Below are 230,686 nucleotides of genomic sequence, written 5' to 3'. Positions count from 1 at the left end.
TTGGCGAACGCGAAGCCGGCCAGCGTGGAGAACAGCACCACGGAGATCGTCACGACGCTGGACACGAAGATCGAGTTGGCCAGGCCGATCAGGAAGTGCGCCTGGTCGTTGTTGAGCAGCCGGGTCGTGTTGGCCAGGAACTCACCGCCGGGCGTCAGCGGCGGCGGGATCTTGTAGACCGCCGAGTTGTCCCGCGACGCGACGATGAACGACCAGGCGATCGGGAAGATCGCCAGCAGCACCGCGATGATCAGCGCGACGTACGTGAGCGGGCTCGCCTCCCACAGCTTCGCACCGGGACGGCGACGGCGGGTGGGCTTGTGCGTGGCCGGCGCGTTGGGCGCGGGCCGGGTGGTCAGCGCGGTCACTTGGACCCCTTCAGCGAACGACGCACCATCAGGAAGTTGATCAGTGCGAACCCGATGATCAGCAGGAAGAGCAGCCAGGACATCGCGGAGCCGAGGCCGTACTTGAAGTTGCCCTCGAACGTCGTGTAGTAGATGTACATCGCGATGGTCTGGAAGTTCTCCAGGCCGCTGCCGGAGCCGGCGGCGCCGTAGTTGAACATCAGCGGCTCGGTGAACAGCTGCATGCCGCCGATCGTCGAGATGATCACCGTGAACAGGATCGTCGGCTGGATCAGTGGCACCGTGAGCTGCCAGAACTGGCGGGTCGGGGACGCGCCGTCCAGCGAGGCGGACTCGTAGAGGTCGCGCGGGATGGCCTGCATCGCGGCCAGGTAGATCAGCGCGTTGTAGCCGGTCCACCGCCAGTCGACCATGAACGCGATCGCGGTCCAGGACGCGAACCGGCTGCCCCGCCAGGAGATCGGGTCCAGGCTCAGCGACTGCAGGATCCAGTTCGCCAGGCCGTACCGGTCGGCGAAGATGAAGCCGAAGACGATGCCGACCGCGGCGACCGAGGTGATGTTCGGCAGCAGGATGCCCATCCGCAGCGCGGTGCGGAACCGCAGCTTCCGGTTCAGCCAGTTGGCCAGCATCAGCGCGAGCAGCAGCTGCGGCACGGTCGACACCACGAAGATGCCGGCCGTGTTGTACATCGCGTTCCAGAACTTGTCGTCGGTCAGCACCTCCTGGAAGTTCTGCAGGCCGACGAAGCCCTGGTCGCCCTTGATCAGGCCCCAGTCACGCAGCGACACCCAACCGGTGTAGAGCAGCGGGAAGAAGCCGAAGACGGCGAAGAGAACGAAGAACGGCGCGACGTAGAGGTACGGCGACGCCTTCAGGTCGAGCCGTCCGAGCCGCACCTGGCGCGCCTGCTTGCGGCGCTCTCCGGGATCCAGCGGCGGCGGGCCCGCCGAGTGCCGCGGCGCACCTGCGGCGTGGGTGTCGATGCTCATGTGGTGGGGTTCCTTCCCCGGCCGCGGCCGGTGACTCCAGACCGTGTGACGGTGGCGCCCACGCAAGTCACCCGCGTGGACGCCACCGTGACGCGTTACCGGTCGATCAGCCCTCGGCCAGCTTCTTGCCGTCCGCCACGGCCGTCTTCCAGGCCTCGTCGGACGTCTTCTTGCCCTGCTCCGCGTTGCGCATCTCGGTCTCGAAGTGGTTCTCCCAGATGCCCTGGTGCTTCGGGCCGAGGTAGATCGGCTTCAGGCTCTTGGCGCTGGCGCCGAAGATCTGGCCGGTCGGCGCGTTGCTGAAGTACTCGTTCGTCGACGAGGCGAACGCCGGGTCGTCGAGCGCCTTCACGTTCGACGGCATGTTGCCCTTCTCCTTGTACGAGGAGAGCTCGCCGTCCTTGCCGGTCAGGTAGGTCAGCAGCTTGTAGGCCGCCTCCTTGTTCTTGCTCTGCTCCGGGATCGCCAGGTACGAGCCACCCCAGTTGCCGCTGCCGCCGGGGATCGTGGCGATGTCCCACTTGCCCTTGCCGGCGTCGCCGGCCCGCTCCGCGATCGAGCCGGTCATCCACGCCGGGCACGGCACGGTCGCGAACGCGGCGTTGGCGAACGCGGCGTTCCAGTCCGGCTGCCAGCGCTGCAGCTTGCCGGTCAGGCCGTCCGCCGCCATCTGCAGGCCGAAGTCCCAGGCCTCCCGGACGATCGGGTTCGACTCGACGATGTAGTTGTTGTTCGTGTCGTAGAACCAGGTCTGCGAGTTCTGCATGATGTACGGCTGCATCACCGCGGTGGCGGTGTCGATGAACGCGACATCCTTGACCGCGGGCGACTCCTTGAACTTCTTGCCGGTCGCGGCGTACTGCTCCCACGTCGGCCAGAGCTTGGAGACCTCGTCACGCTGGGTCGGCAGGCCGGCCTTCTCGAACAGGTCGGTCCGGTAGCACATGGCCAGGCCACCGATGTCGGTGCCGAGACCGACCAGCTTGGACTTGTCCGCCGTGAAGCCGTTCGCCCACTTGTAGGGCAGGAAGTCGGCCTCCAGCGAGGCCGCGCCCAGGTCGAGCAGGTTGGTCCACTTGTCCGGCGTCTCCAGGTAGCCCAGGAGCGTGCCCTCCTCGAGCATGACCACGTCGCCCGCGCCCTGACCGGTGGCCAGCCACTGGTTCAGCTTCGGCGTGAAGTCCTTCAGCTCGCCCATGTTCTGGGCGTCGACCTTGATGTCCGGGTTCGCGGTCTGGAACGCCGCGATCGCCGCGTCGAAGCCGGGGCTGCCGAAGTACTGCAGGACGACGGTGCCTCCGCCGCCCTCACCGCCGCTGTCGCCGTCGCTCGCGCTGCACGCCGCGGCCGAGAAAACCATGCCGGCGGCGAGAGCCGCCGCCGCGATGCCGCGCAGGCGGCGCCTCGGAACGCTCATCCTGACCCCTCTCAGGTCGTGATGGTGGAAGTGGTGGGTCGTTCTATGTGCCCTGAACGTCGAAGTCGATCGGTGCCAGAGATCGACGAAGTGCGCCCGTTGTCCCGCGTGGTGTGGTGCCGCCCACTGCATGCTCGGGAGCGCTCCCATGAGATTGCCGACACGTTAACTGAGTGTCAAGGGGCCGGTGGGAGCGTTCCCATTTCGTTACCGCCCGCGATGCGTCACTCACGGAAAACCGTGTCAGCACTAGGCTTTCGCTCGTGAACGAGCTTGTTACCGGCCCTGACCTGGACGACGAGACGCTGATCGCGCACTACGCCCGGCCACCCCGGCCGACGTTACGGGTCAGTTTCGTGTCGAGCGCGGACGGCGCGATGGAGATCGACGGACTCTCCACCGCACTCTCCGGCGCGGACGACAAACGCGTCTTCGGCGTGCTGCGCATGCTCGCGGACGCGGTGCTGGTCGGCGCCGGCACGCTGCGCCGGGAGAACTACCGCCCGATCCGGCTCAGCCCGCCGCGGATCGAGTGGCGCCGCGCGCACGGGCTGCCGGACGTACCCACGCTGGTCACGGTCTCGCACTCGCTCGACCTGGACCCGGCAATGCCCGCGCTCGCCGACGCGCCGGTCCGCCCGATCATCCTGACCTCGTCGGACGCGCACCGCCCGGACCTGGCCGAGGTCGCCGACGTGGTCCGCTTCGCGGATGCGAACCTTCTCGCGCCGGTACGGGCGAGAGGGCTGGACCACGTCCTCTGCGAGGGCGGCCCGCAGCTGTTCGGCACGCTGCTCGCCGCGGACGCGGTCGACGAGCTGTGTCTCACCGTGGCGCCGCTGCTGGCCGGCGCGGGCACGTCGCGGATCGTGGCCGGGGCCGTCTCGACCGCCGCCCGGATGCGGCCGGCGCACGTGCTGCGCGGCGGCGACCACGTGATGATCAGGTATGTCCGAGGTCACCCGTCCGAGGACTGAGTGCCCACGGGTTGTGGATAACCCTGTGGGTAACCACAAGATCTTGTGGATAACGTGGGGACAGGTGGTGCCAACCACGGCGTGGCTTACGTTGTTGTCGTACCCGTGGGGCACGATGATCGGGTGCCAGTAGACCCCTCGGACCCGGGCCCCGCCGTCGGCCGCGTGCTGGGCACCGCCGACGCCACGCCGCTGCAGTTCTGGACCGCCGTCACCCCGGGGGCCTACCTGCAGCTCGACGACGTGGTGGTGACCCGGCGCGAGCTGCCGGACCGCGAGCCGGTGACGATCGCGGGCGTGGTCACCCAGGTCCGCGCGCGGCACGAGGGCGCGCAGTTCGACTCCGACGTCTTCGCGATCGCGGAGGGCACGCTCCCCGCGCTCGTCCAGGAGGCGGCGGAGATCACCACCACCCGCGTCGACCCGGAGCTCTACGTGCCGCCGGCCCCGGGCGCGCCGGTGTTCCGCGCCGAGGGCGTCGCCCGCGCGCAGGCGCTGCACTTCGACCGGATGGAGCGGCCGATCCCGATGGGGTCCGGCCGCGACGGCGTCCCGGTCTACCTGAACGCGGACTTCCTGGACGGCACGCGCGGCGCACACGTCTCGATCTCCGGCATCTCCGGCGTGGCCACCAAGACCAGCTTCGCCACGTTCCTGCTCTACTCCGTGTTCCGCTCCGGCGTGCTCGGCGCGGAGAGCGTCAACTCCAAGGCGCTCATCTTCAACGTCAAGGGCGAGGATCTGCTCTTCCTCGACCACCCGAACACCCGGCTGGACGAGCGGACCACCGAGGCGTACGGCAAGCTCGGCCTGCCCGCGGACGCGTTCGCGGACGTCCGGGTCTACGCGCCGCCGCGGATCGGCGACCCCTCCGGCACGCCGGACGTGAGCAGCCGGCTGACCGGGGTGGACGCGTTCTACTGGACGCTCGCCGAGTTCTGCGAGACCGGCCTCCTGCCGTACGTGTTCGCCGACGCGGACGACGAGCGCCAGCAGTACACGATGGTCGTCCACGCGGTCACCGCGCACCTGCAGCGCGTCGCGGTGCCGGCCGAGGGCGGGATCTCCGTCCAGGGCAAGCGGATCGGTTCCTACGGCGACCTGGTCGACTTCCTGGTCGAGCAGCTCAGCGACGAGGACACCCGGCGCGACTGGGCCGGCTCCGCGGTCGGCATCGGCACGACGAACGCGTTCGCCCGCCGCCTGATCTCCAGCAAGAAGGACCTGTCCCGGCTGATCCGCGGCGACCTGGCCCAGCGCCGGCCGCACTCGATCAACACGTCGGAGAGCGCCCAGGTCACCGTGGTGGACCTGCACAACCTGCCGGACCGCGCGCAGCGGTTCGTGGTCGGCGTGACGCTGAAGAGCGAGTTCGAGCGCAAGGAGAAGGCCGGCACCGCCAAGCCGCTGCTCTTCGTGGTGCTGGACGAGCTGAACAAGTACGCGCCCCGGGACGGCACTTCACCGATCAAGGAGGTGCTGCTCGACATCGCGGAACGCGGCCGGTCGCTCGGCGTCATCCTGATCGGCGCGCAGCAGACCGCCAGCGAGGTCGAGCGCCGCATCGTGACGAACTCCGCGATCCGCGTGGTCGGCCGGCTCGACCCGGCCGAGGCCGGCCGCCCGGAGTACGGTTTCCTCCCGCCCGCGCAACGGCAACGGGTGCTGCTGGCCAAGCCCGGCACCATGTTCGTCAACCAGCCGGACATCCCGGTCCCGCTCTGCGTGGAGTTCCCGTTCCCGGCCTGGGCCACCCGCGTCTCCGAGGCCGGTGCCGCGCCCACCGGCACGCTGCGCTCGATCGTCTCGTCCGCCGACCCGTTCGCGGTCGTCGGCGGCCGGTCCGGTGCCGGCTCCCGCATCTCCGACGACGACATCCCCTTCTGAGGAAGCCGACATGAAGATCCTGCACACCTCGGACTGGCACGTCGGGAAGGTCCTCAAGGGACACACCCGGGTGGAGGAGCACATCAACGTGCTCCGCGACCTGGTCGAGATCGCCCAGCGGGAGCAGCCCGACCTGGTGATCGTGGCCGGCGATCTCTACGACACGGCCGCGCCCACGCCCGACTCGACCCGGATCGTGACCCGCGCGCTGACCGCGCTGCGGGCGACCGGCGCCGAGGTGGTGGCGATCGGCGGCAACCACGACAACGGCCCGGCGCTCGACGCACTGCGCCCGTGGGCGGACGCGGCCGGCATCCAGCTGCGCGGCACGGTCCGGGAGACCGCGGCCGAGCACGTGCTCACCGGCACCACGGCCGGCGGTGAGGCGTGGCGGCTGGTCGCGCTGCCGTTCCTCTCCCAGCGGTTCGCGGTGCGCGCCGTGGAGATGTACGAGCTGACCGCGTCCGAGGCACAGCAGACGTACGCGGACCACATCGGCCGGCTGATCGGGAAACTCACCGAGGACTTCGCCGACCGCAGCGCGGTCAACATCCTGACCGGCCACCTCACCGTGGTCGGCGCGAAGCTGGGCGGCGGCGAGCGGGACGCGCACACCGTGCTCGGCTACGCGGTGCCGGCCAGTGTCTTCCCGTCCACCGCGCACTACGTGGCGCTCGGGCACCTGCACCGCACCCAGCAGATCCTCGGCCCGTGCCCGATCCGCTACTCCGGCAGCCCGCTCGCGGTCGACTTCGGCGAGGAGGAGAACACGCCGTCCGTCACGATCGTCGAGGTCACCGCGACCCGCCCGGCCCGCCCCCGGTCCGTGCCGATCTCCTCCGCGACGCCGTTGCGCACGGTCCGCGGCACGCTGCCCGACCTCGAGCGGTTCGCCGAGCGCAACACGGACGCGGCCGGCTGGCTGCGCGTCTACGTGCGGGAGATGCCCCGGGCCGGTCTCCGCGAGGAGGTCCAGGACCTGCTGCCGAACGCGCTGGACGTGCGCATCGACCCGGACATGCTGCCCACCCGCACCAGCCCGACCGCGGCGCAGCGGGCCGGGCGCTCGCCGAGCACGCTGTTCGCCGACTACCTGAAGGTGCGCGGGCACGACGACGAGGGCGTGCAGGACCTGTTCGACGAGATCTACGAGGAGATTCCGGGAGGCGCGTCGTGAGGCCGCTGCGGCTGGACATGTCCGGGTTCACCGTGTTCCGCGAGCAGACCACGGTCGACTTCACCGACGCGGACTTCTTCGCACTGGTCGGCCCGACCGGCTCCGGCAAGTCCACGGTGCTGGACGCGATCACGTTCGCGCTGTACGGCCAGGTGCCGCGCTGGGGCACCGCCCGCGGCATCGTCAACGCGCTCTCCCCGTCCGCGGTCGAGGCACGCGTCCGGCTGGTCTTCGAGTCCGCCAACGAGCGGTACGTGGCCACCCGCGTGGTCCGCCGGGACGGCAAGGGCCGGGTCAACACCAGCGGTGCCGGGCTGCAGCTGATGCCGCGCGGCTTCGACGTGACCAAGCTGGACACCGGGCTGTCCCCGGAGGACCTCGGCGAGGTGCTGGCCGGCACGCCCGCGGAGATGGACAAGGCGGTGCAGGAGGCGGTCGGCCTGCCCTACGAGCAGTTCACCACGTGCGTGGTGCTGCCGCAGGGGCAGTTCGCCGACTTCCTGCACGCGAAGCCCGCGACCCGGCAGCAGATCCTGGTCAACCTGCTCGACCTCGGCGTCTACGAGGAGGTCCAGCGTCGCGCCACGGCCCGGGCCGGCGCGGCCGACGCCAAGCTGTCCGCGGTCGACCAGCTGCTGTCCGGACTGGACGACACGGACGACGCCCACCTCGCGGCCGCCGCCGACCACCTGGACCGGGTGATCGAGCTGGCCGAGGGGGTCGAGGCCGCGCTGCCCGGCCTGCGCGCCGCCGCGGACCGCACCGGCGCGGCCACCACCGCGGTCGCCACGCTGGACACGGAGATCGCCAAGCTGCGCGGCGTGCGCGCGCCCGCCGACGTCGCCGCCGTGGCCGGCGCGGCAGCCGACGCCCGCGCCGCCGCGGCCGAGGCCGTCCGCGCCGTGCACACGGCCGAGGAGCAGGAGGAGAAGGTCCGCGGCGAGATGGCCGGCAGCGGCGACCCGGCCGCGCTCCGGCTGCTGCTGGAGGCGCACGCGGAGACGGACACGCTGACCCGGCAGGCGGCGGAGCTGACCGGCACGCTGGCCTCGGCCGAGCGCGAGCACGGCGCGGCCGCGGCCGCGGTCACGGCCGCGCGCACCGATCACGACCGCGCCACCGCCGCGCTGGACGCGGCCCGCCAGGCCTACCAGGACGCACAGAACGCCGACCGTGCCACCGCGCTCCGCCTGCACCTCACGGTCGGCGACCCCTGCCCGGTCTGCGCCCACCCCGTCACGGCACTGCCGATCGAGACCCCCACGGGGTACGCCGTGCCGGCCGACGGCGCGGGCCGCGCCCTCGGCCACCGGCACGGACCGAACGGTCCCGGTGGGCCGGGCGTGAACGGTCCCGCCGAGACGGGCACCGGCGGCACCGGCATTCCCGGCGGCACCGGCGCTCCCGGCGGCACCGGCATTCCCGGCGGCACCGGCGCTCCCGGCGGCACCGGCATTCCCGGCGGCACCGGCGCTCCCGGCGGCACCGGCATTCCCGGCGGCACCGGCGCTCCCGGCGGCACCGGCATTCCTGGCGGTACAGGCATTCCCGGCGGCACCGGCGATGCTGGTGGCACCGGTATTTCCGGTGGCGGTGGGCAAGGCTCCGGGCGGCCGGACGGCCGGGCGGGGGCGCCTCGGCCGCGCGGTGAAGCCGTCCTGGGCGGGTCCGCACCCGGCCGGGCCGGCGCCGGGCCGGCGGATCCCGCCGCGCAGCGGGCCGCCGGGCGGTCCGCGGTCGCGGCGGCCGAGGCCGAGGGCAAGCGCGCGCGGGCGGCCGCCGACCAAGCCGCGAAGCTGGTCACCGAGCGCGAGCAGGCCGCCCGGGAGCTGGAACGGACGCTCGACCGCGCGCGGGCCCGCCACGACGACCTCCAGCACCGCCTCACCGCGGCCACCGCCAAGATCGCCGGCTCGCCCGGCCCGGACGCGCTCCGGCGGGAACTGGACGGGATCGCGGCACTCCGGAAGCGGCTGGACGCCGCGGGCACGGCCGTCCGCCGGGCCCGGGAGGCGCAGCGCCGCGCCCAGACCGAGGCCGACCGCGCGGAGCAGCGTCTCCGGGCGGCCTGGCAGGGCTTCGACGCCGCACGGGACACGGTCGCGCCGTTCGGGCCGCCCGCGCCGGACCGGGAGGACGTGGCCGCGGCCTGGACCGGCCTGGCCGGCTGGGCCGCGGAGCAGGTCGCGCGGCGCGCGGACGCCCGGACCGCGGCCGAGGCCGAGTTGCTGGCGGCCCGCGGCGAGGCGGACGACGTACACGTGCGGATCGAGGGTCTTTTCCAGGCCGTCGGCCTGACCGCGCCGGCGAAGCGTGGCGAGGCCGAATACCTGCGGGCCGCGGCCGTGGCGACCGAGCGGGCCGAGGGCGCGCTGCGCCGCATCGAGGAGCGCCGCGAGCAGGCCGCCGAACTGCGCGAGCAGCGGGCCGTGCACGAGCGCGACGGCCGGGTCGCGAAAACGCTCGCCGGCCACCTGCGTGCTAACAACTTTGAGCGCTGGCTGCTGGAGGAGGCACTGGACCTGCTGGTCGACGGCGGTTCCCGGATCCTGCGCGAACTGTCCGGCGGGCAGTACGAACTGGTGCACGACAAGGGCGAGTTCTGGGTCGTCGACCACCACGACGCCGGCCTGCGGCGCGGCGTGCGCACGCTCTCCGGCGGCGAGACGTTCCAGGCGTCGCTGGCCCTGGCGCTCGCGCTCTCCGAGCAGCTGGCCGGCATGTCCACCACCGCGGCCAGCCTCGAGTCGATCGTGCTGGACGAGGGCTTCGGCACGCTGGACGCGGTCACGCTCGACTCCGTCGCCGCCACGCTGGAGAACCTGGCCGCCCGCGGCGACCGGATGGTCGGCGTGGTCACCCATGTCGGCGCGCTCGCCGAGCGGATCCCGGTCCGCTTCGAGGTGCGCAAGGATGCCCGTAGCGCGCGAGTGACCCGGAGCGGCCTGTGACCCGTTACTTCATCGACGCGTGGGACCCGGCCTACGGCTCGAACATCGAGCCCGACGGTGGTTTCGCCGGCCCGTCCGAGCAGAGCACCGCGCAGGTCGACGCGGACCTGGAGGTCCCGTCCGACGCCTGGCAGCCGCTCCTGCCCCCACCGGACCTGCGCCCACCGCGGGTGATCCTGCTGGTCGACGGCGTCCGCCGGATCGACGCCGGCCTGTGGACCGAGGAGGACGACGGCTCGTCCTACCCCGGCCTCGCCGCCTCCTACGCCGCCGGCGTGGTCCGCTGCGACCTCGACCGCGGCGCCGCCGAACTGGCCGGCGCCCGCGTCCAGCGCGGCCTGTTCACCGCCAGCCCCAGCGCCGCCGACGCGGTCGCCGGCTCGATCCGCTACACGGTCCAGCGCGTCACCGGCAGCGGCGACCAGAACAAACTCCCCGCCGCCATCCAGGCCCCGCTCACCGCCCTCGAGGTCGACGTCTCCACCGAGGCCCGCGCCGACGCCGGCGACGACGACCTGCTGGTCGTCGACGGTCCGCTCCGCAACCGCCGCCAGCTCCCGCGCACCATCGGCTACATCAAGACCCAGCACCGCCAGTACCTCCCCCCACGCCTCGCCGCCGTGGTCACCTCCCTCAAGCCCGGCCAGCGTTCCCCCGTCTTCCTGACCGGCACCACCTGGGGCGCCTACTCCTGGTACCTGCGCCTCCCCGGCCGCCCCGGCGCCCCCTGGGCCGGCATCGTCCGCGCCGAATGCTCCACCGACCTGCCACCCGCGGCCGCTTTCGCCCTGGCCGACCTCTCCCTGGTCACCCTCCCCCGCTTCGCGTCCACCGCCTACAAGGACCCACGCGCCCCGCAGAACCTGATCCCGATCGCCGGCCTGGAACGCCGCCTCCGCTCCATGCTCGGCGACTCCCGCCTGCTGCACCGCGCCCTCACCCAGGCCGCCGCCCGCGCCGCCTACGAAACCGCCACCCGCAACCGCTGAGCCTCCCCACTCCCCACTCGCGGCGGCACGCCCTCCCCGCCCGCGGCCTCAGCACGGGCCGGCAAGCGCGAAGCACGACCGGTGCCGGCAGGCGCAATTAATCGATAACCGCATGCCACAGACGCTGAGCCGCTTTTTCTTCCACCGCTGAATACGTTTCCGCACCACGCTCAGGGCGGCCGCGCCGCCACGCCGAACACAACCGAGCGCCGCAATTCCCGGCTGACAGCACCACCGACGCAGGGAGGTGGGGGTCGATCGTGCGGCCTCGGATGCCGCAGGGAGGAGCGCCGGCGACGACCGGTGCCCGCGGGAGCATGCGGAACTCCACCCGCCGGGAGCGGGTATATAGATCTAGAACCGGGCGAATGACCGGATCGGCATTCGCGGGCCGAAGCGGGGTGCCGCGATGCCGGCGGTTTCCAGTAGTACGCAGACGCGTCCGCGGTGGCCGGTGAACGGGGCCAGCAGCGTGAGCATGCGCGCGTCGTCGCCGCGGGCTTCGCCGGCCAGGCCCCAGGCGACCGTGTTCGGGATGTGGAAGTCGCCGACGCTGACCGCGTCCGGGTCGCCGAAGACGGTGCGGACCGTTTCCGCGGCGGTCCATGGGCCGATGCCGGGGATGTCGAGGAGGCGCCGGGTCAGCGATGCCGAGTCGGGGCACCGGGACAGCGTCGCGGCGAGGGTGGCGGCGCGGAGGATGGTCTGGGCGCGGCGCTGTTCGACGCCGAGTGGGTGCAGCGCCCAGTAGGTGAGGCCGGCCACGACCTCGGCGGTCGGCGGTACCCACAGGTCGGGGCAGGGGCCGGGTGCGGGTGTGCCGTGCCTGCGGACCAGGCCGGACCAGCCGCGGAACGCTTCCTTGCCGGTGACTTTCTGTTCCAGGACGGCGCGGGTCAGGCGGGGGAAGACCAGGCCGGTGGCGGGGAGCCGGACGCCGCGGTGGACGCGGGCGAGTTCGGCGACGAGCGGGTGCGCGGCCGCGAGCGCGGGGAATTCGGTGACGTCGTCGTTCAGGCCGGCGATGGCTGCGGCGTGCGCGAGGAGCCAGGTGGCGCCGTCGCCGTACGCGTGGGCGGTCAGTGCGGAGCCGTCGCGGGTGAGGCTGAGCGAGCCGGGACCGTCCGGGGTGTGGGCCGCGAACCAGAACACCCCGTCGACGAAACGGGCGGACGGGTCGAAACGGCCCAGCCCGAGGTACCGCGTCGAGCCGGGGAGGTGGTAGCCCTCGGGCAGCGGTAGACGGAGCACGACGCAAGTGTGCCACCGGACGCGGACGCGAAGAAGCGGCGCCGGGGCATCCCTTCACATGCCCCGGCACCGCCTCTTCCGGACCCTTGGCGCCGGCCGCCCGTCACGAGGGGGGTAGGTCTGTGACGGCGGCCGGTACCTCGGGGAGTGTCAGCCGACCTGCACCCGGGCGGAGTCGATCGCCGGGGTCTGGTTCGCGCGCTCCATCATCGGCGTGCGGTGCGAGCCGTCACCGGCCCACACGGTGCACTGGAACTCGCCGGCCGCCGGGAGGCCCGGCACGTTGATCTGCACGGTGTCGGGGGCGCGGCCGCCGCCGCCGTCCTCGGTCGCGACGAAGAACGCCGGGGCCGGAGCCGCGTCCGGGGCCTCGTTGTTGTTCTGCAGCACCCGGCAGGCGGTGTGGAAGTGGCCGCGGACCAGGCCGTCGTCGTTCAGGAAGGAGCTCTCCAGGTAGTAGCCACCGGCGGCGGCACCCAGGAAGCGGTCCCGGACCAGGTTGCGGGTGGAGACGGAGATGGTGAACGGCTCGTTGACGCCCACGTTGTCCGGGATGTCGGTGATCAGCAGCGAGGCGTTGTTGGCGGCGCTGGCGACCTCACCGAACTCGGTGTCGACGCAGCGGTTGCCCTCCTGGAAGCCGGTGTGCGGCTGCAGCTGGCTCTCGCCGCAGTCGTCGCCGAGGATCGCGAGGCCGTTGGTGTCCTCGCGGACCGTGCCCTCGCCGGCACCCGGGTTCTGGCCGCCGTTGTTGTTGCCGCCGCCGTTGTTGTTACCACCACCGTTGTTGTTACCACCACCGTTGTTGTTACCACCACCGTTGTTGTTGCCGCCACCGTTGTTGTTACCGGTGGTGCTGGACGGGGTCGCGGCCGGCGGCGGCGAGGCCGGGGTGCAGCCACGGTTGCGGCGGTTGCGCTGACGGGCCTCGTTGATCTCCTGCTCGGAGGCCTGGCCGTCACCGACGTTCTGCCGGCGACCGTTCTCGTCGATGAACGAACCACGGCCGTTGCGCGGGTACGTCGTGGAGCTCACCTGCGGCTGTGGCGCCGCCTGGCAGGCCTGCCCCCGGCCGGGGTTGTTGCGCCGGTTCGTCGCCGCGTTCGACACCTGGGTGACGGCGATGATGCCGCCGAACACCGCGACGGTCGCAACAGCCGCGACGATCTTCCTGTTCCGCGAGGCGAGGGAGTACCTCAGCTTATCCGTCCACCTGGGCATGACGGGCAACCTTCCTTACTGCAGATCGAGCGTTGCCGGGTTGGGGTTGAGGCAGCGCTTTTATCGACTTCGGATGATGCGAACGGCGCCGAACGCGCCGGCCACCACGGCCACGACCAGGACCAGCCAGATGGCGGTCGTGTCGAAGCCACCGGTGGCGCCGCGTGCCTGCGCTGCCGCCAGCAACGCGTTGGCACCGGTGACCGGGTCGGCCTGCGCGTTGGGCGCGGCAGGCAGTCCGGCGTAGTTCACGAGGTCGGTGCTCTCCAGCAGCGTGATGTGGGTGAGCACGAAGGCGTTGGTCTGCTGCGCGAGCGCGCGGACCACGTCGTTGCGGGTCGAGGCCCGGATCGTGCTGACGACCGGGAAGATCTTGCCGTGCGCGGCGCGGAGCCGGGCCACGAAGATCTCGTCGAACTCGGCGCCCTCGGCCGCCTCCATCTCGGCCAGCCAGTTCGACTGGTCCTGGTTCGGCTCGTTCGGCAGCTGGATGTTCAGCTTCGCGGCGGCGTTCACGGTCAGCTCGTCCAGCTCGATGTGCTGCTGCCGAATCGAGTCGCCCACCTCCTTCACCTTCTGGGACTCGCCCTTGTCCCCGGCCATCTCACCGGCCGGGATCTCCCACAGACCGGCCAGTCGCACCGCGATCACGAACTGCTCGTCCGCGGACGTGATCGGGCCGGACGGGTCCTGCTCGGCCGGTTCCACCACTTCGGGGGTCGGCGCCTGGGCGAAAGCCACGGCGGGTGCCGAGAACAGGACGGCACCCAGGATCGCGAGAGTGGAAACCGCGCGTGCACCTCGTCGCCGGAGCCGCACAGCCGCCATCACTTCACCTCCACTAGTCGACACATCACGCTTCACGGATTTCGGGTCCCGGAGGGTTCAAGCCATCGAAAATTGATTAATCGGATTTGTTCTGAACCTGGATCTTCACCCGTTCGGGTGATGCTCCGGAAAGCCCCAGGAATGCGAAGGGCCGGCCGCATTCGACGCGGCCGGCCCTTTCCGTTATCACCTAATCGCGATCAGTAGTCGTAGTCGCTCGACGACGCACCCGAGGCGCTCGGCGCCGGCGCGGCACCGCCCTTGCCCTCTTCCTTCTTGGGCACCGGCACCGCCTTCGGGGTGCCCTCGGGGAGGCAGTTCAGGTTCTTCTTGCCGTCGGGCTGGACGTTGAACCAGGTGCCGCCGACCTTCTGGCCCTTCCACTGACCCGGCTTCTCGTCGCCGATGTAGCGGTACAGCGGCCAGCCGTCCAGCGTCAGCTGCCGGGTGCCGTCCGACCGGAGCACGGTGCCGACCAGCTCCTCGTCGATGCCCTCCAGCTCCGGCTCGCCGTCGGTCAGCGCGGGCGGCCAGACCAGCGCGCAGTCGCCGTTGCAGTTCGAGATGGCCGGCTTGTTGCTGTCCTTGTCGAAGCGGTAGAGCAGGAAGCCCTCCTCGTCCGCGACCACGTCACCCATCTGGTCCGGGGACTGCTTGATGAGCTTCTCGGTCAGCTGCTCGGGGGCGAGCTCGACCTCTTCCTCCTGCTCCTCCTCCGGCGCCTCGGACGCCTCGGGGTCGGCGCTGGCCTCAGGGTCCGCGGACTCGCTCACGGAGTTCGCCGCGGGGACCTGGTTCCCCTCTCCAGCGGTGTCGTAGCTGACCGGGGCGCAGCCCGACGCCAGCATCAGCGCCGCGGCGAGCGCACCCATGGTGCCGGTCATGGCGAGAAGGGTTCGCTTCTGGGTAACCACGTTGATCTCCCTGAGGGTTCGTCCGCTTTTCCGTTCTGCCGGTGAATACGCACCTCACCTCGAAGTGGATCGGGAATCGGCGGTGGACAATTTCACACCGGGCCGTTGAACCAAAAAGAGCCGGGGCCCGTGAAGTACGGGCCCCGGCTCATAAAGCGTTGGTACGGATCAGTTCGGCGCGGTCACCATCGTGGTGCTCTTGTCGTCGGCCGAGACGGCGCGCACGGATGCGAACGCGATGTCGGACCGGCTGAGCGCGGTTTGCGCGGACAGCTCCAGCGGGTTCGGGTTCTCGGTGGTGCCGTAGCCGGCGGCCGGAACCTTCCAGCTGGTGACGATCTCCTCCGCGCCGTTCGTCGTGACCAGCACCAGCCGGCACTCCTCCACGTCCTTGATGTTGCGGACGATGAAGTTGACCTGCGTGCCCCAGTCCTTCTCCCGGAAGTCGACCAGGAGCTGGACGCCGGTGCGCGGGTCGGTCGCCTGGAACTGGTCGCCGCCGTTCGGGCCACCGATGCCGGGACCGTCCGGGTCCGGCGGAAGCTCGCCGACCTGCGACGGCAGCGCCTCCGGGGTGCCGCCCGGGTCGCCGCCGAACATCTGCCCGCCGGCGAACAGCGACAGCGTGGTGACCACGGCCAGGATCACCACCGCGGCCGCGCTGGCGACGAGCTGGCGGCGGCGCGCCCGGCGGCGCTCCTTGCCGACCGTGCCCATCATCCGCTGCAGCACCCGGCCCTCGCGGTGCGTCTGCTCCGCGGCCACGTAGCTCGGCGGATCCACCCGGCTGAGCACGTCGACGACCGGCATCAGGGACTCCAGCTCGGCCGCGCACTCGTCGCAGTCGATCAGGTGTTCCTCGAAACGCGCCGTCTCGTACTCGTCGAGCGCGCCGATCGCGTACGACCCCACGTCCGTGTGGGGCGACGCCCCCTCCGGGGCCGACGTCGAGAATCGGTCGTTCACCCCGTCACCCCCCGCTCCTGAAGCGCCGACCGCAGGGCCCGCAGCGCGTAGTAGACGCGCGATTTCGCGGTGCCGAGCGGCAGCCCGAGCGCAGATGCGGCCTCCTGCACCGTGCGCCCCTTGAAGTAAGTCTCCACCAGAATCTCCCGATGCGCCGTGGTGAGCGTGCGCAACGCGTCGGAGACGGTCATCTCCTGCAACAGCCGATCGGTCTCGTCGGATGTCGTGGGGAACGTCTCCAGCTCGCGGTCGTAGGTCTCGGTCGGGCGGGCCTTCTCGCTCCGGTGATCGTCGATGGCGATCCGCCGGGCGACCGTGACCAGCCACGGCCGTAGCGAAGTCTGTCCCTGCGCACCCAGCCGGTGCGCGTTCCGCCAGGCCCGCAGCAGCGTCTCCTGCACGATGTCCTCGGCGCGCTGCCGGTCACCACCGGTCAGTCGCAGCACGAACATCAGCAGCGGTCCGGCGTGCTCCTCGTAGAGCGTGCGCACGAGTGCGTCCTCGCTCTTGGCGGAGCCGGTCGGGCCGAAGCCTCCGGTGCCCTCGCCGCCGTCGCCGCCTCCACCGCGTCGCCCTCTTCCGCGAGGGTCGACCGGTCCGGTGGGGCTGCCGGGGATGCGAGGGGAAGGTGCTGGGTTCATGGCAGGGCGCGAGAAGTCAGGAGTTGCCTCGTGCGCGGCAGGCCTGGCCTCGTGCCGGGGAGCCGGTCGTGGCGTCACCGGCCCATCATTGCGGTTGATCGAGCTGTCGTCGAGCGCCAGCCACCGGTTTGTTGATCGCGGCTGCCCAGGGGCACACAGTGTGTCCGTTCCACGACCACCGCTGGCTACCTGATGCATCGCCACCTCCTCATCCGGTTACGGTCGCTGCTCGACTCGATCGCCAGTAGGTACGCGGAGGCAGCGCCCGTTGGATCAATCCGACGAGGAGAAATCCGTGAATCTGTGTGGCCTCGGTCACCCGGCAGAGTGACCGGTCCGATTTGCGCGAATAATCCTCGCTGCTGTGTATCGGCTCACATTTCAGATTTTGGGACGACTTAAGACCCAAGGCCCGGCGCCGGTACGGGAGTCCGCCGCACCATCCGGCACCACCACTCCGGCGAAGCCCGCGCCATTCATGAGAATCGGCCGGTACGCGATGTGGGCACACCACGTACCGGCCGATTAATCGTGCGCCGGCAATGTCCGGGACGACCACTGTCTTCGCAGCTCACTGGGCTGGTGAGCGGCGCGGTCGCGGCCGGCGCCCGATCCGGGAGCCTGCACTGCCAAAACGAATTCTGGCGTGTTTTCGCAGAGGAACGTCAAGTCGTCTAAGCACTCCTTAATCAATCGATAAGAATCGTTCGATCTGGGCGAGACCACTATTCATAAGGAATGCCCGGCGCTCAAGACGGCCGGGATGACCGTGACCGTTCCGTTATCCGGCGCGCGGCGTCCGGATCAGCAGCGACGCGTGCGCGTCCGTCTCGCCCACCGCCTGGTAGACGTGCGGGACGTCGGCCCGCCAGGACACGTGCTCGCCGGCCCCGGCCAGCAGCGGGGCGTCCGCCGGGCCGGTGCGCAGCGCGCCCGCGAACACGGTCAGGTGCTCCGTCACGCCCGCCTGGTGCGCCGGCGACGACTGGTGCGCGCCCGCGGCGACGCGCAGCCGGTAGAGCTCGAACACGGCGCCCGCCTCCTCGAACGTGTCCAGCAGCGTCGCGGTCACGGCCGCGCCGCTCACCCGCTGCTCCGGGTCGGCCGCCAGCACCGCGCCCAGCGGCACGCCGAGCTGCGCGGTCACCGCGTAGAGCGTCTCCAGCGTGGGATTGCGGGTGCCGGTCTCCAGTCCGGAGAGCGTCGCCTTGCCGATCCCGGCGCGGCGCGCCACCTCGGACAGCGACAGCCCGCGGGCCTCGCGCAGCTCGCGCAGGCGCCGGCCGATTCCCCCTGGCGTGGTCACCGTGACATGGTGCACGATGGCTCAGCGTTCCGTTTACGGAACGGCTTCGTCGTCATCGGGGGGGTCGCGGTGTCCAAGCTCGTGCAACCGGTCGTGGCCGGCGCGGTCACCGCCGTCGTCGGGTTCGCCAGCTCGTTCGCGATCGTGCTCGCCGGGCTGCGCGCGGTCGGCGCTTCCCCCGCGCAGGCCTCCTCCGGCCTGCTCGCCGGCTGCCTGGCCGTCGGCGCGGTCGCCGTTCTCCTGGGGGTACGCCACCGCCTGCCGATCGCGATCGCCTGGTCCACGCCCGGCGCCGCGCTGCTGGTCGCGACCGGCGTCCCCGAGGGCGGCTGGCCGGCCGCGACCGGCGCGTTCCTGGTGACCGGCCTGCTGATCGTGCTCGCCGGCCTGTTCGCGCCGCTCGGACGGTGGATCGCGGCGATCCCGCAGCCGGTCGCGGGCGCGATGCTCGCCGGCGTGCTGCTCGACCTGTGCCTGGCTCCGGTGCGCGCGGTCGCGGAGGTGCCGGCGCTGGCCGTACCCGTGATCGTGGTCTGGGCCCTGCTCTTCCGCTTCGCCCGGCTGTGGGCCGTGCCGGTCGCGCTGGTGGTCGCCGCGGCCGGCATCGCGCTGACCGCACCCGCCGGCGGCCTCGGCGCGGTGTCGCTGTGGCCCACGGTCGCGCTGACCGCGCCCGCGTTCACCCCGGCCGCGCTGATCTCGCTGGCCGTACCGCTGTTCCTGGTCACCATGGCCTCGCAGAACGTGCCCGGCATGGCGGTGCTGGCCGGATTCGGCTACCGGGCGCCGCTGCGGCCGGTGCTGCTGACCACCGGCGTCGCGACCGTGGTCGCCGCACCGGCCGGTGCGCACGCGGTGAACCTGGCCGCGATCAGCGCCGCGCTGGCCGCCGGCCCGGACGCGTCACCGGACCCCGGGCGGCGCTGGATCGCGTCGGTCAGCGCGGGCGGCTTCATGATCCTGCTCGGCCTCGGCGCCGGCCTGGCCACCGCGCTGGTCCTGCTCTCCCCACCGGTCCTGATCGAGGCGGTCGCCGGGCTGGCGCTGCTGTCCGCGCTGGCGTCCGCGCTGTCCTCCGCGGTCGCCGAGCCCTCCGGCCGGGAGGCCGCGGTGGTGACGTTCGTGGTCACCGCGTCCGGCGTGTCGTTCCTGGGCATCGGCTCCGCCTTCTGGGGCCTGATCGCCGGCACACTCCTCCTGCTCCTCCTCCGCACCCACCGCCGCTCCGCACCGGCACCGTCCGGCCCGGCTTCGACGGCACCGGCCACGGCCCGACCGGCCGACGCGGAGCCGGCCACGGCCCACCCGGCCACCGCGGAACCGGCCGTGGACCGGCCAGCCGGCGTGCAACCAGCCGCGGTCCGGCCCGCTGTTATTGAACCGGCCGCGGCCCAATCAGCCAACGCGGAACCGGACGCGGACCGGCCGGCCGGCATGGAACCAGCCGCCGCTCAGCCAGCCAACCCGGAACCGGCCGTGGACCGGCCGGCCGGCATGGAACCAGCCGCCGCCCAGCCAGCCAACCCGGAACCGGCCGCGGACCGGCCAGCCAACGGGGAACCGGCCGCGCACCGACCGATCGACGGGGAACCAACCGCCAATCGGCTCGCCGACGTGCGACCGGCCGCGGGCCGGCCAGCCGGCGGGGAACCGGGCACGGTTCGACCGGACGGCGGGGATGAAGCGGCCGGGGAGGAAACGGTTGTGCGGGATTCGGCGAAAGCGGCGCCCGCCGGTCGGGAGGCGGATGTAATCGGACAATAGGAGACTCGTCCCGCCGGGGCGGGCCGGCGTGCGGGAGGGGTGGCGGTGTCAGCGAACCGGCGACGGCCACGCGGTCTGCACCGGAACCCGTTCACACCGCGGGACGGCTTCCTCGCCTGGGCGAACAGCCCGCCGGTCACCGGTGCGCTGTGCGTGCTGGCCGCGCTGCTCTGCCTGACCGCCGCGGTCACCGCCCATCGGCACGCGACCGCGCTGCGGGAACGCGGCATCCAGGCACGGGCGGAGGTGCTGCGCGCGGGCGACGACCGCAACGCGCTGCTCCGGTTCACCACCGCGGGCGGGCAGCAGATCACCACGGAGGTGGGCACGCTGGACTGGAACCCCGCACCGGTCACCGGCGGCACCGCGAAGGTCATCTACGACCCGGCGAACCCCGCGGCCAGCGTCACGGACGCCGGGGCCGCACCGGATCCACTGATCACCTGGCTCCTCGTCGGCCTCGCCGGCCTCTTCGGCCTTCTCGCGCCGCTCTCCTTCACCGGCCGCATCCGCTGGCGCACCTGACCGGCCCGCGCAGACCGCTCATGATCGACGCCGGTGGGCACCGCGACCTTCAGTCGCATGTCGCATGTCGCACGTCGCCTTGACCCGACCCGGCCTGGCAGCTTTATGGTGAAATTTCGGGCACGGGGTGCCCGAGCCCACCGATCTGCCTTGCGACCGGCCGCCACCCACCGACAGCCCGCCCAGCGACAGTGCACCCGCGACAGCGCACCCAGCAGTTGGCCGGCCCACCGAGCGACAGCCCGCCCAGCGACAGCGGCCACCCAACAGACACCCATCCCAGCGACAGCCCGCCCAGCGGTAGCCGGCCCAGCAGCAGTCGACCACTCAGGAACAGCACGCCCCAGACGACAGCCGCCACCCGCCGCATCCCCCACCACGCAGCCGCATCCCACCACGCAGCAGCACTCAAGCGCGCAGCGGCATCCGCCCCAGCGTCACTCGCGGCCGCACCCAGACACGCGGCGGCACCCTCACACACGGCCGCACCCAGCCACGCGGCCACACCCAGCCACGCGGCCGCACCCGATCGCGCGGCCGCACCCGGGCATGCGGCCGCACCCGGGCACGCGGTCGCACCGGGACACGCGGCCGTACCGGGAGGGACTGTGCCACGAGGGGTGTTTCCGGCCCGACACGCCGGGCTGAAGTCCTGGCGGGATGGGCACCGTGAGTGATGACATCGAACGTTGTGAGTCCACGGAAGAAGATCGAGGGTGACGGGCGGCAGCTGTCGCCGGAGCAGGCCGCTGCGGCGGCGATGGTGGCCGAGGCGAAGGCGCGCGGGCTGGAACTGACCGGTCCGAACGGCTTGTTGAAGCTGTTCACCAAGAATGTCCTCGAGACCGCGTTGAACGAGGAGATGACTGAACACCTCGGTCATGCGAAGAACCAGGCATCGCCGGAGCGTGAGTCGACAAATGTGCGCAACGGCAGCCGCGGCAAGACGGTGATCTCGGATGCGGCCGGTGAGGTGCGTATCGACGTGCCGCGAGATCGGGAAGGGACGTTCGAGCCGCAGATCGTGAAGAAACGGCAACGGCGCCTGACCGAGGTCGACGAGATCGTGTTGTCGTTGTATGCGAAGGGAATGACGACCGGGGAGATCTCCGCGCATTTTGCGGAGATCTACGGTGCGTCGGTGTCGAAAGAGACGATCTCGCGGATCACCGATAAAGTCGTGGCGGAGATGACGGAATGGTCGACCCGGCCACTCGATGCCGTTTACGTGGCCGTGTTCATCGACGCCATCGTCGTCAAGGTCCGTGACGGCCAGGTCGCCAACCGGCCGGTCTACGCGGCCATCGGGGTCACCGTGGACGGCCACAAAGACGTCCTGGGGTTGTGGTCCGGCTCCGGTGGCGAGGGCGCCAAGTTCTGGATGAGTGTCCTGGTGGATCTGAAGAACCGTGGCGTGCGGGATGTGTTCTTCGTCGTCTGCGACGGGCTGAAAGGGCTGCCGGACACCGTCGAGGCGGTGTGGCCGCAAGCGATCGTCCAGACCTGCATCATTCATCTGATCCGGAACACTTTTCGTCTGACCTCCCGGGCGGATGCCGACGCGATCAAACGCGACATCAAACCGATTTACACGGCGGTCAACGCCGACGCCGCGCTCGCCGCTCTGGACGACCTCGAGGAGAAATGGGGGAGTAAATACCGGGCGATGATCCGGTTGTGGCGTAACGCGTGGGATGAGTTCATCCCGTTCCTCGATTACGACGTCGAGATCAGGAAGGTGATCTGTTCGACGAACGCGATCGAATCATTGAACGCCCGCTACCGTCGTGCTGTTCGCGCACGCGGGCATTTCCCCAGCGAGCAGGCCGCGTTGAAATGCCTGTATCTTGTGACCCGCAGCCTGGACCCGACCGGGGCCGGCCGCGCACGATGGACGATCCGCTGGAAGCCCGTGCTGAACGCCTTCGCCATCACCTTCGGTGACCGCTGGCCGGCCGCCGAAACCTACTGACCGAAGAGCCGGAAACACCGATCTTGGTACGGACCCTACCGGGACACGCGGTCGGTACTTGATCGCCCAGCGGCACCGGGTCGGTGGGCGGGTGGGCGCGACGGGCGGCGGTGTCGCGAGTTGACGGCCGGGTTCGGGGCGGGGCGGGAGACTCTTTCCGGGTGACCGGTGGCGGGGAGCAACGGGCGGGGTCGTGGTGACCACGGCGGGACCGGCAGGGAGGAGCGCCAGCGACGACCGGTGCCCGCGGGAGCATGCGGGAGCCGGCCCGCCGGAAGCGGGCAGAAAAGATCTGGCCGGGAAGTCTCGTCGTCGATGAGCGGCGGCAGTCTGCGACGAGAGCGGACGGAACGGGCGTTTGTGGTCGGTCCAGGACACGATGGCCGCGGCCGTGCACGCCGGTTCCGCGCATGCGGCGATCTGTGCCGACGTGTCCCTTTAACTGTGTGTGATCAGGGTGTATGCATAGGCTCATGGATCTTCCGCTGCTGCCGCCGGTCAAGCCGATGCTCGCCAAGCCGATAGGCGAGATCCCGGCCGGGCAGCTCTACGAACCGAAGTGGGACGGGTTCCGGTCGATCATCTTCCGGGACGGCGCGGAGGTGGAGATCGGCAGCCGCAACGAGAAGCCGATGACGCGGTACTTCCCGGAGGTGGTCGAGGCGGTGCTGGCGAACTTCCCGGAGCGGGCGGTGATCGACGGCGAGATAATCGTCGCGGACACCGAGCGGAACACGCTCGACTTCGAGGCGCTGCAGCAGCGGATCCATCCCGCGGCCAGCCGGGTGACGTTGCTGTCCACCGGGACGCCGGCCAGCTTCGTCGCGTTCGACCTGCTGGCGCTCGGCGACGAGGACCTGACCGAGGTGCCGTTCGCGGAGCGTCGGCGGCGGCTGGAGGAGGCGCTGGCGCACGCCGGGGCGCCGGTCCACGTCACGCCGATAACGGACGATCTGGAGACCGCGCGGCGCTGGTTCGCCGAGTTCGAGGGTGCGGGGCTGGACGGGCTGATCGCCAAGGGCCCGGAGCTGACCTACCAGCCGGACAAGCGGGTGATGACGAAGATCAAGCACAAGCGGACCGCGGACTGCGTGGTGGCCGGGTACCGGGTGCACAAGTCGGGGCCGGACCGGATCGGGTCGCTGCTGCTCGGGCTGCACGACGAGCGGGGCACGCTGGTGTCGGTCGGCGTGATCGGCTCGTTCCCGATGGCCCGCCGCCAGGAGCTGTTCCACGAGCTGCAGCCGCTGGTCACCACGTTCGAGGATCATCCGTGGAACTGGGCCGCGCACGAGCAGGGCGAGCGCACGCCGCGGCGCAACGAGCAGAGCCGGTGGAACGCGGGCAAGGACCTGTCGTTCACGCCGCTGCGGCCGGAACGGGTGGTCGAGGTCCGGTACGACTACATGGAGGGTGTGCGGTTCCGGCACACCGCCCAGTTCGAGCGGTGGCGCCCGGACCGCGACCCGTCGACGTGCACGTACGAGCAGCTGGAACGGCCGGTCCGCTTCCACCTGGCGGACGTGCTGGGCACCCACCCGCGGTGACCGTCACCGCCGAGCGCGGGAGGGGCCGCGCGGTCAACGGCCGCGCAGCGCGCGCAGCATGTCGCGGGTCGCGTCGGCGACCGGCCGCCAGACGTCGTCGCGGACGAACCGCCAGACCGGGGTGACGGTGTGCGACCAGATCCACGCCACGCCGCGCGCGACCGGCACCACGGTGTGCCGCCACAGCCAGGCGATTCCCCGGGCGACCGGGACCACCGAGTGGCGCCACGCCCAGTCCAGCGCGTCCGCCAGCACCCGCAGCACCCAGCCGGCCGGGCGGACGACCGCGCGCTCGACCAGCCACCGGAGCGCGTCGAACGTCCATTCGATGCCGCGCAGCACCGCGACCGCGGCCGGCCGTACGGCGCGGGCGAGCCAGCGCAGTGGCTCATAGACCAGCGTGACCGCGACCCAGCCGACCGGCACGATCACCAGATGGACGACCAGCCAGGTCAGCGGCACGCCGATCAGATTGATCCCGGTCCAGCGCAGCGGCGGCCAGAGCGCGTTGAGCCACACCCAGCGCAGCGGCCACCAGACCAGGTGCAGCCACACCCAGCGCAGCGGGAACCAGATCAGGTGGAGTGCCACCCAGCGCAGCGGCCACCAGATCAGGTGCAGCCAGACCCAGCGCGCCGGCAGCCACAGCAGGTAGACGCCGATCCAGCCGAGCGCCGCGCCGATCAGCCGGGCGGTGCGCGTCACCAGTTCCCAGACGAACCGGACCGGCACCACGAAGACCAGCGCGATCGCGCGCGCCGGGTAGCGGATCCAGGCGGGCACGTCGTCCTCGGGCGGGCGCGGGCTCATCCGGGCCCAGGCGGCCTCGCGTGCGGCGAAGAGGTCATCGGATTCCATTGCGGTTCGACGGTACGGATCCCCGTCAAGGCCGGCCGCGCGGCGTACCGGCGGGTGGTGGTGGTCGCCGGTCATGCGAGGAACACCGCGGCAACGATCATGGTGAGTGCGGAGGCGAGCGTGGACAGCATGACCACGTCCCGCGCGAGCGTCTCGGACTCCCGGTAGCGCAGCGCGAAGACGAACACGTTCTGCGCCGCGGGCAGCGCGGACGTCACCACGGCCGCGAACAGCGCGGCGTCGTCCAGGCCGAACAGGAACCGTCCGATCAGGTACGCCAGCGCCGGCTGGACGACCACCTTCAGCGACACCGCGAGGTAACGGTCGGGTGCCTCCGGACCCGGGTGCAGCGGCCGTGCGCCCGGCACCGACATGCCGAACGCCAGCAGCGCGCCCGGCACCGCCGCGGCACCGACCAGCTCGAACGGCTCCAGCAGCAGCGCCGGTGGGGTCCAGCCGGACGCCGCGACCGCGATGCCGGCCACGGACGCGATCATGATCGGGTTGCGGGCCGGCAACAGCGCGAGCGATCGCAGCGACGGCCGGCCCTGCCCGCTCGCCAGGTCCAGCACGGTCAGCGCGAACGGCGCCGCGAGCAGGACCTGGAACAGCAGCACCGGTACGACCAGGGAGACGTCGCCGAGCACGTACGCCGCGATCGGCAGGCCCAGGTTGGCCGCGTTCACATAGGACGCGCCGAGCGCGCCGATCGTGGTCCGGCCCGCGCCCCGCCGCCACACCAGCCGCGCGACCAGCGCGTGGATCAGCGCGACCAGGATCGTCGCGACCACGAAGACGAGCAGCGCACCGGTGACGATCCGGTCCAGGCTGGTGCGACTCAGCGTGACGAACAGCAGCGCCGGGGTGGCGACGAAGAAGACCAGCCGACCCAGCACCTCGGGCGCGGCCTCGCCGAGCACCCGGCCGCGCGCGAGCAGGTAACCCACCGTGGCGATCACCCAGATCGCGGCGAATCCGCTGAGTACCCCGCCCATTCCTAAGATCATCCCTGGTGACGGCCGTCACGGCAGTCCCGGGACCGCACGACCGGCTAACCTCGAGGCGACCAAACCGCCCCGACGAGAGGGATGCCGTCCGTGCGTCGCACACCTCACCGCGCGCTGGCCGCGCTGGCCGCCACGATGCTGGCGGTGTCCGGCTGCTCGCTGCCGGTCTTCGCACCGGGCGGGGACAACAGCGCGCGCGAGCAGCAGCCCGGGGGCGGCGGCGCACCGAACCTGTCCTGGCGCAACTGCGCCGAGATCCCGCAGCAGCTGTACGGGCAGAAGGCGCCGCGCATGCGGTACGAGTGCGCCACGATCCCGGTACCCAAGGACTGGAACGACGCGTCGAACGGGCAGACGTTCGAGCTCGCGCTGATGCGGGTGCGGTCCACCCAGCAGAAGGACCGGATCGGCTCGCTGCTGATCAACCCGGGCGGCCCGGGCGGCTCCGGCATCGACACCGCGGCGTACCTGTCGTTCGGCCCGCAGGTGCAGGGGCTGCCGACCGAGATCCTGGAACGGTTCGACGTGATCGGCTTCGACCCGCGCGGCGTCTCCCGGTCCTCGCCGGTCAAGTGCATCTCGGACGCGGACCTGGACGCCAGCTACGGCTCCGAGCCCGACCCGGAGACACAGGCCGAGTTCGACGAGATCGTCGCGCTGAACCAGCGGATCGGCGCGGAGTGCGGCACGAAGTACGGCGCGGACCTGCCGCTCTTCTCCACCGAGCAGGCCGCGCGGGACATCGACGCGATCCGGGCCGCGGTCGGCGACGAGAAGCTGACCTACCTGGGCTACTCGTACGGCACGCTGCTCGGCGCCACGTACGCCCAGCTGTTCCCGCAGAACATCCGCGCGATGGTGCTGGACGGCGCGGTCGACCCGCAGCAGGGCATGGTGGCCGGCTCGGAATCGCAGGCCAAGGGCTTCGAGCGCGCGTTCGACAACTTCGCCGCCTGGTGCCGGGCCACCGCCGCGCAGTGCCCGGTCGCGCCGGACGCCCGCGCCACGCTGAACGAGCTGCTGGACAAGGCCCGGGCGACCCCGCTGCGCGGCGCGGACGGCCGGGAGGCGACGGCCGGCTGGATCTTCTACTCGGCCGTGGCCGCGCTCTACACCGAGCTGTACTGGCCCGAGCTCGGCAAGGCGCTCGGCGCACTGCGCGACGGCGACCCGGACCCGATGTTCGAGCTGGCGGACACGTACACCAGCCGCACCGACCAGGGTGAGTACGACAACCAGGCCGACGCGCTGCTGGCCGTGAACTGCGCGGACAGCGAGGAGCAGGTCACCCCGGAACAGGTGCGCACGCTGCAGCAGGAGTGGGAGAAGAAGTACCCGCTGTTCGGGCCGGCGCTGGCGATGGGCATGCTGGGCTGCGCGTTCTGGCCGGGCGCACGCGACCCGTACCCGACCGGGCCCGCGCGGGGCGCACCGCCGATCGTGGTGGTCGGCACGGTCGGCGACCCGGCCACGCCGTACGAGCAGACCGCGGTGCTGGCCGGCATGCTCGGCACCGGGCAGGTGCTGACCTGGGAGGGCGAGGGCCACACGGCGTACCCGAACACGCGCTGCATCACGCAGGCCGTCGACGGGTACCTCATCGACCTGACGGTTCCGGCGAAGGATCTGCGCTGTCCGGCCGGTTGAGCCGGGCCTCGAGCAGCGCCCGTACCACGCGCAGATTCTGCTTGATCTCTTCCTGCTCCTCGTGCCGGAACGCGTCCGCGTCGACGATCAGCCTGCTGGCGAAGTGTGCGGTGATCAGCGGGATGACGAGCAGCACCATGATCGAGATGAGCAGCGCGGCCATGGCCCGGGCCTGCCACGACTCGGGCGAGATGTCGCCGTACCCGACCGTGGACGCGGTGACCACCGCCCACCAGATCGAGTCGCCGACGCTCGCCCGCTCGAAGTGGCTGTAGAGCGTGCCGCAGATGACGATCAGCCCGAGGTAGGAGCCCATCAGCGTGCGCGGCGAGTTCGCGAGATAGACGAGCCCGCGGTACACCAGCCGGAACGGCGCCAGCAACAACGTCAGCATCCGATCATCCTGACGCCGCCGGGTGGGTGCGCGGGTCAGCTTTCCCGGCGCCGAACCCGGTACGCCCGGGTCTTGCTGCGGTTACCGCACACGCCCATCGAGCACCATCGCCGTGACGAGTTCTTCGACCAGTCGTAGAACGCCTCGCGGCAGGTCTCCGCGTCACAGATCTTCAGGCGCCGCCACACACCGTCCCGCTCGGCCAGGAGCAACTCCGCCAGCAGCGCGCCGAGCAGCGACTCCACGCCGGACGCACCGGCGGCCTCCAGCCGGACACCGCCCAGATCAAGAGCGACGCGCACGGGTACGCCACGGGCGTGCGCGTTCAGCCTCGCCCGCGCACCGGCCTGCTCCCCCGTCCGCACGTCACCGCCGGGCTGGGTGGCGGGCGCGGCGCCGTCGCGCTGGGCGGCGGGCGCGGCGCCGTCGTGGTGGGCGGCGGGCTGGGAAGCCTTGCCGTCGCCGGGCTGGGTGGCGGCCTCGTGTCGGCTGGCGGCCTCCGCGTGTCGGGTGGCGGTCTCGCGGTGGGGGGTGGTGGCGGGCTGGTCGTGGTGGGCCGCGATCTCGTCGCGGAGCGCGGCGCGGAAGTCACGCACGTGGGCCAGTTCCGCGTCGCCGGCCGGGCCGTCGTGGCCGTGTGCGGCCAGCCATCGGCGCAGGCCGTCGACGTCGGCCAGCTCGTCCGTGCCCGCCTCCACGTCGACCGTGTTGGCGAACGCGGCGACCAGCGCCAACCCGTCCGGGATCTTCTCGCGCACCGGGGCCACCTCGCACCATCCTGAAACACCGGCAATTGCGTTTGACCGGTCACATGCACGGTACTACCGTCGGCTTGCAACCACCAAAACGCTTTAGCCGGTTGCCGTAGCCGAAGGAGCCGCCATGCACTCCACGCTCGCCGCACTCTGGATGAAGGCCCGCCAAGCCGAACTGCTGGCCGAGGCCCACCACACCCATCTCGCGACCACCGCCGCACGTCGCCCGCGCACCGGCTCCGACCACGCCGGCCTCCACGGCGACACCCCCGGTCACATCGGCGGCCGCGCGCTTCGCCACACCGCCGACCGCGCGCTTCGCCACACCGCCGGCCGCGCGCTTCGCCACACCGCCGGCCGCGCGCTTCGCCACACCGCCGGCCGCGCGCTTCGCCGCTCCACCGGCCGCGCCCTGATCCGCTTTGGCACCCTCGTCGCCGGTGACACCCCACGCCCGGCCCGACCCTGACGACGGAGCCGGGCACGACGACTCGCCCGCTCCACATCCGGAACGAATCGGTCACTTCACGACAGGCGCCGCAAGCCCTCCGGTTAACTGACCGCTCGCGCCCGCCGGCCGATGTCGCGGCGCGAACCATCCAGCCCATCGACCGGCCTCACGGCGCGAACCGTCCCACCCCCGCTGGCCGTGAGCACCGGCCCGTGATCACCGCCGCCGACCAGCCGGAGGGCGCTGAACCATCCCAGCCGGCAAATCGGAGCAGCGGCCGACGCCGGCCGGCGAGGCTGGCTGCGTGGGCCGGCGGTATTGATGTGCGCGGGCCCGCGGCATCGCGTAGCCAGCCGGAGTTGCGCGGGTCGGTGGCGCCGCGCAGCCAGCCGGAGTTGCGCGGGTCGGTGGCGTTGCGCGAATCCGGACGGGTTGCGTGGACCTGTCGGGTTGCGTGGGCCCGGCTCGCCAAGGCGGGGCGTCAGGCGTCGGCCGGGGCGGGCAGTCGGGCGGAGCGGCGCAGGGCGGCCAGGCCGACGGCGGCCTGAAGGGCGGCGACGGTCAGCACCGCGGCGAGCATGGCGCCGTCCGGGCGCATCGCGAGGTGCAGCATCACCATCACGCCGGCCACCACCAGCGCACCTCGCCAGGCACTCCGGTCGTGCGGACTGCGCCAGAGCCGGACGCTGCACGGCACGCAGACGAGCGCGAGCGCCACCAGGCCGAGAGCGATCAGCGGCGCGTGGGCCACGTGCGCTCCGGTCAGCGCGAGGTGCACCACTGCACCGGCCAGGCCGAGAAGCGCGGCCACCCGTGCAAGCGTCATCATGCCCTCCCCTACTCAACGCATCCCAAGTGCGAGGAATTGTATCCCAGAAATTTGTCTCTGGATCCTCTCGCTCGCCGGGCTGTGGCCAACGGCGGTGGCCGGCGGGACGGGTGGGGAGGTGTGGTCGTGCCGTTCTTCGGTGACCGGGCCGGGACCGGCTCCGATGCGGCGGCCGAGCGGCGGCGGAGGCCGCCGCGGGGTTTGCCCGCGGGAGCATGCCCGGAGTGGCCACGCCGGGAGCGGGAAGATGAAGCCCTTGGTTCTACGGTTTGCCGTCCTGCTGGGCGCTCCTGGCCCGGGACGGCTGGACGCGCATCGGCTCGCCGGGCATCTTCGGGTACTCCGGCGGGTAGGGGAGGTCGCCGCGGTCGTCGCGGGCGGCCCACTCCAGCAGCGGGGTGATGTCGAAGGCGGCGTCGTCGATGGTCGCGTGGGGGTCGCCGATCGCGGCGAAGCGGGGCGGGACGGTCCGGAGGTCGAAGTCGTCGGGTTCGACGTCGGGCAGCTCGGCCCAGGTGACCGGCGTCGAGACGGTGGCGCGGGCGTTGGCGCGGAGGCTGTAGGCGCAGGCGATGGTGCGGTCGCGGGCCATCTGGTTGTAGTCGAGGAAGACCCGCTCGCCGCGTTCCTCCTTCCACCAGTTCGTGGTGGCCAGGTCGGGGCGGCGGGACTCGACCTCGCGGGCGAACGCGATCGCGGCGCGCCGGACCTCGACGAACGACCAGCGCGGCTGGATGCGCACGTAGACGTGGACGCCGCGGCCGCCGGAGGTCTTCGGGTAACCGGTCGCGCCGAGCTCGGCGAGCACCTCGCGCACCGTGCCGGCCACCTCGACCGCGTCCGCGAAGTCGGTGCCGGGCTGCGGATCGAGGTCGATGCGCAGCTCGTCGGGCGCGTCCACGTGCGCGCCGCGGACCGGCCAGGGGTGGAACACGATCGTGCCCATCTGCGCGGCCCAGGCCACGTGGGCCAGGTCGGCGGGGCAGAGCTCGTCGGCGGGGCGGCCGCTCGGGAACGTGATCTTCGCGGTCTGGATCCACAACGGTACGCCGCGCGTGGGCACCCGCTTCTGGAAGAACGTCTCCCCGCCGATGCCGTCGGGGAAGCGCTGCAGCGTCGTCGGCCGGTCGCGCAACGCGCGCAGCATGCCGTCGCCGACCGCGAGGTAGTACTCGAAGACGTCCCGCTTGGTGAATCCGCGGTCCGGGAAGTAGACCTTGTCGGGGCTGGTCAGCCGCACGGCTCGGCCGGCGACCTCGATCTCCTCGGCTTTCGACGCCATGGTCGCGACCTTACGCCGTCCGGGGGTCGCGGAGGTGCCCCCGGACGGCAACAGCGGATCAGCTCTCGAAGCGGCGGCGGTGGCGGCCGGTGTAGAGCAGCGCGGCGCCACCGGCGGTGACCAGCGCGCCCGCGCCGACCAGGCCGGCGAGCGGCAGACCGGTGACCGGCAGTTCGCCCTGGCCCTCCTCACCCTGCACGCCGCCGGTCGGGACCGGGGCCTCGGGCGAGCCGTTGGAGACGCCGCCGCTCGGCGGGACCTCCTGCTGGCCGGCGGACGGCACGGAGCCGGTCGGCGTCGGCGTCGGCACCTCGGGCGTCTCCGGGGCCTCCGGCGTCTCCGGCACCTCCGGGGTGGCCGGCGGCGTCTCCGCACCCGGGCCGCCCGGCGACGGCGTGCCGTAGCCCGGCTTGCCGCGGTCCGGGCCCTCGTCGCCGTAGCCCGAGGTGGGCGCGACGCGCGGCGCGGCGCACTGTGCGGTGGCGTCGCCGAGGACACCGGCCGCGATGCCGCAGACGGTGATCGGCGCGTTGATCGGGAGGCCCACCTGGGCGCCGTTCGCGATGCCGTTGGTGTCGTCCGGTGCCGCGCTCGCCGGTTGGGCGGTCAGCGCGAGCGCCGCCGCGAACATGGTGAATCCGGCGGCCGGCAGCGTTGCCGCCGCGATGATGCGCCGCTTCATGCTCGTCACGCTGTGTTCTCCTCAAAGGGTGGTTGGTGAGGCTCATGTTGATTTTTACAGTTAAAGACCGTTTTGTTCCTGGATCTTACGCTCCCCCAGGGGCAAAGCGGACCAACACCCGCACTCCCCGCCTAACGGGGCAGGTGAGTCCGAGGACACTGGCGCTCGACCGGGCCGCAAGTACCGTTGAGGCATGACGATCGACAAGAGCGCCCTGCCCACCACCGAGGAGGAATGGCGGGTCCGCCTCAACCCGCAGGAGTTCCGGGTCCTGCGGCAGGCCGGCACCGAGGCGCCCTGGACCGGTGAGTACGTCAACACCAAGACCGAGGGCGTCTACCACTGCCGCGCCTGCGGTGCGGAGCTGTTCAGCAGCGACACCAAGTTCGACAGCCACTGCGGCTGGCCGTCCTTCGACGACGCGATCCCGGGCACGGTCGTGGAGATCGAGGACCGGTCGCTCGGCATGCTGCGCACCGAGATCCAGTGCGCGAACTGCGGCTCACACCTGGGTCACGTGTTCCGCGGCGAGGGCTTCACGGCGAAGAACACGCGCCACTGCGTCAACTCCATCTCGGTACGCCTGGAGCCGAAGGCCTAGAACGACATCACGGTGCCGGCCCGGCCGGCCGGCACCGCGGGTGAGAACAGGAACCCCTGGCCGAGGTCACAGCCGAGACCCAGCAGGGTCGCGCGCTGCTCCTCCGTCTCCACGCCCTCCGCGACCAGCCCGAGCCCGAGGTCCCGGCCGCGCCCGACGATCGCACGGACCAGGTCGTCCGCCTCCGCGTCCAGCCCCATCCGGGACACGCACGACCGGTCGATCTTCAGCGCGTCGACCGGCAACCGGGGCAGCGGCTCCAGCGACGACCAGCCGGAGCCGACGTCGTCCAGGTGCACCTCGACACCGATAGCGTGCATCCGGTCCAGCACCCCGACCGCGGCCTCCGGGTCCAGCATGAGCACGCTCTCGGTCACCTCGATCGCGAACCGCGCCGGGTCGACCCCGTGGTAGCGCAGGCAGGCGGCCACGTCCTCGTGCAGGTTCCGGTCCCAGAACTGGCCGGCGCCCACGTTGTACCGCAGCCCCACGCCGGCCGGTGCCTCCCCGGCCCGCCGCCACATCTCCACCTGCGTGGTGACCTGACTGATCGTGCGCAGCGCGATCGCGTCGAGCGCGCCACCCTCCTCCGCGATCCGCACCCACTCCGCCGCCTCCCACAGGCCACGCTCCGGGTGCCGCCAGCGCAGCAACGCCTCGAACGCGACCGTGTGCCGGCTCCGCAGATCCACGATCGGCTGGTAGTACAGGTCGAACCGGTGCGCGTGGAACCCGTCCCACAGCTCCCGCTCCACCCGCCGCCGGTCCGCGGCGCTCATCCGCGGGCAGAGCGTGAACGTGACCACCGTCCCCTTGCCGCGCGCCTTCCCGCTGAGCATCGCGGCGTCCGCGGCACGCAACAGCTCGGCCGCGTCCGGGTAGCCCTCGGCACCGGCACAGACGCCCACGGTCGCGCCGATGACCACGTCCTCCCGCACCCCGTCCAGCCGGTACGGCCGGGACACCGCCGCCTGCATCCGCCTCGCGATCCGCACCATCCGGCTCGGATGATCCACACCGTCCAGCAGCACCAGGAACTCGTCCCCACCGAACCGCGCCGCCACGTCCGCCTCGCGGAGCTCGTCCCGCAGCCGCGCGGCGACCCGCACCAACAGCTCGTCACCGGCATCATGACCGTGCACGTCGTTGACCCGCTTGAACCCATCAAGATCAAAGAACAGCACGCCGGGTACGCGGCCGCGAGCCATGGCGGTCCGCAACCGCTCCAGGAAGTACGCCCGATTCGGCAGGCCGGTCAGGTGGTCGTAGAACGCGGCCCGCTCCAACTCGCGTACCCGCTCCCGCAACTGCGTCACCAGCTCCACTTGCGCCCGCCCCTTCTGGTTGCTTCACTCCGTTCGGCCGGTGCCCACCGGGTCCGGCGACGCTGCAGGTGGACGGTGCTCCGTGAGTTCCGGCCACGCTGCGGATCCACGGTGCTCCGCGAGTTCCGGCCACGCTGCGGATCCACGGTGCTCCGAGAGTTCCGGCGACGCTGCAGGTCCACGGCGCTCCGAGAGTTCCGGCGACGCTGCAGGTCCACGGCGCTCCGCGAGTTCCGGCGACGCTGCGGGTCCACGGCGCTCCGAGAGTTCCGGTGGTGCCACCAGACCAGGGCGGCCCGTGAGTCCGGGCGGTGCGGCAGGTCGTGGCCCTCGGCGGGTCCGTCGCGCCTCGCCGATCCGCTGCGCCCCTGCATGGTCGGCGGTCCGGGCGCGCGAGCGGGGCGGCGGGGCGCGGCGCCGTGGTATGCGTCCCCGAAGGAGGGCGACAACACGCCAGGGGTGCGAGATCCCGACAACTTGCAGGCCTCCTCGGCGTCGGGCGGCCCTCGCGTGCGGCGGCACGGCCGCTCGCCCGACCGTGCCCTTTGACCGTCGCGAAGCACGCGCCGTTAGGTGTGGGAGTAACCCTAGCGGGGCGGAGGGTGATGCTGAGGACCGGCGAGTCCTATTCGGCGGCTGCGATCTCGATCGGGGCCATGGCGGGGTGCGCCCGTTATGCGGCTGGCCTCTGCCTTGTGCGCTTGCTGTTCAGGGCTGCCTCCGGCGGGTCTCGGGCTCCGGTGCATGGCGGGGCTCGCTGGGTGTGGGGTTCCGTGGGCCGGCTGTCTTCTCGTGGCGTCTGTGGGTCGCGTCTGTGGGCCGGGATGCTGCTGGCGCACGTCCGTGAGGACCACCACGATTGGCGTCCGCATGCAGTTTTGAGGCATCGCTTCTTTTGGACAATTCTATCGGGCTCGTGACGCGTCCTTTGATGGTATGTGCGCCAAGACGGGAAGGTGCCGTCTCGCGAATGGTGCACGATCGCGTGGGGGCCGGAAACAGTATTCGGGTCTGTGATGATCGCGAGCTTGTGGAAGGCTTCCCTTATGCGTCAGATGCAGTTGTTCACGTCGTCGGAAACAGCCGCGATGCGGGACCGGACCGCGTCACGGAACTACTCCGCCGAACGAGATCAATTCCGTCACGCACATCAACGACGTCGCTATTGGGGAAAGCGCCTCGGTCATATCGAGCGCCTACGCCGCGACCACGGCTACACCTATGTCGAGGCGGTGGCGGCCGTGGACAGCGCCGCAGGCCACCCGTCACTGGACCGCCACCGCAAGCGCACTGCACCGCGGGCACAACCGGGTGACCCCGCGCCTGCCGCACCGCAGGCGCCCACGGGTGAACGTGCGCCTGCTGCGCCGCGGGTACCTGCGGGCGACCCCGCGCCTGCCGCACCGCAGACATCTACGGGCGAACGTGCGCCTGCCGCGCTGCGGGCACTTGCGGGCGACCGTATAACTGCCGCACTGCAGACGCCTTCAGTTGGCCGCGCGTCTACCGCACCGCCGGGGCCTTTGGCTGATCACGCGTCTGCCGCATCACAGCCGCCTTCGGCTCGCCACGCAGCCGCCGCACCGCTCGCGCCTTTGGCCAGCCCCGCAGCCGCCGCACCACAGCCGCCTTCAGCCCGCCAGGCGCCTGCCGCGTCGTCGGGGCTCTTGGTCGGCCACGCGCCTGGAGCACCACAGCCACCTTCGACCAGCCAGAAGCCAGACGCACCACAGCCACCTTCGGTTCGCCACGCACCTGCCGCGCCGTCGGGGCTCTTGCCCGGCCACGCGCCTGGAGCACCACAGCCACCTTCGACCAGCCAGAAGCCAGCCGCACCACAGGTCTCCTTGGGTGATCGGACGCTTGCCGCACCACAGGCGCCTGCGAGCGACCGGATGCCTGCCGCACCGCAGGCGCCTACGGCTGGCCAGGTGAAAGCGGCTGGACCGTCGGTGTTCTCGCATGACCGCACGGCTGCTGCGCCGCAGGCGACCGCACGTCGCCACGCACCCGCTGCGCCGCAGGCGGCCGCACGTCGCCACGCACCCGCTGCGCCGCAGGTGCGCTTACGTGACCGCGCGCCCGTCGCGCCGCAAATTTCTCATGGCCGGGAACCTGTTACGCCGCAATAGCCGTCGCGCTACCACCCGCCGCGCTCCCTCAGATCCCATAGCGCGACCGCGCGCCCGCGCCACCGCAGGCGTCCTCGAGTGACCAACCGCCCGCCGCAGCCGGGACTGCCGGACGGCAATGCCGCACCGCCTCTTGCTCCCGATCGACACCGCGCACCGGAAACCATCACCGGCCGACCCGGCCACCAGCCGCGCCCCGCCACAGCCACAGCCACAGCCACAGCGAAGCAGTTCAGCAAACAGCGACGCAGCCGGGTGTCCGGCCCGGCTCCGCGCGCTAGCGCAGGCCGGCATCGATTATTCCGGATTCGCACCCGTCGGCAGCGACGCACAACTCGGCGGCCGTCGAAAAGTCTGGTCCGCCGTAAGCCGGTGCCAGAAAGACACGGGCGCGGAACGCTGTCCATATCGGCCGCCCGCGAAGCATCGACTAACGATGCCGCCCCGCAGCCGAAGCGATATTACGTCATGACCTTTCTTTCGCTCGCCGACGTCAGACCAGCGGCCAGCGGCCAGCGGCCAGCGGCCAGCGGCCAGCGGCCAGCGAAAATAATCGAAGTGCAGCAACGCCCGAATAAGAACGCACGAAAACCTGAGGGAGTCGCGAGAAGCAATTGACGTAACGCCGGAAAGCGCACTACGACTCACAGACCGCTGCAGTCGGATCTTCTCCGAAAGCTCTACGCGCGTGACATCCGTGAGCACCGGTTGAAACCGCCCCCGGGTGGCTCGGCGCCCGCGAGATCACGCAGGGCCTGGCCACGCCGGGGGCCACTGGATTCAGGAGTTTCTGGTGCGCAGGCGCGGGAGGATTTCCTTGCCGTAGACGTCGATGAAACGGGACTGGTCGGGGCCGGGGCCGTGGAAGACCAGGTGCTTGAAGCCCATGTCGATGTATTCCTGGATCTTCGCGACGTGCTCGTCCGGGTCGGTGGAGACGATGAAGCGCTTCGCGGAGCGTTCCACCGGGAGCGCGTCGGCCAGGCGTTCCATCTCGATCGGGTCCTCGACGCCGGTTTTCTCGTCGGAGGACAGTGCGAGGGCGGCCCAGTGGTGGGTGTCGTTGAGGGCGCGGTCGGCGTCGTGGTCGAAGGAGACCTTGACCTCGATCATCAGGTCCAGGTCGTCGAGGGTACGGCCGGCCTTGCCGGCGCCCTCGGTCAGCGCGGGCAGCAGCGTACCCGTGTAGAGGTCGTGGCCCTTGCCGCTGGTGGTGATGAAACCGTCGGCGACGCGGCCGGCCATCCTGGTCGCGGCCGGGCCGGACGCGCCGATGTAGAGCGGCACCGGCGTCTCCGGCTTGTCGTAGACGGTGGCCTTCTCGGTGCGGTAGTACGTGCCCTCGAAGTCGACGCGGTCCTCGGCCCACAGCTGCTTGATCAGCGTGACGGCCTCCTTGAGGCGGGCGAAGCGCTCCTTCGGCTCCGGCCAGGCGGTGCCGAGCGGGACCTCGTTGAGCGACTCGCCGCTGCCCACGCCGAGGATCACCCGGCCCGGTGCGATCAGGCCGAGCGTGGCGAACGCCTGCGCGATCATCGCGGGGTGGTAGCGGAACGTCGGCGTCAGCACGCTGGTGCCGATCGTGACGCGGCTGGTCCGGGCCAGCGCGGCGCCCAGCCAGGGCAGCGCGGCCGGGGCGTGGCCGTGCGTGTGCCGCCACGGCTGGAGGTGGTCGCTGATGAAGACGGAGTCGAAACCGGACTCCTCCGCCTGGACCGTGAAGTCGAGCAGTTCCGTCGGGCTGAACTGCTCGGCGGAAGCCTTGTATCCGAACCGCACCATCGCGCTCTCCTTGTCGGGCCGTCAGCCTCGATCTTGCCGCACGTTCCGGTTTCCCCGGGAACGCACGGAGCGAACGTCACAGATCCAGACGGCAGCCGAGTCCGTCGATGACCGCGTCCGCGTGCTCGTCGTCGAGCCAGACGCCGCCGGTCGCGAGGTAGCGGAAGTGGTAACGGCCGGGGGCGAGCGGAAGGCTCACGGATCGGATACCGCCGCGCCGCGGCACCAGCTCGTGGCGTCCCGGCTCCCAGCCGTTGAAACAGCCGACCACGCTGACCGTACCGCCGGGGTGGTCCGCGGGCAGGCAGAACGTGACCCTGGTCTTACCGCCGAACAATCTGCTGCGCTTGATCACGCATGGCCCCCCGTCTGGCTCGCTTCCTTTCAAAGATCAACGAGCCAGACGGGGGTACGAAATCAGGCGACCTTCTTGAACGTCGGAAGCTTGGCGGCCAGCTCGGTCAGCGCGGGCGTGTAGCCCTGGTAGCTGTACTGCGCCTCCGAGTACCAGTCGACGATCTGGCCCGCCTTGACGGCCGGGAGCTGCGCCCAGGCCGGCTGAGTCTTGATCAGCTCGGCGCTCGGCAGCGCCTGCGTCCGCGCGTCGTAGAGGATCACGTCGACCGGGTACTTGGCCGCGTTCTCCCAGCTCAGCGACTCCCACCAGGCGCCCTCGCTGTCCGGCTTGGTCGGCACCGTCAACGGCACGCCCTGCGCGAGGTAGTGCGACAGGTCCGGGCTGTACTTCGGGATGGACATGTAGAGCGTGTCCTTGCTCCCGGAGAACGCGGCGACGCGCAGCCCGGCGGCGGTGGCGGCGGCAGCGGCGGTCTTCAGGGCCGCGTCCGCGGTGTTGAACGCGGCCTTCGCGGCGGTGATCTCCGGCGTGTTGATGTCCGCGCCGAGCTTGCCGGCCAACTCCTCGTAGAAGCCGATCGCCTTGGGCAGCGCGACCTCGGTCAGCTGGATGCCGAGCGTGGGCGCGATCTGCTCGATCTGCGGCTCGGTCTCCTCCGGCACGTACCAGAGCAGCTTCGGGTCGTACATGCAGCTGACCAGCAGTTCCGGCGCGAGCGACAGGTACTTCTCCACGTTGAACTCGCCGAAGACGTTGCCCACGGACGTCACGGCCGCGAGGTCGACGCTGCCGGCCTGCGGGTCCTTGGTGCCGTCCGCCTTCGTGGACGGGCCGAAGATGCCGATCGGCCGGATGCCGAAGTCCCACAGCGCGGCGGCCGCGCCCACCTGGGCGACGATCTTCGTGGGCACCTTCGGCAGCGAGATCTGCTTGCCGCGGCCGTCGGTGTAGGTGAACGGGCCCGCGGCGGCGGCGCTGCCGGACGCGGACGGGGTGGCGTCATCAGAGCCGCCACAGGCGGCGAGAACGGCGGTCGCGCCGAGGCCGAACGCTCCGGTCAGGAGGCTTCGGCGGGAAGTACGGGCACCAAGGACGTGTCGCATGGGAGGTAAGGCTAGCCTTCCCTCAGTAAATGTGAAACGCAGGGTCTTTCAACAGGGAGTCATCGGTGCGAAAACGCCTTGCCGGCCTCCTGCTCGTCGTCGTGTTGTTGCTGGTCACGGTGGCGCTGAGCATCGCGGTCGGCAGCCGCTTCATCCCGCTCGGCGACGTACTCGACGCGCTCGGCGGCAGCGGTGACCCGGACGACGTGCTGACCGTCCGGGAGATGCGCATCCCGCGTACCGTGCTCGGGATCGTCGCGGGTGCGGCGCTCGGCCTGTCCGGTGCGCTCATGCAGTCACTCACCCGCAACCCGCTCGCCGACCCCGGCATCTTCGGCATCAACCTCGGCGCCGCGGCCGGCGTGGTACTGGCGATCACGATCTTCGGCATCACCGCCCCGGCCGGGTACGTCTGGTTCGCGTTCCTCGGCTCGGTGCTCGCCATGCTGGTCGTCTACGGCGCCAGCGCCGGGCGGGCCGGCACCAACCCGGCCCGGCTCGCACTGGCCGGCATCGCGGTGCAGTTCGCGCTGGCCGGCGTGGTGCAGGCGCTGCAGCTCTCGGACCGGGGCGCGCTCGACCAGATGCGGTTCTGGGTGGTCGGCTCGCTGGCCAACCGGGAGACCGACACGCTGTGGAGCCTGGCACCGTTCTTCGTCGGCGGCATCCTGCTCAGCCTGGTCCTGGCGCGCAGCCTGAACGCGCTCGCGCTCGGCGACGACACCGCCCGCGCGCTCGGCGCCGGCGTCGGCACCACCCGCGTCCTGGTCCTGGTCGCGGTCACCGTGCTGTGCGGTGCCGCCACGGCCGCGTGCGGGCCGCTCGCGTTCGTCGGGCTGATGGTGCCGCACATCGTCCGGTCGTTCACCGGACCCGATCAACGATGGGTGCTGCCGTTCAGCATGCTGCTGGCGCCGGTGGTGCTGCTCGGCGCGGACGTGCTGGGCCGCGTGCTGGCCCGGCCGTCCGAGCTGCAGGTCGGAATCGTCATGGACGTCATCGGGGGGATCGTGTTCATCGCCATCGTCCGCGCGCGCCGGGTGGTGCACCTGTGACCACGACATCGTCCTCGGCCCGGGTCGGCAACGCGTTCCGCACCGTACCCCCGCGATCGTTTCTGATCACTCTGGGCATGGCCGTCGCGCTCCTGGTCGCGGCCGGGTTCACGCTGACCACCGGCGACTTCGCGGTGCCGGTCGGCGACGTGGTGACCGCCGTCGTCGGGCAGGCGCCGCCGGCCGCCGAGTTCGTGGTCAACACGCTGCGGCTGCCGCGCCTGCTGGTCGCGATCCTGGCCGGTGCCGGGCTCGGCGTGGCCGGCGCGGTCATGCAGAGCCTCAGCCGCAACCCGCTGGGCAGCCCCGACATGATCGGCTTCTCGATGGGCGCGGCCACCGGCGGCATCGCGGCGATCCTGCTCACCGCGAGCGGTACGGTCGGCACGTCGATCGGCGCGGTCGTCGGCGGCTTCGTCACCGCGCTGGTCATCCTGCTGCTGGTCGGCCGGCACGGACTGAACGGATATCGCCTGGTGCTGGTCGGCGTCGGCATCTCCACCGTGCTGATGGCCGTCAACGGATACCTGCTCACCCGCGCCATCCTCGGCGACGCCCAGCGCGCGATCGCCTGGCAGGTCGGCAACCTCTCCGGACGCAACTGGGAACACGTGACGCTGCTGGCGATCGCGGTCGCCGTACTCGTACCGTTGGTCCTGGCCTTCAACCGCCGGATGTCCATGCTGGAGCTCGGCGACGACACCGCCACCGCGCTCGGCGTCGGCGTACTCGCCACCCGGCTGGTACCGCTGCTCGCCTCGATCGGCCTGGTCGCGGCCGCCATCTCGATGGCCGGCCCGATCCCGTTCGTGGCACTCGCCGGGCCGCACCTGGCCCGCCGCCTCACCCGGCACCCCGGCCCGAACGTGTTGCCCGCGGCCATGATGGGCGCGCTGCTCACGGTCGCGTCCGACTTCGCGGCCCAGCACGCGCTGCCCGTCCAGCTGCCGGTCGGCATCGTGACCAGCGTGATCGGCGGCGTCTACCTGGTGGCGCTGCTCATCGTCCAACGCCGCAGCCGCCGGGCCTGAACGGTCCCGTCGCCGTGGCGGTCGCTCCCGCGGCCTCCGCCACGGCGACGGGAGCCCGCCCGCCGCGAAATCCGCCCGCCCGTGCGGATGCCCCGCGAACGATTCGAACCGCTGCACGATCCCGGGCGATTCCCGGCCGGATGCCAAGCGGCCGGTTCCCGGTGGTCTCGCCCGAAGACCACGCGGTCGGTTCCACCGCTGCGCGATCGGCTCCGCCCGTCCGCAAGCCACGCGGATGGTTCCCACCGCCCCCGCCCGAACACCACGCAGCCGGTTCCGCCGCTGCGCGATCGGCGCCGGCCGTCCTCAAGCCACGCGGGTGGTTCCCACCGCTCCCGCCCGAACACCACGCGGCCGGTTCCGCCGCTGCACGATCGACGCCGCCCACCCGCATACCGCGTGGGCGGTTCCGGCCGCTCCCGGCGAATGCCGCGCGGATGGTTCCGGCCGCCGCACGATCGACGCCGCCCACCCGCATACCGCGCGGGCGGTTCCGGCCGCTCCTGCCCGAACACCACGCGAGCGGTTCCGCCGCTGCACTGTCGGAACCGCCACCCGCATACCGCGCGGGCGGTTCCAGCCGCCCCGCCCGAACGCCATGCGACCGGTTCCGCCGCTGCGCGATCGGCGCCGGCCGTCCGCGTACCGCGCGGGTGGTTCCGCGGGGTCGGGGACGCGATGCGGCGGTCCGGAGTCGGCGAAATCCGTGCGGAGAGTCATCGCATCGTGCCAGCTCTGCACATATCGACGCGCATCAACTGCAAAAGGCCGCCGGCGGGCGCTAGGCTGAAACCGGACCGAACCGGGCGCAGCTCGAACCAATCGCGCACCGGCCGGAGTCGCTTGTCCGGATTTGCCGCAATAAATCTGCAAATCCAATGCATTGACCCTTATCTCTGACGCTGCCTACGGTGGGGCCAGAAGGTTTCGGAGTCGTTAACGCAACGGGCTATCGGCCCATGACTCCGAGATCGGAAATATCGCCCCATGGCGCGGTGCCGGGGCAGGCAGAAGCCCCGGCCGCGTCAGGCGGTGGCCCTATTGCACCCGAACCGCCCGGATCGGCCGCGCCCACGGCCACCCAGGGTCACCGCCTCCCGTCGAGGGGAGTCCACCCCGGACACCCCACCGAAGGAGGAACGGCACATGCAGGACAACTCTCCGGCCCGGCACCGCTCGTCGCGGCGCCGCGCCCTTCCGCTCGCGATCGGCGCCGGCCTCACGGCCGCCGTACTCGTGGCCGGCATGGGCGCGATCGCCAACGCGGCGGAGACCCCGCAGGCCGACGCCGGCACGGGCACCCTCGCGGCTCCCGCCCTGGTCGGCTGGGCGACGCAGAACGGTGGCACGACCGGCGGCGGCAACGCCTCCCCGATCACCGTCACGTCCTCGTCCGCCCTGATCAGCGCGATGCAGTCGAGCAGTGCCGCGGTCATCAACGTGTCCGGCACGATCTCGATCAGCGGCATGCAGAAGGTCGCCTCGAACAAGACGATCCGCGGTGTCGGGTCGAACGCGACGATCACCGGCGGTGGCCTGAACATCGCCAACGCCACAAACGTGATCATCCAGAACCTGAACTTCCGGAACGCGTCCGACGACTCGATCAACGTGCAGTACTCGACGAACGTCTGGCTCGACCACCTCGACATGGCGAACGGCTACGACGGGCTGCTCGACATCAAGCGGACCAGCAACTTCATCACCGTGTCGTACGTGCACAGCCACGACCACGACAAGAACATGCTGCTCGGCCACAGCGACGACAACTCCGCCGAGGACACCGGCAAGCTGAAGGTGACGTACCACCACAACTGGTTCGACGGCACCGGTCAGCGCAACCCGCGGGTCCGCTTCGGCAACCCGGTGCACGTGTTCAACAACTACTACAGCAACATCGGTGACTACGGCGTCGCGTCCACCGAGAACGCGGGCGTGCTCGTCGAGTGCAACTACTTCGAGAACGTCGAGGACCCGTACCACCTGGGTGAGGGCTCGTCCGACGCGGGCTCGCTGGTGGCGCGCAACAACCACAAGGTCAACTCCGGCGCCGGTCAGACCGGCGGCAGCGTCGCCTCGATCCCCTACTCCTACACCTGTGACACGCCCAGCTCGGTGAAGTCCATCGTCACCGCGCAGGCCGGCACCGGCAAGATCTAGATCCAGAGCCTTCGGGGGTACGGGTTCCGCCCGTACCCCCGTTCGCCGTGTCCGTCGCCGCCGTCGTTACGGCAGCGACGCCGCGATCTCCGCGATCGAGCGGCGGCGGCCGGTGTAGAACGGCACCTCCTCGCGGACGTGCCGCCGTGCGCCGGACGCGCGCAGGTCGCGCATCAGGTCCACGATCCGGTGCAGCTCGTCCGCCTCGAACGCCAGCATCCACTCGTAGTCGCCCAGCGCGAACGACGCGACCGTGTTGGCCCGCACGTCCGGGTAGCCGCGCGCCATCTGCCCGTGCTCACGCAGCAGGTCGCGCCGCTCCTCGTCGGGCAGCAGGTACCACTCGTAGGAGCGCACGAACGGGTAGACGCAGAGGTACGGCCGGGCCTCCTCGCCGGCCAGGAACGCCGGGATGTGGCTGCGGTTGAACTCGGCCGGCCGGTGCAGCGCCATCTGCGACCAGACCGGGCTCAGGTGCCGGCCGAGCGCGGTGCGGCGGAACAGCGAGTAGGCCTCCTGCAGCGCGTCGCTCGACTCCGCGTGCCACCAGATCATCAGGTCGGCGTCCGCACGCAGACCGGACACGTCGTACGTGCCCCGGATCACCACGCCCTTCGCCTCGAGTTGCTCGAAGAGCACGTCCACCTCGGCGCCCAGATCGTCGCGCAGCGCCGGCAGCAACGTCTCGGCCCTGAACACCGACCACATCGTGTACCGGATGCTCGCGTTCAGTTCCTTGATCCGCGCCGCGTTCGTCTGCTCGCTCATGCGTTCTCCCTGCTCCTGTCGCTTGCCTGCACAACGTCTGCCACTTCGTCGGCCGCGCTCTCCCCGGACCGCACGCAGAGCGGGATGCCCACGCCGTCGTAGGCCGCGCCCGCCAGCACAATGGTCGGATGCGCGGCCCGCAGAGTTTCCCGGGCCGACGTGATCCGTGCCCGGTGGCCCGGCGCGTACTGCGGCAACGCCCCGCCCCACCGCTGCACGATCGAGTCGACCGGTGCCGGCAGCGCGCCGCCCAGCAACCGCGACAACTCCGCGTGCGCGGTCGTCACCAGCTCCGCGTCGTCCCGCTGCAGCAGATGCTCCTCGCCGTAGCGTCCCACCGACGTGCGCACCTGCACCACGCCGTCCGCCCGCCGTAGATGCGGCCACTTCACGCCGAAGAACGTCGCCGCCTTGATCAGCAGCCCTTCGACCGGCGGAATCAACAGCCCCGACAGGTGCGGCAGCTCCGCCGCCGGCAACGCCATGTTGATCAGCGCGATGCTCGCGTAGTCCAACCCGCCGACCACGCCCGAGACGCTCGCGTCCACGCCGCCCAGCAGCCGTGCCGCCGCCTTCGCCGGCACCGCCAGCACGACCGCGTCCACCCGGTGGCGCTCCGCCGCGGCACTCGAGTTCGCCGCCCCGACGGTCAGCACCCAGCCACCGTCACCGGCGCGTTCCAGCGCCCGCACCGGCAGCCCCAGCCGCACCTCCGCCTTAGCCGCGTCCGCCACCGCCTCGACCAGCCGACTCAGCCCACCGTCCACAGTGGCGAAGATCGGCGCCGCCCCGGCCCGCCCGGTGGCACCGTGCGCGGTCCCGGCCGGCGCACCTCCCGCTCGCGCACCACCCACCTGCGCGGCGGCGGACGCGTCCTCCGACTGCGCGGCATCCGTCTGTGCGACCGCTGCCCGCGCCGCGGCTCCGGTCCGCGTGACGTCCGTCTGCGCGGCGTCCGTCAGTGCGACCGCTGCCCGCGCCGCGGCCCGCGTGACATCCGTCTGCGCGCTTCCCGTCTCCGCGGCGGCCCGCCGGTCTCCCGGCTGGGCGGCGGCGACCTGCGCTACTCCGGCCTGGGCGGCGGCGGTCTGCGCTGCTCCGGCCGGTGCGGCGGCGCCGGCGGCTCGGGCGCGTGCCGCGGCGGCCTTGGCCGCCTTCACCGCGGCGGTCAGGGTGTGCTCGGTGCGTGCCGCGCGGGCCAGTCCCGGCACCGTCATGTCCAGGGACAGTTCGTCGGCGCGGCCCGCGTAGACGCCGCCCAGCAGCGGATCGACCAGCCGGTCCACCACCTCGTCGCCGAACCGGCGCCGGGTCAGCGCGCCGATCGCCACGTCCTCGCCGTCGCCCAGCAGCGGCCGGCCCTGATCCGGGTCGCGGCCCTCGACGACCCGGGCCACGGACGCGACCTGCGCCGCGTCCTCCGGCACGCCCATCAGCGTCCCACCGGGGATGCCGGTCAGCACGCCGCCGATCACCAGCGCGGCCTGTGTCGTCCCGGGATGCACCAGCCGATCGCCCAGACCGGCCCGCCGGGCCAGCGACACCGCGGCCGACTCGCCACCCGCCGGATCACCCGCCAGGAAGGTCTCCGCCCCCAGCTCCTGCACGCCACCGGCCAGCTCACCGGTCCGCAACTTCCCGCCGAGCGCGGCACCCTGCTCGAAGATCGTGATCGTCGCGTCGGGCCCCAGCCGCTCCCGCAGCCGCAACGCCGCCGCAACCCCCGCGATGCCGCCCCCGACCACCGCAACCCGCTCGTTGCCCATGCTCACCAGCCTGCCACCTCCCCTCGGTCACTCACCGGGCCGGGTGGCCCATCTCCCACATGACCTTCGCCCTCCCGGCCACCGGTGCCCGGCCCCCGACCACGCCGCCCGCGCACCCCGGCCGCCACACCCACTCGTCACCCACGAACGCGCCTCACCGGCACCGCGGCGCACCGCGCCCGTCGCCCAGCACCCAGCACCGCGCCAGGCCACCAACATCGCAGCGCGCCTTACCCGGCAACCAACACCGCGCCGCACCGGGCCGGGTCGGGTCGGAACCGCGGACCCTCTTGCTCCGGCACATCCCGCACCGCACCGCGTGGCCAACCACCGACCTCTCCTGCCTGACACAGCCCGCACAACGCCGAACCGTGTGGCCAACCACCGATCCCCTCCTGCCTCGACACAGCCCACAACCCTCGACACAGCCCACAACGCGCCGGAGCGAGCGGTCGACCACGAATCCACCTTGCCCGGCACCACCCGCACCGGGCCAGGCCTGTGGACAACCGCGAATTACCGTGACCGATCGGACCGCGCCGAACACTGTGCTCGCGGCACCGGCCGACGGCGGTGGTCCGGGCCGGCGGCACGGAAGCGGCCGGCGGCCGGTGCCCGCACGGAGGTCGTGCCGCTCTTGGCCGGCGGCACCGGCTCCGCGGCGGGGAGCGAACGGAGCGCCAGCGAAGTTGAGTGGACCGCCCGGTTGGCCCGCGGGAGCATGCGGGCCGCACCCCGCCGGAAGCGGGAAAATCGGGGTTGAGGTCGCCCGGTCCGGCTCGGTGCTCGCGGGTCCGTGCGGGCCGGACCACGCCGGAACGTAGAGAACCGACCACGCCGGGAACGGGGAGAGCAGCGGCGTTCGCGGTCAGGCGAGGCGGTGGAACGCGCTCGCGTGGAAGATCAGCGGTGGGCGGTCCGGCATGGTGGCGACCGCGCGCAGGCGGAGCACGACGATCTCGTGGTCGCCGGCCGGGACCCGCTGGGTGACCTCGCACTCCAGCCAGGCGGTGGCGCCCTCGACGAAGACCGCGCCGGTGCCGGTGGCGGCCCAGGGGACGCCGGCGAAGCGGTCGGTGCGGCCGCGGGTGGCGAGGCGGCGGCAGATGTCCGCCTGGTCCTCGCTGAGCACGCTCAGGCCGAGGCGTGACCGGTCCGCGAGGCGTGCCCAGGTGGCGGACTTGACGTGCGCGTTCACCGAGACCAGCGGCGGGTCGAGCGAGACGGACGTGAACGAGCTGGCCGACATGCCGGCCGGTTCGCCGTCGACGAGTGCCGCGACCGCGACGACGCCGCTGGGGAACCGGGAGAACGCGGCACGCAGCGCCGGCTCGTCCTCGGGGACCCGCGGCAGCTCGACCATGGCCGCGGTTACCGCGCGGAGGCCGTGTGGACCAGCTCGACGACGCGGGTGAGCACGTCCGGGTCGGTGTCCGGCAGCACGCCGTGGCCCAGGTTGAAGACGTGCCCGGGAGCGGCGCGGCCCTCGCCGAGGATGCGGCGCACGTGCTGTTCGACGACCGGCCACGGTGCGAAGAGGACGGCCGGGTCGAGGTTGCCCTGCACGGCCTTGCCGGCGCCGACCTGCGTCACGGCGACGTCCAGCGGGGTTCGCCAGTCCACCCCGACCACGTCCGCCCCGGCCTCGCCCATCGCGCCGAGCAGCAGCGCGGTGCCGACGCCGAAGTGGATGCGGGGCACGCCCGCGTCGGCCAGCCCGGACAGCACCTTGCGCGAGTGGGGCAGCACGTAGTGGCGGTAGTCGGCCTCGGACAGCGCCCCGGCCCACGAGTCGAAGAGCTGGACCGCGGAGACACCGGCCGCGATCTGCACCCGGAGGAACTCGTGCGTGATGTCCGCGAGCCGGTCCAGCAGCGCGTTCCACAGGTCGGGCGCGCCGTACATCATCGCCTTGGTGCGGGTGTACGTGCGCGACGGCCCGCCCTCGATCAGGTAGCTGGCCAGCGTGAACGGCGCGCCCGCGAACCCGATCAGCGGCGTCGCGCCGAGCTCGGCGGTGAGCAGCCGGACCGCCTCGTCCACGAACGAGACGTCGTCGATCGTGATCGGCCGTAGCCGCTCCACGTCGGCGGCGGTGCGGATCGGCTCGGCGATCACCGGGCCGGTGCCCGCGACGATGTCGAGATCGATGCCGGCGGCCGCGATCGGGACCACGATGTCGCTGAAGAAGATCGCCGCGTCCACGCCGTGCCGGCGGACCGGTTGCAGCGTGATCTCCGCCACCAGCTCGGGCCGGCGGCAGGACTCCAGCATCGGGATGCCCTCACGGACCTTGCGGTACTCCGGGAGCGACCGGCCGGCCTGGCGCATGAACCACACGGGCGTGTGCGGCACCGCACCGCCCCGGGCCGCGCGCACGAACGCGGAGTCTGCGGTGGCCGGGACCTGGGAGGAGGCGCGGGCGGCGCCCGATGCTGTGGTCGTCATCCCCTCCATGCTCGCACGCCTCCGACAACCGGTTCCGCCACACCTGACGGTTCGTCGCGGCGGGGCCCGTCCGTTGCCGGGACCGCGCACAACGGACGGCCGCGACACGATCGACGCCGATGGCCCCGGCGCGCCGGGTGCCGAACGCGTAAGGCCCGCGCTTAGGCTGCGGACATGGCACCCTCGACCGTTCTCCCGGAGACGTTCGCGCGTGCCGTAGCCGGCCTGCGCGCCGCCACCCCCCGCCCGGAGATCCTGCTGGAGGAGGTCACCGCTCCACAGCGGCTGGCTCCTTACGCGTTCGCGTTGAGCGCCACGGTGCTGCGCGACGGCGACGAGGTGGCGACCGGCCGTCTCGTCCTGCTGTACGACCCGGCCGGCCACGAGGCATGGCAGGGCCGGTTGCGGCTGGTCAGCTACGTGACCGCGGAGCTCGAACCGGAGCTGGCCGCGGATCCGCTGCTCCCGGCCGTGGCCTGGACCTGGCTCACGGACGCGCTGGAGAGTCACGGCGCCGGGCACGCCGCGCTGGCCGGCACGGTCACGCAGACCACCTCCACCCGGTTCGGTGACCTGGCCGGGCCACCGGCCACGGCGGACATCGAGCTGCGGGCGTCCTGGACCCCGCTCGACGACTCGGAACACGCGCTCACCGGCCACCTCCTCGGCTGGTGCGCGTTGCTCTCCTCGACGGCCGGCCTGCCGCCGCCGGGCGTGACCGCGATCTCCCCGTTCGGCCGCTGATGCGCTTTCCGACGCGCCGACGCAGGCGCAGCGACGGGTTAACGTCCGGCAACCCGTAGGGTTACAAGGTGACCGACGAATCACCCCTGCACCGTCGGGACACGCAACGCCAGGCAGGGGACGGACCGCACAACCCAGCCGACGACCGCCCGGCGGCGGAGTCAGACGTGAGGCCCGACCCCTCCCCCGGCGGGGCGGTCCCTTTGCTCGTGCCCCGAGACGGCACGCCGAAGCCCGTGGAGAGCGGTAAGGAACTGGACGACGCCGTCGCCCGGTTCGCCGCCGGCAGCGGGCCCGTCGCGGTCGACGCGGAGCGCGCCTCCGGATACCGCTACAGCCAGCGGGCCTACCTGGTGCAGCTGCGCCGGGCCGGCGCGGGAACCGTGCTGATCGATCCGCTGCCCCTCGGTGACCTGCGTGCGCTGGACGCGGCGATCGCCGACGCGGAGTGGGTCCTGCACGCCGCGAACCAGGACCTTCCCTGCCTGGCCGAGTTGGGCCTGCGTCCACGGCGGCTGTTCGACACCGAGCTCGCGGCCCGCCTGGGCGGGTACGAGCGGGTCGGCCTGGCCGCGCTCACCGAATCGCTGCTCGGCTACTCGCTGGAGAAACATCACTCGGCGGCGGACTGGTCGAGCCGGCCGCTGCCCGAGTCGTGGCTCACCTACGCGGCGCTCGACGTGGAGATGCTGACCGACCTTCGCGACGTGCTCGCCGAGGAGCTGCAGCGCCAGGGCAAGGCCGAGTGGGCGGCGGAGGAGTTCGCCGCGCTGGTCGCCTCCGGTGGGCAGCCGCCGAAGGTGCGGACCGACCCGTGGCGGCGCACCTCCGGCATCCACCGGATCCGGGGCCAGCGTGCCCAGGCGCGGGTGCGGGCGCTCTGGTACGCCCGGGACGCCGTCGCCTCCCGCCGGGACTCCGCTCCGGGCCGGGTGCTGCCGGACGCCGCGATCGTCGCGGCGGCCGAGCTGGACCCGCAGGACGAGCGCACGCTGCTCACCGTGCCCGGCTTCGGCGGGCGCTCGGTGCGCCGGCTGGCCAAGACCTGGCTGGAGGCGTTGCGCGAGGCCAGGGCGCTGCCCGACGCGGAGCTGCCGGTCTCGCCGCCGATGGAGGGTCCGCCGCCACCGCATCGGTGGGCCGATCGGGACCCGGCCGCCGCGTCCCGGCTGGCTCGCTGCCGTGAGGTGGTGCTGCAGGTCGCGGCCCAGCACAACCTGCCGCCGGAGAACCTGATCTCGCCGGACTCGATCCGCCGGCTGGCGTGGACGCCACCGGAGGAGATCACCGTCGCGACGGTCGGCGACACGCTGCGCGGCTACAACGCCCGCAACTGGCAGGTGAACCTGCTGGCCAACGGCCTGGCGGAGGCGCTGCCGGCACAGGAGTGAGCGACGCGGCTTCCTCGCGAAATCATGCGGCGGCCCAGGTGTGGGCTGGACCATAGGGGCGTCGGCCTGCGACCCTTGGTTACCGGCGAGTAGCATTGCCGCACACGTCATGATTTCGCGAGGAGGCCCGCTGTGCCCCGTCAAGTTCGGGACGTCGTCTTTGTCGACGGTGTCCGCACTCCGTTCGGCAAGGCGGGTGGCATGTACGCCGACACCCGCGCCGACGACCTCGTGATCCGCTGCATCCGGGAGCTGATGGCCCGTAACCCACAGCTGCCGCCGGACCGGGTCGAGGAGGTCGCGATCGCGGCCACCACCCAGATCGGCGACCAGGGCCTCACCATCGGGCGCACGGCCGCGCTGCTGGCCGGCCTGCCGAAGAGCACGCCCGGCTTCTCCATCGACCGGATGTGCGCCGGCGCGATGACCGCGGTGACGTCCGTGGCCGGCGGCATCGCCATGGGCGCCTACGACGTGGCGATCGCCGGCGGCGTGGAGCACATGGGCCGCCACCCGATGGGCGAGGGCGTCGACCCGAACCCGCGGATCCTCGCGGAGAAGCTCGTCGACCCGTCCGCCCTGGTGATGGGTTCGACCGCGGAGAACCTGCACGACCGCGCGCCGCAGATCACCAAGGAGCGCGCGGACGCGTTCGCGTTGGCCTCGCAGATCAAGACGGCCAAGGCGTACGCGAACGGCAAGCTGCAGCCCGACCTGGTCACCATGGCCGTGCGCGACCCGGCCACCGGCTGGGGCCTGGCCAGCACGGACGAGGCGCCGCGCGAGACCAGCCTGGAGAAGCTGGCCACGCTGAAGACGCCGTTCCGCCCGCACGGCAAGGTCACCGCCGGTAACGCGGCGGGCCTCAACGACGGCGCCACCGCCGGGCTGATCGCGGCCGAGGACGTCGCCCGTGAGCTGGGCCTGCCGGTCGCGATGCGGCTGGTCTCCTACGCGTACGTCGGGGTCGAGCCCGAGGTGATGGGCGTCGGCCCGATCCCGGCGACCGAGAAGGCGCTGCGCAAGGCCGGCCTGGGCATCGAGGACATCGGCCTGTTCGAGCTGAACGAGGCGTTCGCGGTGCAGGTGCTGGCGTTCCTCGACCACTTCGGCATCGCGGACGACGACCCGCGCGTGAACCCGTGGGGCGGCGCGATCTCGGTCGGCCACCCGCTGGCCTCCTCCGGCGTCCGGCTGATGACCCAGCTGGCCCGCCAGTTCGCCGAGAACCCGCAGGTCCGGTACGGCATCACCGCCATGTGCATCGGCATCGGCATGGGCGGCTCGGTCATCTGGGAGAACCCCGCCTGGGAGGGTGAGAAGTAAATGACGGAGATCTCCTTTCCCTCCGAGGTCGTGACGAAGTCGCTGCTGCGGCTGGTCCGGGTGCCGGGCGTCGACCGTCAGGTCGCGCTGATCACGCTGGACAACGGCTTCGACCACAAGAAGCCCAACACGTTCGGCCCGGGCGGGCTGGCGTCGCTGTCGGAGGCGATCGACCAGGCGCTCGCGGCGGAGCCGGCGTTCATCGCGATCACCGGCAAGCCGTACGTCTTCTGCGTCGGCGCGGACCTCACCGGCGTGCCGCTGCTCGAGACGCACGCGCAGGCGCTGGAACTGGGCCGGCTCGGCCACCGCGTGTTCGCGCGGCTGAAGGACAGCACGATCCCGACGTTCGCGTTCATCAACGGCGCGGCGATGGGCGGCGGCCTGGAGCTGGCGCTGCACTGCCACTACCGGACGCTCTCGTCCGGTGCCGCCGCGCTCGCGCTGCCCGAGGTATCGCTGGGCCTGGTCCCGGGCTGGGGCGGCACCCAGCTGCTGCCGAACCTGATCGGCCCGGCGAACGCGGCCACGGTGATCATCCAGAACCCGCTGACGCAGAACCGCATGCTCAAGCCGAAGCAGGCGGCCGAGATGGGCATCGCGGACCTGCTGCTGGAGCCCGCCGACTTCCTGGAGCGGTCGCTGGCCTGGGCCGCGGGCGTGGTCGGCGGCTCGATCACGGTCGAGCGTCCCGAGGTCGACCGTGACTCGTGGGACGGCGTGCTCTACTTCGCGAAGGCGATGCTGGACAAGCGCCTGCACGGCGCGGTCCCGGCCGCGAACCGGGCGCTGGAGCTGATCGGCGTCGCGAAGGGCGCCTCGTTCGCGGAGGGCACCGCGCTGGAGGACCAGGCGCTCGCCGACCTGATCTTCAGTGACGAGCTGCGCAGCGGTCTCTACGCCTTCGACCTGGTGCAGCGCCGCGCGAAGAAGCCGGTCGGTGCGCCGTCGCCGGTGCACGCGAAGGACGTCACCAAGGTGGGCGTGGTCGGCGCCGGCCTGATGGCGTCGCAGCTGGCCCTGCTGTTCGCGCGCCGGCTGCAGGTCCCGGTCGTGATGACGGATCTCGACCAGGAGCGCGTCGACAAGGGCGTCGGGTACGTACACGCCGAGATCGACAAGGCGGTCGGCAAGGGCCGGATGGACGCCGGCACCGCGGCGAAGGTGCGCGCGCTGGTCACCGGCTCGGTCGACCGGTCGGTCTTCGCGGACGCCGACCTCGTCATCGAGGCGGTCTTCGAGGAGCTGTCCGTCAAGAAGCAGGTCTGGGCGGAGCTGGAGAAGATCGTCTCTCCGGAGGCGGTGCTGGCCACGAACACGTCCTCGCTGTCCGTCACCGAGATGGCCGCGGACCTGGAACACCCGGAGCGGGTGGTCGGCTTCCACTTCTTCAACCCGGTCGCGGTGCTGCCGCTGCTGGAGATCATCCGAGGCGAGCAGACCTCGGACGCGGCGCTCGCCACCGCGTTCGCGGTCGGCAAGCAGCTGCGGAAGAGCTGCGTGCTGGTCAAGGACGCGCCCGCGTTCGTCGCCAACCGGGTGCTGGTCCGCTTCCTGTCGGAGATCCAGTCGGCGATCGACGCCGGCACGCCGCTGGAGGTCGCGGACTCCGCGATCGACCCGCTGGGCCTGCCGATGCGGCCGCTGGCGCTGCTGCAGCTGGTCGGGCCGGCCATCGCCTACCACGTGACGGAGACGCTGCACGCGGCGTTCCCGGACCGGTTCCCGCTCAGCGCGAACCTCAAGGCGCTCGCCGACGCCCGCCTGCCGCTGCTGGTGGACGACGAGATCAACCCGGCGGTCACCGCGTTGCTGACCGTCGGCGACACACCGCTCTCCGCGGACGAGGTACGTCAGAAGGTCCTCGACGGTCTCGCCCAGGAGATCCGCACCCTGCTCGACGAGGGCGTGGTCGCGGAGGCGCAGGACGTCGACCTGTGCATGATCCTGGGCGCCGGCTGGCCGTTCCACCTCGGCGGCATCACGCCGTACCTGGACCGCACCGGCACGTCCGAGTCGGTCACCGGCCGGCGATTCCTGCCGAAGGGCACGGCCTCGCTCGCCTGACGCACGGTTCTCCGGCCGCCCGCCCCCACGCCACCGGCGAGGAGGCGGGCGGCCGTCGTTCGGCGCCCCACGCAAGGCTCCACGATGGAACGGAAGGTAACGATTTCCGCCTTCGTCAAGAGCGACACGCCGAACGTTCCGGAGATACTCGGTCAGGAAACATTCCCGGTTCAGGATGTCTGCGACATAATCACGGATCTTGTCGCCGACGAATGGAGCGATACCGGTGACCCTCCCCCAGCTTCTCCGCATCCGCTGGGCCGTTCGCGCAACCCTGCTGCTGGGTGTCGCCGCCTCGGTGGTCGCCAACGTTCTGCATGCCGTCGACAATCCGATCAGCCAAACCATCGCCGCCTGGCCTCCCTTCGCTCTGCTGCTCACGGTGGAACTGATCTCGCGCGTCCCCGTCCATCGGAAGTCGCTCGCGTTCATCCGGATGGTCGCGACGGCGGCCATCGCCGGCATCGCGGCCTGGATCTCCTACTGGCACATGGCCGGCGTAGCCGCCAAGTACGGCGAGACGGGCGCCAGCGCCTACCTGCTGCCGATCTCGGTGGACGGCCTGATCGTGGTCGCCTCCATCTGCCTGATCGAGTTGGGCGGCCGCATCACCGAGGCCCAGGCCGCCAAGCGGGCCGCCGCCGAGGCCGCCGCGCTGACGACCGGCGAGCCGGCCACCGGGCCGGCCGGGCCGGCCGTCCGGGTCGCGCCGGACGACATCGCACCGGACCGGACCCGCACGCGCGCCGCCGGCCCGGTCGCCGCGGATCACCGGCCGGCCACGTCGCCGGTCACCCAATCCGACTCCGGCGAGGAGTGGTTCGGTGACCAGGGCCGTCTCACCGACGACGACGTGCCCGGCATCGCCGCCCTGGTGCCGCGCCCGCTGGGCACCGCCGGCGCCAGCTCGCAGTTCGCCGACGCCACGCACGAACAGGGGTACGCCACCGACGAGTACCGCCTGGTGGACGCGGCCGACCGCCGGCACACCGCCGACCGCCTCGCCGCCGGTGGCGCGATGGCCGTGGCCGCCGGCGCACGCCGCGACCGGGACCCGCTGACCACCACCGGCTCCCAGCCGATGCTCGCCTCCGACGTGGCCGCCGCCGTGGAGGCCGCACTCAGCGGCCGCCCGGTCGCCCGGGGCGTGCGCGGCGGCGCCAGCCCGCGCAGCCGCGCGAGCATCTCCGTGGCCAGCGGATCGCTCGCCGGCCGGGCCGCCGTGCCGGACGACGGGACCACCGGCGGGCTCGACGCCGAATCCGCCGCCGAGCCCGCCGCTCCCGCATCCGGTGCCACAGTGCCCAGCGGGGCCGCGTCCGGCGCCACCGTGCCCGGCGGGGCCACGTCCCGTGCCAGCGTGCCCGGCAGGACGACAAGCGGTGCCGCCGTGTCCGGCAGGACGACAACCGGTGCCGCCGTATCCGGCAGGACGACAACCGGTGCCGCCGTATCCGGCAGGGCTATGTCCGGCGGTGTCACGCCGGGCGATGCTCGTGCGGACGAAACAGCTCATCAGCTGCCGCGCGTGCCTGCGCCGCGCACCGGGACCGCCGCGACCCGCAGCCCGGCCCGCACCTCGGCCGCGGCCTCGGCCACCCGGCAGACGACCACCGGCCGGATCACCGATCGCACCGGCACCGACCGCGGCACGGGCTCCGGCCCGGACGGCGACGGCGCCGCACCGGGTGGCGCGGCTGCCACGACACCGAACGGCACCGGCACGACGCGCCCGCGCCGATCCGCCGCCGAGACCGCCGCGCTGGCCGCCGACATAGAGGCCCGCAACCCCGGCATCTCCGAGGCCGCCGTGGCCGATGAGCTCGGCATCACCACCCGCCGCCTCCGCGAGGTCCGGCGCGCGACCGACACGCTGCCCGCCTGACCGGCCCCGCCGCCGACTCCAGCGCCACCGGCCGCACCGGCCGCCGCAACGGTGCGGCCGGGACCGGCCACACCGGCCGCCTCGGCAGCATCGGTCGGGCTCAGCCACTCCACTCGTAACGGCAACACCGGCAAGACGACCGCAGCGCCGCTGAGACCGACCGCACCCGCCGCCTCGGCAACAGTGGTCCGATCCGGCCACTGCCGTCGCGACCACAACACCGGCGGGACCACCACGCCGGTCAGGGCGGTAGTACCGGCAGGGCCGGTCAATCCGTTCGCCGCGGCCGTATCGGTGAAGCGAACCATGCCCGTGACCGCAGCCACGTCGGTGAGGCTGACCACGCCGAGCGCCACGGCACCCGTGGTGGGGCTTCGGCCACGGAACGGACAAGGTCGGTCCGGCGCTGGGACAGGTTCCGGCCGAGACGGCGGCCGGCTCGTGGCAGCCGGTCCCGGACCCGTGAGTGGCATCAGCCTCATGGGCGGCACCGAATCCGTCGGCAGGCTCGCATCCGCAAACCGCACCGGGCCCATGGGCCACATCGGGCCCGTAGGCCACACCAGGACCGCGAGCCGCGTCAGGACCATGAGCCGCGTCAGGACCACGAGCCGCACCAGGCCTGCCGGCCGCACCGCACCCGCCAACCGCACGTAGCCCGCCCGCGTCGGGCCCGCCGACCGCAACGGACGCGCCAACCACATCAACCACGCCGGCCGCGTCGGGCTCGCGGGCGGTGGACCTACGGGGTGAGTGCGCCGCACGACGGAGAACAGCGGCGGGGATGGCGCCGCCACCCGTGCCGCCGGAGCGCCTCCGCCACCTGGTCAGCGACATCACACGGTCGCTCCAGCACGTCCGCGTCGACATAGCGCAACACCCTTCCCTGTAACGTCTCGGCGAGCTCCGTGACCGCCGGGGACGGCGTGGCCGGAGCGGTCTTCTCGGCCGGCTGCTCGTCGCCGAGGTGCACGCTGGTGCCGAACGCCGGGTAGAGGACCACCCCGGCGCCCCACTCGTCGGCCGGCGTCTCGCGCATCGACCGGGCGCCGCACGGCCATCGCTCACCCTCCGGAAGCCCGTGTGCGCGCTCCACGTCGCGCAGGTAGCGCAGCTCCGGCAGCGAGCGGCAGCCGGTCCCGACGTCGCGCAGCGCGGCCATCAGCTCGGCCCGCCACCGCACCCGCAGGCGGGACTGCAAGGCGAGGAGCAGCCGCTCCGGCGAGGTCGCCAACCGGCCGCAGGCGATCGCGACCCAGCCGAGCGCCTCGTCCAGGTCGGCCGCGACCTCCCACAGGTCGAGGACCGCCTCCTCGGCGCGGGTCACCGGCGGGGACCGGGTGGGATGGCGGATCCAGGCCGCGCGCCGGGACCGGTGGATCACGACCCCGGACATCCGCTGCGGGTGTCGGCCCGCCGGGACCGTGATGTGGATCGGGCCGAGGCCGCCGGCGGTCAGGCCGAGGATCTCGGCCGCCGAGTAGTGGCTGAGCATGGCACCGCTGCCGGCCGCCAACACCGCGGCCCACAGCTCGGCCACGCGGCTGAGCTGGCCGGGTGAGGTCGCGTAGACGCCGTTGGCGAGGCGCCGCCAACGGCCCTCGATCAGCTGCTTCTCGATCCCCGACCGGGTGTAGCCGCCGGCGAGCGCCTGCCAGCGTGCGACCACGCCGCGCTGCCGTTTGACCCATCCATCGAACACGCCTTATACGCTGCCGTCCGCCACCGGCCCGTCACCAGACCTGTGGATAACCGCCGGACAACGTGACCGATCGGCCGCCGGCGAGGCCCCGTCCGCCGGCCTTCACCGACGCCGGCGGTGCACGGTGCGAGGCAACCGCGAACGGCGCGGCCTGGGAAAACGCCGCGACCGCATGGGTTGGGGTGACCACCCACGGCACAGACAGGAAGGCCGGCCAACGGCCGACCGGTGCCCGCGGGAGCATGCGGACCGCCACCACGCCGGAAGCGGGAACATCAGCTTCGTGCGGGAAATGGAGCCGAAGCGGAACGCGATCAACGAACGGGTGATGCGTCCGGCACGCCGGTTACCCGCCCCAGCGGCACCGCCGGCAACAACGATCAGCGGGCACCCGTGAACCAGCGACACCGGGACACCGGGACACCGGGACACGCATCGGCTGGACCAACCGAACGGCCCCAGGCCAACCGGGCCGGACGGCGTGACCCGCTACACCGCGCCCGGCAGTGTCACCGTCACCTCGAGGCCGCCGCCGTGCTGCGCCACCGCGCCCACCGTCGCCCCGTGCGCCTCGCACACCGCGTTCACGATCGACAGCCCCAGACCGCTGCCGCGGGCCCCGGTCCGCTCGCGTCCACCGCGCCGGAACGGCTCGAACAACCCCGGTACGTCGGCCTGGTCGACCTCGAACCCGGTGTTGCCCACCACGAGCCGCACCACGCCGGGCGCCGGCACGTCGGTCCGGACCCACAGGCGTCCGTGCAGGTGGTTGTAGCGGACCGCGTTCTCGATCAGGTTGCCGGCCAGCCGCTCCAGCAGCCCCGGATCGCCCACCACCACGGCCGGCCGCAGGTCGGTCGCGACGTCCAGTTTCAGCCGGGCCATCTCGTTCTTCTGCGCGGACAGCGCCGCGTGCACACCGTCGGTGATGTCGAACGGCACCTTCCGGGCGAGTCGCCGCCCCGACTGCGCCTCGCTGCGGGCCAGAATGAGCAGCGCGTCGACCAGCCCGTTCGCGCGTTCGGAGGCGTCGCGGACCACCATCGCCATCCGGCGGTACTCCTGGATGTCCGCCTCGTCGTCGCTCAGCGTGACGTCGATCTCGGTCCGCATGACCGCGAGCGGCGTGCGCAGCTCGTGCGACGCGTTCGCCACGAAGCGTTTCTGCGACTCGAACGACTCGGTGAGCCGGTCCAGCATCGCATCGAACGTGGCGGCCAGCTCAGCGACCTCGTCGTTCGCGCCGGAGTAGCGGATCCGCTGGTCCAGCGTCTCGCCGCCGAGCCGCCGGGCCGTCGCGGTGACCTGGTGCAGCGGGCGCAGCGCCCGCCCGGCGACCACGTACGCGCCGGCGATCCCGGCGACGCCGATCGCGATCAGCGCGAGCAGGCCCTTGGCCAGCAGCTCGGCCCGCGCGCCGGCGACCATCCGGTCCTGCCAGACCTCCACCGGGAGGCGGCTGCCGTCGGCGAGCGCCACCTGGGTGCCGGGCAGCAGCGAGTCGGCCGGGTGCAGCACGTTGTCGATCAGCATCCAGGCCAGGACCAGCATGATCGCGCCGGCGCCGACCAGCAGGATCCCGTTCAGCACGGTCAGCCGGAGCCGCAGCGTGGGTCGCATCAGCGGGCTCATGACGCGGCGTCCGAGAACGACGTGATGCGGTAACCGGCCCCCACCACGGTCTCGATCATCGGCGGGTCGCCGAGCTTGCGGCGCAGCGTGTTCATGGTGACCCGCACGGTGGTGGTGAACGGGTCGGTGTTCTCGTCCCAGACGCGTTCCAGCAGCTCCTCGGTGGAGACCACGGCGCCGCGCGCCTTGAGCAGCTCCTCCAGCACGCCGAACTCCTTGTTGGTCAGCTGCAGCACCCCGCCGGCCCGGGTGACAACCCGGCGGGCCTGATCGAGCACCAGGTCGGCGGCGCTGAGCACGGGCGGCGCCGGCGGGGTGGCGCGGCGGCCGAGCGCCTGCACGCGCGCGACCAGCTCGTCGAACGCGAACGGCTTGGGCAGGTAGTCGTCCGCCCCGAGTTGCAGGCCCTCGACCCGGTCCGCGATCGTGACGCTGGCGGTGAGCATCAGCACCCGGGTCAGCGCGCCGGACGCGGCCAGGTCGGCGCAGATCTGGTCGCCGTGCACGCCGGGCAGGTCGCGGTCCAGCACGACCACGTCGTACCGGGTGACGAACGCCATCTCGTGCCCGGTGGTGCCGTCGTAGGCCACGTCCACCGCCATGCCCTTGCGGCGCAGGCCACGCGCGATCGCGTCGGCCAGGTTCCGCTCATCCTCGACGACCAGAACCCGCATCGTTCCCGCCAATCCCGTTCGAGACGCACACCCGCGTGAAGCCAATCAGGCCGGATGTTAAACCGCCGTGAGGAGCGGTCAGGAACCGACCGGCAGATCCCATATGCCGAGGGAGCCGTCCCGCCGCCGGCAGATCATCGCGTCTCCTTCGGCGAGGCAGTCCGGGTCGACCTGGTGGATGCGGCCGAGCACGCGCAGCGACATCGCGTCCAGGTCGACCTCGGCGACCAGCGCGGTGCCGGTGCTCGAGTCGAAGTACACGGCCACGGTGCGCCGCGCGGCCTCGGGCCTCCCGAAGCTGAGGCGCCGCCAGGGACCGAAATCCCGGATCTCCCGGCCGGTACGGCTGTCCAGCGCGACGAGCGGCCCGTTCCCGATGAACACGCCCCCGCCCTCACTCCGGACCTGTCCCTCGGCGAGCAGCATCGACCCGATCTCGGAGTACCAGCCGTACGCCGGGCTCTCCCAGAGCCGTTCCCCGGTCGCCGGGTCGATCCCCACCGTGCGGTCCTGCGCCTCGGTCGCGACGCAGAGCACCCGGCCGCCGCAGCCGGCCTGGCCGAAGCCGCCGGGGACCGTGCGCTGCCACAGCGGCCGCAGATCCGGCAGCGCGTAGGCGGTGACGTCGGCGCTGCCGTCCCGGGGGACGACGGCGAGCACCGACTCGGTGGTGACGGAGACCGCGGCGTCCGCCGGCACCCGCGTCGCGGCGAGTCGCCGGCCGGCGTCCAGGTCCCACAGTTCGACCCGGTCGCCGGGGAGCACCACCATCAACAACCGCGTGCCCCAGCCGTACGAGTAGAGCGTGTACGACTGCGGCGGGAACTCGCGCCGCCACAGCTCCTGGCCGGTGCCGGTGCGCACGGCCCGCCAGGTGAGCGGGTCGCCGGTGCCGTCCCCCTCCGCGCTGAACACCACGCGGTCCGCGGTCGTCGACACCGCCCAGCCGGCTTCGGCCCGCCACCGGGGCTCGGCCGTCTCCCGGTCCAGCGCGACCATCGCCTGGCCGGTCCCGCCGCCGCTCACGTGCAGCAGCAGCTTGTCGCCGACCGCGACCATCCCGTTGAGCGGCCCGTCGATCTCCAGCGGCCGCTGCCACAGCCGTTCGCCACCGGGCAGGGTGTACGCCGTGATCGTCCGCGGCACCCGGTCGTACCCCTGGCTGTCCGGCCCGACCACGTAGAGCCGGCCGCCGTCGACGAAGTACGCGTCGCTCGGGGAGAGCTCCACCCGCGCCTCCGGCAGGTCCGGACGCGCCGAACGCGCCGACGCGCCGAGCAGCGCGGCGGCCAGCAGCAGGCAGAGCCCGGCCCCGATCGCCCGGCGGGTCCGGGGCGGGCGCGGCCGGGACGGGACCGGCTCCGGCCGCGGATCGGAGATCACGCCGAGATCGATGGAGACCATCAGACAGTCTTAGACCGTCAGACCGGCGATATCCAGTGCATGAGTGCCCGCGCCGCCTCCAGCACCAGTTCCCGGTCGTGGGTCAGTGCGTACTCGAAACGGCGCTCCGCCTCGGTCATCCCGTTCAGGCCCAGGTCCCGGGCGGTCAGCGCGGCCGCGAAGTAGGGGCCGACCACTATCACGTTCCACTCGCCGCGCAGCGGGTCGTCCTCGCTGAGCCGGGCGCCGCGCACGCCGGCCGCGGGCCGCTCGTCCAGCCCGACGCCGAGCACCGCGACGAACGCGGCCGTGGTGGCCGTGTCCGCGAACCGCTGCGCCACCGACGGCGTGAAGAACCGGGCCTCCTGGAAGCAGGCGAGCAGCACCGGTGGTTCGCCGTCGTCGCGCGCCTTGGACTCCAGGAACCGGCTGATCGGCGCCAGCCGCTCCTTGGTCGTCCGCAGCACCGGCTTCGCGGCGGCGACGATCTCGAAGGGCGTCCTCGGCGGTACGGCCACCGGCGGCACCCCGTCCGCGGGCAGCAGCGGCACGCTGGTCCCGCAGGTCACGGCCGGCACCGGCAGCGGCGCCGGCGGACCGAAGAGCAGGCCCTGACCGAGCGTGGCCCCCATGGTCCGGGCCAGCTCCAGGTGTTCCTCGGTCTCGATGCCCTCGGCGAGGATCACCGCGCCGGTCCGTTCCGCGTACGCTATGGCCGCGTTGACCACGTGTGCGACCTCGACGCGGTGCGGGTCGTGCAGCAGCCCCATGTCCAGCTTGACCACGTCCGGCCGGACCAGCGGCATCAGCGCCAGCGACGCCGGGTCGCTGCCGACGTCGTCGAACGCGACGCCCCACCCGACGGCCCGGCAGGCCGCGGCCGTGCTGAGCAGCGCGGACGGGTCACCGGCGATGGCCCGCTCGGTGATCTCGGTGACCACCCGCAGTTTGCCCTGGGCCGCGAGCGTGGCCGGGAAGAGGTCGTCCGGGCAGGGTGTGCGCAGCGCCATCGGCTCGATGTTCACGAAGAGCGTCATCGAGTCGTCGAGCCCGGCCGCGAGCGCCGCCTCGTACGCCCGGACCCGGCAGATCCAGTCGAGTTCGGCGGCCCGGCCGATCTCGCGTGCGGCCTCGAAGAGCGCGATCGGCGCCTGCCATGGCGTGCCGGCCGGGCCGCGGCTGAGCGCCTCGTAGCCGACCGGTTCGCGGCGTTCCAGGTCGACCAGCGGCTGGAAGAGCGTGGTGACCGCGCGCGCGTCGATGATCTCGCCGACGGTCCGCGCGGCGCGCGGGGAGCCGGTGACGGTCACGGCCGCACCCCCCGCAGCTGCCAGGTCCTGATCTCCTGCAGTCCGGTGCGACAGGCGACCGTCATCGACGCGGACTGGCAGTCGAGTATCTCGGGTGCGAGACTGCCCAGCTCCTTCGGGGTGCCGGACCGGTCCAGCGCGGCCAGCCAGGCCCGCCCGTCGCCCTCCCGGGTGAGCAGCGCGGGCGCCGTGGACCGCCCGGCCGGGTCGAGGTTGGGCAGCAGCAGCTTCCACCCGGGCAGCGGCGTGGCCCTGCCGTCCGGGGCGGTGACGACGCTCAGGTCCAGGCCGGCGGCCTGCGGGCTGATCAGCGTGTGGCCGCCGAGGCGCAGCAGGGTGGCGGCGGGGATGCGGTACGCCACCGCGCCGGTCTCCGGGTCGAGCACGCCGACCGTGGACATGTCGGTCACGCAGGGCACGTCGTCGCAGCCGTAGCCGAGCGCCACGTTGCCGGGCAGCTGGATGCGCCAGGCCTGCTCCAGCGTGTCCGGCCGGAACGCGTACGTGTGCCCGCCCCCGCGCCGCCCCTGCTGCACGATGATCAGCTGCGGGGAGACGAGCAGCTCGTCGATGGCGAACCCGCCGTCGAGCGCCACCGACCGCCGGACCGCACCCGTCCGGGCGTCCAGCACCTTCACCCCGGCCGGCTCCGCGACCACCACCTCGGCGGTGCCGGGCAGCAGGGTGCGCCGCGCGCTGCCGCCGAACCGCTCGCTCCACAGGTCACGGCCGTCCGTCAGATCGACCGCACGCAGCGCGGTGGACGTCGGCGCGACGTTGATCAGGTTGCCGTCGGCGTCCTCCACGACGGTGGCGCCGGGCGGCACGTCGCCGTGGAAGAGCGGCGTGGTGACCAGCCCGGTGCGCCCGTCGGCCAGCGGCACGACCTGCTCCGGCCGGGTCCACCGCTGCGTGCCGGTGAGCGCGTCGACGCCGAGCGTCTCCGGCTGCCCGGAGCGGTTCACGCCGGTGACCAGCAGCATGTCGCCGGCCTCCTGGAACGACACGTCGCCGGTGAACCGGGACCGCGCCTGCCAGAGCCGCTGACCGGTCAGCGTGAACGCGGAGACGACCGGCTCCCGCCCGGCCTGCATCGTGTACAGCCGGCGGTCGGTGAGCGTGAAGTCGGTGCCGGCCGGCACCGTCACCGAGCCGGTGAGGCTCAGCGCGCGGTGCAGCGGCACGGACGCGGCCACCGTCGCCAGTAGACATAGCGTGATCACGACAGCGACCCAGCGTGATCCATGCATCCAGTCCCGCGGCGTCGGCGCCTCGCGCACCGGGTCGTCCCGCAGGTCCAGCTCGATCACGCCGGCGCACCCCCGCGCTCAGTCAAGCGCCCACACTCCCAAGATCCCGCCTCCCTGCCGGCAGGCGAGCACGCCGCCGCCGGCCCGGCAGCCGCCCGAGGCCGCGGGTATCGCGCCCAGGACCCGCACCGACCGCTGGTCGGAGGCCACCGTGGCGACGAGCGTAACGCCGCGAGCCGCGTCCGGGTGAGCCAACACGACGTCATCCGTCACACTAGTCACCTGCTGCCACGCGCTGAGGTCGAGCAGTGACCCACCGGTCATCGGCTCGACGAGCGCGAGCTCCGCGTCCACGCCGGTCGGCCGCCCGTACGCGATGGTCATGTCCCCCCAGCTGAGCGTGCGGCGCCAGGATTGGCTGACCCACGCGTTGGAGCCGTCCGACGGGTCGAGCGCGCGGACGCCGATCGTGGTGCCGAGGCAGAGCAGGTCACCGCACTGGTCCACGCTCTGCAGCCCGCCGACCGTGCGCGACCAGCGGCGGGCGAGCGTCCGCCGGTCGTACCCGCTGATCCGGCTGGTGTTGTCGCCCGGGTGCCGCAGCACGATCGCGTCGCCGACCAGCCGCGGGTTGTCCGGCGCGTACGCCGCGGGCGGCAGCTCACCGGCGGCGCGCGGCACCGCGTCGGACGCGCCCCGGATCTGGGTCGTGCCGTCGTCGTGGACCAGCAGGAACTCCCCGTCCGGCAGCGGTGCCGCGACCGCGCTGGACGGCAGCCGCAACGACCAGCGGCGCATGCCGAACGTGTCGATCCCCTCGATCGTGCCGGTCACCCGCCGGCCCGAGCCGGAGGAGCTGCGCACGTCGGAGACGGCCAGCAGCACGTCCGAGCCGGGCACCGGGACGAGCCGGCCGGTGTGCCGCCACCGCAGCCGGCCGGTCGCGGCGGTCACCACCAGGCTCTCCTGCTGGCGGCCGACCCCGTTGCGCGCGCCGATCACCAGCAGGTCACCGGTGCCGGTCAGCGAGTAGCCCTCCGCGGCCGGCACCGGCAGCGTCCAGATCACGGTCAGCAGCGGCACCCGGTACGCCGTGACCGTCGACCGCCCGGCCACCACCAGCAGATCCCCGGCCAGCGCGAAGTCGTCCCCGGCCGCGAGCGGCAGCTGCCCGGCCCGCCATCCGGAGTCGTGCACCGGCGCCGACCCGGCGACCGTGAACGCGAGCAGCAGCGCGAGCGCCACAGCCACGGCCGCGCGCGACCGTGGTCCCGGCTCGTCCGGCGCCCCGGGCCCGTCCGGCTCCCCATCGGCCGGAACACCCAGGTCAATGGTCACCTCAGCGGGCACGAGCCGAATGTACCGCCCCCGGATGACATCGCATCGAAAGCAGCGGATCCGCCGGTGCGAAGGAGAACTTAAGGGACAACTAATCGCGGGCCAATGGAGTCCGCCGCGCGCACGTGGTTTCTTGATCATGTCGCGAGCGCACGCCCACAGCCGCCCCTTCAGCGGCTGCCGCGCCCGCGCCCACGGATCGCAGGAGAGCAGGAGCAATGCCCACAGAACAACCCAAGAGACGGCGCATGTACGCCGGACTCGCCGCGGCCGGCGTCGCCGGGATCGCGGCCGCCGCGGTCGCGCTGACCGTTCCGTCCGCGAACGCGTCCACGCTGTTCAGCGAGAACTTCGAGGCCGGTGCGCCGAGCGGCTGGTCCAAGTCCGGCGGCGACTGGTCGGTCGTCGACGACGGCTCGAAGGCGTACCGGCAGTCGAAGGCCGGCAGCGAGGCGGCCCGCGTCTTCGCCGGTGACGCGTCCTGGACCGACTACGCGGTGCAGGCGAAGGTCAAGGCCGTCGAGGTCGGTGCCGGCGGCTTCGCCGGGGTGGCGGCCCGCGCGTCCGGGCCGACCACGCTCTACCGGCTGGTGCTGACCTCGGCCGGCACGGCCGAGCTGCAGACCGTCAAGGGCAGCGCGGTCACGGTGCTCGGCTCGGTGCCGGTCGCGTCGGCCACCGGCACGTTCCACACGCTGCAGATCCAGGCGAGCGGCACGACCGTGAAGGGCTGGGTGGACGGCACGCCGGTCGGCTCCGGCACCAGCGCGGTCGCGGCGAAGGGCCGGCTCGGCCTGGTCACCTCGCTGGCGTCCGCGTCCTTCGACGACGTGCTCGCCACCACGGCCGGCGCCGGCACCGAGCCCACGCCGGGCCGGACCACCGCGGCCCCGGCGCCGACCACGGCCGGCCCCGCGCCGACCAAGTCCGCGAGCGCGGCGCCGAGCCCCAGCAAGACCGCGAGCGCGGCACCCAGCCCCGGCAAGACCACGGCCCCGCCGGCCACCGGTGGCGGTGCGGTGAGCCCGAACGCGCCGTGGCCGACCGCGACCGGCACCAAGCCGGTCTCCGCCTCGGTCAAGGTCTCCGGCACGCTCGACGGCGGCATGGCCCGCTACTACGGCACCGGCGCGCTCGGCGGATCCGGGCAGGACGAGGGCCAGGACCCGATCTTCGACCTCGCCGACGGCGCCACGCTCAAGAACGTCATCCTCGGCTCCCCCGCCGCGGACGGCGTGCACTGCGCCGGCTCCTGCACCCTGATCAACGTCTGGTGGGAAGACGTCGGCGAGGATGCCGCCACCTTCCGCGGCGGCGCCAACGCCGTGTTCACCATCGACGGCGGCGGCGCCCGCAAGGCCGACGACAAGGTCTTCCAGCACAACGGCGGCGGCACCCTCACCATCAAGAACTTCCAGGTCTCCGACTTCGGCAAGCTCTACCGCTCCTGCGGCAACTGCTCCACCCAGTACAAACGCACCCTCATCGTCGACACCGTCACCGTCACCGCACCCGGCGACCTCCTCGCCGGCGTCAACACCAACTACGGCGACACCGCGACCTTCCGCAACATCACCGTCATCGGCGACAAGAGCATGGACATCTGCACCCGCTTCACCGGTAACTCCACCGGCAAGGAACCCACCAAGACCGGCTCCGGACCCGACGGCACCACCTGTAAATACAGCACTTCAGACGTGACCTTCAAGTAACGCGAAAGGGCCCCCGGTCAACCGGGGGCCCTTTTTCAGCTCGGATACCTCAGTGGGTGCGCGCCGGCACCACCCGGGACGCCCACGCCGCCACGTCCCGCGCGACGTCCTGCGCCGTGATGCCCAGGTCGGCCAGGATCTGCGCGCGCGTGCCGTGCGCGTGCCAGTCGTTCGGCACGCCGATGTCGCGCAGCGGCACGTCCACCTCGGCGTCGCGCAGCGCCTTGGCGACCGCGTCGCCGACGCCGCCGTTGCGCACGCCGTCCTCCAGCGTGACCACGAGACGGTGCTCGCGGGCCAGCGCCACCAGCTCGATCGGCACCGGCCGGACCCAGCGGGGGTCGACCACGGTCACGCTGTAGCCCTGCTCGGCCGCCACCCGCGCCGCCACGTCCACGCCCAGGTGCGCGAACGCCCCCACCGCGACGATCAACACGTCCCGCTCCGCGCCGGAGCCGTGCTCGGCCAGGATGTCCACGCCGCCGGAGACGCCGTCCGCACCGCCGACCCGGCGCAGTGCCGGCAGGTCGGCCGCGACCGAGCCGGTCGGGAAGCGCAGGATGGTCGGCCCGTCCTCGACCGCGACCGCCTCGCGCAGTTCCTCGCGCAGCGTCGCCGCGTCGCGCGGTGCCGCGATCCGCAGGCCCGGGACCACGCCGAAGACCGACATGTCCCAGACGCCGTAGTGGCTGGGCCCGTCCGGCCCGGTGATGCCCGCGCGGTCCAGCACGAACGTGACCGGCAGCCGGTGCATCGCCACGTCCAGCAGCACCTGGTCGAACGCCCGGTTCAGGAACGTGGCGTAGACCGCGACCACCGGGTGCAGCCCGGCCAGCGCGAGACCGGCCGCGGACGTCGCCGCGTGCTGCTCCGCGATGCCCACGTCGTACACCCGCTCGGGGTGCTTGCGGGCCAGCTTCGCGATGCCGGTCGGCTCCGCCATGGCCGCGGTGATGCCGACCACGTCCGGCCGCTCGTCCGCGATCGCGACCAGCTCGTCCGCGAAGACGCCGGTCCACTTCACGGACGGCGCCGCGAGCAGCTTGCCGGTCTCCGCGTCGAACGCGCCGGGACCGTGCAGGCAGTCCGCCTCGTCCTCCTCGGCCGGGCGGTAGCCGAAGCCCTTCTTGGTGACCGCGTGCACGATGACCGGGCCGTTGAAGCCCTTGGCACGGCGCAGCGCGGTCTCCACCGCGGCCTGGTCGTGGCCGTCGATCGGGCCGACGTACTTCAGGCCGAGGTCCTCGAACATCGACTGCGGCGCGACCGCGTCCTTGATGCCGCGCTTGACCGCGTGCAGCACCTCGTAGACCGGCTTGCCGACCACCGGCGTGGCGCCGAGCGAGTCCTTGACCAGGTCGAGCACCTTCTCGTAGCCCGGGTTGAGCCGCAGCGTGGCGAGGTGGTCGGAGAGGCCGCCGATCGTCGGCGCGTAGGAACGGCCGTTGTCGTTGACGATGATGACCAGCTTGTTCTCGGTGGCGGCGATGTTGTTCAGCGCCTCCCAGCACATGCCGCCGGTGAGCGCGCCGTCGCCGACCATCGCGACCACGTGCCGGTCCTCGCCCCGCAACGCGTACGCCTTCGCCATGCCGTCCGCGTAGGAGAGCGCGGTGGAGGCGTGCGAGTTCTCGATCAGGTCGTGGTCGCTCTCCTGCTGCGACGGGTAGCCGGAGAGGCCACCGCGCTGACGCAGCAGGTCGAAGCCGTCCTGACGGCCGGTCAGGATCTTGTGCACGTAGGCCTGGTGGCCGGTGTCGAAGAGGAACCGGTCACGCGGCGAGTCGAACACGCGGTGCATGCCCAGCGTGAGCTCCACGACGCCGAGGTTCGGGCCCAGGTGCCCGCCGGTGCGGGACACCTTGGCCACCAGGAAGTCACGGATCTCGGCCGCCAGCACCGACATCTCGTCGGTGGTCAGACGCTTGAGATCCTGCGGCCCGGTGACGGAGCTGAGCAAGCGGCCGTCGGTGACCTGATCCTCTTCAACGCTCATGAGGTGCCAGTCTAATGGGCAGGGGCACCCGTCCCGCGATCCGAGACCATGGCGTGATCAACAGGGGGCGCGACCCGCATCACCCGACCGGATGATCAAAAACCCGCAAAACACCCAAAGAGGTACGATGGGCCGGAGCTTTTATCCAGAAGGTCGGTTTCATGAACGCCCAGTCAACCTCGCAACCTTCACCGAACCTCCCCCTGCCCAGCCGTCGGCCGATCGCGCCGCGCACGTCGCGGGAGACGCGTTCCATGAGTGACCAGCAGCCCGGCTGGGACCCGCACCCGGTCCCGCGCGACCTGCGCGGCGCGCCCGGCGCCGCGCACGTGCTCGGCATGATCGCGATCGGGCTGCTGGCCGTGCTGCTCGCCCCGATCGCGGTCCCGGTCATCATCTGGATCCGCCTGCGCGACCGCCGCGGCTGACCCCACGACCCGCATGACTCCGCGCCGCCCGGCCGGCGAGCCGGTCGACGGCCGGTCAGGCGGTGGGCGGCCGGTCAGGCGGTGGGCGGCCGGTCAGGCGGTGGGCGGCAGCAGCAGGCCGACGCACTCCACGTGGTGCGTCATCGGGAACAGGTCGAACGCGCGCAACTCCGCCAGCCGCCACCCGGCCGCCCGGAACGTGGCCACGTCCCGGGCGAACGCGGCCGGGTCGCAGGCCACGTAGGCGACCGCCCGCGCGCCGGTCCGGGTGATCGCCTTGACCACCGCCGCGCCCGCGCCGGACCGCGGCGGGTCCAGCACGATCAGGTCCACCGGCTTCGGCAGCCGCCCCTGGCGCAGCGCGACCTCCACCTTCGCCTCGATCACGGCCACGCCCGGCAGGTCGGTCAGGTTGCGCCGGGCCGCGGCCACGCCCTGCGGCGCGGACTCCACCACGGTCACCGGCCCGGTCGGCCCGACCACGCCGGCCAGCGCGGCCGCGAACAGCCCGGCGCCGCCGTAGAGGTCCCAGGCCGCCTCGCCCGGCTGCGGCGCCAGCAGCTCCAGCACGGCCGCCGCGAGCGTGTCCGCGGCCGCCGGGTGCACCTGCCAGAACGCGTCACCGGGCAGCACCCACTCGCGCCCCACGGCCTTCTCCCGGATCTCCCCGGCGACCGACGCGCCGTCCAGGACGTCCGGCTCGTCCAGGCGCAACGGCGACCGGCGCGGCGTCACCAGCACGTCCCCGCCGCCGGACGCGACCACGTGCACCTCGTCCGCGTCCGGCCACGCCTCCGAGGTCACCGGCGCCGCCTGGATCGCCGGGTGCGCGATCAGGCACCGGTCCACCGGCACCACCTCGTGCGACCGGTGCTTGAGCAGCCCGGCCGCGTCCCGGCCGTCCACCGCGTACCGCACGCGCGTGCGCCAGCCGAGTCGGTCGCCGTCGAGCGGCGAGACCCGTACCCCCAGGGCCTGAATGTGATCCTGGGAGAGCTTCCCGAGCCGGGCCAACTGCTCGGTGACCACCGACGCCTTCCAGGCCAGCTGTGCTTCCGGCGCCACGTGCTGCAGGTCGCACCCGCCGCAGCCGTTCGGGTGCGCGTAGACGCAGGGCGCGGTCACCCGGTCCGCCGACGGGGTCAGGATCTCCACCGCGTCCGCCCGCGCGAACCCGCGGTGCACCTCGGTGACCAGCGCGACGACCCGCTCGCCGGGCAGCGCGTGCCGCACGAAGAGCACCGGCCCGCCGTCGCCGCCGACCCGGGCCACGCAGTGCCCGCCGTGCGCGACCGCACCGACCAGCACCTCGACCCGCTCGCCCTCACCGGGCATCTCCACCTGTGTCACTCGCTGTGCTCCGAATTAGAAGAGGACGCGCGGGGCCCGCGCGCCGGGCCGCGGACCAGCGCCTGGTCGAGCCGGGCGAGATCCCGGTCGGCGCTGGACCGCAGCTGCCACGGCACGCTGGTGACCATCACGCCCGGTTCGAACAGCAGCCGGGTCTTCAGCCGCAGCGCGCTCTGGTTGTGCAGCAGGTTCTCCCACCACTTGCCGACCACGTACTCCGGGATGAACACCGTCACCACGTCCCGCGGCGAGCTGCGGCGCACGCCCTTCACGTAGTCGATGATCGGCCGGGTGATCTCCCGGTACGGCGACTCCACCACGGTCAGCGGCACCGGGATCTCCCGCGCCTCCCACTCGTCCTGGATCCGCCGGGTGTCCGCCGGGTCCACGCCCACGGTCACCGCGGTCAGCGTGTCCGGCCGGGTGGCCTGCGCGTAGGCCAGCGCCCGCAGCGTCGGCATGTGCACGGTGCTGACCAGCACGATCGCGTGGTTGCGGGCGGGCAGCACGTACCGCTCCACGGTCGGCGCCAGCTCCGCCGCGACCCGGTCGTAGTGCTTCCGAATGCCCAGCATGAGCACGAAGATGAACGCCATCGCCGCGATCGCGATCCACGCGCCGAGCAGGAACTTCGTGATCAGCACGACGATCAGCACCGCGCCGGTGAGCAGCATGCCGACCGTGTTGATCGCCTTGGACCGGTGCATGCGCCGCCGTTCCACCGGGTCCCGCTCGGTGCGCAGGTGCCGCGTCCAGTGCCGGATCATGCCGGCCTGGGAGAGCGTGAACGACACGAACACGCCCACGATGTAGAGCTGGATCAGCCGGGTCACCTCGGCCTGGAACGCCACGATCAGCACCACGGCCGCGATCGCCAGGAACACGATGCCGTTGGAGAACGCCAGCCGGTCGCCGCGGGTGTGCAGCTGCCGGGGCAGGTACCGGTCCTGGGCCAGGATCGAGCCGAGCACCGGGAAGCCGTTGTACGCGGTGTTCGCGGCCAGGAACAGGATCAGCGCGGTCGCACCGGCCACCACGTACAGCATGATCGAGCCGGAGCCGAAGATCGCCTCGCCGAGCTGGGTGGTGACCGTCTTCTGCACGTAGTTCGGCGGGCCGCCGGCGATCTGCCGCAGCGGGTCCTCCACGTACTGCAGCTTCGTGGCCTGGGCCAGCCAGATGATCCCGACCAGCATCACGATCGCCATCGTCCCGAGCAGCAGCAGCGTGGTCGCCGCGTTCTTGCTCTTCGGCTCCTTGAACGCGGGCACGCCGTTGGAGATCGCCTCGACGCCGGTCAGCGCGGCGCAGCCGGACGAGAACGTGCGCAGCAGCAGGAACGCGAACGCCCACTGGCTGAGGTGGTCCTCCTCCGCGTGGATCTCCAGCGTCGCGGACGGCGCCAGCAGCGGCTCGCCGAGCACCACGATCCGGACCAGCCCGGTGAGGATCATGCCGACGATGATGATCATGAAGCCGTACGTCGGGATCGCGAACGCGGTGCCCGACTCCCGGATGCCACGCAGGTTCATCGCGGTCAGCAGCGCCACCGCGATCAACGCGATCAGGACCTTGTGGGTGTCCACGAACGGCACCACCGAGCCCAGGTTCGCCACGCCGGACGACACCGACACCGCGACCGTCAGCACGTAGTCGACCAGCAGCGCGCTCGCCACCGCCACGCCGTACCGCGGGCCGAGGTTGACGGTCGCCACCTCGTAGTCGCCGCCGCCGGACGGGTACGCGTGCACGTTCTGCCGGTAGCTGGCCACCACGGTCAGCATCACGACCACGACGGCCAGCGCCACCCACGGCGAGTACATGTACGCGGTCGCGCCCGCGATCGACAGCGTCAGCAGGATCTCGTCCGGCGCGTACGCCACGCTGGACAGCGCGTCGGACGCGAACACCGGGAGCGCGATCCGCTTCGGCAGCAGCGTGTGCTGCAACCGGTCGGAGCGGAACGGGCGCCCGAGCAGCAGGCGCTTGACGAGTGAGGTGGGACGGGCCACAACGGGTAAGAGTACGGCCAGCGCGGATCGGATGATCGGGCATGGCACGCTCTCACTGCACGCGTCTTTCGCGGACAGGGGGCCACGGGTGCACATCGTGATCATGGGTTGCGGGCGGGTCGGGTCGACCCTCGCCCACAGCCTCGAGGACCGCGGCCACTCGGTGGCCGTCATCGATCAGAACGCGGACGCGTTCCGCCGGCTCGGCCCCGAGTTCGGCGGCGCGATCATCACCGGCGCCGGGTTCGACCGCGAGGTGCTCACCGAGGCCGGCATCGAGCGCGCGGACGCGTTCGCGGCCGTCTCCAGCGGCGACAACTCGAACATCATCTCGGCCCGGCTGGCGCGCGAGACGTTCGGCGTGCCGCGCGTGGTCGCCCGGATCTACGACCAGCGGCGCGCCGAGGTCTACGAGCGGCTCGGCATCCCCACGGTCGCCACCGTCCGCTGGACCGCCGACCGGGTGCTCCGCCAGGTCCTCGCCACCGGCGACCTGGAAGTCTTCCGCGACCCGACCAGCACCGTCTCGATCGTCGAGGTGCCGGTGCACAAGGGCTGGATCGGCCGCAGGCTCTCGTCGCTGGAGACCGCGGCCGGCGCGCGCACCGCGTACCTGATGCGTTTCGGCCTCGGCCACCTTCCCACCGCGTCCACCATGATCCAGGATGGCGACCAGGTCTTCATGCTGGTCACCGACGAGATCGTCACCACCGTGCGGCAGCGCGCCGGTGCGGCACCGGAAGGAGCGCACTGACATGCGCGTCGCCATCGCCGGAGCCGGCAACGTCGGCCGGTCCATCGCCCAGGAGCTGGTCGGCAACGGTCACGAGGTCGTGCTGCTGGAACGCGAGCCGAAGATGCTCCGCCCGGAGCGCGTACCCCAGGCCGAGTGGATCCTCGCGGACGCCTGCGAGGTCGCCAGCCTGGAGGAGGCCGAGATCGCCCAGTGCGACGTGGTCGTGGCCGCCACCGGCGACGACAAGGTCAACCTGGTCGTCTCGCTGCTGGCCAAGACCGAGTTCGCGGTCGGCCGCGTGGTCGCGCGGATAAACCGCGCCGAGAACGAGTGGCTCTTCACCGACCAGTGGGGCGTCGACGTCGCGGTCAGCACGCCGCGCCTGATGGCCGCGCTGGTCGAGGAGGCCGTCACGGTCGGCGACCTGGTCCGCCTGATGACGTTCCGCCAGGGCGAGGCCAACCTCGTCGAGATCACGCTCCCGCCGGACGCGCCCTACGTCGGCCAGCCCGTCCGCGCGGTCCCGCTCCCCCGCGACGCCGCGCTCACCGCCATCCTCCGCGGCAAGCGCGTCCTCGTGCCCACGCCCGACGACCCGCTCGAGGCCGGCGACGAACTCATCTTCGTCTGCGTCGCCGAGGCCGAGGACTCGGTCCGCGCCGTCATCCTCGGCCCGTCGGCGGTGCACAACATCTAGAAGCCGGTCTTCCCGCTTCCGGCGCGGCCGGGTCCCGGTGCTCCCGCGGGCACCGGTCGGCCGCGGGCGGCCTCCCTGCCGGTCCCGCGGTGGCCCGGCCACACCCCACCGCCCGCACCTCGGCCCGGCCCTGGTGGACGCTTCGGGTCCGGTCCGGCCACCGCGGGACCGGCAGGGAGGAGCGCCAGCGACGACCGTGGCCCGCGGGAGCATACGGAACCCGGCCCGCCGGAAGCGGGAAAATCCTGGTCGGTGTGTGCGGTCGCCGTCGACACCGCAGCCGCGCGGCGCCGGCCGATCAGACGCGATCGGCCTCGGTGGCCGGCATCGGGGAGTGCTTGAGCGTGCGGCGGACCGCCCAGACCGTCAGCGCGAGCATGCCGACGTAGGTGGGCCAGCTGATCACGATGCGGGCGATGCCGAGCAGGTCGGGCTGCTCGGCGACCCAGAGCGCGGCCTGGATGCCGGCCCGGACGATGAGCGACGCGGCCCACGCGAGCGTCAGCCACTGGAACGTGCGGAACAGCGCGGGGTGGTGCCGCCAGTCGTGCTTGCCGCCGGCCGCGATGATCGCCCAGACGAAACCGATCAGCGGTTTCCGCACCGTCACCGAGATGATCAGCGCGGCGGCCTGGGCGAACGTCAGCAGGATGCCCGGCAGGTAGAAGTCGCGGGCCTCGCCGGAGCGGGCGGCCAGGTAGGCGCCGAGCGCGATGCCGGCCAGGCCGTTGACCGCGTGCCGGACCGGCTGCTTGCGGATCAGGCGGTAGATCGCGATCCCGACCGCGGTGCCGACCGCGCCGAAGATCGCCGGGTAGAGGTCCCACACCAGGTTGAGCACGACGAACGCGCAGACCGGGATGCTGGACTCGACGAGCCCGCGGACGCCGCCGAGCTGCTCCGCCATCTGCTCCGAGATGGTCGGGATGCGCTCCTCCTCCGGCTCGTCCTCGCTCCGGGGCGCGGCGGAGAACGCCACGGCCTCCCGAACGGCGTCGGGCGAGTACGGATCGGTGGGCGGCTGCGGATCGACTGCCGCGTGCTGATCGGTTGCTCTGTCGGGACCGGTCATGCTCACCTGGGCGCTTCCAGCTCGTAATGCGGGTTGTACATCACTTTACGGTCATCCCGGACAGCTATCCGCCCGCGGGCCGTCAGCTGCCGGCCCGGCTCGATCCCGGCGATGTGCCGGCGACCGAGCCAGACCAGCGTGACGACGTCGCTGCCGTCGTAGAGGTCGGCCTCCAGCGTCGGCAGGTTGGTGCGGGGCGTGTAGACGACCGTGCGCAGCCGGCCGGAGACCGAGGCGAGCTGGCCGCGCCGGCAGGTGCCGGCCGGGACGGCACCGCACTCGGCGCTCTCCCGTTGCAGCTGCTCCGCGTCCAGCTCGGCCTCGGAGGCCGTCAGCCGCTGAATGAATCGGCGCAACGGCGACCGGCGTTCGTCGATCGTCATGGAGCGGGTCCCACCCTTCTAGCAGCACGCGCTGTGGCGACCAGCGTACGCCCCGGGGGCCGCTACGAACGGGGCCGCGGCGACGGGCGGCGACGGGGCTCGTCCGACGGCGGTTCCGGCTCCGGCGAGGGTGCCGCGGCGGCGCCGCCCTGACCCTGCGCGGCCACCTCCTTGGGCAGTCGCAGCGGCAGCGGCTCCTTGACCGGCTTGGCCTCGTTGCCGCGGTCCACGACCAGCCCGCGCAGGCACTCGCCGAGCAGCGGTGCGCTCGACGGCGTGGTCGCGACCGGCCCCTGGAAGACGGCCTGCACCATCCACCGCGGCCCGTCGACGCCCGCGATCCGCAGGTCGACCGGGCCGTTCGGGGTGGGCACCCGGGCCAGCAGCTCGACGCCGTACGGCCCCTCGCCCTCCTGCAGCTGAGCGCCCTGGCTGCGGAGCGACTCGCCGACCTCCTCGCGCACCTCGTCCCAGATGCCCTCGCTGCGCGGTGCCGCGACCACGATCAGCTGGAGCGTGCTGGGCCCCTCGCCGAGCACGACCTGCTGCACCACGCCCTCGGGACCGGCCTGCACGCGCACCTCGACGCCGGGTACCGCCGGGATCTGCATGCTGCCCAGGTCGAGACGCTGCACGTCGTCCGGCGCGTCCGCCACGTCGTACGGCCCGCTGGTCGAGCCCGAGGCCACCTCGGTCGGAATCGGGGTGTTCTCGGCACGCGCGTGACGCCCGCCCCGATTGAAGATCGCCATGATTACCTTTCCGGATTAACCGAGATGTCGTAGATGTCGGAGACTAGAGAGCCGCGTGCCCGCCGGTCGACCCGTGCCCGCCGGCGCCGCGCACCGACTCCGGCAGCGCGTCGACCACCTCGAAGACCGCCCGGGACACCCGCTGCACGACCAGTTGCGCGATCCGGTCGCCGCGGGAGATCTTCGCGGTCGCGGACGGGTCGTGATTGATCAGATTCACCAGGATCTCCCCCCGGTATCCGGCGTCGACCGTACCGGGCGCGTTCAGCAGCGTCACGCCCAGCCGGGCGGCCAGGCCGGACCGTGGGTGCACCAGCCCGACGAACCCCTCCGGCAGCGCCAGCGCCACCCCGGTCCGCACCAGCGCGCGGTGTCCCGGCGCCAGCTCCACGTCCTCCGCGGCGTACAGGTCGGCGCCCGCGTCCCCCGGGTGCGAGTAGGCGGGCATCGGCAGATCCGGGTCGAGTCGCAGCAGCGGCACGGGCACGGTCTCGGTCACGGGTTCGGGTCCTCATCGTCGACGGCGTTTCGCGGACCCTGCACATCCTGCCGTGCCGCGCCGCGGGAAGCACTCGTACCCTGGCAGGCGTGGCACCCCCCGGCACCGGAACATCGCAGACCTCCCTCTATCGAGAGCGCCTGACCGTCACCTGGTGGCTCTGGCTCCTCGGGTTCGCCGCCGCGGCCGCACTGGCGCTGGAGGTCTGGCTGGGTGCGGACGGCGTGCGCGCGTGGCTGCCGTTCGCGGTGCTGCTGCCGTTGACCGCGCTCGGTCTCTGGGCGCTCGGCCGGATCCGGGTCGCGGTGGCGCCCGGCCCGGACGGCGAGGTCGCGCTGCTGGTCGACGACGCACACCTGCCGGTGCGGTTCATCTCCGACGTGGTCCCGCTGGACGCGGAGGGCCGCCGCGAGATCCTCGGCGTGGCCGCGGACCCGCTGGCCTTCGTGGTGCAGCGACCGTGGATCTCCGGCGCCGTCCAGGTGCTGCTGGACGACCCGGCCGACCCCACGCCGTACTGGGTGGTCAGCACGCGCCACCCGATCGCGCTCGCGCAGGCCGTGCTGGACGCCAAGGGACAACACGCCGCCTAGGCGCTCTCGATGCTCCGCGGCGCGGGTCCGAGCTTCGCCCGGCCGGCCCGCAGGTCCTCGCGCAGCCGGTCGCCGAGCCCGCGGGTGGCGCGCCGGTTGAGATAGCTGGCCACGGCCGCGCCGGTGAGCAGCGGCCCCAGCGTGGTCAGGTTGCGCCCGAAGCGCTTCAGCAGCATGTCGCGCAGCTCGCGGCGCGCGGCCGTGCCGAGCACCGCGCCGACGCCCGCGCCGGGCAGCAGCGGGTTGACGCCGCGCTGGCTGGACCAGGACTGCAGCATCGAGACCGCGCGCTCGGTGGCGCTGCCGGTCACCGGCTGCCCGTAGATCTCGTGCAGCTCGCCGATCAGCTTCAGCTCGACCGACACCACGGCCACGGTCTCGGTGGCCAGCAGCACCGGCGTGGACAGCAGCGTGGGCGGCACGGCCCACTCGATCGCGGCGACGCCGCCACCGGCCGCGCCGATGCTCGCGGTGGCCCGGGCGGCGTTGCGCACCAGGCGCTCGGCCAGTTCCTCGTCGGTCAGGCCCGGGTGGTGCCGGCGCAACGTCTCCAGGTCGCGGACCGGCACGTACGGCGCGATCTGGCTGACCGTGTCGACCATCCACTGGATCGCCACCTTCGGCCGGATCATGCGCCCGGCGCCGCTGGCCCGCACCGACTGGACGAGGCGCCCCAGCAGCCGCCGGCGCACCGGCGCCGGCAACTCCTCCTCGGCGAGACCGGCGATGGCCTGACTCAACCGCTCCGGGTCACCGGTCCCGGCGGCCGGCACGCCCGGCTCGGTCGCCGGCACGACGTCGTCCGCTGTGGTGCGCCGCTCGTTGCTGGCGTCCGTCATCTCGCCTCCTGCCTCGATCCGCTGACCGGTACTACCCACCCGGAGGGGGTCGCACGCCGGTCGGGGCGGGTGGATCGAGTGAAGCAGATCCCGGCCACCGAACCCCCGGGGTCCGGTGGCCTCGCCGCGTCGCGGACCGCCCACCCTCGGCCCGCAACGCGGTGGTTGTGTGCCCTATTCGGTTGTTCCCGTGCACCCGTCAGCGGGGATCAGGCGCACTCGTGGCAGATCAGCTCGCCGTTGCGCTCGTGGGCAAGCTGGCTGCGGTGGTGCACCAGGAAGCACCGCGAGCAGCGGAACTCGTCCTGCTGCATCGGCAGCACCTTGACAGTCAGTTCCTCGTCGGCCAGGTCAGCACCGGGCAGCTCGAAGTTCTCGGCTACCTCGGCCTCATCCACGTCGACGGCGCCGGACTGCGAGTCGACGCGACGTGCCTTGAGTTCCTCAAGGCTGTCCTCGCCGAGGTCGACCTCGTCGCGACGCGGGGCGTCGTAGTCGGTGGCCATCGGTTGTCACTCTCCCGTATCGATGTGTCGTCCGGCGTCTGTAACGCCGGACGGCGATGTTCGGTTCCCTGGCGGCCAACGTTGGCACACTTTGCACCTGTGACGTCACCCTCAGCGACGATGCTGATGGTGACACCACGACGGCAGCTCACCAAGAAACTCCCCCCAGCGAGCGCGGTACCTTACCGCTCTCGTGCGTTGCTTGTACGCCCCGGCCCGCCCAGATGTTCCCAATGTGATTCAGGCGACACCAAGGTAGGGGGTCCGTTGCGCCGATCATCGTCGGCACGCCGGGAACCCTCATCACTTTCCCCGGGCAGGCCCCCACGCGTTAACCTCAGCGGGACACCGCCAAACCCACCCATTCCGCGGGGAGCCGTCACCAACATGAGCTATGCGCGCATGCGGGCGCTCATCGTCCTGAGCGTGCTGACCGTCGCCGCCATCGTGTTCGTCGCGGTGGCGCTCGTGCAGGACACGCAGACCGAGGCCACCGTGACCGAGGAGTGCCCCCCGGGCTACGTGCTCGCCAACGTCGCGCTGCCCGAGCCGAAGGACGTGAAGCTGAAGGTGTTCAACGCGGCCGGGCAGAACGGTCTCGGCGCCCGCGTGTCGACCGACTTCAGCAACCGCAAGTTCCAGGTGGAGAAGCCGGAGAACAGCGACCGCACCAGCGACGACGTGGCGATCCTGCGGTACGGACCGAAGGCGGTCGGCGCGGCCCACCTGCTCCGCGCCTACTTCCTGGACAACGCGCTGACCGAGTACGACGAGGGCCGCGACAGCGACGTCGTCGACGTGGTGATCGGCACCGGCTTCGAGCAGCTCGCCACCACCACCGAGGTCAACCAGTCCCTGGTCGAGCTCGGCCAGGCCGAGGTCCCGCCGGGCGCCTGCGCGGCGTAGCCGGCCGTCACCCGCTCCCTGGCTCGGCACTCCCTCGTCTCGACACCCCAGGCTCGACACCCCGCGGCCCGGCGCCACCCCGGGCGGGGCGGCGCCGAACGGCCCGGCCGGTCCGGTCGGGCGTTGCCGCGGGTTCAGGCCCCGCCGGCGGCGTCCAGGGCGACCAGGCGGTCGTGCAGCGGCGCGAAGAGCGCGGGCGGGGCCGCGATCACCATCGGCAGGCCCGGCTCCGCGCCGTCCAGGCCGGCCACGGTCAGGCCCGCCTCCCGGGCCACCAGGCCGCCGGCCGCGTGGTCCCACGGGTTCAGGCCCTTCTCGTAGTACGCGTCGATCAGGCCCTCCGCCGCGAAGCAGAGGTCCAGCGACGCCGCACCGAACCGCCGGATGTCCCGCACGTGCGGCAGCAGGCCGGACAGCACGCCGGCCTGGTGCGTGCGCCGCGCCGCGTCGTAGCCGAACCCGGTGCCGACCAGCGCCTGCGCGAGCACGGTCTGCCGGGAGCCGCGGATCGGCCGGCCGTCGTGGAACGCACCGCCGCCGCGGGTGGCCGTCCATTCGTCGCCGGTGGCCGCGTTGCGCACCACCCCGGCCACCACCGTGCCGTCCACCTCGACGGCGATCGACACGGCGTACTGCGGCAGGCCGTACAGGTAGTTCACGGTGCCGTCGATCGGGTCGACGATCCACCGCACGCGCCCGCCGGCGGCGGCACCGGTGGCCCGGTCGGCGCTCTCGCCGTACTCCTCGCCGAGCAGCGCGTCGCCGGGCCGCAGCGTGCGCAGTTCCTCGGAGATCTGGCGCTCCACGGCGCGGTCCGCCGCGGTCACCACGTCGGTGTCGGTGCTCTTGGTCTCGATGGCCGAGCTGACCGCCTCGGCCCGCATCCGGGCGGCGGTGTCCGCGGCCCGGCGGGCGATCTCGACGGCCGTCTTGAGCAGGTCCAGGGGCTCTGAAGAGGTGTGTTGCACGCGATCCATACTGCCGTCCCGCACGCACCGGGCGCCCGTCCGGCGGGGTACGATCGCTGGCAAACCCCCGTCATCACCTACTTCGCGCCTCTCGCACCGCGCTCCGCGGCGCGGGGCGCAAGCTGTTTGCCTCAGACAGCGTTACAATTCACGCTGCCCACGTGACACGGACGGTCGCCACGCCGATCGGTCCGCGGCTCGGGGGCCACTACATCACCGGCCCGCAACGTCTGCTCGCGCTGCCCGCCGGATCGGCCGTGCTCGTTCTTCGCCTCCGGAAGGTCATTCGTGTCAGAAGCCCGCCACACCGGCGCCGACGTACGCTCGCTCACCGACATCCTGATCGCCAGTGCCGAGCGCGCGGGTGGACAGTTGACGTCGGCCGAGCTCGCGCGCAGCGTCGAGGCTGCCGAGGTGACCCCGGCCCAAGCTAAGAAGATCTTGCGGGCGCTGGCGGACGCCGGCGTCACGGTCGTGGTGGACGGTTCGGCCAGCACCCGCCGCCCGCGGGTCGCCGCCGCCCGCTCGGCCACCCCCGCCTCGAAGGCCACCACCGCCAAGGCGACCAAGGCCGTCGCCAAGAAGGCCGCGCCCGCCGCCACGCCGAAGCAGGCCGCCCCGGCGGCCCCGGCCGACGCGAACGGTGCGGCACCGGCCAAGCGCGCCGCGAAGGCCGCCACCAAGGCCGCGCCCAAGACCGGTCCCGCCGCGAAGGCCGCGCCCGCCAAGGCCGCCAAGGCCGGCGCCAAGGGTCCGGACGGCGAGCCGCTCGAGGACGACATCGATCCCGAGGAGCTCGCGGCCGAGATCGAGGACGTCGTCGTCGACGAGCCGGTGGAGGCCGTCGCGGCCGCCACGGCCGACGCGCAGGCGGACAGCAACGACTTCGAGTGGGACGACGAGGAGTCGGAGGCGCTCAAGCAGGCGCGCCGCGACGCGGAGCTGACCGCGTCCGCCGACTCGGTCCGCGCCTACCTGAAGCAGATCGGCAAGGTCCCGCTGCTGAACGCGGAGCAGGAGGTCGAGCTCGCCAAGCGGATCGAGGCCGGCCTGTACGCGGCCGAGCGCCTGCGGGCCGCCGACGAGGGCGAGGAGAAGCTGGCGTTCCAGCTCACCCGCGACCTGAAGTGGATCTCGCGGGACGGTGAGCGGGCGAAGAACCACCTGCTGGAGGCGAACCTCCGTCTCGTGGTCTCGCTGGCCAAGCGCTACACCGGTCGCGGCATGGCGTTCCTGGACCTGATCCAGGAGGGCAACCTCGGCCTCATCCGCGCGGTCGAGAAGTTCGACTACACCAAGGGCTACAAGTTCTCCACGTACGCCACCTGGTGGATCCGCCAGGCCATCACCCGCGCCATGGCCGACCAGGCCCGCACCATCCGCATCCCGGTGCACATGGTCGAGGTCATCAACAAGCTCGGCCGCATCCAGCGCGAGCTGCTCCAGGACCTGGGCCGCGAGCCCACGCCGGAGGAGCTGGCCAAGGAGATGGACATCACCCCGGAGAAGGTGCTGGAGATCCAGCAGTACGCCCGGGAGCCCATCTCGCTGGACCAGACGATCGGCGACGAGGGCGACAGCCAGCTCGGTGACTTCATCGAGGACTCCGAGGCCGTCGTGGCGGTCGACGCGGTCTCGTTCTCGCTCCTCCAGGACCAGCTCCAGCAGGTCCTCCAGACGCTCTCCGAGCGCGAGGCGGGCGTGGTCCGGCTGCGGTTCGGCCTGACCGACGGCCAGCCGCGCACGCTGGACGAGATCGGTCAGGTCTACGGCGTGACCCGCGAGCGGATCCGTCAGATCGAGTCGAAGACGATGTCGAAGCTGCGGCACCCGTCGCGCTCCCAGGTGCTCCGCGACTACCTGGACTGATCGCACCGAACGCAGACATCGGCCGCACCCCTCGAGGGGTGCGGCCGATGTCCGTTAAGACCTGTTTGTGGGGGACACCCGAACGGGCGATTCCCGATGACCGAAAAGGCGAAGCCCGCGAATGGGACGAAGCGCGCGATCGGGCACAGAGGAGGCCGGAAAGCCATGAAAATCACCCGGCCCGGCTGGTCACCCAACGATCAATTATCCGGATGCTGACTTCGGAGTCAACTTTCCGTGCCTGATTGATCACCACCCGTACATCCTTCGGTGGTGATCAAAGAGTTGTGGGGATGTGATCGTTGACGTGGCACCCTTGGAGCACGGCACACTGTCCATACCAGGTGTGACCTCGGTCCCCCGAGGGCACCATGGGAAGGCCGCACCCGTCACGGGTGTTGGACAATGGGTGAAGCACTACCGAAGAACCTGTTCATCGGTGACGACCCGAGGAGGAAGGCGATGACCCCGACCCTCACGCCGCCAGAAACGGCGGCGCCCCCAGCCGCCGATGAACGCTGCGATCGTTGCAGCGCGGCGGGCAAGTTGCGGGTGACCATTGCCGGCGGCAGTGAGCTGGTGTTCTGCGGACACCACGCGAACAAGTACGCCGACGATCTCGTCAAGATCGCAGTGCAGTACGTGACCGAGCCGGAGTTCACCTGGCGAGGCGCGGACATGATGCGCCGCTGATCCTGCCGAAGTCACACTGGTCCCGCCGAGCCCGGCGGAACCCGGCACAACCGAACGAGTCGACCCGATGACGGGGACGCCCAGGTGTGGGGCGTCCCCGTTTCCACATCCTCGGGACCGCCCGGCTCCGGGGATGGGAGACCCAGGTCTCCCGTCTCCGACCCGGTGGCCGTCGCCGAGCGCTCCCACGGGACGCCGCGACGACGGCCGGAGCCCGGCAGGACTCACCGCGCGAGGTGCGCGGTGGACACGGCACCACCGTGTCCACCGCGCACCTCGCGCGTTCGTGGGTGGCCTGGGCCGAGGGGTGGGCCTCAGAGCGCGGGGATCGCGGCGCCGAGCGCGGTGGAGACGTCCCGGGCGGAGGCGATGACGTCGGGAGCGTGCGCCTCCAGGTCGGTCATCGTGCTGTCCATGGCGAGCGTGGAGATGGAGATGCCGCCGAGGACCTGGCCGGTGTGGTCGAAGACCGCGGCGCCGACGCAGCGGATGCCGGGCTCGTTCTCCTCGTCGTCGACGGCGTAGCCGAGCACCCGGACCCGGGCCAGATGGGTCAGCAGGTCCTCCTCGCTGGTCAGGGTGGCCCTGGTGCGCTGCGGCAGACCGGTGCGGCGGCAGATCGCCAGCACCTCCTCGTCGCTGAGCTGGGCCAGGATCGCCTTGCCGATCGCGGTGGTGTGCAGCGCGACGCCCATGCCGATCCGGGACGGCATCTGGTAGGGACGGCGGCCCTCCTGCTTGTCTACATACACCACCTCGTCCGCGCTGCGGATCGCGAAGTGTGTGGTGTACCCGGTGGACTCGCGGAGCGCCCGCAGCGCGCCGGACGCCTGGCGGGCCGGGTCGAACCGGTTCATCACCCGGCCCGCCAGCGTCAGGATGCGCGGGCCGGGCTCGTAGCTGCCGAGCCCGTCCGGCCGGGCGAAGCCCCACAGCACCAGCGCCTGGAGGATGCGGTGCACGGTCGACTTGGAGACGCCGGTCGCCACGGCGATGTCGGTGACGCGGTGGTGCTCGGCGAGCGCCTCCAGCACCGCCAGCGTCTTGTCGATGGAACTGCCTTCCCTGGCCATGAGATCCAGCCTATTCGGTGGTACTCAGCGGGCGAGCCAGCCTCCGTCCACCGCGAGGACGTGCCCGTTGACGTAGTCGGCCGCGGACGAGGCCAGGAAGACGACCGCACCCGCCACGTCCTCCGCGCGGCCCCAGCGCCCGGCCGGGATGCGCGACCTGATCTCGGCCTCGCGCACCGGGTCGGCCCGCAGCGCCGCCGTGTTGTCGGTCTCCATGTATCCCGGCGCGACCGCGTTGACCTGCACCCCCCGGGCGGCCCATTCACAGGCCAGCGCCTTGGTCAGGCCGGCCACGCCGTGCTTGGCGGCGGCGTAGCCGGGCACGTGCACGCCGCCCTGGAAGGACAGCATCGACGCGACTGAGATGATCTTTCCGCTGCGCCGGGCCAGCATGCGCGCGCCCACCGCGCGACTGAGCAGGAAGATCGCGTCCAGGTCGATGTCGAGCACGGCCCGCCAGTCGGCGAACGAGTGCTCGGCCGCGGGCGCCCGCCGGATGATGCCGGCGTTGTTGACCAGGATGTCCACCTCGGGCAGCACGGCGGCCGCATCCGGGATGGCGGCGGTGTCGGACAGGTCGAGGACCCACCGGGAGACCTGGCGGCCGGCCTTGCGCACCTCGGCCTCGGTCTCGTCGAGGTCGTCGGTGCGGCCGTGCAGCACCAGGTCCGCACCGGCCTGGGCGAGGCCGACCGCGATGGCCCGGCCCATGCCGGTGCGGGCGCCGGTGACCAGCGCGGTCCGGCCGTGCAGCGAGAACGGTGAGGTCACCGCAGGTCGCCGATCGCGACCGGCTCGACGTCCTCGTACGCCTGGTTCTCGCCGCCCATCGCCCACACGAACGCGTAGCTGCGGGTGCCGAAGCCGCAGTGCACCGACCAGGACGGCGAGATGACGGCCTGCTCCGGTGCCACGATCAGGTTGCGGGTCGCGTCCGGCCGGCCCATCAGGTGCACCACCCGGTCGGTCTCCGGCAGGTCGAAGTAGAAGTAGACCTCGGTGCGGCGCTCGTGGGTGTGGCACGGCATGGTGTTCCACATGCTGCCGGGCGCGAGCACGGTCACGCCGAGCACGAGCTGGCAGCTCTGGATGCCCTTGACGTGGATGTACTTGTAGATCGTGCGGTCGTTGGACCCGTCCTGGGAGCCGAGACGCACCGGCTCCGCGTCGTCGAGCGTGGCCTTCACCGTCGGGTGGGCCGCGTGCGCGGGCGTGGAGACGAGGTAGAACCGGCCGTCGAAGCGCACGTCGCGGGCGCCCCGGCCGACGTAGAGCACCTCCTTCGCCGCGAGCTCGTAGCGGTCGCCGTCGACGGTGACCGTGCCGGCGTCACCGATGTTGACCACGCCGAGCTCGCGGCGCTCCAGGAAGAACTCGGACCGCAGTTCGTCGGGGCAGGGCAGTGCGGTGGTGCCGTCCGACCCGCCGACCACGATGCGGTCCTCGTGCGAGTACGTCAGCCGCACCTCGCCGGGTGCGAACAGGTCCTCCACCAGGAACCGCCGGCGCAGTTGGTCGGTGTCCATGCCCGCCAGCTGGTCCGGGGCTGTGGCGTGCCGTGACTCCATGAGCCCTCCCCTACCGTTTCGTTCCGCTACATAGGACAGTTTATCGACACATGAGACGGATCAGGCCGCCGCGACCGGGTGTTTCGGCTCGCCGGCCGGGTCGTTGTCGAGCGAGTCGATCAGGTCGTCGCGCTCCGGTGTCCGCTCCGGGCGGAGCAGCCCGATCGCCACGTAGAGCACCAGCGAGGTGACCAGCGGGACGCCGACCACCATGGTCTGGCTGGTCTCCTCCAGCACCCACCGGATCACGACCCAGACGCCGAGCCCGGCCGCCCACGACACGATCGCGGCGAGCGGGCCGCTGCGCCGGAACCAGGGCAGCAGGCCGAGCATCAGCGGGATCGAGATCGGGCCCATGGTCGCGGCGACCACGTCCACCACAATCTTGAGCACCACGCCCTGCCCCTGGGTGGTCATCGCAATCACCATGCTGATCAGCACGAACGTGAACGTGGTGATCCGGGCGAAGGTCAGCTCGGCGCGCTCGCTCAGGTTGCGGACCGCGCGCACCAGCACCGGCGCGATGTCGCGGGTCACCACGGAGGAGATCACGTTGGCGTCCGACGAGACCATCGCCATGGTGTGCGAGAAGAATCCGGCCAGCACCAGCCCGATGATGCCGGGCGGCAGCAGCGTCTTGGCCAGCTCCACGTACGCCTGCTCGGGGTTGGCGATCCCGGGGACGATCAGCGGTGCCGCGAACATCGGCATGAACAGGATCAGCGGCCAGACCAGCCACAGGCCGCTGGACAGCAGCGCGGACCGCTTGGCGGCGGAACCGGACGGCGCGGCCATGTAGCGCTGGGCCAGGTTCCACATGCCGCCGTTGTACTCGAACGTCTTGATGAACAGCAGCGCGAGGAAGAACGTCAGCGTGTACGGCCCGTTGAACGGGTCGCCGTGCCCCTCCGGCAGGTCACCCCACATGGTCCACAGCGCGGAGACGCCACCGAGGTGCGCGAGGAACGCGAAGAACATGGCGATCCCGGCGATGCCCTGGATGATGAACTGGCCGAAGTCGGTGAGCACGTCCGCCCAGAGCCCGCCCGCCGTGATGTAGACGAGCGTGACCGCGCCCGTGATCAGGATGCCCCAGACGATCGGCACGCCCGCGAAGCCGCGCAGCAGCACCGCGATGGCCACCCACTTGGCCGCGATGTCGACGACCTTCAGGAGCGCGCCACTGTACGCGAGCGCCTGCTGGGTGGGGACGTTGTAGCGACGGGCCAGGTACTCCAGCGGAGAGGCCACGCCGTGCTTGGATCGCAGCCGGTTCCACCGGGCCGCGAAGACGAACGCGCCGATGCCGACGCCGAGACCGATCGTGAGCGCCCACCAGACGTACATGGCGAGGCCGTAGTTGTACGCGACCGCCGCGAACGCGACGAACATGATCGCGCTATAGCCCGACATATGGTGAGAAATCCCTGATAGCCACCAGGGGATCATGCCGCGCGCGGTGAAGAAGTCGGCGACGCTGTGGATGCGTTGCTTGGCCCACAGGCCGATGCCGACCATCACCACGAAGTACCCACCGATAACCACCCAATCGAGCGTGGTCACGTGCCCTCCCTCCGTCGCTGTAACGCGGGCGTTACAGATGTTCTGCTACACGGAACGGGGCTGTCAATACATGAAACGCAGCGATTCTCGTCGATCGCAGATATCGATCATCGTGCGGGACGGGGCTTGACGGCGTTCCATGTCACGGGACAGAGTTCTCGGTGACGAAACAAGGAGGGCTCATGCCGAACATCACCGTGGAGCTGTTGTCCGGGCGCACGCTGGATCAGCGGCGGGAGTTCGCCGAGGCCGTCACCGCGGCCGCGGTGGACATCCTCAAGGCGAAGCGGGCCTCGGTCCGCATCCGCTTCGACGAGATCGAGCGGGAGGACGTGGCGAACGGCGGGACGCTGGAGTCCGACCGCGAATAGCGGCGGGTCGCCGACCGCACGCGGCAGCCTGCCGCCGGGCACGAGGAGCCATTGGCCGCCGGCCGCGGACGGCGGCGGGTCGTGGGCCGCGAAAGGCCGCGGGTCGTAGGCCGCGGACGGCCGCGGGTTGCCGGCCGCGGACAGCGGCAGGCCCCGCGCCCGGGCGGACGGTCGCGCCGCCGGACGGACCGGCTAGAACGACTGGATGGTGGCGATGCGCTCTTCGAGCTGCTCGATCGTCGCCTGGGCGCTGGGCGGGCCGCCGCACAGCCGGCGCAGCTCCGCGTGAATCTTGCCGTGCGGCAGGCCGGTGCGGTGGTGGTGCGCGGCGACCAGCGTGTTGAGCTTCCGGCGCAGCGTCACCCGGCGCTCGCCGGCGGTCAGCGGCGCGGTCTGGACCGGCACCGTCGGCTCGTCGTCCTTCTGCGCGGCCTTGCGGCGCTTCTGGGCGGCGAGCTGCTCGGCCTGTCGCTTGTTCAGCAGCGTGGTGACCTGCTCCGGGCTGAGCAGACCGGGCAGGCCGAGGTACTCCTCCTCCTCCGGCGTGCCCGCCTGGGCACCGGTGCCGAACGAGGCGCCGTCGTAGATGACCTGGTCCAGTTCGGCCGAGGCGGACAGCGCCTGGAACCGCTTCTCCAGCTCGCCGGACGCGTCCTCCTTCTTGTTCGCCCGCTCCAGCAGCTCGTCGTCGAGCCCGTCCTTCTCCTTGGGCGCGCCGAGGACGTGGTCGCGCTGGACCTCCATCTCGCTGGCCAGCCCGAGCAGGTGCGGCACGCTCGGCAGGAACACACTCGCGGTCTCGCCCGCTTTCCGGGCGCGCACGAAACGGCCGATCGCCTGCGCGAAGTACAGCGGGGTGGACGCGCTGGTCGCGTAGACGCCGACGGACAGACGCGGGATGTCGACGCCCTCGGACACCATCCGGACCGCGACCATCCAGCGCTGGTCGCCGGCGGAGAACGTGGCGATCCGCTTCGAGGAGTCCGGGTCGTCGGAGAGGACCACCACGGCACGCTCCCCGGTGATCTTCTCCAGCACCTTCGCGTACGACCGGGCGGTCTGCTGGTCGCTCGCGATGACCAGGCCGCCCGCGTCCGTGATGCCGTGCTTGCGGATCACCGAGAGCCGGTTGTCCGCGGCGCGCAGCACGGCCGGCATCCAGTCGCCGGCCGGGTCCAGCGCGGTGCGCCAGGCCTGCGCGACCAGGTCCTGCGTCATCGGCTCGCCGAGGCGCGCGGCCAGCTCGTCGCCCGCGTTCGTCCGCCACCGCGTCTCGCCGGAGTAGGCGAGGAAGATGACCGGCCGGACCACGCCGTCGCGCAGCGCGTCGGCGTAGCCGTACGCGGCGTCGGAGCGGGACTGCTGCAGCCCGGCGTCGTTGCGCTCGTAGACCACGAACGGGATCGGGTTCTCGTCCGAGCGGAACGGCGTGCCGGTGAGCGCCAGGCGGCGCACCGCGGGCTCGAACGCGGCCTTCACGCCGTCGCCCCAGGTGCGCGAGTCGCCGGCGTGGTGGATCTCGTCCAGGATGACCAGCGTGCGCCGCGTCATGGTGCGCCGGCGGTGCACGTGCGGAGCCATGCCGACCTGCGCGTACGTCACGACGGCGCCGTGGAAGTCGGCGGCGGAGTGCAGGTCGGCGTTGCGGAACGCGGCGTCCAGGTGGATGCCGACCCGGCCCGCGGCCTGCGCCCACTGCGTCTTCAGGTGCTCGGTCGGGGCGACCACGGTCACCGCGTCCACCGTGCCGTCGACCAGCAGCTCAGCCGCGATGCGCAGCGCGAACGTGGTCTTGCCGGCGCCCGGCGTCGCGACCGCGAGGAAGTCCTCCGAGCCCTGCCTGAGGTACTTGACGAGCGCCTTGCGCTGCCAGGCTCGCAGCGGGGGGAACGTCTCCAGCACCGGCGCAGTCGGACTCAACCGCTCGCTCCCCCTCCGTGACGATGTGACTACACAAAAAGTCCCCCGCGTCAATACGTCCCGGCGCGGAGGCCCGATCCAGCATAGCGGCGCCCCGACGGCCGGGATGGCCGGAAGGAGACACATCACCGCATGCCGTCACGCGGGCTCCGGCGGCACCGGAGCCGACCAGGAGCGCAGCAGCGCGATGATGCGGATGCCGAAAATCAGCACCGCGGGCGCGACCAGCGCGAGGCCGTCGTGGATGCCGAACCGGACGAGCACGGCGACCAGCACGGCGCCGGCCAGCGACGCCACGGCGTAGATCTCCCGGCGCAGCACCACCGGGATCTCGCCGAGCAGCAGGTCGCGCCCGACGCCACCGCCGATGCCGGTGATCATGCCGGCCAGGCAGGCGCCGACCGGGGGAAGCCCGGCGTTCAGCGCCTTGAGCGTGCCGGTGACCGTGATCAGCGCGAGGCCGGCCGCGTCCAGCAGCAACACGGTCCAGCGCAGCCGGGAGAACTGCGGGTGCAGCCAGAACGTCGCACCGGAGGCGACGGCCGCGGTGATCGCGTACCGCCAGTCCGCGAACGCGAGCGGCGGGACGGCGCCGATGACCACGTCCCGCACGATGCCGCCGCCGAGCGCGGCCACGAAGCCGACGAAGATGACGCCGAAGAGGTCGAGGCGCTTGACGATCGCCGCCGATGCGCCGGACGCGGCGAACACGGCCACGCCGGCCAGGTCGGCGATCAGAAGGGCGCTGGGGGTGCTCACCGCCGCAGGTTAGATCAACTTCGCGGGGCGCACCGAATAACCGCGCCGGTCACAGACACGTCCCGTCCCCCGACGAGCCGGCGCGGTCAGGTGGGCATCGATCAGTCCTGCAGCGAGTCGTAGATCTCTTTGCACGCGGGGCACACCGGCGAGCCGGGCTTGGGCGTCTTGGTCACCGGGAACTTCTCTCCGCACAGCGCGATCACGAAGGTGCCCATCACGGCACTCTCCGCGATCTTCTCTTTCCGGACGTAGTGGAACATCTCCGGTCCGGTATCGGACTCCTTGACCTCTGGCCGCTCAAGGATCTGGGTCGTCATAACCTCACACCTCCAAAGGTCCCAGTTTGACAGCTCACTCGGTGCCGGTCCACCGGACTCCACGCAACCGCAGGTCCGTACCGTGGTGATCGTGAAGAACTCATCACTCCGCTACGGCGCCGAGGTGGCGGACGCGCTCCGCGCCGGCCGCCCGGTGGTGGCCCTGGAGAGCACGATCATCTCGCACGGGCTGCCGCATCCGGACAACATTCGGGTGGCCCGCGAGATCGAGGACGCGGTCCGGGCCACCGGCGCGGTGCCCGCCACGATCGGCATGATCGGCGGCGAGCTGATCGTCGGCCTGGACGACGCTCAGGTCAGCCACCTGGCGAGCGCCGAGGGTGTGGCCAAGCTCTCGGTGCGCGACCTCGCGGTCGCGGCCGCCCGGCGCGCGGACGGCGCCACCACGGTCGCGGCCACCAGCGCGGTCGCGGCCGCGGCCGGCATCGGCGTGTTCGCCACCGGCGGGCTCGGCGGCGTGCACCGCGAGGCGAACGTCACGTTCGACGAGTCCGCGGACCTGACCACGCTCGCCCGTACGCCGATCGTGGTGGTCTGCGCCGGGGTGAAGTCGATCCTCGACGTCCCGGCCACGCTGGAACGGATGGAGACGCTCGGCGTCACCGTCGTCGGCTACCGCACCCGCCGGTTCCCCGGCTTCTTCATCACCGACAGCGGCTACGAGCTGGACTGGGCCGTCGACTCGCCGGAGCAGATCGCCGAGATGATCGCCGCGCAGGCCGCACTCGGCGCGACCGCCGGTGCGACCGTGGTCGCGAACCCGCTGCCGGTCGACGAGCAGCTGGACACCGCGCTGCACGACAGGACGCTGGCGGACGGGCTCGCACTGCTGGAGCAGAACAAGGTCACCGGCAAGGCCGTGACGCCGTTCCTGCTCTCCTACTTCCACTCCGCGACCGAGGGCGCGAGCCTGGCCACCAACGTCCGGATCATCCTGCGCAACGCCACGCTGGCCGGCCAGATCGCGGTCGCGTCCGCCGCCCGGGCCTGACCGTGGCCCGCGTCCTGGTCGTCGGCGACGTGATCACCGACGTCGTGGCCGTGCTCGGCGGCGCGTTCGCGCCCGGCTCGGACACCCCGGCGGCGATCCGCGTCGCCGGGGGCGGCCAGGCCGCGAACACCGCCGCCTGGCTCGCCGCGGCCGGAGTGCCGGTCACGCTGGCCGGCGTGGTCGGCGACGACCCGGCCGGCGACGCGCGGCTGACCGAGCTGACCGCCGCGGGCGTGACCGGCGCGGTCCGCCGGGCGGCCGGCGCGGTCACCGGCACGATCATCGTGCTCAGCGCGGGCGCTGAACGCTCGATGGTCACCGACCGGGGCGCGAACCTGCTGCTGCGGCCGGCGGACGTGGACGCGGCCCGCACGCCCGACGTGACGCACCTGCACCTGTCCGGTTACGCGCTGCTGGACGAGGCCACCCGCCCAGCCGCCCGGCACGCGCTCCGGCAGGACGTCGCGACCAGCGTCGACGCGGCCTCCGCGGAGCCGCTGCGGCAGGTGGGCGCGGAGACCTTCCTGTCCTGGGTACGCGGATGCGACCTGCTGCTCGCCAACGCGGACGAGGCCTCGGTGCTGGCCGGCCCGGGCCGCCCGGACGAGCAGGCGCGCACGCTCGCGGCCGCGACCGGGGGCGCCGCCGTGGTGAAGCGTGGCGCGGCCGGCGCGGTCTGGGCGTCCGCGGACGGCCGGCTGACCGAACTGCCGCCGTCGCTGGCCGCCGCCGTCACGCCGGTCGACGCGACCGGCGCCGGTGACGCGTTCGCGGCGGGCCTGCTCGCGGCGCTGCTCCGCGGCGCCACCCCGCTGGACGCGCTCACCGCCGCCCACGCTCTCGGCGCCCGCGCCGTCACCACGATCGGCGCCCGCCCCCCGGCCTCCTGACGTCCGGGCGCCACCCGGTGTCCCGGCATCGGCCGGCGAGAAACCGGCGCCGGGGTAGCGAAGACCCGGCGGCGTTCCGGCATCGTCCGGAGTGAAGCGGCGCCGGGGGTAGCGAGAACCGGGTGCCGGGCACGGGCGGCCGTGTTCCGGGCGGCGCGGCCGGGAGGTGACGGTGGCGGACGGCGGCCGTGTTTCGGGCGGCGCGGCCGGGAGGTGATGGTGTCGGGCGCCGCGTGGTCTCGGTGACCGGCGGCGGGACCGGCTCCGCCGCGGCGTCCGGAGCGGAGCGCCGGCGGAGCCGGAGGACACCGCGCGGTTGGCCCGCGGGAGCATGCGGGCCGCACCGCGCCGGAAGCGGGAAGATCGGCCGTTGTGGCTCTGATCGCGGTCAGGGCTCGTGGTCGATGGTGGGCGCGGCCTGCTGGGCGGGGAGCGCGGCCGGGCCCGGGTCGATGCGGTGCGTCGGCCGGCGCATGCGGTGCCGGTCCTTGGGCGGGCCGTCGTTCGCGAGGATCACGGCGAGCCAGGGCAGGATGACCATGCCGGCCGCGCACAGCGAGAGCCAGAGCCAGAGCAGCGGCACGTCGAAGCTGATCAGGATCGCGCCGGCGATCAGGCAGAGGGTGCGGATCAGCATCATCACGACATAGCGAATCTGGCGGCTGCGGAACTCGTCCTGCGGGCTGCGCGGCGCGTCGGTGATCAGGCTGGGCCCGCGCTCGTGGCGTCTCACCGAAATCCTCATTCCCGGGGCGTTCGTGCTCCCGATGGTCCATCCTCGCACTTTCCGCACCGCGGCACCGGTCGGGCGGGGAGCGATCCGCGCTACACCGTGGCCGAGGCGGGCGCCGGACCGGGTCGACTGAAACTTTTCTTCAGTCAGCGGTGCATTGATGACATTTTCGCGAGTGAATCTCCGCTTATCTGTATAAAAACTGACTTATCCGATTCATACGTGTTTTGTGGTTCTGATCTTGCCGGTCCGTGGGTACAAATTGGTCGCGGCCGCAAATAGGGTCGCAAAACACATATAGGGAGCATTTAATGCAGATCAAGAAGATTGTCGCCGGCGTCGCTCTGGCGGGTGTCGCCACGTTCGGCGGCTTCTCCATGGCCTCCCCCGCCATGGCCGGCGGCGGCTCGACCAGCACCGCGCTGGTCGACATCACCGGCGTCAACATCCTGAACGGCAACGAGGTCACGCTGCTGCAGAACGTGCAGATCCCGGTCGCGGCCGGCCTGTGCGGGATCGACGTCAACGTGCTGTCGCAGCTCATCGAGAACAACCAGATCTCGGAGTGCTCGCCGTCGTCCAGCAGCACCATCCTCAACAAGCTGCTGTTCAAGAACTTCAAGATCCAGAAGCACTGACCACTCAATCCCCCGAGTGATCAATGCGTTTCCCACCGACGGCCCGGCACTACCAGTGCCGGGCCGTCGGCCCACGTGGGTGGCGTCCGGTCCCGCCGCGCCGGACCGGCCGGCGATCAGGCCTTGGCGGCCTTGGCCGCGGCCTTCGCCTGCTTCTTGTACTCGCGCACCTTGACCAGTGACTCGTCGTCGACGATGTCCGCGACGGACCGGAACGAGTTCTCCTCGCCGTAGCCGCCGGCCGCCTCGCGCCAGCCGGGCGGCCGCACGCCGAGCTGCTTGCCGAGCAGGGCGACCAGGATCTGCGCCTTCTGCGTGCCGAAGCCGGGCAACGCCACGATCCGCCGGAACAGCTCCGCGCCGGTCGCCGCATCCGTCCACAGGTTCGCCGCCACCCCGTCGTAGTGGTCGACCAGCGCCCGGCACACCTCCTGCACCCGCGCGGCCATCGCCTTCGGGAACCGGTGCAGCGCCGGCGGCTCCGCGAAGATCGCGATCAGCGCGTCCGGGTCGAACTCGGCCAGCTCCGCCGCGGTCGGCTCGTGCCCGAGCCGCTGCACCAGCACCCACGGCGACGTGAACGCCTTCTCCACGGTGATCTGCTGGTCGAGCGTGAGACCGATCACCACCGCCAGCGGGTCACGGTCCAGCAGCGCGTTGGCCTCGGCGTCGATGGGCAGCGAGAACGTCATGCCGTCATCTTGCTACCCGCCGGCGGCTCCCGTACGCCAGGGGCGTTGCTGATCATGTGCGTCACGCCGGCGGGCGAATTCCCCCGTCCGGCCGGCATGCGGCGGTGGAGAATGTTCCGCATGAGCAGGTCGTCGATCGTCGCGGAGCTGGATCTGTCACCGCATCCGGAGGGTGGCTGGTTCCGGCAGACGTGGCGGAGCGGGCACGAGTTCACGCCGGAGGGATATCCGGGGGTGCGAGCGGCCGCGACCGCGATCTATTTCCTGCTGCATCCGGGCGAGGAGGCGCGCTGGCACCGGGTGCGGTCGGACGAGCTGTGGCTGTGGCACTCGGGCGGGCCGATGACGCTGCGGATGGGCGGCGACGGCGAGCGACCGAGCGAGTTCGTCCGGTCGCTGGTGCTGGGCACGGACCTGGCGGCCGGGCAGCGACCGCAGGGACTGGTGCCGGCCGGGACATGGCAGGCGGCGGCCCCGGCGGGACACGAGCCGGCGCTGGTGACGTGCATCGTGGCGCCCGGCTTCGAGTACGAGGACTGGCGCCTCGCGTAGCGCGGGACGCCGGTAGGGAACAATGGGCGCCGTGACCGACATGCTCCTTTCCGACGACGGCGTCCAGCGGCTCCGCGAGGCGCTCACGCGCACCGGCTACACGGCCAAGGGCATCGCGGACCGGCTCGGGCCGGACGCGACCGCGGCGGTCGGGCGCAACGACTTCCGGGCCGCGTTGCGGGTGACCGAGGAGCGCGACCCGCTCGCCACGCTGATCCGGCTGTTCGTCTGCGGGCAGACCGAGCCGGAGAAGCACGTCGCCGAGGCGCTGCCGCTGACCGAGGTGCTGGCGGCCGGCATCGTCGAGCGGCACGGGGACGGAATCCGCCAGGGCGTGGACCTCGAACCGTACGGCGACGACTACTGGGTCGTCTCGGACGTCCCCGCGCGCCCGGGCCGTCCGCTGCCGGCCGATCACGTGCTCGGCGTCGGTGGCGCGTCGACCACGCTGGCCGGCGCGACCGTGCGCCGCCGGGTCGGCACCGCGCTGGACCTCGGCACCGGTTGCGGCGTGCAGGCGCTGCACCTGCACGAGCACGCGCGGCACGTCACCGCGACCGACCTGAGCGAGCGGGCGCTGCGCTTCGCCGCGACCACGGCCGCGCTCAACGGCCAGAGCTGGGAGCTGCTCCGCGGCGACCTGGTCGAGCCGGTCCGCGACCGGACGTTCGACCTCGTGGTCAGCAACCCGCCGTTCGTGGTCGGGCCGGGCGTGGCGACGCACACCTACCGCGACTCCGGCCGGCCGGGCGACGCGGTCTGCGCCGAGCTCGCGGCCGCGGCGCCGCGCCTGCTGAACGAGGGCGGCACCATGCAGTTCCTGGCGAACTGGGTGCACGTGGAGGGCGAGGAGTGGGCGGACCGGGTCGCCGGCTGGGTGGCCGGGACCGGGCTGGACGCGTGGGTGATCCAGCGCGAGGTCGCGGACCCGATGTCCTACGTCGACCTGTGGCTGGCGGACGCGTCCGACGGTGGCGACCCGCACCGGAAGGCCGCCTGGCTGGACTGGTTCGACGCGCACCGGATCGAGGCGGTCGGCTTCGGGCTGATCAGCCTGCGGCACACCGGCGCGGCCGACCCGGTGGTCCGCGTCGAAGATCTCCGCCAGCAGGTCGAGGGCACGCTCGGCGAGCGGGTCCGGGACTGGTTCGGCCGGCAGGACTGGCTGCGCGCGCAGGACCGCGCCGGGCTGCTCGCCACCCGCTACCGGCTGGCCGACGGCGTCCAGCTGCTGCAGGAGGCCACCATGGGCGACGAGGGCTGGCTGGTGGATCGCCAGGTGCTCCGGATGACGCACGGGCTGCGCTGGTCCGAGGAGGTCGACCCGCTGGTGCTGGCGCTGGTCAGCGGCGCCGACGGCCGGGTGCCGCTGCGCGAGCAGCTGTCCGTGCTGGCGATGGCGCACGACACCCCGGAAGAGGATCTCGTCGATGCCGCGCTGCCGCTGGTCGGTCACCTGGTCGAGCGCGGGCTCGTGACTCCGGAGATGTGACGAGCGAAAGCCTTGCGACCGGCGGATACTGTCGCTGAGAACCAGACAGAGATCCTACGGAGGACGTCGTGGTCTTCAAGCGGTTCATGCAGGCCCTCGGTGTGGGCGGCCCGTCGGTGGAGACGGTGCTCGCCAACCCCAACGCCCGTCCCGGTGGTTACCTGGAGGGCCAGGTCCACGTCACCGGCGGCGATCACGCCACCGACATCGAGTACGTCTCCCTCGGCCTGGTCACCCGCGTGGAGGTGGAGAGCGGCGACAGTGAGTACGACACCACGCAGGAGTTCCACCGGTCGCGGCTGACCGGCGCGTTCCGCCTGGAGCCGGGGCAGCGCCACGACATCCCGTTCCGCTTCGACGTGCCGTGGGAGACGCCGATCACCCACGTCTACAACCAGTACCTGCACGGCATGACCATGGGCTTGCGCACCGAGCTGGAGGTGGCGCGCGCGGTCGACAAGGGCGACCTGGACCAGGTGGCGATCTTCCCGCTGCCGGCCCAGGAGCGCATCCTGGACGCGCTGCAGCAGCTCGGCTTCCGGTTCACCCGGGCGGACGTGGAGCGCGGCCGGATCTACGGCGTGGAGCAGACGCTGCCGTTCTACCAGGAGATCGAGTTCTACCCGCCGCCGCAGTACGCGTCCGGCATCAACCAGCTGGAGCTGACGTTCGTGGCGACCGCCCGCCACCTGCAGGTCGTCCTGGAGATCGACAAGCGGGGCGGGCTCTTCACCGAGGGTCACGACGCGTTCGGCCGGTTCACGGTCGACTGGGCCACCGCGGACTCCACGAACTGGGTCGCGCAGCTGGACAACTGGCTGCGTCAGTCCGCCCAGCGCCGCGGCCTGTTCTTCTGAGCGGCTAAAGATCCAGGATCAGGGTGTTGGGACCGGCGTTGACGCTCTCCACCAGCATGTGGGTGCGGAAGCGTCCGGTCTCCACCTTGGCGCCTCGCTCCCGCAGCGCCTCGACCACGGCCGTGACGAGCGGCTCCGCGGCCTCGGCCGGCGCCGCCGCCGACCAGGTCGGCCGCCGGCCCTTGCGCGCGTCGCCGTAGAGCGTGAACTGGCTGACCACGAGAATCCCCGCGCCGAGGTCGGCCGCCGACTTCTCCCCCGGCAGCAGCCGCAGCTCATGGATCTTCCGGGCCATCGTCTCCGCGACGGCCGGCGTATCCGTGTGCGTCACTCCCAGCAGCACCAGCAGGCCCTCACCGATGGACCCGACCACCTCTCCACCCACGGTCACACTTGCCCTACTCACCGTTTGAATCACCGCTCGCATGGCCGCCACCCTGCCATAAAGCCGACTGAGGACTCCTCATCTACGGCGAACGCAGAGAACATCTCCCGGATTAGTGCCACAAGGGGTTCGCCTTACCTCCGCTTAACGGGGTTTGGAGAAAGCTGTCTCTCACCGGCACGACGTGTTGGTAACGCGCCACTTGTTGGAAGCGGGGAGGGGACTCAAGGTGGTCCTGCAGATGGTGATGGAGAACGCGATCAGCCCGGCCGTCGCGGCCGGTGAGAACACTCCGGTGGCGGACGACGCCCTGGAGACGGTTGTCGACCTGGACGCCACGGACGAGCGAGGTGTCTCGGCCGACCTGGTGCGGGCATACCTGAACGGGATCGGCCGCACGAAGCTGCTCACCGCCGTGCAGGAGGTCGAGCTCGCCAAGCGGATCGAGGCCGGCCTGTACGCGGAGGAGCTGCTCGGCACCGCGGACCGGGGGGCGGCGACCGCGGATCTGACCGTCATCGTGGCAGAGGGCCGCAAGGCCAAGGACCACCTGCTGGAGGCGAATCTTCGCCTGGTCGTCAGCATCGCGAAGCGCTACACCGGTCGCGGCATGGCGTTCCTGGACCTGATCCAGGAGGGCAACCTCGGCCTCATCCGCGCCGTCGAGAAGTTCGACTACACCAAGGGCTACAAGTTCTCCACGTACGCCACCTGGTGGATCCGCCAGGCCATCACCCGCGCCATGGCCGACCAGGCCCGCACCATCCGCATCCCGGTGCACATGGTCGAGCAGGTCAACCGCATGGTCCGGGCCCGCCGTGAGCTGTCCGTGTCGCTGGGCCGCGAGCCCTCCGTCGCGGAGATCGCCACCGCGATGGGCGTGCAGGAGTTCCAGGTCATCGAGCTGATCTCGTACGATCGCGAGCCGGTCAGCCTGGACCAGGCGGTCGGCGAGGACGGCGAGAGCGCGCTCGGCGACTTCGTGGCCGCGGACAGCGTCCAGCCCGGCGAGGGCACGACGCCCGGCGAGCTGCGCAACGAGGTCGAGATCGTGCTCTCCTCGCTCTCCCAGCGCGAGCAGGCCGTGATCCGCCTCCGCTTCGGCCTCGACGACGGCCGGCAGCGCACGCTCGACGAGGTCGGCCGCGAGTTCGGCCTCTCCCGCGAGCGCATCCGCCAGATCGAGAAGGTCACGCTCCTCAAGCTCCGCGACCCCAGCCGCGCCACCCGCCTCGAGGCGTACGCGCTGTCCCGCTGACTCCCGGCCCACCGCTCCACGTTCCGGAGCGGTGGGGCGGCCGAGGCCGGCGAGATCAAGATCAGGAGCCGGATCGTCTTCCCGCTTCCGGCGGGGTGACGCCGGGCATGCTCCCGCGGGCACCGGTCGGCCGTTGGCCGGCCTTCCTGCCGGTTCCGCGGACGGTCACCGAAAACCATGCGAACCACACCGCATGATCCAGACGTTCTGTACATGCGGGTCCGGCACGGGGGGTGCCGGACCGCACGGGGGCACGGCAAGGCCGGGGGGAACGCGCCGGCCGCCGGACCGATCGGGGGGAGTGATCGGACCGGCGGCCGGCACCGGATGCGGCGTTCCGGGCGGTTCGCGGGGGGAGGCGAACGCCCGGGGCCGCGGATGCGGGACGGCGGGTCTGCGGGCCGAACGCGCGGATCGGCCGGTTATGAGCCCGATCCGGCCGGATCGTGAGCCGGGCCGGTGGATCGTTACGTCGTGGTCGACGGGCTTCGTGGTGGTCGGCGGGTTCGGTGGTCGGCGGGTTCGGTGGTCGGGCGGGTTCGGTGGTCGGCGGGCTTCGCGGTGGTGGGGCGGGTCGGGGCGGCCGCCGGGGGCCGGCCGGTGGATCAGCGGGTGGGTGCCGGGCCGGGGACGCGGACGCCGCGGACCAGTTCGGCGCGGACCAGGACGTGGCGCAGCTCGCCCTCGGTGCCGTCCGGGTCGACCTCGACGCCGGTGAGGCCGAGCCACTCGAGCGCCGGGTAATCCGCGGGGTCGGCGCCCAGCCGGGTGATGCGCAGCGTGAGTGGGCCGTTGCCGTAGCAGTAGTCCGTCGGCTTGATCCGGAGAACGTCGCCCGTGCCGAGTGGGTGGTCGGGGACCGGGAGGCGCAGGTCGAACTCGATCCGGACATCATGGTCGATCATCGCGTCGTCCTTCGGGCAGGCCGATGCCTAACGATGTCGTCCGTGAGGGGAGGGAGCGGTCACGGCCGGGATTGCCGGCATCGGCCGATCGTCACGGTACGGCGGAGATCTCTCCGTCCACTATTGACCGACGCTTCCGCGTAAACAAGTGGTCACCATGAGTCGATCAATGCGACTTTGAGCGCCAAGTGCACACACCGCATGGAAGTTGCAGGTTGCAGTCCCACGCCGGGTTCACGCGCCGCCGCGCAGCCGTCGCGGACCCGGATCGCCGCGCTCGCCCGGGTCGCCGACCTGCACCGATCCGTGCAGCACGGCGAAGCCGTCCGGGCGGGCGAGCACCGGGTTGAGCGACAGCGAGCGGATCTCCGGGTGCTCGTCGACCAGCCGGCCCACCCGGACCAGCAGCTCGGCGAGCGCCGCGCGGTCGACCGGCGCGGCGCCGCGGAACCCGCGCAGCAGCGGCGCGCCACGCGGCTCGTCGACGAGCGCGGCCGCGTCCAGATCGGTGAGCGGAGCGGCGCGCCAGGCCCGGTCGCCGACCAGCTCCATCGCGACGCCGCCGAGCCCGAAGCCGACGATCGGGCCGAACTGCGGGTCCTCCACCATCTCGACCACGCACGCGACGCCGGGCGCCACCATCGGCTGCACGATCACGCCGGTGCCGAACGGGGACAGCTCGCGGTAGGCGCGCTCCACGTCGGCCGCGGAGCCCAGGTCCAGCCGGACCGCGCCCAGGTCGATGCGGTGCCGCAGTCCCCCGCCGGCCGCCTTCAGCGCGACCGGGTAGCCGTGCCGGCCGGCGGCCGCCACCGCGTCCGCGGCGGACTGCACGGTGACGGACGGCACGACCGGGATGCCGTAGGCGGCGAGCAGCTCCGGCGCGCTCGGCCCCGGTTCGTGCGCCTCCGCCTCACCGGGGCCGGGGGACCCGGGAGCGGCGAGCGGCTGGGTGCCGTACCGGCTGATCAGGGCCTTGGTCTTGATCGGGTCGACGCCGGGGAGGTCGGGAACGCTACCGGGCGGGCGGCGCAGCCAGTCGGCGTAGGTGACGACGCGGGCGAGCGCGCGCACCGCCTCCTCCACGGACGGGTAGGAGGGGATGCGGTCCGGGAGCGTGCCGGCCAGGAACATCGCGACCGTCGGCTTCTCCCCCGCCAGCGCCACGCTCGCCACCGCGGACGCGAAGTCCGCGTCCTCGTCCGCGTGCTGGCCGGGCAGCGGCGGCGCGAACACCGCGACCAGCGCGTCCACCCGCTCGTCGGTGGCCGCGTCCGCCAGCGTGTCCGCGAAGTCGTGCGCGCTCGCGGCCGGCGGCACGTCGTGCGGGTAGCTCTCGGCCAGGATCAGGCCGGACGCGTGTACGGCCGCGGCCGCGAGCGTGGTCAGCGCGGACGAGTTGCCGACCACGCCGATCCGCCGGCCGGCCGGCAGCGGCTGGTGCGCGAGCAGCATGCCCACGTCGAACATCTCCGCGACCGTGTCCACCCGGATCACGCCGGACCGGGCGAAGAGCGCGGTGACCGCGGCCGGGTCCAGGCCGGGCACGTCCGGCGCGGCCGGGCGGGCGGCGGACGCGACCGCGACCACCGGCTTGGTGCGGCCGATCCGGCGGGCCAGCCGGGCGAACTTGCGCGGGTTACCGAACGTCTCCAGGTAGAGCAGGATGACGTCGGTGGCGGGGTCGTCCTGCCAGTACTGCAGCAGGTCGTTGCCGGAGACGTCGGCGCGGTTGCCGGCCGAGACGAAGCTGGACAGGCCGAGCCCGCGCCGGTCCGCCGCGTCCAGCAGCGCCACGCCGAGCGCGCCGGACTGGCTGAAGAAGCCGACCCGGCCCGCGGTCGGCAGGCGCGGCGCGAGCGTGGCGTTCAGCCGCACGTCGGACGACGTGTTCGCGATGCCGAGGCAGTTCGGGCCGATCAGCCGCAGGCCGGCGTCGCGGGCCGCGCGCAGCAGTTCGCGCTCCGCGGCCGCGCCGTCCGGCCCGGTCTCCGCGAACCCGGCCGAGACCACGACCAGGCCGCGCACGCCGGCCCGGGCCGCGTCCGCCACCACCTCGCCGACCGCGCCGGGTGGCACCGCGACCAGCGCCAGGTCGATCTCGGTGCCCGCGTCCACCGCGCTGCGCAGCGCGGGCAGGCCGGCCACCCGCGCGGCGGACGGGTGGATCGGCAGCACCGGACCGGCGTACCCGCCGTCGCGCAGGTGGGCCAGCAGCGCGGCGCCGATGCCCTGGCCGCTGGCGCTGGCGCCGTAGACCGCGACCGCGCGCGGTGACAGCAGCGGCACGATCGAGCGGGCCTCGGTGCGGTGCTCGCGGCGCTCCTGCACCTCACGGGAGAGCTCGGTGGGCGCGATCGGGAACGTCAGGTGGACGACGCCGTCCTCGTACTTGCGCTGGATCGAGTAGCCGGCGTCCGCGAAGACGCGCAGCATCGCGCCGTTGGCCGGCAGCACCTCGGCCACGAACCGGGTGATGCCCTCCTGCCGGGCGGCCGCGGCCAGGTGCTCCAGCAGCACGGACCCGATGCCGCGGCCCTGGTGCGCGTCCTCCACCACGAACGCGACCTCGGCCTCCGGCGAGTCGGCCCCGAGCCGCTCGTACCGGCCGACCGCGAAGATCTCGCCGCCGCTGGTCAGCACCAGCGCCTCACGGTCGTGGTGGTCGACGGTGACGAAGCGGCGCAGGTCGCGCTCCGGGATCCGCGGGTACGGGCTGAAGTAGCGCAGGTAGCGGGTGCGCTCGGAGAACCGCGAGTGCATGGCGACGATCGCGGGCGCGTCCGCCGGGCGGATCTGCCGCAGGTGCGCCGTGGTGCCGTCGCTGAGCAGCACGTCCGCGTCCCGGGCGGTGATCGGAACCGTCTCGGTCATCAGTCCCTCGGATCGTGCGGGTCCAGGCCGTGCAGCGGGAAGACGGCCCGGCGGGTGGCCATCACGGCCCGGTCCACCGCGTCCGGCTCGCCCTCCGGCTCCCACGGTGTGTGGCTCGGGTCGACGTCGTCCGTCATCGACTCCGGGATCTCGGCCTGGCCCAGGTGCCCCTGCGCGATGCGCTGCGCCGCGAACGCGCGCCAGTCCGGCGGCGTGGGCGTGGCCGGGTCGAGCGGTTCGCCGGTCGCGATCGCCAGCAGATGCGTCCAGGCCCGCGGGACCACCTCGACCAGCGCGTATCCGCCGCCGCCGGTGGCCAGCCAGCGCCCCTCGCACAGTTCGTCGGCGAGCGCGCGGAACGCGAGGTAGGTGGCGCGCTGCCCGTCCACGGAGAGGCGCAGGTCGGCCAGCGGGTCGAGCAGGTGCGCGTCGGCGCCGCACTGGGTGACCAGGATCTGCGGCCGGAACGCGCGCAGCAGGCCCGGCACGACCGCGTGGAACGCCCGCTGCCAGCCGGGATCGGTGGTGCCGGGCGGGAGCGCGACGTTGACCGCGTAACCCTCCGCGCCGGGCGCGCCGGTCTCGTCCGGGAAGCCGGTGTTCGGGAACAGCGCCAACGGCGTCTCGTGCAGGCTGATCGTCAGCACCCGCGGGTCGTCGTAGAACGCGGCCTGCACGCCGTCGCCGTGGTGCACGTCCACGTCGACGTAGGCGACCCGTTCCGCGCCCAGGTCGAGCAGCCGGGCGATCGCGACGGCCGGGTCGTTGTAGACGCAGAAGCCGGCGGCGCGGCCGGGCATCGCGTGGTGCAGGCCGCCGGCCACGTTGACCGCGCGGACGGCCTCGCCCTTCCAGATCGCCTCGGCCGCGGCGACGGTGGCGCCCACGATGCGCGCGCTGGCCTCGTGCATGTTCTCGAAGACCGGGTTGTCCGGGCTGTTCAGCCCGTACCCGGAGAAGAACGGGTCGGTGGCGGAGGCGCGGACCGCCGCCAGGTAGTCCTTCGTGTGGACGCGCTCGATCAGCGCGTCCTCCGCGACCGTCGGCGCGAGCACGCGCACGCCCCGGCGGCGCAGCAGGCCGAACTCGCGGGCCAGGGCCATGGTGAGTTCCACGCGGACCGGGTTGAGCGGGTGGTCGCCGAGGTCGTACTGCAGGAGGGACTCGTCCCAGACGACGACCGTGCCGGCTGAACCTGATGTCGGGCTCTCCATGCGGCCATCGTCGCACGCGCGGATCGACCGGTCAGCGGACCGGCTGTGAGACTTCTATCTACAGTCCCCGATGACCTGCCGCGCGCAGGGCGCCGTCGAGCGCGCCGAGGGCCTGCGCGGTGATCACGGGGCGGGCGGTCGCGGGATAGCCCTGACCGGCCCAGGCCAGGCAGGACGCGTCCAGGAAGCCGAGGTAGCCGTGCAGCGCGTAGTCGAGCGCCGGGTCCTCGGTCTCCAGCATGCCGCGCATCAGGTGGACGTAGTAGGCCCGGCTCTCGGTGCGCAGCGCGGCCGCGGCCGGCGGCTCGCCGCCGGGCACCTGCAGTGGCGCCAGCCAGCCGACCGCCCAGACCGCGACCGTGTCCAGGTAGACGCGGACGCTCTCGGCGAGCCGGTCGCGCGGCGTGGCGTCCGCCGGGAGCGCCGTGTCCGCGACGCGCTGACGGTCCAGCAGCAGGCGGATCGACTGGCGGACGACGGCCAGGTAGAGGCCGCTCTTGCTGCCGAAGTACCGGTGCACGAGCGCCTCGGAGGCACCGGCGGCGTCGGCGACGCGGGCCACGGCGACCTCGTCGTACGGATGGCCGGCGAAGGCCTGGCCGGCCGCGGTCAGGATCGCCTCGCGGCGGGCCGCCTCGCCGAGCCGCTGCCGGGGACGTCGATCGGTGCGGGTCACGGGTCCACCGTACCGGATTAGTGAGTTAGGCTCAGTAAAACCGTTCGGATTCGGGAGTCGGCGCATGAGCTGGGTCGAGCACGCGATCTTCTGGCACGTCTACCCGCTGGGTTTCACCGGCGCCCCGCACACGGCCGAGCCGGACGAGCCGGTGGTGCACCGGCTGAAGCACCTCGAGGGCTGGCTGGACTACCTGATCGAGCTGGGCTGCAACGGGCTGCAGCTCGGCCCGGTCTTCGCCTCCCGGACGCACGGGTACGACACCGTCGATCATCTCGCGGTGGATCCCCGGCTGGGCGACGACGCCGATTTCGACCGGCTGATCGGCGCCTGCCGTGAGCGCGGCATCCGGGTGCTGCTGGACGGCGTCTTCAACCACGTGGCGCGCGACTTCCGGCCGGCCGCCTGGTTGCGGCGCCAGGGTGCGGAGCCGGCGACGTTCGAGGGGCACCGGGCGCTGGTCGTGCTGGACCACGACTCCGAGGCGGTACGCGAGCACGTGACCACGGTGATGAACCACTGGCTGGACCGGGGTGCGGACGGGTGGCGGCTGGACGCGGCCTACGCGGTGCCACCGGAGTTCTGGCGCGCGGTGCTGCCGGCCGTGCGGGAGCGGCACCCGGAGGCGTGGATCGTGGGCGAGGTGATCCACGGGCTGGAGTACCGGGAGCGGGCCGGACTGGACGCGGTCACCCAGTACGAGCTGTGGAAGGCGATCTGGAGCTCGCTCAACGACGGGAACCTGTTCGAGCTGGCCTGGGCGCTCGGGCGGCACTCGCCGGACACGCTCACGTTCGTCGGCAACCACGACGTGACCCGGATCGCCTCCCGCCTGACGAACCCGGCGCACCTCGGGCACGCGCTGGCCGTGCTCTTCACGGTGGCCGGGGTGCCGAGCGTGTACTACGGGGACGAGCAGGCGTTCCGGGGCGTGAAGGAGGACCGGGCCGGCGGGGACGACGCGGTCCGGCCCGCGTTCCCGGGCTCGCCGGCCGAGCTGGCGCCGTTCGGGGCGGAGGTGCTGCGGACGCACCAGCGGCTGATCGGGCTGCGGCGGCGCTTCCCGTGGCTGGCGCGGGCGGAGACGACGGTGGCGCACCTGACGAACCGGGCGATCGCGCTGCGGGCGGAGCACGACGGCCAGGTCGTGGTGGCGCTGCTCAACATCGACGACGCGCCCTACCGGTTCCCCGCCGTGGAGCCGGGCGTGCGCGTGGCCGAGTCCTCGCACCGGCCGGACCACGATCCCTATGTGCTCGGAGCGCAGGCGTGGACCGTGGTCGCACGTACCCACGAATGATCTTGATTTTGATCTTTTGCCTGGTCGGAAGGGGCCAATCGGTGGGTTAGCGGGGCGGCCGGACGCGGGTAGCGTCGCCCGTCGGGACCAGCAGGAGGAGCGGTATGGCACGGTACGTGGTGATCGGGACGGGCATCGTGGGGCTCGCGACCGCGCATCGGCTGACGCTCGACCACCCCGGCGCCCGGGTGACCGTGGTGGACAAGGAGCCGCGGGTCGCGGCGCACCAGACCGGGCACAACTCCGGCGTGATCCACGCGGGCGTGTACTACAAGCCGGGCAGCCTCAAGGCGACGCTGAGCCGGGCGGGCAGCGCGTCGATGGTGGCGTTCGCGCGGGAGCACGGGATCCCGGTGGAGACGTGCGGCAAGCTGATCGTGGCGACCGCCGCGGACGAGCTGCCCCGGCTGACCGCGCTGTTCACGCGCGCGACCGCGAACGGGCTGCCGGTGCGGATGCTGTCGGCCGCGGAGGCGTCGGAGTACGAGCCGCACGTGTCCGCGGTGGCGGCGATGCACGTGGCGTCGACCGGGATCGTGGACTACACGGCGGTGTGCGAGGTGCTCGCCGGGCTGGTCACGGCCGCCGGTGGCCGGATCCGGCTCGGCACCGCGGTCAGCGGCTTCCGGCACGGCGTGGTCGAGACCACCACCGGGGACATCCCGGCGGACTTCGTCATCAACTGCGCGGGGCTGCAGTCGGACCGGATCGCCCGGCTCGCCGGGATCCGGCCGGCCGCGCGGATCGTGCCGTTCCGCGGCGAGTACTACGAGCTGCGCGAGGACCGGCGGCACCTGGTCAACGGGCTGATCTACCCGGTGCCGGACCCGCGGTTCCCGTTCCTCGGCGTGCACCTCACCCGCATGATCGACGGCAGCGTGCACGCGGGGCCGAACGCGGTGCTCGCCACCGCGCGCGAGGGCTACTCGTGGGGCCGGTTCAGCGCGCGCGACCTGGCCGAGGTGGCCGTGTTCCCCGGGATGTGGCGGCTGGCCCGGCGGCACCTCGGCTACGGGCTGGCCGAGGTGCGGCGGTCGCTGTCCAAGCCGCTGTTCGCGCGCGGCCTGGCCCGGCTGGTCCCGGAGATCACCGAGGCGGACCTGGTGCCGTCCGAGGCGGGCGTGCGAGCGCAGGCCATCCTGCCGTCCGGCGAACTGGTCGACGACTTCCTGATCGAATCGCGCGACGGACAGGTGCACGTGCTGAACGCTCCGTCACCGGCCGCGACCAGTTCCTTGGAGATCGCTAAACACATTGTCGCGCAGCTCGGAGCGGTTTCGCCGAATTAGCGGAGTGGCGGGACTTTCGCCCGGCCCGCTCACCCCGTACGGTTTCCGGCGTCGGACCGCGAATTCGAGGAGTGGACGTGCGTAACCGGCTGATGGCGGTGACGCTGGGCCTGATGCTGGCCGTCACCGGCTGCAACAACGGCGAGACACCGACCGACGCGGGCCCGCCCGTCAAGGCGCGGGTCGACGACGCCCAGGCGGAAATCGCCGGCGGCGCCTGTGAGCTGCTGAACTTCGGCGTGGTGCACGACTTCCTGGACGTGGAGTTCAACGTGTCCGCGGCCGGGGAGCAGAAGGAGACGATCACCTGCGTGCTGCAGCAGGGCGACGCGCCGTGGCCGGATCTGAGCCTGGCCGTCAGCGAGACGTCCGCCGATCCGAACATCTTCGCGTCGGACGTGACCCCGGACGGCGCGGCACCGGTCAAGGGGCTCGGAAAGGCCGCCTATCAGATCGTCTCGGACCCGACAAAGGAACACGGGCCGTCCGCGGAGATCGGCTGGCTCTCGTCGAACGGTCGCATTCTGATGCTGCGATACACGTTTGCAAAGGATCAGCAGAAGGCCGCGGCCACCGATCTCGCGCCGATCCTGGTCGACATGGCGAAAGACCTCGACGCGACGCTGGTCGCGGCCTGACCCGTCGCATACGGAAAAACCCCCGGCCGCGATCTCGCGCGGACCGGGGGTTCTTATGTCGTTGCTTATGCGGCGGCCACGAAGACGCGCGACGCGACCTCGCGCGGAAGCTTGATCTTGTCACCGAAGCGGTCGATCGTCACCGCGTCACGATCCTGCGCCACGGTCACGGTCGCGCCCGGGTCGACGCCCGCCGCGTGCAGCTGACGCAGCACGTCCGCGTTCGTCTGGACGCTCTCGCAGATGCGGGACACCACGACGCTGCCGGACAGACCGGGGAACGCGAGATTGCGCTCCCCCGGCCGCTCCTCCGTCGACGGGTCGTCACCCAGGGCCTCCAGGCCCGGAATCGGATTACCGTACGGCGAGCGACTCGGACGGTTCAGCAGCTCGAAGACCCGCTTCTCCACCGCGTCACTCATCACGTGCTCCCAGCGGCAGGCCTCCTCGTGGGCCTCCTCGTAGGGCATGCCGATGACGTTGACCAGCAGCAGCTCGGCAAGGCGGTGCTTGCGCATGACGGAGACGGCGTGCTGACGCCCCGCCTCGGTCAGGTGCAGATGACGATCGTTCTCGACCCGCAGCAGCCCGTCCCGCTCCATGCGCGCGACGGTCTGGCTGACGGTGGGGCCGCTCTGGTGCAGACGCTCCGCGATTCGCGCACGAAGCGCGGGCACGCCCTCCTCCTCGAGCTCGAGGATGGTCTTCAAATACATTTCGGTGGTGTCGACTAGGTCGTTCACGACGGCAGCCCTCCCTGGATGGCGATTCTACCTTGCGAACCCGGCACCAGACTTGGCCGCAGAATGGTAAGGGCAAGTGCCGAAGGGTGGTGTTGACTAGGGACTTGTGACCCTACCGGACGAACTTCTCATCGATGCTCCAGCGCTCGCCGCACTGCTGCGCTCCGCGGCGGCCCCGACGCTGCTCGACGTGCGCTGGCGGCTCGCCGGCCCGCCCGGCCGCGACGACTACCTGGCCGGCCACCTGCCCGGCGCCGTCTTCGTCGACCTGGACGCCTCGCTCAGCGGCCCGCCCGGCGAGCGCGGCCGGCACCCGCTGCCCGACGCCGCCGCACTGCAGGACGTGCTGCGCGCGGCCGGAGTGTCCGGCGACCGTCCGGTCGTCGTCTACGACGACGGCGACCAGTGGGCCGCGGCCCGCACCTGGTGGACGCTGCGCTGGGCCGGGCACCCGCGGGTGCGGGTGCTCGACGGCGGGTTCCGGGCCTGGCGGTCCGGCGGGTTCGAGGTCACGTCCGAGGTGCCGGCGCCCGGCGGCGGGGACTTCACGGTCCGGCCCGGTGGCCTGCCGGTGCTGGACGCGGCCGGCGCCGCGACCGTCGCGTCCGGCGGCGTGCTGATCGACGCGCGGGCACCGGAGCGCTACCGCGGCGAGGTCGAGCCGGTGGACGCCGCGCCGGGCCACATCCCCGGCGCGGTCAACGTGCCGACCGCGGGGAACACCGGACCGGACGGCCGCTTCCTGGCCGCGGGCCGGCTGCGCGACCGTTTCGCCGCGGCCGGCGTGACGCCGGACGCCGGACCGGTCGGCGCGTACTGCGGAAGCGGCGTGACCGGCGCGCACACGGTGCTGGCCCTGCACCTGGCGGGCCGGACGGACGCGGCACTGTACGTCGGCTCGTGGAGCGAGTGGATCACGGACTCGGCGCGGCCGCGGGCCCTCGGCGCGGAATGACAGGTGCCGCTCGGCTGCCTCCCGCCCGGGTGTGCGGGAGGCAGCCGGGCGGTAGCAGTGGGCGGGAGGCAACCCGGCGGCAGCCGTAGGCGGGAACCGGCCGGCCCGCCGCTGACGCCCGGGCGGGAGCCAGCCGGGCGTCAGCGACGGCCGGGCGTCAACGGCGGGCGAGAACCGGCCGGGCGTCAACGGCGGGCCGGGTAGGCGAGGACGGCGACGGCGCCGAGCAGCAGGAGCATGCCGGTGAGGACCGCCGGGGTGAGGTGCTCGCCGAGGAACGCGACGGCGAGGAGTGCGGCGGCGACCGGTTCGAGGAGCGTGACGACGGCGGCGGTGGTCGCGCCGACGTGGGCCAGGCCGGCGAAGAACAGGCCGTAGGCGAGCGCGCTGGCGACCACGCCCAGGTAGAGCAGCCAGCCGATGGTGACCGGTAGACCGCCCGTGGCCGGCAGCACGCCGTCGGCCAGCGCGAACGGGGTCAGCACGATGCCGCCGACGACGAATCCGGTCAGGGACGTGCGGAACGGGTCGCCGGCGCTGCCGGGGGTGCGGCCGACCAGCGTGACCACGGCGTAGCCGAGCGCGGAGAGCAACGCGTAGCCGATGCCGAGAGCCGGGCGCGGGCCGGTGGTGCCGCTGTCCAGGGAGAGTGCGATCAGCCCGGCGAGCGCGAGGGCGATCGCGGCCGCGCCGGCGTGGCCGAGGCGCTCCGCGAGAAAGACCCGGGCGCCGACGGCGATCAGGATCGGGCCGGCTCCGAGCGTGACGACGGTGGCGACGGCGAGGCCGGTCTCCGCGATGCTGACGTAGAACGCGGACTGGTAGACGGCGAGACCGACGCCGGTTGCGGCGACCATCAGCAGACGACGGACCCGGCGACGGGTGCGGACGGCACCGGCCCGGCGGTCGCCGGGGTGGGCGGCCGGGCCGGCACCGCCGTGGAAGGCGGCGTAACCGTCGGTGACGTCGAGGCCAGCTTCGCCGCGGGTCTCGCGAGCGTCGCCTGTAGTGCTGGCATCACGTGCGTCACCGGTCTCACCGACATCACGTGCCCCGCCGGTCTCGCCGGTCTCGCCGGCTTCGCGGGCTGAGGCGCGGCGTGCCGGTGTGCGGTGGCGGGCCGTGCGTGCGGCCAGGTAGGCGGCCAGGGCGAGCGCTCCGATCACGAAACGCCAGTAGGAGACGGCGATCGGGCCGAGGCCGCTGGTGCGGTAGAGGACGGCGGCGGCCGCGCCGCCGGTGCCCCAGGCCATGGCGGCCAGGGCGATCAACGCCATGCCCCGCCGGGAGTGGTTCGGCTCGGGGGCCGCCGGCGACGCGGTGGACGGTGTCGTGGGTGCGGAAGTCTCGACGGACATGCGGGTGCTCCACTGCGGATGGTCGGATCAGGGCTGCGGAGTGAGGGCAGCGACCACCCGCCGCGCGCACCGGGGCGCTTGCGGCATCAAGGGCCGGGAACCGGCCTTACGGTCGCCCGCTCAGCGGACGACCGGCGGGGAGCACACGACGAGACGCATGACCGGCACGCTAACGGGCCGGCGGGACACGACGCATCCGGATATTCGCCGGGTGGTTCAGCGCAGTGGGCGGAGGGCGGCCTCCAGGCGCCGCAACTCGTCGAGCATCGCGGTCGCGGACTCCTCGATCGCGGGCGTGGCCCGGAACTCGCCGTCGACGATGTGCTTCGCGACGAACGGAATGATCACCGACTCGCTGATCGGGATCATCTTCAGGTACTGCAGCACCGGTTTGATCGCCTGGGCCGACCGCACACCACCGGCGACCGCGCCGTAGCTGACCAACCCGACCGGCTTGTGCGCCCACTCCTGGACCAGGTAGTCGATCGCGTTCTTGAGCGGCGCGGGATACCCGTGGTTGTACTCCGGCGTCACGATCACGAACGCGTCCGACGCGTCCACGATCGCGCTCCACGCCTTCGTGTGCGCGTGCTCGTACTTGCGGAGCCGCGGATGGTTCCGCTCGTCCATCATCGGCAGGTTCAGTTCCGCGAGGTCGGCGACGTGCAGGTCGAAGCCGCCGTGCGCGGTCACCCGGCCGGCGAGCCAGCGGGCGACGGGCGCACCGGCGCGGCCGGGACGGGTGCTGGCGACGATGACGGTGAGCTGTGGCACGCCGATCATGATAGGCGCCGTTCGACGGCCACTCCGCCCATCAGCAGGCAGCCGAGCGCGGGAATCACCAGCGGTGCGAGCTGCCAGGTCGTCACCGCCAGCATGCCGAGCCCGCCGACCAGCAGCAGCGAGCCGGGCAGGTCCGTGCGCGCCCGCCCGGCGGCGTCGCGCAGCAGCGCCGGCCAGCACGGTCCACCGGGGCGCCAGACCGCGGCCGCCCGCAGCACGACCACCAGCAGCGCGAGCGTGGCGGCGGCGCAGACGACCGCGACCGGGACCGCGCCGGGCAGGCCGCGCCGCACGGCGACGAGATCCAGCGCGAGCACGGCCAGCGCGAGCACCAGCAGCGCGCCGAGTGCCAGCCCGCCGCCGCGGAAGGACATCAACAGCCGGCGGGGGTACGTGGAGAGCGCGGTCGACCGACCGTCCAGGTGTGCGGCGACGTGGGCGCAGCCCGCACCGAGCGCCGGCAGCAGCGTGACCAGCGGCACCGCCGCGACCAGCGTGCACAGCCCGGCCAGCACGCACTCCGCGAACAGCGCCAGGCGCTCACCCCCCGGCACCCCCGCAACGCGCGAAGCCCGCGCATCCCGCGCATCCCGCGAAGCCCGCGCAACTCGCGCAACTCGCGCAACTCGCGCATCCCGCGAAGCGCGGGCAACGTGCGAAACCCGCGCATCTCGGGAGGTCCGCGCAACGTGTGAAACCCGCGCCACCCGCGAACCCCACGCAACGGTCCAACTCCACGCAACCCGCGAAGCCCACGCAACCCGCCAACTCCACGCGACCCGCGAAATCGGCGCGGCGCCCGACGCGCGTGGATCGCTCGGCACTGGATTCAGCCGGCCACGCCGGGGATGGGCGCGGTGCCCGAGCGGTAGCCCGCCGTGTTCGTCCGGCTGCCCGGCCGCGGCCGGGATCTCATCGGAGCTCATCTCAGCCCTTCAGGCCGGACGTGGCGACGCCCTCGATCAGGAAGCGCTGGAAGACCAGGAAGAACAGGACGACCGGCAGCAGCGCCAGCGTCGACATCGCGATCAGCGCGCCGTAGTCGGTGGCCTCGGTCTGGTCGATGTAGAGCTGCAGCGCGAGCGGCAGCGGGTACCGGTCCGGTGTGGAGAGGTAGATCAGCGGCCCGAAGAAGTCGTTCCACGTCCAGATGAACGTGAAGATCGACGTGGTGATCAGTGCGGGGCGGGACAGCGGCAGCACGATGTTCCAGAAGATCCGCCCGTGGCCGGCGCCGTCGATCCGCGCGGACTCGTCCAGCTCGTACGGCAGCGTGCGCATGAATTGGACCAGCAGGAACACGAAGAACGCCTCGACCGCGAGGAACTTCCCGACCAGCAGCGGGAGGTACGTGTCGATCAGGTCCAGGCGCTGGAACACGATGTACTGCGGGATGATCAGCACGTGGAACGGCAGCAGCAACGTGCTGATCATGAGCGCGAACAGCAGGCCGCGGCCGCGGAACCGGACCCGGGCGAACGCGTACGCCGCGAGCGTGCTGGACACCACGGTCCCGATCACGGACAGCACGGCCAGCAGCAGTGAGTTGCCGAACAGCCGCCACACGCTGATCCCGGCCACGCCCTCGACCGCGGTGGCGTAGTTGCGGCCGGTCGGCGGCGCGGGCAGCAGGTCGAGGTCGCCGATGATGTCCCGGGAGTCCTTGAACGACGAGCTGATCATCCACACCACCGGGTAGAGCACCACGATCAGCAGCAGGACGGCACCGGCGTGCCAGGCCACCGAGCGAAGCCGTCTCATGCCCTGTCCCCCGCGTAGTGCACCCACATCCGGCTGGTCCGGAACAGCAGCGCGGTGACCAGCCCGACGCCGAGCACCAGCATCCAGGCCATCGCGGACGCGTATCCCATCCGGAAGTCGACGAATCCCCGGCCGTAGAGGTAGACCGTGTAGAGCAGTGTGGAACCGGCCGGCCCGCCACCGCCGGCCGCGCCGGTCGCGATCACGAACGCGGACGTGAACACCTGGAACGCGCCGATGATCTCCAGCAGCAGGTTGAAGAAGAGCACCGGCGACAGCATCGGCAGCGTGACCGCGCGGAACCGGCGCCACGGTCCGGCGCCGTCGACCGCGGCCGCCTCGTACAGCTCGCCGGGGATCTGTTTCAGCCCGGCCAGAAAGATGACCATCGGCCCGCCGAACTGCCAGGCGGCCAGCAGCACCAGCATCGGCAGCGAGAACTCCGGCCGGCCGACCCAGCCGCCGGTGTCCAGCCCGATCGCGGCCAGGCCCCGGTCCACGACCGCGTCGTCGGAGAAGATGCTCTTCCAGACCAGCGACAGGCTGACGCTGGCCCCGATCAGCGACGGCGCGTAGAACGCGGACCGGTACAGCCCCTGGCCGAGACGCGGCCGGTTGAGCAGCAGCGCCACGCCGAGCGCGGCGGCCAGCTTGAGCGGCACGGCCAGCGCCACGTAAGCGGTGGTGACCGTGACGGACTGCAGGTAGCGCGGGTCGTCGAACATCCGCCGGTAGTTGTCCAGGCCGACCCACTCCGGCGTGTCGAACAGGTCGTAGTCGGTGAACGACAGGTAGAGCGAGGCCAGCATCGGGCCGATCGTGAGCAGCAGCATGCCGAGCAGCCACGGGGTCAGGAACAGCAGCCCCGCCGTGGCGTCCCCGTACCGTACCCGCGCGGGGATCGTGGTCATCCGGCGAGCGTGTCCTCGGCCTCGGTGAAGAAGGTGTCGACCGCGTCCGGCACGGAGGACCGGCCGTAGCTGATCTCGTCCGCGATGCGCAGGAACGCGGCCTCCACCGTGCCCGCGCCCTTCGGCGGTGCGGGCGGCGCCTTCTGCAGCAGCGGCGCGATCGCCTTCTCGTACTCGGCGATGGCGAGCGCCGGTCCCTCCAGCACGGCCGCCTCGCGCTGCGCGTTCGTGGCCGGGATGCCGCGGTTGCTGCCGAAGATCCGGCCGACCTGCGGGTCGTTGATCAGGAAGCTGATCAGCTTGGCGGCCTCGTCCGGATGGTCGGTGCGCGCGGACGCGGAGAGCAGCATGGCCGGCTTCAGGTACTGCCCGGTGGGGCCGCCCGCCGCCGTCACGGGCACCGGACCGATCTTGAGTTCGGCCTCGGTCTCGGCCGCGTACCGCGCGAAGAAGTTGTCCCAGCGGAACTCGGTGGCGATCAGGTCCTTGGTGATCGGCGAGGCCGGCTCGATCTGCGCGACCTTCTCCGACGGGATGAACCGGCCGTCGTCGACGTACTGCTTGCCGACCGTCCAGTAGTCGATCAGCTGCTGCTCGGTGAAGCCGAGCGCGCCGTCCTCGGTGTAGAGGGTGCCGCCGCGCTGGAGCAGGTACGACTCGAAGCTGTAGATCACCGAGCGGTAGTTGCTGCCGCCGTAGGTGCGGCCGGCGCCCTTCTTCGAGACCGTGTCGACCAGCGCGTGGTACTGGTCCCAGGTGATGCCGGCCGCCGGCTCCTCGACGCCCGCGGCGGCCAGCAGTGCCGGGTTGTAGAACATGCACCACGTGTTGCCGCCGGTGGGAACGCCGTAGAGCGCGCCGTCCACCTCGCCGACGCCCTGGAACGCCGGGATCAGGTCGTCCACCCTGACGTCGGTCTTCTTCAGGTCGAGCAGGACGTTGCGGTCCGCGTACTCCCGCAGGTAGGCGAAGTCCATCTGGAGCACGTCCGGCGCGTTGCCGCCGGCGGTCTCGGTCGCCATCTTCTGCCAGTACGCCTCGAACTCCTGGAAGCTCGGGGTCACCGTGATCGTCGGATTCGCCGCCTGGAACAGGTCGATCGACTGCTGCATGAGCGCGGCCCGGTCCGCGTTGCCCCACCAGGAGAACCGCAGCGTGACGTCGCCGCCCGCGTCGTCGCCGCCCCCGCAGGCGGTCAGCCTGCCGGCCAGCAGCAGCACGGCGAGCGCCGCCCTGAATCGTTTTGTCGACGCCATCCGGGCCAACCCCTCGAATGATCCATACATTTCAGTACGTCACTGCAGACCGTGGGCTCAGACGTTAGGGGTTGGTTCGATGAGCGTCAATACCCTGGCTTGAACGTTACAACGGCCGGATCGCCGGCCGGGGGCGGCCCGGCCGGCGATCGTCGTCACTTGGCGGTGACCACCACCAGGGACATGGCGTTCACGCCGAGGTGCAGGCTCAGGTCCGCGGACGCGCCGAGCTTCGTGTCGTACCGCTCGACCCGTTGCAGGTCCTGGCCCAGTTCGTTGTGGGCCCGGTTGCTGGTCTGCGCGTCCACCAGGTACCGCTCGACCGTCACCTCGCCCGCGGTGAGCGACTCCGGCAGGTTCCGCAGCGCCAGCGTCACGTCGTGCTCGGCCGCGCCGTCCGTCCACTGGTAGTTGGTCAGCAGCACGGCCACCTTCCGGTCGCCGGTGGTGGCGAGCGCGGAGACGCCGATGCCGGTGTCCGCGACCGCGTTCGACTCCGCCGGCACCAGCCGGGTGCCCAGCATGCGCTGCATCAGCACCAGGTTGTAGTACGGGTAGACGCCACCGTCGACCGCGTCCACGAACATCGACTTACGCTCGTTGTCCAGGTGGTCGTAGACCCAGTGCATGTACATCTCGGTCCCGCTGTACGCGTAGTAGCGGCCCAGCGTGGCCATCCCGGCCGCGTGCGTGAGCAGGTCGGCCTCGAACGTGGTGCCGGTGTTCGCGCCCGGGAACACGCCGTACTCGGTGACGAAGACCGGCCGGTTCTCGTCCAGCTTCCGGTCCCGCATCCAGCCGCGGACGATCTCCCGTTCCTGCGCCACCGCGGCCGGCCGGTCCCGCTGCTTGTACTGGTGGTACGAGATGAACGCGAACTTCTTGTCCTTGTTGTCGTCCTTGACGTAGAGGTCCAGGAAGCCGGTCAAGAAGTCCTCGTTGAACGTGTACGACGCGGGCCCGCCGATCTCCAGCGGCACGCCCGGCTTCAGCTCGTCGTTGACCTCGTTCACCACCTGGTACGCGACCTGGTACCAGCGGTAGTAGTCCTCCAGCGGCATGGCCGGCTGCTCGACCTCGGTCGGCTCCCAGGTCTTGTCCGGCTCGTTGAACACCTCGATGTACCGCAGCGACGGGTACTTCTTCTTGTAGTGCATCAGCCCGGCCTTGAGCACCCACCGGCAGTCCGCCGTGGCGTTCAGCCGCATCAGCGCCTGGTCGCACTGGTCGAAGTTGCCGATGATCGACTTGCCCTGCGCGGCCACCTGGTCGAGGTAGTCGTACGCGGTCGTACCCCCGGCGGTCGGGTAGTCGAAGTTGAACTTCTTCGTCTGCCGGTCGTAGTACTGATGCGGCTTGAACCAGGCGCGCACCACCCGCGGCTCCAGCCGGGCGACCCGGTCCAGGTCCGCCGAGCCCAGCGGGTACGCGGGCCCGCTCTGGTTCTGGAAGCCGGCCGGGTTGTCGAACGGTCCCAGGTCCTGCGCGGCGTCGACCGTCACGGTCTTGCCCCCGGCCGTGGTCCCGTCCTCCGTCGACGCGTTGCCCAGCCCGACCACGACCACGGCCACGGACAGCGCGATCACCAGCACGGCCGCGACCACGGCAACGGTCAGGCCGGTGCGGCGGCTCATTCGGCGTCCGCGGGGCCGTGCGAGTGCGACTGGGCGGCGGCGAGCGCTTCCCGCAGCTTCGCCACCTCCGCGCGCAGCTGGTTGTTCTCCCGCTGCGCCATGTAGAGCTCGAAGAGCACCTGCTGGAAGTCCTCGATCGTCAGGTCCATGATTTCCCCGTTCAGCTGGTCGAGTTCGTGATCAGGCCGAGCGAGGTCAGAGCCGTGATCAGGGAGGTGAGGGCCGCGTTGCCCCCGCGGGAACCGGACACGGCCGGCTTGGCCACCGCGTTGGCGCCGAAGAAGCCGAGGCCGGTGCCGAGGTGGCGCAGCTGGGCGCCCACGTGCAGGCTGTCGTCGGTCTTGAGGACGTCCGTGCCCGCGCGGTAGAGGTTGGTGTCCCGGCCGGTGCCGCCGCCCCACTCCAGCTTTCCGTCCGTCATCACCCGGAAGCGGTTGACGGTGTCGCCGGTGACCTTCGTCTGGTACGCCGCCGAGGCGGTGTCCGCGCCGCTGACCAGCACGCCCTGCCCGGCCGCGCCGGTGCTGTTGACGGCGAGTGCGACGCCGGTGCCGGCGCGGTTGACGACCACGCCGCCGCCGGTGCCGGACCGCCCGCAGAGCGTGATCTGACCGGTGGCCCGGTTGACGATGATCGGCTGGTCGATCATGGTACCGGCGTCGTCGTACCGGGCCAGCTCGAAGTTGCTGCCCGCGTTCGCGCCGCTCTCCGCCTCGCCGGTGCTGCGGATCTTCCAGCGCTGGCGGGTCGCGTCCGTGTCGTTCGTGAAGACGATCGCCTTCTCCCAGCCGGCCACGGCCTGCAGGCGCAGCTGCTGGTTGTTCGAGCAGCGCACCACGAAGTGCGCCAGGTTGGTGAGGATCTTCGTGGTGTCCAGGCCGATCTTGCCGGTCGCCTGGTCCGCGAACAGGATCTCGAAGCGGCCCTGCAGCGCGCCCTTGCTGTCCGGAACCTCGACCTCCCAGTGCGCGTGCAGCGAGCCCTGGTCGTTCGCCTCGTAGTGCGCGCCGGTCCACACCCACGGGGAGAACTGGTTCGGGTCGGTCCAGTCACCGATCGCGTCCCGGTTCGCGTCGTAGAGCTTGTCCGGGCCGTACCAGGCGGTCATCGCCTTCGCGTCCTTGCGCATCAGGAAGTTGCGGATCGTCTCGCCGTACTGGCGGACGTAGGCGCGCTGGTACGAGAGCAGGTTGATCCGGCCGGTCGAGTCGTACGCGGTGGTGCTGCCGGGCACGTCGTCCCCGCCGGCGAACGACGACATCACGGTCAGCGACCGGCTGACCGAACCGTCGCCGACCGTGAGCGAGCCGTCCACGGTCTCGTCACCGGCCGCGGCCGTCTCCGGGGCCGCCTTCGCCGGGGCCGTCTTCGCCGGGGCCGTCTTCGCGGGGGCCGCCTTCGCCGGGCCGGCGACCACCACGGTAGCGGCCGCACCGGCCGCGCCGGTCAGCAGAAAACGCCGTCTCATGACACGCTCCTCAGAACCCGAGCGGCGGCGCCGCGGGTGTCAACTTGGCCATTCCCTCTTTGAACGCCGCGGCGTACCGGCTGTCGACGCTGAACCGCCAGTCCTCCGTGCCGCCCTCGTCCTTGCTGAACTCGAACCAGACGAAGCCGACCAGCCCCTCCTGGGTGGGCAGCCACGCGAAGAAGTCCGTGATCCAGCCGGCCTTCCGGTCGCTCGGCAGCACGCCGGTCTCCGTGATCAGCAGCGGCTTGTTGGTGAACTTCCGGATCGCCGCGACGGTCGGCGCGAACACCGCCGCCGCGGTCGTCTCGTGCACCGCGTAGCCGACGAAGCCGGCCCAGTCCACGTACTCGTCGCCGGGGTAGAGCGCCTCGATGCTGACGTTCGGCACCGGGCGCAGGATGTTCGGGCTCCACACCCAGATCACGTTGGTCGCGCCGACCTCGCGGAACACGTCGTGCACGTGCCGCCACGCCTTGACGTAGTCGCCCGGCGCGTTGCCGGAGCGGCGCTCCGACCACGGGTACCAGGCGCCGTTCATCTCGTGCGCGAAGCGCAGCGCGACCGGGTAGCGCGCGTCCCGGATCGTGGTGGCGAACTCCCGGACGTAGTCGTCGTGCGCGCCGGACGCGATCCGGGCCAGCGCGTACTCCGGCTGGTCCTCGCCGGCCTCCGAACCGGCCCACGGCTCCCAGGAGACGACCGGAACCGCGTTCTGCGCGTAGGACAGCTCGATGCTCTCCGGGCGCAGCTCCTCCGACCACTTCACGAAGTACTGCAGCAGCGTGGGCAGCGTGCCGGCGGCGGTGCCGATCCGGTCGAGTTCCGTGGTGGAGTACGGCACCTGCGGCGCGCTCAGCCCGAACCGGACGCCCTCGATCGCGAGGATCTCCGCCTTGGTGGGCGGTGCCGCCACGTCCATCGCGGCCGCGGCCGCGGCCCGGCCGTCGATCGGCTTCATGTCCGAACCGGTCGAGTCCGGCATCAGCACCCACCCGGCCAGCACCAGCAGCGCGACCGCGTTCACGGTCGTCCAGACCCGGAAGCGCAGCCGGCCGTTGCGCTCGTCCCGGGCCACCTTGGACAGCTCGGACAGCGTGAACGTGCCCTCGTCAGACACCGATCATCACCGACACCCCGAGCATCAGGGCCCCCAGCAGGTACGGGACGATCAGCAACGGGTTGCGCTCCTTCTCGCCGGCGAAGCCACCGGCACGGGTGCCCCAGCCGGCATTGTGCGCCATCCGGAAGAAGCCGAGCACCCGGACCGGCATCAGCAGGAACGTGTTGATCAGCATGAACGCCGGCAGATGCCGCAGATCGATCGGCCGGTACGCGAAGTGCCGCCCGAACCGCAACGCCAGGGACAGCGTGGTGAGCACGCCGCTGAGCAGCAGGATCAGGCCGAGCGCGGCCCACGGCGCGGTGGGCAGCGGCAGCGCGTCGTAGAGCTCCGCCTGCCGCCCGGTGACCAGCGTGACGCCCCACGAGACGAACGAGCCGACCAGCACGAACGGCACCACGATGTCGGCCAGGTAGAAGACCGCCAGCAGCGGCGTGTGCTGCAGCATCCACGGCAGCATGCGCAGCGTGTTGTACTGCGAGCCGCGCGCCCACCGGTACTGCTGCTTCGCCAGCTTGCCGAGCCGCAGCGGCGCGTCCGTGTAGACCAGCGAGGTGGACTGGTAGACGGTCCGGAAGCCGGCCCTCAGCGTGTAGTTCGTCAGCGTACGGTCGTCGCTGACCTCCAGGAACACGCCCAGGAACTTCTCGGTCAGGAACTTCTCCATCGACCGCACCAGGATCGAGCGGCGGAACGCGATGGTCCGGCCGGGCAGGCAGCCGATGGTGCCGAGCACGCTCATGCCCGGCATCGAGTACTCGTTGCGCACGTTCTCCAGCCAGTCCGCCCAGCGGGTCAGCACGGTCCGGTCCGGCTCCAGGATGCGCTGGCGGGTGGTCACGCCGCCGACCCGCGGGTCCGCGAACGGCTTGATCAGCTCGGCCAGCGTGTCCCTGGTCCAGACCGTGTCGGAGTCGACCAGGACCGCGATGTCCGAGGTCATCAAGCCGACGCCGATCTGCAGCGCGTTCCGCTTGCCGGGCGTCTCGGTCCACGCCCAGCGCACCTCCAGCGCGCCGCAGAGCTTCTCCAGCGTCTCGTTCCGCGGCCCGTTGATCACCACGATGATCTCGGTGGGCCGCTGCTCGATGATCCGTTCCAGCACGGACCGGAACAGCTCCTCCGGCTCGTCCACCACCGGGATGATCACCGAGGTGCTCGTCTCGTACGGCCGGGTCCAGGGCCGGTAGTAGCGCGCCAGCGTGACGCGCAGCAGCCAGAGCGACCAGATCATGATCATGAAGAGCGCGAACAGGTACAGCTGACCCGTCGTGGCCCACGCGTTGAGCTGGAGCAGGAACGCGAGCATGGTCAGCCGACCCGCACCTGGTCCGGCCCGGCCGGCTTGAGCGTGAGGCGCACCAGCATCAGCCCGGACAGGTACCAGGTCCGGTCCACGTCGTACAGGTCGCCGAGCGGGTTCGCCTTCGCCGCGGGCAGGCCGGTCAGCGGCGACTCGGCGCGGTCCGCGCGGATCAGCCAGACCCGCAGCGCGCCGTTCAGGCACGCCTCGACCTCGGCGCACTCGTCGACCACGATCCGGCCGCCGGTGCGCGGCGGCGTCAGCGCGAGCACGTCCGCCGGCCGGATCTCCGCCGGTACGTACCGGGCGACCACGTCCCGGCCGACCGCGCCGCTCTTCGGGCCCGGGCCGTAGACCGCGACGTCACCCTGCAGCGCCTGACCCTTGATGATCGCGCCGAGCTCCGCGCTGGCCAGACCGTGCCCGTCGCGCTGGCGGACCTCGATCTGGCTCGGCACGCAGAACGCGGCCAGGATCAGCCCGGCCGTCACACCGCGCACGGCCGGCGCCTGGTGCAGCGCCTGCGCGCCGAGCAGCGCCCAGCCGCCCAGCGTGAACGCCAGCGCCGGCGCCTCCCAGCTCAGCCCGATCCGGCTCAGCGCGTAGAGCAGCACCACCGGGATCACCGACCAACAGCTGTAGATGACGGACGGCTTGCGGAACGAGACGCTGATCAGGCCGAGCCCGACCAGCGCGCCGGCCACCAGCGCGGTGCCGAACAGCGCGCCCGCGACCGTGGTCACGTCCAGCAGCGTGGTGGAGGTGTCCAGCCCGATCCGGACCGTCGGCAGTCCGAAGTAGACGACCGAGCCGAGTGCCGGCAGCACGCCGAGCACGGTGGCGAGCAGCCAGCCGAGCAGCGCGCCGCGGCGCATCATCAGCACCGCGAAACCGTGGCCGACCAGCACCAGCAGCGCGACCGGCAGCGTCAGGCCGAGCAGCAGCACGGTCACCGCGTAGCCGGTGTATCGCCGGCCGGTGCCCCGGTCCAGCACCACGACCAGCAGCAACGTGCTCAGCGCGGTCAGGCACATCGCGGCCGCGGTCGGGCCGATCTCCTGGCCGAAGCGGGTGACGCCCGGCACGATCACGAACAGGATGCCCGCGGTGAAGCCGGTGCGCGGCCGGGTCAGGCGCGCGCCGAGGCCCGCCACCAGCCCGGCGGCGAGCGCCATGAACAGCAGCGACGGCGCGCGCAGCGCCAGATCCGAGGAGCCGGCCAGCTCCGCGTACGCTTTGAGCGCCACGTGGTACGGCACGGTGCCGGAGTCGAGTTCACCGAGCAGCCCGAGCGCGTCGTCCCACGGCGTGGTCACGAACGCCCAGTAGCCCAGCTCGTCCGCGGAGAGGCTGCTCCAGGTCAGGCGGACCATGCCGAGCGCGGCCATGGCGAGCGCCGGCAGCAGCCACGCGATCGTGGTCAGCGCGCGCACCCGGCCGCGGTGCGTCTCCGCTCCGTAGTCCGTCTCCGACCAGGCGTCGCGCGGCGCGTCGTCGCCCTCGTCGAGGTCCGGAAACCGTATCTTCGGCAGAAGAACGGTGTCCTGATCACTGTTCTGCATGGTCACCCTTACCGAGCGGGGGCCCCCGTATGGCCCGCCGATATGACCGCGCGACATCGTCAGGCGGCTGGCCTGCCTCGACGCACGCGCGCGGCTGCGCACGAGGGTAACCGCCGCGGTCGACGGGCTCCGATGCACGACAGCACTGGTACTCCACAGCCCGTAATCGGTACGTGACTGCGAATGATTCGCACCGACCGCTATGGAGCGAATAGCCCCATTCGCTGCCCGTGGCGCGTGATCAAGTCTTTATCCAACTTTGAGGTGACGGAGACCGTGCCCGGCCTCCGTCACCGCGCACTCACTTGTAGAGGTCGTTCAGCGAGGCCGGAGCCGGCTGCGCGTCGGCCGGCGCCGCCGGGGCCTGCGCGGTGCCGAACTCGGTGTACGTCAGCGACTGCGTGATCTCCGGCGTCTTGTCCGTCTTCGCGATCGTGAGGACCAGCGTGGTGACGTTGCCGGCGTCGTCCAGCTTCGCCGCGAACGTGGCCGTCTTCGCCGCGTCGCCCAGCGCCTTCAGCAGCGTCGCGGTCTGCGGGTTCGGGTTGCCCGCGGACGCGGCCGCGAAGTCGAACACACCGGTGAACCCGGCGTCGCCGTCCCGCTCCACCGAGGCGATCGACGTCGTGAACGCCGGCTGGAGCGGCGCCTGCTGCTCGAACGTGTAGTCGAGCTGCTTCGCGACGTTCAGGTCCAGCTCGTACCAGGTGTCGGCGTCGATCCCGAGGCTGCTGTTGCCGGACCCGAAGTCCATCTTCACGAACGCCTTGCCGTCCGCGTACACGGTCTCGGTGCTGAACTTCGTGCCCTCCAGCTCACCGGAGGTCGAGTTGCTCGACGACTTCCCCGGCGCGTAGACCACCCCGGACGCCTCGGTGCCGTCCACGCTCATCGAGTACGCGTAGTGCCGCGCCTCGATCGCCGTGAAGGCCTGGAGGAACGCCTCCTTCGGGTCCGCCGGCGTCGCCGCGGGCGCGGCCGCGCTCGTGCCACCCGCGGGCGCGCTCGTCCCGCCGCCGGTCCCGGTCTCGCCGCAGCCGGCCGCGACCCCCAGCACGGCAACCGCGGACATGGCGACGACGGTGGTCTTCAAAGCCTTCACGTAGGTAACTCCCCGTAGCTGCAAGCAGTCCAGATCAACTCCGGCACAGGCTAGACCAGGCGCGCAACCCCCACGACCGCGGTCACATCTCGTGACCGGCGCGTTCCCTTCATGCTGGTGGGGTAACTTTCTGTCGGGAAGTACAGCTCGGGTGGCGTACGGCGGCGAAGGAGCGGGCGATGGCGACGACGACGGCGGCTCAGCAGCGGGCGCGGGCCAAGATGGAGTACGACGCGTTCCTCGCCGCCTGCCCCAGTCGCAAACTGCTGGACCGGATCTCCGACAAGTGGGTCACACTGATCCTGGCCGCGCTCGGCAGCGGCCCGGACTGCGCCGGCGATCCCCGCCCGATGCGGTACTCGGAACTGTCCCGGCTACTGGCCAGCGTCAGCCAGAAGATGCTCACCCAGACGCTGCGCGCCCTGGAACGCGACGGCCTGATCTCCCGCACCGTGGAACCGACGGTGCCGGTCACGGTCACCTACGAACTGACCCCGCTCGGACTCTCGCTGCACGCGATGATGCGCGGCCTCAAGCTCTGGGCCCAGGACCACATGGACGAGGTGCTGGCCCACCGCGCTGCGTACGACGGCTGAGTCACCGCCGCAGACCCGGTGCGGCGGCGTTCCGCGACCGGCCCGTTCGAGTACGAACAGGCGTCGCACGCGCCCGAGGCCCGAATGGGGCGCGTGCGCTCGACCGGCGACCATCGGTCACTCCCGGCGGGACAGCCCGAAGGGCGGCCCCGGATGACTCCGGGACCGCCCTTCTTCCAGCTGTTTCACCGCTCCCCGCCGTCGCGTCCGACGCGGGTGGCGGCGGGTGTCAGCTGTTCCTGGGAAGTCGGGGGCTGTCTCCCCACTGCAGCTGTCTCCGCAGCGTCGCCGGATTGACCGGCCTTCCTCCCAAGAAGTGGGAGGACTCCCCGGCTGCAACCACCGATCAGCGCAACTCGACCTCGATCTGATCCTCGGCAAGCCATTGAAGGATTTGGTCGAACTTGGCAGTCAAATGGCTATGAGCCACCTCGGCGTGGTGCCAGGTCAGGCGGAACGGCCACTCGGCGCCCCACCCGCCCGTCACACAGTCGTGGAGCGCGTCACCGTTCCAGCCGAAATAGCCGCCAGGGCCGTTGATGGCCTCGCCGATGGCGCAGTAGAAGCCTTCGATGTCGGTGACGTGGCACCCGTCGAGCTGGTAGGTGCTGTCGGCTGGCTTGTCAGGCGCCTCGGCCCGGTGGTGAGCCAAGGCCGCTCCAGACCAGAGATGCCGAAGCTCCCGGCCGTAGCCTGCCCAAAGGTTCGGTTCGGTCGGGCCACCGGCGTGCCACAAGTTCCAGATTGGTCGCGCCGAACTCGGCATCGGCTCAGAGATCGCGCTGTCCAAGTCGACATCGACGAGGTCAGCGGCGAGGACTGAGGGACGAACTTCGGTCACTGATGCTCGCAGATGGGAGCCGATCATGCGGTTGACCACACCGTTGTGGTCCACGCTGTAGAGGGTCGCGTCGATCGACCGACGATGCAGCGCACCGCCTGGGTTGCCCGCCCCCTTGGCCAGCGCGTCCAGAGCACGGCGCAGCGGTGGGTGAGGCATGCACCCGAGAAGCGTCGTCCCGCGCACCGTGGACGGCAAATCGACGAATAGCCCTTCGATATCAGCGCACGCCGCGATCGCGGCGTCTGCCTCTCCCATGGCGGATTCATCGATCAACAGCCAGCGGAGCGGTACGTCTTCGCCCCAGTGCCATCCGCTTGTCCTGCAGACTCGTCTCTTCACCGGGCACGTGGATCACTCGCCAGCATGAGAGAGGCGGAGCCGAGGTCGAGTGGGTTGATGCCGGCATCGAGATGGATGTTGGCGCCCTTCGGCGCTCGCACGTCCGACAACGCGAGCAGCATCCGAGCGAGATCGCGGAGGCCGGCAGGATCACCGAAGATCTCGACTGAATCATCGACAATCTCGACGGTGACCGATCCACCTTCGGCGGGAGCGACAACGCCGACCGCCGGGTCGTACGGCGGGACCGAAAGTGAGATCTCGTTCATGACCAGTGTGTGCCGCATCCCGCCGACTACCTCGGGTCGTCGGTATCCCAGGGGTGGCGAAACTGTCCAGGCAGAAGGTCCCAGGCCTGGAGGATGGCAGCGAGTTCCGCCTCGCCTGTGACGGTCGCGGCACGGACGAGTGCCGCACCGACGTCGTAATCGAAGCCGTCCAACTGGTCGGCGTCGTAATCCCAGTGCTCCACCTTGAAGGTGCGATCGCGGTCGGGCCGAACCCAGCCCTCTCGGCTGGCGACATGATCGGCATCAGCTCGAATGGGGCGGATGTCGACGAAGGCCCTTCTTCCCTGCCCGGAGGATGAGACCTCGGTCACCAGCCGACGGCCGAGGCGGAGAGCGCTCAGCTTGTCGGTTTGCCACTGCATCGGGTCGTCCGCGTTGATCATTCGTCAGCCTCCACCGCGTCGGGAAGAGGCCTGAGGTAGCGGACCTTCTCCTGCTTCTCGCGGGCTATCGCCTCGAACTCCGGGCGTAACCGTTCGTGCAGGGACTGTACAAATAACGGCTGATCGACCGATCAAGGGAGAGACGCCAGATGACGACCGAGATCACCTCGGGGCAGGAGCCGGCCGCCAGGCCGGCGGATGCGGTCACGGATGAGCAGTTGATCGCGATGCTGGTCGATCGGGCTCGTGGTGACGGGCTGAAGCTGACCGGTGAGGGTGGGCTGCTGCAGCAGCTGACCAAGCGGGTGCTGGAGTCAGCGCTGGACGGTGAGATCACCGACCACGTCGGCTACGACAAGCACGACCCGGCAGGTCGTGGCAGCGGGAACACCCGTAACGGCAGCCGAACCAAGACCGTGCTCACCGACGTCGGGCCGGTCGAGGTGCGAGTCCCACGCGATGCCGCGGGCACGTTCGAGCCGCAGATCGTGCGTAAGCGGCAGCGGCGGCTGACCGGCGTCGACGACATGGTGTTGTCGTTGTCGGCCAAGGGGTTGACCCACGGCGAGATCGCCGCGCACCTGGCCGAGGTCTACGGCGCTGAGGTGTCCAAGCAGACCATCTCCACCATCACCGACAAGGTCATGGACGGCATGGCGGAGTGGCAGAACCGGCCTCTGGACCGGGTCTACCCGGTCGTGTTCATCGATGCCATCAACGTCAAGATCCGCGATGGGCAGGTCGCGAACCGGCCGATCTACCTCGCCATGGCGGTCACCGTCGACGGGCACCGCGACATCCTTGGCATCTGGGCCGGTGACGGCGGTGAGGGCGCCAAGCACTGGCTGCACGTGCTGACCGAGCTGAAGAACCGCGGCGTCGCCGACGTGCTGATGCTCGTCTGCGACGGGCTCAAGGGCCTGCCGGAGGCGGTCGAGACCGTCTGGCCTCGCACGATCGTGCAGACGTGTGTGGTGCACCTGCTGCGCAACTCGTTCCGCTACGCCGCGCGCCAGGACTGGGACAAGATCGCCAAGGCGCTGCGGCCGGTCTACACCGCACCGACCGAGGACGCCGCGGCCGAGCGGTTCCTCGAGTTCGCCGAGGCGTGGGGCCGTAAGTATCCGGCGATCGTGAAGCTGTGGGAAAACGCCTGGGCCGAGTTCGTGCCGTTCCTCGCCTTCGACGCCGAGATCCGCAAGGTCATCTGCTCCACGAACGCGATCGAGTCGGTCAACGCCCGTATCCGCAAGGCCGTGCGAGCTCGCGGCCACTTCCCGAATGAGCAGGCCGCGCTCAAGTGCGTCTACATGGCCTTGATGAGCCTCGACCCCACCGGCGCGGGCCGAAGGCGCTGGACCATGCGCTGGAAGGCACCCCTGAACGCCTTCCAGATCGCCTTCGAAGGCCGGCTCACCCCGGCCGACAACTGACCACCTCAACAACCAAGATCAGCCGTTAACTTGACACTCCCTTCGTGCAGGTCGCGAGCGTAGGCGAGAGCCGTGTTGCGTTCTCGGCGGGCAGCCTTGATCTCGGCTCGGAGTTCGCGGATGGTCTCGTCCCGCTCGTGAACCTGGTCGAACAGCTCTGCGGCGCTCGGTGTCTCGCCGAGGACGGCGAGTTGCGCCCGGACGAGAACTGGAATGTTCTCCCGGATACTCACCATCGCCTCCTTGTGGTGGTTGTAGGTGGATCCGCGGGACACACCTGCGACCTGGCAGAGGGGTCTGCTGCACCGATAGGTGACAGTTCAAGTCACGCGGCCTGACTGGCCGGTGGGGTCATGATGGTCTCGTACTCGATAGGGGTCAACCGGGACAGGCGGCGTTGGCGTCGGCGGCGGTGGTAGGTCCGTTCGATCCAGGTCACGATCGCGGTCCTCAATGCCTGGCGGGTGGTCCAGGTCCGGCGGTCGAGGACGTTGTTCTGCAGCAGGCCGAAGAACGACTCCATCGCGGCGTTGTCGCCGGCGGCACCGACTCTGCCCATCGATCCGAGCATCTGGTGATGATGCAGGGCACGGACGAATTTTCGGCTGCGGAACTGCGATCCTCGGTCGGTGTGCAGCACGCAGCCGGCCACGTCACCGCGCCGGGCCACGGCGTTGTGCAGGGCGTTGACGGCCAGCCGCGACTTCATCCGTGAGTCGATGGAGTAGCCGACGATCCGGTTCGACCACACGTCCTTGATCGCGCACAGGTACAACTTGCCCTCACCGGTGCGGTGCTCGGTGATGTCGGCCAGCCACAACCGGTTCGGCCCGCCGGCGGTGAAGTCCCGTTTGACGAGGTCGTCGTGCACCGGCGGACCCGGCCTGCCGCCCTTGCCCCGGCGCCGCTTGCGGCTGACCGTGCTCCACCAGCCCATACCAGAGCAGATCTTCCACGCGGTGCGCTCGACCATCGACTGTCCGGCCGCACGGACCTCGTCGGCCAGGAACCGGTAGCCGAACCCCGGATCGTCACGATGGGCGCTGAACAGCGCGTCCGCCCGGTACGCCTCGGCCAGAGCGGCGTCGGTGACCGGACGGGCAAGCCACCGGTAGTAGGGCTGACGAGCAAGGTTCAGCACCCGGCACGTCACCGCGACGGGTATCCCGTCGACGACGAGCTCGTTCACGAGCGGGTAGAGCCTTTTCCCGGCAGGTTCGCCTGCGACAGATACGCCGCGGCCCGGCACAAGACCTCGTTCTCCTGCTCCAAAAGCTTGATCCGCTTACGGGCCTCACGCAACTCGGCGGAGTCGTTGCGGCTCACGCCGGGCGCGGCGCCGGCGTCGATGTCGGCCTGGCGCAGCCACTTGAACAACGTCATCGGATGGACCCCGAAGTCCTTGGCGATCTGCTCGACCGTCACACCGGGATCACGGTCACGAGCGACCCGCACGACGTCATCGCGGAACTCACGAGGGTAGGGCCTGGGCACAGCAACATCCTTCCAGCTCACCGTCACGGCAAGCCATCTCAGATGTCACCTATGCGTGCAGCAGACCCTCCAGGCCGCAAGGCGACGTGCGTGGGCAACGTTCGTATCCATCACCGGCCGCCGCTGGTGCTTACGGCGCAGCCAGTGCGACGCTGCCGTGTGATAGCGACCGTCGACGAGGATGGACGGGCTGTCCACGTGCTCGACCCGCAGCGCCGGCTCGCCGAGCATCTGACCGAGCAGGTCGTGATCGATGGGACGCGGAGGAACGACACTCACCGACACGGTTACCGCGCTCCTCTCGTACTCCCAAAGCAGATGCCTCCCACCCGCAATCGGATGGGAGGCATCTGTTGTAGGCCTACACCAGGAGCGATGTCAACCAGCGATTCCTCTTAGGAAGGTCTCACGGGAGACATGCACAAACTTCCCGGATTCAGCTGCAGCCGGAGGTGCTGCCGCAGCCCTCGCAGACGTAGCAGCTGCCGGCCGGGCGCATCTTGGTGCCGCAGGTGAAGCAGAGCGGCGCGTCGGCGGAACGGCCCTGGACCAGCTCGAGGAGCTCGGTCGAGGTGCGGGCCTGGACCGGCGGCGCGGGCTGGGCCGGGACCTTGGCCTCGGCCGGCTTGGCCGGCTCGGCGACCGGCGCGGTGGCGACCGGCTCCGGGGCCTTGGTGGGCACCGGGGCGGACGCGGCCATGCCGGCCAGGTCGACCGCGGCCTCCTGCTCGGCCGCGACCTGGGCCGCGCGCTCACGCGCGGTCAGGATGCCCAGCTCGGAGCGGGTCTCGAAGTCCAGGTAGTCCAGCGCCAGGCGACGGAAGATGTAGTCCATCACCGAGGACGCCATGCGGATGTCCGAGTCGTCGGTCATGCCGGCCGGCTCGAAGCGCATGTTGGTGAACTTGCTGACGAACGTCTCCAGCGGGACGCCGTGCTGAAGCCCTATCGAGATGGCCACCGAGAAGGCGTCCATCACGCCGGCGAGCGTCGAGCCCTGCTTCGACATCTTCAGGAAGACCTCGCCGAGGCCGCCGTCCGGGTAGCCGGAGGCGGTGAGGTAGCCCTCGGCGCCGGCGACCGAGAACGACACGGTCTGCGAGGAGCGCTTCTTCGGGAGGCGCTTGCGGACCGGGCGGTACTCGATGACCTTCTCGACGACCTTCTCGACCTCGGCCTTGGGCTCCTCGGCCGGGGTCTCCTTCTTCATCGCGGAGAGCGGCTGACCGACCTTGCAGTTGTCGCGGTAGATCGCGAGCGCCTTGAGGCCGAGCTTCCAGCCCTGGAAGTAGACCTCCTCGACCTCCTCGACCGTCGCGTCCTCCGGCATGTTGACGGTCTTGGAGATGGCGCCGGAGATGAACGGCTGGACGGCCGCCATCATCCGCACGTGGCCCATCGGGGAGATGGACCGGGCGCCCATCGCGCAGTCGAAGATCGAGTAGTGCTCGCTCTTCAGGCCGGGAGCGTCGATCACGTGGCCGTGCTCGCCGATGTGCTCGACGATCGCCTCGATCTGCTCCTCCTGGTAGCCGATGCTGCGCAGCGCGCGCGGGACCGTCTGGTTGACGATCTGCATCGAGCCGCCGCCGACCAGCTTCTTGAACTTGACGAGCGCCAGGTCCGGCTCGATGCCGGTGGTGTCGCAGTCCATCATCAGGCCGATGGTGCCGGTCGGCGCGAGCACGGAGGCCTGCGCGTTGCGCCAGCCGTTCGTCTCGCCGATCTTGTTACCGAGCGCCCACTGCTCGCCGGCCGCCTCGCGGATCGCGTCGGAGACCGTGCTGAACGCCCTTATGTCGTCGTTCGCCGCGGCGTGCTTGCGCATGACGCGCTGGTGCGCCTTGGCATTGCGGGCGTAGCCGTCGTACGCGCCGACGATGCCGGCCAGCTCGGCCGAGCGACGGTACGCCGTACCGGTCATCAGCGAGGTGATCGACGCGGCCACGGTGCGGCCGCCGTCCGAGTCGTAGGGCAGGCCGGACGCCATCAGCAGCGCGCCGATGTTCGCGTAGCCGATGCCGAGCTGACGGTACGCCCGGGTGGTGGCGCCGATCCGCTCGGTCGGGAAGTCCGCGAAGCAGATCGAGATGTCCATCGCGGTGATGATGAACTCGACGGACTTGACGAACTTCTCGATCTCGAAGCCGCCGTCGTCCTTGAGGAACTTCATCAGGTTCAGCGAGGCCAGGTTGCAGGACGAGTCGTCCAGCGACATGTACTCCGAGCACGGGTTCGAGGCGGTGATCCGCCCGGTCTCCGGGTTCGTGTGCCAGTCGTTGATGATGTCGTCGTACTGGATGCCCGGGTCGGCGCACTCCCACGCGGCGAGCGCGACCTTGCGGAACAGGTTCTTGGCGTCGATCGTCTCGATGACGCTGCCGTCCAGGCGGCTGCGCAGGCCGAACTCGGTGCCGTTCTCGACCGCGGTCATGAACTCGTCCGAGACGCGGACCGAGTTGTTCGCGTTCTGGTACTGCACGGAGACGATGTCGGCGCCGCCCAGGTCCATGTCGAAGCCGGCGTCCCGCAGCGCGCGGATCTTGTCCTCCTCGCGCGCCTTGGTCTCGACGAACTCCTCGATGTCCGGGTGGTCGATGTCGAGGATGACCATCTTGGCCGCGCGGCGGGTGGCGCCGCCCGACTTGATGGTGCCGGCGGACGCGTCCGCGCCGCGCATGAAGCTCACCGGGCCGGAGGCGGTGCCGCCGCTGGAGAGCAGCTCCTTGGAGGAGCGAATCCGGGACAGGTTCACGCCGGAGCCGGAACCGCCCTTGAAGATCAGCCCCTCCTCCTTGTACCAGTCCAGGATGGAGTCCATCGAGTCGTCGACGGAGAGGATGAAGCACGCGCTGACCTGCTGCGGCGACGCGGTGCCGACGTTGAACCAGACCGGCGAGTTGAAGCTGAACACCTGGTGCAGCAGCATCCAGGTCAGCTCGTGCTCGAAGATCTCGGCATCGGTCGTCGTCGCGAAATAGCCGTACTTTTCGCCCGCGGCGCGATACGTCTTCGCGACCCGGTCGATCAGCTGCTTCAGCGACCACTCACGCTGCGGGGTCCCCACCGCACCCCGGAAGTACTTCGTGGTCACGATGTTCGCCGCGTTGACGCTCCACGACGTCGGGTACTCCACACCGCGCTGCTCGAAGTTGATCGAGCCGTCCCGCCAGTTCGTCATGACGACGTCGCGGCGTTCCCACTCGACCTCGTCGTACGGGTGGACGCCCTCGGTCGTCCAGACCCGCTCGACGGCAAGGCCCTTGAGCTCCTTCGACTCCTTCGGAGCCGAGCCGTTGCTCTGCGTCGCCCGGATCCGCCCCTTACCCGTCGTCGCGTTGCTCGTGGACGCGTTGTCCCCGGCCAATGTGCTTCCCCCTCGATCAGCGCGGCGCCATGTCGCCGCGACTCTCACATCCGTTGTTGCTCAGTTCAGTGCAGAACCCCAGGGCGATCCGACGGTACGGCTGCCGCGCCGGACCCGTCCGCGCCCTGCTCGATCGCGGCCTCACGCGCCAGTGCCTCCGCGCGCAACGCCTCGATCTCCCGTTCGAAGTCCCCCAGCGTGTCGAACGACCGGTAGACGCTGGCGAACCGCAGGTAGGCCACGACGTCAAGCTCCCGCAGCGGGCCGAGGATCGCGAGACCGACCTCGTTGCTGGGGATCTCCGCCGCGCCCCGCGACCGGACCGCGTCCTCCACCCGCTGCGCGAGCAGAGCCAGTGCGTCCTCGGTGACCGGGCGGCCCTGGCAGGCCTTGCGCACGCCGTTGGCGATCTTCGTCCGGCTGAACGGCTCGGTGACGCCACTGCGCTTCACCACCGCGAGGACCGCCTCCTCGACCGTCGTGAACCGCTTGCCGCACTCGGGGCAGGACCGCCGCCGGCGGATCAGCTGCCCGTCGTCCGCCTCGCGCGAGTCGACCACCCGGGAGTCGGCGTGCCGGCAATACGGACAGCGCATGTCGAGCGTCCCCTTCCCCCGCGGCTGGGCCGGCTCTCCCCCTCCAGCCTTGCCCCGCGCACGCCGAACCGCAGCGAAAACGCCCGGTTGCGCCGGGCGGCCGCTGTGGTGAACAGGCTGGGAAGGTGAGGGCGAGGACCCCTACCAGTTGATGACTTACACCCGTGTCACTACTAGATGTTGTGACCCTAGGCCCCGCACGCCACCGGTGCAAGCTCACCCGCCGCATCGGTCACAACTGTGCCTGCGGTCTCAACACGCGTCGTGGGACGGTGGTTACCGGCGGCGCGGAAGTCGTTGTTTTTGCCCGGGTTTCGGCACCCGTGGAGCGATCTCACCGCCCGCGCGGCAGCCGCAACTCCTGGCCGGGATGGATCGTGTAGCCGGGCAGATCGTTCAGCGCGCGGATCTCCTCGACCATGGCGAACGGGTCGTCGCTGGGACGGTATCGCGCCGCGATGTCCCAGAGCGTGTCGTGCTTCTGCACCACCGCGGTGGGCAGCGGGCCGGCGTCCCGCTCCGCGTGTGAGGCGGTGGCGGCGAGCAGGCCGACCGCGACCCAGGCCAACGCGATCAGCGCGACCATGCGGACGATCCGGCCGCGCCGGGTGAGGCGCAGCGGCCGCTTCGCCGGATGGGCCGTGCGATCGGTCCCCCAACCGATCGCCGCCCTGGTGGGGGCGCTCACCGCGGATGCGGAGAACGCCGTCGTCGTTGCCGTCCCAGCCACGGGACCCCCCCAGTAATAATGATCTTACTCGAACAAGGGTTCGATAGAACGGACGTACGAAGGTCTACCAGAACATGCGTACGGATGTCGAGACTCGAAAGCACGACACGCCGCCCAAATCTCGTACAGATGTTTGAAGAAGTGGGATTTCACCATTACCGTTTGCGCACAGAGGGGTCACCACGCCGAACCGGACTTCCCCACTCGGCTCGGCGGGGCCGCACCACCGGACGCGACATCGGCGCCCGGCGGCCGCGGCCCGTAGGGCGAACTCCCGAACTTATCGGTCGCTCTTGCGCACTTCCCCACCGCGCATCCGCGACCAGGTGCCGCACCAGGCACTCACCGACCAGGGAGGACGGACGTGTCAACCGACGACCGGAGCAAGCATCCGGAGCAGGAGCAGCAGGGCAAGAGCGCGCCCGCCGCGGGCAAGCGCGGCGCCGGGCGGCAACGGGCCGCGGCCCCGCACCTGCGGCCGGTGCAGCCGGTCAGCAGCTTCCCCGACCTGGTCTCCGCGGACCTCACGGCGCGCCAGCGCAAGATCCTCGAGTTCATCCGCGAATGGGTGGAGAAGTACGGGTACCCGCCGAGCGTCCGGGAGATCGGCGAGGCGGTCGGCCTCGTCTCGCCGTCCTCCGTCGCGTACCAGCTGAAGGAGCTGGAGCGGAAGGGCTTCCTGCGCCGCGACCCGAACCGGCCGCGCGCCGTCGACGTCCGGCCGCCGGCCGACATGATCGACGACGAGGCGGCCCGCGCCCAGCGGCCCACGCCGGCGTTCGTGCCGATGCTGGGCCGGATCGCTGCCGGTGGCCCGATCCTGGCCGAGCAGGCGGTGGAGGAGGTCTTCCCGCTGCCGCGCGAGCTGGTCGGCGAGGGCGAGGTCTTCATGCTGAAGGTCAAGGGCGACTCGATGATCGACGCCGCGATCTGCGACGGCGACTGGGTCGTGGTGCGCCAGCAGCCGAACGCGGACTCCGGCGAGATCGTCGCCGCGATGCTGGACGGCGAGGCCACGGTGAAGACCTACCGCCGCCGCGACGGGCACGTCTGGCTGATGCCGGCGAATCCGGCGTTCGACCCGATCCCGGGCGACGACGCGTCCATCATCGGCCGCGTCGTGGCCGTGCTCCGCCGGATCTGAGTCCCCACAGCTGCGTCACGGCAGCTGAGACACGACAAGCTGAGGCACGGCGCCGCACACCAGCCGGCGGCGCCGTAGCGAACCATCGGGCCGGGCGCGCACCGGCGACGCCGCGCCGGGGCCGCGCACACCGGCGACGCCGCGCCGGGGCCGCACACACCGGGACCGCGCCCACACCGGGACCGCGCACACGCCCGGACCGCGCCCCACGCCGGGACCGGCGACGAAATCTGGGACCGGCGATGAACGCCGGCACCCGCCACGAACGCCGGGACCGATCACGAATCCCAAGCCCGGTGACGAACGTCCGGGGTGTGGGCTCCGTTGGCCGTGGAGGCCGCACCCGGGACATCGGTTTCCCGTAGCTCCGCCGGCCGCATCCCCGCGGGGCGGGTCGGCTCCTGCGGGACGGATCAGCTCCCGCGGGACGGATCAGCCCTCGCAGGGCGGGTCAGCTCAGCGCCGGCGGTCGTCGTAGGGCGGGTTCTGCGGGTAACCGCCGCGCTGGTCGTCGCGGTCGTGGCCACCGCTCCGCTCACCGTCGGCGCCGTAGACGGCGCCGGAGCCACCGCCGTTCATGCCGGCCGGACCGCCGCCGTAGACACCGCTGCCGCCGCCCTGGCGCGGCGGACGGCCACCGCCCTGCTGCGGACCGCGCCCGCCCGGCTGCTGCGGGCCACGACCACCCTGCTGCGGGCCACCGCCCTGCTGGGGGCCGCGCGCGCCCTGCTGCGGACCACGACCGCCCTGCTGCGGACCGCGTCCGGCCTGGGGGATGCCGCCGCTCTGCTGCGGATTTCCGCCGCTCTGCTGCGGACCACGCCCGGCCGGCGGCACGCCACCGCCCTGCCGCGGGCCACGCCCGGCCGGCGGGTTTCCACCGCCCTGCTGCGGGCCGCGCCCGGCCGGCGGGATGGCACCGCTCTGCAGCGGATTTCCGCCGCTCTGCTGCGGGCCTCGCGGACCGGCCGAACCGCCACGGGGACCGGCTCCGCCCGGAGCCGCGCCTCGCGGACCACCGGGACCGGTAGGACCACCGGGACCGGCAGGACCACCGGGACCGGCAGGACCACCGGGACCGGCCGGGCCGCCACCACGCGGGCCACCGCCGCCACCACGCGGACCACCGCCGGGACCGCCCGGACCGCCGCCGGGACCGCCCGGCGCGACGACCGGACCGCCCGGACCAGCGCCCGGACCGCCCGGAGCGGCGCCACGGGGACCACCCGGACCGCCTTGAGCACCACCGCGGGGGCCGCCGACCGGACCGCCGGGCCCACGACCGCCGCCGGGCCCACGACCACCGCCCGGACCACCGACCGGACCACCGACCGGACCGCCGCCGCCCTGACCGCCGCCTCCGCCCGCGCCGTAGACCGCGCCGGAGCCACCGCCGTTCATCCCGGCCGGGCCGCCGCCGTAGACGCCGCCGCTCTGCTGCGGATCCTGCGGACCGCGACCACCGCGTGGGCCGCCACCGGGTCCGCCGGCCGGGCCGCCGCCGCGCGGGCCCTGAGCGGGGCCACCCGGCTGCGCGGGGCCGCGACCGTCACCGCCGCCGGCGCCGTAGACCGCGCCGGAACCGCCACCGTTCATACCGGCGGGACCGCCGCCGTAGACACCGCCGCCGGCCTTGCCCGCGCCGGCCTTACCGCCGCCGTCGACCGGGCCCGCGCCCGCGCCGTAGACCGCGCCGGAACCGCCGCCGTTCAGGCCGGCCGGGCCGCCGCCGTACACGCCACCGCCGCTGCGCGCCGCTCCGCCGCCGGAGCCGTTGCCGCTCCCGGCGCCGCCGTAGACCGCGCCGGAACCGCCACCGTTCAGGCCGGCCGGGCCGCCGCCGTAGACGCCACCGGACCGGGCGGCGCCGCCCGCGCCGTACACCGCGCCCGCGGCCGCCGGCTCGCGCCGGTTCGCGCCCGAGGAGTCCGGTCCGAAGCCGCCGCTCAGCTCCGGCGAGTCACCGTCGCCGGAACCGGCGTCGGACGCGGCCTTGGCCGGCGACTCCTCCTCGTCCGGGGCCGGGTGGCGGCGCCGGAACAGCACGATGCCGGCGATGCCGCCGACCAGCATGAGCAGGCCCACGACACCGACGGACACGACCACGGCGGTGATCTGGCCGAGCGACAGCTTCTCCCACAGCGCGCGGTCGTCGCCCTGGCCGCCGTTCTCGCTGGTCGCGGCCTGGACCGAGTTGTCGATCGGCGCGTACTTCAGCAGCTTGGGCGTGTCCTTGGCGAACGTCTGGCCGGGTGACACCTCGGAGACCGTGACGTACGAGGCGCCGTCCGCGGTGTAGGTGATCGCCTCACCGAACGACTCGTCGGGCAGCCCGGTGATCCGCGGTTCGCCGCCGGTCACGGCCGCGATGACGTCGCCGTTCTGCACGTCCCACTCGAAGGCGTCCGCGTACGTCCGGAGCGCCACCTTCGCGCCGCCGGGTGCGACCGCGCCGCCGGTGACCGCGAGCCGGCCCGGCACGCCGAGCCAGGTGCTCGTCTCGGTCAGCGGGATCTTCCACTCGCCGGCCTGCTTGAGCTCGATGCCGTCCGGGGTCTTCTCGAGCGGCGCGGACGGGATCCAGAAGTGGGCGACCGCCGCTTCCTTGGTCACCACGATCGGCGTGCCGTCGCCGTTGACCAGCAGGGCCTCGGCGTTCGGCGCGTTGTCACCGGGATAGCGCACCGGGTAGTAGACCGGCTTCGGGTCCTCCGCGGTCAGATCGATCTTGAAGAGCCCGATCGTGGGGCGCTTGCCCTCGTTGTCACCGACGTCGCCGACCCACAGCGTCTTGCTGTCCGGCGAGAGCACCATGTCCTCGGTGTCCGCGGGCTCGCCGGGGTACTCGATGGTCCGATTGCCCTGGAGCTTGCACTTGCCGTCCAGGTAGAAGACCTTGGTGGCCTCGGCGGGGTTGTCGGAGCCGTCGTTGATGACGAAGTAGCCGTCCTCGTAGGCGGCGAGGCCGGAGAGCTCGGCCAGCACCTGGTCGGAGAGCTTGCACACCTCCTGGCCCTTCGCGGGCGCCGCGACCGCCGCCGCGAGCGCGTTCGACGGCATGGCAGCGACCAGCCCGAACGCCACAACAATCGATGAAACCGCACGCCGCATCCGGCTAGTCTCGCACGCCATCCTCGAACCTTGGTTACACGCCGATCAAAGCCGACTGACACACACCGGGTGCGATGCCGCCCTCACGCGCCGCATCGCACCCACAGACAACTACAAACCCGGACAATAAGAAACGTCAGCCGGTTACCCACCGTGACAGCTCGGCGGCGAGCGCCTCATCGACCCGAACGTGCATCTCCGTACCCTCGCCGGTGTGCGCGGTGCTGAGCACCTCGCCGCGGCGATGTACCTGCGCGACCAGGTCACCCCGGTCGTACGGCACCGTGACGCGGATCTCCACGGCCGGGCGCGGCAGGCGTCCCTCGATCGCGGACCGCAGCTCGTCGATGCCGCGGCCGGTGTGCGCGGACACGAAGATCGCGTCCGGCCACTCGCGCTTGAGGCGGAGCAGCGTCTCCTCGTCGGCCGCGTCGGTCTTGTTGACCACCAGCAGCTCCGGCAGCCGGTCCGCGCCCACCTCGGCCAGCACCTCACGCACCGCGCGCAGCTGCTCCTCCGGGTCCGGATGCGAGCCGTCCACCACGTGCACCACCACGTCCGCCTCCGCGACCTCCTCGAGCGTGGAGCGGAACGCCTCCACGATCTGGTGCGGCAGGTGCCGGACGAAGCCGACCGTGTCGGACAGCGTGTAGACCCGGCCGTCCGACGCGTACGCCCGGCGGGTGGTCGGGTCGAGCGTGGCGAACAGCGCGTTCTCCACCAGCACGCCCGCGTTGGTCAGCTTGTTCAGCAGGCTGGACTTGCCGGCGTTGGTGTAGCCGGCGATGGCGACCGCGGGCACCGAGCGCCGCGTGCGCCGGGCACGCTTGGTCTCCCGTACCGTCTTCATCGCCTTGATCTCCCGCCGCAGGCGGGCGATGCGGGTCCGGATGCGCCGCCGGTCGATCTCCAGCTTCGTCTCACCGGGACCGCGCAGGCCGACGCCGCCGCCGCTCGCGCCACCACCGGCACCACCGGCCTGGCGGGACAGCGACTCACCCCAGCCCCGGAGGCGCGGCACCAGGTACTCGAGCTGCGCCAGCTCGACCTGCGCCTTGCCCTCCTTGCTCTTGGCGTGCTGGGCGAAGATGTCCAGGATCAGCGCCGTCCGGTCGACGACCTTGACCTTGACCTGCTGCTCCAGGTTGCGCAGCTGGGACGGGGACAGCTCACCGTCGCAGATGACGGTGTCGGCACCGGTCTCCCGGACGACCGCACCCAGCTCCTCGACCTTTCCGCGGCCGATGAACGTGGCCGGGTCCGGCCGGCTGCGCCGCTGGATCAGCCCCTCCAGGATCTGCGACCCGGCGGTCTCGGCCAGCGCGGCAAGCTCGGTGAGCGAGTTCTCCGCCTCGGTGACGGAACTGCCGGTCCAGACGCCGATCAGCACAACCCGCTCCAGGCGGAGCTGGCGGTACTCGACCTCGGTGACGTCGGTGAGCTCGGTGCTGAGACCCGCCACGCGGCGCAGGGCGTGCCTGTCCTCCAGCTCCAGCTCACCGGTCGTCACGTCGTCGTCGGTGTTCTGATCCTCGTCGTCCCACAGGTCGATCTCGTCGAAGTCGGGCTCAGAGGTTGACGCTGTGCGGTTGTTAGGCAAGTAATTCCCTCCTCAGACCTCGATGGTTGCACGCTCCCCGGCTCAGTGCACTCATAAATCGCCCCCGCGCGTCTACCCGTCGGTACGACCCCGAAACGATCCCGTTCGGGTAGAGGACAAGAATCAGGAGCGGTACATCGCCGTACAACCTGGGAGGACCGTTGTCCCCGACCCGCCTGCCGAGCGCAGGGTTCTCGATCACCATCCGGGTTAGCGTCGTCGCCGACGCCTCCGCGATCGGCCGCCTGACCACGTGCGTGGGCGAGGCCGGCGCGATCGTCACCGCGCTGGACGTGGTGGACTCCGACCCCTCGCGCGTCACCGTCGACCTCACCTGCGACACCGCCGACTCCACCCACGCGGACCAGGTCGTCAAGGCCCTGGAGGAGCTGGACGGCGTGGAGGTGCGGAAGGTCTCCGACCGCACGTTCCTGCTGCACCTCGGCGGCAAGATCGAGGTCACGTCGAAGGTCGCGCTGCGCAACCGGGACGAGCTCTCCCGGGCGTACACGCCCGGTGTCGCCCGCGTCTGCCTCGCGATCGCGGAGAACCCGGAGGACGCCCGCCGGCTCACGATCAAGCGCAACACGGTCGCGGTCGTCACGGACGGATCCGCCGTCCTCGGCCTCGGCAACATCGGCCCGGCCGCCGCGCTGCCCGTGATGGAGGGCAAGGCCGCGCTGTTCAAGCGGTTCGGCGGCGTCGACGCGTGGCCGGTCGTGCTGGACACGCAGGACACCGACGAGATCGTCAACATCGTCCGGGCGATCGCGCCCGGGTACGGCGGCATCAACCTCGAGGACATCGCGGCGCCGCGCTGCTTCGAGATCGAGGCACGGCTGCGCGACCTGCTGGACATCCCGGTGTTCCACGACGACCAGCACGGCACCGCGATCTGCGTGCTGGCCGCGCTGACCAACGCGCTGCGCGTGGTCGGCAAGAACCTGGCGGACGTGCGCGTGGTGGTCTCCGGCGCCGGCGCCGCGGGCACCGCCATCATGAAGCTGCTGCTCCGGCAGGGTGTCGGCGACATCATCGCGTACGACCGGCCGGGCGCGCTGCACCGCGGGCTGGACAACCTCAACCCGACCTGGCAGTGGCTGGCGGAGAACACCAACAAGTCCGGTTACGTCGGGGACCTGAAGGGCGCGGTCCGCGGCGCCGACGTGTTCATCGGCGTCTCCGCGCCGAACCTGCTCACCGGCGACGACATCGCCACCATGGCGGACCGCTCGATCGTCTTCGCGCTGGCCAACCCGGACCCCGAGGTCGACCCGCGGGCGGCCCGCGAGCACGCGGCGATCGTCGCGACCGGCCGCAGCGACCAGCCCAACCAGATCAACAACGTGCTCGCCTTCCCCGGCGTCTTCCGCGGCATGCTCGACGCCCACGCGGAGAACTTCACCGAGGAGATGGCGCTCGCCGCCGCCCAGGCGATCGCGGACGTGGTCGGCCAGGACAAGATCAACCCGACGGTGATCGTCCCCAGCGTCTTCGACACGCGCGTCGCACCGGCGGTCGCGGCCGCGGTCCGCCGCGCCGCCGCCAGCAACGGCACCAGCGCGGACTTCGGCGGCGTCGAGGCCGACGAGGACACCAGCTTCGGCGCGCCGGAGCAGTAGCGGATCCGGGCGCGACCGCGAAATCGTCCGCGGCCGCGCCCACCCGTGCCGAACCAGATTTTCCCGCTTCCGGCGTGATCGCGTTCCGAGTGCTCCCGCGGGCACCGGTCGGCCGCGGGCGGCCTCCCTGCCGGTCAGCGGGTGGTCACCACGAACCCCGAGGGGGCGCTCTCGTCCCGCTGTCCGGCGGTCGGACTCGCTTCTCGCTGCCCGGCGACGGCCCGTCACGCTCCTCGGCGGCCGGGCTCCCGGCTCACTGTCCGGCGACCGGCCCCTCCCGCTGTCCGGTCGACCCGGCTTCTCTCGCCGTCCGGCGACCGGTTTCCCGCTCGCTATCCGGCGGTCGGGCTGCCTTCCGGCTGACCGGCGGTCGGGCTGCCTTCCGGCTGACCGGCGGCCGGGCTGCCTTCCGGCTGACCGGCGGCCGGGCTGCCTTCCGGCTGACCGGCGGTCGGCTCCGCCAGACCGCGCATCAGGTCCTCGATGTGCCGCTCGCCGTCCCGGGTCTGGGCCCCGGCCGCGAGGACGGCACGGAACAGCCGGTCGGCGGCGGGCCGGGCGAACTGGCCGGCCCACGCCTCGTGCTCGCGCAGCATGCCGGCGGCCAGGTCATGCGGCGGGAGCGCGTGCTTGATCGCGGTGATCGTGCCCTCCGGCAGGTCGGCGATGTTGCGGGCGAGCCGGTCGACGAACGCGTCCAGCTCGCCGGCCGGCAGCGCGCGGTTGACCCAGCCGTACCGCTCGGCGGTCTCCGCGTCGAACAGGTCCGCGCCGAGGACGATCTCCAGCGCGCGGTTGCGGCCGGTCCGGTGCAGCAGGTACTGCGTACCGCCGCCACCGGGGACGATGCCGCCCAGCGCCTCGAGCTGGCCGAGCCCGGCCCGGCCGATCGCCGCGAAGGTCATATCGGCGGCCGCGACGAACTCGGCGCCGCCGCCGCGCGCCAGCCCGGCGAGCTTGACGATCGAGACCTGCGGCAGCGTGCGCAGCGCCTCACCGACCGCCTGGAACAGGTTGAGGCCCGCGGGCGCGCCGGCGATCGCGGCCGCGACCAGATCCGGGTCGTCGGCCAGGGTCATGTCGACGTGGGCGAGGAAGAACTCCGGGTCCGCGCTCTCGAACACCACGACCCGGGCGGTGTCGTCGTCGCGCAGCGCGCCGAAGAGCGTCCTCAGCTCGGTCATCATCGGCAGGCTGAGCACGTTGACCGGCGGGTTGTCGATGACGACCGTGACGACACCACGGTCCCGGGTCACGCCGAGGGTGCTCACGCGGAGGTCTCCGTCCCGGTCACGACGATCTTCCCGAGCGGGTGCGTACGGGCGTAGTCGACGACCGCCCGTACCGCGTCGGTGAGGGGGTACCGGCCCGCGATCACGGCCGTCAGCTCGCCGGCGGCCGCCGCCTCCGCGACGCGCCGCATGCCGCCGTGCTCGCCGGCCACGTCCCACACGAAGTGCAGCCGCACGTCGTCGCGGCCGGCCTGCTCCGGGGTCGGCTCCGGATAGACGATCGACACCAGCCGGCCGCCGGGCCGCAGCGCGCGGGCCGCGTCCGGCAGCCGGCCGGCCTCGAGCACCAGGTTGAACACCACGTCCACACCGGCCGGGTACTCCGCCGGGTCGTGCCCGATGATCTCGTGGGCACCGAGCCGGCGCAGCAGCGTCGCGCCGGCCTCCCGGGCCGCGGTCGCCACGATCCGGGCGCCCGCGGCGACCAGCAGCGGCAGCACGGTGGTGCCGACCGCGCCGGTCGCGCCGATCACCAGCACGGTCTCGCCGGGCTTCACCTCCGTGACGTCCAGCAGCGCCTGCGCGGTCGAACCGGCGATCGCCAGCGCCGCCGCCTGCTCCGCGGGCACGCCGGCCGGGCGGTGCGCCAGCAACGGGGTGTCCGCCTCGCACACCGTGTACTCGGCCAGCGCGCCGGTGCTCAGCGACGGGCGCGGCACATGCGCGAGGATCGGTGCGAACGGCCGGGGCAGCGCGGAGCCGAACACCTCGTCACCCACGCGGTACGCGGTCACGCCCGCCCCGGTCTCGGTGACGGTGCCGGCGAACTCGGTGCCGGGAACGTACGGGAACGCCAGCGGCAGCGCGTCGCCGAACGCTCCCGAGATCGCGTGCAGGTCCGGCGGGTTGACGGTCGCGGCGGCGATCCGCACCTGGATCTGGCCCGGTCCGGGGCGCGGGACCGGCAGGTCGGCGATCGTGAGCCGCTCCGGCTCCCCGTACCCGGTGGCGACGAGCGCCCGCATCGTGTGGTCGTTCATGTCGTTCACGCTACGAAGCCCGCATGCGGCAGTCGATGCTCAACGGACGCAGGAAGTTATCCTTCTGCCTCATGGACGTGGTGACGGATGTGCTGCAGGTATCCGGTGTCCGCGGCTCGCTCGGCGCGCGGATGGAGGCGGGCGGGCACTGGGCCGTCGGCATCGACGAGCCGGGCTCCGCACTGCACGCGGTCACCGCCGGCGACGCGTGGCTGATCCGCGACGGGCACCCGCCGGTCCGGCTGGCCGCGGGGGACGTCGTGCTGGTCGCGTCGCGGGTCCCGCACGTGCTGGCCGACTCGCCGGACACCCGCGGCGGTGGCTGCGACCGCGCGGCGACCGCACAGTCCCAGCGGACCGGTGAGCCGCTCCGGGTCGGCACCGCGCCCGGCGACGTCCGGATCGTCACGATCGTCTACGACTGCGACCACACGGTACGGACCCAGCTGCTCTTCGCGCTTCCCGAACTCGTGCACGTCCCCGCCGGGTCCGAGTGCGACGACACCGTCCGCATGCTCGGCCGGGAGCTGTCCCGCCCGCAGATCGCCACCACCGCGGTGCTGAACAGCCTCGTCGACATCATGCTGATCCAGTTGCTGCGTGCCTGGCTGCCCACCCGGGCGGCCGCCCACCGCGGCAGCTGGTTCGGCATGCTCGGCGACCCGGTCGTCCGCCGGGCACTGGAGCACATCCACGCCGACCCGGCCCGGGACTGGACCACCGGGACGCTCGCGGCCGCGACCGCGGTCTCCCGGGCCACGCTCAGCCGGCGCTTCCCGGCCGCCATCGGGCAGAGTCCCGGCACCTACCTGACGCAGTGGCGGATGGACCTGGCGGCCGCCCGCCTGCACGCCACGGACCAGTCGGTCGAGGCGATCGCGGCCGGCGTCGGCTACCACTCGGTGCCCGCGTTCAGCCGCGCCTTCACCCGCGCCCACGGCACCGCCCCCGGCCGCTACCGGGCGGCCGCCCGCGGCTGAGGCGGCCCGCCGGCCGGCTGCCGGGCGGTGGCCGCCCGGGTTCGACGCTCGTGCCGCCCGGGTTCGACGCTCGTGCCGCCCGGGCGGGGGCCGAGCCGGAGCGCGGCCGGGGCCAGGTCACGGGCGTCGCGGAGCACGTTCTCGCCGAAGCTCTGCGGCAGCGCCCGCGGCGCGAGGTCACGGGCGGTGATCTCGGCGAGCACGGCGGCGGTCTGCGCGCGGGTCCGGGCCGGGTTCACCCCCAGCAGCAGGCCGGTCCGCGCCCGGCAAGCCACCCCGGCTCACGCCGGCGCCGGCAAGCCAACCCCGCGCAGGCCGGCGCCCAGCCGGCCAGCCCCGCACGACCCGGCGCCCAGCGGGCCAGCCCCGCGCAACGCGGCCCCGGCGAGCCGGCCCTGATCGCGTCGACTCAGGCGAGCGGGGTGAGCGCGTGCGGGTCGACCTCGCCGGTCGCGACCAGGACGGCCGGGCCCGCCAGCGTCCAGCCCGCGTCGGTGCGGGTGGCGGTCAGGCGGCCGCCGAGCAGCTCGACCGCGACCGTGCCGGTCTCCAGGCCGGCGCCGTGCAGTGCGACCGCCGCGACCGCCAGCGCGCCGGAGCCGCAGGCCAGCGTCTCGCCGGAGCCGCGCTCGTAGACGCGCATGCGCACGTGCAGGTCGAAGCCGTCGAGCGGCGGCTCCGGCGTCACGAACTCGACGTTGACGCCGGCCGGGAAGAGCGCCGGGTCGAAGCCGGGCGGCCGGGTGAGGTCCAGCGAGTCCAGGCCGACGCCGTCCGGCAGCACGCTGACCAGGTGCGGGTTGCCGACGTCGACCGCGGTGCCGGGGAACGTCAGCGGCACGATCGTGGCCGCACCGGCGGCGCCGAGGCGCGGAGTGGGCATGTCCACCGCGATGGTGTCGCCGTCGATCGCGGCGCGGACCAGCCCGGCGCGGGTGAGGATCGGGAACGACGCGCCCTCGACCAGCCGGGAGGTGGCCAGGTAGCGGGCGAAGACGCGCACGCCGTTGCCGCACATCTCGGCGATCGAGCCGTCCGCGTTCCAGTAGTCCATGAACCACTCCGCGTCGGTCGCGTGGTCCACCGCCTCCGGGTGCTTCGCGGTCCGGACCACCCGGAGCACGCCGTCGCCGCCGATGCCCCGGTGCCGGTCGCAGAGCGCCGCGACCAGCGACGGCGTCAGCGGGAGCTGCCCGTCCGGGTCCTCGAGGATGACGAAGTCGTTGCCGGCGCCGTGGCCCTTGGTGAACTGCACCGGACCATCATTCCGCACCCACCGGGACATCCACCAACCGCAGCGCGGAATCCACGAGATCGGCCGACCCGCCGTCCAGCCAGTGCACGGACGCGTCCCGGCGGAACCAGGAGCGCTGCCGGCGGACGAACCGGCGGGTCGCGGCCGTGGTCCGCTCCCGCGCCACGGCCTCCGTGCAGACGCCGTCGAGCTGGTCGATCGCCTGCTGGTAGCCGAGCGCGCGGCCCGCGGTCCGGCCCTCGCGCAGGCCGTCCGGCAGCAGCGCGGCGACCTCGGCGACCAGGCCCCGCTCCCACATCAGGTCCACCCGGCGGGCGATCCGCGCGTCGAGTTCCGCGGTGTCCCGGTCCACGCCGATCCGCACGCTGTCGTAGTACGGCCGGGGCGAGTCGGGCAGCGAGGCGGTGAACGGCTTCCCGGTCAGCGCGATGACCTCCAGCGCCCGGACTATCCGGCGGCCGTTGCTGGGCAGGATCGCGTCGGCCGCCACCGGGTCGAGCCCACGCAGCCGGTCGTGCAGGGACGCGGGCCCGACCTCGGCCAGCTCCGCCTCCAGCGACGCGCGCAGTTCCGGCGACGTACCCGGAAAGGCGAATTCCTCCAGAACCGCCTGGACGTAGAGGCCGGAGCCGCCGACCAGCAGCGGCACCCGGCCGCGGGCCAGGACGTCGTCGATCGCGGCGCGGGCGAGCGCCTGATACTCGGCGACCGCGGCGGGCTGGGCGACGTCCCAGATGTCCAGCACGTGGTGCGGCACGCCGCGCCGCTCGGCCACGGTGAGCTTGGCCGTGCCGATGTCCATGCCCCGGTAGAGCTGCATGGAGTCGGCGTTTACCACCTCTCCCCCGAGCGCCTCGGCCAGCGCGATGCTGAGATCCGACTTTCCGGTCGCGGTCGGGCCGAGCACGGCCACGACACGACCCTTGCGGGGGAAGACCCTGGATGCGGGGGGTGACGACACGCGACCTACGGTAACTGCACGGGCGTGCGGAACCGCCGCACGGCCGACCTAGAACACCGTATGGTCACGGTCGTCAACAGGCACTCGACGGACACGGGGGCGAACCTGTGACAATGCCGGGAGAAGTTCATAGGCAACCTACTGCGCGGTGGCGGTGACCGGAGGAAAACTGGCTTTCCCTCCGGCGCCGGGAAGAACGAGGATGGGCAGATGAGCGACTGGACCGCCTACGGTCGGGTGGACGCCGACGGCACGGTCTACTGCAAGACCGCCGATGGCGAGCGCGTGGTCGGGTCCTGGCAGGCGGGAACGCCCGAGGAGGGCCTCGCCCACTTCGCGCGCCGCTTTGCGGACAAGGTTACCGAGGTCGACCTCATCGAGGCGCGGCTGAAGTCCGGTGCGGCCGACGCGGCACACTCGCTGGCCAGCGTGAAGCGGCTGCGGGCCGAGCTGGCCGAGGCGCACGTGGTCGGCGACGTCGACGGGCTCGCGGCCCGCCTCGACCGGCTGACCGCGCAGGCCGAGGAGAGCGCGGCCGCGGCCAAGGCCGCGAAGGAGACCGCCCGGACCGAGGCGCAGGCCCGCAAGGTCGCGCTGGTCGAGGAGGCGGAGAAGATCGCCGCCGAGTCGACCGGGTGGAAGGCCGCGGGTGACCGCCTCAAGGAGATCCTCGACGAGTGGAAGACCATTCGCGGGATCGACAAGAAGACCGACGGTGAGCTGTGGAAGCGGTTCGCGGCCGCGCGGGACGGGTTCACCCGCCGCCGTGGCGCGCACTTCGCGACGCTCGACGGCCAGCGCAAGCAGGCCCAGGGCGCGAAGGAGGACCTGGTCAAGGAGGCGGAGGCGCTCTCCTCGTCGGAGGACTGGGCCGACACCGCCGCCCGGCTGAAGGACCTGATGACCCAGTGGAAGGCCGCACCCCGCGCCTCGAAGGAGGCGGAGCAGCGGCTGTGGGACCGGTTCCGGGCCGCGCAGGACGCGTTCTTCTCGCGCCGGAGCGAGGTCTTCTCCGCCCGCGACGCCGAGCTCAAGGGCAACCTGGAGCGCAAGCAGGCGCTGCTGGCCGAGGCCGAGGCGGTCGACGTCGACGCCGACCCGAAGGGCGCGCAGAACAAGCTTCGCGAGATCCAGGGCCAGTGGCACGACATCGGCCGCGTCCCCCGGGAGAACATGGCGAGTCTCGACCGCCGCATGCGCGCGATCGAGGACAAGCTCCGCCAGGCGATGGACTCCGCGTGGCGCCGCACCGAGCCGTCCGCCAACCCGCTGCTCGCCCAGATGCGCGACCAGGTCGCCGAGGCCGAGCAGCGCCTGGAGCGGGCGAAGGCCGCCGGTGACGCCAAGCGCATCCGTGAGGCGGAGAAGGCGCTGGAGAGCAAGCAGCAGTTCCTCAAGCTCGCCGAGCAGGCCGGCTGACAGCCAGATCAACCGCCTTCGGGGGTACGCCGTGCGCGGCGCACCCCCGAAGGCGTTTTCATGGCCCGTCCACGGCCCCGGCGCACCCGATGGCGCCATAAGCCGAAATTTCGCCCCGCTCCCGTCCACCCTGCGCCGCGCCGGCAACGGCCTCCGCGACCATCCGGTCCGGCGACCATCCGGTCCGACGACCAGCCGACCGGCGGCCCGGCGACCAGCGACCCGACGACCGGCGGCCCGGCGACCAAGCCGACCAGCGGCCCGACGACCGGCGGCCCGACGACCGGCGGCCCGACGACCGGCGGCCCGACGACCGGCGGCCCGACGACCGGCGGCCCGACGACCGGCGGCCCGACGACCGGCGGCCCGAGGACTGGACGGCTCCGGAGATTGGGCAGCCCGGCGACTGGACGGTTCCGGCGACCAGGCGGCCGGTGACTGGGCGGCCGGCGACTAGGCCGCCCCGAAGATCGGGCAGTCCCGGAACCGGGCGGCTCCGGAAGCCCGGCGTGCGTGGTCGGCTGAGCGGGGCGAGCCCCGCGTGAGCGGGGCTCGCGCCGGCGTTGTGGTCTTGCGGCCACGGTTCCCGCAGGGAGGAGCGCAGGCGACGACCGGTGCCCGCGGGAGCGTGCGGGACCGGATCGGCCGGAAGCGGGTATATCAGCCGTTAATGGGTTTGGCAGGCGGAGGCCTGGACCGGGAGCGGCGCCGGGACGCCGATCGTCGGGAGGCCGAGGTTGACGCCGGGTGTGCGCGGGGTGCGGCCGGCGGCCCAGGCGTCGCCCGCGCGGGTGGTGCGGTGGCTGATCGGCGCGCCGTCCGCGTTGAGGTGGTGCGGCGCGGCGTAGGTGATCTCGGTGTGCACGATGTCGCCGGGGCGGATCGCGGCGCCGAGGTCGCCGGTGTTGAAGTGGACCAGGCGGCCGTCGCGGGCGCGGCCGGACATCCGGCCGGTGCGCTCGTCCTTGCGGCCCTCGCCGACCGCGACCAGCAGCTCGACCTCGCGGCCGACCTGGCGCCGGTTCTCCGCCCAGGTGATCTCCTCGACGACCTCCATCAGGCGGCCGTAGCGCTCCTTGACCACCTCTTTCGGCACCTGGGAGTCCATGGTGGCGGCGGGGGTGCCGGGGCGCTTGGAGTACTGGAACGTGAACGCGCTGGAGAACCGGGCCTCGCGGACCACGTCCAGCGTGGACTGGAAGTCGGCCTCGGTCTCGCCGGGGAAGCCGACGATGATGTCCGTGGTGATCGCGGCGTCCGGCATCGCGGCGCGCACCTTCTCGATGATGCCGAGGTAGCGCTCCTGCCGGTACGAGCGGCGCATCGCCTTGAGCATGCTGTCGGAGCCGGACTGCAGCGGCATGTGCAGCGAGTGGCACACGTTCGGCGTCTCGGCCATCGCGGCGATCACGTCGTCGGTGAAGTCCTTCGGGTGCGGGCTGGTGAACCGGACCCGCTCCAGGCCCTCGATCTCACCGGTCGCGCGCAGCAGCTTGCCGAACGCGTAGCGGTCGCCGAACTCGACGCCGTAGGAGTTGACGTTCTGCCCGAGCAGCGTCACCTCCAGCACGCCCTCCGCGACCAGCGCGCGCACCTCGGAGAGCACGTCGCCGGGGCGGCGGTCCTTCTCCTTGCCGCGCAGCGACGGCACGATGCAGAACGTGCAGGTGTTGTTGCAGCCCACCGAGATCGAGACCCAGCCGGCGTACGTCGACTCGCGGCGGGTCGGCAGCGTGGAGGGGAAGACCTCCAGCGACTCCAGGATCTCCACCTCGGCGTCGGCGTTGTGCCGGGCGCGCTCCAGCAGCGCGGGCAGCGAGCCGATGTTGTGCGTGCCGAACACGACGTCGACCCAGGGCGCCTTCGCCACGATGTCGCCGCGGTCCTTCTGCGCCAGGCAGCCGCCGACCGCGATCTGCATGCCGGGGCGTGAGTCCTTGACCGGGCGGAGGTGGCCGAGGTTTCCGTAGAGGCGGTTGTCCGCGTTCTCCCGGACGGCGCAGGTGTTGAAGACGACCACGTCCGGGTCGCCGTCCTGCGGTGCGCGCACGTAACCGGCCGCCTCGAGCAGGCCGGATATGCGCTCGGAGTCGTGCACGTTCATCTGGCAGCCGTAGGTGCGCACCTCGTAGGTGCGGGCCTCGGACGGCGCGGGAAGGGCTGCGGTAGTCATGGCATGACCAGCGTATCCGGCGAACCCTCCGGCCGGTGAATCCGGCCCGCCCTCGCCGTGTGCGGAGGGTGGCTACGATCGGTGCCGCTTCCGCGGAGATGCGGTCAAGTGTTGCCTCTCCGTGACCAACAAGGCTGCTTCCTGACACAAGGGCACCCTTAAGGTTTTGCCCACAGGTCAGAAGCGATCAGAGGTACGAGGGGGACGGTGACAAGCGTGGCAGAGGGCGAGCCGCTCATCGTGCTGGACCGGGTGAACAAGCACTTCGGGCCCTTGCACGTGTTGCGAGACGTCAGCCTCTCGATCGACCGGGGCGAGGTGGTCGTGGTGATCGGCCCGTCGGGCTCCGGCAAGTCGACGCTGTGCCGCTCGATCAACCGGCTGGAGCCGATCAGCGGTGGCACCATCACGTTCGACGGGCAGCCGCTCCCGGCGGAGGGGCGGGCGCTGGCCCGGCTCCGCAGCGACGTGGGCATGGTGTTCCAGTCGTTCAACCTCTTCGCACACAAGACGATCCTGGAGAACGTGACCCTCGGGCCGATCAAGGTCCGCAAGGAGAAGCCGGCGGAGGCGAAGGAGCGCGCGATGGCGCTGCTCGACCGCGTCGGCATCGCGAACCAGGCGGACAAGTACCCGGCGATGCTCTCCGGCGGTCAGCAGCAGCGGGCCGCGATCGCCCGGGCGCTGGCCATGCGCCCGAAGGCGATGCTCTTCGACGAGCCGACCAGCGCGCTGGACCCGGAGATGGTCGGCGAGGTGCTGGACGTGATGACGTCGCTCGCCAAGGAGGGCATGACCATGGTCGTGGTCACCCACGAGATGGGTTTCGCCCGGCACGCGGCGAACCGGGTCGTGTTCATGGCGGACGGCCAGCTGGTCGAGCAGGCCGCGCCGACCGAGTTCTTCGCGAACCCGACGAGCGACCGCGCCAAGGACTTCCTCTCGAAGATCCTGACCCACTGAGAATCGTTCACCGTACGTCCACTGCGGAGGCGCCGTCACCCGGCACGTCCGCAACCACAAAGGAGAATCAGATGCGTGTTTCGCGGATGGCGGCGGTCGCCACGGCCGCGGTCATGGCCCTGTCCGTCGCCGCCTGCGGTGGCGGGGACGACGCCGGCAGCGGCGGCGGGGGCTCCGGCGACGGCGTGATCGGCAAGGCTGCGGCCGGCAAGCTGATCATCGGCGTCAAGTCCGACCAGCCGGGCCTGGGCCTGCAGACGGGCACCACGTACGAGGGCTTCGACATCGAGATCGGCAAGATCGTCGCGAAGGGCCTCGGCCTGGACCCGGCGAAGGTCGAGTGGAAGACGACGGTCTCCGCGAACCGTGAGCCGTTCATCGAGCAGGGCCAGGTCGACCTCGTGATCGCCACCTACACGATCAACGACGACCGGAAGAAGAAGGTCGCGTTCGCCGGGCCGTACTACGTGGCCGGCCAGGACCTGCTGGTCACGACCGACTCCACGATCACCGGGCCGGCGGCCCTGGACGGCAAGAAGGTCTGCTCGGTCGCGGGCTCCACGCCGGCCAAGCGGATCAAGGAGGAGTACCCGAAGGTCGCGCTGCAGGAGTTCGACTCGTACTCCAAGTGCGTGACGGCGCTCGGCGGTGGCCAGGTGGACGCGGTCACCACGGACGACATCATCCTCGCCGGCTACGCGGCGCAGGCGGAGTACGCGGGCAAGTTCAAGGTCGTCGGCGAGCCGTTCAGCGAGGAGCCGTACGGCATCGGCCTGAAGAAGACCGACACCGCGGGCTGCACCAAGATCAACGAGATCCTCAAGGCCGCGGTGGACGACGGCACCTACAAGGCCGCGTGGGACGCGACGCTCGGCAAGGGTGGCACGCCCGCGCCGACCTTCGACGCCTCCAAGATGTCCAACTGCCCTGCCTGACAATCCGCACACCATCCGCGGGGCCGGCCCTCTTCCTGGCCGGCCCCGCGTCGTACCCCGGCTAGGAAGCGAGTCATGGATCTTCTGAGCGATCCCGACAATCTGGACCTCTATCTCACCGGTTTCAGCTGGATCCTGCGTCTTACCGGCGCCGGTGCGCTCGGCGCACTCGTGCTCGGCGTGATCCTGGCCGGTTTCAGGGTCTCCCCCATCCCGGTGCTGCGCGGCTTCGGTGCCGCCTGGGTCAACATCTTCCGCAACACCCCGCTGACCCTGATCATCTTCTTCTGTTACTTCGGTCTGTTCTCCACGCTGGGCCTGTCGCTCGCCGAGGAGATCGACCTCAACAACTTCTGGCTGGGCGTGGTCGGCCTCTCCGTCTACACGGCCGCGTTCGTCTGCGAGGCGATCCGCTCCGGCATCAACACGGTGCCGGCCGGCCAGGCCGAGGCGGCCCGCGCGATCGGACTGTCGTTCTTCCAGGTGCTGCGCATGATCGTGCTGCCGCAGGCCGGCCGCGCCGTGATCGCGCCGCTGGGCAGCATCTTCATCGCGCTCGCGAAGAACTCCACGATCGTCGGCACGATCGGCCTCGCCGAGTCGTCGAACGCGATGAAGACGCTGATCAACGACTACGGCAGCCAGACCATCCTGATCTTCCTGATCTTCGCCGGTACGTTCGCGGCGGTCCTGATCCCTACCGGCTACCTCTTCGGCTGGCTGGCGAACCGACTGGCGGTGAAGCGCTGACATGAGTACCGACGCGGTCCTCTACGACCACCCGGGCCCCCGCGCCAAGATCCGCAACCTGGTCCTCACGGTCGTCTTCGGCGCCGGGCTGCTGGCCCTGCTGTACTGGATCTACCTCAAGTTCGACGAGAAGAACCAGTGGGCGGCCGAGCTCTGGAAGCCGTTCCTCGAGGCGAACACCTGGGTCAACTTCATCATCCCGGGCCTGCAGCAGACGCTCAGTGCCGCACTGGTCGCGATGGTGCTGTCGCTGACGTTCGGTCTCATCTTCGCGGTCGGGCGGCTCTCCGACCACTGGTGGATCCGGCTGCCGGCCGGCGCGGTCGTCGAGTTCTTCCGGGCCGTACCGCTGCTGATGATGATCTTCTTCCTGTTCTTCGGCCTGCCGTACATCAACGGCGGTGTCCCGGTCCCGGCGTTCTGGGCCGTGGTCATCGGCCTCACGCTCTACAACGGCTCCGTGCTCGCGGAGGCGTTCCGGGCCGGCGTCCGCTCGGTGCCGGCCGGCCAGGGCGAGGCCGCGTACGGCATCGGCATGCGCAAGAACCAGGTCATGCGGTACATCCTGATCCCGCAGGCCGCCCGCGCGATGCTCCCGGTGATCGTCAGCCAGCTCGTCGTCCTGGTGAAGGACACCGCGCTCGGTTACATCGTGGCGTTCCCCGAACTAATGCAGCGTGGCGTCAACGACCTCGGCGCCAACCGCGCCAACATCGTCGCCGCCGCCCTCGTGGCCGCCGCCATCTACATCTTCATCAACTTCCTCCTCACCTCGCTCGCGGGCTTCATCGAGCGCCGCACCCGCCGCCGCGGCATCCGGGTCCCGCGTAACGCGGTCAACCCGGTGCACACGGCCGCACAGAACGTCGCGATGCCGGCCGGCATGGGCGGCGGAGGCGGCGCCACCGGCGCATAGCACCGAGCACCGACGGCCGGTACACCGTCGACGATTCACCGGCAAAGGGCGCCCCTCGGGGCGCCCTTTCTGCTTACCGCCGGGCCGGCGACCGCGGGAATGGCCAGGCCTACTGACTGACGTCCGAGCCGGCCGGTGCCCACGATCCGCCGACCGCGTCGGCTGCGGTGGGGCACCGCGTCGGCTACGGTGAAGCACCGCGAGAATCGCCGGAGTGACCACCCACCCGACCGGCAGTAAGGCCGCGTGCGGCGACCAGTGCCTGCGCCCGCCATCCGCCGACTGCGCCACCCGGCCAGGCCGGGCGCGGACATCGACCCCACCCGGCTGGCAACGAGGCCGCGTGCGGCGACCAGTCCCTGCGCCCGCCATCCGCCGGCCGCGCCACCGGCCAGGGCCGGCGCGGACATCGCGGGGGTGACCACCCACCCGGCTGACAGGGAGGCCGCCCGCGGCCGACCGGTGCCCGCGGGAGCATGCGGGACCGGACCCGCCGGAAGCGGGAATATCGATTTTGTCAGCGGGCGATCTCGGTGACCCGGGACTCGCGGACGACCGTGACGCGGATCTGACCGGGGTAGGTCAGCTCCTCCTCGATCTGCTTGGCCACGTCGCGGGCCAGGACCGCGGCCGCGATGTCGTCGATGTCCTCGGGACGGACCATGACCCGGATCTCCCGGCCGGCCTGCATGGCGAAGACCTTGTCGACGCCGCCCTTGCCGCCCGCGATCTCCTCGATCCGCTCCAGGCGCTTGACGTACGCCTCCAGGCTCTCCCGGCGGGCGCCCGGCCGGCCGCCGGAGCACGCGTCCGAGGCCTGGGTCAACACCGCCTCGATGGTCTGCGGCGCGACCTCGTTGTGGTGCGCCTCGATCGCGTGCACCACGTCCTCGGACTCGCCGTACTTGCGCGCCAGGTCCGCGCCGATCAGCGCGTGACTGCCCTCGACCTCGTGGGTGAGCGCCTTGCCGATGTCGTGCAGGAACGCGCACCGCTTGATCGTCGGCACGTCCAGCCTCAGTTCCGCGGCCATCACGCCGGCGATGTGCGCGGTCTCGACCAGGTGCTTGAGCACGTTCTGCCCGTAGCTGGTCCGGTACCGCAGGCGCCCCAGGTAGGTGACCAGCTCCGGGTGGATGTCCGTGATGCCGACCTCGACCAGCGCGTCCTCGGCCGCCCGCAGGCAGAGGCGTTCGACCTCGTCCTTCGCGGTCTCGAACACCTCCTCGATCCGGTGCGGGTGGATCCGGCCGTCCAGCACCAGCTTGTCCAGCGTGAGCCGGCCGATCTCCCGGCGGACCGGGTCGAAGCAGGAGAGCAGCACGGCCTCGGGGGTGTCGTCGATGATCAGGTTGACGCCGGTGACCGACTCGAACGCGCGGATGTTGCGGCCCTCGCGGCCGATGATCCGGCCCTTCATCTCGTCGCTCGGCAGGTGCAGCACGCTGACCACGCTCTCCGCGGTCTGCTCGCTGGCCACCCGCTGGATCGCGTCGACGACCAGGTGCCGGGCGCGGTCCTCGGCGGTGTTGCGGGCGTCGTTCTCGATGTCCCGGATCAGGATCGCGGCCTCGCGCTTGGCCTGGGCCTCGATCGACTCGACGACCTCGGTCTTGGCCGCGTCCGCGGTGAGGCCGGCGACGCGCTCCAGCTCGCGCTGGCGCACCTCCTCGGCGGCCGCGACCGCGGCCTCCCGCTCGGCGAGCGAGTTCTCCCGGGCGGTGAGATCGCTCTCCCGGTCGGCGAGCCGGCGCTCGCGCTCGATCAGCCGGTCCAGTTCCTCGGTGTGCTGCCGCTCCCGCTCGTCGATCCGGGCGGCGCGGCGCTCGACCTCGGCGGCCTGCTCCTTGACGGTCGCGTTGAGCAGCGCGACCTCGCGCTCACCGCTGCGCCGGGCCGCGGCGCGGACCTGCTCCGCGTCGGCCTCGGCCTGGCGGTGCGCGCGGTCCAGGATCGTGTCCGCCTCCGCGTGCGCGGCGTCCAGCACGCGGCGTGCCTCGGCGCGGGCCGAGCTGGCCTCGGCGCGGGCGGCCGCGGCATCCGTACGCGCGGCGGCGGTCTCGTTCTTCGCCTCCTCGACCGCGGAGGTGGCCTCGGCGGCGGCGGTCTGCAGCTTGGCGAGCGAGCGTTCCTGCTTGTCCTTCTGGGCGAGGAACGCGGGGTCGTCCTCGGCGGGACGCGCGGGGGTGACCGGTTGCAGGCGGCGCAGGACGCGGACACCGTACGCGACAACGCCTCCCACCAGCACGCACAGTAAGAGAACGGCGCTGAGCAGCGCCACGTCCAGCGCGGTCATCGCCAGGCCAGCTTCCCGGGCCCGTCGGCGCCCTCTCCGGCGTGCGTTTCGATCGTCACCGCCGCCTCCCCTCACCGTTCGCCCGCATGGACGCTCTGCAGCGGCTCATGCGCCGTCTTGCGGCTCACGGACTTGCCCGACCGGGGCGGCTGGCCGTGGGTACGACCCACCGTGCGCATCCCTTTCGGGCACGCTCCGGCAGGCCGAGGTATGTCAGGCCACCGTCGGCGCGGCCGGGCCGGCGGTGGAAGGCGTCAAGACAGGACCGCAGCCCTGAAATGATGCCGTGTTGTTACGCGATCTATGTTGTGCGCTTAGCCTGCGATGGTCGGGCAATCCTCTTTGTACGCGAGGCTAGGTCGCAGAGGGCCGTTCGGTCAAGAAGACCTCATCCGGAAGCAGGTGGGACACACGGCACACGTGTGCTCACGCCCAGCTCATACTACCCAGGGGTTAGCGGCGTCACGCATGGGGGGTTTCCGCCGATCATGGACAAATCGGCCGACCTGAATCGGCCGGGCAACGGCGGCTCCCCGCACGCGAGTTGATCGCGCCACGCCACCGGCGGCGCGGGCCTCGTCGACGCCGCGAAGGCACGGCAGGCGATGAGGTGCCCGGGGCGGTCGGCCCGGCCAACGCAACCAGGGCGGGCTGGTGCGGTAAGCAGGCCCGGCGCGGTCAGCGCAACCAGGGCGGGCTGGTGCGGTAAGCAGGCCCGGCGTGGTCAGCGCAACCAGGGCGGGCTGGTGCGGTAAGCAGGCCCGGCGCGGTCAGCGCCACCAGCGCGCCCAACGCGGTTCAGCGCAACCGGCACCGCCCGTCGCGACCAGTGCCGCAAGCCCAACAACCAGCGCGTTCATCGCGGTTTCAGCCGACCAGCGACGCCCGGCGTGGTCAGCGCGCGCAACCAGCGCACACCAGCGCGGCCCGGCGTGGCCGGCGCCACCCGGCGTGGCCGGCGCCACCCGGCGTGGCCGGCGTGGCCGGCGTGGCCGGCGCGGCCGGCGCGGTTCAGCACAGTCAGCGCCACCCGGCGTGGCCGGCGCGGTTCAGCACAGTCAGCGCCACCCGGCGCGGTCGGCGCGGTCGGCGCGGTCGGCGCGGCAAGGCCGCAGGACGGTAGGCGCGGACAGACGGGGCAGGCAGGAAGCCGGGGCGTTGCGCTGGCCCATCCGTCCGGTTCACCGACCCGACTGATCCCGTCAGCGCAGCCCAGACACAGTGCCAGCGTGGCGGACATGAGGTCGCCTGCGGTGGCGAAGCTTGTTCGGGCAGCGTGGCCGCGCAAGGCGCCGGCGCAGTCGACATAGACAGCAACAGAGCTATCGGCTGCGTAGTGCAGCTGTGACGCACGAGGCCGCGGTATGAGCGCTGCGGCACCGGGAATGCCGCTGTCGCGTCGGTGGCGCCGGGTGGTGGTGGGCTGCCGGCTCAGATCGGGTCCGAGTCGCCCCTGGCCGCGTCCGCGAGTGCGTCCGGGTCGATCTGGTCGACCAGTTCGGCGTAGCCGTCGTCGAGTTCCTCGGCCTCGGCAGCCTGGGCCTCCATCGCGGCCTTGACCGCGCGGATCGCCAGACCGGCCGGGTAGCCCTTGCGGGCCAGCATGCCGACGACGCGGCGGAATACCGCGTCCGGCTCGCCGCGGGCGGTGCGCACCTTGCGCTCGGCCAGCGCGAACGCCGTCGCCTCCTCCGTCTCCGGGTCGAGCTCGTCGAGCGCGGCACCGGCCGTCTCCGAGTCGACGCCGCGACGGCGCAACTCGTCGGCGAGGGCGCGTTTGGCCAGTCCACGGCCTCGGTGCCGGGTGGTGACCCACTCCCGGGCGAAGGCCGCGTCGTTGATCATGCCGACCTCGTCGTAGCGGGCGAGGACCGACTCGATCACCTCCGCGGAGATCTCCCGCTTGGTGAGGGCGGCGGCGAGCTCCGCACGGGTGCGCGGCCGGGTGGCCAGCTGGCGCAGGCAGATCTCCCGAGCGACCTCGGCCTCGTCGCGCGGCTTCGGTGCCGGTTTCTCCGCCGGGACGTCGGACAGGAACTCCTCCGCGGACCCGAACCCGGCCGCCGCCGCACCCCGGCGCTGCCGGCGCCCGCCACGACCGAAGCCACCGGAACCCGAATCGCCGGAGCCCGAGCCACCAAACCCCGAGCCACCAAGCCCCGAGCGCCCGACATCAGAGCCGCCGGAACCCGAACCACCGCGACCAGAGCCGCCGGAACCGAAGCCACCGGAACCGGAGCGCCCGAACCCATCGGAACCCGACCCGCCGGAACCCGAACGCCCGAACCCATCGGAACCCGACCCGCCGGAACCCGAGCCATCAGAACCACCAGTGCCGGAACCGCCGGAACCCGCGCGGCCAAAACCACCGCCGCCGGAACCCGTCCGGCCAAAACCACCGCCGCCGGAAGCGGAGCGGCCGAAGCCGTCGGCGGTATCGGTGCCGCCGACGTCGGGTGCGGCCGGCTCGGCATCGGCGGAGAGGTCCGGCGACGCCGAGTCGTCGGCGGAGCTGTCCGAGCCGAACACCTGGTACTCAGGTTCGGCGGAACGGGTGGACGATCGGCGCGCCCGGGGCGGTGCGGCATCCCAGCCCCGCCCCGAACGCGCTCCGCGTCGGCCTGCCATCGCGTCGGCTCGCTATCAGAAGTCGACCGGCGGCAGCTCCGGGCCGCCCGCGGCGTCGCCGCTGGTCTGGCCCACGCCGAGCTTCTCCAGGATCTTCTTCTCGATCTCGGCGGCGACGTCCGGGTTCTCCTTGAGGAACTCGCGCGCCTTCTCCTTGCCCTGGCCGAGCTGGTCGCCGTCGTACGTGTACCACGCACCGGACTTGCGAATGATGCTCTGCTCCACGCCGACGTCGATCAGCGAGCCCTCGCGGGAGATGCCCTTGCCGTACATGATGTCGAACTCGGCCTGCTTGAACGGCGCCGCGACCTTGTTCTTCACGACCTTGACGCGGGTGCGGTTACCCACCACGTCGGTGCCGTCCTTCAGGCTCTCGATGCGGCGCACGTCGAGCCGGACCGAGGCGTAGAACTTCAGCGCGCGGCCACCGGTCGTGGTCTCCGGCGATCCGAACATGACGCCGATCTTCTCGCGGAGCTGGTTGATGAAGATCGCCGTGGTGTTCGAGTTGTTCAGAATACCGGTGATCTTGCGGAGCGCCTGGCTCATCAGGCGGGCCTGCAGACCCACGTGGCTGTCGCCCATCTCGCCCTCGATCTCGGCGCGGGGCACCAGGGCCGCCACGGAGTCGATGACGATGATGTCGAGCGCGCCGGAGCGGACCAGCATGTCGACGATCTCGAGCGCCTGCTCACCCGTGTCGGGCTGGGAGACCAGCAGCGCGTCGGTGTCGACGCCGAGCGCCTTCGCGTACTCCGGGTCGAGCGCGTGCTCCGCGTCGATGAACGCGGCGATGCCGCCGGCCCGCTGCGTGTTGGCCACCGCGTGCAGTGCCACCGTGGTCTTACCGGAGGACTCCGGACCGTAGACCTCGACGACCCGGCCGCGCGGCAGACCGCCCACGCCGAGTGCCACGTCGAGCGCGATGGAACCGGTCGGGATGACCGCCATCTGCGTGACCGGCTTCTCGCCCAGCCGCATCACGGAACCCTTGCCGAACTGCTTGTCGATCTGCGCCAGAGCAAGCTCGAGCGCCTTCTCGCGGTCAGGACCTGCCGCCATTGACCCCACCCCTACATTCGCCGACTTCGCGGGCGTCTTCGAAGAACCTTTCGTCACGCGCAACACGCTAGGCGCTGGGTATGACAAAAACAGCCTCCGGGGGCCGCCGATGCCGAACCCTTACCCGGGAACGCACGATAGCCGAACACATGTACGAGATCCACACGACACGCCCGAACGGGTGTTCTATTCAGCGCAGCTTCGCGGGCACCCGATCGGGATAAGCAGCACAAACGGCCCGCCAGACCACGACGGTGGCCACGCCCGAGTCGAGCGCCTCCCGCACGGTCCGGCCACCCAGCGTGGTCAGCACCTGATCACTCGCGAGGCTCGGCGCGTAGCCCGCGCCGAAAACCTCGTCCATCCGCTGCCAGAAATCTGTCAGCCGCACTCACGTCTCCTTGGATGAAGCAGCGTTCCTGGCCCGCAACGCTAGCGCCAGCACCGGCAGCGCGGCCATCGCGGCCAGCACCGTCAGCGTGCCATATCCGGCCAGCGCCACGACCGCGCCGCTGAGTGCGCCCGCGCCCGCGCCGGCAACGCCCATGACCAGGTCGGACAGGCCCTGGACCGCGGGCCGGCCGGTCGCCGGGACGGACTCGGAGAGCAGCGTCGAGCCACCCACCATCGTGCCCGACCAGCCCAGTCCGAGCAGCGCCAGGCCGAGCGTCAGCCGCGGGGTGTCGTGCCCGGCCGTACCGGCGACCGCGCATGCCGTGATGAGCAACACCAGCCCACCGATGATCACGGGCCGGCGGCCGTACCGGTCGGCGAGCCAGCCGGTGACCGGGGACAGGCCGTACATGCCGGCGATGTGCACGCTGAGCACGATGCCGACGATGCGCAGCAGGTCCGCGTCGGCGTGCCCCTCGCCCAGGTGGACCGGTGTCATCGACATCACGGCGACCATCACCAGGTGACCGGTGGCGACGGCCGCGACCGCCAGCCGGGCGTCGGGGAGCCGGGCCATCACGCGCGCGCCGGCCCGCACACCGGCGGGCCGGCGGGGATCGGGAGCCGCGGAGCCGTCGAGGGTGCGGGCGAGCAGCAGCGGATCCGGTCGGAGAAGACCGGTCAACAGCAGCGCCGCCAGCGCGAACGCCACGCCGCTGACCACGAACGCACCGCTCAGCGTGGGCAGGTGCAGCCCGGTCACGGCCCGGTCCGCGAGGGCGGCCAGGTTCGGCGCGGCCACCGACCCGATCGTGGCCGACCACACCACCAGCGACAGGTCCCGTCCGCGGCGCGCGGGCGCGGCGAGGTCCACCGCCACGTACCGCGCCTGCAGGTTCGCCGCCGTGCCGCCGCCGAACAGGAACATGCCCAGGAACAGCAGCGGTACGGAGTCCGCCACGGCCGCGAGCACGACGAGCACCGCGCCGAGCGCGCCCACCAGGTACGCCAGCGCCATGCCCGGCCGCCGCCCGCGCGCCTGCACGAGCCGGGTGACCGGGATCGCGAGCAGCGCGCCGCCGATCACCGCGCCGCTGCCGGGCAGGCCGGACAGGCCCACGCCGGCCATGCGCGCGGAGAGCAGCGCGCCGACCGTGATGCCGATCGCCACCCCGATCCCGCCGATTATCTGCGTGGCGACCAGGAGCGCGAGCGTGCGCCGCTGCACCCCGCCGACGGACACAGTCACGCTCATCGCCTCACGAGATCATGTCAGCGCGCCCGCCGCCACCCTCAGGTCCGCGACCAGGCCGTTGTACGCCGCCTCCCGGTCGTCGGCCCGCAGCACGGCCGACGGGTGGATGGTGGCCAGCGCCGTCGCCTCGTGGTCGCTCGGGAAGTCCTCCGGGTGCTGCGCGGACGCCGGCCACGGCAGCAGTTGGCCGCGCGACCGGGTGACCCGGAACGACGGGCCGAGCACCGCCTTGGCCGCGGTCGCGCCCAGGAGCACCACCAGCGACGGCCGGAGCTGCGCGAACTCGCTGACCAGCCACGGGTGGCAGGCGGTGATGTGCTGCTGGTCCGGCGTCTTGTGGATGCGCCGCGCACCGCGCCGCTCGAACCGGAAGTGCTTCACCGAGTTCGTGATGTAGAGGTCGGAGACCGGCAGGCCGGCGTCGTCGACCGCGCGCCGGAGCAGGTGGCCGGCCGGGCCGACGAACGGCAGGCCCTTCTGGTCCTCGACGTCACCGGGCTGCTCGCCCACGAAGATCACCTTGGCGTGTTCGTCACCGCGGCCGAAGACCACCTGGGTGGCCGGTTCCCACAGCTCACAGCCCCGGCAGCCGGGGGCGGCGGCGCGCAGCTCCGCGATGCTCGACGCGGACGCGGGAACGAAAGGGGCAGCCGTCTGCATACCGGAGTGTCTACCCCACCGGTACGACAGATTTCGTCACGCGGTCAGCGCCATCGACGAGCGGGCCGGCACCGGGTCGAGCGCGGCCGCCGCGGCCACCGCGTCCGCCAGCGGCTGGATGTCGTCCTCGGCCAGCGGGCTGATCGTGATCCGGATCGCGGGCGGCGACGCGAGCCGGAACAGCGAGCCGGGCGCCACCACGTACCCCGCGTCCCGCAGTGCCGCCACCGCGCGCGTCTCGTCCGGCACGCTGACCCACACGTTGAGCCCGGTGCGCCCGCGCGCGTCCAGCCCGTGCGCCTTGAGCGCGGCGCGCAGCGCGAGACGGCGGGTGACGTAGCTGTCCCGCGCCCGGATCACCCCGTTGATCACCTCGTCGTCCCGCCACAGATAGAGCACCACGTGCTGGAGCAGCGTGGACACCCACCCGGCGCCGACCCGCATGCGGCCGGCCACGCGCGCGATCGTGGCCTCGTCGCCGGCCACCACGGCGAGGCGCAGGTCCGGCCCGTACGGCTTGGAGACCGACCGGACGAACGCCCACGATCCGGTCGCACCGGCCAGTGCGTGCAGCGTCACCGGTGCCAGCTCGGCCGCGTGATCGTCCTCGATCAGCAGCACGGACGGGAACTCGGCCAGCACCGATCGCAGCTCGGCCGCGCGGTAGGAGCTGACCGCGGCACCGGTCGGGTTCTGCGCGCGGGTCGTGACGATGGCCGCACCGGCGCCGGACGCGAGCGCGGCACGCAGGCCGTCCGCCGTCGGGCCCTCGTCGTCGACCGGCATCGGCACCGCGGTCAGGCCGAGCGCCGCGATCAGGTCGAGCGCGTTGGCCCAGCCGGGGTCCTCGACCGCGACCTTGTCGCCGGGCCGCAGGTGCGCGGCGAGCAGCCGCTCCATCGCGTCGAGCGCGCCGCTGGTGACGGTGATCTCCGCGTCGTCGACCGGGATGCCGTCGCCGGCGAACCGGACCCGGGCCAGCTCGACCAGCTCGGGGAGCGCGCCCGCGTCCGTGTAGTTGGTCGGCGAGAACTCCGCGGCCGCGAGCCGGGCCAGGCGCGGGCCGAGCGCGGGCATCAACGCGAGGTCCGGCTCGCCGGTGGAGAGGTCGAGCGCGCCGGGCGGCGTGGGCAGCCGCAGCGCGGACCGGCCGGACGTGGCGATCGGCGGCCGCTCGCGCACCCGGGTGCCGTTGCGCCCCGCGGTCTCGATCAGGCCGCGCTGCCGCAGCGTCTGGTAGGCCTTGGCCACGGTCGCCGGGCTGCAGCTCAGCGCCTTGGCGAGCGAGCGGACGGGCGGCAGCGCGGCGCCCGGCCCGAGGTCGCCGGAGCGCACGCCGGCCTCCACGCTGCCGGAAATCTCGGCCGCCGTGGACCCGGTGATCTGATAATGTTCTGCCACAGTTTTCCTACTGTACTAGTACAAAGGAGGTCTGCCAACATGGGGGACGACTTCTCACCCACTCATCGCACCACGGCGCTGCGCGACAAGGGGCGGATTCGCTACGACCGGGAGCTGGCGTACCAGATCTTCGACGAGTCCTTCGAGGCGCACATGGCGTTCGTCGTCGACGGCGAACCGCGCGTGCTTCCCCAGCTGGCCGTCCGCGTCGACGACACGCTCTACCTGCACGGCTCCACCGGCAGCCGCCCGATGCTGGCCGCCCGCGGCACCGGCCTGGCCGTCTGTGTCGAGGTCACGGTGCTGGACGCGCTGGTGCTGGCGCGCTCGCAGTTCAACCACAGCGCGAACTACCGGTCGGTGATCGCGCACGGCACCGCCGTCCTGGTCACCGACGTGGCGGAGAAGGAACGCGCGCTCACCGCGCTGGTCGAGAAGGTGGCCGCGGGCCGGGCCGCGGACAGCCGGCCCGGCACGAAGAAGGAGCTGAGCCAGACCACCGTGCTGGCCCTGCCGCTGACCGAGGTGTCCGCCAAGATCCGCGCGCACGGCGTCGGCGAGGAGGAGCCGGGCGACGAGACGTTGCCGCACTGGGCCGGCGTGCTGCCGCTGCACCGGGTCCGGGGCCTGCCGGAGCCGGACGAGGCGCTGACCGTACCGGTGCCGGACTACCTGCGCCCGGCACGCGGCGCGTGGGAGACGCCGGTGACGCTGCGCGGCGAGCACGTGGTTCTGGAGCCGCTGGACCTGGTGCACGCGGCCGACCTCCTGGAGGCGTGCGGCGACCCGGAGATCTGGGAGCACCTGCCGGTCCGCGCGCCGCGCACGCTCGACGAGATGCGCGCCTACCTGCGCAACCGGCTGGCCGCGACGCCGACCGTGCCGTGGTTGCAGCGTGACGCGCGGACCGGCGCGGTCATCGGCACCACGTCGTACTACGACATCGAGGAACGGCACCGCACGGTGGCGATCGGGCACACGTACTTCGCGAAGAGCCACTGGCGCACCGGCGCGAACACCGAGTCGAAACTGCTGCTGCTCACCCGCGCGTTCGAGGAACTGGGCGCGGTCCGGGTGGCGTGGGAGACCGACAACCTGAACGTACGGTCACAACGCGCGATCGAGCGCCTCGGCGCGACCCGGGAGGGCGTGCTGCGCCGGCACAAACAGCGCGCGGACGGCACCTGGCGGGACACCGTGATCTACTCGATGACCGACGAGGAGTGGCCGAGCGCACGTGCCGCACTGCGGGACCGGCTTCGGGCGCACCGCCCGGAGGGCGCATGATGCACGACGTGCTGGGAGTGACCGACCTCTGGACCTACGTGCTCGGCACGGTGGCGATCGTCCTGCTGCCGGGACCGAACTCGCTGTTCGTGCTCTCCGTCGCGGCCCGTCGCGGCATCGCCACCGGCTATCGGGCCGCGTGCGGCGTCTTCCTCGGCGACGCCGTGCTCATGCTGCTGTCCGCCGCCGGCGTCGCCTCGCTGCTCCGCGCCCATCCCCCGCTGTTCCTGGTGATCAAGTACGCGGGCGCCGCCTACCTCTGCTGGGTCGGCGTGTCCATGCTGCGCGCCGCGTGGCGCCGCCGCCGTTCACCGGAGACGGCCGCCGAGGCGCCGGCCTCGCAGCCGCCGGCCGCCCAGCCGCCGGCCGCCCAGCCGCCGGTGTCGCAGCCGTTCCGCAAGGCGCTGCTGATCAGCCTGATGAACCCGAAGGCGATCCTGTTCTTCGTCTCGTTCTTCATCCAGTTCGTCGACCCCGGCTACGCCTACCCGGAGCTGTCGTTCCTGCTGCTCGGCGCAATCGTGCAGATCTGCAGCGCGCTCTACCTGACCGCGCTGATCCTCTCCGGCAGCTACCTCGCCGCCCAGTTCCGCCGCCGCCACGTGCTGGCCCGCGCCGGCACCACCGCGATCGGCGCGCTCTTCGTCACCTTCGGCGCCAAACTCGCCACCGCAACCCTGTAGAAGCAGACATTCCCGCTTCCGGCGGGGGCACTTCCCGAGTGCTCCCGCGGGCACCGGTCGTCGCTGGCGCTCCTCCCTGCACGTCCCGCACCACTCACCACGAAACCCGGTCACCCCGGCACCCGGTCACCAGGAAAGCCGTTGGCGGGCCACCCGTCGACGACCGGGCCGGCGAGCGGTGCGGGGTCGTGGTGACCGGGTGCGGAACGTGCAGGGAGGCCGCCCGCGGCCGACCGGTACCCGCGGGAGCATGCCCGGCGCGACCACGCCGGAAGCGGGAATATCCGCTTCTGTGTCCTCGGGGTGCGCGGCCGGGAACGACTCGGGGCGCGAGGAGAACCCCGCGCCCCGAGACGATGGCCGGTCAGCCCTCTTCGCCCTCGCCGCCCTCGAACATGTCCTCCATCGCCTCGCCGAGGATCATGCCGCCGAGGAGACCACCGGCCGCGCCCGCGACCACGCCGCCCATGCCGCCGCCGTGACCGCGACGGTAGTGGCCGTGGTAGCCGCCGCCGTGGCCCGGAGCGCCGTGGCCGTAACCGGGTGCGCCGTGGCCGTAGCCGCCGGGGGCCGGGTAGCCGGGCGGCGGGTAACCGCCCGGGGCGCCGTAACCGGGAGCGCCGTAACCGGGAGCGCCGTGGCCGGGGGCGCCGTAACCGCCGTGGCCGCCGCGCAGGGACGAGTAGCTGCCGGCGGCCTGCTGCATCCAGCCGTCGACGACCTGCACCCAGTCGGTGCTGTCGGCCTGCGCGTGCGAGACCTGGTAGCGACCGAACGTGTCGCGGCCCTCGGTGAAGAAGCCGCCGCGCTTGTCGAACTCGAGCACGATGTCCATGCCCTGCGGGTTCGTCACGAAGGTCAGCTCGACCTCGTTGATCGTGCCCTGGTACTGCGCGGGCGGGTAGAACTCGATCTCCTGGTAGAACGGCAGCTGCTGGTTGACGCCGGTGATCCGGCCGCGCTCCAGGTCCGCGGTCTTGAAGTGGAAGCCGAGCCGCAGGAACGCGTCCAGGATCTTCTCCTGGATCGGCAGCGGGTGCACGTAGATCGGGTCGAGATCGCCCTTGTCCACGGCACGCGCGACCGACAGCTCGGTGCGCAGGCCCATGGTCATCCCGCGCAGCCGCTGGCCGTAGACGTCGGTGACCGGCGTCTCCCACGGGATCGGGAAGCGGACCGGCAGCTGGCGCTGCTCGTTCGCCTCCAGGCGGAACGCGCCGGCCACGACCACGCGGTGGAACTCCATGACCGAGTCCCACTCGGTGTCGTGGCCCTCGACCTCGACGCGGGTGACCAGGCCGAGCGCGACGTGCTCGATGTCCACCGCGGTGGTACCGCCGACGATGTTGACCTGGCCGTCGAGCATGAGCCCGGGACGGGTGTTCGGGTTCGCGAGCACGGTGTCGACGGACGGGCCGCCGACGCCGAGGGCGCTGAGCATCTTCTTGAAGACCATGAGCCTCGACCTCCTTATACGAAAAGTCCGTTATATCCGTACGAATCTGGGCGTTACCTGTGTGGCGGCTCAGCGCAGGCGGCGGCCGCGCGGCACGGCGTCGGTCTCGTCGTCGAACTCGCCGATGACCTCCTCCAGGAGATCCTCCAGCGCGACGAAACCGACCGTCGAACCCGCGTCCGACACCAGCGCCAACTGCGCCCGCTCGGCCCGCATCCGGCCCACGGCCTGCATCAGCGTCTCGTCCGCGCGCAGCGTGAACGGCGGCGACATCAGGTCGGCCGCGGTCGCGCCGTCCTTCGCGCCGGCGGTGGCGCGCACCGCGTCCCGCACGTGCACCATGCCGAGCACGCCGGGCTCGGCCGGGTCGATCACCGCGAGACGGGACCGGCCGGTCGCGTGCGAGACCTCCTCGATCCGGAACGCCGTGTCACCCGGCGCCACGCTCACCATCCGCGTGGCCGGCGTGGCGATCTCCGCCACCGTGGTCCGCTGCAACGCGAGCATGCTGGTCAGCAGCGCGTGCTGATCCAACGGGAGCGTGCCGTGCTGCCGCGACTGCTCCAGCAGCATGCGCAGCTCCTCCGGATCGTGCACCTGCGCGAGCTCGTTCTGCGGCTCGATCCTGAACAGCCGCAGGATCGCGTTCGCGGCACTGTTCAGCGCGGTCAGCAGCGGGCGCACCGCGCGGGCGAACCCGCGGAACGGCAGCGCCAGCAGCCGGGCCGAATCCTCCGGGTGACTGATCGCCCAGGACTTCGGCATCATCTCGCCCAGCACCAGGTGCAGGAACGTGACCAGCAGCAGCGCGAACAGGAACGCGATCACGTGACTCGGCGCGTCCGGCAGTCCGATCCGGTGCAGCAACGGGCTGACCAGGTGCTCGATCGCCGGCTCGGCGAGCGCGCCCAGACCCAGCGAACACAGCGTGATGCCGAGCTGCGCACCGGCCAGCATGACGGTCAGCTCACGGCTGCCGGCCAGCGCGGCGCGGTCGGCGGCGGTGCCACCGGCCGCGGCATGCTCCAGCCGGTACCGCTTGCTGGCGATCAGCGCGAACTCCGCGGCCACGAAGAACGCGTTACCGGCCAGCAGCAGCAGAGCGACGGCTATCGCCCACCCCGTACTCACGACGCCACCGCCCGCTCCACGCGGCGCCGAGCCGACGATTCACTCGCAAGCTCACGGGTGCCGGACTCAGTCGGCAAGCTGCGGTAACGCGACAGGCGGCGCCGAGCCGACGATTCACTCGCAAGCTCATGGGTGCCGGACTCCACCGGCAAGCTGCGGTGACGCGACAGGCGGCGCTGAGCCGATGATTCACTCGCAAGCTCGTTCATTGCACCTCCACCCGGACGGTGCCCGGCACGTGCCGGTCGATCGAGACCACGCTCACCAGGGCCCGTTCCTCCGCGTCGGCGCCCGGGAGCGTCAGCTCCAGCGCGTCGCCGACCTCGGGGACGCGGCCGAGCTGGCGCATGATCAGGCCGGAGACCGTGTCGTACTCGTCGGCCTCGGGCAGCGCGATGCCGGTGGCGTCCGCGACCTCGTCGATCCGCCAGCGCGCCGGGACCAGCCAGGACCCGTCGTCCTGCTTGACCGGGGACGCCTCGGGCAGGTCGACCTCGTCGCGGATCGGGCCGACCAGCTCCTCCGCGATGTCCTCCAGCGTGATCACGCCGGCGAAACCGCCGTACTCGTCGACCACGATGGCGAGCTGCCGGTGACCGGTGCGCAGCCGGTCCAGCACGGCCGGCACCGGCAGCGACTCCGGCACCATCAGCGGCGGCGAGGTGATCTCGCGGACCGGCACCTCGGAGCGCCGCGCCGGCGGGATCGCCAGCACGTCGTTGATGCCGACCACGCCGATCACGTCGTCGACGCCGTCGGCGCCGCGCACCGGGAACCGGGAGTGGCCGGACGCCATCCGCTCGACCAGCCGGCTGACCGGGTCGTCGGCGCTCACGCTCTCCACGTCCACCCGTGGCACCATCACCTCACCGGCGGTCAGCCGGCGGAAGTCGAGGCCGCGGTCGAGCAGCGCGGAGGTCTCGGCGTCGAGGTGACCCTCCTTCTGCGCCTCCGCGATGATCTGGGTCAGGTCCTCCGCGGTCGCGCCCTCCGGCAGTTCCTCGACCGGCTCGATGCCGATGCTGCGCAGCAGGCGGCTGGCCGCGAGGTCGAACAGCTTGATCACCGGACCGAACACGGTGAGATAGATCAGCGTGGACCGGCTCAGCGCCTTGGCCAACGCCTCCGGCCGCGCGATCGCGAGGTTCTTGGGAGCCAGCTCACCGAAGATCATCTGCACGACGGTCGCGAACGCCAGCGCCAGACCCATCGAGATCGGGAAGCTGACCGCCGCGGGCACACCCGCCACGCCGAGCAGCTCGGTCAGGCCGCCACCGAGGAACGGTTCCGCGACGTAGCCGACCAGCAGCGCGGTCACGGTGATGCCCAGTTGCGCGCCGGAGAGCATGAACGAGAGTCGCTCCGTGACCTTGAGCGCCCGCGCGGCGGCGGCGTCGCCCGCCTCCGCCTCCTGGCGCAACTTGCCACGGTCGACGGCGACGTAACCGAACTCCTGGGCCACGAAGTACCCGGTAGCGGCGGTCACCACGAGAATCAGCAGAAGCCCCAGCGCGATCAGCACGACGAGTCACCCTCGGCGCGGGCGGGGCTTCGATGCGAAGGCCGGGGCTCTCCCGGCTGGGGACTACAGCCCTCTGGGCTGGGGTCGATCATGCAGGCACCCTATCAGCGCATGCTGGGCTCGCGCTGTGAGACAAATTCAAGATCAAATCCCCCGCCGGTACGGAATAAGCCAGCCCTACGGCCGCTACCAGCACTTTCCCGCACCGGGTCAACTGCCGGACATCATCCCGATCCGCACCTGTCACCGGATCGCGTTCCACCCGCGCCGTCCGCTTCCGTCCCACCACCGCCGCACCACACCCGATTCGAAGGCCACTCGCCGTCAGATTCCCCCCGGACATGCCCCCGGTGCGGCACTCACGGCAACCGGGACGGGCGTCCGTCGCACCGCCGGCGCGCCACGCCTGACGCCTCGATCTCCGGGCCCCGGTCCCGGGTCCCCGGTCCCCCAGCCTGGCGCCGCGATCTCCGGACCCTTGCCTCACGTCATCTTCGGGCCCCCGGGCTCGCGGCGATCTCTGGACATCCATCGGCTGCCGAACGCCCCGGTCCTCACCGTCCTGTTCCCGCTCCGGCGGCGGCCTCCGCACTGCCCGCCACCCGTCGGCCCGGGTCCCCTGCGCCGGCAGGGATCTCTGGACTGTCCGCTTCGCGTCGGTCCGGGGTCCCTACGTCGGCGGCGGGTCTCCGGACTACCCGCTGCCCGTCGGCCCGGCCTTCTCGAGCCGGCGGCCGTCTCAGGGTCACCCGTCTCCCGTCGACTGGGACTTCTCGAGCCGGCGGCCGTCTCCGGGGCACCCGCCTCCCGTCGACCCAGGCCCCTGAGCCGACAGAGATCTCTGGACTATCCGGCCTCGCATCGGTCCAGGGTTCCCTGCGCCGGCGGCGGGCTTCGGGCTGCCGGGCCCAGCGTTGGGACGGCGGCCCGCTCGGCGGTGGGGTGGCTCAGGAGCGGAGGCGGAGGCCGCGGGGGGTGGGGCGGAAGCCCGCGGCGGTGAGCGCGTCGCGCAGCGGTGACGCGCGGAGCGTCTCGCCGTCGGCGCGTTCGACGGAGAGCGCGCCCAGCGCGCCGGAGTGCACCGCGTCCGCGAGTGCCTTGGCACCGGCCGCGAGCGCTTCCGGGTCCTCGGTGAACGACAGGAGCGTCCGGCCGCCGCGCTCGACGTAGAGCACCAGTTCGCCACCGACCAGCGCGACCAGCGCGCCGGCCTTCCGCCCGGCCCGGTGACCGGTGCCGCCGCCCGCCCGGACGGCCGGCCCGGGAGCCTGGTCGCCGCCGGCGGTTCCCGCGTCGCGCCGGACGGCGTCGTCGGGCACGGCCGCCGCCTCCCGTGCGGGCGGCCGGGCGCCGACGGCACCGTCCCCGGTTCCGGCCGACCGCGTGGTCCGCGTCCCGCCGGCGGATCCGGCGGCCTGTTCCGCTCCGACACCGCCGGAACGGCTCGTCGACGGTGTCGATCCGGCACCACCGGACCAGGTCGGCGACGGCGATCCGGCACCGGCGGACCAGGCCGACGGCGAAGACCCCGCGCCGGCGGACCAGGCCGACGGCGAAGGTCCGGCGCCGGCGGACCGGGCGGGCGGCGGCGTACCGGTACCGGCTGTGCCGTCGCCGGAGTCGACCGCGCGGTCCGGCCACGGGAGCGCCGCGCCGAACGGGTTCGCCGGGTCGGTCGCGGCCAGGATCAGCGCCGGGCCGCCCGAGGAGCGGCGGCTGGGGTCCTCGGCCTTGTCCGCGAGCGCCCGCAGCCGGTCGACCGCGCCCGGGACCGCGAACTGCGCCGCGCCCAGGCCCTCCACGAAGTAGCCGCGCCGCGCGGCCCCACGCTCCTCCATCGCCGCGAGCACCGGGTAGACGCCGGCGAAACCGCCGGGCGGGCCCTCGGCCGCGACCGCGCCGCGGGTGACCACGCCGTGCCGCTCCAGCAGCAGGTCCGCGGTGACGGTGGCACGCTGGGTCGGGTCCGGGTCGCGCTCCGGGAGCAGCGACCAGCGGCCGGCCATCGTCGGCGGCCCGGTGCGGGCGGGCATCGCCACCCGGCCCGGCCGCCGGTACCGGCCGCGGGACGCGACCGGCTTCGCCCGGTGCGCGCCGCCGGAGCCGAGCAGTGCCCGCAGCGGCGCGAGCGTGTCGTTCGTCAGGTAACCGGCCCACACCAGTTCCCAGATCGCGGCCGCCATCTCCGCGTCGTCGACCACCGCGCCGGCCGGCCGGGCCGGGGCCGCGTCCCGGCCACCGATCAGGTCCCGGCCGGTCGGTCGCCGGCCGGCGACCGCGGATCGCCCGGAGACCACCGGCCGGTCGGACCGCCAGGTCGTGGCCGCCTCGTCACCACCGACCGCCACCGGCCCGTCGGAGCCGACCGCCCGACCCGACCGCCAGGTCGTGGCCGCCTCGTCACCGCTGTCCACCGCCGGCCCGTCGGAGCCCACCGCCCGACCCGACCGCCAGGTGGTGGCCGCCTCGTCACCGCCGACCGCCGCCGGCCCGTCGGAGCCCACCGCCCGACCGGACCGCCAGGTCGTGGCCGCGTCATCACCACCGACCACCGCCGGGTCACCGGAGCTCACCGCCCGACCGGACCGCCGCGCCGTGGCCGCGTCGTCGCCGCCGACCGCGGTCGGCTCCCCGGATCTCGCTGCCGCGCCGGCCCGCCGGGTCGTGGCGGCGGCGGTGTCGGGCGCGGGCGGCGCGGCGGACGCGGTTGGTTCCGGGCTGCCGGGCCGGGGGCGCCGGCGGGAACCGACGGCCGGGGTGCCGGCGTCGTCCTCGACGGACGGTGTGGCGGCCGTCGCCGTGCTCGCGGCCAGGGTCTGGATCGCGCGGTCCGACAGCGAGCGGAAGAACAGGGCCTGGCCGTCCGCGAGCGTGTCCAGGATCGCGCGGTGCAGCGGGGTGAGCGGGAGCGCGTCGTCGATCGGCGGCAGGACGAGCGGGGCCGCGTCCGCGTACGCGAGCGTGACCCAGCCGTCGTTGCCCGGGAGCGTCCCGGCGCCGCACCAGACCACCTCGCCGGTGGCGCACAGCTCGTCGAGGTGGCCCGCGGTGTAGTCGGCGACGCGGGCGGGCAGGATCAGCCGCTCGAGCGCGGACGCCGGGACCGCGACGCCCTGCAGCTGGTCGATCGCGGCGGCGACCGCCTCGACGCCGCGCGCGGCGCCGCCGACCTGCTGCCAGCGCGGCAGGAACGTGGCCAGCGCGCGGGCCGGCACCGGCTCGATCTCGCGGCGCAGCGCGGCCAGCGAACGGCGGCGGAGCAGCCGCAGCACCTCGGCGTCGCACCACTCGCTGGTGCCGGCCGCGCCGCCGGCGACCGGGGAGAACTCGCCGGTGACCACGCGCCCGGCGGCGGCCAGCCGGCGCAGCGCCTGCTCGACCACGAACACGCCGAGACCGAACCGGGCCGCGCAGGTGGCGGCGGAGAACGGGCCGTGCGTACGCGCGTAGCGCGCGACCAGGTCGCCGAGCGGGTCCGGGACGGGTGCGAGGAACGCCTCCGGCAGCCCGACCGGCAGCGCGACGCCGAGCGCGTCCCGGACCCGGCCGGCGTCCTCGATGCCGATCCAGCGTTCCTCCCCGGCGATGCGCACCGGCACGGCCCGCCGCGCGTCCCGCAGCGTCGACGCCCAGTCCGGCGCGGCGCCGCGCAGTGCCAGCTCGGCCGGGGACAGGTCGCCGAGCAGGCGCAGCAGCTCGGCCACGTCCTCCGCGTCGCGCGGGCGGCGTTCCTCGGTGAGCCACTGCAGGCGCGCCTCGGTCTCCGCGACCACCGCCGGGTCGAGCAGCTCGCGCAGGTCGACGCGGCCGAGCAGCTCGCCGAGGAGCGTGGCGTCCAGCGCGAGCGCGGCGGCCCGGCGCTCGGCCAGCGGCGCGTCGCCCTCGTAGAGGAACGCCCCCACGTACCCGAAGAGCAGTGACCGGGCGAACGGCGACGGCCGCGGCGTCTCCACCTCGACCACGCGCACCTTGCGGCCGGCCAGGTCGCGGGCGAGACCGAGCAGGCCGGGCAGGTCGAACACGTCCTGCAGGCACTCGCGGGCGGCCTCCAGCGTGACGGGGAAGTCCGCGTACTCCCGGGCGACGTCGAGCAGCTGGGCGGCGCGCTGCCGCTGCTGCCAGAGCGGCTGGCGGCGGCGCGGGTCGCGGCGCGGGAGCAGCAGCGCGCGGGCGGCGCACTCGCGGAACCGGGACGCGAACAGCGCGGACGTGCCGACCGACTCCTCGACCAGCTGGGTCAGCTCGTCCGGCTCGAAGACGATCAGGTCGGCGCCGGGCGGCGTGTCCATGGTGTCCGGCAGCCGGATCACGATGCCGTCGTCGGACGGCACGACCTGGGCGTCCACCCCGTACCGCTCGGTCAGGCGGCGCCCGATCGCCAGCGCCCACGGCGCGTTGACCTTGGCGCCGAGCACGCAGTGAACGGCCATCCGCCAGTCGCCGAGCTCGTCGCGGAAGCGCTCGACCACGACCGTGCGGTCGTCCGGCAGCGCGCGGACCGCGTCGCGCTGCTCGCGCAGGTAGGTCACCAGGTTGCCGGCGGCCCACTCGTCCAGCCCTTCGGACCGCAGCGTCGCGGTCGCGGCCGCGTCACCGGCCTTGACCAGCGAGCGCAGCCGGGCGCCGATGGCCCGGCCCAGCTCGATCGGCCGGCCGGGCGAGTCACCCTTCCAGAACGGCATGCGGGCGGCCTGGCCGGGCGCGGGCGAGACCAGCACCCGGTCGGGCGTGATGTCCTCGATCCGCCAGGAGGACGAGCCGAGCAGGAACACGTCGCCGACACGGGACTCGTAGACCATCTCCTCGTCCAGCTCGCCGACCCGGGCGCCGCGCTCGCCGCCGGCCAGGAACACGCCGAAGAGGCCGCGGTCCGGGATGGTGCCGCCGCTGGTGACCGCGAGGCGCTGCGCGCCGGGACGGCCGGTGAGCACGTCGCCGGTGCGGTCCCAGACCAGGCGCGGACGCAGCTCGGCGAACGCGGTCGACGGGTACCGCCCGGAGAGCATGTCGAGCGTGGCGTGCAGCGCGGACGGCGGCAGCTCGGCGAACGGCGCGGCCCGGTGCAGCAGCGCGGACAGGTCGGCCACGGTCCACGCGTCCATCGAGACCATGGCCACGATCTGCTGGGCGAGCACGTCGAGCGGGTTGCGCGGGTAGCGCATCTCCTCGATCGCGCCGGCCGTCATCCGCTCCGCGACCACGGCGCAGGAGAGCAGGTCGCCGCGGTGCTTGGGGAAGACGACGCCGCGGGAGACCGCGCCGACCTGGTGCCCGGCCCGGCCGACGCGCTGCAGACCGGCCGCGACCGTGGGTGGCGCCTCGATCTGCACGACCAGGTCGACCGCGCCCATGTCGATGCCCAGCTCCAGCGACGAGGTGGCGACCACGGCGGGCAGGTCGCCGGACTTCAGCGCCTCCTCGATCTGTTTGCGCTCGGTGCGCGAGACGCTGCCGTGGTGTGCCCGCGCGATGATCGTCGGCGCGCCGTGCGACTGCCCGGACTGCGCCATGATCTCCGCCGGCGTCCCCGCCGCCCGGCCGGCGGCGGGCCCGGAGCCCTCGCCGGCCGGCACCGCATGCTCCTCCGCCAGCTCGTTGAGCCGGGCGCAGAGTCGCTCCGCGCCGCGCCGGGAGTTGGTGAACACGATGGTCGACCGGTGCTCGGTGATCAGCTGATGGACCCGCTCCTCGACCGCGGGCCAGATCGACGGCCGGGACCGGCCCGGGTCGGGCGGGCCGCCGTCCGGCTCCGGGCCGGACCCGAAGTTCTCGCCGAGCGCGGTCATGTCCTCCACCGGGACCTGCACGCTGACCTCGATGGTCTTCGTGGACGGCGGCTGCACCACCTCGACCGGCGCGGCGCCGCCGAGGAAGCGCGCGACCTCCTCGATCGGCCGGACCGTGGCGGAGAGCCCGATGCGCTGCGCCGGCTTCGGCAGCAGCGCGTCGAGCCGCTCCAGGGAGAGCGCGAGGTGGGCGCCGCGCTTGGTGGCCGCGACCGCGTGCACCTCGTCGATGATCACCGTCTCGACGCCGCGCAACGACTCCCGCGCCGCGGAGGTGAGCAGCAGGAACAGCGACTCGGGCGTGGTGATCAGGATGTCCGGCGGCGTGCGGGCGAAGCCGCGGCGCTCGTCCGCCGGGGTGTCACCGGTGCGCATGCCGACCGTGATGTCCGGCTGGGGCAGCCCGAGCCGGGACGCGGCGTGCCGGATGCCGGTCAGCGGCGCGCGCAGGTTGCGCTCCACGTCGACCGCGAGCGCCTTGAGCGGGCTGACGTACAGCACGCGGCACCGCTGTTTCGGCTCGTCCGGCCGGGGCTCGCGGGCCAGCCGGTCGAGCGAGGCGAGGAACGCGGCCAGCGTCTTGCCGGAGCCGGTGGGCGCGACGACCAGCGCGTGCCGGCCGGCCGCGATGGCCCGCCAGGCACCGTCCTGCGCGGGGGTGGGTGCGGCGAAGGCGGCGGCGAACCACTCCCGGGTCGCCGCGCCGAACTCCGCCAGCGCCGTTGCCATGCCCACCATCCTGCCCGCCGGGTCCGACATTTTCCCGGAGCCGGCCGGTGAGCCCGGTAACGGCGCCGACCCCGGTCGGCGGTCGCGGACGGCCCGGCGTCGCTAAATTGCGGCAAAAAGCGTTAATAAAGTAATTTTCAGGCAAAGTCGCGGAAGGGGTCGAGGTGCAGCGTGGCCTGGAGCACGACACGGAGGTCCTGATCCGCCAGGTGGACGGCCACCTCGCCACGCTGCGCACCGCACGCGGGCGGCACGACCTCGCGCTCGCCGAGCGGCTCGCCGCCAGCCTCCGCCACCTGCTGCGCGCCACCACGCACGCCTGCGCGGCCGATCGGGCCCGGGTGCGCGCGGCCGTGCACTACTTCGTGCTGCGCCGGGACGCCCGCTACGACCGCCTGCCGGTCCGCTCGCTCGCGGCCGACCAGCGCGTCATCAACGAGACCGCGCAGCACCTCGGCCGCGCCGACCTGATCGTCACCGCGGACGTGCCCACGCAGCACAGTGGACCGGTCCAGAGTGCACGCAGCGTGTTCTGACCCGCGGGGAATCAGTCGCTAAAGCGCAAAATCGGCACCATCCACACCAGACTGACCCATGCCGTAAGGCCTGCCTGACAGGGGTTTGGTGGCAATGCGTGCTGGATCGCTTACCGATCATCCGGTACGGTGTCGCGTTGGCGCCGATCGATGCCGTGGTCCGTGATGCTTTGTCTACGTCGCGGCCGACTTCTCCCACCGATCGATGGAGGGAAATGAAGGGGCATCACACTTTTTCGTCCGACCTGGGGGGGCGATGCTCGACTCGAAGGGCCGTAAAGTGCCCACGTTACGCGCGCAGTGGCTCGGCCGGGAGCTACGCGACCTGCGCGAACGGCGGAACCTGACGCTTCGTCAGGTCGCCGAGCACCTGAAACGGAACTTCTCCGCACTGAGCAGGTTCGAGAACGCGGAATGGCCGATTCCGCGACACGACGTGCAGATGCTTCTCGATCTGTACGGCGTCTCCGAACGACGGGAACGGACCCGGCTGACCCGGCTGAGCGAGGAGGTGTGGCGCCGGGACGACTGGATCGACGAATTCTCCGATGTGATTTACGACCCAACATTCTGCGATCTGGTCTGGCTGGAGCAACGGGCGAAGCGGGTCGGTAGTTACGACGCGTTGTACGTGCTCGGCCTGCTGCAGACCCCGGCGTACGCGGAGGCGATGATCCGCACGGTCGAGGGGCCGGGCGCGGACGACGACCGGATAGCACGGTGGGTGCAGTTGCGGCTGCGCCGGCAGCGCGCGATCGAGGGCCCCAAGCCCACCCGGGTCGCGGCGATAGTGGCGGAGTCCGTGCTGCGGAACCCGGTCGGCGGGCCGGAGGTGATGCGCGAGCAGCTGATGCACCTGGGTCGGCTGGCCCGGCGCCGGCACATCGAGATCAGCGTGCTCCCGGCGGGGGTGGGGGCGCACCCGGGCCTGGACGGCTCGTTCCTGCTGTTCGAGATGCCGGATCCGTTCCCGGACGTGGCCTACACGGAGACGATCGCCGGCCGCGTGTTCCAGGAGGGGCCGCGGACGGACCGGTTCGCGTCCGCATACCGCACGCTGCGGGAGGCGGCACTGGAACCGGCCGACTCCACCCGCCTCATCGCGGACATAGCGGACGAGTTCAAGAGCTGACCACCACCACGAGGGTACGAAAGAGGCGCGCACACATGCGTGGGAACGAGATCACCGGATGGCACACCAGCAGCCGGAGCCAGGGCGCGGGCGGTAACTGCGTCGAGGTCGGCCGGGCGGCGGACGGGCGGGCCGCGATCCGGCACAGCCGCCGGCCGTCCGGGGCGATACTGCTCTGCTCCCCGGCCGGGTGGCGGGCATTCGTGGCCGGCGTGTGCGGGGACACGTTCGGCTGACCGCTCGCACGCCGCCGGTCTGGAAGGATGCGCGGCGTGGCTTTGACGGCATCGCGGGCACTGGTCCGGCAGACCGAGCGCTGGTTCGTGCGCCGGGGCGTCCCGTTCATGATCGAGGACTACGACTTCCGGCGGCATGTGCTCCCCCGCATGCTGCCGTTCCTGGCGTTCGTCTCGGTGACCAGCCTGCTCTGGCTGGTGCGGCAGTGGGCCGACCAGGCGTACTGGTGGTGGGTGCTGGCCGGCACGCTGGCCGTCGGCGTGGCGGTGTGGACCGGGCTGACCGCGTTCGGCCGGCGCCTGCCCCGGTTCTCCCGCCGGACGGCCGGCGCGATCCTGGTGTGCTACGCCGTGATGCCGCTGGTCGTACCGTCGCTGGAGTTCTTGATCTCGAAGTCGAACTCGTCGCCGGACGTCGGCGTGGGCGAGCGGATCGGCGCGCACAGCACGACGTTCGCCGGGGCGGTGGCCGCGTTCCTGGGCATCTTCGCGGTGGTGTTCGCGGCCGCCTGGCTGGCCACGTCGTACGGCGTGGTGCCGCTGATCCGGCGTGGGCTGCGGCACGCGGTGCACGACATGCGCAACAGCGTGCGGATCCAGGGCCGGGCGCTGCCCACGCTGCTCTTCGTCACGCTGTTCTTCTTCTTCACCGGCGAGCTGTGGCAGGCGATGGACCGGCTGCCCTGGGCGCGGGTCTGGGCCGTGGTGCTGCTGTTCGCGGCCGTGACCGTGCTGGCCACGGCCGCGCGGCTGCGCGACGAGATCGGCCGGGTGGAGCAGGAGCTGCACCCGGCGCGGCTGAGCAAGGAATGCCGCCGTACGCCGCTGGCCGAACTGCCGATGGAGGAGATCGCGCCGAACGGCGCGCTGCGGCCGGCCCCGCTCACCGGGCAGCAGATCGGCAACCTGCTGCTGATGCTGGCCACCCGGCAGCTGATCCAGGCGACCGTGGTGGGCGTCGGGCTGTTCACCTTCTTCCTCACGCTCGGCCTGCTCGTGGTGCTGCCGGAGACCGCGGAGCAGTGGATCGGCGCGCCGCCGCGCACGTCCGCGGCGTCGTTCGGTGTGCCGGTCGCGCTGCTGCGCAACGCTCTGCTGCTGGCCGCGTTCGGCAGCATGTACTTCGCGGTCACCTCGATGAGCGACACCGAGCACCGCCGCCAGTTCTTCGCACCGATCCTGGACGAGGTGGAGCGCACGCTCGCGGTGCGCGCGGTCTACCTCACGGTCCGCGACATCGTGCTCCCCAGAGCCACCCCGCCCGGAAGCGCGGACCCGGCCCCGGCACCGGCACCGGGCGCGAGGCCGGCGCCGGACACCGAGCCGGCATCGGACGCGAAACCCGCGCCGGACACGAAGCCGGGCCCGCCGAGACAGCCGGCGAGCCCGGAGATCCAGCCGGCCTCAGACGTGCGGAGCGATCTCTGACGCCACCAGGTCCAGGTGGTCCAGGTCGGACAGGTCCAGCATCTGCAGGAACATCCGGCTCGCACCGAGCGCCTTGTACTCCTGGATGCGCTCGATGACCTGGTCCGGCGTGCCGGCCGCGCCGCCGTTGCCGCGCATCTCGTCGACGTCCCGGCCGATCGCGGCGGCCCGGCGGCGCACCTCCGCGTCGTTCTTGCCGACGCAGAGCACCACGGCGGCGGAGAGCGTCGGCAGCTCGGCCCGGCCCGCCTCGGCGCAGGCCGCGCGGACCCGGTCGAAGGCCCGGCCGGCGTCCGGGACCTTGACGAACGCCACGTTGTACTCGGCCGCGTACTTCGCGGCCAGCGCCGGCGTCCGCCTCTTCCCGCTGCCACCGATGATCACCGGCACCGGCGACTGGACCGGCTTCGGCAGCGCGGGCGAGTCGATCAGTCGGTAGTGCTTGCCGGAGAACGAGTACGTCTCGCCGGCCGGCGTCCCCCACAGCCCGGTGATGATCTCCAGCTGCTCCTCGTACCTGTCGAAGCGCTCGCCGACCGGCGGGAACGGGATGCCGTACGCGGTGTGCTCCGCCTCGAACCAGCCACTGCCCAGGCCGAACTCGACCCGGCCGCCGCTCATCTCGTCCACCTGGGCGACGCTGACCGCCAGCGGCGCCGGCAGCCGGAACGTGGCGGACGTGACGAGCGTGCCGAGCCGGATCCGGGACGTCTGCAGCGCGATCCCGCCCAGCGTCACCCACGAATCGGTGGGTCCGGGCAGGCCGGTGCCGCCCATCGAGAGGTAGTGGTCGGAGCGGAAGAACGCGTCGAACCCGTTCTCCTCGGTGCGCTGGGCCACGCGCAGCTGGTCCGCGAAGCTGGCGCCCTGCTGCGGTTCGGTGAAGATACAGAGCCTCATGGGCCTTACTCTGCCATCCGGATCGTCGGCCCGGCCCTGCATCGGGGTCCGCGTCCTGTGCGGAAGGCCCGGCGCGGGATTACGGTGCCATGCATGGGCGGCTATGACTGGATCAGCCTCACCACCGATTACGGACTCTCGGACGGCTTCGTCGCCTCGTGCCACGGCGTGATCGCCCGGATCGCGCCGGCGGTCCGGGTCATCGACGTCACACACGCGGTGGCGCCCGGCGACGTCACGCGGGCCGCGTCCGTGCTGGCCCAGACCGTGCCGCACCTGCCGCCGGCCGTGCACGTGGCGGTGACCGGGCCGGGCACGCTGCGCCCGATCGGCCTGCGCACCCCGGGCGGCGTGCTGGTCGGCCCGGACAACGGCCTGCTGCCCTGGGCCGCGGACGCGCTCGGCGGCGCCGGGACCGCGGTGGCGCTGACGAACACGGACTGGTTCCTGCCCTCGGTCTCCGGCACGCTGCCCGGCCGCGACGTCTACGCGCCGGTCGCCGCGCGGATCGCGGCCGGTGCGCCGCTCACCGACGCCGGACCGGAGATCCCGCTCGCGGACCTGGCCCGGCTGCCGGACCCGGTGGTCGCCAGCGGCGACGGCTGGCTGGAGGCGGAGGTGACCACGATCGACCGGTTCGGCAACGTCCAGCTGGCCGCGGGCGCGGACGCGATCGGCTCGCTGGCGGACCGGCTGCTGGTCGGCGGCGTCCGGGCGGTGCGCGGCACCACCATCTCGGACGCGCCGCGCGGCGGTCTGGTGGTCTACGTCGACTCCGCCGGCCGGGTCGCGGTCGCGGTGCACGGCGGGCGGGCCGCGGTGGTGCTCTCGGTGGTCCCCGGCGATCTCGTCCGGGTGGCGCGCGCCTGACCACCGCCCACGCCCGGCCACCGCCCACGCCCGACCACCGCCCACGCCTGACCAACCGCCCGCCGCTCCCCCGCCTCAGCCGGGTCGCCGGAACGGCACGGTGGGACGCCCGGATCACCGGGCGGTGCCGCGTGCGCGACCCGGCCGGGGGATGCGGGACAATGAGGTAATGCCCGAAGGCGACACCGTGTGGAACACCGCCCGCGTGCTCAACCGCGCTCTCGCGGGCCGCCGGCTCACCGCCTCGGACTTCCGGGTCCCCGCGCTCGCCACCGAGTCGCTGGCCGGCTGGACCGTGACCGAGTCCGCCGCCCGCGGCAAACACCTGCTGCTGCGCATGCGGGAGGCGGCGGACGGCCGCGCGCTGACGCTCCACTCGCACCTGCGGATGGACGGCGCCTGGCGGGTCTACGCGACCGGCGAGCGCTGGGCCGGCCGGCCCGCGCACCTGATCCGGGTGGTGCTGCGCACCGCGGAGAGCGTCGCGGTCGGCTACCACCTGCACGAGCTGACGCTGATCCCGACCGATCAGGAGGACGACCTGGTCGGTCACCTCGGCCCGGACCTGCTCGGGCCCGGCTGGGACCCGGCCGAGGCGGTCCGCCGGATCGAGGCGGCACCGGACCGGGAGATCGGCGAGGCGCTGCTCGATCAGCGCAACCTGGCCGGGATCGGCAACCTCTACAAGTGCGAGCTGCTGTTCCTGCGCGGCGTGGACCCGTGGACGCCGGTGCGGGACGTGCCGGATCTGCCCGGCATGGCCGACCTGGCGCATCGCCTGCTCGCGTCGAACCGGGGCCGGTGGCTGCAGACCACCACCGGTTCGCTGCGCAAGAACGAGGCCAACTACGTCTACGGCCGGCGCGCCCAGCCGTGCCGCCGGTGCGGCACCGCGATCGCGAAGCACGCGCCGGACGGCGAGACCGCGGCGGAACGCATCACCTACTGGTGCCCCCGCTGCCAGCCGGGGCCGGGCCCGGCGGACGCAGCTCGGTCAGCGCGTCGGTGACGCCGCGCAGCAGGTCGGCGGCCTCGGTCAGCCGGCTCGCGGTGCCGGCGTCGCCGAGGTGGGCACCGGCCCGCGCGTCCTCCGCGACGTAACCGGCCGCGGCCGCGACCAGCGTCTCGTAGGCGGTGACGCCCTCGGTCAGCTGGACCAGCAGCGTGTGGTGCGCCTCCTGCAGACCCGTGCGGCCGTCCGCCGGCGCGAAGCGCAGCGCGCGCTCCACCCCGGCCAGCCGGTGCGCGAGGTCCCGCAGCGACGCCTCCGCGGACGCGGCCTCGGGCAGCACCGCGGCGCCGTGGCCGGTCAGCCGCGGCGCGAGACCGGCGAGCGTGCCCGCCGCGCGGTCCAGGCGCAACCACGGGTCGACCGCGGCCGAGCCCTTCAGCTCCGCACGGGCCCGCTGCCGGCGGAGCTCCTGCAGCGCGGTGCGGCCGACCGGGAACTGCTCGACCATCGCGGTGAGCCGGGCCTGCCGCGCCGACGCGATCGCGGCCGGGGTGGGCGCGGGCGGGAGCGGCTCGGCGTCGTGCCGGCGGAGGTCCGCCCACCGCCAGGCGGCGAGCACGGCCGAGCCACCGGCCGCCGCGGCCCAGGCGGCGTCCGGCAGGCCGAGACCCGCGTACGGCGTGAGGATCGCCGCCGCGCCGGTGAGCGTGCCACCGAGCACGCTCCACCGGCGAGCGGCACCGCGCAGTTTGCGCGACTGCCGCAGGTACCGAGACCGCTCGTCCGCCGCCATCTCGATCAGCCCGCGGCGCTCGCGTCGCCGGTCTTCTTGTCCCGGGCCATGCTGGCGCGGATCTCGTCCAGCCGGGCCACGTGCGCCTGGTTCTCGGTCGGCGCGGCCGCCGCGGGCGGCGTCGCGGTCTGGCCGGACGCGCCACCCAGCTGGTTGCCGGCCATGCTGGCGCGGATCTGGTCGAGCCGGGACTCGCCGGCCAGGTCCAGCGTCGACTTCTGCACCTCGAGCATGCGGCCCTCGACCGAGTTGGACGCGAGCTCGGCGCGGCCCATCGCGGTCGCGTACCGCTTCTCGATCTTCTCGCGGACCTCGTCCAGCGAGGGCGTGTTGCCCGGCGCCTGCAGCGACGACATGGACTCCAGCGACTTCGCCACGGACTCCTGCATCTTCGCCTGCTCCAGCTGGCTGAGCAGCTTGGTCTGCTCGGCGAGCTTCTGCCGGAGGATCATGGCGTTGTTCTCCACCGCCTGGCGGGCCTGACCGGCCGCGGCCAGCGACTGGTCGTGGAGCGTCTTGGTGCTCTCCATGGTCTGCTCGGCGGAGACCAGCTCGGTGGCGAGCGTCTGCGCGGTCTGCTCGTACTTCTGCGCCTCCGCCTCGTCGCCCTCGGCGCGCTTGCGGTCGGCCAGCACGAGCGCCTGCCGGGCCATCCCCTGGAGGCGCTCGACCTCGGACATCTGCCGGGAAAGCTTCATCTCCAGCTGACGCTGGTTGCCGATCACGGCGGCGGCCTGCTGGACCAGCCGCTGGTGCTGGCGCTGGGCCTCCTCGATCGCCTGCTGGATCTGCACCTTGGGATCGGCATATTCATCGATCTTGGCGCCGAACAGCGCCAGAAAGTATCGCCAGCCCTTGACGAACGGGTTCGCCATAATCGCGCTATCCCCTCGGTGTCTTCACGTCTCGCCCGCACGAGCCGGATGGTCTCCCGGTCCGGCACGACGGCGGCCGCGCAGTGCGGCACGGTCTCCATCGTGGCAGGTGAAAACCAGCCCGTCATGCGACCTCGGGGGGATATCAGGGTGCCCCCGATCCCACGAGGTTACGCCTGGTCTCCAAGCGGAGACCAGGCGTGGACGGGCTGGGCGGGATCAGGCAGCGTAGATCACGTCGCGGCCGCGGTCGCCCGGACGGGGCGTGCGCGTCGCGCGGAGCGTCGCCTTGAGCGGCGTGTCCTGCCGGACCGAGACGGAGACGTCGCCCTCGGCGTGCACCTTGCGGATCGAGTGCTCCTCGGCCGGGGACTTCGCGTCGTCCTGCACCGGCACCAGCACACCCTGCATCTGCTCGGCGAGTGCCATCGTGTCGGCGACCTCGCGCAGCACCTCGGAGAGCTGGGCGCCGAGTGCGTCACAGATCGCGGCCAGCAGCTCGCTGGACGCCTCTTTCTGCCCTCGCTCGATCTCGGAGAGGTATCCCAGGCTCATGTTGGCCGCGGTCGACACCTCGCGCAGGGTCCGGTGCTGTCCCTGACGGCGCGCACGAAGTGCATCACCGATCACCCGGCGTAGCAGGACCATCGCACCTCCTCCTGCGAGGGCCGCCGGCAAGCGCCGGAGGCTTCCCGCAACCGTACCCGTTGGTCGTGGGTACTGACATCTCACCCCGCCGCCGAACCGGCGGACCCACCCCGGAGGGTGCACGGCGAAGACCTCAGTCTACGGAGCGCCGCGAGGGCTTCGCGGCCCGCGCGGGCAACCACCCGCGAAAATCCCGAACCGCCCACAATCAAAGATCATTCCCGGGTACGAGCAGCGTGTGATGCCTGCGACCCGAGGTACCCGCCCCGCACCGTCCACCGCGAGCGCATCCGGGCGCGCGCGCCGCGAACCGCCCAGCTCACGCGCCGGACCGTCACGGATGGTGCTCGCGCGTTCGCTACAAGCGTGATCCCTTGACGCCGGGCCCCTCGCTATGCGGTGGCGGCCGGGAGCACGCTCACCCGCAGCCGGTCGGCGAGCAGCCGCAACACCTCGGTGACGGTCGTCACCCGGATCACCACCCGGCCGCCGCTCAGGTCGAGCCGCCGCACCTCGGTGCCGCCCGGACCGGCGACCGCCACGTAGACCAACCCGACCGGCTTGCCGTCCTGCGGCTCCGGCCCGGCGACACCGGTGGTGGCCAGCCCCCAGTCCGCGCCGCACCGCTCCCGCACGCCCTCGGCGAGCGCGGCCGCCACGTCCGGGTCGACCGGGCCGCGCTCGGCCAGCAGCGGCGCGGACACGCCGGCCAGCGTCGCCTTCAGCTCGGTCGCGTAGACCACCACTCCGCCCCGGAACGCGGAACTCGCACCGGGCACGTCCACCAGCGTGGACGCGACCAGCCCGCCGGTGAGCGACTCGGCCGACGCGACGGTCTGACCGGCCTTGGTCAGCGCCGCGACCACGGTCGCGGCGACGGACGAACCCTCAGGCACCCAGATCTCCCTCCCGGACGACGCCGCGCGGCCGGACCGGACGGCGGGCGGAGAGCCGCAGCCGGACCGCCTGACGCACGTAGTCGACCCCGGTGATCACGGTGACCGCGACGGCCGCCCACATGACCCACGCCGCGATCGTATCCAGCCAGGACGGTAGCGGGCAGAGATACAGCGCGATCGCCAGCGTCTGCAGCGCGGTCTTCGCCTTGCCGCCGCGGCTGGCCGCGATCACGCCGTACCGGATCACCCACAGCCGCAGCAGCGTGATGCCCCACTCGCGGACGAGTATCACCACGGTGGCCCACCAGGGCAGCAGGTCGTAGAGCGAGAACAGCACCAGGGCCGCGCCGGTCAGCGCCTTGTCCGCGATCGGGTCGGCGACCTTGCCGAGCCGGGTGACGAAACCGAACCGCCGCGCCACCCAGCCGTCGACGAAGTCGGTCAGCGAGGCGAACAGGAACACCACGGCCGCGAGGACCTGGAGGAACGACTCGTCGAACCCGGACCAGACCACCAGCACCACGAAGACCGGCACCAGGACGAGCCGGAGCAGGGTCAGGATGTTGGCCGGGTTGTGGATCGGCGCCTCGGGGGTGTCCGTGGCGGCTTGCGTCGGGTCACCCGACGGCGTCACCGGGCGGCCGCCGCTGAGATCATCTCGGTCGGCACGGCCACCAGGTCCACGCCCTCGGTGCCGGTCACGGTCGCGCGCACGAAGTCACCGGGCCGCAGCGCCGCGATGTCCACCCCGCGATCGCCGGCCACCAGCGTCGTCGAGCCGTCGACCTCGGGCGCCTGGTGGTGGGCGCGGCCCTCCACCTCGCCGTCCTCGACCGAGTCGACCAGGACCTCCACCGTGCTGCCGATCCGCTCCTCGGCGCGCTGGTTGACCAGCTCGTCGACGAGCGCCACGACCTCGTCGTACCGCTTCTTGATCGTGCTCTTCCGGACCTTGCCGGGCAGGCCGGCGGCCTCGGTGCCGTCCTCGTCGCTGTAGTCGAACACGCCGACCGCGTCGAGCCGGGCCTCGGACAGGAACCGGATCAGCTCGTCCACGTCCGCCCGGGTCTCGCCGGGGAAACCGACGATGAAGTTGCTGCGCGCGCCCGCCTCCGGCGACAGCTTCCGCGCGGACGCGAGCAGCTCCAGGAAGCGGTCGGTGGAGCCGAACCGGCGCATGCGGCGCAGCAGCGGCTCGCTGGAGTGCTGGAACGACAGGTCGAAGTAGGGCGCCACGCCCGGCGTGTTCGCGATCGCCTCGACCAGGCCGGGCCGGGTCTCCGCCGGCTGCAGGTAGCTGGCCCGGACCCGGACGATGCCGGTGATCGCGGCCAGCTGCGGCAGCAGCTTCTCCAGCAGGCGCGGGTCGCCCAGGTCCTTGCCGTACGACGTCGAGTTCTCGCTGACCAGGACCAGCTCGCGGACGCCGGTGCCGGCCAGCCACTCCGCCTCGGCCAGCAGCTCGTCCGGCTTGCGGGAGACGAACGCGCCACGGAACGCCGGGATCGCGCAGAACGCGCACTTGCGGTCGCAGCCGCTGGCCAGCTTCAGCGACGCGACCGGGCCGTTCTCCAGCCGGCGGCGCAGCACCGGGCGCAGGTGCGCGGGCGTGGCCGCGTCGACCACCGAGTGGCCCGGCACCACCACCGTGGTGTCCCGCCGCGCCACCGGCGTGATCGGCAGCAGCTCGCGGCGGTCGCGCGGCGTGTGCGCGTCCAGCTTCTCGCCGTTGAGCACCGCGTTCAACCGGGCGGAGATGTCCGGGTAGTCGTCGAAACCGAGCACCGCGGACGCCTCGGGCAGGCTCTGCGCGAGCTCCTTGCCGTACCGCTCCGACATGCAGCCGGCCGCGACGACCTTGGCGCCGGTCTCGTGCGCGGCGAGCAGGGTGTCGATCGAGTCCTGTTTCGCCTTCTCCACGAAGCCGCAGGTGTTGACCAGGACGACGTCCGCGTTCTCCGCGTCCGTGCCGACCTGCCAGCCCTCCGCGTCGAGACGGGCGGCCAGCTCCTCGGAGTCGACCTCGTTACGGGCGCAGCCGAGGGTGAGCATGGCGACGCGCCGGCTGGGAGAAGAAGGTGTTACAGACACCACCCGAGGGTACCGGCATGTCGGCCGATACCTCGAAGTCGCCCGGTGAGGTGGGCCACCGACGGGTGGCCACCAGGCGATCGGCGTTGCTACCGTCGATGCCGTGACGCCCGCAGCCACGCGGCCGTCCCGGACGAGTGCGGTCGTACCCGGTTCTGCAAAGACGGCCGCTGGAGTGGTGACTCGTCATGGCTTGGCTGGTTCTCGTCGTCTCCGGGCTCCTCGAGACGGTCTGGGCGATCGCGCTGGAGAAGAGCGACGGTTTCTCCCGCTGGCTGCCCACCACGATCTTCGGTGTCGCGCTCGTGCTCAGCATGGCCGGTCTCGGCTACGCGCTGCGCACCATCCCGGTCGGCACCGGATATGCGGTCTGGGTCGGGATCGGCGCGGTCGGCACCGCGCTCGTCGGCATGACCGTGCTGGGCGAGTCCGCCTCGCTCCCCCGGATCCTCTGCCTGATGCTGGTCGTCTGCGGCGTCGCCGGGCTCAAGTTCTTCCACTAACGCCAACACGCGTTGGTCATACGATGGCGCGATGGACGACTCCGGCCTGACCGCCGTCTCCGCGCTGACCGACGGTGTCCGGCGTGCCGCCTACCGCGAAGTGATCTCGGCGGGTGGCGCGCCGGTCGGGCGGGACGAGGTGGCGGCCGCGCTCGGCGTCGGCCGCACGCTCGCGGCGCACCATCTCGACAAACTCGTCGACGCCGGCCTGCTGGAGGTCACCTACGCGCGCCGCACCGGCCGGTCCGGACCGGGCGCCGGGCGGCCGGCCAAGCTCTACCGCGCGGCCGCGGCCGAGCACGAGGTGAGCGTGCCGCCGCGGGCCTACCGGACCGCGGCGGAGCTGCTGGCCGAGGCGGTGGAGCGGACCGGGGCCGACCTCGCGCTGTTCGCCGCGGCCCGCGCGCACGGCCGCACCGCACCCGCACCGGCCCCCTCCACGCCGCCCCCGGACGCGGCGGCGTCGGCACCCGAGGCGACCCCGGCGACTTCCGCAGTTCCAGCGGCTTCGCCGGCCGACGCGGCCCCAGCGGCTTCGGCGGCTTCGGCGGCTTCGGCGGCGGAGGTGCTGGCCGCGCACGGCTACCTGCCGCACGAGGAGGACGGGCGGATCGAGCTGCGCAACTGCCCGTTCCATCGGCTCGCCGAGCAGTTCCCGCCGTTGATCTGCGGGATGAACCTGGCGATGGTCGAAGGGCTGCTGGAGGGCGGCGGCCTGGACGCGACCTGGGACGCGCGGATGGACGCGGCGCCGGGTCGCTGCTGCGTCACGCTCACAAAGTCTAAAAACAAAACTGATTGACTATAGAGGCGGGCAGATGGTGAGCTGGTGCACATGACCGGCTATCACCTCGCGCACTTCAACGCCGCCCGACTCCGCGTGCCCCTGGACGATCCCGGCTCCGCCGCGTTCGTCGCCGGCCTGGACCCGATCAACGCGCTGGCGGACCGCTCGCCCGGCTTCGTGTGGCGCCTGGCCGAGGGGCCGGAGGGCGACGCGACCACGGTCCGGCCGACCGAGCCCGACGTGATCGTGACGCTGTCCGTCTGGGAGTCGCTGGAGGCGTTGCGGGCGTTCACGTACCAGAGCGAGCACCTGGACTACCTGCGCCGCCGGCGGGACTGGTTCGTCCCGCTCGGCTACCGCGCGTCGCTGGTCCTCTGGTGGATCCCGGCCGGCAGCATCCCGACGCCGGAGGAGGGCGTGGCCCGGCTGCGCGCGCTCGGCGCGAACGGCCCGACCGCGGACGCGTTCACGTTCCGCGCGCCGTTCCCGGCACCCACCGACGCCGGCCCGGCGCCGCTCCGGCTCCACGCGTGACCGGCACGTCCGCGGCGGTGCTCAGGGGCGCAGCGCGGCCAGGGCCTCTTCCAGCTCGTCCGGCTTGATCAGCACGTCGCGGGCCTTGGAGCCCTCGGACGGGCCAACGATGCCGCGCGACTCCATCAGGTCCATCAGGCGGCCGGCCTTGGCGAAGCCGACGCGCAGCTTCCGCTGCAGCATCGAGGTGGAGCCGAACTGGCTGGTCACCACCAGCTCGATCGCCTGGAGCAGCAGGTCGAGGTCGTCGCCGACCTCCTCGTCGATCTGCTTCCGCGGGTCCGGGACCGCCTCGGTGACGTTCTCCTTGAAGTCCGGCTCGCGCTGGTCCCTGCAGAACTTCACCACCGCGGCGATCTCCGCCTCGGTGATCCACGCGCCCTGGATGCGGGTCGGCTTCGACGCGCCCATCGGCAGGAACAGGCCGTCGCCGCGGCCCAGCAGCTTCTCCGCGCCGGGCTGGTCCAGGATGACCCGGGAGTCCGCCAGCGAGGAGGTGGCGAACGCGAGCCGGGACGGCACGTTCGCCTTGATCAGGCCGGTGACCACGTCCACCGACGGCCGCTGGGTGGCCAGCACCAGGTGGATGCCGGCCGCGCGGGCGAGCTGGGTGATGCGCACGATCGAGTCCTCGACGTCGCGCGGCGCCACCATCATCAGGTCGGCCAGCTCGTCCACGATCACCAGCAGGTAGGGGTACGGCTTGAGCTCCCGCTCCACGCCGGGCGGTGCCTTGATCTCCCCGCTGCGCACCTTGCGGTTGAAGTCGTCGATGTGCCGGACACCGTTCGCCGCGAGGTCGTCGTAGCGCATGTCCATCTCGCCGACGACCCACTCGAGCGCGGTGGCCGCCTTCTTCGGATCCGTGACGATCGGCGTGACCAGGTGCGGGATGCCCTCGTAGGAGGTCATCTCCACGCGCTTCGGGTCGATCAGCAGCAGCCGCACCTCGTCCGGCGTGGCCCGGGTCAGGATCGACACCAGCAGCGAGTTCAGGCAGGACGACTTGCCCGCGCCGGTCGCGCCCGCGATCAGGATGTGCGGCATCTTCGCCAGGTTCGCCACCACGAAGCTGCCCTCGATGTCCTTGCCCAGCGCGGCCAGCATCGGGTGGTCGTTCGAGGTCGCGTTGTAGGAGCGCAGCACGTCGCCGAGCGCCACGTTCTCCGGGTCGCTGTTCGGGATCTCCACGCCGACCGCGGACTTCCCCGGGATCGGGCTGAGGATCCGCACGTCCGGTGACTTCACGGCGTAGGCGATGTTCCGGGACAGCTGGGTGATCCGCTCGACCTTCACGCCGCGGCCGAGCTCCACCGCGTACCGCGTGACGGTCGGGCCCCGGGTGAAGCCGGTGACCTGGGCGTCCACCCCGAACTGGTCGAACACGCCCTCGAGCGCCGCAATGATCTCGTCGTTGGCCTTGCTGGCCTTCTTCGCGGCCGCGCCCGCCTTGAGCAGACCCGGCGGCGGCAGCTTGTAGTCGCCCTCGATCGCGGTGATGGCCAGCTGTTCGGCGCGGGTCGGCGGCGCGGCCGAGTGCTCCGGCGCCACCATCTTGCCGGACGCCTTCTTCAGCTTGGTGATCTTCGGTAGCGCCACCGTGTCGTGCATGTCGTCGAGCAGTTCGTCGAAGCCGTCGTCCGGGACCGGCGGTGGCGGCGGCACGTCCGCGGGCTCGTCGGCCGACGCGTCGACGTGCGCGGCGGCCTTGCGGCGGGCGGCGCGGCGGCGGGCCGGCCGCGGCGGCTCCTCCTCCTCGGCCTCGTCGTCGTCCGCGCCCTCGCCGTCGTCGAGCTCGGGACGCGCGCGACCACCGGCCGGGCGGCCGCCGGCGAACGCCTCGAACAGGTCGCCGAGCCGCTCCGGGATCTTGTTGATCGGCGTGGCCGTCACCACCAGCACGCCGAAGAGCAGGAGCAGGATCAGCAGCGGTACGGCCACCCACGGCGTCACGGCCGCGACGAGCAGCCCGCCGACGCCGTAGCCGATCAGGCCGCCGGCGTAGTCGAGCTGCTGGTCGCTGACCGGGCGCTGGGCCACGTGCAGCAGCGCGTCGCTCGCCACCAGCACCGCGGTCCAGCCGACCAGGCCGCTGCCCCGGTGCTCCGGATCGGACGGCTCGCGCATCAGCCGGAGCGCGCCGTAGAAGAGCAGCAACGGGATCGCTATCGAGACCGCGCCGAAGAACAGCCGGATCGAGTCCGCCAGCCACGCGCCGACCGGGCCGGCCGACTCGAACCAGACCGCGACCGCGATCAGGATCGCCAGGCCCAGCATCAACAGGCCGGTGCCGTCCCGGCGGTGCGCCGGGTCCAGGTCGCGGGCGCTGGCCGCCCCGCGCCCGACCTGCCGCACGCTCCAGCCGACGCCGTTGGCGACGAACATCCACAGTGCGCCGAGCCCACCGGCCGCGATCAGCAGCGGGTTGACGCCACCGCGCTTCGCCCGGGTGCGCGGCGCGGGACGCCGGGCGGCCGGTTTCCGGGCCGCGGGCGTGCGGGCGCGGGACGCCGCCGGTGTCCGCGAGGAGGATGTGCCCGTCCGCGCCGCCGGCGTGGTCCGCCGCTTCGCCGGAGAGGTACGACCTGCCATGAGGCCACGGTAACGGCGACGCGCCGGTCCGGCTGGGCTATTCGCCGCGTGTCACCCGCAACGAGATCTCACTCTCACCGATATGTCGCGGCTTGCCCCGAAATACTGGCCCGCTGCTGCGCCCGCCGACGACGCCATCGCATCACGAACCCGGCCCAGGAGACAACGACGACGATCGCCAGCACGATCCGGGCCGTCCACACGTGATCCTCGGGGTAGATCACTCCGGTCAGGTAGCGGTCGATGAACCCGGCGTCCGGCACGGACTGCCCGGCGCCCTCCCGGGCCCAGCGTTCCAAGGTGGTCAGCGGGCAGGTCAGCGACGCGGCCACCACGGCCACCCCCCACGCGGCTGTGACCAGGTGCAACCAGATCGTCCGCGGCCACCACCACGCGAGATAACCACCCACCGCCAGGTACGCCAGGAAGCTGACGTGCAGCACCAGAGCGACCACGACCAGCACCTCATAGCCCACGCCGCCACGGTAGCGCCTCGCACCGCCCGCTCCGCCGGACCGTGACCGAGGCATCACCCCGGGTTTTTCGCCACCACCCACGGACCGGACAGGGAGGAGCCCCGGCGACGACCGGTGCCCGCGGGAGCATGCGGACGGCGACCGGGCCGGAAGCGGGAAAATCCGCTTCCGGAGGGAAAGCTCGACGGAAAGGAAGATCGGCGCGAGGCGGCTGACCCGTTGACCGCCTCGCGCCGACGTCTGTGCGGTGACCGCTAGTTCACCGCGAACCGGAGCTGGAAGTCGCCGGCGCCGGAGGCCGAGGCGACCCGGTAGCGGTAGTTGCCGGCGCCGCCCTCGAACGTGAGCGTCTCCGTGCCGGACTCGGTGGCGGCGCGCGCGACGGTGATCCAGCGACCGCCGTCGACCTGCTGCTGCAGGTACAGGTCGAAGTCGGCACCCGCGGGCGCTGCCAGGCAGGCCGCGTGCGTGCCGGCCGGGGCCCGGAACCGGACCGCGTCGCGGCGCTGGCCGGGCCGGTCGATGGTGCCCCGGCGCTGCACGCCGCCCTCGGCCGCGCAGTCCACGTCCTCCGCGGGCGGCTCGGTGGCGGGCGGTGCGGTCGCGGGCGGTGCGGTGGCGGGCGGCTCGGTCGCGGGCGGCGTGGCCGGCGGCGTGCCGGCGTCGCCCGTGGTGACCAGCGTCAGGTTGTTCCGCTCCAGGATCTCGGCGACCGGCTGGAAGAACGTGACGCCGCCGCGGGTGCAGTCGCCGGAGCCGCCGGACGTGACGCCCTGCGCCTGGTCGCCGGCGATGAACGAGCCGCCGGAGTCGCCCGGTTCGGCGCAGACGCTGGTCCGGGTGAGACCGGTGACCGTGCCCTCGGCGTAGTTGACCGTGGCGTTCAGCGCCTGGACCTCGCCGCAGTGCAGGCCGGTGGTCGAGCCGGAGCGGCAGACGGACGCGCCGACCGGGGCGACCTCGGCGCCGGCGACCGGCAGCACGCCGCCGTTGTAGTCGTTGACCGAGGCGGTCGGGGTCCAGTCCGCGTTCGTCCGGACGACCGCGAAGTCGTCCTGCGGGAACGAGGAGACCGCGAACTCGCCCTGCGGTGCGTTGTTGACGCCTCGGCTGTCCGTGCCGGCCCGGCCGCAGTGACCGGCCGTGACGAAGCCGCCGACGACCGCGAAGCCGATCGAGCAGCGCGCGTTGCCGACCGTGTACGCGTCGCCGCCGACGATGTCGAAGAGCGGTTTCGGCGCCTCCTGGCTGGCCTCGACCCGCACCGCGGCCGGGTCCACCCCGCTGGCCACCGCGAAGTCCCGCGCGGCGCTCTCCGCGTCCGGGACGTCCGCGCGGGCCAGCACGACCACGGTGTTGCTGGACGCGTCGACGTACCAGCCGGGGATCGACTCGGCGGCCTCGGCCGCGTTCGTGTCCAGCGCGGCCTTGACCGTGTCCAGCGTGGCGGCGCTGTTCGCCACGATCCTCGGCTCGGCGCCGGCCGCCCGGATGTCGTCGGCCAGCGCCCGGTCGGTCACCGCGATGGTCAGCGTGTCCGCGTCGTCGTTCAGCCAGGCGCCGGCCCAGGCGGCGCCGGCGGTGGCCCGGACCGCGCGGACCGCCGCCGTGGCCTCCCGCTCCACCGCCAGCCGGTCCGTGGCCTGCTCGGTGGTCAGGTTGAAGTCGCGGGAGAGCGCGGCGAGGACCTCGGGTGCGGCGAGGGGGCGCTCGGCGGCCGTGTCACCGGCCGGCCGCTCCCGTTCACCGGTGCCGGCGAACGCGGGGAACGTCAGCGCGACGGCGGCGCCCGCGGTGGCGACGACGGCCGCCGTGGTGAGTGCTCGTCTTCGGTTCATCCGTCTGCTCCTTACCTGACTCCCCCGCCGGGACGCCGCGGCGACGTCGGGCGGGGGTACGGGGGTGGCGTCAGGAATGGATTAACGGATCGATCGTGGGGAAAGTCACCGCCCTTTCGGTGAACCATGTCGGTACGGAACGCGTACCACGAACGCCTGATCTTCCGTCAGCGGAACCGGTGGATCTCTTCGACGAGGGCGCGCCACGCCTCCGTCGAGAAGATCAGCACCGGGCCGGCCGGATCGGTGCTGTTCCGTACTCGCGCTCCGGAGCTCTCGCGCGCGACCTCCACGCAGGAGCTGGTGTCGCATCGGGTGCTGCGCTGCCAGGCCACGTGGACCACATCGACGCTCGCCATGTCAGCCTCCTTCAATCAGATACTTCAATGTAATAAATTGCTTACTGAATGCAAAAGGGTGTGGCCGCATCGCGCGGCCGCACCCTTTTGCCGGGATTCCCCGTCAAACCATATTCTCTAGCTTGAGCATGTCGAGAAACGCATGCCATTCGGCGGCGGAGAAACGCAGGACCGGCCCGGACGGATTCTTGCCGTCACGCAGACCGATCACACCGCGCGATAGATCGGCGACCTCGACACACGAGGCGGTGTCACAATAGGTGCTTTTGCGCCATTGTGCAGCAGATTTCATCTGGACTCCTCGATCACATCGGTACCGCGGACCGGTGGAATTTCCACCCGGCGTCTAGGCGGAGTGCCGCTGCCTGTCTAGCAGGGTCCGGAGCCTCAGCACACAACTTTCAATCAAACGAGCCGAGACGTCGGGCGGGAAGCTGGCCTCCCAGGCCTGTTCGAAGATCTCCCGGTACCGGTGGATCGTGGCCAGCGAATGATGCATCGAGTCACCCCAGCCCTCCTCCTGATAGAGGAAGACGTCCTCCTCGTCGGGCAACTCCAGGATGGTGAAGGAGCCCAGCATCACCAGCTTGACCGCGTCGCGGAACGGCACGAAGCGCACCGTGACGAGCCGTTGCCGAATCCTCTCCAGCAGGTATTCCAACTGCTCGGCGAACACCTCGGCGCCGCCGACCTCCCGGTGCAGCACGGATTCGTCGAGGATGAGCAGATAGGCCGGCGGGTCCGGCACCTCGAACAGGTTCTCACCACGGCGGGTCCGGAGCTCGACCCGGACCTTCATATCGGCATGCGGAATGTCGCCGGCCCAGAAATGCTGGATCCAGCCCGCATAGGCCCGGGTCTGCAGGACACCCGGGATGAGCGTCGCCTGGAACACCCGGATCGCGGTCGCCTCCGACTCGAACTGCAGCAGTTGCAGCATCGCCGGGCTCAGATGCTCGCGGTACTCGGCCGTGGTCCACCAGCGCTGCCGGCGGGACGCCTTCGCGTCCTCGGTCAACTGCGCGACCCGCCGCGGGTCGACGACGCCGAGCAGCACGAGCGCGGCCCGCAGGTCCGTGGTGGAGATGCTGACGTCGCCGCTCTCGATCCGCTGCACCTTGGACAGCGACCACTCCAGCGCGTCCGCCACCTGCTGCTGCGTGAGCTTCCGGCGCTGCCGGGCATGGCGCAGCGCCAGGCGCAGACGACGACGGGCGACGGCGGGCGGGTCCTGGGAGCTCATCGGGGCCGCCGAGCGGCGCTCCCACCGGCCGACACCGCACGTGTCTGCCGTACGGCCGGTAGGGACACCGCAGTCTGCATCGACTCAGCCCCGACCGGCGACGCGGGGCCGGGCCGGCGCGAAGCGGAGCGGCGGCGCGAAGCGGAGCGGCGGCGCGAAGCGGAGCGGCGGCCCGATCGGAGCGCCCCGGCCGACGGCGCGCGACAGCCCGGGAGACGAATGAACGCGCAGGCAGGCACCGCCTGGAGCGGCGGCCGAGAAGACGGTGACGAGGACGGCGACGGCCGCGGGCATGCCGGTCACGAGATGCAGCAACACGGGCATGGCGCCGGCTCCCCCCGAATCGGCACCCGGGCCCGAGCGGGCGCCGGGTGCCGATCGTTCCCCCCAGTGCGGTTCCCCCCACACTGGGGTCGAGTCAAGCAGTAACGCGCCGTGATCGCCATAGGTCTATCTGCCGTATAGCGGATAGCGGAAAAGCAGCGGCCGGTGCGGACTGCCCCCGCACCGGCCGTCGATCAGACCTCGACCACGTTCGGGACGATCATCGGGCGGCGGCGGTAGGCCTCGTTCACCCAGCGGCCGACGATGCGGCGCACGATCTGCTGCAACTGGTGCGGGTCGGTGATGCCGTCGTTCGCGGCCCGGTTCAGGCCGTCCGTGATCAGCGGAAGCACCGGGTTGAACGCCTCCGGGTCCTCGGAGAAGCCCTTGGCGGAGATCGCCGGGCCACCCACCACCTTGCCGGTGACGGAGTCGACCACCACGGTCGCGGCGATGAAGCCGCCGTCCCCGAGGATCTTGCGCTCGGTCAGCAGCGACTCGCTGACGTCGCCGACCGCGAGACCGTCGACGTAGACGTAGCGGTTACCGGCGTGGCCGACCACGCGGGCCCGGCCGCCGACCAGGTCGACGATGTCGCCGTCCTCGGCCAGCACCACGTGCTCCGGCTTGATGCCGGACTCGACGCCGAGCCGGCCGTGGGCGCGCAGGTGCCGCCACTCGCCGTGCACCGGCATCAGGTTCTTCGGCTTGACCACGTTGAGCAGGTAGAGCAGCTCACCGGCCGGCGAGTGGCCGGACACGTGCACCCGCGCGACCTCCTTGTGGATCACGGTGGCGCCGGCCCGGGACAGCCGGTTGATCACCCGGTAGACCGAGGTCTCGTTGCCGGGGACCAGCGAGCTGGCCAGCACCACGGTGTCACCGGGCGTGATCGTGACGTGCCGGTGGTCGCCGGTGGCCATCCGGCCGAGCGCGCTCATCGGCTCGCCCTGCGAACCGGTCGACATCAGCACGATCTCGTCCGGCGGCAGGTTCATCGCCTCGTCCATGCCGACGACCAGCCGGTCCGGGATGTGCAACAGGCCGAGGTCGCGGGCGATCCCCATGTTCCGCACCATCGAGCGGCCGATGAACGCGACCTTGCGGCCGTGTTCGTGCGCGGAGTCCAGCACCTGCTGGACGCGGTGCACGTGCGAGGCGAAGCTGGCCACGATGATCCGGCCGGTCGCCTTGGCGAAGATCGAGTCGATGACCGGGCCGATCTCCCGCTCCGGGGAGACGAAGCCGGGGATCTCCGCGTTCGTCGAGTCGGAGAGCAGCAGGTCGACGCCCTCGGCGCCGAGCCGCGCGAAGCCGGCCAGGTCGGTGATCCGGCCGTCCAGCGGCAGCTGGTCCATCTTGAAGTCGCCGGTGTGCAGGACGGTGCCGGCCGGCGTCTTGATCGCGACCGCGAGCGCGTCCGGGATCGAGTGGTTCACCGCGAAGAACTCGCACTCGAACGGCCCGAGCTTCTCGCTCCGGCCCTCCTTCACGGTCAGCGTGTACGGGTCGATCCGGCGCTCGGCCAGCTTCGCCTCGACCAGGGCCAGCGTGAACTGGGACCCGACGAGCGGAATGTCCTTCTTGTGAGCGAGCAGGTAGGGGACGGCGCCGATGTGGTCCTCGTGCCCGTGGGTGAGCACGATCGCCTGCACGTCGGCGAGCCGGTCCAGGATCGGGGTGAAGTCCGGCAGGATCAGGTCGACGCCGGGCTGGTCCACGTCGGGGAAGAGCACCCCGCAGTCGACTATGAGCAGTTTCCCGTCGTACTCGAAGACGGTCATGTTCCGGCCGATGGCACCCAGCCCACCCAGCGGGATGACCCGGAGGGCTCCCTTGGGCAGCGGCGGAACGTGCACGGCGGTCTGTTCCGTGGTCACACCCCCACCACCCGGTGCTGGGCGCCCGACTCGGTCTTACGTAGCGTCATGCAATCACCTCGGTGCGTTCATCATGCCGCCAACTCCACGCCGGCGGCCAGGCAATCGGCGCGCAGCTGCGCCGTCTCGTCCTCGGTGGCATCCACCAGCGGCGATCGCACCGGCCCGGCCGGCAGGCCCTGGGCGTTGAGCCCGGCCTTGACCAGGATGGTGCCCGCGGTGCGGAAGATGCCCGTGTAGATCGGCAGCAGCTGCCGGTGCAGGCGGAGCGCCTCGGCCACGTCGCCGCGCTCGAACGCCGTGATCAGCTCCTGCGTCCGCGCGCCGACGAAGTGCGTGGACGTGCCGACCACGCCGGACGCGCCGATCGACAGCCAGGGCAGCGTCGCGGCGTCCTCGCCGCTGTAGTACGCCAGATTCGTCCGGGCCAGCACCGCGGACGTCGCGAACAGGTCACCCTTCGCGTCCTTCACGGCCACGATGTTCGGGTGCTCGGCGACCCGCAGCAGCGTCTCGGTCGCGATCGGTATGCCCGCCCGGTGCGGGATGTCGTAGAGCATCACCGGCAGCCCGGTCGCGTCGGCCACGGTGGTGAAGTGACGCGCGACGCCGGACTGCGGCGGCCGGTTGTAGTACGGCGTGACGACGAGCAGACCGTTCGCGCCGGCCTTCTCGGCCGTGCGGGCCAGCTCCACGGTGTGCGCGGTGTCGTTCGTGCCGACCCCCGCGATGATCTGCGCGCGGTCGCCGATCGCCTCGCGGACGACGCGGATCAGCGTCTCCTTCTCCGCCTCGGTGGTGGTCGGCGACTCACCGCCGGTGCCGCTGAGCACCAGCGCGTCGTTGCGCTGCACATCGACCAGGTGCGCGGCGAGCGTCTGCGCGCCGTCCGCGTCGAGCGAGCCGTCCGGGCGGAACGGCGTCACCATGGCCGTGATAACTCGTCCGAAGGGCCGCCGGGCGGCGCTGTGGTCGTGCGTCATGCACACAACCTAGCGGACGGCCGCTGAGCGGCCCGAAGGCCTCGTCGCCTGCGGCACGGGCCCGGCCGTCTTTTTTCAACCCTCGAGGGTACGGCAAGGAGCTTCTTTCGTCCGGCCGCCGCCCCGGCGTGATGCTTTGTGGCCGGGGCGGACCGGATGGTGCCAAAAAAATATTTCCGCTCAGGACCGCTCGGCGTGCGGGCTGCTCGCGACCTCGGTGCCGTCCGGAAGCGTGCTGATGGTGAAGTCGCCGAACACGTTCGGCGCCTTCTCGGTCAACTGCCGCAGGCACTCGACGGCCAGCTCGCGGATCTCCACGTCGGCCGCCTCGGTGGCGCGCAGCGCGATGAAGTGCCGCCACGCGCGGTAGTTGCCGGTCACCACGATGCGGGTCTCCACCGCGTTCGGCAGGATCGCGCGCGCGGCCTGACGGGCCTGCTTGCGGCGCAGCGTCGGGCTCTCCACGTCGGCGAACTTCGCCTCCAGGCCCTCCAGCAGCTCGGTGTACGCCGCGAGGCTCGCGTCGGCCGCCTTCTCGAACATCGCGTGCAGCTCCGGGTCACCCGCGATCACGTCCGGCTCGACGAACGCGGCGTCGCGCTCCGGCACGTACCGCTGGGAGAGCTGCGAGTAGGAGAAGTGCCGGTGCCGGATCAGCTCGTGGGTCAGCGACCGGGAGATGCCGGAGAAGTAGAAGCTGACCGAACCGTGCTCCAGCACGCTGAAGTGCCCGGTCTCCAGGATGTGCTCCAGGTAGCCCGCGTTCGTCGCCGTCTTCGGGTTCGGCTTCTTCCACGACTGGTAGCAGGCGCGGCCCGCGAACTCGGCGAGCGCCTGCCCGCCCTCGGCGTCCGTCGACCACGCCACGCCCTCCGGCGCCTGGAACTGCGTCCACGCGATCAACTGCACCTGCTGCGGCACGATCTCCGCCATGTCGGACCCCCTCGGTTCGAAACCTGCCCGACTTTACTAGCCGGTGAAGTCGCGGCCACGTCCAGCCGGTCCCGGCGCGCGGGCCCGCCGTGGGCCGGTCCGTCCGGGTGGTGGCGGGCCGGCGCGGTCACCGGGGGCGCGACGCCGCGGGCGGTCGCCGTGCGGGCAGTCGCCGTGCGGGCGGTCGCGGGCCGCCGCTGACGGTCACCGGCGATCGCCGACGGTCAGACGAAGAACCAGGTGAACGGCGCCCACGGCAGGTTGCGCAGCACGGAGAAGGCGGCCCAGGCGGCCAGGAACCAGATCAGGGACCGGGAGGACGGCTCCCAGCTCGGCAGGCGCCAGCCGAACAGTGCCTTCCCGGCCCAGGCGACGTAGAGGTAGGCCACGAACGGGACCGCGAACAGCAGGACCGCGTGATGCCGGGCCGCGGCCGGGATGTCGCCGTGCATCATGTACCAGACCGCGCGCGTCCCGCCGCAGCCCGGGCAGTCGAACCCGGTCAGGTACTTCACGATGCAGGTCGGCTGCGCGTTCGCGTCGGCCGCGGCCGGGTCGGCCCAGAGCACGTAACCGGCGGCGGCGGAGACGCAGCCGAACACGGCGAGCGGTGCCAGCCAGCGTGGGGTGCGCGCGTGGATCCGGGCGACGAGCCGGGTGAGCCGGTCCGGCTGCGGCGGCACGTAACCCGGCGGGTAGCCCGCATACGGCGGATACGTCCCGTCGGGACCGGGCTGGTACGCGGGATACGACCCGTCGGGACCCGGCTGATACGCCGGGTACGACGGCCCGTCGGAACCGGCTGGGGAGACGGGACGGGTGTCGTCCGTCCCGGACTGCCGAACCACGCCGGGGCCGTCGGCCGGATGCGGCGACGTGGTGTCCACGAACCTCGAATCCGCCTGCGACGGCTCGCCGCTCATGCTTGTCTCCCGTCTCGCCGAATCCGTCCCCCAACCTACCTCCGCACCGCGACCCCGGCGACGCCGCTAGAAACCGGCCGCCATCCGGAAAGCCGGCCAGCGCCGCAAACCGGCCACCACCGGGAAACACCCGGCGCCGGGTGGACCGGTGCCGAGGCCGACCGGTGCGGTGCCGGAGGACCGCGACCGGGCTGTCAGACACCGCCGGCGGCCGGGCCGGTGGCGACGGACGGGACCGGCTCGGCGTCGTGCGCGGCGGCCAGCGCGGCCGTGAGCGCCGGGGCCAGGTCGCCGCGCTCCGGCGGGGCGACCTCGGTCAGGCCCAGCCACCCGGCGAGGCGGCGCAGCTCGGCCGCGAGCGCGTGCGCGGTCTCCGCCTCGTCCGCGTGCGGCTCGCGCCAGGCCGCGGGCACGCGCAGCACGCCGGCCCTGCGGTCGGCCTTGAGGTCGACGCGGCCGGCGAACCGGTCACCGTGCAGGAACGGCAGCACGTAGTAGCCATGGAGCCGCCGTGGGGCGGGCACGTAGATCTCGATCCGGTACGTGAAGCCGAACAGCCGCTCGGCCCGCGCCCGTTCCCAGACCACCGGGTCGAACGGGCTGACCAGCGTGCTGGCCCGCACCCGGCGCGGCAGCCGCGCGTCCGCGTGCAGGTAGGCCGGCCGGTTCCACCCCTCGACCCGGACCGGCCGGAGCGTGCCGGCCTCGGCCAGTTCCGCGATCGCCCGGCGGGCGCCGGCGACCGGGAGCCGGAAGTAGTCGCGCAGCTCCGGTTCCGCGGCCACGCCGAGCGCGCGGGCGGAGATCTCGACCAGCTGCCGGTGCGCGTCCTCGACCGGGGGTGTCGGCGCGTCCACCACCGCGGCGGGCAGCACCCGTTCGGGCAGGTCGTAGAGGCGGGCGAACGCGGAGTTGCGGCCGGCCGCGGTGACCTCGCCGGACCAGAACAGCCACTCCAGCGCGCGCTTGACGACCGACCAGTTCCACCCCCAGTTGCCGGTCTCGCGCGGCGCGTCGTGCTCGATCTCGGCCGCGGTCAGCGGGCCGCGGGCGCGCACCTCGTCGCGCACCCAGGCGACCAGGCCGGGCTGCTCCTGCGCGATGCGCCGCATGCCACCCCACGCGGACGTGTGCGCCTCCGCCATCCGCCAGCGCAGCGCCGGCTGCAGCTCGACCGGGATCAGCGACGCCTCGTGCCCCCAGTACTCGAACAGCGTGCGCGGGCGCCGGGCGGACGCCCGGTCCAGCAGCTCCGTCGGGTATGGCCCGAGCCGGCTGTACATCGGCAGGTAGTGCGCGCGCTGCAGCACGTTGACGGAGTCGATCTGCAGCAGGCCGACCCGGCCCAGCACGCGCCGCAGGTGCCGCATCGTGACCGGACCGCCCGGCGGGGGGTCGGTGAAGCCCTGCGCGGCGAGCGTGACGCGCCGCGCCTGAGCGAGCGAGAGATCGTCGGAGATGGCCATCGAGAGGGCACGCTACCGCGCGCCCCCGACAGATTTCAGGCGACCAGCGACGGGCGGGCTTCCTCCGTACCCTCGGACAGGTCCTGGTCCTCGGGGTCGTCCGCGCGGTCGATCGGGATCGCCAGCAGCAGCACGATGCTGACCCAGAGGTAGGCGCTGCCGCCGAGGAAGCCGCCCAGCCCGCCGGTGCGGTACGTCCAGACCCAGACCAGCCGGCTGCACAGGATCGCCCAGCTCAGGAACGCGACGGTCAGCATGACCTTCCGGCGCCGGCCGGTCGACCGGAACCCGTCGCCGGCGATCAGGAACAGCGCGGGCAGCAGCCAGACCAGGTGGTGCACCCAGGTCACCGGGCTGATCAGGCAGCCCAGCACCGCGGTCAGCGCCAGGCCGGCGCGCTCGTCACCGGCCTGGATCGCGAGCCGGCAGCGCCAGCCCCAGAAGACCAGCGTGGCCACCACCAGCAGCGCCCAGAGCGGCTTCAGGTCGTCGCCGAAGAGCCGCGCGACCACGCCCTGCAGCGACTGGTTGGAGATGAAGCCGAGGTCGCCGACCCGGTCGGTGTTCCAGAGCGCGGACAGCCAGAACTCGCGGGACGCGTCCGGTGCGATCACGGCGGCGACCAGCGTCACGAACGCGGCCGTGCCGGACGCGGTGATCGCGGCCCGCCAGCGGCCGGTGACCAGCAGGTAGACGATGAACACGCCGGGCGTCAGCTTGATCGCGGTGGCCAGGCCGATGCCCACGCCGCCGAACGGGCTCCGCCGCGCGACGAGGAGCAGCACGTCCGCCGCGACCAGGAACAGCAACAGCATGTTGACCTGGCCGAAGTTGACCGTCTCGCGCATCGGTTCGTACGCGGCGACCAGGCAGGCCGCGATCGCGAACGCCAGCCACGGCGTCCAGCCCTGGCGCTGCACGATCGGCCGGATCATCCACCAGACCAGCACCGCGGTGACGGCCACGGTCGCGATCACGCTGATCGTCATCGCGGCGGTCCAGGGGACCCAGGCCATCGGCAGCATCACGAACGCGGCGAACGGCGGGTAGGTGAACCCGTACAGCGTGTTCGGGTTCAGGTAGTCGTAGAGCATGCCGCCGTCGTTGGCCCAGTAGTTCAGCGCTCCCCAGTAGACCTTGAGGTCGAAGAACCCGTGCCGCGCGGACGTGACCAGGTCGAAGACGGCGACGGCGACGGCGAACAGCACCACGCCGGCGACCCGCCAGAGCGTCCGCATCGGAAGAGTCCCCCAGAGATCGAGTGTGTACACGTACTCTTGCCAACCATGGCACTCGGGTACGTTCGACCGGCCGGCTCGCAGGACGCCGGTGACATCGCACGAATCCAGCTCACGACCTGGCGGGTCGCGTATCGCCGGTTGCTGCCCAAGCAGGTGCTCGACGCGGTCGACGTCGCCTGGCTGACGGAGCGGTGGCGGGAGTCCATCGAGGCCCCGCCGACACCCCGGCACCGGGTTCTGGTCGCCGTTGAGCAGGCCGAACAATCGTATCTGGTGGGCTTCGCCGCGGCAGGTCCGGCCGATGAGCAGGCACTCGCGCCCGGCGAGGAGCCGGGCGCGCTCGGCCCGGACGTCGCGGCCGTCACCGATCTGCTGGTCGAGCCGCGCTGGGGCCGGCGCGGGCACGGCAGCCGGCTGCTGTCCGCGGCCGTGGACCTGTGGCGGGAGGACATGTTCGGCACCGCGATCGCGTGGGCGTACGACGCGGACGCGGCGACCCGCAAGTTCCTCGGCTCGGCCGGCTGGGAGCCGGACGGTGCCTCCCGGGCGCTGGACGTCGACGACCTGCTCATTCCCCAGCTCCGCCTGCACGTCTCGCTCGCCGACGCCCCCCTCTAGAGCCCTGTTCGGCAGACCTTCGCCGGTTCGCGGCGGGATCTGCCGAACGCGCGGCGGGGCCGGCTCAGAGCAGCGGTGCCAGGCCGACCGTGAGGCCCGGGCGGGTCAGCACCTCGCGGGTGGCCAGCAGCACGCCCGGCATGAACGACGCCCGGTCCAGCGAGTCGTGCCGGATCGTCAGCGTCTCGCCGAGCGCGCCGAACAGCACCTCCTGGTGCGCGACCAGGCCGGTGGCGCGAACCGCGTGCACCCGCACACCGTCCACGTCCGCACCGCGCGCGCCTGGGATCTCGTCCGCGGTCGCGTCCGGCATGGCGGTCAGGCCGGCCTCCGCGCGCGCGGCCGCGATCAGCCGTGCCGTGTGCGTGGCGGTGCCGCTCGGCGCGTCCAGCTTGCGCGGGTGGTGCTGCTCGATGATCTCGACGGACTCGAAGTAGCGGGCCGCCTTCGCCGCGAACTCCATCATCAGCACCGCGCCGATGCCGAAATTCGGTGCGACGATCACGCCGACGCCCGGCTTCGCCGCCAGCCACTCGCGCACCTGCGCGAACTTCTCCTCGGTGAAGCCGCTGGTGCCGACGACCGCGTGGATGCCCCGGTCGATCGCCCACCGCAGGTTGTCCAGCACGGCGCCGGGCGTGGTGAAGTCCACGATCACCCGCGCGGCGGCCGCCTTGTCCAGCGGCTCGCCGGCGTCGACCGTGGCCGTCAGCTCCATGTCGGGGGCGGCGCCGACCGCCTTGCACACCTCGGTGCCCATCCGGCCGGCGGCTCCGAGGACAGCGACTGGGATAGTCTCGCTCACCGCGCCACTATCCCAGAGGCCAGACCGTGTCCTCGTCGAAGGGGCCCACCACCGCGAGTGACCGCGGGCGGGTGAGCAGGTCCTCGGCGAGCGCGGCGACCTCGTCCGCGGTGACCGCGTCGACCCGCTCCAGGAAGCCGGCGACCGGCAGCAGGTCGTCGTAGAGCAGCTCGGCCTTGGCCAGGCGGGTCATCCGGGAGCCGGTGTCCTCCAGGCCGAGCACGAACGCTCCCTTGGTCATGCCCTTGCCCCGGTCCAGTTCCTCCGCGGTCAGGCTGGTGCGAGCGACCCGGGCCAGCTCGGCACGGGACAGTTCCAGCACCTCCTCGACCTTGCCGGGCGCGCAGCCCGCGTAGACCGCGAAGAGGCCGGAGTCCGCGTACTGCGTGGTGTAGGAGTAGACCGAGTAGGCCAGGCCGCGCTTCTCCCGGATCTCCTGGAAGAGCCGGCTGGACATGCCGCCGCCGAGCACGTTGTTGAGCACGCCGGCGGTGAACCGCCGGTCGTCCAGCCGGGCCAGGCCGGGCGCACCGAGCACCACGTGCGCCTGCTCGGTGTCCTTCGGCTCCACGACCTGCGCGGGCGGCGCGTACGCCGGGGCCGGCTCGGACGCGCGGCGGGACGCGGGTGCGGCGGCCGGCCCGTCCAGCGGCGTGCCGGCCAGCGCCGCGGTCACCTGGGCCACGACGGCGTCGTGGTCGAGGTTGCCGGCCGCGGCGATCACCAGGTGCGGCGCGGTGTACCGCTCGCGGTAGAACGTCTCGATCTGCGCGCGGGTCATCGCGCCGATGGTCTGCTCGGTGCCGGAGATGAGCTGGCCCAGCGGATGGTCGCCGTAGATCAGCTCGGTGAAGATGTCGTGCACCTGGTCGCCGGGCTCGTCGTCGTGCATGGCGATCTCTTCGAGGATCACGCCGCGCTCGGTCTCCACGTCCGCGTCGGCGAGCACGGAGTTCGCCGCGAGGTCACAGAGCACGTCGACCGCGAGCGGCAGGTTCTCGTCCAGCACGCGCGCGTAGTAGCACGTGTATTCCTTGGCGGTGAACGCGTTCGTCTCGCCGCCGACCGCCTCGATCTCCGCGGAGATGTCCATCGCGGTGCGCCGCTCGGTGCCCTTGAAGAGCAGGTGCTCCAGGAAGTGCGACGCGCCGGAGAACTCCGGCGTCTCGTCGCGGGAGCCGATCGCGGCCCAGATCCCGATCGAGACGCTGCGGACGGTCGGGATGGATTCGGTGACGATGCGCAGCCCACTGGGCAGCACGGTCTTGTTGACCGTGCCGCCCAGTGGGTCAGCGCCCCGCTGTACGGGGTTCGTCATCAGTCGCGGCGCGTCCGACGACGGCGCGGGCCGTCCCCGCCTTCGCCGCCACCCTCGCCGCCGTCCGCGCTGCTCTCGCGCGGGCCGCGGTCGCCACGGTCACCGCGGTCGCCCCGGTCACCACGCGGGCCGCGGTCACCGCGGTCGCCACGGTCACGGGACGGACGCTCGCCACCGGCGGACTCGGCCGGAGCCTCCTCGCCCTCGGCGCGCACCTTGTCGAGGTAGATCTTGCCGCGCTGGTCGATGTCCGCGATCTGGACCTCGATCTTGTCGCCGACGTTGAGGAAGTCCTCGACCTTCTCGACGCGCTTGCCGTTGCCCACCTTGGAGATGTGCAGCAGGCCGTCGCGGCCCGGGACCAGCGAGATGAACGCGCCGAACGCGGCCGTCTTGACGACCGTGCCGAGGAACTTCTCGCCGACCTTCGGCAGCGTCGGGTTCGCGATGCCGTTGATCCGGTCGACCGCCGCCTGGGCCGACGGCCCGTTGGTGGCGCCGACGTAGATCGTGCCGTCGTCCTCGATGGAGATCTCGGCGCCGGTCTCGTCCTGGATCGCGTTGATCGTCTGGCCCTTCGGGCCGATGACCATGCCGATCTTGTCGACCGGGATCTTCACGGTGGTGACGCGCGGCGCGTGGTCGGACATCTCGCCCGGGCCCTCGATCGCGGCCTGCATCACGCCGAGGATCGTGCCGCGGGCGTCGTGCGCCTGCTGGAGCGCGGCCGCGAGCACGTCGGACGGGATGCCGTCGAGCTTCGTGTCGAGCTGCAGCGCGGTCACGAACTCCGGCGTGCCGGCGACCTTGAAGTCCATGTCACCGAACGCGTCCTCGGCACCGAGGATGTCGGTCAGCGTCACGTACTGGGTCTTGCCGTCGACCTCGTCGGAGATGAGGCCCATCGCGATGCCGGCAACCGGCGCCTTCAGCGGGACACCCGCGGAGAGCAGCGCCAGCGTGGACGCGCAGACCGAGCCCATCGAGGTCGAGCCGTTCGAGCCCAGCGCCTCGGAGACCTGGCGGATCGCGTAGGGGAACTCCTCGCGGCTCGGCAGCACCGGCACGAGCGCCCGCTCGGCGAGCGCGCCGTGGCCGATCTCGCGACGCTTCGGCGAGCCGACCCGGCCGGTCTCACCGGTCGAGTACGGCGGGAAGTTGTAGTTGTGCATGTAGCGCTTGGACTTCTCCGGCGCGAGAGTGTCCAGCGCCTGCTCCATGCGCAGCATGTTCAGCGTGGTGACGCCCATGATCTGGGTTTCGCCCCGCTCGAACAGCGCGGAGCCGTGCACGCGCGGCAGCACGCCGACCTCGGCGGTCAGCGGGCGGATGTCGCGCGGGCCGCGGCCGTCCATGCGGACCTGCTCGCGCAGCACGCGGTTGCGCACCTCGGACTTGGTCACCGAGCGGAAGGCGGCCGAGACCTCCTTCTCACGCCCCTCGAACTGCGGGGCGACCTGCTCGACGGCCTTCGCCTTGACGAGGTCGAGCGCCTCCTCGCGCTCCGCCTTGCCGGCGATCTTGATCGCCTCGGCGATCTCACCCCGGACCGCGGTGGCGACGGCCTCGTACACGTCGTCCTGGTAGTCCAGGAAGACCGGGAACTCGACGACCGGCTTCGCGGCGACCGCGGCCAGCTCGCTCTGCGCACGGCAGAGCTCGCGGATGGCGGGCTTGGCGGCCTCCAGGCCGCTCGCCACGACCTCCTCGGTCGGGGCGGTGGCGCCACCGGCGATCAGCTTGACCGCGTTCGGCGTGGCCTCGGCCTCGACCATCATGATCGCGACGTCACCGTCGGCGAGCGTGCGGCCCGCGACGACCATGTCGAAGGTGGCGCGCTCCAGCTCCTCGAGCGTCGGGAACGCCACCCACTGGCCGTCGATGTGCGCGACCCGGGTCGCGCCGATCGGGCCGGAGAACGGCAGGCCGGAGAGCTTGGTGGACATGGACGCCGCATTCATGGCGACCACGTCGTACGGGTGGGCCGGGTCGAGCGCCAGCACGGTCTCGACGACCTGGACCTCGTTGCGCAGGCCCTTGGTGAAGGACGGGCGCAGCGGCCGGTCGATCAGGCGGCAGGTGAGGATCGCGTCCTCGCTCGGCCGGCCCTCGCGGCGGAAGAACGAGCCGGGGATCCGGCCCGCGGCGTACATCCGCTCCTCGACGTCGACGGTCAGCGGGAAGAAGTCGAAGTGCTCCTTCGGCGCCTTGCTGGCCGTGGTCGCGGAGAGGACGACCGTCTCGCCGAGCTGGGCGATGACGGAGCCGGCGGCCTGCTTGGCCAGCCGGCCGGTGGAGAAGGTGATCTCACGGGTGCCGAACGCGCCGTTGTCGATCACTGCGGTGCTGTGCTGGGAGCCGAGAGCGTTGTTCTGCTCGGTCATAAGCGGTGTTGCACTCCTTCGGTCGTGGGCCACGACCACCTGTGCCGGAGCGCCACCCGCGAATGGGGGCGGCTGCTCAGTCGGCCGGTCTTCGATCGAAGCGCCCGGGGCGGCGGTGATCCGCCGGCCCGGAGGCCACTACCGAGGACCGGTGCGCTGACCGGCGTGGTCAGTGCGGCCCAGCTGTCTGTGTGGTGGTGTTACGGCGACGGGCGGCGTTGCCGCCGCCCGTCGAAGAAGCTATCGGCGCAGGCCGAGGCGCTCGATGAGCGTCCGGTAGCGGGCGATGTCCTTCTTCTGGACGTAGTTGAGCAGCCGGCGGCGGCGGCCGACCAGCAGCAGCAGACCACGACGGCTGTGGTGGTCGTGCTTGTGCACCTTGAGGTGCTCGGTCAGGTCCGCGATCCGCTTGGTCAGCACGGCGACCTGAACCTCGGGAGAACCGGTGTCACCCTCGGCGGTCGCGTAGTCCGCGCGGATCTTGCTCTTCTGCTCTTGGTCGAGCGCCATTCCATCAAATCCTGTCGGTTGCAACCTGTCGCTGATCCGCGGCCCACGGCGTCGAGCAGGCAGGCGGAGCGAAACCTCGGAGACCCGAAGTCTCAACCACACTACAGCAACACGGCCGAACACCGCCCGCAACCGGTCCGCCTCACCCGGCGCGCAGAAGCCCTCTGGTCTGGTCGACGTCCTCGGTGATCTGCGCCACCAGCGGCTCGATCCCCTGGTAGGCGCGGGTCTCCCGGAGCCGGGCCACGAAGTCCAGGCTCAGCCGTTCGCCGTAGAGGTCGCCGGTGAAGTCGAGCGCGTAAGCCTCGACACGCCGTTCGCTGCCGGAGAACGTCGGGTTGGTGCCGATCGAGACAGCCGCCATCAGCCGCTCGTCGCGGCGGACCAGCCAGCCCGCGTAGACGCCGTCCGCCGGGATCGCCGCGTACCGCCCGGACAGCAGGTTGGCCGTGGGGAAGCCCAGCTCACGGCCCCGCTGGTCACCGCGGACCACCACGCCCTCCAGCCGGTGCGGACGGCCGAGCGCGCGGGCCGCGGCGGCCACGTCGCCCGCGTCCACACAGGCCCGGATGTACGTGGAGGAGAAGACCGTGCCCTCCTCCGCCGAGATCAGCGGCGCGTCCTCCACCGCGAAGCCGAACGTGCGCCCGAGTCGCCGCAGCAGCGCCACGTCGCCGGCCGCCCGGTGCCCGAAGCGGAAGTTCTCCCCGACCACGACCTGCGCCGCGTGCAGGTGCTCGACCAGCACCTCGTGCACGAACTCCTCGGGCGACCGCCGGGAGAAGTCCTTGGTGAACGGCACCACGCAGAGCGCGTCCGTGCCGAGCGCCTCGATCAGGTCTGCCTTGCGGGCCGCCTCGGTGAGCACGGCCGGGTGCGAGCCGGGCCGGACCACCTCGGACGGGTGCGGGTCGAACGTCACGACCACCGAGCGGACGCCCAGGTCGCGGGCGCGCTTCACGGTGTCGCCGATGGTGGCCTGGTGACCGCGGTGCACGCCGTCGAAGACACCGATCGTCACGACCGATCGGCCCCAGCCGCCCGGAACCGCGTCGTATCCCCGCCACCGCTGCATGGCGCAAGCCTATGCAAGCGCGCCGGTGCGGTCAGGAGGGGGTGACCGCGGCCGTGGCCAGCCGCCGGGTGACCTCGGTCGCGCGGTCGACGGCCGCGGAGATCCGCTCGAGGTGACCGCGCGCCTCGTCCGCGCCGGCCACCCCGTCCAGATCCTCCTCGAGGAACTGCAGGTAGTTGGCGGCGATGCCGAGCAGGTTCGCCAGGTCGTGCGTGCCTTGCCGGACCTCGGCCGCGAGGCCTGGAGCGGGATGCCCACCCGGGGCCTCGCGCTCCGGGTGACCGGGCGTCGGCTGCGGATCTGCCATCTCGCCATTCCATCACATAACTGCACAATGAAGACATCATGGGTACGGTCGCGCCCGCGATCCCCGGCCCTTCGCCGCCAAACGCCCGGCGCCGCCACCGAGCCCAACTACAGTGCGTAATGCGATGAAAATAGAGAGTAATCAGATGGTGGTCATCGCGGCGGAACTGATCTTCGCGGCGCTCTTCCTGCGCGTGCTCTATCACCTGGCCCGCCGCCCGGACCCGCTGCAGCGCGCGGTCGCGCTGATCTTCGTGGCGCCCACCGTGATCTTCCTGGCCGACGCGCTGAACCGGGTGCTCGACGGGGCACTCGCGGTCGGCGGCCTCCGGGTCAACGCGCTCTTCCTGCCGGTGTTGCTGCTCCAGCCGTACCTCACGATGCGGTTGATCTCGCTCCTGCGGCCGGTCCGCCGCGAGCTGACCGCGGCCTCGCTGGCCGGCGCCCTGATCATCGGCGCCGGGCTGCTGACCGTGCGGAGCGGCGAGCCGATGCGCCCCACCCTGCTGATCATCGCGATGACGTTCTTCGCGATCGCCGAGCTGGTGCCCGGCATCTACCTGGCCTCGGCCGCGCGCCGGCGGACCGGCTCGCCGCGGATCCGGTTGTCGATCGCGGCCGGTTCCACCGTCGCGTTCGCCGGCGTGGTGGTGCTGATGGGGCTCGCCGGACTGTTCCCGGCCGGGCCGGAGGCGGGCGCGTCCCCGTTCAGCGTCGCGGCCCGGGTGCTCGCCGTCGCCTGCGGCATCGGGTACGCCGCCGCGTTCCTGCCGCCGGCCTGGCTGCGCCGGATGTGGTCGGCGACCGCGCTGCAGTCCGTCACGGTCCGGCTGCTGGACGCGCCCGCGACCGAGACCGGCCCGCAGATCTGGCAGCGGTACGCCGAGATGATGCGCGAGGAGTCCGCCGCGGACGCGGTCGCGGTGCTGGTCCGCAAGCCCGACGGGCACCTGGAGCAGACCGCGTACGCGGGCGAGGCCGACGCGCCGCTGACCGGCTTCGACGACACCGACCTGGACGAGCTGGTCAACGCGCCGCAGCCGGTGCCGCTCGCGTCCGTCTCCCGGTTCCGCCGCACCACCCGGCCCACGCTCGCCACCCACTACGCCGGCCAGGGCGAACGCGGCTACCTGACCACGCTGCGCCTGCGCATCCCGCCGGCCGAGACCGGCGCGGTGCTGATGTTCCACCGCTTCCGCGGCCTGTTCAGCGAGGACGACCTGCGGCTGCTGGCCGACTTCGGCGGACACGCCGGCGTGCTGGCCGAGCGCGGCGGCGTGCTCACCGAGCAGCGCCGGCTCACCGCGGAACTGGCCGCGTCCGTGGAGAAACTGACCCAGGCCAGCCAGGCGAAGAGCGACTTCCTGGCGAACATGAGCCACGAACTGCGTACCCCGCTGAACGCGATCATCGGGTTCAGCGACCTGATGCGGGGCGAGAAGCCGGTCGAGGACCGACGCAGCGTGCCCGCCGACTGGGTGGACCACATCCACAACAGCGGCCGCCACCTGCTCGGGCTGATCAACGACATCCTGGACCTGGCCAAGGTCGAGGCCGGCCGCATCGACCTGCACCCGGCGCCGCTGCGCGTGGACAACGCCGCACGGGAACTGCTCACCGGCCTCCGCCCGCTCATCGAGAAGAAGTCGCTCACGGTCGAGTCGCGGCTGCCGGAGCTGACCGTGCGCGCCGACGCGCTGCGCTTCCGGCAGATCCTGGAGAACCTGCTCTCCAACGCGATCAAGTTCACCCCGGACGGCGGCACCATCACGCTCGACGCCGAGACGTTCACCGACGACGGGCGGTCGATGGTCGCGCTCGCGGTCGGCGACACCGGCATCGGCATCTCCGAGGAGGACCTGCCGCGCGTCTTCGAGGAGTTCCAGCAGGTCGGCGACCGCACCCACCACCAGGCCGGCACCGGGCTGGGCCTGGCGCTCGCCCGCCGCCTGGTCCAGGCGCACGGCGGCGACATCACGGTCACGTCCACGCTCGGCGTCGGCAGCCGCTTCACGATCACGCTGCCGGACGCGGCCGAGCTCCCGTCCCCGGCGGACACCGTGGTGGTCGAGCCGCAGATCCGGGAGCGCGGCCGGATCCTGCTGATCGAGGACGACGTGCGGTCCGCGGAACTGCTCCGCACCTACCTGGTCAAGGCCGGCTACCGGGTGGAGATGGCGACCAGCGGCGAGTCCGGCCTGAACGCGGCCCGGGTCAACCCGCCGGACGCGATCCTGCTCGACGTGGTGCTGCCCGGCATCGACGGCTGGGCCGTGATCCGCGAACTGAAACAGGACGCCCTGCTCGCCTCGATCCCGGTGCTGTTCATCTCCGTGGTCGACGAACGGCACGCCGGCATCGCGATGGGCGCGGCCGACTTCCTGGTCAAACCGGTCGCGGACCATCAGCTGGTCGGCTCGCTCGCCCGGCACATCTACACCGGCCCGGCCGAACAGCCGACCGTGCTGGTCGTCGACGACGACGCGGACAGCCGCCACTCGGTCGAGGCCAGCCTGCGCACGGCCGGTGCCGAGGTGGTCGCCTGCGCCGACGGCGCGGAGGGCCTGGAGATGAGCCGCAACCAGCACTTCGACCTGATCGTCTGCGACCTGCGCATGCCCGACCTGGACGGGTTCTCGCTGCTGGCCGCGTTCAACAACGACCCGGCGAACGCGGACGTGCCGGTGGTCGCGCTCGCCTCCACCGCCACGGCCGGCGCCGGTGACCCGGTGATGAGCGGCAAGCTGCTGGCCCGGGCCATCCACGGCACCGACGAGTGGGACAACCTGGTCGCGCTGGCCAGTGGCACCGCCGCGGCCCGCCGGATCGAGATCGAGACTGTGGAACGAGGTGACCGATGACCGCGCGCATCCTGCTGGTGGAGGACGAGGAACTCAACCGCGTGCTGGTGCGGGCCGTGCTGGCCCGCGCCGACGACCCCGGCGTCCGGGACGCCCGCCTGGTCGAGGCCGGCACCCTGGCCGCGGCCCGCGACGTGCTGCAGCACCCGGATCAGGTCGACGTGGTGCTGCTCGACATGAACCTGCCCGACGGCAGCGGCCTCGACCTGGCCACCGAACTCGCCGCCGTCGCCGTCGACGAGAAACCCAAGGTCATCGCGCTCACCGCGAGCGTGCTGCCCAGCGACCGCGCCGCCGCCCTCGAGGCCGGCTGCGACGGCTTCCTCGACAAGCCCTACGCCGCCGCCGACCTGGTCACCGTCATCGCGAGCCACCTGCCCCGATAACCCCACGGCACCTCGGCCCCGGCGTCGGTTGCGGTTCGCGCCGGGTGCGCGGCCGGAAAGTCCGGATCACAGAGCATCTCTTCCCGCTTCCGGCGTGGTCGCGTCCCCAGTGCTCCCGCGGGCACCGGTCGTCGCCGGCGCTCCTCCCTGCACGTCAGGTGGGCGGCCGGAAAAAGACCACGCGGCCACGCCGCCGGAGCCGCACCGCGAGAGCCACGTGCCACCGGAGCCGCGGGCAGCACCACGGGAGCTGCGGGCCGCACCGCGGGAACCGCGGGCCGCACCGCGGGAACCGCGAGCCGCACCGCGGGAACCGCGAGCCGCACCGCGGGAACCGCGAGCCGCACCGCGGGAACCGCGAGCCGCACCGCGGGAACCGCGAGCCGCACCGCGGGAACCGCGAGCCGCACCGCGGGAACCGCGAGCTGTCAGGCCGGGGCGAGGACGATCTCGGGGCGGGCCTTGCCGTCGCGCTCGCTCACGATGGCGAGCAGGGTGCCCTCGGCGCTCAGGACCGCGTAGGGGCCGTCGATGCCGGCGCGGTCGAGTGGGCCGCCGTGGGAGAGCGTGCGGGCCTCGTCGGGGGTGGCCTCGCGCACCGGGAAGCAGCGGCGGGCCGCGTCCGGCATCGGGAGCGTCACCACGTCCGGCGAGCGCTCCTCGAGCTGCTCCAGCGTCAACGCCTCGGCCAGCGGGAAGCCGCCCACCTCGGTGCGCCGGAGCGCGGTCAGGTGCCCGCCGACGGACAGCCGCGCGCCGAGGTCCCGGGCGATCGCCCGGATGTAGGTGCCGGACGAGCAGCTGACGCTCACGTCCACGTCGACCAGGTCGCCGTCGCGGCGGATCTCGTGCACGTCGAGCCGGGAGATCGTGATCCGCCGGGCGGCGAGCGTCACCGCCTCGCCGTCGCGGACCTTCTTGTAGGCGCGCTCGCCGTTCACCTTGATCGCGCTCACCGAGCTCGGCACCTGATCGATCCGGCCCACGAACGTCGCCAGCGCGGCTCGGATCTCGTCGTCACCGAGATGCCCGGCCGGCACGCTCGCGGTCACGTCGCCCTCGGCGTCGTCCGTCACGGTGGCCTGGCCCAGCCGGATCGTGCCGTCGTAGCTCTTGGTCGCGCCGGTCACGTAGGTGAGCAGCTTCGTCCCGCGCCCCACACCGATCACCAGCACACCGGTGGCCATCGGGTCCAGCGTGCCGCCGTGCCCGACGCGGCGCGTCCTCGCCAGCCGCCGCATCCGCGCCACGACGTCGTGCGACGTCATGCCCCCCGGCTTGTCCACCACGACCAGACCGTCCACGCGCCACCTCATGTCTCACCACGAACCCCGGACGCCCGATTATCCCGGCCCGCGGCTGCGGCCCCGCCACTCCCCTCCGAACGAGAGCGGGGCCGGCCGCGCTCACCCGACCTCGAAGAGCCGCAGCCCGTCGTGGATCGCGAATTCCTCGAAGTGCCGCGCGTTGAACATCGCCGGCGGAAGGCGGGCTGCGATGCAGCAAGGCGGCGATCCAGGTGTCGTTCGCCGGCCGGGGCCCGCCACGCAGCTCACCCCTGGCCTGAAGCTCGCCCCAGAGGATCCCGACGTGCGCGTCGTAGTCCAGCACCGTGATGTTCCGCCGCCAGGCCCGCAGTCTCGCCCGGCGCTGCGCTCCCCAGCGGCGGCAGGTCTGCCACCTGGTGAGCTCGCCCAGCGTCGCGAAGGCCATGAACGTGCGGCAGCGGGCGAGCCGCGCCTCGAGCGCCGGTGCGAGACGTTGCTGGAAACTGCGCGACGTGACGTCGGTGTCGAGGACGACCTTGATCACGCGATCTCACGGTGGTGTTGCAGGCAGTGCAGCTCGCGGGCCCGGGACTCGTAGAGATCGGCGATGAGCTCCTCCATCTCCTCGTCCGACTCGAAGAAGCCGGGGACGGCAAGATCCGCCGCGGAGGTCAGCGGCTCCACCCCCTGCCGCCGGGCCTGCGCGTCGGCGGAGACGTGCGGCAGGTCCCGGATCCACTGCGGCACCCAGGCGGGCCAGCGGCCCTCGTCGTCGAATTCCACCGGGGTGTCTTTGTGATCGATCATAAAGACCTCCTCCAGGGTAGGGCTTGCGCTGATTCAGTAGGTCGATTCTGACAGCCGGACCACACCTTGACGACCCCTCTTTCTGAGCCGTGAATCAGTTATCGGGACCGTTCGAGCATCGGACTCCGGGCCGCAATATCGGCCTTGAGCAGGGAATACTATCGTCACGAAGATCGCCGGAAACGCCATTAACGGCGAGCCGATTAGCGAAAAACGGACATGCAAAAGAGGTCACGCAATGCCGACCGCGGGGAATCAGCGAGTGGCACCGACAACGGACCATGCCGATGACCGCACACGCAGTAACAGCGCCACCAGCCGGATCAGCGTGAACAGCGCGAGGCCGGACCACACGCCGCCGAGCCCGAGGTCCAGCACGTAGGTCACCCAGATGCCCGGCAGGAAACCGCTCAGCGCGGCAACGATGGTCATGTTGCGCATGAAGGCCACGTCGCCCGCGCCGATCATCACGCCGTCCAGCGCGTAGACCACGCCCACCAGCGGCAGCAGCGCGATGAACCACGGCCACACCACCAGCGCCTGGTCGCGCACCGCGGCGTCCGGCGTGAACAGCGCCGGGATCACCCGTGCGCCGGCGCCGAAGAACACCGCGAAGACCACGCCGGACACCAGCCCGATCAGTCCGATCTGGCGGCCCAGCCGGCGCGCCTGGGGCTCGTCGCCGGCCCCGAGCGCGGCGCCGACCAGTGACTGCGCCGCGATCGCGACCGCGTCCAGCACCAGCGCGGCGAAGAACCACAGCTGGATGGCGATCTGGTGCGCGGCCAGCGCGGCGTCGCCGTAGCGGGCCGCGACCGCGGTGGCGGACAGCCAGCATGCCTGGAACGCGGCACCGCGGATCAGCAGGTCGCGGCCGACCACGAGCTGGGCGAGGATGTCCGTGGGATGCGGCCGCAGCGACACCCGCTCGCGCAGCAGCGCGGCCACGAAGAGCGCGCCGGAGCCGAGTTGCGCGATGACGTTCGCGATCGCGGAGCCGTGCAGGCCGAGCCCGGCGGGGTAGACCAGCAGCGGGCAGAGCACGGCCGAGACCACGTTCGCCAGCACGACGATCGCGAGCGGGCGCCGGGTCTCCTGGACGCCGCGCATCCAGCCGTTGCCGGCCGCGACCAGCATCAGACCGGGCGCGCCGAGCACCGCGATGCGCAACCACTCCTCGGCGGCCTGCGCGACCGGGGTGGGGCCGCCGGCCAGTGCCCGGGCCAGCGGACCCGCCAGCGCCTGCACCACCGCGACGATGACCAGGCCGCCGAGCAGCGCCAGCCAGGACGCCTGGACGCCCTCCTCGACCGCGGCGCGACGGTCGCCCGCGCCGTAGCGGCGGGCGGACCGGCCGGTGGTGCCGTACGCCATGACCGTGCCGAGCCAGGCCGCGAACGACATGACGGTCCCGCCGATGCCGAGCGCGGCGAGCGGCACCCGGCCGAGGTGGCCGACCACGGCCGTGTCGACCAGCACGTAGATCGGCTCGGCGGCCAGCACCACCAGCGCGGGCAGGGCGAGGGCGGCGATCCGGCGCAGCGGCACCCGATCGGCGGCGACGGAGTTGTTCATCGCCGCGCATGGTGACACACGTCGGGTAAGGACTTCAAGAAGGTGCGCTACTTACACGTACCCTCGGGTGGCTCTATTGACGCACGTCCAGCGAGACCTGCAGCGCGCGGCGGGCCTGCTCCCGGGCATCGTCGACCGGCCGGACCGGCGACGACTGGGCCACCGCGGCGGTGGACGGCGAGACGGAAGCGGTGGTGACCGGCGCCGGAGCGGGACGCGTGGCGGTGATGGTCATGGTGACGGTCCTCCATGGTCGGGCTCGGGGCGCGCGACGGCGCACCCGTGACTGGCGGTGCCTCTGCGACACGCCAGCGGGCCCTCCGGGATCACCGGAGCGCTGCCGCGGCGGCGCGCGAGCCCTGAGTCGGTCAGACCCTGGAGCAACTGTGCAAAAGCAGTGCGGGGTGGTACGGGACAGCAATGACCCGCACCACCTGCACGCTACCCAAATTAACGTTAAGTCGGCGCCGGCAACGCGACACTTCCCGTTATACGGACCGGTAACCGATCCGCGCGAATCTATGCAAAGGCCTCACCGGGCGAAGAAGTGCCAGCCAAGCCACCACCAGAAGCCGAGCAGGCCGATCCGGCCCACCGGCACCCGGCCGACCTGATAGCGCATCACGTACGCGCAGAGGTCGCCGAGCGTCGGCACGCGCGACCCCTCCTGCCGCGCGGCCGCCTCCACCGCCATGAGCAGCAACCCGGTCAGCACGAACCCACCGATCGCGAGCGCCCGGGTCATCGGCGGGCCAGTCCCCAGAACGCGCACAACCAGCCGAAGAACCCGGCGGCGCGTACGGTCGGGTCGGCGAGCAGCGGATCGGCCAGTTTGGACAGCGTCGGGTACGAGTAGGCCGACCCGGTCAGGAACGTCGAGCCCTCGAACGCCACGAACACCACCGCGGGGGCGAGCCACCACACCGTGCCGTGACCGGGCCGGGCCGGGACCGGACGGCGGGGCACCCGCTGCGACAGGCCGAACCACATCAGCGTGCCGCCCACGCCCAGCGAATAGATGTTGGCCGCCGTGGAGAACGACGGCAGCTGGCCACCGACCAGCGAGACGACGGCGAAGACGGGCATGACCACCAGCGGCCGGTCCCACGCTCTCGGAGCGTCGACCGCGACTTCCCGGGGAGCCTCCATGCCATCGATTGTCACCGCCACCAAGGCGGGATGGCCAGGGAGCTTCTTCCCGCGGCCCGTCTGAACCTCACCCGGGCGCGGGCGAATCACCACATCCGCCCTAACGGATGACGGCGCCGTCCAGTTCGGACCTGATCGAGGCGAGGACGTCCGCCGGGGTGCCGGTGCCGGTGAAGCCGGCCGCGGCCCGGTGACCGCCGCCGCCGAGCAGACCGGCGACCCGGGACACGTCGACCGCGCCCTTGCTGCGCATCGAGACCGACCAGGTGTCCTCGCCGATCTGCTTGAGCACCACGCACACGTCCGCCTCGGCCACGCAGCGCACCGAGTCGATCAGAGCCTCCAGCACGTGCGGGCGCTGGTTGTGCTTCTCCAGGTCGGCGAGCGTCGCGGTGGTCCAGCACAGCCCGTGGCCGGCGGCCGCGTCCTGGTCGAGCTCGCAGCGGCCGAGCACCTCACCGAAGAGCTTCACCGCGCCGAGCGGGCGGCTGTCGAACACCCGCTGGGCGATCTCGCCGGGGTGGATGCCGGTCGCGACCAGCCGCGCGGCCATCTGGTGCACGGCCGGCGTGGTGGCCGCGAACCGGAACGAGCCGGTGTCCGTGGTCAGCGCCGTGTACAGGCACTCGGCGATCTCCGCGTCCAGCGGCACGTCCAGCCGGTCCAGCAGCTGTTCGACCACGACGGAGGTGGCCGCGGCGGCCGGGTCCACCAGCCGTACCGCGCCGAAGCCGGGGTTGGAGGCGTGGTGGTCGAGCACCACGGAGTCGCGTGCGGTGCCCAGCCGGCTCGCGAGCGCGCCGAGCCGGTCGGTGCTGGCGGCGTCGAACGTCACCAGCAGATCCGGGTGCGTCCACGCCTCGGTCTCCGGGACCAGCCGGTCCACGCCGGGAACCTCGCGCAGCGGGTCCGGCACGTCGAACGGGCCGGGGAACGTCGCCTGGACGTGGCGGGCGCCGAGCCGGTGCAGGCCGTGCGCGAAGCCCAGCATGCTGCCGAGCGCGTCACCGTCCGGGTTGACGTGGCAGACCAACAGGATCCGCCCGTCCGGCAGCCAGCGCCGGACCGCGGCGACGGCCGCCACCCAGTCCGCCTCCCGCGGCGGGCCGACCGGGCCCTCCGCGGCGGTCCTGGGCGGCGGCACGATGCTGCGGGCCGGCGCGGCGGTCACCGCTTCTCCTGCTCGACGAGCTCGTCGTCGTCCTCGAACTCGTCCTCGTCCTCGTCGACCCGGTACGGCTGGGCGTCGCCCGCGTACGTGGCACCGGCCGCGATCTTCTGCGTCTCCGCGTCCGCCTGACGCGCCTGCGCCAGCAGGTCGTCGATGTGCTTGGCCTGGTCCTGAACGTTGTCCAGCACGAAGGCCAGCGACGGCGAGTGGCGGATGCCGAGCGCCTTGCCGACCGTGCTGCGGAGCAGGCCCTTCGCGCTCTCCAGCGCGGCGGCGGTCGACGCCTGGGCCTCGGCGTCGCCGAGGACCGTGTAGAAGACCGTCGCCTCGCGCAGATCCGCGGTGATCCGCGCGTCGGTGATGGTGATCATCCCGAGCCGCGGGTCCTTGATCTGCGAGCGCACCACGGAGGCCACCAGCTTGTGAACACGCTCGGCGTGCCGGCGCACCTTGGCCGAATCAGTCATCCCGTCCACCTCCACGCTGACATTACCCGTGCGTCAAACCCGTCAGTCGTCGTCGCCGTACAGGCGGCGGCGGACCGACAGCAATTCCACCTCCGGGCGACCGGCGACCAGCCGCTCGCAGGTGTCCAGCACCTCGCCGACGTGACTCGGCTCGGCCGCGACGACGGCCACGCCGAGCTCGGCGCGGCCGTGCAGGTCCTGTGCCCCCACCTCGGCGGCGGAGACCTCGAAACGTCGCAACGCGGCGACGATGGGCCGGACGTACGCACGCTTCGCCTTCAGCGATCGTGAGTCACCCGGCAGGAGCAGGTCGAAAATCATGGTTCCGGTAAACATCGCCGGAAGTATGCCCCAGCCGACGCCCCGTCACCCATCCCATTTCCGGGCGGAAGAGAGAGCCAGCGCCTTTCCCCGGGTCTGACACCCGGGGAAAGGCGCTGGTCACATCGCTACGCGCTTACGCGCGCGGCTTCTCGCGCATCTCGAAGGTCTCGATGATGTCGCCGACCTGGACGTTGTTGTAACCGCCCAGCGTCAGACCACACTCGAAGCCCTCGCGCACCTCGGTCGCGTCGTCCTTGAACCGCTTGAGGGAGCTGATCGTGACGTTGTCCGCCACGACCGCGCCGTCGCGGATGACCCGGGCCTTCGCGTTGCGGCGAATGAGGCCCGACCGGACGATACAGCCGGAGATGAGGCCGACCTTGGAGGAGCGGAAGACGTCGCGGATCTCGGCGGTGCCGAGCTCGACCTCCTCGTACTCCGGCTTGAGCAGGCCCTTGAGAGCCGCCTCGATCTCCTCGATGGCCTGGTAGATGACCGAGTAGTACCGGATCTCCACGCCCTCGCGGTCGGCGATCTCCCGGACCTTGTTCGAGGCCCGGACGTTGTAGCCGATGATCGTCGCGGCCGGGTCGGACGCGCTCGCCAGCATGACGTTGCTCTCCGTGATGGCACCGACGCCACGGTCGAGGATCTTGAGCTGAACCTCTTCCGGGATGTCGAGCTTGAAGAGCGCGTCCTCGAGCGCCTCGACCGAACCCGAACCGTCACCCTTGAGGATGAGGTTGAGCGAGGTCTTCTCGCCCTCCTTGATCTGCTCCATGAGCGTCTCGAGGGTGGCGCGGCCACGCGAGTTGGCGAAGCTCGCCGCGCGGCGGCGGGCCTGCCGCTGCTCGGCGATCTGCCGGACCGTGCGGTCGTCCTCGGCGGCGAGGAACGTGTCGCCGGCGGACGGCACCGCGGTCAGACCGAGCACCAGGACCGGACGCGCCGGGCCCGCCTCGGGGATCGGCTTGCCGTTCTCGTCGAGCATGGCCCGCACGCGACCGTGCGCACCACCCGCGACGATCGAGTCGCCGGCCCGCAGCGTGCCCTTCTGCACCAGGACGGTCGCGACGGCGCCGCGGCCCTTGTCCAGGTGCGCCTCGATCGCGACACCCTGTGCCGGGCCGTCGATCGGAGCGGTGAGCTCCAGCGACGCGTCCGCGGTCAGCAGCACTGCCTCGAGAAGCTCCTCGATGCCGATGCCGGGCTTCGCCGCGACGTTGACGAACATCGTGTCGCCGCCGTACTCCTCGGCGACCAGGCCGTACTCGGTCAGCTGCTGGCGCACCTTGTCCGGGTTCGCCTCGGGCTTGTCGATCTTGTTGACCGCGACCACGATCGGCACCTCGGCGGCCTTGGCGTGGTTCAACGCCTCGATCGTCTGAGGCATCACGCCGTCGTCCGCCGCGACCACCAGGATCACGATGTCCGTCACCTTGGCACCACGCGCACGCATGGCGGTGAACGCCTCGTGACCCGGGGTGTCGATGAAGGTGATCGCCCGCTCGGCCTCGTTGTGCTCCACGTGCACCTGGTAGGCACCGATGTGCTGGGTGATGCCACCGGCCTCGCCGGCCACGACGTTCGCCTTGCGGATCGCGTCGAGCAGCTTGGTCTTACCGTGGTCGACGTGACCCATGACGGTCACCACCGGCGGACGGGTGACCAGGCGGTCCTCCGCGATCTCAGCGTCGAGGTCGATGTTGAACTGCGCCAGCAGGGCGCGGTCCTCGTCCTCGGGGCTGACGATCTTGACGTCGAAGCCGAGGTGCTCGCCGAGCAGCAGCAGCGTGTCGTCGGAGCACGACTGCGTCGCCGTGACCATCTCACCCAGGTTGAACATCTCCTGGACGAGCGTGCCCGGGTTCGCGTTGATCTTGTCGGCGAAGTCGGAGAGCGACGCGCCACGGGACAGCCGGATCTCCTGGCCGTTACCCCGGGGAGCGCCCGAGCTCATCGTCGGGGCCGACAGGTTGTCGAACTCCTGACGCCTCTGCTTCTTCGACTTCCGGCCGCGGGCCGGCTTGCCGCCCGGACGCCCGAAGGCACCCGCTGCACCGCCGCCACGACCACGGCCGCCGCCACCGGGACGACCCGGAGCGCCGCCACCTGCCGGAGCACCGCCGCCGCCACCGGGGCCGCCACGGTAACCGCCGCCACCGGCCGCGCCACCGGGGCCACCGCGGTAACCACCGCCACCGCCGCCACCACCGGGACCGCCACGGAAGCCACCGCCACCGCCGCCGCCCCCACCGGGACCGCCGCGGAAGCCGCCGCCACCACCGGGACGACCGGCACCGCCACCGCCACCCGGGCGACCGCCACCGCCACCGGGACCGCCACCGGGGCGGCCGGGGCGCTGGCTCGGCATCGAGGCCGGGCTGGGCCGCGGCGGCATGGACGCCGGGCTGGGCCGCGGCGGCATGCCGGCCGGAGTCGGCCGACCACCGGGGCCCGCCGCCGGAGCCTGCGGACGGTTGCCGCCCGGCGTGATGCCGAACGGATTGTTGCCACCGCTGCGCGGCGGACGGTTGCCACCCTGGCCACCGGGGCCCGGACGGCCCGGACGGTCGCCGTCGCGACGCTCCGGACGCGGGCCACCGCTCTGACCGCCCTGGGGCGCCGGCGGACGAGCCGCGGGCGAACCGGGCCGGGGCGGCATCGCGCCGGGGCCGAACTTCGGCCGCAGCGACGGGCCACCGGGCGCACCCGGAGCCCCGCCCTCGCGGCGGTTGTCCTCACGCTGACGGGCTGCCTGCTGGGCGGCCTTGACGGTCGCCTCCTGCTCAGCCTTCAGCGCGGCGGCGCGCTGCTCGGCAGCGGCCACCTCGATGTCGTGGGCGCTGGCCGGCTTGGCCACGGGGGCCGGCGGGCCGGGAACGGGCGCCTTGGGACGGAAAGAAGCCGGGCTCGGAGCCGGGCCCGACGGGCGCGGCGCGGAGGCGCCGGGCGTCGGAGCACCGGACGCCGGCGCACCGGCGTTGCCCGAAGCGGGTGCCGGCGGACCGGGGCGCCGGGGCGGACCCGGACGCACGGACGGGCCGGGACGCGGCGCGTCGCCGGAACCGGACGGGGCCGGAGCGGCGGGCGCGCTGGGCGCCGAGCCACCTGCGGCCATCGCACCCCGGAGCCGACGGGCGACGGGCGCCTCGACGGTGCTGGATGCGGACTTGACGAACTCGCCCATCTCCTTGAGCTTGGCGAGAACGGTCTTACTCTCGACCCCGAGCTCTTTCGCAAGCTCGTGTACGCGGGCCTTGCCTGCCACTGCACTCCTCACTCCGAGGTCGTGCGGGCACGGCCCGCATCGACCTCACTCGTGCACTTGAAGCCTGGTCATTTCAGGGACTTCATCGTGTGCTCATGTTGGTCGTCCACCTTGCTGGTCCGGGCGGGGCGAGGCCCCACCACCAGTAGTCCCATGCGATGCGATGACCGCACGGATGTGCTCGGCCAGCGGCGCGGTGTCCAGGACACCGGTGAACCGCAGCGCCCGGCCGAAGGCCCGACGCCGCTCCGCCAGCGCGAAGCAAGCCGGATCGAGGTGCAGGTGTGCGCCTCGGCCCGGCAGCCTGCGACGCGGGTCGGGCCGAAGCTCCGAACCGACCGTGACGAACCGCAGGACTTCAGATACAGATACGCGGCGCCGACAGCCGACACATGTTCGGACTGGCGGATCCGTGCGCACGGGCAGAGCCGCGCGCACAGGGCGTTTCAGGGGTGAAGTCTCACCCTCCCGATGCCCCACGCGATGAAGTCTACTCCTAAGCGCCCGCGACGGCGCCGCCTGGTTCGGCGGCGTGATCCGTGCGATCCCGGCCACCCCCCGGCGACGCCTCGTTGTCCGGCCGGATGTCGATGCGCCAGCCGGTCAGCCGCGCGGCGAGCCGCGCGTTCTGCCCCTCGCGGCCGATCGCCAGCGAGAGCTGGAAATCGGGCACGGTGACCCGGGCCGTGCGACTTCCGGCGTCGACCACCTCGACACGCAGGGCCTTTGCCGGCGAAAGGGCGTTTCCGACGAACTGCGCCGGGTCGTCCGACCAGTCGATGATATCGATCTTCTCGCCGTGCAGCTCGCTCATCACCGCGCGCACCCGCTGGCCCATCGGGCCGATGCAGGCACCCTTCGCATTGACGCCGGTGGCCGTCGAACGGACCGCGATCTTCGTCCGGTGACCTGCCTCACGTGCGATCGCCGCGATCTCCACGGTGCCGTCCGCGATCTCCGGAACCTCCAGCGCGAAGAGCTTCTTCACCAGGTTCGGGTGGGAGCGGGACAGCGTGATCTGCGGGCCGCGGAAGCCCTTGGCGACGTGCACCACGACACAGCGGATGCGCTGGCCGTGCTCGTACTGCTCGCCCGGGACCTGCTCGACCTGCGGGAGGACCGCCTCCAGCTTGCCGAGGTCGATCGTGACGATGCCCTTCTCGGCCCGCGCCTCGTGCGCCTGGATCACGCCGGTGACCAGGTCACCGTCGCGCCCCACGTACTCGCCGAAGTGCACCTCGTCGGTCGCCTCGCGCAGCCGCTGCAGGATCACCTGCTTGGCGGTCATCGCGGCGATCCGCCCGAAGTCGTGCGGGGTGTCGTCCCATTCCCGGGTGACGACGCCCTCGGCGTCGATCTCCTGGGCGTAGACCGATGCCGCGCCCGACTTCCGGTCGATCTGCACGCGGGCGTGCGACTCGGCGCCGTCCGTGTGCCGGTATGCCGTGAGCAGCGCGGTCTCGATCGCGGCGAGGATCGTCTCGAACGGGATCTCCCGCTCGCGCTCCAGCGCACGCAGCGCCGCGAGGTCGATGTTCACCTCTCCTCGCCCTCCACTTCCTCGTCGTCGTCCTCGTCATCGAGGTCTTCGTCATCGTCGTCGGGGCCGAACTCAGCCTCGTCATCGGAACCGAACTCGGTCTCGTCGTCGGGGCCGAACTCGGCCTCGTCGACCCGGTTGAACTCGATCTGCACCTTGCCCGGTCCGAGCTGGGCGTACTCCGCCTCGACGATGCCCTTGGCCGTCTCGATGACGACCCCGTCCTCGTCCGCCGCGGTGATCCGCCCGGTGACCTGCCGGTCGCCGGCCGAGACCTGCACCAGCCGGCCCACGTTGCGCCGCCAGTGCCGGGGCGCGGTGAGCGGCCGGTCCACGCCCGGCGAGCTGACCTCCAGCTGGTACTCCCCCGGGACCAGCTCACCGCCGGCCTCCTCCGCCGCGTCCAGCGCGGCGGAGATGGCCCGGGAGACCTCCGCGATCGCGTCCAGGCCCACGCCGCCGTCCGCGTCCACCAGGATCCGAATGATCTGGCGGCGGCCGGCCCGGGAGACCGTCAGGTCCTCCAGGTCACAACCCGCGTCCTCGACGACCGGCGTGATGATCGATTCCAACCGGGCACGGAGCGCCACGGTGTCCACCCGCGGCCGCTGGGGACCCGGGGACGGCCTGCGCCGGTCGGGTGCGGCTGCGCCCCGGCCCCCGGGGCCCGAGCGGCCGGCACCTCGGCCACGCTGCGTCATCCGGCATACCCCCTTGCGCTCGGCCACCGGCGGCAATCAGCCGCAAACCAATTGAAAGCGGCCACGCCAGTGGTCCGCTGGGCCCGAAACGCCCAGCGGTTGCGCTGAGCGTAACGCGACGGCCGGTTCGGTGGCGGGCCGCCGCTCCGAACTGTCCTTCCGGCGCGCGACACCCATCACGCTACGCATACCCTCCGATACAACGAGGAATCGTACGATCCGTTCCGCGTCATCCGGGATGCCGTCGAGACGATCCGTACGCCGTGGTGTTGACTTGGCCCTCGCTGTGACGCGCCTTACGGGAGGGCTTACACCATGGGGTCCACGCGCGAACTCACCCGCCGCCGGCTGCTCGGCGCCTCGGCGGCACTGGCCGGCGCGGTCACGCTCGCCGGCTGCTCGCTGACCGGCGAGGACGAGCCGCCACCGCCGCCACCGCCACCGGACGCGCTGGAACCGCTGCTCGCCGATACGCGCGCGCTGGCCGACCGGTACCAGGCCGCGCTGGTCGCCCACCCGGACCTCGCCGACCGGCTGACGCCGCTGCTGGAGGCGCACACCGCGCACGTCACCGCGCTCACCGAGATCATGTCCCCGCCGCCGTCCGCGCTCCCGTCCGCGGCCGTGAGCGGCACGCCCACGGTGACCGCGACCACGCCCGCACGGGAGACGCTCGCCGCGCTCCGGGCCGCCGAGGAGGCCGGCCGCAAGACCGCGGCCACCGCCTGCGCCACGGCGCCGGCCGACCGGGCCGTGCTGCTCGGCACGATCGCGGCCGCCCGCGCCACCCACGCGGTGGTGCTGGCATGAGCTTCCCCCCGGAACTGGCCGCGGCGCTCGCCGCCGAGGAGGCCGCGGTGTTCGCCTACGCGCCGATCGGCGTCCGGCTCACCGGCGACACACTCGTCACGGCGGCCCGCGAGGCCGAGGCCGCGCACCGCGACCTGCGCGACGCGCTGCTCGCCCGCGCCACCGAGCTCGGCGCGTCCGCGGCGCCGCCACCCGCCGGCTACTCGCTGCCCTACCCGCTCACCGACCAGGCCACCGCGCTGAAACTCGCGATCGAGGTCGAGCAGCGCGCGGCCGCGTTCTGGCGCGCCGCCCTGCCGCCCACCACCGGTTCCGACCGCGTCCTGGCGCTGAACGCGCTGACCGACTGTGCGATCCGGGCCACCCGGTGGCGGCTCGCGGCCGGCGTCACGCCGGTCACGGTGCCGTTCCCGGGCCGCCAGGGCTGACCGAGGCGGGGCACGGCCCGCACGCGCGCAGCGGACCCGACCGCGGACCCCGGCCGGCCGGAGCTCCCGGCGGGCGGCCCGCACGCCGGAAGCGGGCCGCCGCGCGGTGGCCTCCGGCTCCGCCGGGACTCCGCTCCGCGACGCCACGTTCGGAGCCGGTTCCCGAACGGTGCCGGGGGAACCACGACAACGCGGCGGGTCACGGCCACGCGGCGGTCACGGAGGTGGCTCACGCACGTCCCGGCGTGCCGCCCGACGACCGTGGAAAGGCTTCGGCAACGGTACGGGAATGCGCGGTGACGGCATTCCCGGACGTATTTGTCCTCGGGGCGGCGGCATTTCCACCGACCGGCGCCGGCCGCCCCATCGGCGCCCATTTCGTGGCCTTTCCGACAGGCCGGTGCGGACCGCCGGAACGCGCACCCACGACCACTCCGAATGGGCCGCCGCGCACCCCGTACCCCCGATGGGGTATTTGGGTGATTGTGCGCGCGCTGCGTGGAGGGCGTGATCGTCCGGCCGGCCGGACGAGGATTGGCGGGGTGACCGGGACGAATCCGTATCTGGTGAATCCGCGCTGGCTGGTCGCGGAGCGGGTCGGCGACGCGGTCCGGCGCCGCTACCCGGCGGACGTGCTGAGCGTCGGCGTGCACGGCGGCCTGGCGCACGGCGACGACGGTGACGGCAGCGACATCGAGATGATCGTGGCGACCTACCGGCCGGGCAGCGGACCGTGGAGCGTGAGCCGGCGGGTGGACGGCGTGCTGGTCCGGCTGAGCGCGACCGGCGCCGACGAGCACCTGCGCGCGGCCCGCACGCTGACCGCGCTGTGGCCGCTGACCGCGGACCGGTACGTGACCACGCGCGCGGTGCACGACCCGGACGGCTGGCTGCGGCGGCTGCGCGACGTCCACCTGGGCCGGCTGGCGCAGGCCCGTCCGCTGGAGTTCACCACGCTCGCCCGGCAGGCGTGGGCCGCCGCGTCGGCCGCGCACGCCCGCGCCGTCCGGCTGGCCGAGTGGTACGAGACCGACGCCGCGTTGCAGCAGCTCGGCGAGGCCCGGCTGCACGCCGCGATGGTCACCGGCCTGCTCAGCCGCACCTACTTCCGGGACAGCGCGGACGCGGTGCGCCGGACCGGGTTCGCCGGCCTGGACATGGCCGACCTCGGCCGTGTCCTGCGCGAGCTGGCCACGGAACTGACCGGGCGGGGGCGCCCGGTGGACGCCACCCCGGACACCGTCTTCGACGACCGCTAGACCTGCCCCCGGCTCAGGGCAGGGTCAGGATCTCGTAGCCGGAGTCGGTCACGACCAGCGTGTGCTCGAACTGGGCGGTCCACTTCCGGTCCTTGGTGACCACGGTCCACCGGTCGTCCCACATCTCGTACTCGTGGGTGCCGAGCGTGATCATCGGCTCGATCGTGAACGTCATGCCGGGTTCCATCACCACGTCCAGCGACGGGTTGTCGTAGTGCGGGATGTAGAGGCCGCTGTGGAACGTCTCGCCGATGCCGTGGCCGGTGAAGTCGCGGACCACGCCGTAGCCGAACCGCTTCGCGTACGACTCGATGACCCGGCCGATCGCGTTGATCTGCCGGCCCGGCGCGACCGCCTTGATGCCGCGCATCATCGCCTCGTGGGTGCGCTCGACCAGCAGCCGCGCCTCCTCGGAGACCTCGCCGACGCAGAACGTCGCGTCCGTGTCGCCGTGCACGCCGCCGATGAACGCGGTGACGTCGACGTTGATGATGTCGCCGTCCTCCAGCACCGTGCTGTCCGGGATGCCGTGGCAGATGACCTCGTTGAGCGAGGTGCAGCACGACTTCGGGAAGCCCTTGTAGCCGAGCGTGGACGGGTACGCCCCGTGGTCGAGCAGGAACTCGTGCACCACGCGGTCGATCTCGTCGGTGGTGACGCCGGGCTTGCAGTGCTCCCCGGCGAGCTGGGTGGCCTGCGCCGCGAGCCGGCCGGCCAGACGCATTTTCTCGATGGTCTCCGGCGTCTGCACGTGCGACCCGGTCCACTGCCGCGGCCGGTCCTTACCGACGTACTCCGGGCGGGGGATCTGGGAGGGCACCTGACGCCGCGGCGTGACGGTGCCCGGGGTGAGAGGCGCGCGAACGGTCATGCCGGAAGCCTATCGCCGCCGTCCTCCGAACGCGGAAACCTGTGCGTTCACTGGATGGGGTGGGAGGTTGTTGCTCCGTTCCGGGCCCTGTGAAATCGTAACCGGCGTGGATCAACAGGGCGCCGAGCCGACGTTCTCCGCCGTCACCGACGTCGACGGGGACCAGGTCAACGTTCGCGTGTCCGGTGAGGTCGACATGTCCACGGCCGACCGGTTCTACGCGACCGCGACCGGCTCCCGGGCCGCGTTCCTGACGCTGGACCTGCGCCCGGTCTCGTTCTTCGACTCGGCCGCGATCCACGCGCTGGTCCGGATCGCGGAGCACTACGCCGGCCGGCTCTCCGTGCTGCCGTCCCGCCAGGTCCGCCGCGTGCTGGAGATCTCCGGCCTCGGCGACCAGCCCTGGTTGACCGCCTGACCGTCCGGCCCCGGGGCCGGACGGTCCGGGCGCGCCGGGTCAGGCACCTCGCCCCGGCGCGTCCCGGTCGGGAGACGCCGGCGTGCCGAGCTCGCGGCGCAGCGTGAGTGCGGTGCCGGCCGCCGAGCGTTCCACGGTCAGCGTCGCCAGCGCCCGGATCAGCGCCAGACCGCGCCCGCGGAACCCGGCCTCGCCCTCCGGCCGCCAGCCGCCGGTGTCCCGGATCGTGGCCTCCACCGCGGCCGGCACGCCGTCCGGGCCGGTCGCGATCCGCACGGTCACGTCGATGACCGGTTCGCGCGGCGCGACCGGGTGCTCGATCGCGTTCGCGGCGGCCTCGGACACCGCGACGGTCAGATCGAAGATCTCGTTCTCCGGTACGCCGTGCGCGGCCAGGAAGTCGTCCAGCCGCCGCCGCAGCACGGACAGCCGGTTCGGGTCGGACGGCAGCCGCAGGTCCATCCGGTCCGCCTCGGCCGCCTCCAGTGCCAGCAGCGCGATGTCGTCGTGCAGCGGCTGGTCCGCCACCCGGCGCAGCAGCCCGTCGATCAGATCCTCCACGTGGTCGGCGGGGCGTGCGGCGTCGGTCAGCAGCGCCTGCAGGCCGGTGTCGATGCCCTGCCGCCGGTCCTCGATCAGCCCGTCCGTGTAGAGCAGCAGGCGGGAGCCGACCGACAGCCGC

General features: G+C 72.1%; 205 protein-coding genes, 3 pseudogenes and 1 riboswitch (2 of these 209 only partly in view). Of the genes and pseudogenes, 68 read left to right on the top strand and 140 right to left on the bottom strand.

The features are described 5' to 3' along the window. From J2S44_RS27055 to J2S44_RS27045, 3 genes are all read right to left on the bottom strand, one after another. A protein-coding gene (locus tag J2S44_RS27055) for a carbohydrate ABC transporter permease (RefSeq protein WP_310429953.1) crosses the window boundary here: on the bottom strand, window positions 1-287 show its 5' end (the start). The gene continues 538 nt to the left of window position 1, outside the view; only the first 287 of its 825 coding nucleotides appear in the window; it begins with the start codon at window positions 285-287; the stop codon falls past the left edge of the window. A 77-nt stretch (window positions 288-364) separates the two neighbouring features. Further along, a complete protein-coding gene (locus tag J2S44_RS27050) occupies window positions 365-1,360 on the bottom strand; it encodes a carbohydrate ABC transporter permease (protein ID WP_310419654.1) in 996 nt (331 codons plus the stop codon). A gap of 106 nt (window positions 1,361-1,466) precedes the next feature. Beyond that, a complete protein-coding gene (locus J2S44_RS27045; RefSeq protein ID WP_310419652.1) occupies window positions 1,467-2,777 on the bottom strand; it encodes an ABC transporter substrate-binding protein in 1,311 nt (436 codons plus the stop codon). Window positions 2,778-3,040: 263 nt separating this feature from the next. Between J2S44_RS27045 and J2S44_RS27040 the strand changes: the two genes are divergently transcribed. The 5 genes from J2S44_RS27040 to J2S44_RS27020 all read left to right on the top strand — a co-directional run bounded on the left by J2S44_RS27040 (window position 3,041) and on the right by J2S44_RS27020 (window position 10,758). After that, entirely contained in the window at window positions 3,041-3,754 is a 714-nt protein-coding gene (locus J2S44_RS27040; protein WP_374727913.1) for a pyrimidine reductase family protein, read from the top strand. Between the two features lie 123 nt (window positions 3,755-3,877). Beyond that, the gene (locus tag J2S44_RS27035) at window positions 3,878-5,641 is read left to right on the top strand and encodes an ATP-binding protein (RefSeq protein WP_310419649.1); all 1,764 of its coding nucleotides are present in this window, start codon (window positions 3,878-3,880) and stop codon (window positions 5,639-5,641) included. Between the two features lie 10 nt (window positions 5,642-5,651). Beyond that, the gene (locus J2S44_RS27030; protein WP_310419647.1) at window positions 5,652-6,818 is read left to right on the top strand and encodes an exonuclease SbcCD subunit D; all 1,167 of its coding nucleotides are present in this window, start codon (window positions 5,652-5,654) and stop codon (window positions 6,816-6,818) included. Beyond that, window positions 6,815-9,769 (top strand): AAA family ATPase, encoded by a 2,955-nt coding sequence (locus tag J2S44_RS27025; protein ID WP_310419645.1) that lies wholly within the window; start codon window positions 6,815-6,817, stop codon window positions 9,767-9,769. The genes J2S44_RS27030 and J2S44_RS27025 overlap by 4 nt, the downstream gene beginning before the upstream one ends. Beyond that, complete coding sequence (locus J2S44_RS27020; protein WP_310419644.1) at window positions 9,766-10,758, top strand: hypothetical protein; 993 nt, start codon at window positions 9,766-9,768, stop codon at window positions 10,756-10,758. The genes J2S44_RS27025 and J2S44_RS27020 overlap by 4 nt, the downstream gene beginning before the upstream one ends. 354 nt (window positions 10,759-11,112) lie before the next feature. Here J2S44_RS27020 and J2S44_RS27015 read toward each other — a convergent pair whose 3' ends face one another. From J2S44_RS27015 to J2S44_RS26985, 7 genes are all read right to left on the bottom strand, one after another. Beyond that, window positions 11,113-12,009, bottom strand: coding sequence for a DNA-3-methyladenine glycosylase family protein (locus J2S44_RS27015; RefSeq protein WP_374727912.1), 897 nt, complete (start codon window positions 12,007-12,009; stop codon window positions 11,113-11,115). A gap of 150 nt (window positions 12,010-12,159) precedes the next feature. Next, a complete protein-coding gene (locus tag J2S44_RS27010; protein WP_310419642.1) occupies window positions 12,160-13,230 on the bottom strand; it encodes a Pecanex-like protein 1 in 1,071 nt (356 codons plus the stop codon). Between the two features lie 60 nt (window positions 13,231-13,290). Further along, complete coding sequence (locus tag J2S44_RS27005; RefSeq protein ID WP_310419640.1) at window positions 13,291-13,971, bottom strand: DUF4142 domain-containing protein; 681 nt, start codon at window positions 13,969-13,971, stop codon at window positions 13,291-13,293. Window positions 13,972-14,258: 287 nt separating this feature from the next. Beyond that, entirely contained in the window at window positions 14,259-14,942 is a 684-nt protein-coding gene (locus J2S44_RS27000; RefSeq protein ID WP_310419637.1) for a hypothetical protein, read from the bottom strand. 198 nt (window positions 14,943-15,140) lie between these two features. After that, window positions 15,141-15,938, bottom strand: coding sequence for a hypothetical protein (locus J2S44_RS26995; RefSeq protein ID WP_310419636.1), 798 nt, complete (start codon window positions 15,936-15,938; stop codon window positions 15,141-15,143). Beyond that, window positions 15,935-16,555: a sigma-70 family RNA polymerase sigma factor gene (locus J2S44_RS26990; RefSeq protein WP_374728020.1), complete on the bottom strand. Its 621-nt coding sequence runs from the start codon at window positions 16,553-16,555 to the stop codon at window positions 15,935-15,937. The genes J2S44_RS26995 and J2S44_RS26990 overlap by 4 nt, the downstream gene beginning before the upstream one ends. An 805-nt stretch (window positions 16,556-17,360) precedes the next feature. Further along, window positions 17,361-17,885 (bottom strand): helix-turn-helix domain-containing protein, encoded by a 525-nt coding sequence (locus tag J2S44_RS26985; RefSeq protein WP_310419633.1) that lies wholly within the window; start codon window positions 17,883-17,885, stop codon window positions 17,361-17,363. 69 nt (window positions 17,886-17,954) lie between these two features. On the opposite strand from J2S44_RS26985, the gene J2S44_RS26980 reads away from it, so the two are divergent. The 4 genes from J2S44_RS26980 to J2S44_RS26965 all read left to right on the top strand — a co-directional run bounded on the left by J2S44_RS26980 (window position 17,955) and on the right by J2S44_RS26965 (window position 23,693). Further along, complete coding sequence (locus J2S44_RS26980; RefSeq protein ID WP_310419630.1) at window positions 17,955-19,649, top strand: benzoate/H(+) symporter BenE family transporter; 1,695 nt, start codon at window positions 17,955-17,957, stop codon at window positions 19,647-19,649. A gap of 45 nt (window positions 19,650-19,694) precedes the next feature. After that, window positions 19,695-20,174, top strand: coding sequence for a DUF3592 domain-containing protein (locus tag J2S44_RS26975; protein ID WP_310419627.1), 480 nt, complete (start codon window positions 19,695-19,697; stop codon window positions 20,172-20,174). Window positions 20,175-20,865: 691 nt separating this feature from the next. After that, on the top strand, window positions 20,866-22,146 hold the full coding sequence (locus J2S44_RS26970) for an IS256 family transposase (RefSeq protein ID WP_310407910.1): 1,281 nt from the start codon (window positions 20,866-20,868) through the stop codon (window positions 22,144-22,146). 473 nt (window positions 22,147-22,619) lie between these two features. Beyond that, on the top strand, window positions 22,620-23,693 hold the full coding sequence (locus J2S44_RS26965; RefSeq protein WP_310419625.1) for an ATP-dependent DNA ligase: 1,074 nt from the start codon (window positions 22,620-22,622) through the stop codon (window positions 23,691-23,693). Between the two features lie 33 nt (window positions 23,694-23,726). Here J2S44_RS26965 and J2S44_RS26960 read toward each other — a convergent pair whose 3' ends face one another. Both J2S44_RS26960 and J2S44_RS26955 read right to left on the bottom strand, forming a co-directional pair. After that, complete coding sequence (locus tag J2S44_RS26960) at window positions 23,727-24,551, bottom strand: hypothetical protein (RefSeq protein ID WP_310419622.1); 825 nt, start codon at window positions 24,549-24,551, stop codon at window positions 23,727-23,729. A gap of 71 nt (window positions 24,552-24,622) precedes the next feature. Beyond that, window positions 24,623-25,546: an AEC family transporter gene (locus tag J2S44_RS26955; RefSeq protein WP_310419619.1), complete on the bottom strand. Its 924-nt coding sequence runs from the start codon at window positions 25,544-25,546 to the stop codon at window positions 24,623-24,625. A gap of 93 nt (window positions 25,547-25,639) precedes the next feature. Here J2S44_RS26955 and J2S44_RS26950 point away from each other — a divergent pair, with 93 nt between their 5' ends. Further along, entirely contained in the window at window positions 25,640-27,205 is a 1,566-nt protein-coding gene (locus J2S44_RS26950) for an alpha/beta hydrolase (RefSeq protein ID WP_374727911.1), read from the top strand. On the opposite strand, the gene J2S44_RS26945 is transcribed toward J2S44_RS26950, so the two are convergent. Together J2S44_RS26945 and J2S44_RS26940 are read right to left on the bottom strand one after the other, a co-directional pair. Next, window positions 27,156-27,599, bottom strand: coding sequence for a potassium channel family protein (locus tag J2S44_RS26945; protein ID WP_310419616.1), 444 nt, complete (start codon window positions 27,597-27,599; stop codon window positions 27,156-27,158). The genes J2S44_RS26950 and J2S44_RS26945 overlap by 50 nt on opposite strands. Window positions 27,600-27,634: 35 nt before the next feature. Continuing rightward, entirely contained in the window at window positions 27,635-28,357 is a 723-nt protein-coding gene (locus J2S44_RS26940; RefSeq protein ID WP_310419613.1) for a CGNR zinc finger domain-containing protein, read from the bottom strand. A gap of 124 nt (window positions 28,358-28,481) precedes the next feature. Between J2S44_RS26940 and J2S44_RS26935 the strand changes: the two genes are divergently transcribed. Continuing rightward, complete coding sequence (locus J2S44_RS26935) at window positions 28,482-28,823, top strand: hypothetical protein (RefSeq protein ID WP_310419610.1); 342 nt, start codon at window positions 28,482-28,484, stop codon at window positions 28,821-28,823. 463 nt (window positions 28,824-29,286) lie between these two features. Here the strand turns inward: J2S44_RS26935 and J2S44_RS26930 are convergent, their stop codons facing one another. From J2S44_RS26930 to J2S44_RS26920, 3 genes are all read right to left on the bottom strand, one after another. Continuing rightward, a complete protein-coding gene (locus tag J2S44_RS26930; RefSeq protein WP_310419607.1) occupies window positions 29,287-29,634 on the bottom strand; it encodes a hypothetical protein in 348 nt (115 codons plus the stop codon). A gap of 262 nt (window positions 29,635-29,896) precedes the next feature. Continuing rightward, window positions 29,897-30,916, bottom strand: a complete 1,020-nt coding sequence (gene ligD, locus J2S44_RS26925) for a non-homologous end-joining DNA ligase (protein ID WP_310419605.1) — start codon at window positions 30,914-30,916, stop codon at window positions 29,897-29,899. Window positions 30,917-30,974: 58 nt separating this feature from the next. Then, window positions 30,975-31,607 carry a hypothetical protein gene (locus J2S44_RS26920; RefSeq protein ID WP_310419602.1) on the bottom strand — a complete coding sequence of 211 codons (633 nt, stop codon included), beginning with the start codon at window positions 31,605-31,607 and terminating at the stop codon, window positions 30,975-30,977. A gap of 184 nt (window positions 31,608-31,791) precedes the next feature. Here J2S44_RS26920 and msrB point away from each other — a divergent pair, with 184 nt between their 5' ends. Next, complete coding sequence (msrB, locus tag J2S44_RS26915) at window positions 31,792-32,199, top strand: peptide-methionine (R)-S-oxide reductase MsrB (protein WP_310419599.1); 408 nt, start codon at window positions 31,792-31,794, stop codon at window positions 32,197-32,199. Here the strand turns inward: msrB and J2S44_RS26910 are convergent. The 4 genes from J2S44_RS26910 to J2S44_RS26895 form a co-directional block, all read right to left on the bottom strand. Beyond that, complete coding sequence (locus J2S44_RS26910) at window positions 32,196-33,524, bottom strand: putative bifunctional diguanylate cyclase/phosphodiesterase (RefSeq protein WP_310419596.1); 1,329 nt, start codon at window positions 33,522-33,524, stop codon at window positions 32,196-32,198. The genes msrB and J2S44_RS26910 overlap by 4 nt on opposite strands. Before the next feature lie 2,912 nt (window positions 33,525-36,436). Then, entirely contained in the window at window positions 36,437-37,438 is a 1,002-nt protein-coding gene (fgd, locus tag J2S44_RS26905) for a glucose-6-phosphate dehydrogenase (coenzyme-F420) (RefSeq protein ID WP_310419592.1), read from the bottom strand. Between the two features lie 76 nt (window positions 37,439-37,514). After that, entirely contained in the window at window positions 37,515-37,793 is a 279-nt protein-coding gene (locus J2S44_RS26900) for an isoamylase early set domain-containing protein (RefSeq protein ID WP_310419589.1), read from the bottom strand. Window positions 37,794-37,855: 62 nt separating this feature from the next. Continuing rightward, entirely contained in the window at window positions 37,856-38,899 is a 1,044-nt protein-coding gene (locus tag J2S44_RS26895) for an ABC transporter substrate-binding protein (protein ID WP_310419586.1), read from the bottom strand. A gap of 65 nt (window positions 38,900-38,964) precedes the next feature. Between J2S44_RS26895 and J2S44_RS26890 the strand changes: the two genes are divergently transcribed. The 3 genes from J2S44_RS26890 to J2S44_RS26880 all read left to right on the top strand — a co-directional run bounded on the left by J2S44_RS26890 (window position 38,965) and on the right by J2S44_RS26880 (window position 43,145). Further along, on the top strand, window positions 38,965-39,954 hold the full coding sequence (locus J2S44_RS26890) for a FecCD family ABC transporter permease (RefSeq protein WP_310419583.1): 990 nt from the start codon (window positions 38,965-38,967) through the stop codon (window positions 39,952-39,954). Then, a complete protein-coding gene (locus J2S44_RS26885) occupies window positions 39,951-40,985 on the top strand; it encodes a FecCD family ABC transporter permease (RefSeq protein ID WP_310419581.1) in 1,035 nt (344 codons plus the stop codon). Before J2S44_RS26890 ends, J2S44_RS26885 begins: the two co-directional genes overlap by 4 nt. Before the next feature lie 1,146 nt (window positions 40,986-42,131). Further along, the gene (locus J2S44_RS26880; RefSeq protein WP_310419578.1) at window positions 42,132-43,145 is read left to right on the top strand and encodes a pectate lyase family protein; all 1,014 of its coding nucleotides are present in this window, start codon (window positions 42,132-42,134) and stop codon (window positions 43,143-43,145) included. Window positions 43,146-43,211: 66 nt separating this feature from the next. Here J2S44_RS26880 and hemQ read toward each other — a convergent pair whose 3' ends face one another. From hemQ to hemE, 4 genes are all read right to left on the bottom strand, one after another. After that, entirely contained in the window at window positions 43,212-43,913 is a 702-nt protein-coding gene (gene hemQ, locus J2S44_RS26875) for a hydrogen peroxide-dependent heme synthase (protein WP_310419575.1), read from the bottom strand. Beyond that, complete coding sequence (hemG, locus tag J2S44_RS26870) at window positions 43,910-45,679, bottom strand: protoporphyrinogen oxidase (RefSeq protein WP_310419572.1); 1,770 nt, start codon at window positions 45,677-45,679, stop codon at window positions 43,910-43,912. The genes hemQ and hemG overlap by 4 nt, the downstream gene beginning before the upstream one ends. Before the next feature lie 868 nt (window positions 45,680-46,547). Next, complete coding sequence (locus tag J2S44_RS26865; protein ID WP_310419569.1) at window positions 46,548-47,042, bottom strand: flavin reductase family protein; 495 nt, start codon at window positions 47,040-47,042, stop codon at window positions 46,548-46,550. An 8-nt stretch (window positions 47,043-47,050) separates the two neighbouring features. After that, the gene (gene hemE / locus J2S44_RS26860) at window positions 47,051-48,127 is read right to left on the bottom strand and encodes a uroporphyrinogen decarboxylase (RefSeq protein WP_310419566.1); all 1,077 of its coding nucleotides are present in this window, start codon (window positions 48,125-48,127) and stop codon (window positions 47,051-47,053) included. Window positions 48,128-48,301: 174 nt separating this feature from the next. Between hemE and J2S44_RS26855 the strand changes: the two genes are divergently transcribed. The 5 genes from J2S44_RS26855 to J2S44_RS42970 all read left to right on the top strand — a co-directional run bounded on the left by J2S44_RS26855 (window position 48,302) and on the right by J2S44_RS42970 (window position 55,540). Continuing rightward, complete coding sequence (locus tag J2S44_RS26855) at window positions 48,302-48,871, top strand: DUF3000 domain-containing protein (RefSeq protein WP_310419564.1); 570 nt, start codon at window positions 48,302-48,304, stop codon at window positions 48,869-48,871. A 68-nt stretch (window positions 48,872-48,939) separates the two neighbouring features. Further along, on the top strand, window positions 48,940-50,262 hold the full coding sequence (locus tag J2S44_RS26850; RefSeq protein ID WP_374727910.1) for an HRDC domain-containing protein: 1,323 nt from the start codon (window positions 48,940-48,942) through the stop codon (window positions 50,260-50,262). A 132-nt stretch (window positions 50,263-50,394) separates the two neighbouring features. Next, entirely contained in the window at window positions 50,395-51,588 is a 1,194-nt protein-coding gene (locus J2S44_RS26845; RefSeq protein WP_310419558.1) for a thiolase family protein, read from the top strand. Then, a complete protein-coding gene (locus tag J2S44_RS26840) occupies window positions 51,589-53,655 on the top strand; it encodes a 3-hydroxyacyl-CoA dehydrogenase NAD-binding domain-containing protein (protein ID WP_310419555.1) in 2,067 nt (688 codons plus the stop codon). A 226-nt stretch (window positions 53,656-53,881) separates the two neighbouring features. Continuing rightward, on the top strand, window positions 53,882-55,540 hold the full coding sequence (locus tag J2S44_RS42970) for a DUF2637 domain-containing protein (protein ID WP_374727909.1): 1,659 nt from the start codon (window positions 53,882-53,884) through the stop codon (window positions 55,538-55,540). 742 nt (window positions 55,541-56,282) lie between these two features. On the opposite strand, the gene J2S44_RS26830 is transcribed toward J2S44_RS42970, so the two are convergent. The 7 genes from J2S44_RS26830 to J2S44_RS26800 all read right to left on the bottom strand — a co-directional run bounded on the left by J2S44_RS26830 (window position 56,283) and on the right by J2S44_RS26800 (window position 64,742). Continuing rightward, window positions 56,283-57,242 carry a hypothetical protein gene (locus tag J2S44_RS26830; protein ID WP_310419552.1) on the bottom strand — a complete coding sequence of 320 codons (960 nt, stop codon included), beginning with the start codon at window positions 57,240-57,242 and terminating at the stop codon, window positions 56,283-56,285. Window positions 57,243-57,731: 489 nt separating this feature from the next. Next, window positions 57,732-58,862, bottom strand: coding sequence for a sensor histidine kinase (locus J2S44_RS26825; protein WP_310419549.1), 1,131 nt, complete (start codon window positions 58,860-58,862; stop codon window positions 57,732-57,734). Between the two features lie 8 nt (window positions 58,863-58,870). Further along, window positions 58,871-59,548, bottom strand: a complete 678-nt coding sequence (locus J2S44_RS26820) for a response regulator transcription factor (protein WP_310419545.1) — start codon at window positions 59,546-59,548, stop codon at window positions 58,871-58,873. A 78-nt stretch (window positions 59,549-59,626) separates the two neighbouring features. Further along, entirely contained in the window at window positions 59,627-60,952 is a 1,326-nt protein-coding gene (locus tag J2S44_RS26815; RefSeq protein ID WP_310419542.1) for an outer membrane protein assembly factor BamB family protein, read from the bottom strand. 17 nt (window positions 60,953-60,969) lie between these two features. Further along, window positions 60,970-62,241 carry a sensor domain-containing phosphodiesterase gene (locus tag J2S44_RS26810; RefSeq protein ID WP_310419538.1) on the bottom strand — a complete coding sequence of 424 codons (1,272 nt, stop codon included), beginning with the start codon at window positions 62,239-62,241 and terminating at the stop codon, window positions 60,970-60,972. Further along, window positions 62,238-63,551, bottom strand: a complete 1,314-nt coding sequence (locus tag J2S44_RS26805) for an outer membrane protein assembly factor BamB family protein (RefSeq protein WP_310419535.1) — start codon at window positions 63,549-63,551, stop codon at window positions 62,238-62,240. The genes J2S44_RS26810 and J2S44_RS26805 overlap by 4 nt, the downstream gene beginning before the upstream one ends. 18 nt (window positions 63,552-63,569) lie before the next feature. After that, window positions 63,570-64,742: a PQQ-binding-like beta-propeller repeat protein gene (locus J2S44_RS26800; RefSeq protein ID WP_310419532.1), complete on the bottom strand. Its 1,173-nt coding sequence runs from the start codon at window positions 64,740-64,742 to the stop codon at window positions 63,570-63,572. Between the two features lie 335 nt (window positions 64,743-65,077). Here J2S44_RS26800 and J2S44_RS26795 point away from each other — a divergent pair, with 335 nt between their 5' ends. Then, entirely contained in the window at window positions 65,078-66,541 is a 1,464-nt protein-coding gene (locus J2S44_RS26795) for a pectate lyase (RefSeq protein WP_310419529.1), read from the top strand. 49 nt (window positions 66,542-66,590) lie between these two features. Here J2S44_RS26795 and dxs read toward each other — a convergent pair whose 3' ends face one another. Beyond that, window positions 66,591-68,537 (bottom strand): 1-deoxy-D-xylulose-5-phosphate synthase, encoded by a 1,947-nt coding sequence (gene dxs, locus J2S44_RS26790; RefSeq protein ID WP_310419526.1) that lies wholly within the window; start codon window positions 68,535-68,537, stop codon window positions 66,591-66,593. Window positions 68,538-68,791: 254 nt separating this feature from the next. On the opposite strand from dxs, the gene J2S44_RS26785 reads away from it, so the two are divergent. After that, window positions 68,792-68,965, top strand: coding sequence for a hypothetical protein (locus J2S44_RS26785; RefSeq protein ID WP_310419524.1), 174 nt, complete (start codon window positions 68,792-68,794; stop codon window positions 68,963-68,965). Between the two features lie 93 nt (window positions 68,966-69,058). Here J2S44_RS26785 and J2S44_RS26780 read toward each other — a convergent pair whose 3' ends face one another. Both J2S44_RS26780 and J2S44_RS26775 read right to left on the bottom strand, forming a co-directional pair. Continuing rightward, window positions 69,059-70,315: a class I SAM-dependent RNA methyltransferase gene (locus J2S44_RS26780; RefSeq protein WP_310419521.1), complete on the bottom strand. Its 1,257-nt coding sequence runs from the start codon at window positions 70,313-70,315 to the stop codon at window positions 69,059-69,061. After that, window positions 70,312-72,327 carry an APC family permease gene (locus J2S44_RS26775; RefSeq protein WP_310419518.1) on the bottom strand — a complete coding sequence of 672 codons (2,016 nt, stop codon included), beginning with the start codon at window positions 72,325-72,327 and terminating at the stop codon, window positions 70,312-70,314. The genes J2S44_RS26780 and J2S44_RS26775 overlap by 4 nt, the downstream gene beginning before the upstream one ends. 88 nt (window positions 72,328-72,415) lie before the next feature. Between J2S44_RS26775 and J2S44_RS26770 the strand changes: the two genes are divergently transcribed. Both J2S44_RS26770 and J2S44_RS26765 read left to right on the top strand, forming a co-directional pair. Continuing rightward, window positions 72,416-73,081: a potassium channel family protein gene (locus J2S44_RS26770; RefSeq protein ID WP_310419515.1), complete on the top strand. Its 666-nt coding sequence runs from the start codon at window positions 72,416-72,418 to the stop codon at window positions 73,079-73,081. Window position 73,082: 1 nt separating this feature from the next. Continuing rightward, entirely contained in the window at window positions 73,083-73,760 is a 678-nt protein-coding gene (locus tag J2S44_RS26765) for a potassium channel family protein (RefSeq protein WP_310419512.1), read from the top strand. A gap of 298 nt (window positions 73,761-74,058) precedes the next feature. Here the strand turns inward: J2S44_RS26765 and J2S44_RS26760 are convergent, their stop codons facing one another. The 4 genes from J2S44_RS26760 to dut all read right to left on the bottom strand — a co-directional run bounded on the left by J2S44_RS26760 (window position 74,059) and on the right by dut (window position 76,466). Then, window positions 74,059-74,739 (bottom strand): DUF3159 domain-containing protein, encoded by a 681-nt coding sequence (locus J2S44_RS26760; protein ID WP_310419510.1) that lies wholly within the window; start codon window positions 74,737-74,739, stop codon window positions 74,059-74,061. A gap of 95 nt (window positions 74,740-74,834) precedes the next feature. Then, window positions 74,835-75,215, bottom strand: coding sequence for an OB-fold nucleic acid binding domain-containing protein (locus J2S44_RS26755; protein ID WP_310419507.1), 381 nt, complete (start codon window positions 75,213-75,215; stop codon window positions 74,835-74,837). Window positions 75,216-75,277: 62 nt separating this feature from the next. Next, a complete protein-coding gene (locus tag J2S44_RS26750; protein WP_310419502.1) occupies window positions 75,278-75,967 on the bottom strand; it encodes a DUF3710 domain-containing protein in 690 nt (229 codons plus the stop codon). Window positions 75,968-76,010: 43 nt separating this feature from the next. After that, on the bottom strand, window positions 76,011-76,466 hold the full coding sequence (dut, locus tag J2S44_RS26745) for a dUTP diphosphatase (RefSeq protein ID WP_310419499.1): 456 nt from the start codon (window positions 76,464-76,466) through the stop codon (window positions 76,011-76,013). Window positions 76,467-76,555: 89 nt separating this feature from the next. Between dut and J2S44_RS26740 the strand changes: the two genes are divergently transcribed. Next, window positions 76,556-77,059, top strand: coding sequence for a DUF3093 domain-containing protein (locus J2S44_RS26740; protein WP_310419496.1), 504 nt, complete (start codon window positions 76,556-76,558; stop codon window positions 77,057-77,059). On the opposite strand, the gene J2S44_RS26735 is transcribed toward J2S44_RS26740, so the two are convergent. Both J2S44_RS26735 and J2S44_RS26730 read right to left on the bottom strand, forming a co-directional pair. Next, complete coding sequence (locus J2S44_RS26735; RefSeq protein WP_310419493.1) at window positions 77,056-77,898, bottom strand: hypothetical protein; 843 nt, start codon at window positions 77,896-77,898, stop codon at window positions 77,056-77,058. The two genes, J2S44_RS26740 and J2S44_RS26735, sit on opposite strands and share 4 nt — an antisense overlap. A gap of 209 nt (window positions 77,899-78,107) precedes the next feature. After that, a complete protein-coding gene (locus J2S44_RS26730) occupies window positions 78,108-78,404 on the bottom strand; it encodes a DUF4193 domain-containing protein (protein ID WP_033344790.1) in 297 nt (98 codons plus the stop codon). Window positions 78,405-78,806: 402 nt separating this feature from the next. Between J2S44_RS26730 and J2S44_RS26725 the strand changes: the two genes are divergently transcribed. After that, window positions 78,807-79,310, top strand: coding sequence for a LytR C-terminal domain-containing protein (locus J2S44_RS26725; RefSeq protein ID WP_310429943.1), 504 nt, complete (start codon window positions 78,807-78,809; stop codon window positions 79,308-79,310). 134 nt (window positions 79,311-79,444) lie between these two features. On the opposite strand, the gene J2S44_RS26720 is transcribed toward J2S44_RS26725, so the two are convergent. Further along, window positions 79,445-80,278, bottom strand: coding sequence for an inositol monophosphatase family protein (locus tag J2S44_RS26720; RefSeq protein ID WP_310419491.1), 834 nt, complete (start codon window positions 80,276-80,278; stop codon window positions 79,445-79,447). Between the two features lie 288 nt (window positions 80,279-80,566). On the opposite strand from J2S44_RS26720, the gene J2S44_RS26715 reads away from it, so the two are divergent. Both J2S44_RS26715 and J2S44_RS26710 read left to right on the top strand, forming a co-directional pair. After that, the gene (locus tag J2S44_RS26715) at window positions 80,567-82,147 is read left to right on the top strand and encodes an RNA polymerase sigma factor (RefSeq protein ID WP_310419488.1); all 1,581 of its coding nucleotides are present in this window, start codon (window positions 80,567-80,569) and stop codon (window positions 82,145-82,147) included. Between the two features lie 462 nt (window positions 82,148-82,609). After that, window positions 82,610-82,840 (top strand): DUF7455 domain-containing protein, encoded by a 231-nt coding sequence (locus J2S44_RS26710; protein WP_310419486.1) that lies wholly within the window; start codon window positions 82,610-82,612, stop codon window positions 82,838-82,840. A 314-nt stretch (window positions 82,841-83,154) separates the two neighbouring features. Here J2S44_RS26710 and J2S44_RS26705 read toward each other — a convergent pair whose 3' ends face one another. From J2S44_RS26705 to J2S44_RS26690, 4 genes are read right to left on the bottom strand one after another with little or no spacing between them, the layout of a single operon-like run. Continuing rightward, window positions 83,155-83,913 (bottom strand): IclR family transcriptional regulator, encoded by a 759-nt coding sequence (locus J2S44_RS26705; protein WP_310419483.1) that lies wholly within the window; start codon window positions 83,911-83,913, stop codon window positions 83,155-83,157. Window positions 83,914-83,937: 24 nt separating this feature from the next. Continuing rightward, window positions 83,938-84,684 (bottom strand): 2-dehydro-3-deoxy-D-gluconate 5-dehydrogenase KduD, encoded by a 747-nt coding sequence (gene kduD, locus J2S44_RS26700; protein WP_310419480.1) that lies wholly within the window; start codon window positions 84,682-84,684, stop codon window positions 83,938-83,940. After that, window positions 84,681-85,481 carry a 5-dehydro-4-deoxy-D-glucuronate isomerase gene (gene kduI, locus J2S44_RS26695; protein ID WP_310419477.1) on the bottom strand — a complete coding sequence of 267 codons (801 nt, stop codon included), beginning with the start codon at window positions 85,479-85,481 and terminating at the stop codon, window positions 84,681-84,683. Before kduI ends, kduD begins: the two co-directional genes overlap by 4 nt. 60 nt (window positions 85,482-85,541) lie before the next feature. Next, window positions 85,542-87,044, bottom strand: a complete 1,503-nt coding sequence (locus J2S44_RS26690) for a sodium:solute symporter family protein (protein ID WP_310419474.1) — start codon at window positions 87,042-87,044, stop codon at window positions 85,542-85,544. A gap of 182 nt (window positions 87,045-87,226) precedes the next feature. Between J2S44_RS26690 and J2S44_RS26685 the strand changes: the two genes are divergently transcribed. Next, window positions 87,227-87,415 carry a tautomerase family protein gene (locus J2S44_RS26685; protein ID WP_306833955.1) on the top strand — a complete coding sequence of 63 codons (189 nt, stop codon included), beginning with the start codon at window positions 87,227-87,229 and terminating at the stop codon, window positions 87,413-87,415. Between the two features lie 192 nt (window positions 87,416-87,607). Here the strand turns inward: J2S44_RS26685 and J2S44_RS26680 are convergent, their stop codons facing one another. From J2S44_RS26680 to J2S44_RS26670, 3 genes are all read right to left on the bottom strand, one after another. Next, window positions 87,608-89,335, bottom strand: coding sequence for a DEAD/DEAH box helicase (locus J2S44_RS26680; RefSeq protein ID WP_310419470.1), 1,728 nt, complete (start codon window positions 89,333-89,335; stop codon window positions 87,608-87,610). 138 nt (window positions 89,336-89,473) lie between these two features. Beyond that, entirely contained in the window at window positions 89,474-90,094 is a 621-nt protein-coding gene (locus tag J2S44_RS26675; RefSeq protein ID WP_310419467.1) for a trimeric intracellular cation channel family protein, read from the bottom strand. A gap of 101 nt (window positions 90,095-90,195) precedes the next feature. Further along, a complete protein-coding gene (locus J2S44_RS26670) occupies window positions 90,196-90,414 on the bottom strand; it encodes a DUF3039 domain-containing protein (protein ID WP_310419464.1) in 219 nt (72 codons plus the stop codon). Between the two features lie 91 nt (window positions 90,415-90,505). On the opposite strand from J2S44_RS26670, the gene J2S44_RS26665 reads away from it, so the two are divergent. Continuing rightward, window positions 90,506-91,426, top strand: coding sequence for a pseudouridine-5'-phosphate glycosidase (locus J2S44_RS26665; protein WP_310419460.1), 921 nt, complete (start codon window positions 90,506-90,508; stop codon window positions 91,424-91,426). Further along, window positions 91,423-92,316, top strand: a complete 894-nt coding sequence (locus J2S44_RS26660; protein WP_310429941.1) for a carbohydrate kinase family protein — start codon at window positions 91,423-91,425, stop codon at window positions 92,314-92,316. Before J2S44_RS26665 ends, J2S44_RS26660 begins: the two co-directional genes overlap by 4 nt. A gap of 388 nt (window positions 92,317-92,704) precedes the next feature. Here J2S44_RS26660 and J2S44_RS26655 read toward each other — a convergent pair whose 3' ends face one another. Continuing rightward, window positions 92,705-93,049: a DUF3099 domain-containing protein gene (locus J2S44_RS26655; RefSeq protein WP_310419457.1), complete on the bottom strand. Its 345-nt coding sequence runs from the start codon at window positions 93,047-93,049 to the stop codon at window positions 92,705-92,707. Between the two features lie 311 nt (window positions 93,050-93,360). Here J2S44_RS26655 and J2S44_RS26650 point away from each other — a divergent pair, with 311 nt between their 5' ends. Further along, window positions 93,361-93,687: a hypothetical protein gene (locus J2S44_RS26650; protein ID WP_310419454.1), complete on the top strand. Its 327-nt coding sequence runs from the start codon at window positions 93,361-93,363 to the stop codon at window positions 93,685-93,687. A gap of 116 nt (window positions 93,688-93,803) precedes the next feature. Here the strand turns inward: J2S44_RS26650 and J2S44_RS26645 are convergent, their stop codons facing one another. Continuing rightward, window positions 93,804-94,379, bottom strand: a complete 576-nt coding sequence (locus J2S44_RS26645; RefSeq protein ID WP_310419452.1) for an HhH-GPD-type base excision DNA repair protein — start codon at window positions 94,377-94,379, stop codon at window positions 93,804-93,806. Between the two features lie 111 nt (window positions 94,380-94,490). On the opposite strand from J2S44_RS26645, the gene J2S44_RS26640 reads away from it, so the two are divergent. The 3 genes from J2S44_RS26640 (at window position 94,491) to J2S44_RS26630 (ending at window position 97,280) form a co-directional block, all read left to right on the top strand. Beyond that, window positions 94,491-94,931: a cupin domain-containing protein gene (locus tag J2S44_RS26640; protein WP_310419449.1), complete on the top strand. Its 441-nt coding sequence runs from the start codon at window positions 94,491-94,493 to the stop codon at window positions 94,929-94,931. A gap of 40 nt (window positions 94,932-94,971) precedes the next feature. Then, window positions 94,972-96,423: a DUF7782 domain-containing protein gene (locus J2S44_RS26635; protein WP_310429940.1), complete on the top strand. Its 1,452-nt coding sequence runs from the start codon at window positions 94,972-94,974 to the stop codon at window positions 96,421-96,423. Window positions 96,424-96,491: 68 nt separating this feature from the next. Beyond that, window positions 96,492-97,280 (top strand): sporulation protein, encoded by a 789-nt coding sequence (locus J2S44_RS26630; protein ID WP_310419446.1) that lies wholly within the window; start codon window positions 96,492-96,494, stop codon window positions 97,278-97,280. A 4-nt stretch (window positions 97,281-97,284) separates the two neighbouring features. On the opposite strand, the gene dtd is transcribed toward J2S44_RS26630, so the two are convergent. Next, complete coding sequence (gene dtd / locus J2S44_RS26625; RefSeq protein ID WP_310419443.1) at window positions 97,285-97,707, bottom strand: D-aminoacyl-tRNA deacylase; 423 nt, start codon at window positions 97,705-97,707, stop codon at window positions 97,285-97,287. 187 nt (window positions 97,708-97,894) lie between these two features. Here dtd and sigB point away from each other — a divergent pair, with 187 nt between their 5' ends. Next, window positions 97,895-98,923, top strand: a complete 1,029-nt coding sequence (sigB, locus tag J2S44_RS26620) for an RNA polymerase sigma factor SigB (protein ID WP_310419441.1) — start codon at window positions 97,895-97,897, stop codon at window positions 98,921-98,923. Window positions 98,924-99,528: 605 nt separating this feature from the next. Here sigB and J2S44_RS26615 read toward each other — a convergent pair. From J2S44_RS26615 to J2S44_RS26600, 4 genes are all read right to left on the bottom strand, one after another. Beyond that, window positions 99,529-99,828 (bottom strand): hypothetical protein, encoded by a 300-nt coding sequence (locus tag J2S44_RS26615; protein WP_310419439.1) that lies wholly within the window; start codon window positions 99,826-99,828, stop codon window positions 99,529-99,531. Window positions 99,829-100,062: 234 nt separating this feature from the next. Continuing rightward, on the bottom strand, window positions 100,063-102,702 hold the full coding sequence (locus tag J2S44_RS26610; RefSeq protein WP_310419437.1) for a bifunctional acetate--CoA ligase family protein/GNAT family N-acetyltransferase: 2,640 nt from the start codon (window positions 102,700-102,702) through the stop codon (window positions 100,063-100,065). After that, window positions 102,702-103,916, bottom strand: a complete 1,215-nt coding sequence (locus J2S44_RS26605; RefSeq protein ID WP_310419433.1) for an acetoin utilization protein AcuC — start codon at window positions 103,914-103,916, stop codon at window positions 102,702-102,704. Before J2S44_RS26605 ends, J2S44_RS26610 begins: the two co-directional genes overlap by 1 nt. A 58-nt stretch (window positions 103,917-103,974) precedes the next feature. After that, entirely contained in the window at window positions 103,975-104,592 is a 618-nt protein-coding gene (locus J2S44_RS26600) for a TetR/AcrR family transcriptional regulator (protein ID WP_310419430.1), read from the bottom strand. A 64-nt stretch (window positions 104,593-104,656) separates the two neighbouring features. On the opposite strand from J2S44_RS26600, the gene J2S44_RS26595 reads away from it, so the two are divergent. From J2S44_RS26595 to J2S44_RS26585, 3 genes are all read left to right on the top strand, one after another. Then, window positions 104,657-105,892 carry an alpha-amylase family protein gene (locus J2S44_RS26595; RefSeq protein WP_310419426.1) on the top strand — a complete coding sequence of 412 codons (1,236 nt, stop codon included), beginning with the start codon at window positions 104,657-104,659 and terminating at the stop codon, window positions 105,890-105,892. 104 nt (window positions 105,893-105,996) lie between these two features. Continuing rightward, window positions 105,997-107,181 carry an L-2-hydroxyglutarate dehydrogenase gene (lhgD, locus tag J2S44_RS26590; RefSeq protein ID WP_310419423.1) on the top strand — a complete coding sequence of 395 codons (1,185 nt, stop codon included), beginning with the start codon at window positions 105,997-105,999 and terminating at the stop codon, window positions 107,179-107,181. Window positions 107,182-107,258: 77 nt separating this feature from the next. Then, on the top strand, window positions 107,259-107,819 hold the full coding sequence (locus tag J2S44_RS26585) for a hypothetical protein (protein WP_310419419.1): 561 nt from the start codon (window positions 107,259-107,261) through the stop codon (window positions 107,817-107,819). A gap of 65 nt (window positions 107,820-107,884) precedes the next feature. Here J2S44_RS26585 and J2S44_RS26580 read toward each other — a convergent pair whose 3' ends face one another. Then, window positions 107,885-108,562: an iron-dependent transcriptional repressor DtxR gene (locus tag J2S44_RS26580; protein WP_310419416.1), complete on the bottom strand. Its 678-nt coding sequence runs from the start codon at window positions 108,560-108,562 to the stop codon at window positions 107,885-107,887. Between the two features lie 106 nt (window positions 108,563-108,668). Here J2S44_RS26580 and J2S44_RS26575 point away from each other — a divergent pair, with 106 nt between their 5' ends. Next, window positions 108,669-109,517, top strand: a complete 849-nt coding sequence (locus J2S44_RS26575; RefSeq protein WP_310419413.1) for a sulfurtransferase — start codon at window positions 108,669-108,671, stop codon at window positions 109,515-109,517. 185 nt (window positions 109,518-109,702) lie between these two features. Here J2S44_RS26575 and J2S44_RS26570 read toward each other — a convergent pair whose 3' ends face one another. The 13 genes from J2S44_RS26570 to J2S44_RS26510 form a co-directional block, all read right to left on the bottom strand. Continuing rightward, window positions 109,703-110,875 carry a DMT family transporter gene (locus J2S44_RS26570; RefSeq protein WP_310419410.1) on the bottom strand — a complete coding sequence of 391 codons (1,173 nt, stop codon included), beginning with the start codon at window positions 110,873-110,875 and terminating at the stop codon, window positions 109,703-109,705. A 216-nt stretch (window positions 110,876-111,091) separates the two neighbouring features. Beyond that, window positions 111,092-111,649: an NADPH-dependent FMN reductase gene (locus J2S44_RS26565; protein WP_310419407.1), complete on the bottom strand. Its 558-nt coding sequence runs from the start codon at window positions 111,647-111,649 to the stop codon at window positions 111,092-111,094. Window positions 111,650-111,654: 5 nt separating this feature from the next. Next, window positions 111,655-112,212: a hypothetical protein gene (locus tag J2S44_RS26560; RefSeq protein WP_310419405.1), complete on the bottom strand. Its 558-nt coding sequence runs from the start codon at window positions 112,210-112,212 to the stop codon at window positions 111,655-111,657. Between the two features lie 373 nt (window positions 112,213-112,585). Beyond that, window positions 112,586-113,419, bottom strand: a complete 834-nt coding sequence (locus J2S44_RS26555; RefSeq protein ID WP_310419402.1) for a carbohydrate ABC transporter permease — start codon at window positions 113,417-113,419, stop codon at window positions 112,586-112,588. Beyond that, window positions 113,416-114,330 (bottom strand): carbohydrate ABC transporter permease, encoded by a 915-nt coding sequence (locus tag J2S44_RS26550; RefSeq protein ID WP_310419399.1) that lies wholly within the window; start codon window positions 114,328-114,330, stop codon window positions 113,416-113,418. Before J2S44_RS26550 ends, J2S44_RS26555 begins: the two co-directional genes overlap by 4 nt. Next, complete coding sequence (locus J2S44_RS26545; protein ID WP_310419396.1) at window positions 114,327-115,586, bottom strand: ABC transporter substrate-binding protein; 1,260 nt, start codon at window positions 115,584-115,586, stop codon at window positions 114,327-114,329. The genes J2S44_RS26550 and J2S44_RS26545 overlap by 4 nt, the downstream gene beginning before the upstream one ends. 155 nt (window positions 115,587-115,741) lie before the next feature. Beyond that, window positions 115,742-117,220, bottom strand: a complete 1,479-nt coding sequence (locus J2S44_RS26540) for a hypothetical protein (protein WP_310419393.1) — start codon at window positions 117,218-117,220, stop codon at window positions 115,742-115,744. After that, the gene (locus J2S44_RS26535) at window positions 117,217-117,369 is read right to left on the bottom strand and encodes a hypothetical protein (RefSeq protein ID WP_310419390.1); all 153 of its coding nucleotides are present in this window, start codon (window positions 117,367-117,369) and stop codon (window positions 117,217-117,219) included. Before J2S44_RS26535 ends, J2S44_RS26540 begins: the two co-directional genes overlap by 4 nt. 11 nt (window positions 117,370-117,380) lie before the next feature. After that, a complete protein-coding gene (locus tag J2S44_RS26530) occupies window positions 117,381-118,688 on the bottom strand; it encodes a hypothetical protein (RefSeq protein ID WP_310419388.1) in 1,308 nt (435 codons plus the stop codon). 10 nt (window positions 118,689-118,698) lie between these two features. Continuing rightward, a complete protein-coding gene (locus J2S44_RS26525) occupies window positions 118,699-119,808 on the bottom strand; it encodes a glycoside hydrolase family 26 protein (protein WP_310419385.1) in 1,110 nt (369 codons plus the stop codon). Then, window positions 119,801-121,120: a glycosyltransferase family 2 protein gene (locus tag J2S44_RS26520; protein ID WP_310419383.1), complete on the bottom strand. Its 1,320-nt coding sequence runs from the start codon at window positions 121,118-121,120 to the stop codon at window positions 119,801-119,803. Before J2S44_RS26520 ends, J2S44_RS26525 begins: the two co-directional genes overlap by 8 nt. Before the next feature lie 2 nt (window positions 121,121-121,122). Further along, complete coding sequence (locus J2S44_RS26515) at window positions 121,123-122,676, bottom strand: glycosyltransferase family 39 protein (protein ID WP_310419380.1); 1,554 nt, start codon at window positions 122,674-122,676, stop codon at window positions 121,123-121,125. A 301-nt stretch (window positions 122,677-122,977) separates the two neighbouring features. Continuing rightward, window positions 122,978-123,778 (bottom strand): hypothetical protein, encoded by an 801-nt coding sequence (locus tag J2S44_RS26510; RefSeq protein WP_310419377.1) that lies wholly within the window; start codon window positions 123,776-123,778, stop codon window positions 122,978-122,980. A 179-nt stretch (window positions 123,779-123,957) separates the two neighbouring features. Here J2S44_RS26510 and J2S44_RS26505 point away from each other — a divergent pair, with 179 nt between their 5' ends. Continuing rightward, window positions 123,958-124,374: a winged helix-turn-helix transcriptional regulator gene (locus J2S44_RS26505; RefSeq protein ID WP_310419374.1), complete on the top strand. Its 417-nt coding sequence runs from the start codon at window positions 123,958-123,960 to the stop codon at window positions 124,372-124,374. Window positions 124,375-124,720: 346 nt separating this feature from the next. Here J2S44_RS26505 and J2S44_RS26500 read toward each other — a convergent pair whose 3' ends face one another. From J2S44_RS26500 to J2S44_RS26490, 3 genes are all read right to left on the bottom strand, one after another. Further along, window positions 124,721-125,473 carry a barstar family protein gene (locus J2S44_RS26500; protein ID WP_310419371.1) on the bottom strand — a complete coding sequence of 251 codons (753 nt, stop codon included), beginning with the start codon at window positions 125,471-125,473 and terminating at the stop codon, window positions 124,721-124,723. Between the two features lie 80 nt (window positions 125,474-125,553). Continuing rightward, the gene (locus tag J2S44_RS26495; protein WP_310419368.1) at window positions 125,554-125,826 is read right to left on the bottom strand and encodes an Imm32 family immunity protein; all 273 of its coding nucleotides are present in this window, start codon (window positions 125,824-125,826) and stop codon (window positions 125,554-125,556) included. Between the two features lie 26 nt (window positions 125,827-125,852). Beyond that, complete coding sequence (locus J2S44_RS26490) at window positions 125,853-126,230, bottom strand: hypothetical protein (RefSeq protein ID WP_310419365.1); 378 nt, start codon at window positions 126,228-126,230, stop codon at window positions 125,853-125,855. A gap of 149 nt (window positions 126,231-126,379) precedes the next feature. Here J2S44_RS26490 and J2S44_RS26485 point away from each other — a divergent pair, with 149 nt between their 5' ends. After that, window positions 126,380-127,663: an IS256 family transposase gene (locus J2S44_RS26485; protein WP_374727795.1), complete on the top strand. Its 1,284-nt coding sequence runs from the start codon at window positions 126,380-126,382 to the stop codon at window positions 127,661-127,663. A 5-nt stretch (window positions 127,664-127,668) separates the two neighbouring features. Here the strand turns inward: J2S44_RS26485 and J2S44_RS26480 are convergent, their stop codons facing one another. The 5 genes from J2S44_RS26480 to J2S44_RS26460 form a co-directional block, all read right to left on the bottom strand. Then, a complete protein-coding gene (locus J2S44_RS26480) occupies window positions 127,669-127,896 on the bottom strand; it encodes a hypothetical protein (protein ID WP_310419362.1) in 228 nt (75 codons plus the stop codon). Between the two features lie 92 nt (window positions 127,897-127,988). Continuing rightward, window positions 127,989-129,157, bottom strand: a protein-coding gene (locus J2S44_RS26475) for an IS3 family transposase (protein ID WP_310419359.1) whose coding sequence is annotated in 2 segments (ribosomal slippage) — window positions 127,989-128,870 and window positions 128,873-129,157 — 1,167 coding nt in all. Because the reading frame shifts where the segments join, the coding sequence is not laid out codon by codon here. Window positions 129,158-129,593: 436 nt separating this feature from the next. After that, the gene (locus J2S44_RS26470; RefSeq protein ID WP_310429937.1) at window positions 129,594-132,473 is read right to left on the bottom strand and encodes a vitamin B12-dependent ribonucleotide reductase; all 2,880 of its coding nucleotides are present in this window, start codon (window positions 132,471-132,473) and stop codon (window positions 129,594-129,596) included. A gap of 116 nt (window positions 132,474-132,589) precedes the next feature. Next, a complete protein-coding gene (gene nrdR, locus J2S44_RS26465) occupies window positions 132,590-133,120 on the bottom strand; it encodes a transcriptional regulator NrdR (protein ID WP_310419356.1) in 531 nt (176 codons plus the stop codon). A gap of 334 nt (window positions 133,121-133,454) precedes the next feature. After that, a complete protein-coding gene (locus tag J2S44_RS26460) occupies window positions 133,455-133,808 on the bottom strand; it encodes a LysM peptidoglycan-binding domain-containing protein (RefSeq protein WP_310419353.1) in 354 nt (117 codons plus the stop codon). A gap of 406 nt (window positions 133,809-134,214) precedes the next feature. Here J2S44_RS26460 and lexA point away from each other — a divergent pair, with 406 nt between their 5' ends. Further along, window positions 134,215-134,994, top strand: coding sequence for a transcriptional repressor LexA (gene lexA / locus J2S44_RS26455; protein ID WP_310419351.1), 780 nt, complete (start codon window positions 134,215-134,217; stop codon window positions 134,992-134,994). Between the two features lie 456 nt (window positions 134,995-135,450). Here lexA and J2S44_RS26450 read toward each other — a convergent pair whose 3' ends face one another. After that, window positions 135,451-138,078: a hypothetical protein gene (locus J2S44_RS26450; protein WP_310419348.1), complete on the bottom strand. Its 2,628-nt coding sequence runs from the start codon at window positions 138,076-138,078 to the stop codon at window positions 135,451-135,453. A 163-nt stretch (window positions 138,079-138,241) separates the two neighbouring features. Continuing rightward, a complete protein-coding gene (gene hflX, locus J2S44_RS26445; RefSeq protein ID WP_310429935.1) occupies window positions 138,242-139,657 on the bottom strand; it encodes a GTPase HflX in 1,416 nt (471 codons plus the stop codon). 209 nt (window positions 139,658-139,866) lie between these two features. On the opposite strand from hflX, the gene J2S44_RS26440 reads away from it, so the two are divergent. After that, window positions 139,867-141,327, top strand: a complete 1,461-nt coding sequence (locus J2S44_RS26440) for an NAD-dependent malic enzyme (protein ID WP_374727908.1) — start codon at window positions 139,867-139,869, stop codon at window positions 141,325-141,327. A gap of 332 nt (window positions 141,328-141,659) precedes the next feature. Here J2S44_RS26440 and J2S44_RS26435 read toward each other — a convergent pair whose 3' ends face one another. Together J2S44_RS26435 and J2S44_RS26430 are read right to left on the bottom strand one after the other, a co-directional pair. Next, a complete protein-coding gene (locus J2S44_RS26435; RefSeq protein ID WP_310419346.1) occupies window positions 141,660-142,598 on the bottom strand; it encodes an enoyl-CoA hydratase/isomerase family protein in 939 nt (312 codons plus the stop codon). Then, complete coding sequence (locus tag J2S44_RS26430) at window positions 142,595-143,599, bottom strand: NADP-dependent oxidoreductase (protein ID WP_310419343.1); 1,005 nt, start codon at window positions 143,597-143,599, stop codon at window positions 142,595-142,597. The genes J2S44_RS26435 and J2S44_RS26430 overlap by 4 nt, the downstream gene beginning before the upstream one ends. Before the next feature lie 71 nt (window positions 143,600-143,670). Between J2S44_RS26430 and J2S44_RS26425 the strand changes: the two genes are divergently transcribed. Beyond that, the gene (locus J2S44_RS26425) at window positions 143,671-144,579 is read left to right on the top strand and encodes an AraC family transcriptional regulator (RefSeq protein WP_310419341.1); all 909 of its coding nucleotides are present in this window, start codon (window positions 143,671-143,673) and stop codon (window positions 144,577-144,579) included. Here the strand turns inward: J2S44_RS26425 and J2S44_RS26420 are convergent. The 3 genes from J2S44_RS26420 to miaA all read right to left on the bottom strand — a co-directional run bounded on the left by J2S44_RS26420 (window position 144,555) and on the right by miaA (window position 146,795). Beyond that, on the bottom strand, window positions 144,555-144,854 hold the full coding sequence (locus J2S44_RS26420; RefSeq protein ID WP_310419338.1) for a hypothetical protein: 300 nt from the start codon (window positions 144,852-144,854) through the stop codon (window positions 144,555-144,557). The genes J2S44_RS26425 and J2S44_RS26420 overlap by 25 nt on opposite strands. A 134-nt stretch (window positions 144,855-144,988) precedes the next feature. After that, window positions 144,989-145,834, bottom strand: a complete 846-nt coding sequence (dapF, locus tag J2S44_RS26415; protein WP_310419335.1) for a diaminopimelate epimerase — start codon at window positions 145,832-145,834, stop codon at window positions 144,989-144,991. A gap of 7 nt (window positions 145,835-145,841) precedes the next feature. Then, window positions 145,842-146,795, bottom strand: a complete 954-nt coding sequence (gene miaA / locus J2S44_RS26410) for a tRNA (adenosine(37)-N6)-dimethylallyltransferase MiaA (RefSeq protein ID WP_310419332.1) — start codon at window positions 146,793-146,795, stop codon at window positions 145,842-145,844. A 210-nt stretch (window positions 146,796-147,005) separates the two neighbouring features. Between miaA and J2S44_RS26405 the strand changes: the two genes are divergently transcribed. Then, entirely contained in the window at window positions 147,006-148,214 is a 1,209-nt protein-coding gene (locus tag J2S44_RS26405; protein ID WP_310419329.1) for a DUF349 domain-containing protein, read from the top strand. A gap of 667 nt (window positions 148,215-148,881) precedes the next feature. Here the strand turns inward: J2S44_RS26405 and miaB are convergent. Next, the gene (gene miaB / locus J2S44_RS26400) at window positions 148,882-150,387 is read right to left on the bottom strand and encodes a tRNA (N6-isopentenyl adenosine(37)-C2)-methylthiotransferase MiaB (protein WP_310419327.1); all 1,506 of its coding nucleotides are present in this window, start codon (window positions 150,385-150,387) and stop codon (window positions 148,882-148,884) included. Between the two features lie 216 nt (window positions 150,388-150,603). Here miaB and J2S44_RS26395 point away from each other — a divergent pair, with 216 nt between their 5' ends. The 4 genes from J2S44_RS26395 (at window position 150,604) to J2S44_RS26380 (ending at window position 153,951) form a co-directional block, all read left to right on the top strand. Then, window positions 150,604-151,350 (top strand): amino acid ABC transporter ATP-binding protein, encoded by a 747-nt coding sequence (locus J2S44_RS26395; RefSeq protein WP_310419324.1) that lies wholly within the window; start codon window positions 150,604-150,606, stop codon window positions 151,348-151,350. Window positions 151,351-151,421: 71 nt separating this feature from the next. Continuing rightward, window positions 151,422-152,285 carry a glutamate ABC transporter substrate-binding protein gene (locus tag J2S44_RS26390; RefSeq protein WP_310419320.1) on the top strand — a complete coding sequence of 288 codons (864 nt, stop codon included), beginning with the start codon at window positions 151,422-151,424 and terminating at the stop codon, window positions 152,283-152,285. Window positions 152,286-152,360: 75 nt separating this feature from the next. Further along, a complete protein-coding gene (locus tag J2S44_RS26385; RefSeq protein ID WP_310419317.1) occupies window positions 152,361-153,035 on the top strand; it encodes an amino acid ABC transporter permease in 675 nt (224 codons plus the stop codon). Between the two features lies 1 nt (window position 153,036). Beyond that, on the top strand, window positions 153,037-153,951 hold the full coding sequence (locus tag J2S44_RS26380; RefSeq protein WP_310419314.1) for an amino acid ABC transporter permease: 915 nt from the start codon (window positions 153,037-153,039) through the stop codon (window positions 153,949-153,951). A 517-nt stretch (window positions 153,952-154,468) separates the two neighbouring features. Here J2S44_RS26380 and rny read toward each other — a convergent pair. The 7 genes from rny to J2S44_RS26345 all read right to left on the bottom strand — a co-directional run bounded on the left by rny (window position 154,469) and on the right by J2S44_RS26345 (window position 163,646). Further along, window positions 154,469-156,247 (bottom strand): ribonuclease Y, encoded by a 1,779-nt coding sequence (gene rny, locus J2S44_RS26375; protein ID WP_310419311.1) that lies wholly within the window; start codon window positions 156,245-156,247, stop codon window positions 154,469-154,471. Between the two features lie 1,431 nt (window positions 156,248-157,678). Beyond that, window positions 157,679-158,281: a regulatory protein RecX gene (locus J2S44_RS26370; protein WP_310429933.1), complete on the bottom strand. Its 603-nt coding sequence runs from the start codon at window positions 158,279-158,281 to the stop codon at window positions 157,679-157,681. A 609-nt stretch (window positions 158,282-158,890) separates the two neighbouring features. Next, on the bottom strand, window positions 158,891-159,937 hold the full coding sequence (recA, locus tag J2S44_RS26365; protein WP_310419308.1) for a recombinase RecA: 1,047 nt from the start codon (window positions 159,935-159,937) through the stop codon (window positions 158,891-158,893). A 190-nt stretch (window positions 159,938-160,127) separates the two neighbouring features. Continuing rightward, window positions 160,128-160,328, bottom strand: a complete 201-nt coding sequence (locus J2S44_RS26360; protein WP_307244267.1) for a DUF3046 domain-containing protein — start codon at window positions 160,326-160,328, stop codon at window positions 160,128-160,130. Further along, window positions 160,329-161,585, bottom strand: coding sequence for an MFS transporter (locus tag J2S44_RS26355; RefSeq protein ID WP_310419304.1), 1,257 nt, complete (start codon window positions 161,583-161,585; stop codon window positions 160,329-160,331). Between the two features lie 12 nt (window positions 161,586-161,597). Then, entirely contained in the window at window positions 161,598-162,245 is a 648-nt protein-coding gene (locus J2S44_RS26350) for a UdgX family uracil-DNA binding protein (RefSeq protein WP_310419301.1), read from the bottom strand. 36 nt (window positions 162,246-162,281) lie between these two features. Next, window positions 162,282-163,646 (bottom strand): aminotransferase class I/II-fold pyridoxal phosphate-dependent enzyme, encoded by a 1,365-nt coding sequence (locus J2S44_RS26345; RefSeq protein WP_310419298.1) that lies wholly within the window; start codon window positions 163,644-163,646, stop codon window positions 162,282-162,284. 39 nt (window positions 163,647-163,685) lie between these two features. On the opposite strand from J2S44_RS26345, the gene J2S44_RS26340 reads away from it, so the two are divergent. Together J2S44_RS26340 and leuE are read left to right on the top strand one after the other, a co-directional pair. Beyond that, window positions 163,686-164,933 carry a bifunctional pyridoxamine 5'-phosphate oxidase family protein/GNAT family N-acetyltransferase gene (locus J2S44_RS26340; RefSeq protein WP_310419296.1) on the top strand — a complete coding sequence of 416 codons (1,248 nt, stop codon included), beginning with the start codon at window positions 163,686-163,688 and terminating at the stop codon, window positions 164,931-164,933. After that, window positions 164,930-165,616 carry a leucine efflux protein LeuE gene (gene leuE, locus J2S44_RS26335; RefSeq protein ID WP_310419293.1) on the top strand — a complete coding sequence of 229 codons (687 nt, stop codon included), beginning with the start codon at window positions 164,930-164,932 and terminating at the stop codon, window positions 165,614-165,616. Before J2S44_RS26340 ends, leuE begins: the two co-directional genes overlap by 4 nt. A gap of 364 nt (window positions 165,617-165,980) precedes the next feature. On the opposite strand, the gene J2S44_RS26330 is transcribed toward leuE, so the two are convergent. The 6 genes and pseudogenes from J2S44_RS26330 to J2S44_RS26315 form a co-directional block, all read right to left on the bottom strand. Then, entirely contained in the window at window positions 165,981-167,072 is a 1,092-nt protein-coding gene (locus J2S44_RS26330; RefSeq protein ID WP_310419291.1) for a sporulation protein, read from the bottom strand. 69 nt (window positions 167,073-167,141) lie between these two features. Then, window positions 167,142-168,203: a hemolysin family protein gene (locus J2S44_RS26325; protein ID WP_310419288.1), complete on the bottom strand. Its 1,062-nt coding sequence runs from the start codon at window positions 168,201-168,203 to the stop codon at window positions 167,142-167,144. Between the two features lie 205 nt (window positions 168,204-168,408). After that, a complete protein-coding gene (locus J2S44_RS26320) occupies window positions 168,409-169,725 on the bottom strand; it encodes a hemolysin family protein (RefSeq protein WP_310419285.1) in 1,317 nt (438 codons plus the stop codon). Between the two features lie 947 nt (window positions 169,726-170,672). Further along, a pseudogene (locus J2S44_RS43135) lies at window positions 170,673-170,963 on the bottom strand (hypothetical protein); the annotation flags it as partial. A gap of 324 nt (window positions 170,964-171,287) precedes the next feature. Further along, window positions 171,288-171,920, bottom strand: a pseudogene (locus J2S44_RS42965) (Lhr family helicase); the annotation flags it as partial. Window positions 171,921-172,546: 626 nt separating this feature from the next. After that, a pseudogene (locus J2S44_RS26315) lies at window positions 172,547-176,270 on the bottom strand (DEAD/DEAH box helicase); the annotation flags it as partial. Window positions 176,271-176,404: 134 nt separating this feature from the next. Here J2S44_RS26315 and J2S44_RS26310 point away from each other — a divergent pair. The 4 genes from J2S44_RS26310 to J2S44_RS26295 all read left to right on the top strand — a co-directional run bounded on the left by J2S44_RS26310 (window position 176,405) and on the right by J2S44_RS26295 (window position 179,572). Then, window positions 176,405-176,776, top strand: coding sequence for a hypothetical protein (locus J2S44_RS26310; protein WP_310419282.1), 372 nt, complete (start codon window positions 176,405-176,407; stop codon window positions 176,774-176,776). Window positions 176,777-177,032: 256 nt separating this feature from the next. Continuing rightward, window positions 177,033-177,908, top strand: coding sequence for a DUF5753 domain-containing protein (locus tag J2S44_RS26305; protein WP_310419279.1), 876 nt, complete (start codon window positions 177,033-177,035; stop codon window positions 177,906-177,908). A 35-nt stretch (window positions 177,909-177,943) separates the two neighbouring features. Then, window positions 177,944-178,144 carry a DUF397 domain-containing protein gene (locus J2S44_RS26300; protein ID WP_310419277.1) on the top strand — a complete coding sequence of 67 codons (201 nt, stop codon included), beginning with the start codon at window positions 177,944-177,946 and terminating at the stop codon, window positions 178,142-178,144. 36 nt (window positions 178,145-178,180) lie between these two features. Then, a complete protein-coding gene (locus tag J2S44_RS26295; protein WP_310419275.1) occupies window positions 178,181-179,572 on the top strand; it encodes a hypothetical protein in 1,392 nt (463 codons plus the stop codon). Here the strand turns inward: J2S44_RS26295 and J2S44_RS26290 are convergent. Further along, window positions 179,549-180,472 (bottom strand): LLM class F420-dependent oxidoreductase, encoded by a 924-nt coding sequence (locus J2S44_RS26290; protein WP_310419272.1) that lies wholly within the window; start codon window positions 180,470-180,472, stop codon window positions 179,549-179,551. The two genes, J2S44_RS26295 and J2S44_RS26290, sit on opposite strands and share 24 nt — an antisense overlap. Window positions 180,473-180,565: 93 nt before the next feature. On the opposite strand from J2S44_RS26290, the gene J2S44_RS26285 reads away from it, so the two are divergent. Then, window positions 180,566-181,342, top strand: coding sequence for an SAM hydrolase/SAM-dependent halogenase family protein (locus J2S44_RS26285; protein ID WP_310419268.1), 777 nt, complete (start codon window positions 180,566-180,568; stop codon window positions 181,340-181,342). Between the two features lie 169 nt (window positions 181,343-181,511). Further along, window positions 181,512-182,351 (top strand): DNA-formamidopyrimidine glycosylase family protein, encoded by an 840-nt coding sequence (locus J2S44_RS26280; RefSeq protein WP_310419266.1) that lies wholly within the window; start codon window positions 181,512-181,514, stop codon window positions 182,349-182,351. Here the strand turns inward: J2S44_RS26280 and pspM are convergent. From pspM to rimO, 6 genes are all read right to left on the bottom strand, one after another. Next, window positions 182,281-183,087, bottom strand: a complete 807-nt coding sequence (gene pspM, locus J2S44_RS26275; RefSeq protein ID WP_310419263.1) for a phage shock envelope stress response protein PspM — start codon at window positions 183,085-183,087, stop codon at window positions 182,281-182,283. The genes J2S44_RS26280 and pspM overlap by 71 nt on opposite strands. A 5-nt stretch (window positions 183,088-183,092) precedes the next feature. Beyond that, window positions 183,093-183,962, bottom strand: coding sequence for a PspA/IM30 family protein (locus J2S44_RS26270; protein WP_310419260.1), 870 nt, complete (start codon window positions 183,960-183,962; stop codon window positions 183,093-183,095). Window positions 183,963-184,181: 219 nt separating this feature from the next. Next, window positions 184,182-184,610 carry a helix-turn-helix domain-containing protein gene (locus J2S44_RS26265; RefSeq protein WP_310419257.1) on the bottom strand — a complete coding sequence of 143 codons (429 nt, stop codon included), beginning with the start codon at window positions 184,608-184,610 and terminating at the stop codon, window positions 184,182-184,184. 392 nt (window positions 184,611-185,002) lie between these two features. Next, window positions 185,003-185,506, bottom strand: a complete 504-nt coding sequence (locus J2S44_RS26260) for a CinA family protein (protein WP_307244228.1) — start codon at window positions 185,504-185,506, stop codon at window positions 185,003-185,005. After that, complete coding sequence (gene pgsA, locus J2S44_RS26255) at window positions 185,499-186,143, bottom strand: CDP-diacylglycerol--glycerol-3-phosphate 3-phosphatidyltransferase (RefSeq protein ID WP_310419253.1); 645 nt, start codon at window positions 186,141-186,143, stop codon at window positions 185,499-185,501. Before pgsA ends, J2S44_RS26260 begins: the two co-directional genes overlap by 8 nt. Continuing rightward, window positions 186,140-187,603 (bottom strand): 30S ribosomal protein S12 methylthiotransferase RimO, encoded by a 1,464-nt coding sequence (rimO, locus tag J2S44_RS26250; protein ID WP_310419251.1) that lies wholly within the window; start codon window positions 187,601-187,603, stop codon window positions 186,140-186,142. Before rimO ends, pgsA begins: the two co-directional genes overlap by 4 nt. Window positions 187,604-187,708: 105 nt before the next feature. After that, window positions 187,709-187,773: riboswitch (guanidine-III (ykkC-III) riboswitch) on the top strand. Between the two features lie 15 nt (window positions 187,774-187,788). On the opposite strand from rimO, the gene J2S44_RS26245 reads away from it, so the two are divergent. Genes J2S44_RS26245 through J2S44_RS26235 form a run of 3 tightly spaced genes read left to right on the top strand, consistent with a single transcriptional unit; the run spans window position 187,789 to window position 189,424 of the window. After that, window positions 187,789-188,103: a DMT family transporter gene (locus J2S44_RS26245; protein ID WP_310419249.1), complete on the top strand. Its 315-nt coding sequence runs from the start codon at window positions 187,789-187,791 to the stop codon at window positions 188,101-188,103. A gap of 31 nt (window positions 188,104-188,134) precedes the next feature. Then, window positions 188,135-188,905 (top strand): helix-turn-helix transcriptional regulator, encoded by a 771-nt coding sequence (locus J2S44_RS26240; protein ID WP_310419246.1) that lies wholly within the window; start codon window positions 188,135-188,137, stop codon window positions 188,903-188,905. A gap of 33 nt (window positions 188,906-188,938) precedes the next feature. Continuing rightward, window positions 188,939-189,424 carry a DUF3291 domain-containing protein gene (locus tag J2S44_RS26235; protein ID WP_310419243.1) on the top strand — a complete coding sequence of 162 codons (486 nt, stop codon included), beginning with the start codon at window positions 188,939-188,941 and terminating at the stop codon, window positions 189,422-189,424. A gap of 21 nt (window positions 189,425-189,445) precedes the next feature. Here J2S44_RS26235 and J2S44_RS26230 read toward each other — a convergent pair whose 3' ends face one another. From J2S44_RS26230 to J2S44_RS26170, 13 genes are all read right to left on the bottom strand, one after another. Next, the gene (locus J2S44_RS26230) at window positions 189,446-192,016 is read right to left on the bottom strand and encodes an FtsK/SpoIIIE family DNA translocase (protein ID WP_310419240.1); all 2,571 of its coding nucleotides are present in this window, start codon (window positions 192,014-192,016) and stop codon (window positions 189,446-189,448) included. A gap of 74 nt (window positions 192,017-192,090) precedes the next feature. Beyond that, complete coding sequence (locus tag J2S44_RS26225; RefSeq protein WP_310419238.1) at window positions 192,091-192,492, bottom strand: DUF2784 domain-containing protein; 402 nt, start codon at window positions 192,490-192,492, stop codon at window positions 192,091-192,093. A gap of 254 nt (window positions 192,493-192,746) precedes the next feature. Next, complete coding sequence (locus J2S44_RS26220; protein WP_310419235.1) at window positions 192,747-194,330, bottom strand: S1 family peptidase; 1,584 nt, start codon at window positions 194,328-194,330, stop codon at window positions 192,747-192,749. Window positions 194,331-194,497: 167 nt separating this feature from the next. Beyond that, window positions 194,498-194,689 carry a DUF397 domain-containing protein gene (locus J2S44_RS26215; protein WP_310419232.1) on the bottom strand — a complete coding sequence of 64 codons (192 nt, stop codon included), beginning with the start codon at window positions 194,687-194,689 and terminating at the stop codon, window positions 194,498-194,500. 103 nt (window positions 194,690-194,792) lie between these two features. Next, window positions 194,793-194,981 (bottom strand): DUF397 domain-containing protein, encoded by a 189-nt coding sequence (locus J2S44_RS26210; RefSeq protein WP_310419228.1) that lies wholly within the window; start codon window positions 194,979-194,981, stop codon window positions 194,793-194,795. A gap of 54 nt (window positions 194,982-195,035) precedes the next feature. Further along, complete coding sequence (locus J2S44_RS26205; RefSeq protein ID WP_310419225.1) at window positions 195,036-195,932, bottom strand: helix-turn-helix domain-containing protein; 897 nt, start codon at window positions 195,930-195,932, stop codon at window positions 195,036-195,038. Between the two features lie 84 nt (window positions 195,933-196,016). Further along, window positions 196,017-196,256, bottom strand: a complete 240-nt coding sequence (locus J2S44_RS26200; RefSeq protein WP_310419224.1) for a hypothetical protein — start codon at window positions 196,254-196,256, stop codon at window positions 196,017-196,019. 194 nt (window positions 196,257-196,450) lie between these two features. Then, complete coding sequence (locus J2S44_RS26195) at window positions 196,451-198,136, bottom strand: ribonuclease J (RefSeq protein ID WP_310419221.1); 1,686 nt, start codon at window positions 198,134-198,136, stop codon at window positions 196,451-196,453. Between the two features lie 71 nt (window positions 198,137-198,207). After that, window positions 198,208-199,119 (bottom strand): 4-hydroxy-tetrahydrodipicolinate synthase, encoded by a 912-nt coding sequence (dapA, locus tag J2S44_RS26190; protein ID WP_310419219.1) that lies wholly within the window; start codon window positions 199,117-199,119, stop codon window positions 198,208-198,210. Window positions 199,120-199,299: 180 nt separating this feature from the next. After that, on the bottom strand, window positions 199,300-200,043 hold the full coding sequence (thyX, locus tag J2S44_RS26185) for an FAD-dependent thymidylate synthase (RefSeq protein ID WP_374728019.1): 744 nt from the start codon (window positions 200,041-200,043) through the stop codon (window positions 199,300-199,302). A 233-nt stretch (window positions 200,044-200,276) separates the two neighbouring features. After that, complete coding sequence (locus tag J2S44_RS26180; protein WP_310419213.1) at window positions 200,277-200,975, bottom strand: DUF2752 domain-containing protein; 699 nt, start codon at window positions 200,973-200,975, stop codon at window positions 200,277-200,279. 194 nt (window positions 200,976-201,169) lie between these two features. After that, on the bottom strand, window positions 201,170-202,441 hold the full coding sequence (locus J2S44_RS26175) for a winged helix-turn-helix domain-containing protein (RefSeq protein WP_310419210.1): 1,272 nt from the start codon (window positions 202,439-202,441) through the stop codon (window positions 201,170-201,172). A gap of 35 nt (window positions 202,442-202,476) precedes the next feature. Further along, the gene (locus tag J2S44_RS26170; RefSeq protein WP_310419207.1) at window positions 202,477-203,679 is read right to left on the bottom strand and encodes a glycosyltransferase 87 family protein; all 1,203 of its coding nucleotides are present in this window, start codon (window positions 203,677-203,679) and stop codon (window positions 202,477-202,479) included. Window positions 203,680-203,727: 48 nt separating this feature from the next. Here J2S44_RS26170 and J2S44_RS26165 point away from each other — a divergent pair, with 48 nt between their 5' ends. Beyond that, entirely contained in the window at window positions 203,728-204,300 is a 573-nt protein-coding gene (locus tag J2S44_RS26165) for a GNAT family N-acetyltransferase (RefSeq protein ID WP_310419204.1), read from the top strand. Between the two features lie 64 nt (window positions 204,301-204,364). Here the strand turns inward: J2S44_RS26165 and dapB are convergent, their stop codons facing one another. The 6 genes from dapB to J2S44_RS26135 form a co-directional block, all read right to left on the bottom strand. Then, window positions 204,365-205,105 carry a 4-hydroxy-tetrahydrodipicolinate reductase gene (gene dapB, locus J2S44_RS26160; RefSeq protein WP_310419201.1) on the bottom strand — a complete coding sequence of 247 codons (741 nt, stop codon included), beginning with the start codon at window positions 205,103-205,105 and terminating at the stop codon, window positions 204,365-204,367. 7 nt (window positions 205,106-205,112) lie between these two features. Next, window positions 205,113-206,423, bottom strand: coding sequence for a M16 family metallopeptidase (locus J2S44_RS26155; protein WP_310419198.1), 1,311 nt, complete (start codon window positions 206,421-206,423; stop codon window positions 205,113-205,115). After that, window positions 206,423-208,807 (bottom strand): polyribonucleotide nucleotidyltransferase, encoded by a 2,385-nt coding sequence (locus tag J2S44_RS26150; protein WP_310419195.1) that lies wholly within the window; start codon window positions 208,805-208,807, stop codon window positions 206,423-206,425. The genes J2S44_RS26155 and J2S44_RS26150 overlap by 1 nt, the downstream gene beginning before the upstream one ends. Before the next feature lie 240 nt (window positions 208,808-209,047). Beyond that, window positions 209,048-209,317: a 30S ribosomal protein S15 gene (gene rpsO / locus J2S44_RS26145; RefSeq protein WP_310419192.1), complete on the bottom strand. Its 270-nt coding sequence runs from the start codon at window positions 209,315-209,317 to the stop codon at window positions 209,048-209,050. Window positions 209,318-209,459: 142 nt separating this feature from the next. Next, complete coding sequence (locus J2S44_RS26140) at window positions 209,460-210,392, bottom strand: bifunctional riboflavin kinase/FAD synthetase (protein ID WP_310419189.1); 933 nt, start codon at window positions 210,390-210,392, stop codon at window positions 209,460-209,462. A gap of 31 nt (window positions 210,393-210,423) precedes the next feature. After that, a complete protein-coding gene (locus tag J2S44_RS26135; RefSeq protein ID WP_310419186.1) occupies window positions 210,424-210,699 on the bottom strand; it encodes a hypothetical protein in 276 nt (91 codons plus the stop codon). Between the two features lie 145 nt (window positions 210,700-210,844). Between J2S44_RS26135 and J2S44_RS26130 the strand changes: the two genes are divergently transcribed. After that, window positions 210,845-213,559: a response regulator gene (locus J2S44_RS26130; RefSeq protein ID WP_310419183.1), complete on the top strand. Its 2,715-nt coding sequence runs from the start codon at window positions 210,845-210,847 to the stop codon at window positions 213,557-213,559. Beyond that, window positions 213,556-213,945 carry a response regulator gene (locus J2S44_RS26125; protein ID WP_310419180.1) on the top strand — a complete coding sequence of 130 codons (390 nt, stop codon included), beginning with the start codon at window positions 213,556-213,558 and terminating at the stop codon, window positions 213,943-213,945. Before J2S44_RS26130 ends, J2S44_RS26125 begins: the two co-directional genes overlap by 4 nt. Before the next feature lie 428 nt (window positions 213,946-214,373). On the opposite strand, the gene truB is transcribed toward J2S44_RS26125, so the two are convergent. The 13 genes from truB to rimP all read right to left on the bottom strand — a co-directional run bounded on the left by truB (window position 214,374) and on the right by rimP (window position 226,218). After that, window positions 214,374-215,261, bottom strand: coding sequence for a tRNA pseudouridine(55) synthase TruB (gene truB, locus J2S44_RS26120; protein ID WP_310419177.1), 888 nt, complete (start codon window positions 215,259-215,261; stop codon window positions 214,374-214,376). Between the two features lie 492 nt (window positions 215,262-215,753). After that, the gene (locus tag J2S44_RS26115) at window positions 215,754-216,020 is read right to left on the bottom strand and encodes a hypothetical protein (RefSeq protein WP_310419174.1); all 267 of its coding nucleotides are present in this window, start codon (window positions 216,018-216,020) and stop codon (window positions 215,754-215,756) included. Window positions 216,021-216,275: 255 nt separating this feature from the next. Continuing rightward, a complete protein-coding gene (locus J2S44_RS26110; protein ID WP_310419171.1) occupies window positions 216,276-217,595 on the bottom strand; it encodes an MATE family efflux transporter in 1,320 nt (439 codons plus the stop codon). A 73-nt stretch (window positions 217,596-217,668) separates the two neighbouring features. Beyond that, complete coding sequence (locus J2S44_RS26105; protein ID WP_310419168.1) at window positions 217,669-217,830, bottom strand: hypothetical protein; 162 nt, start codon at window positions 217,828-217,830, stop codon at window positions 217,669-217,671. Window positions 217,831-218,127: 297 nt separating this feature from the next. Next, window positions 218,128-218,340: a DUF6186 family protein gene (locus tag J2S44_RS26100; protein ID WP_310419165.1), complete on the bottom strand. Its 213-nt coding sequence runs from the start codon at window positions 218,338-218,340 to the stop codon at window positions 218,128-218,130. After that, window positions 218,337-218,744: a hypothetical protein gene (locus tag J2S44_RS26095; protein WP_310419163.1), complete on the bottom strand. Its 408-nt coding sequence runs from the start codon at window positions 218,742-218,744 to the stop codon at window positions 218,337-218,339. Before J2S44_RS26095 ends, J2S44_RS26100 begins: the two co-directional genes overlap by 4 nt. Window positions 218,745-218,844: 100 nt before the next feature. Further along, on the bottom strand, window positions 218,845-219,888 hold the full coding sequence (locus J2S44_RS26090) for a DHH family phosphoesterase (protein ID WP_310429929.1): 1,044 nt from the start codon (window positions 219,886-219,888) through the stop codon (window positions 218,845-218,847). A 23-nt stretch (window positions 219,889-219,911) separates the two neighbouring features. Further along, window positions 219,912-220,382, bottom strand: a complete 471-nt coding sequence (gene rbfA / locus J2S44_RS26085) for a 30S ribosome-binding factor RbfA (RefSeq protein ID WP_310419160.1) — start codon at window positions 220,380-220,382, stop codon at window positions 219,912-219,914. A 42-nt stretch (window positions 220,383-220,424) separates the two neighbouring features. Next, window positions 220,425-220,718 (bottom strand): DUF503 domain-containing protein, encoded by a 294-nt coding sequence (locus J2S44_RS26080; RefSeq protein ID WP_310419157.1) that lies wholly within the window; start codon window positions 220,716-220,718, stop codon window positions 220,425-220,427. Between the two features lie 121 nt (window positions 220,719-220,839). Then, the gene (gene infB, locus J2S44_RS26075; RefSeq protein ID WP_310419153.1) at window positions 220,840-223,977 is read right to left on the bottom strand and encodes a translation initiation factor IF-2; all 3,138 of its coding nucleotides are present in this window, start codon (window positions 223,975-223,977) and stop codon (window positions 220,840-220,842) included. A 93-nt stretch (window positions 223,978-224,070) separates the two neighbouring features. Continuing rightward, window positions 224,071-224,397, bottom strand: coding sequence for a YlxR family protein (locus J2S44_RS26070; protein WP_310429927.1), 327 nt, complete (start codon window positions 224,395-224,397; stop codon window positions 224,071-224,073). 76 nt (window positions 224,398-224,473) lie between these two features. Further along, the gene (nusA, locus tag J2S44_RS26065; RefSeq protein WP_310419150.1) at window positions 224,474-225,517 is read right to left on the bottom strand and encodes a transcription termination factor NusA; all 1,044 of its coding nucleotides are present in this window, start codon (window positions 225,515-225,517) and stop codon (window positions 224,474-224,476) included. Next, a complete protein-coding gene (rimP, locus tag J2S44_RS26060) occupies window positions 225,514-226,218 on the bottom strand; it encodes a ribosome maturation factor RimP (protein ID WP_310419147.1) in 705 nt (234 codons plus the stop codon). Before rimP ends, nusA begins: the two co-directional genes overlap by 4 nt. Window positions 226,219-226,533: 315 nt before the next feature. Here rimP and J2S44_RS26055 point away from each other — a divergent pair, with 315 nt between their 5' ends. The 3 genes from J2S44_RS26055 to J2S44_RS26045 all read left to right on the top strand — a co-directional run bounded on the left by J2S44_RS26055 (window position 226,534) and on the right by J2S44_RS26045 (window position 228,715). Further along, window positions 226,534-227,028 carry a hypothetical protein gene (locus J2S44_RS26055; RefSeq protein WP_310419145.1) on the top strand — a complete coding sequence of 165 codons (495 nt, stop codon included), beginning with the start codon at window positions 226,534-226,536 and terminating at the stop codon, window positions 227,026-227,028. Further along, window positions 227,025-227,456 carry a ferritin-like domain-containing protein gene (locus J2S44_RS26050; protein WP_310419142.1) on the top strand — a complete coding sequence of 144 codons (432 nt, stop codon included), beginning with the start codon at window positions 227,025-227,027 and terminating at the stop codon, window positions 227,454-227,456. The genes J2S44_RS26055 and J2S44_RS26050 overlap by 4 nt, the downstream gene beginning before the upstream one ends. A 542-nt stretch (window positions 227,457-227,998) precedes the next feature. Then, window positions 227,999-228,715, top strand: coding sequence for a nucleotidyltransferase domain-containing protein (locus tag J2S44_RS26045; RefSeq protein ID WP_310419139.1), 717 nt, complete (start codon window positions 227,999-228,001; stop codon window positions 228,713-228,715). A gap of 13 nt (window positions 228,716-228,728) precedes the next feature. Here J2S44_RS26045 and map read toward each other — a convergent pair whose 3' ends face one another. Further along, window positions 228,729-229,586: a type I methionyl aminopeptidase gene (map, locus tag J2S44_RS26040; protein WP_310419136.1), complete on the bottom strand. Its 858-nt coding sequence runs from the start codon at window positions 229,584-229,586 to the stop codon at window positions 228,729-228,731. Between the two features lie 106 nt (window positions 229,587-229,692). Between map and J2S44_RS26035 the strand changes: the two genes are divergently transcribed. Then, window positions 229,693-230,004, top strand: coding sequence for an STAS domain-containing protein (locus J2S44_RS26035; protein ID WP_310419132.1), 312 nt, complete (start codon window positions 229,693-229,695; stop codon window positions 230,002-230,004). A 39-nt stretch (window positions 230,005-230,043) separates the two neighbouring features. On the opposite strand, the gene J2S44_RS26030 is transcribed toward J2S44_RS26035, so the two are convergent. Further along, window positions 230,044-230,686: the 3' end of a SpoIIE family protein phosphatase gene (locus J2S44_RS26030; protein WP_310419128.1), read on the bottom strand. The gene runs 3,017 nt beyond the window's last position; 643 of the gene's 3,660 nt are visible here — the last part of the coding sequence; the start codon falls outside the window, past its right edge; its stop codon occupies window positions 230,044-230,046.

The organism is Catenuloplanes niger, assembly GCF_031458255.1.
GTDB lineage: Bacteria > Actinomycetota > Actinomycetes > Mycobacteriales > Micromonosporaceae > Catenuloplanes > Catenuloplanes niger.
This window is presented reverse-complemented; position numbering and strand designations above follow the sequence as displayed.

Bases quoted from the DNA above. Each gene is read 5' to 3' on its own strand.
- J2S44_RS26500 (WP_310419371.1), bottom strand. From the start codon at position 125,473: ATGGGAGAGGCAGACGCCGCGATCGCGGCGTGCGCTGATATCGAAGGG.
- J2S44_RS26105 (WP_310419168.1), bottom strand. From the start codon at position 217,830: ATGACCATCACCGCCACGCGTCCCGCTCCGGCGCCGGTCACCACCGCT.
- J2S44_RS26540 (WP_310419393.1), bottom strand. From the start codon at position 117,220: ATGAGCCGCCGCACCGGCCTGACCGTTGCCGTGGTCGCGGCCGTGCTG.
- J2S44_RS26155 (WP_310419198.1), bottom strand. From the start codon at position 206,423: ATGACGAACCCCGTACAGCGGGGCGCTGACCCACTGGGCGGCACGGTC.
- J2S44_RS26285 (WP_310419268.1), top strand. From the start codon at position 180,566: ATGGGCGGCTATGACTGGATCAGCCTCACCACCGATTACGGACTCTCG.
- J2S44_RS26405 (WP_310419329.1), top strand. From the start codon at position 147,006: ATGAGCGACTGGACCGCCTACGGTCGGGTGGACGCCGACGGCACGGTC.
- J2S44_RS26340 (WP_310419296.1), top strand. From the start codon at position 163,686: ATGGGGGACGACTTCTCACCCACTCATCGCACCACGGCGCTGCGCGAC.
- J2S44_RS26300 (WP_310419277.1), top strand. From the start codon at position 177,944: ATGCGTGGGAACGAGATCACCGGATGGCACACCAGCAGCCGGAGCCAG.
- J2S44_RS26115 (WP_310419174.1), bottom strand. From the start codon at position 216,020: ATGATCGATCACAAAGACACCCCGGTGGAATTCGACGACGAGGGCCGC.
- J2S44_RS26555 (WP_310419402.1), bottom strand. From the start codon at position 113,419: ATGAGACGGCTTCGCTCGGTGGCCTGGCACGCCGGTGCCGTCCTGCTG.
- ligD (WP_310419605.1), bottom strand. From the start codon at position 30,916: ATGGCGTCGAAAGCCGAGGAGATCGAGGTCGCCGGCCGAGCCGTGCGG.
- J2S44_RS26130 (WP_310419183.1), top strand. From the start codon at position 210,845: ATGGTGGTCATCGCGGCGGAACTGATCTTCGCGGCGCTCTTCCTGCGC.
- J2S44_RS26055 (WP_310419145.1), top strand. From the start codon at position 226,534: ATGGGGTCCACGCGCGAACTCACCCGCCGCCGGCTGCTCGGCGCCTCG.
- J2S44_RS26935 (WP_310419610.1), top strand. From the start codon at position 28,482: ATGCACTCCACGCTCGCCGCACTCTGGATGAAGGCCCGCCAAGCCGAA.
- hemG (WP_310419572.1), bottom strand. From the start codon at position 45,679: ATGGGCAACGAGCGGGTTGCGGTGGTCGGGGGCGGCATCGCGGGGGTT.
- J2S44_RS26380 (WP_310419314.1), top strand. From the start codon at position 153,037: ATGAGTACCGACGCGGTCCTCTACGACCACCCGGGCCCCCGCGCCAAG.
- J2S44_RS27045 (WP_310419652.1), bottom strand. From the start codon at position 2,777: ATGAGCGTTCCGAGGCGCCGCCTGCGCGGCATCGCGGCGGCGGCTCTC.
- J2S44_RS26135 (WP_310419186.1), bottom strand. From the start codon at position 210,699: ATGGCAGATCCGCAGCCGACGCCCGGTCACCCGGAGCGCGAGGCCCCG.
- dapA (WP_310419219.1), bottom strand. From the start codon at position 199,119: ATGACGCACGACCACAGCGCCGCCCGGCGGCCCTTCGGACGAGTTATC.
- J2S44_RS26165 (WP_310419204.1), top strand. From the start codon at position 203,728: ATGGCACTCGGGTACGTTCGACCGGCCGGCTCGCAGGACGCCGGTGAC.
- J2S44_RS26930 (WP_310419607.1), bottom strand. From the start codon at position 29,634: ATGATGACGCTTGCACGGGTGGCCGCGCTTCTCGGCCTGGCCGGTGCA.
- J2S44_RS26390 (WP_310419320.1), top strand. From the start codon at position 151,422: ATGCGTGTTTCGCGGATGGCGGCGGTCGCCACGGCCGCGGTCATGGCC.
- J2S44_RS26220 (WP_310419235.1), bottom strand. From the start codon at position 194,330: ATGAACCGAAGACGAGCACTCACCACGGCGGCCGTCGTCGCCACCGCG.
- J2S44_RS26350 (WP_310419301.1), bottom strand. From the start codon at position 162,245: ATGCAGACGGCTGCCCCTTTCGTTCCCGCGTCCGCGTCGAGCATCGCG.
- dxs (WP_310419526.1), bottom strand. From the start codon at position 68,537: ATGAGCGTTGAAGAGGATCAGGTCACCGACGGCCGCTTGCTCAGCTCC.
- rimP (WP_310419147.1), bottom strand. From the start codon at position 226,218: ATGACGCAGCGTGGCCGAGGTGCCGGCCGCTCGGGCCCCGGGGGCCGG.
- J2S44_RS26305 (WP_310419279.1), top strand. From the start codon at position 177,033: ATGCTCGACTCGAAGGGCCGTAAAGTGCCCACGTTACGCGCGCAGTGG.
- dtd (WP_310419443.1), bottom strand. From the start codon at position 97,707: ATGCGAGCGGTGATTCAAACGGTGAGTAGGGCAAGTGTGACCGTGGGT.
- J2S44_RS26535 (WP_310419390.1), bottom strand. From the start codon at position 117,369: ATGGACCTGACGATCGAGGACTTCCAGCAGGTGCTCTTCGAGCTCTAC.
- J2S44_RS26245 (WP_310419249.1), top strand. From the start codon at position 187,789: ATGGCTTGGCTGGTTCTCGTCGTCTCCGGGCTCCTCGAGACGGTCTGG.
- rpsO (WP_310419192.1), bottom strand. From the start codon at position 209,317: ATGGCGCTCGACCAAGAGCAGAAGAGCAAGATCCGCGCGGACTACGCG.
- J2S44_RS26945 (WP_310419616.1), bottom strand. From the start codon at position 27,599: ATGCTGACGTTGTTGCTGGCGCCGTTCCGGCTGGTGTACCGCGGGCTC.
- J2S44_RS26175 (WP_310419210.1), bottom strand. From the start codon at position 202,441: ATGGCCATCTCCGACGATCTCTCGCTCGCTCAGGCGCGGCGCGTCACG.
- J2S44_RS27030 (WP_310419647.1), top strand. From the start codon at position 5,652: ATGAAGATCCTGCACACCTCGGACTGGCACGTCGGGAAGGTCCTCAAG.
- J2S44_RS26735 (WP_310419493.1), bottom strand. From the start codon at position 77,898: ATGACGGACGCCAGCAACGAGCGGCGCACCACAGCGGACGACGTCGTG.
- J2S44_RS26595 (WP_310419426.1), top strand. From the start codon at position 104,657: ATGAGCTGGGTCGAGCACGCGATCTTCTGGCACGTCTACCCGCTGGGT.
- J2S44_RS27050 (WP_310419654.1), bottom strand. From the start codon at position 1,360: ATGAGCATCGACACCCACGCCGCAGGTGCGCCGCGGCACTCGGCGGGC.
- J2S44_RS26605 (WP_310419433.1), bottom strand. From the start codon at position 103,916: ATGGAGAGCCCGACATCAGGTTCAGCCGGCACGGTCGTCGTCTGGGAC.
- J2S44_RS26550 (WP_310419399.1), bottom strand. From the start codon at position 114,330: ATGACCACGATCCCCGCGCGGGTACGGTACGGGGACGCCACGGCGGGG.
- J2S44_RS26750 (WP_310419502.1), bottom strand. From the start codon at position 75,967: ATGGCGATCTTCAATCGGGGCGGGCGTCACGCGCGTGCCGAGAACACC.
- map (WP_310419136.1), bottom strand. From the start codon at position 229,586: ATGACCGTTCGCGCGCCTCTCACCCCGGGCACCGTCACGCCGCGGCGT.
- J2S44_RS26200 (WP_310419224.1), bottom strand. From the start codon at position 196,256: ATGCCCGTGTTGCTGCATCTCGTGACCGGCATGCCCGCGGCCGTCGCC.
- J2S44_RS26825 (WP_310419549.1), bottom strand. From the start codon at position 58,862: ATGCGACCCACGCTGCGGCTCCGGCTGACCGTGCTGAACGGGATCCTG.
- J2S44_RS26855 (WP_310419564.1), top strand. From the start codon at position 48,302: ATGGCACCCTCGACCGTTCTCCCGGAGACGTTCGCGCGTGCCGTAGCC.
- J2S44_RS26290 (WP_310419272.1), bottom strand. From the start codon at position 180,472: ATGAGGCTCTGTATCTTCACCGAACCGCAGCAGGGCGCCAGCTTCGCG.
- J2S44_RS26205 (WP_310419225.1), bottom strand. From the start codon at position 195,932: ATGAGCTCCCAGGACCCGCCCGCCGTCGCCCGTCGTCGTCTGCGCCTG.
- hemQ (WP_310419575.1), bottom strand. From the start codon at position 43,913: ATGAGCGAGCAGACGAACGCGGCGCGGATCAAGGAACTGAACGCGAGC.
- leuE (WP_310419293.1), top strand. From the start codon at position 164,930: ATGATGCACGACGTGCTGGGAGTGACCGACCTCTGGACCTACGTGCTC.
- J2S44_RS26840 (WP_310419555.1), top strand. From the start codon at position 51,589: ATGACGGAGATCTCCTTTCCCTCCGAGGTCGTGACGAAGTCGCTGCTG.
- J2S44_RS26785 (WP_310419524.1), top strand. From the start codon at position 68,792: ATGAGTGACCAGCAGCCCGGCTGGGACCCGCACCCGGTCCCGCGCGAC.
- J2S44_RS26710 (WP_310419486.1), top strand. From the start codon at position 82,610: ATGACCCCGACCCTCACGCCGCCAGAAACGGCGGCGCCCCCAGCCGCC.
- J2S44_RS26265 (WP_310419257.1), bottom strand. From the start codon at position 184,610: ATGGTCCTGCTACGCCGGGTGATCGGTGATGCACTTCGTGCGCGCCGT.
- J2S44_RS27010 (WP_310419642.1), bottom strand. From the start codon at position 13,230: ATGCCCAGGTGGACGGATAAGCTGAGGTACTCCCTCGCCTCGCGGAAC.
- J2S44_RS26795 (WP_310419529.1), top strand. From the start codon at position 65,078: ATGTACGCCGGACTCGCCGCGGCCGGCGTCGCCGGGATCGCGGCCGCC.
- J2S44_RS26615 (WP_310419439.1), bottom strand. From the start codon at position 99,828: ATGATCGACCATGATGTCCGGATCGAGTTCGACCTGCGCCTCCCGGTC.
- J2S44_RS26705 (WP_310419483.1), bottom strand. From the start codon at position 83,913: ATGGCCAGGGAAGGCAGTTCCATCGACAAGACGCTGGCGGTGCTGGAG.
- J2S44_RS26645 (WP_310419452.1), bottom strand. From the start codon at position 94,379: ATGACGTTCTCGCTGCCCATCGACGCCGAGGCCAACGCGCTGCTGGAC.
- J2S44_RS26490 (WP_310419365.1), bottom strand. From the start codon at position 126,230: ATGATCAACGCGGACGACCCGATGCAGTGGCAAACCGACAAGCTGAGC.
- J2S44_RS26050 (WP_310419142.1), top strand. From the start codon at position 227,025: ATGAGCTTCCCCCCGGAACTGGCCGCGGCGCTCGCCGCCGAGGAGGCC.
- kduI (WP_310419477.1), bottom strand. From the start codon at position 85,481: ATGGAGTCACGGCACGCCACAGCCCCGGACCAGCTGGCGGGCATGGAC.
- rbfA (WP_310419160.1), bottom strand. From the start codon at position 220,382: ATGACTGATTCGGCCAAGGTGCGCCGGCACGCCGAGCGTGTTCACAAG.
- J2S44_RS26515 (WP_310419380.1), bottom strand. From the start codon at position 122,676: ATGCAGAACAGTGATCAGGACACCGTTCTTCTGCCGAAGATACGGTTT.
- recA (WP_310419308.1), bottom strand. From the start codon at position 159,937: ATGGCGGCAGGTCCTGACCGCGAGAAGGCGCTCGAGCTTGCTCTGGCG.
- J2S44_RS27000 (WP_310419637.1), bottom strand. From the start codon at position 14,942: ATGACCGGCACCATGGGTGCGCTCGCCGCGGCGCTGATGCTGGCGTCG.
- fgd (WP_310419592.1), bottom strand. From the start codon at position 37,438: ATGGTGCGGTTCGGATACAAGGCTTCCGCCGAGCAGTTCAGCCCGACG.
- J2S44_RS26230 (WP_310419240.1), bottom strand. From the start codon at position 192,016: ATGGCAGGTCGTACCTCTCCGGCGAAGCGGCGGACCACGCCGGCGGCG.
- J2S44_RS26635 (WP_310429940.1), top strand. From the start codon at position 94,972: ATGCTCCTTTCCGACGACGGCGTCCAGCGGCTCCGCGAGGCGCTCACG.
- pspM (WP_310419263.1), bottom strand. From the start codon at position 183,087: ATGGCGGCGGACGAGCGGTCTCGGTACCTGCGGCAGTCGCGCAAACTG.
- miaB (WP_310419327.1), bottom strand. From the start codon at position 150,387: ATGACTACCGCAGCCCTTCCCGCGCCGTCCGAGGCCCGCACCTACGAG.
- J2S44_RS26215 (WP_310419232.1), bottom strand. From the start codon at position 194,689: ATGGCGAGCGTCGATGTGGTCCACGTGGCCTGGCAGCGCAGCACCCGA.
- J2S44_RS26755 (WP_310419507.1), bottom strand. From the start codon at position 75,215: ATGACGATCGACGAACGCCGGTCGCCGTTGCGCCGATTCATTCAGCGG.
- J2S44_RS26955 (WP_310419619.1), bottom strand. From the start codon at position 25,546: ATGGGCGGGGTACTCAGCGGATTCGCCGCGATCTGGGTGATCGCCACG.
- J2S44_RS26725 (WP_310429943.1), top strand. From the start codon at position 78,807: ATGCGGGCGCTCATCGTCCTGAGCGTGCTGACCGTCGCCGCCATCGTG.
- J2S44_RS26100 (WP_310419165.1), bottom strand. From the start codon at position 218,340: ATGACCCGGGCGCTCGCGATCGGTGGGTTCGTGCTGACCGGGTTGCTG.
- nrdR (WP_310419356.1), bottom strand. From the start codon at position 133,120: ATGCGCTGTCCGTATTGCCGGCACGCCGACTCCCGGGTGGTCGACTCG.
- J2S44_RS26650 (WP_310419454.1), top strand. From the start codon at position 93,361: ATGCAGATCAAGAAGATTGTCGCCGGCGTCGCTCTGGCGGGTGTCGCC.
- lhgD (WP_310419423.1), top strand. From the start codon at position 105,997: ATGGCACGGTACGTGGTGATCGGGACGGGCATCGTGGGGCTCGCGACC.
- J2S44_RS26610 (WP_310419437.1), bottom strand. From the start codon at position 102,702: ATGACCGAGACGGTTCCGATCACCGCCCGGGACGCGGACGTGCTGCTC.
- J2S44_RS26210 (WP_310419228.1), bottom strand. From the start codon at position 194,981: ATGAAATCTGCTGCACAATGGCGCAAAAGCACCTATTGTGACACCGCC.
- truB (WP_310419177.1), bottom strand. From the start codon at position 215,261: ATGAGGTGGCGCGTGGACGGTCTGGTCGTGGTGGACAAGCCGGGGGGC.
- J2S44_RS26950 (WP_374727911.1), top strand. From the start codon at position 25,640: ATGCCGTCCGTGCGTCGCACACCTCACCGCGCGCTGGCCGCGCTGGCC.
- J2S44_RS26125 (WP_310419180.1), top strand. From the start codon at position 213,556: ATGACCGCGCGCATCCTGCTGGTGGAGGACGAGGAACTCAACCGCGTG.
- J2S44_RS26570 (WP_310419410.1), bottom strand. From the start codon at position 110,875: ATGTCCGTCGAGACTTCCGCACCCACGACACCGTCCACCGCGTCGCCG.
- J2S44_RS26895 (WP_310419586.1), bottom strand. From the start codon at position 38,899: ATGCGACACGTCCTTGGTGCCCGTACTTCCCGCCGAAGCCTCCTGACC.
- J2S44_RS26505 (WP_310419374.1), top strand. From the start codon at position 123,958: ATGGCGACGACGACGGCGGCTCAGCAGCGGGCGCGGGCCAAGATGGAG.
- J2S44_RS26495 (WP_310419368.1), bottom strand. From the start codon at position 125,826: ATGAACGAGATCTCACTTTCGGTCCCGCCGTACGACCCGGCGGTCGGC.
- J2S44_RS26520 (WP_310419383.1), bottom strand. From the start codon at position 121,120: ATGCTCGCGTTCCTGCTCCAGCTCAACGCGTGGGCCACGACGGGTCAG.
- J2S44_RS26670 (WP_310419464.1), bottom strand. From the start codon at position 90,414: ATGACGACCCAGATCCTTGAGCGGCCAGAGGTCAAGGAGTCCGATACC.
- J2S44_RS26140 (WP_310419189.1), bottom strand. From the start codon at position 210,392: ATGCAGCGGTGGCGGGGATACGACGCGGTTCCGGGCGGCTGGGGCCGA.
- J2S44_RS26170 (WP_310419207.1), bottom strand. From the start codon at position 203,679: ATGCGGACGCTCTGGCGGGTCGCCGGCGTGGTGCTGTTCGCCGTCGCC.
- J2S44_RS26965 (WP_310419625.1), top strand. From the start codon at position 22,620: ATGGATCTTCCGCTGCTGCCGCCGGTCAAGCCGATGCTCGCCAAGCCG.
- J2S44_RS26385 (WP_310419317.1), top strand. From the start codon at position 152,361: ATGGATCTTCTGAGCGATCCCGACAATCTGGACCTCTATCTCACCGGT.
- J2S44_RS26240 (WP_310419246.1), top strand. From the start codon at position 188,135: ATGGACGACTCCGGCCTGACCGCCGTCTCCGCGCTGACCGACGGTGTC.
- J2S44_RS26355 (WP_310419304.1), bottom strand. From the start codon at position 161,585: ATGAGCGTGACTGTGTCCGTCGGCGGGGTGCAGCGGCGCACGCTCGCG.
- J2S44_RS26820 (WP_310419545.1), bottom strand. From the start codon at position 59,548: ATGCGGGTTCTGGTCGTCGAGGATGAGCGGAACCTGGCCGACGCGATC.
- J2S44_RS26685 (WP_306833955.1), top strand. From the start codon at position 87,227: ATGCCGAACATCACCGTGGAGCTGTTGTCCGGGCGCACGCTGGATCAG.
- J2S44_RS26150 (WP_310419195.1), bottom strand. From the start codon at position 208,807: ATGACCGAGCAGAACAACGCTCTCGGCTCCCAGCACAGCACCGCAGTG.
- J2S44_RS26865 (WP_310419569.1), bottom strand. From the start codon at position 47,042: ATGGTCGAGCTGCCGCGGGTCCCCGAGGACGAGCCGGCGCTGCGTGCC.
- hemE (WP_310419566.1), bottom strand. From the start codon at position 48,127: ATGACGACCACAGCATCGGGCGCCGCCCGCGCCTCCTCCCAGGTCCCG.
- J2S44_RS26485 (WP_374727795.1), top strand. From the start codon at position 126,380: ATGACGACCGAGATCACCTCGGGGCAGGAGCCGGCCGCCAGGCCGGCG.
- J2S44_RS26530 (WP_310419388.1), bottom strand. From the start codon at position 118,688: ATGAGACGGCGTTTTCTGCTGACCGGCGCGGCCGGTGCGGCCGCTACC.
- J2S44_RS26080 (WP_310419157.1), bottom strand. From the start codon at position 220,718: ATGTTTACCGGAACCATGATTTTCGACCTGCTCCTGCCGGGTGACTCA.
- J2S44_RS26110 (WP_310419171.1), bottom strand. From the start codon at position 217,595: ATGAACAACTCCGTCGCCGCCGATCGGGTGCCGCTGCGCCGGATCGCC.
- J2S44_RS26330 (WP_310419291.1), bottom strand. From the start codon at position 167,072: ATGGTCTTCAAGAAGATGCTCAGCGCCCTCGGCGTCGGCGGCCCGTCC.
- J2S44_RS26880 (WP_310419578.1), top strand. From the start codon at position 42,132: ATGCAGGACAACTCTCCGGCCCGGCACCGCTCGTCGCGGCGCCGCGCC.
- rny (WP_310419311.1), bottom strand. From the start codon at position 156,247: ATGACCGCGCTGGACGTGGCGCTGCTCAGCGCCGTTCTCTTACTGTGC.
- J2S44_RS26545 (WP_310419396.1), bottom strand. From the start codon at position 115,586: ATGGCGTCGACAAAACGATTCAGGGCGGCGCTCGCCGTGCTGCTGCTG.
- J2S44_RS26640 (WP_310419449.1), top strand. From the start codon at position 94,491: ATGTTCCGCATGAGCAGGTCGTCGATCGTCGCGGAGCTGGATCTGTCA.
- msrB (WP_310419599.1), top strand. From the start codon at position 31,792: ATGACGATCGACAAGAGCGCCCTGCCCACCACCGAGGAGGAATGGCGG.
- J2S44_RS26430 (WP_310419343.1), bottom strand. From the start codon at position 143,599: ATGAACGACCACACGATGCGGGCGCTCGTCGCCACCGGGTACGGGGAG.
- J2S44_RS26815 (WP_310419542.1), bottom strand. From the start codon at position 60,952: ATGGTCTCCATCGATCTCGGCGTGATCTCCGATCCGCGGCCGGAGCCG.
- J2S44_RS26960 (WP_310419622.1), bottom strand. From the start codon at position 24,551: ATGGAATCCGATGACCTCTTCGCCGCACGCGAGGCCGCCTGGGCCCGG.
- J2S44_RS26235 (WP_310419243.1), top strand. From the start codon at position 188,939: ATGACCGGCTATCACCTCGCGCACTTCAACGCCGCCCGACTCCGCGTG.
- J2S44_RS26425 (WP_310419341.1), top strand. From the start codon at position 143,671: ATGGACGTGGTGACGGATGTGCTGCAGGTATCCGGTGTCCGCGGCTCG.
- J2S44_RS26180 (WP_310419213.1), bottom strand. From the start codon at position 200,975: ATGAGCGGCGAGCCGTCGCAGGCGGATTCGAGGTTCGTGGACACCACG.
- J2S44_RS26730 (WP_033344790.1), bottom strand. From the start codon at position 78,404: ATGGCCACCGACTACGACGCCCCGCGTCGCGACGAGGTCGACCTCGGC.
- J2S44_RS26280 (WP_310419266.1), top strand. From the start codon at position 181,512: ATGCCCGAAGGCGACACCGTGTGGAACACCGCCCGCGTGCTCAACCGC.
- J2S44_RS26095 (WP_310419163.1), bottom strand. From the start codon at position 218,744: ATGGAGGCTCCCCGGGAAGTCGCGGTCGACGCTCCGAGAGCGTGGGAC.
- J2S44_RS26270 (WP_310419260.1), bottom strand. From the start codon at position 183,962: ATGGCGAACCCGTTCGTCAAGGGCTGGCGATACTTTCTGGCGCTGTTC.
- J2S44_RS26765 (WP_310419512.1), top strand. From the start codon at position 73,083: ATGCGCGTCGCCATCGCCGGAGCCGGCAACGTCGGCCGGTCCATCGCC.